The organism is Heliobacterium chlorum (assembly GCF_014502795.1).
Classification (GTDB): Bacteria; Bacillota; Desulfitobacteriia; order Heliobacteriales; family Heliobacteriaceae; genus Heliobacterium; species Heliobacterium chlorum.
Window position 1 is genome coordinate 57,672 of sequence record NZ_JACVHF010000003.1, and the last position, 214,368, is coordinate 272,039.

Below are 214,368 nucleotides of genomic sequence, written 5' to 3' on the forward strand. Positions count from 1 at the left end.
CAGGAGTCGGCGATTCGCCTTTGGCATACCGAGCGGCGTTACGTCCGATAGCGCGGTATGTTTCCAGTTCCAGCAGTGGCGATTGAGGGAACAGTTCCAGGTTGCTTAAAGGTGGCAAATCTTTTTGGTGGATGACTGTGGTGCCCCGGGACTGGATACCGATGGCGATGCCGGAACCGCTCAGCTTGGTAGCGTCATGAGCGACGAAGGCTACGTCGGAACTACGGGTTACACGAATCACCCGTGCCCGGATTCCTTCTTCTTCAATGCCAGCGATCAATTCCCGAAGTACATCACTGTGGGGGATATTGACGATGGTCTTATTTTGATATTTGGCAAAAGCCGGTGCCAGGGAGATGATGACCTCATCACTCTTGGTACCCGGACGGGCTTCACCTTTTTCGACAATTGTCATGGGACGGCCGCTGACGGCTTTTTTAGCCGGAGCCGCTTCAGGCATTTCCATACCTTGAAGAACTTGCATGACGATTTCTTTCAAAATTTGCTCGTTCAATTGCATTTGCGTTCCACCTCTTTTCTAAATCAAACGTCAAAGTCGGACGGTTTGATGGCCCTGCTGATGTTCGATATTTCATTCCAGCGCTCTTTGCTCAGACGATAGCCCGTTCCAGGTCCGGCATAGTCGTTGCAGTTGTTGACGGCGCTGACTACGTTGAAGTCTTTGTCCAGGATGGCGGAGGTGTGCAGGTAGTCACCGGAGATACGCTGTTTCAGCATGTTCAGGACGTTTTCAGCGATATCGACAAAGCCGTTTTTCGCCAACGCCTTCACGATATCAATACCAGTGATGCCCCGCTGCATCATCTCTTCGGCAGCTTTCAAGTCCTCTACGACGTTACGAGGAGGCATGTCTTTGCTGCCGTGAGCATAAGTGGCTGCTTCCACTTCTTCGTCGGTGATGGCCGGGAAGCCCAGTTCACGGAAGACCGCTTGCAGAGCCCGGGCAGCTTTGTTACGAACAGCGACGACTTCTTCTTCAGAGACAGGACGGAGACCGCCGTCGATCATCAGGTCGCGCTGGATGATGTTAAAGTCATCGAAATCTTCGGCATCGACGTTCGAGCCGGCAAACATGTTGTCATAGTTGGGGGTGGCGCTGTAACCGGAGGTGATGAAGTCGGTACCCGGCAGCATTTGCATCAGCAAGCGGGCAGTCCGGCGCATGTCGGAGTGGGAGAAGGTCTGGTCGTTACCGGAGGCAACTTCCAGGTCGAGCATGGTGGTGCAAAGGTTTTCAGCGAGAACAGCACGAATGCCGCCAGGTACAGCGCCGGGGACGCCAATACAGCTGATGGAACCGTTTTGCAGACCTTGCACGCCGGCACCTTTGGTGACCATGATGCAGCGGATTTCTAAGTAAAGCATGGATTTGCCTTCAGCATAACCCATCTGTACTTCCGAACCGGTACCGGAGGTAAAGCGCATTTTCAGGCCACGGGAAGCGTAGGCAGAAGCCAGGAAGCCCTTAGACCAGGGGGTGTCATCGCCGTCGACGAAGACGTTTTCCGTGCCGTAAACAGAGATCGTTTCGGCGTAGGCCGTGATGCCGCGCATACCGAGGAGAAGTTCTGTCGCTTCTTCCAGAGCGCACTGGATTAAGACACCGCCGCGGCCGACTTGACCGCCCACTTGCAACGACAAGGCGTTAAAAGGAGCGTAACGGACAACACCAACGGTTGTTTCCATTTCGTCGAAACCGCGGAGAGCCGCTTCCGCAGCATCGGCAGCGATTTGGACAGGGTTGTCTTGCAGGTTTGTGACGTGACACTGGTTCGAAGGGGTTTTACGGGCACGCATTTTCTGGACGGCCATCATCATTTCGACGACGTTCATCGTGTTGAAAACGGCAACCAGTTTAGCAGGCGTAAGACCACGGGCAACTTTGACGACTTCGTCACGAGAGACATTGACGTCGACGAGCATTTTGGCGATAGCATAATCATCCATGGCCATGGCTTTTTCGGCGACATTCACATCGATAGCGTAATCGGCGATAAATTGATCGATAAAATCGAAATCTTCACGTTGTTTGCCGTCTAATTCGACGACTTTTCCGTTGACAACTTTAATGCTGGGCACCGGGTCGTTGGGGCTGTTCATGGCGATGAGGCCCACTTCCGGCCAATCGACCACAAAGCCGTCCTGGTTGACCGGACGAGCGGCCAGCACTTCGAAGCGCTTAGAGCGTTTCACTCGCTATCCCTCCCTGTTGCTTTACTGATGACTTAGATGTAAGACTTGGTTACGGATGGGGCCGGACCAGCCATAGCTTCGAGGAGCTTTTTGCCGAGTTCACGAGCGGCGATGACAGACTGGCGAACGGCTCCGGAATCACCGGTAACCATGAGGATGACTTCGTTAGAGTAACTGGTGCCGCCGGCAGGGCTGGCATATCCAACGATATCGACATTGGCTGTTTTGATAGCTGTATCGGCCATGAGGACACCGATGGCGGCAGGAGCACCGACGATCAGGCCGAAAGCTTTGCCCACAGGCGCATTAAAGGCTTTTTGGATCGCCAGGCTGGCGCGAGCGGTATATTGCAGTTCGAGATGGCCGGCATCGTTGGCATAGACATCGCCAAAGGTGCGATCCAGCTCTTTTAAGGCGACTTCGACGGCGCGGCGAGCGTCAGAAACTTCTTCGGCACCGAAGATGATCAAGCAGCCGTGTCCGGCTCCGCCTTTTGTATCACGAGCCAATTCAATGGCAACGATTTCAGTGTTAGTGGCTTTGACGGCTTCGTCAGCAGCCATGATGTGCGGGCCCGCTCCGGTACGCGCTCCAAGGATACCGATGGAACGGTACTTCGGATCAAGCTTCATGTAGGAATGCAGAATCGGGTCAACATTCGCGATAACCAGACCGATCGTGTCACCGATGGCGGTGCCGACAAATTCGGTAATGCCAGGGTTTTTGCATTCCACTTTCGGGGCTTCCGCTTTGGGCGCTTCTACAGCAGCGGAATCCATGCGCTTTTTGATTTCTTCCATAACTTTGTCCATTAACTGCTCATGCACGACCAAGACACCTCCGTACTTTTTTTATCTTTTTATTTAATCTTAGGGAGCATTTTTTCTACATCCACATGGGGACGTGGGATAACGTGGATAGAGACGACTTCGCCCACTTTACGGGCAGCTGCTGCGCCGGCGTCGGTAGCCGCTTTAATCGCGCCTACATCGCCCCGGACGAGCACGGTGACGAGACCGGAACCGATTTTTTCGTATCCAACCAACTCAACGTTTGCTGCTTTGACCATCGCATCGGCTGCTTCTATGGCGCCGACGAGGCCTTTGGTTTCGACCATTCCTAAAGCTTCACTCATGGTTGCACCCCCTTTCAGCGAGGTATGTATGTAATTCCCCCAGTCCCTCCCCAGTCTTCGCAGAGACAAAGAACAGAGTTTCTTTGATGCCTGCAGCCTGTAGGCGGGCTGTTGCCGTCTGCTGATCAGCCGCCGGGTGGTCTACTTTTGTGACGACACCGATGACGGGACAAGAGAACAAACCGGCGAAACCCGGGGGAACAGACACGCTTAATTTTGTTGCATCTTGAATGAGAAGAATGACGGCTGCATCCATCGCGGTAACTTGTAGGGCTGAGTAGAATCGAGGTGATTGGGCGTATTCACCGGGGGTATCGATCATCCCGCTGTCATAGCGGATCATTTGGGTTTTTGCGGCTTTTTCCGTTTCCTTCCCTTTTAACGCTTGCAAGAGAGTGGTCTTTCCTGCTCCAACGGCGCCGACCATCATGACCTTTTTCATGGTTCACCTTAGGAACGGCTTAAGCCGGCGGTGGTAAATTGCAGTTGGTTACAGAGCATATTGGTCACCTGTTGCAGCGCCGCCTCTACCGCCGATACGTTTCCGCTGATCACTAGGGATCCGGTGAAACGGTCTAGAAAGCCAATTTGAACGGCTGCCGTCTTTGTAGCCACATCGGCGGCGATGATGGCTGCTTCACAAGGGGTGATCGTCAAAATGCCGACGGCAGAGCATTGATCGAGTCCTAATCGTTCGCAGAGCTCTTTTTTGGGATTGGCAATCAAATGGGCCAAGGTGACTTGTTTACCGGGTACGTATTCTTGAATGACCCGTTGTTTCTCTTGACTCAAGGATCACCACAACCTTTCCTGGTTTTGTCGAATACCTCAAAACCCATTTGCGCTTGTACTCTCATTATCTTGCATGCCTAATATAATTGGCTTTCCTTCGTTCTTTTCCTATGAGTAACTTTGCGCTCATCATGGACTATCTTGTTCCTGAAGGAACAAAGATTTTGACAATTAATTACGAACGATGTGACTTTTCTGCAAATATAGGATTGTTTTGCGCAAGGATAGCAAGAAATAAAAAAAAGACTGAAGGTTTCAGTCTTTTGAAGCATTGTCCCCGTTTTTCTGTTTTGCTCATCCCTGATTCAGAGCGGAGCGCTTGATTTGTTGGCGATACTGATTCGGAGTCATACCGGTTGATTTGCGAAATACTCGGCAAAAATAGCTGGAATCCTGGTAGCCCACTTGACCGGCAATTTGTACGAGGTTCATATCGGAGTCACTTAAACATTTTTTAGCCTTTTCTAGGCGAACCTCTGTCAAAAAGTCGACGAAGTTACATCCCTTCTCTTGCTTAAATATGCGACTGAAGTAATAAGGCGAAAGATGGACAAACCGGGCCACCTCTTCTAAGGTTACATTACGCTGGCAATTGACGGTAATGAACTCACAAGCTTTATTGATGAGTCGTTGATTCGTACCGGAACGGTTTATCGTCATGTTTTCAAAGAGACGCTCCACCGTGTGGCGCATACATTGAGATATTTCCAGTTTTGTGCGGCACTTCATCAACCGATGGATATGGGCCTGATTGGCTAAAGACAACTGTTCCAAGTTCGCTCCGCCTTCGACAGCCGCTCGGGAAAGGAGAATCAGCAATTCCAAAAGATAGGTTTTTACAGATCCTTCGTTCGGCACCTTGTCAAATACATTCTCCAGAAGCGCTGCTAAGGCTGTGTACGCATCATCTCGCTCTCCGCAGCGCACTTTTTCCAACAATGCTCTTTCTCCTTGAAAGGGAAAGACAACCGTATTGGGTTTTAGATGAGGCACATCATCGATATGAATGACCTGATTCTGACCAAGAAAATAGCTTTGGCGTGAGGCCGATAAGGCTTCTTGATACGATTTCCCTACTTCCGCCATATTGACGTATCCATGGCCGATGCCAATCGTCACGGTGACATCCATCGATTGACTGATCCGTTTGCGAATTTTCTCGGCCACACGACGGCTATAGTTGTCGGCACTACTGACGGCAGAAGCATCCCATCCTAAAAGAACGACAAAACTATCCTGTTCAAAAGGGACAATAATAGCTTCTTCATTGATAAGCGAGGTAATATTCTCCAAGAGCTGTTGTTTGAAAAACTGTTTTTCTAGTTCTGTCTTACTGGACATCATTTCCGAAAAACGATCCACGTCGATAACCATCGCCACGGCTGCATTGAAATTGAAATTTAAAAAAGCGGCTCGTTCATGAATCTCTTCCAGTGTCTCTATTTTTCCACTTAACAGATCAGTGACAAAGGACATTTGAACGAACGGTTTGGCTTTGGTCAACTGTTGCTGCATCATTTCTTCTTGACGTACCTTCTCTTTGTCTACACGCACCTGCCCAATAACCAATGAGAGAACTTTCACTAAATCTACCGGACGAATCGGTTTGAGCAGGTATTCAACAGCGCCCCATTTGATCGCTTCATGGGCATAACGAAACTCGTCAAAGGCGGTGAGAATGACTATCTTTACAGAAGGTAATTGCTGGCGTATACGTTTCATGGCCTCTAAACCGTCTACACCGGGCATTTGAATATCCATCAAGATGATGTCGGGGCGAACCGCAAAGGCCATTGTACAAGCATCTTCACCGTTATCAGCCTCAGCAATCACATCGATCGACGGGCACTGCACCGATAAAATCTGCCGGATTGCTTGCCGTTCCAACGATTCATCATCGACAACCAGTAACTTACACATTTCCTGTCTCCTTTACGATGGATACTCTGTTTTCCGGGACACGGGCAGATAAACACGAGCGGTCGTGCCTTTTCCAGGCTCCCCGGAGAGTTCAATGCCGTATTCCTTGCCGAAATAATGTTGAATCCGGTTGTGTACATTCATGATCCCTAGACCTGTCGTATGGCTCTGTCCATGCTTGTGATGGTTTAGTTTCTTTCCGTCATCAAAGATGAGGGCAACCTGATCTGCTGCTATGCCTATTCCCGTATCGGCAATGGTAATTAATAATCGATTTTGAGCTTCGGCAGCAGAGATAGAGATTTGTCCCGCCCCTTTCTTGGGTTCCAAGCCATGAATGATGGCATTTTCCACTAAAGGCTGCAAAGTCATCGTGGGAATCTGCAAATCCATCAGTTCTTCCGGTATATCGACAGCAGCACCGATACGATCACCAAAACGAGCTGACTGGATCGATAGATAACTTTGAATATAATTGACTTCATTACAGAGGATACTCATGGGGCGATTATTGCGCAGATTATGGCGCAATAAGTCCGATAAGGCGTAAACGATTTCCTCCGTCTGTGTGGCTCCTTCAAGGAGAGCGAGTCGAGCGATCGTGTTTAAAGTATTGAACAAGAAGTGCGGGTTTATCTGAGACTGCAGAGCTTTGATTTCGGCTTCCCTCAACATCTTCTCCAAGTCAGCCTTATCTTTCATCTGGAACATAAGCTGCCGTTGTATGATATTGACCATACCGATTTCTACGATGTAATTGGTCATGATATATAACAAATCTGCAGCAGCTTTGACTTTGTTTTCTGGTACCACCTCTAATTGAGCGAATGTTTCTTTTACCTTTTCCCTGTCTAGACCTAAATCGCGAGTTTTTTCAACCGCTTCCGCATAAACGTCATAATCCTGATCAGCACAGACAACTTGTCCAGCTAAAAATGCACCCATATATTGCCCGTTGACGATGATCGGAGCGGCCACATCGGTCAATCCACTGTGACAGCGAAACACATGAGCCCCCTGAAAGGTAACAGCCTTTCTGCCGCCGAGATCGTCGGAACACATACATCGGGATAGTCCTTCCGAAGTAGAACGTACATAGAGGCAAAAGGGGGTAAAATTGCTCGGTTCGGTTACGGGCCGTCCATCACGATCGACGATGACCGCGGCCAATCCCGTGGCCTCAGCAAATTTATTTTGTATTTCTTGTAACTTTCCCACATCTACAATGTCATTTAACAGATGATCCTGGTATTTTTCCATGGGTACCTCCGTTTAGAAAAACTATTAAATCGAACATATCACAAAGAGATCTTATTTTAGTCCAAAAAAATTCGCCAATTTGAATTAATATTCTACATTTATCTCCGGTCCCCTGCTTGTTATTGTTTTCCTCTCCACAATCTTGACAAAAAATAACCGGCACCAACGTGCCGATGGTCAGGCGATTAGGGCTCATCGATTGCAGAGACTTCCTCTCCAAAAAGAAATTCCGGCGATTGACCGATCCTTTCCATATCTTTCAGATAATCAATATCCATACAGATTTTCTTGATGCCATCGCGAAGACGCTTCACAATTTCCATGTTCGTGCCTTTCGGCACAGCTAGTCCTTTCCGGATACCTGCGGTGAAATCGACTCCTTGTTCCTTAAAAGTGGGTACATCCTTAACCAGCGGAACAGGCTGCTCAGCAGCGATGGCAACTAGGTGAGCTTTATCGGCATCACGCAAAGCCACTAAAAGATTGGTTAGAGCCGCTTCGACAGTTCCTTCCGCTAAAGCCGCATTCAGTTCTTCCGGGCTTGCAAACAACAGAGGCGTAACTTTAATTCCTAGAAATTGTTGTAATGAAGACAGTGCCAAAGGGCAACCATCGGAGGTATTCAGTAGGCCCACGGTCAACTTCCCGTTCTTTTTTTTTGCCTCTGTGCAAAAGAGATCGACCGTTTTGTTCGAACTTGACTGACTGACATAAAGCACTAAGGGGTAATAGGCCACCTGACCTAGCTGGACCCAGTCATCATATCCTTTCTCTTTCAGTCCTTGAAGGACAATCTCGGCGGTACTGACTAGGCCGATTGAATATCCGTCAGCCTTGGCTTGAGTAATATCGTGAAATCCCTTCTCGCCGTTAGCGATGGTTCTGTAGTCTATAGATAGGGGCTGCTCATTAAAATACCTTTTCCAATATTTCTGTATTACCCGGACCTGAAGATCGCTAAGACTGCCGACCTCTTCCATCATGATCAGGCTAACCGGTTTTTCCGGAAAACGGGTGTAGAGGGGATCGGAAACCGGTTCCGCTTTGCGACTACACCCCGCCAGGAGAAAGATGACGATTACCCCCAACAAGACTATTATAGTAATTGGTGTTTTCCGACCCACAAAGAACCCTCCCAGCCATCGACGTCATTGGATCAGATCGCTTTAAACAGCGAGCGGTATTACATCGTACGCATGATTATCTCAATCATGCCGACCATAAAAAAAACGCCTGGATTTATTGTTCCAAGCGTTTTTGCTAACTACCCTTCTTGCTGGTTGCCTTCTGTTGTTGACTTCTCATAAGCTTCCATGATCGAATCAGTAATCATCTGCCAAGCTTGTGGTGTCAGCGGATGGGCAATGTACTTGTTTACATCGTTCATGGGTCTCCGTCTAGGCATCTCTACTATCTTGCCTTTTGGTCCTTCTATGATGCGAATGTCGTTAACGGTAAGTGCGTCATCAAAAGTGATTGACACAATCGCTTTTATTTTATCGAGGTTGACTTGCGATATTTGTACATTGGTAATCATCATTGCCCGATCCCCCTTAACACAACCTCTCCCTAAAGCAATTGTAATATTTTTCTCTTACGATGTCAATTATATACATCGTTGGCCAAAGCCGCCTCATTGTATTAATGGTTAATATATTTTTATCAGTTTTAAACAAAAAACCAAGCCCAATTGGGCCTGGTTTCAATATCCCCCTATATCCCCGCTGAACTCAATAAGGATGATTTTGCGCGCTCGTACGTTTCCAAGACAATGCTGGTCACCAGTGCACGCGCTTCCGGGGAGACGGGGTGAGCAATATCACGGTATTTCCCGTCGGCGGTTCTCCGGCTTGGCATAGCCACAAAAATGCCATTCGGACCTTCCACCACTTTTACTTCATGAATGACAAACTCATTGTCGATGGTGACCGATGCGATCGCCTTGACGGGTCCTGTTGTGTTCAACTTTCTAATTTTCACATCCGTGACATTCATCCCTCATACCTCCCTTAAGTAAAAAACGTTCATCTCTGCTAGTTTTATTTTATAACGAATCATCAGATAGTCAATTGATGTACAAGGATTTTATAACCCTAATAATTATTTTTTTGTGTTAAAGTTGAGGGATACAGGATTAGGTTGAATTAAAGCCATTTTCTCGGGAGGAGAATTGCCTTTTGTCTCTATCTGTTTTTTTTGGCAGGGATGAAAATCGTCTATCTTACCCCGGCGTTTATGCACTACTCGATGAATTTGCAGTTAAGGCGGGTCTCTGGCAGAGAATTCGCTTGCGAATAATGCCAGGTTCTGGTTTAGACGGAACCGTTTCCTCCCCATTTGCTATTTATCTCACAGAACCGGTGCTCAATCTCGAAGACCCTCAGGTTATCGGTTATTTCGTCGCTCATGAGATGATCCACATCAAATATTGGGACTTTTTGAAAAATATTTATCTACATATTGATTATGATAAGTTCTGCGCACTACGAATATTGTGCGAATTCCGAGCCGATATGGAAGGATTAGAGTTGGCTGGTATCACCGGAAATGACATAAAAACAGTCCATGATGTAGCCGAAAACCCCTTGGAACGAGCTGATAAGATCACCTGTTATGAATCGGGATATCCCGAGCGAAGTCAACGCATCTTCTATTCTCAAAAATACAAGGATTTCGACGTGAATTTATTTGACGAGGTATTATTCGATTTTTGTTTTGAGATGAGGATCGAAAAACCTTCCGCCTTTTTACGTTCAGTCAAGCGATCATTCCGATAACTTTTTAACCATAACACAGTCCCTAAAAAAAAGGCAGCCCCGTTCTCCTGCCGGGGCTGCCTTTTTTCAATCAAAAAAATCATCAATAGTGATGTCTATCCGAAAAAAGAGCAAAAACGAGGCGATCAAGGTAACAAAGCCCACAAAAATGGTAAATAACTCGTAATGAATCCCATCGAACCCGTCAATACTCTTTTTCCGTTGAGCCGCATAGATACCACTAAGAACAAAGAAAACACAGAGGAGAGCCATATTTACGTCCATGAGACGGATTCCACCGAAGACTGTACAATTCGGCTCAAAAAGGGAATAGAGCGATACGGTAATGATGACTACACCCAAAATATAACGTGAGATGACTACCGACCAGTGAGACTCTTGAAACGTTTTCGTCGTGCTCATAGGCACCATTCCTATTCTTGTGATTCTCAAGGTATTATAACAAAAATCCAAGGATACTAAAAGCATTTCACAAGGGCTAACTGCCAAGCCGTTCTAATATCATTGCGAGTGACTGTACTATCGTCTGTTCATGGGTGAACAAGTACTCCAGTTTTTCCTTAAGCGCTTCATTTGCTCCTTGCTGTATTTTGTTCAACAAGGGCAACAAAGTGGTGATCTCACGTTCCAGCGCTTCAACCCCATGGATGACGCTGTCCAACTGCTGAGAGACAAAAGGCTCAGCGCCAGATTCGTCGACAAGTAACAACTTCTCTTTGATTTCGTCAAGACTGTATTTTTGTTCTTGCATGTCCTTAATCCATTGAATCCGTTCTACTGTCGACTCATCGTAAAGTCGATAGTTCCCATCGGTTCTCTCCGTAGGAACGACCAGCCCCATTGAAGTATAAAAATCAATCGTTCGGCGGTTGACATTACAACGCTTAGCCAACTCACCGATTTTCAAGTGTTTTTTCTTTTCCAAGCATGCCACCCCTTTCGAAATAAACAGAGTACAGTTATTGTGTACGGTTGATTGTTAAAAAATAAGACGCCATAGCTTAATCATGCTCTCTAATACGCCCGTTTTCTCCATTTGCCATATCGATACCCGTCCATTATACTTAAGCCAAGTTTGGTTCCACCATCGTAAAAAGGTGTTTCAAAGGGGAGTAGCTTATTACTGATCGGTCAACAACCGGCTGAAAAGCCTGGCCGTCAGGGTGTTTAACGCCAGCAAGACCTTTGATTCAAGGTTGATTAACTTTGGATCAGAGGTCTTTTTATATATATTATAAGGAAAGGGTGAGTATCGATTGGAATTCTTAAGCAAAATCAGCGGAATTCATCTAAGCGATTTTGGAGACCCCGCATTTTGGATGGCCGTCGGGAGCATCATACTAATTGACTTAATACTGAGCGGAGACAACGCCATCCTCATCGCGATGGCTTGCCGGAATTTGCCCCCCGAACTGCGCAACAAGGGTGTGATCTGGGGAACGGCTGGTGCAATTGGTTTACGGATGATTTTAGGAGCAGCCATCATCTATCTGCTTAAAATTCCTTTGTTACAGGCCGCTGGTGCCTGCTTGCTGGCATGGATCGCGATTAAACTATTGGTTCAAGAGGAAGAACATGAAACGGTCGATGCACCTGATCGTTTGTGGCAAGCCGTAAAAACCATTATCGTGGCCGACGCCGTTATGTCTTTAGATAACGTCATGGCAGTAGCCGGCGTGTCCCACGGCAAACCAGGGTTGCTATGGTTTGGACTGCTGGTCAGCATCCCCCTCGTAGTCTACGGAAGCCGCCTCTTCCTTACCTTGATCGATCGGTACTCGATCATCTTATACGGAGGTTCAGCGATCCTCGGTTGGGCAGCCGGGAACATGTTAGCTCACGACCCCCTTCTGATGTCTTTCTTAAAAGACATCGGTATCTCCTCTTATCTACTCGGAGAAAAAATCCTGGGAATCTTTTTTGCCGTCTTGGTCTTATTGATCGGCTGGTTCATAAACGCTCGCCAAAAACAAAAAACTTCGACCATGGAAGTATAGCCATGAATATACAATCGACACAAGAGTTCTGGGGATTGGTTATGCTGTAAAGAAAACCCGGTTTAAACAATCAAAGTTCAAACCGGGTTTTCTATTGAATTCTAATATAACTAAGTTGTTCTGTCAATGCCTTTGTTTTAACCGACAAAAGCAAACAACTCTTCCGCCAAAGCCAGGCTTTGAATGATAAATAACAGTTTTTCCAGCTTAACGATACTAAAGTCCTCTTCATCTGAGGCGACGATAAGGAAGCTGTGCAGTGTCTCCGATTGGGGGCATCGATGCTTTAATAAACGCATACATTTTTTGACCCAAGCTTCGAAGGGCAAAATCCGACAGGCCACATTAGCTGATAATGGTGTCGTGATGCTTAACTTGATCATTTCGCCCTCATCGGCTAGTTCCGTAAATGTCATTCCTAATCCCCCTACGGTGATGTTTTATCATATGTTTATCATACTGATTTAGGACAGACCGTAAAGATGATATTAATTTATAAATACATTCTAAATAAACTATACAAGAGTAATATAAGAAATCTAGCCGTTTTAACTTAAAATATCTCACTCAAAGGCCATCTTTTCCATTAAAAATATAATCGTTTTGATAAGCAACAAAAATCACTTATGTTGCAAAATCCACTGATTGTACAATGTGTTTAGTCAATAATCCATAGTCTTAATAATGATAGATTTTTCAGACTAGCAATCAACAGTACGTAAGCCTCGAAAATAGAAAATTTTCCGTCGAGAAAGAAAGAAGTCCGGCACAGGTCCGGACAATTCCTTTGTCTACAATCTAGACGTCCCCTTCATCCCAGGACAATTTCGTGACTTTGGTAAGATCGCCCTTCTGTTCTTCATGTCGACTAGCACGGGCATTTAGCGCTGCATCTTCATCTCCCGGTGCAATAGTGGGTTTATTACTTTCTGCCATTCAGAACACCTCCTGATGGTCATTATCTTAAGCATTAAGAAATTTATTCTACAAAATTTTAGATAAACATGGGACATAATAAAAAATAGTCTCTCTTACCGAGTTCACAGCTAATAATGTAAGAAGGCTGATCCAAACGTTTTTGGATCAGCCTTCTTATTAATCACTTCACTACAATATTGATGAGCTTATTCGGAACTGTAATGACCTTTACCACATTCTTTCCGGCGATCAGTTCCTGAACCCGGTTGTTCTCGAGAGCTTTCGCTTTCAGTGTCTCCCCATCAAGACCGTTTGGCAGTTGTAGTTTCTCACGTACTTTCCCGTTGATCTGGACGACCACTTCCACTTCATCGCGAACTAGCGACTTTTCATCAAAGCCAGGCCATGCCTGCTTATATACAGAATCGCCGCCGCCCAACTCTTGCCATAGTTCTTCACAGATGTGCGGGGCGAAGGGCGCTAAGATGAGGACTAGTCGGGCCAGGGCATCCTTGACCAACGGCAGGTTCTGCTGGTCAAGGGAAACTTTATCTTTGTATTGATAGAGGGCATTGACCATCTCCATGATGGTCGATACAGCCGTGTTAAAGTTAAAGCGCTGGCCGATATCCTCGCCAACCTTTTTCACGGAGTAGTGGGAAATACGGACCAACTCACGGTCATCTCCGCTTAGATCCTGCAGCTCGGGGCTGTCGATGATGAGATTTGGCACGTTGGCAAATTGATCTCCGTAGGTTTGAAGGAGACGCCAAACACGGTGCAGGAAGCGGTGAGCCCCTTCGACGCCGCGGTCACTCCATTCCAGATCTCGTTCCGGAGGTGCCGCGAAGAGGATGAACAGGCGGGCCGTGTCGGCGCCATACTTTGCGATGATCTCTTCGGGACTAACGGTGTTCCCTTTTGATTTAGACATCTTCGAACCGCCCATGAGAACCATACCCTGGGTGAGCAGGTTTTCAAAGGGTTCTTCCACGCTAACGATCTTCAAGTCATAAAGGACTTTGGTGAAGAAACGAGCATACATCAGGTGTAAGATGGCATGTTCGACGCCGCCAATATACTGATCGACGTTCATCCAGTAGTCGGTATCTTCTTTCCGGACGGCGAATTCATTGTCTTTAGGCGAACAGTAACGCAAGAAATACCAGCTTGAGCAGACAAAGGTGTCCATCGTATCGGTCTCACGACGGCCTTGGCCTCCGCATTGGGGACAAGTGCACTCGTGGAAGTCAGGTCGAGTGGTCAAGGGAGATTCTCCAGAAGGTGAAAACTTCACATCTGTCGGCAACATAACCGGCAGTTGCTCATCCGGTACGGGAACCTCGCCGCATTTTTCACAGTAGACAATGGGAATGGGAGCTCCCCAATAGCGTTGCCGCGAGATGAGCCAGTCGCGCAAGCGGTAGTTGACCTTACGCTTGCCCTTCCCTTCTGTTTCAATCTTATCGGCAATGACGTTCAGTGCCTTCGTATTGACGAGGCCGTCAAACTCACCAGAGTTGACCAATTGTCCCTCTTCCTCGAAAGCGCGATCCATCTCTTCGACGACTAAATTGTCCACGCCTTCCGGCTGGATGACCACTTTCATAGGGATGTTGTATTTGGTGGCAAATTCAAAATCTCGTTGGTCGTGAGCGGGCACACCCATGACGGCGCCAGTTCCATAATCGAAGAGTACATAGTTGGCCAGCCAGATAGCGACCTTCTCGCCTGTCAATGGGTTGATACAGTAATGACCGGTAAAGATGCCTTCTTTTTCAGCATCTGTCGCAGTGCGATCGATTTCACTCTGGCTGAGGACTTTTTTAATAAAATTCCGCAGGTTCCCTTCATTGGGATTGCCGGAGACAAGGGTTTCTACCAAGGGATGTTCCGGCGCCAGCACGAGATAGGTTACGCCGAAGATGGTATCTTGGCGGGTGGTGTAAACAGTAATCTTATCGAAATCGCCCTTCTGTTCTACCAATGGAAAGTCCGCCTCGACCCCTTCAGAACGGCCGATCCAATTCTCTTGCATGGTCTTTACCTTATCGGGCCAACCAGGCAGCTTATTCAGATCATCCAAAAGGCGCTGCGCATAGTCAGTGATGCGGAAAAACCACTGGGCTAAGGCTTTTTTCTCTACCTGGCTGTCGCAGCGCTCACAGAGGCCGTCAACGACCTGCTCGTTGGCCAGAACGGTAGCGCAGGAAGGGCACCAATTCACATGGGCCTTTTTCTTATAAGCCAGTCCGGATTTATAGAGCTGTAAGAAGAGCCATTGAGTCCACTTATAATAATCGGGATGACAGGTGGCCACTTCCCGATCCCAGTCGTAGGAAATACCCATAGTCTGCAATTGCCGACGCATGTTAGCGATGTTGCTCCAGGTCCAGTCGGCTGGAGGCACGTTGTGCTTGATGGCAGCGTTTTCTGCAGGCAGTCCGAAGGCATCCCAGCCCATGGGATGCAGCACGTTAAAGCCTTCCATGGTCTTAAAGCGGGCGATGACATCACCAATGGAATAGACTCTCACATGGCCCATATGCAAGTTTCCTGATGGATAAGGGAACATTTCCAAGCAGTAGTACTTAGGCTTGTCCCCCTCTTGTTTTAGTTTGAACATATCCCTTTCGGCCCATTGTTTTTGCCATTTCGTCTCAATCTGCTGGTAATCGTATCTCTCTTGCATCCTGACTGTAATCCTCCTAAAAACCAAGTAAACCTTTCCGCCCGCTATGGGACGAAAAGGTTTTTTCCGCGATACCACCCAAGTTGACGCCCCAAACAGATCAGGGTAACGTCCTCTCATCAGGGATAACGGACCTTCCGGCAAAGCTTGGCAGGTAAAGACCTTTTCGCTTTGCAACTCCCGGGCGAGATTCAATCGCCTCTTCCCTGCCTCGCACCATCCGGCAGGTCTCTGAAGGAAGAGTCTCGATCTACTGCTCCCGTTCTTCGCTGTTACCATAATAAACAGATGTATATGTTACATATTATATACATTTTCCGCGAAAATGCAATTTGTTCATTACTTTTGAGTTCGTTCTGCCTTGCCGTCTTTAAATTTGTGCCAGAGCCACCAGACGCCTAATGCTGCGATGATGGCAATGATGACGATATCCAGATCATGGCCGTACTTACGGATAGACTGCCAGTTTTCTCCCAGCACAAAGCCGATATAGGCTAAAGCATAACACCAGGGAAAAGAACCGACGATGGTGTAGACAGTGAATTTCTTGATGTCCACCTTAGCGATACCGGCTGGCAGTGAGATAAAAGTACGGATAACCGGCAAGATACGGCTAAAAAAGATGGCCACTTCACCATGACGCTGAAACCACCGTTGAGCCATGTCAAATTCCTTGCGGGAGATGAACCAGCCGAAATATTTGAATAAAAACTCTTCTCCTAAAGCCCGGCCGGCATAGTAAGCAGCCCAGGAACCGATGACGTTGCCCACAGTGCCAGCGACAGCCGCCCCAAAGAGGGTGATAGATCCTTGATAAGCCATGAAGCCAGCCATGGGCATAATGATTTCCGACGGCAAGGGGATGCAGGCACTCTCTATAGCCATACCGATGACGATACCAGGGTAACCAAAACCATTTAAGTAAGTGACGATCTGAGTTAAAAAAACCTCGATGACTTTGATTAGTTCACTCAACAGCGACTCTCCTTGTTTGCTTGTGATAATTTTTCGCTATTATTCAAAGGGCTTTCGAACGATCAGATAGTAACGCTCACTGTTCACCAGGGGCGGATTACCGTTTATATCGCCGTAGAGTCCGACTAGTTCTAATCGGGCATCTTTGACAGCTGACTCGATCTCTTCTTTTGAATACCACACCTGCCTGTGGGATTCTTCAAAACGCTCGTACAGACCGTCGGGGCGAGCGACGAAAAAGACTAGATCCATCTCTACAGCCCGCTCGTTCAAAACATAATTATTTGACCAAAAATAGGCCAGATCCTGCTGAATGTCTGTAAAACTTTCATTGCCTAAAACCTGGGCCACTTTATGCTCGCTATGCAGATCCGCCACAAAGAGACCGCCAGGGTTCAGCACCTGAGCAATGCGGGTCATGACCCAGTTGAGATCATTCGCTGATTCAAGATAGTTCAGACTGTCAAGGAAACAGACGACGGCGTCCACTTTCCGAGGATACTCCAGTTGACGCATGTCCTGGCAGAGAAGCAATAGTTGGGATGTTTCCAAATAATCTTCCAGTCGGTCGGCACAAAGGGCGAGCATGTCTGGAGACATGTCGATGCCTACCGTTTTGTAGCCCCGCTTGAGCAATCGCTCTGTAATGGCTCCGGTACCACAAGCCAGATCGATAACCGTCTTCGGTTGTAAGCCAAATCGCCGAAAGGCTTTTTCTGTGAATTCGATCCAATCTTCATAATTTACATCGGCCATGAGCCGATCGTAGACGCCAGCCATCAGTTCATACATATAGCTTCAACTCCGTTGAAAACTTAAGCTCATCCCTAATTCGTAAGGTTAGTCGACACGCCTTTATACTAAACCATTTCGACCGTTTTCGCATCCCTCTAGTTAAAAAAGCTTCAGCTTCCTGTAACTTGTCCCTTTCTTCCAAAAAGAAAAACCTCGAGACAGTAAATCCCGAGGTCTTTCCCCATATTCTACTCGCTCTTCTTCGCATTGGACTAAAAGTTCTATGCGAATGTTCTTCTACCGTTCTTCCCGGTTATAGGGTATGCTCAAGGCTTCCGGCGACGCCACCCGCCGGGTCTTCGTCTCCCGGGTTACTACGATGAGAACGGCGATGGTAAATATGTAAGGCAACATCTTTAAGAAGAACGATGGAATTTGTATCCCTATCGTCTGCATAGTAAAGCCCATTACATCGATGGTTCCGAAAAAGAAGCTACCTAGAAAGGCGCGTAAGGGGTTCCATGTGCCGAAGATGACCAGAGCAACGGCGATCCAGCCGCGGCCGGCGGTCATGTTTTCCAACCAAGAGGGAGCATAGGCTAATGAGAGGTATGCTCCAGCTGCCCCGGCCAGCATGCCTCCGGCGATAACACAGGCATAACGGATAGCGAATACGTTGATTCCCGCTGCGTCAGCGGCTGCCGGGTTTTCTCCGACAGCCCGGAGTTCTAAACCGGTCTTGGTACGGTACAAAAAGAACCAGAGGATAAAGATGAGCCCGTAACTGATATAGACAAGTGCGTCATGTTTGAATAGGATATCGCCAATCCAAGGGATCTCGCTCAGTCCGGCGATCGGGATGGGTTTAAAGGTGTCTGTCAATGGTACGCCGATCAGGTCTTTACCGAGAAAGCCGCTGAGGCCAGTGCCAAAGATGGTCAAAGCCAGGCCGCTCACAACCTGATTGGCCCGCAAGGTGATGCTCAAAAAAGCGTGGATCAAAGCCATCAAGCCACCTGCCACAATGGCCATCAGCAGCCCCATCCACTGGTTATGCGTACTCATAGTAACCATAAAGCCTGTCACCGCACCGACGAGCATCATCCCTTCCACACCCAGGTTCAAAATGCCCGCCCGTTCCGTCAGAATCTCTCCTAATGCGGCAAAGAGAATGGGCGTGCCGGCGACGACGCCGGTGCTTAACAGCGCGAGCCATATGGATTGTTCCATCTATTTGCCTCCCTTTTCTCCCCGTACTAGGCGGTAGTTGACAAAAATTTCGCCTCCGACGACGAAAAACAGGATAGCACCTTGAAGCATGGAGACCGTCGTCGATGAAAAGCCGCTCGTTTGAATGCTGTAGCCGCCGACGAGCATACCGCCAAAGATCACCGAAACGAGCACGATAGCCGCCGGGTGCAAGCGAGCCAACCAAGCGATGATGATGGCCGAATAGCCGTAGCCGGGAGAGATGCCATGCTGCAGGCGTTGGGTAATAGCCGAAACCTCGGTCATGCCGGCGAGGCCCGCTAAACCGCCGCTGATAAACATGACCAGCAAAATATTTTTGACGTAATTCATACCGGCGTAACGGGCAGCTGCCGGACTTTCCCCGCTGACCCGGATTTCAAAGCCCCATCGGGTGTAGTTTAAGACGATGTAAAGGAGCAGTGCCACTACCACACCGAAGACCAGACCCATGTGAATGCGGCTTGTTCCTAAGGTGGGCAAGATAGCTCCTTCGGTGAACTGAGGGGAGATGGGGAAGTTGAAGGATTTAGGATCTTTCCAGGGTCCTACCACGAGGTAATCGACCCATAAGATAGCGATGTAGTTCATCAACAATGTGGTGATCGTCTCATTGACTTTGAAATAAGCCCGGGGAATAGCGGGCAGCAGCCCCCAAAGACCACCGGCCAAAAAGCCCGCTACCATCATCGCTGGCAGGAGCTGATAAGCCGGCCAGTCTGGGAATGTCAAGGCCGCCCAAGTAGCTCCAAAGGCGCCCATATACAATTGTCCCTCAGCACCGATGTTCCAAAGCTGCATGCGAAAGGCGATCGACAAGCCCAGTGCACAGATCAGCAAGGGGATCGATTTGACGATCGTCTCGGAAATTCCGTAAGCAGAACCAAAAGCCCCATCGAACATTAACAGATAGACCTCCAGTGGGTCTTTCCCGGTCAATGCGATAAACAGGCCTGTGAAGATCAATCCGATGACGACGGAGAGGACAGGGACCATTACCAAGACTAGATTCGACGTGGTCTCTCGCTTTTCAAAATGCCAACGGCTAAACGAACCATTACCCATGGGCAGCCATCCTTTTCCCGGCCATCATCAAGCCGACATCTTCGAAGGTTGTCTTATGGGGATCGACCACACCCATGACCTCGCCGCCGTGGAGCACAGCAAGCCGATCTGACAAAGCAAAGAGTTCTTCTAATTCTTCAGAAATGAGCAAGACAGCAGCTCCCCGATCGCGCTCCTGCAGCAGCAGGCTTCGAATCGTCTCCATGGCGCCCACATCCAATCCTCTCATGGGATACATAGTGACGATCAGCCGTGGTTTACCCGATATTTCCCGCCCCAAAAGGAGCTTCTGCAAGTTGCCTCCAGAAAGCATTTTGACCGGGTTTTTCGGATTCGGTACTTTAATATCGTATTTTTTAATGACCTCTGCCGTTTCTTGGGCCACTTGTTTCCAATTGATAAACCCGCTAGGCATCTTTTGGACACCTTTCAGCAGATAATTTTCCATGGCATTTAAATTGGGTACCAGGCCTGTTCCCAAGCGATCTTCTGGAACATAACTGACACCGGCCTGGATCATTTGTTTGGGCGAAGCCAGGGTCAAGTCATTTCCGTCAACTTTCTTTTGGCCTCTTTCAATAGCCCGGAGGCCCGCCACTACTTCGGCCAATTCCCGCTGACCGTTTCCCGCTACGCCGGCAATCCCTACGATTTCGCCGCCGTAGATATCCAAGTTGATCTCTTTTAAAGCGAATTGGCCTCGGTTTCCCAGAGCCGATAGGTTATGTAATTCCAACACTTTCGAGCTGCGGTTGACTGGATTTTTCACCGTCTCAAGCATCACCGGCCGGCCGACCATCATGCGGGTCAGTTCCATTTCGCTCGTTTCTTTGGTGCGAACCGTTCCGACGGAGCGTCCACCCCGCAAGACTGTGATCGCATCAGTGTGAGCCAAGACCTCACTCAGTTTGTGAGAGATAACGATGATGGCTTTTCCTAGGTCAGCCATTTTTCGCAGTGTCTTATAGAGGTCTTTGGCCTCTTGCGGCGTTAGTACCGCCGTGGGCTCATCGAGAATGAGAATCTCGGCGCCCCGAAAAAGGATTTTGACGATTTCCGCCCGCTGCTGCTCGCCCACCGATAGTTGCCAGATCGGGGAATCGGGTTGAATGTGCAGGCCATATTCCCGGCTGAGTTGGGCTACGCTCTCATCGATCGATTTAAGATTGTAAACTTCTTTGATTCCCTTCAGCCCAAGAATGATGTTCTCGGCCACCGTAAAAGGTTTGACTAATTTAAAGTGCTGGTGAACCATACCGATGCCATGGGCCACCGCATCCCGAGGAGATTGTAAATCTACAGGGTTGCCTTGGATCCGTATCTCCCCTTCATCAGGCCGGTAAAGCCCGGTGAGAATGCTCATCAAGGTGCTTTTGCCAGCTCCGTTTTCACCGAGTAAGGCGTGGATTTCTCCGGCTTTGACGGAAAAACTGACCCGATCATTGGCGAGAATCCCCGGAAACCGTTTTGTGATGTTGATCATTTCTACCATGTAGTCCATTCCTTGCCACCCTACCCTTACGGTTCAGTTTACGGGACAGAGGCCTTTTTTGAAAAAGCCTCCAGATGGGAAGACCGCCTTGCCAAAAGGAAGGCGGCCTGCGGTCACTCTAGTACTTATTGTTTGGCGCTGGGAATGGCTCCGTCTACACCTTGTACAAACCAATCAAATCCGAGCATTTCTTTGTCGGTCATCTTCTGACCTTCCTGAACTTTCACTTGTCCTTGTTGGTCTTTGATGGGACCGGTAAAGACGTCCCACTGACCTTTCATGATAGTATCTTTTTTCTTCGCTACGAGTGCTTTGGTATCTTCGCTGACCATGGGACCAAAAGGCGCCAAGTCGATGATATTATCGCTCATCGGACCCCAGTATTGTTCAGTTTTCCAGGTCTTGTCCATGACGGCTTTCACCGTTTTTACATAGTAGGGACCCCAGTTCCAAACGGGGCTAGTCAAAACAGCTTTCGGCGCAAACTTGCTCATGTCTGTGTTGTAGCCGATGCCAAACTTGCCTCTTTCCTCGGCAGCCTGCATCGGAGCCGGTGTATCCTGATGTTGGGCGATGACGTCGCAGTTTGCATCGAGGAGGCTCTTGGCAGCATCTTTTTCTTTGGCCGGATCATACCATGTATTCGTCCAGACGACTTTCACCGTGGCTTTGGGATTGACTTCTTTAACACCCAAGGTGAAGGCGTTAATACCACGGATGACTTCGGGGATAGGCATAGCGGCTACATAACCGATCAGGTTGGTCTGGGTTTGTTTGCCGGCTACGAGACCAGAAAGATAACGGGCTTGATATTCTCTGCCGAAGTATGTACCTACGTTATTGGCAGTCTTAAAGCCGGTTGCATGGAGGAAAACGACCTCGGGAAACTTCTTGGCCACTTTTTCTACATAGTCCATATAGCCAAAGCTGGTGGCAAAGATGACCTTGTTGCCTTTAGATGCCAGTTCGGTTAATACCCGTTCAGCGTCGGCGCCTTCAGGAACTGATTCGACGACTGTCGTCTCTACGTTAGGCATTTCTTTGACCAGATACTGGCGACCTTGGTCGTGAGAGTAAGACCAACCAGCGTCACCAACAGGTCCCACATAGACAAAAGCCACTTTGATTTTATCTCCGCTGCCAGCTGCCGGTGCATTGCTAGCTTGTTTCCCGCCGCCGCAGCCGACAACAGCGACAGACAGGATCAGCAGAATGCTGAGGAACATGAATAAATACTTGCGCTTCAGTTTCATTTCTCTGAATTCCTCCTTAATTTTTTCCTGTTTTTTAATCACCTAAGTCGCTCAAACTTTCCTGCCTCCACGTCCACCCCCTCGATTTGTTCTTTGTGTAACATTCAAAACGCCCTTCACCACGGAGCTAATATCCCTTCGCGGTGAAGGGCGTCCTTTGCCCTCCGGAGATCAACTTAGAAAAAGGATCTTCCAATTACACTTGTAATTTTATTCTCAGTATTGGGGAAAAGCAATATTTTTTCGATAAATAAACCCTGAATTCGACAAAAAACGCCACGATGAAGTGTTGCCTTCATCGTGGCGTCTGGAGCTTGTCAGCTTATTCTTCTATGTGTCCAAAGAGTTTTTTCGCCCATGCCCTTCCCGTGGGTGTAGCGGCCAACCCGCCTAAAGCAGTCTCCCGAAGGTTCTTTGGCAAGGAGCCGCCAACCGTTCCCATCGCATCGATAACCTCGTCAACAGGTATGGCGCTTTTGATACCGGCTAAAGCCATCTCAGCCGCGACGATTGCCTGAGCAGCAGCGCCCGCATTTCGTTTTACGCAGGGGACTTCCACGAGCCCGGCCACTGGATCACAGACAAGGCCGAGCATGTTTTTTAAGACCATAGCTACCGCTTCCCCGACTTGAGAAGGCGTACCGGAACAAAGATCTACTGCGGCACCAGCGGCCATCGCGGCTGCAGAACCGCATTCCGCTTGACAACCTCCAGCTGCCCCTGACAAGGAGGCCCGTGAGGCAATCACCATGCCGATGGCACCAGCGACGACAAGCCCCTTCGCTAGTTCTCGTTCAGTGAGATGATGAGATTCGGCTATGGTAAACAGCACCGATGGCAAGACGCCGCTTGCCCCTGCCGTCGGTGCTGCAACGATCCGACCCATAGAAGCATTCGCTTCACCAACAGCCAAAGCCATCGTGATCGCTTTGGAAAGCGACGTCCCGCCGATAACTTTTTCAGGCTTTGACTTCAGGTATTCGTCGAGTTTACGAGCGTCTCCCCCAACGAGTCCACCGACGGATCGAACACCTTGTAATCCTATCTGAACAGCTTCGCGCATAACTGCAAGCATCGATTCCATACGTTCGAGAATCTCTTGTGCTGGCAGTTCCAACGCTTCAACTTGATTTTGGATACAATAGTTTGCAAATGTGGTGTTTTTCTCTTCTGCTTGTGCGATCCAATATTGCAACGATAATTTTTCGGTCAACGCCGTTCCCGCCTCTTCCAGTCTACACCCATTCCCGCTGTGTAACAGGTAAAAGAAAACCTACATGGCTTGTATCCTGCGTACCGCTTCCACTTGAGGAAGAGAACTGATGGCCCGAATCGTTCCGTCTCCAACGGGTTGATCCGTCTCAAGGACCATAAGGGCTAAGGCCCCTTTTTGTTTACGTGACACCCGCATTTGAGCGATATTGATCCCCTGGGAAGATAATATACCCGTTACCAAGGTGATCGCACCGGGACGGTCATGATGCATTACCAACAACGTGGCAAAGTCACCGGTAAATTCCAAAGGAAAGTCGTCCACTTCTGTAACCAGTACCCGTCCGCCTCCGATGGAAGAACCGGTTATGACAGAAGCCACACCTTGTCTTCCCTTCAGCCGAAATCGAACCGTATTGGGATGGGCCAGTTCTCCCAGGTTTTCCTTATGAAAGGTTACCGTCAGCCCGGCCTCTCGCGCATGGTCGAAGGAGGAAGGAATACGGGCATCATCGGTGGACCAGCCCAAAAGGCCGGCCACCAGGGCCAGGTCAGAACCATGACCCTGGTAGGTTTGGGCAAAAGAGCCGTGCAGGCCGATGCTCGCTTCTTGAACAGGCTCGCCAAGGATGGACAGTGCCACATTTCCCAAGCGAACCGCCCCGGCTGTATGTGAGCTAGACGGGCCGATCATCACCGGTCCGATGACATCAAAGATGTTCATGACCGCTGCTATTGCACGAAATCGGAAAAGTTCGGTTCCATAGCCCTTGGGGCGTCCCCCCAGAGACGTTCTAGGTTATAGAAGTCTCTCGTCTCAGGCTGGAATATGTGAACCACTACAGCGCCGTAATCCATCAGGATCCAACGACCTTCTCGGTACCCTTCCGTCCTCAACACTTGGATGCCCATATCTTTCATTTTGTCTTCGATGTTTTGGCAGATCGCTTGTAGTTGCGGCGTCGAGTTACCGTTACAGATAACAAAGTAATCAGTTACGCTGGAGCGTCCTTGCAGATCCAAAATCATGATGTCAAAGGCTTTTTTATCCGAAGCAGCTTCGGCGATCTCTATAGCGAGATGTTTACTATTGTGTCCCAATTCGTCGATTCCCTCCTGAGTCTCTATTGATTTTTTCGTTCCATAGGAGTTGATTGCGAGCACCGATCGTCAAGGGATGAAGCATGCGCCCTTTGCGAAGGACATGGTAGATGCTCTGTTCGAGGGCGACGATCATAGCCTTGTCCAAGGATTTCACAGCCGTATCCCGGATTTTTTCGACTCCCGGGTAAGAACGGTTTGGCTCCATTTTGTCAGCTAAGTAGACGATTTTCTCTAAGCTTCCCATCTGGGGATGACCGACAGTGTGGCAGCATATGGCGTTTAATACGTCTAGATCTTGAACTCCGTACTTTTCTTGAGCCACATGGACACCTACATAGGCATGAAGAAGTTCCGGCTGCTCCCACTCCCACGGCTCCAGAGTAATTTGTGCCTGTTCGCAACGTCTGCGTTGCTTCTCTGCCGGCCACTCCCGAGCGACGTCGTGAAGCAATGCGGCAGCCATCGCCTTCACCGGATCAAGGCCGTGACACTTCGCCAGTTGGGAAGCCGTCTGTCCTGCGCCAACGATGTGCCCATAGCGACGGCTGCTCATCTCCCGGGTCATATCCTCCTTCACGCGTCCGATGATGGCTTCCCAATCTTCCAATAAGATCATCCTTTCCTTTCATAACAATAATAAACCCCCTATACCAAAAAGGTCTAGGAGGTGAGCATAAAAAACTCTTATTCACCCTGTCTGGGTTTGGCCTCATTGACGGTCAACTGTCTACCTTCAAACTCTGCGCCGTTCATTGATTCAATCATGCGTTCGGCGTCTTCGTCGTTGACCTCTACAAATCCGAAACCTCTGGAGCGACCGGTCTCCCTGTCTGTGATGATTCGAGAACTGATGACCTCACCATAGGGAGAAAATAGTTCGGTTAGGTTTTCGGGCTTTGTTGCCCACGGAAGGTTACCTACATAAAGAGTCCGTGTCAAATTTGTTCACCTCACCATAAAGCCAGATCTCTAGTGCAATTTTTGTCGCGGCTTTTGACCGCTCCTTGCGCTCGCGACTTAGTATGACCAGATGCATCGGCCTTATTCGTGAGTCCCACTATCGACATAAAGACCCCGTTCGGCAATACGATGGATAACAGGCTCTGGGAGAAGGTATTTGATGGTGCGCCCTTCTTGTAAACGCCTTCGGATATCAGTGGAAGAAATAGCCAAAGCCGGGACTTCGATTAAATGGATCCGTTGAGAAAAATCCCTGGACATCTGCTCCACCGCATCCCTCAGGTGTTCCCGGTCATATCCCGGTCGGTAGGCGGCGATGAAGTGACATTCTTTCATCAGTTCGTCGATGCGGTGCCAGGTCATGATTTCCAAGATGGCATCGGCACCAGTGATAAAATACAATTCCGCTTCACCACCATAAGCCGATCGAAAGGCACGGACCGTGTCGATGGTGTAGGAGTACCCCGGGCGGCAGATCTCGATATCCGACATACGGAAGCGCAGATTAGAGCAGGTGGCCAATTCAGTCATACCGTATCGTTCCGAGGGGTCGGTGACAGAGAAAGCTCGCTTATGAGGCGGTCGTCCTGACGGAACAAAAATGACCGTCGACAAGCTAAAAAGGTCCGCCGCCGCTTCCGCCGTCACCAGGTGACCGTAGTGGACCGGATCGAATGTCCCACCCATAATGCCAATTTTTAATGGCTTTTGGGCTGAGCAATATATCCTCGTTTTGGGTACTTTAATCCCAAAGGAGCTGTCCACCCATTCATAGTCCGCCGCATCTGGAGGAATGGGAATAACAACGCCGTGGGGACCAATGATAAACCCTTTTTGTTCTTCGCTGTTACTGCCGGATTTGGCCATCGCCGTAGCAGACGTATTTGATTGTCGTCATTTCGTTCAGACCCATCGGTCCGCGAGCATGCAGCTTCTGGGTTGAGATACCGATCTCAGCGCCCATGCCGAACTGGAATCCATCGGTGAAGCGTGTTGAGGCGTTCACATAGACAGCAGCAGCGTCGACACAGCGGGTAAACTCCCGGGCTCGAAGGTAGTCATTGGTGACGATGGCTTCCGAGTGGCCAGTGCTGTAGCGGCGGATATGGGCGAGAGCTTCTTCAAAGCTGTCGACGACACGGACAGCTAATATAAGGTCTAAGTATTCTGTTTGATAGTCTTCTTCGGTCGCTTCCTTGGCGCCTTCAATCAGCGCTAAGGTACGGGGGCACCCGCGCAGTTCCACATTCATTTCTTGCAGCCTTTTACCGACATGGGGTACGAATTTGCGTGCCACATCTTGATGGACAAGCAACGTTTCCATGGCGTTACAGACACCAGGGCGGTGGGTTTTCGCATTGATGACGATGTTTTCGGCCATATCCAGATCGGCATGGGAATCCACATAGACGTGGCAGTTGCCTACTCCTGTTTCAATGACTGGCACAGTGGCATTTTTGACGACTGTTTGAATCAGGCCGGAACCACCTCGTGGAATGAGGACGTCTAGGTATTTGTTCATGGTCATCATCTGCTGGGCTACTTCACGGCTTGTGTCTTCTACGAGTTGAATCGAACCTGATGGCAAACCTGCTTCTTCGGCGGCCGCAGCGATGACTTTGACGATGGCCGTGTTGGAACGGATCGCTTCCGAACCGCCTCGCAACAGCACAGCGTTTCCCGTTTTCAGACAAAGCCCAGCCGCATCAACCGTCACGTTGGGCCGTGCTTCATAGATAATTCCCACAACGCCCAAGGGAACCCGGACCTGGCCGATTTCGAGTCCATTCGGCCGGCGCCATTGGCGAACTACTTCACCGATGGGATCGGGCAAACTGACCAAGGCGTATAGCCCTTCGGCCATCTCTTCGAGCCGTTTCTTGTTGAGCATCAGTCGATCTAGAAGCGCATTGGACATGCCTTTGTTACGGCCTGCCTCCACATCGAGGGCGTTGGCCGCTAAAATCTCTTCTTCCTGAGCCACAAGGGCGTAGGCCATCGCTTCCAGGGCTTTATCTTTGATCTGCGATGATATGGACGCCAGTTTGTAGGCGGCGTCTTTTGCTTGTTTACCTTTGAGGGCTAATTCGGTAACGAGATTCATATTTTTTCCCCCTCTTTGCCACAGCATTGATTTCTTTTTGCTCCAGTCTACCGGGACGCCATGACAGTGAGATTATCCCTGTGGATGACCTCATCATACCCCTTAATTCCTAAAAGAGTCTCAATATCCTGGCATTGTTTTCCCATGATACGCTGCACCTGATCGGCAGAATAGTGAGTGACCCCGCGAGCTACCTCGTATCCTTCAGGAGCGATGATACTGACCATGTCGCCGCTCTGGTAGTCGCCTTCTGTCATGACAATACCACAAGGCAGCAGGCTCTTTCCGCCCGTGATCAGCGCAGCGACCGCTCCTTGATCGATGGTGATGCGTCCGCTGCAGGCGGAGCCAAAGGCAAGCCAACGCTTGTAACCGGGCAGCGGTTTTTCAGCTGGAATAAACAACGTTCCTATATCGTCACCAGCCATGATTTCCCGGAGCACATTTGGGCGGTTACCTGGTGCGATTACCATGGCCACACCAGAGTCTACACTGATCCGTGCCGCCTGGAGTTTCGTCGTCATACCTCCGGTTCCCAGATTCGATCCAGCACCAGCCGCCATGGATTCGATCTCCGGTGTGATCTCTGCCACCTCATGGATAAGGACTGCCGAAGGATCGACACGAGGGTTGGCCGTGTAAAGCCCGTCGATGTCCGTCAACAATACTAAGACGTCGCTATGTACGAGACTCGCCACCATAGCAGACAAGGTGTCGTTGTCTCCAAAACGAAGGCGGATCTCGTCGACAGCGACGGTGTCATTTTCATTGATGATTGGAATGACGCCCATCCGCAGAAGAGATTCCAGCGTATTGCCAGCGTTGATATACCGTTTTCGGAAGGCGAGGTCATCACGGGTGAGCAAAACTTGGGCAACCACTTGACCGTATTCGGCAAACAGTTTTTCGTACATATGCATGAGGATTCCCTGACCGACGGCAGCACAAGCCTGCTTTTCGGGGACTGTTTTCGGCCGCTTCTGTAGTCCCAGTCGTCCCATCCCTGCACCGACAGCCCCCGAGGAAACAAGCAGAAGCTCATAGCCTTGATTTGCCAGATCAGCTAACTGACGGACCAGCTTTTCTATCTGCTCCAGGTTTAGTTTGCCGGTTCCATGGGTCAAGGTGCTGGTACCCACCTTGACGACGATCCGGCGCGCCTTGGGCAGATCTCGTCGAGATAACAAAAGGCGCACCTCCCAATGTTGGCGAATGAACAGAACAAGTCGTCAACATCGATTTTCCTTATAAGTTCTCGGTTCCAAAAAGCTTTCCTGCCGAAGATCACACTGACAGAATAGCCTTATCTTTATAACTATTCGAGTTTTTTTCTAGTTGCCTCTTTACCGTCATTAAGGTCTATTCTTCGTTATCCGCCTCATCAGGGTCAGGGGCATAATCTCCGCCAAACTCGACGAAATCAAACTCTAATTCTCTAATTCGAACTTGATCACCATGTTTCGCCCCTACATCGCGCAAGGCCTGATCGACACCCATCCTGTCGAGGATCCGTTGTAAACGAGTCACCGATTCTTCATTTTCGAAGTTAGTCATGGCCACATGCCGCTCCACTTCTGCACCGGAGACGACAAAGGTACCCTCTTCGTCACGGTCAATGCGGAAACGTTCCTCTTTCTTACCGGTGACGCGAACGTCCATATGTTTTTCGGCAGTCACCGTTTCGAAGACAACCGGTCCCATTGCTTCTAAACCATGATAGACATGCCAGAGGAGCGGTTCCAGCCCTTGCGTGGTTGCCGCTGAAACAGGGAATATCAGATGTTCATCTCCGAGTTTTTCTCGAAGACGTTCCAAATTCCCTTCTGCCCCAGGCAGATCCATTTTGTTCGCTGCCACCACCATAGGCTTTTCAGCCAAATCTGGTTTATACAAGGCTAGTTCCTTGTTAATCGCGTCGAAGTCTTCTAAGGGATCGCGCCCTTCACTACCGGAGATATCGAGCACATGAATCAAAAAGCGGGTCCGCTCTGTGTGACGCAGAAAATCATGCCCTAGTCCGGCACCGGCGTGAGCACCTTCGATCAGTCCCGGGATGTCGGCCATAACAAAGCTCTGACCTTCACCCAACCGGACTACACCGAGGTTCGGCTCAAGGGTCGTAAAGTGGTAGTTGGCGATCTTCGGCTTAGCCGCCGAAACAGCGGAGATAATCGTCGATTTCCCAACATTAGGAAAGCCAACCAACCCTACGTCAGCTAGGACTTTCAACTCAAGTTCTAACCAACGCTCCGCACCGGGCTCACCGTTTTCAGAGATGGTTGGAGCACGGTTGACTGAACTGACAAACTTCGCGTTTCCCCGTCCACCCCGTCCACCTTTGGCCACGATCACTTTTTGGTTGTGACTCGTGATATCGGCAATCAGGGCGTTCGTTTCGGCATCTTTGACAACGGTACCGATAGGGACTTTAACGGTCATGTCCTCGCCATTACGGCCATGCATATTTTTACCCATGCCATGCTCGCCGCGTTCCGCTTTGTAGTGCCGTTGATAGCGAAAGTCGACCAGGGTTCGAAGTCCCTCGTCACCAATAAAGATGACGTTACCTCCGCTGCCGCCGTCACCACCGTTAGGACCGCCTTCAGGGACATATTTTTCCCGGCGAAAGGATGCTACTCCGTTACCGCCGTCGCCGCCTTTAACGTAGATTTTTGCCTGATCGTAAAACAAAAAAGCAACCTCCTAGATGATGTGCTGCGATTATTTGGGGCTGTTCTGCCAGTAGGCATCCATAAGTTGAGGTTGTCCACGGAAATAAAGGACGAGGATGTCCCCACCGTCTTGACCGGGCCTCCCTGTGAGCATGCTATCGATCGCTTCCAATGCTTCCTCGGCCAGTTGGCGAGCTTGCCTGTCACCTTGCCATAAAGAAGGGTTCCATTGGGGAGATACCCGGACTTGCAGTTCCACCGATATCTGCCGAAGCTCTTGTGCTTTCAGAATCAGGCAGGCAATGACCGGCATTACCCCTAACGCCAAAATGCCTCCTGCCGCTTGAAGTCCGGCAGCCACTTCTTTCATGTATTCGACAGCTCGATCTTGACGGTTGATCTGTACATAGCCCATGATGGTTTGAATGTGGTTGACGAAATCATGGCGCAGGTGACGCCACAATTCGATCCAAGCCTCTGTTCCCGGCGAGAAGGACCGCTCCAGTATCGCTTCTTTTGCTTCCATCGTTCTCTCCCATTGAACTAAATCAAGAACAGCCCCTGCTAATAATATTGACAAAAAACCCCCGGATTTCTCCGGGGGTGCTGTGATTTAGACTGCGTATACGCTAACCTGTTTTTTGTCCCGGCCTTTTCGTTCGAACTTGACTACACCGTTCACCATGGCGAACAAGGTGTCGTCACTGCCGATACCCACGTTATTTCCGGGATGGATTTTGGTGCCACGTTGGCGAACAAGAATATTGCCAGCAATAACTTGTTGCCCGTCGCTGCGTTTTACGCCCAGCCGTTTGGCTTCAGAGTCGCGTCCGTTTCGGGAGCTGCCGACCCCTTTTTTATGGGCGAAATATTGCAGATTCATGACTAACACGGGAGACACCTCCTTTTTTCCATTTTCAAGTAACGCGGATAATTCTCCGCGGTTTTTTCTAAACCGAGTACCATTGTTTCCAGGATAATCTGGGCTGTCCGCGCATCGTCAGTCATCAGAGGGTCCATTAGCATGCAACGCAAATTCCCTGGTCCCGGTGCATCTACTTCCAGGGCTTGATCGCCGAGAAAGTGTTCCAGCCCGTTGACAGCCGTTAGCGTCAACGCTGACACGCCCGCACAGACCACATCTTGGCCGTGGGGTGCTGCTCCTGCGTGACCTGTCGCTTCAAAACCCAAGATTCGCCCGTTGTCGTCGACATAAACTTTTACTTTTACCATGGTTCAGCCCAATTAGGCTTCGATAGCTTCCACACGGACTTGGGTAAAAGCTTGACGATGACCTTGTTTTTTGCGATAGTTCTTTTTCGACTTATACTTGAAGATGATGATCTTCTTGCCTTTGCCGTGCTCTTCGACTTTGAGCAGAACTTTTGCGCCAGCGACGGTGGGAGCACCCACTTTCAGGTCGCCTTCGGATCCGACGGCGAAAACGCGATCGATCGTGATCACATCACCGGGGTTGGCTTCCAGCTTTTCTACGTTCAGCACATCGCCCTGTTGGACTTTGTACTGCTTGCCGCCAGTTTCAATAATTGCGTACATGATGACACCTCCTACATCTAGACTCGCCAAGTGCAAGGCGCGGCTTACGCCAACTTCATCCAGCCCGACCTGAGCGGTTGTGACCAGGGGACAGATACCTACAAATCAATATAATATCGACATAATTCACTTTTGTCAACTGTTCACTACGAGAATATCGCGTTTTAGGGCAGCAGGTAAGTAAGCGGACTCGAAGCCCGCGGCGAACTCGGTCCATACAGCCCGCTCCGCTTTAGTACGAGTATCGCACTCATTTATTACACCCCGTACCCTCGGACGCAACAAGCGGTCTTGTGAAAAGGACCGGTCGCCTATGTGATCGGCGATTTCCGGTACACCCTCCCCCTCCCGTCGCAGCAACTACAAGGCTCCGTCAACATAGACGTGAGACTGTCTCGAACCTTCTTACGGGTCATCTCGACCAAGCCTAACGGCGTAATTCCCAGCACGTTCGTAGGGGCTTTATCTCTTTGCAAGCTTTCTCGCAGCACATCAAGCACCTCTTGCCGGTGGCTGTCTACTGTCATGTCGATAAAATCGATGACAATGATGCCGCCAATGCTGCGAAGTCGAAGTTGGCGGGCGATTTCTCGAGCCGCTTCTAAGTTCGTCTTGCGAACGGTATCTTCCAAGTCATGTGTACCTGTATACTTGCCTGTATTGACATCGATCACCGTGAGAGCTTCTGTCTCCTGAATGACGAGATACCCTCCCGATTTTAACCACGTTTTGGGACGGAGGGCCTTCTCGATTTCCACTTGCAAGTTGAACTCTGTCCAATAATCGCGGCCGTCTTGCAAATGGAGGCGGCTGCGCAAAAGAGGGTAGTTTTCCTCTGCCCACTCCCACATTTGATTATAGGTGGTGCAATCGTTCACCCGGATTTGTTGTACCTCATCATCGATCATGTCCCGCAAGATCCGCTCAACTAGAGTCCCGCCTTGGTAGACAAGACTTCGCGATGGGCGGCGTCTAATTTTCTCTTCGATTTTTTGCCACCGTTCTTGGAGACGTCTGATGTCTGCAGCCAATTCATTTTCATCGGCTCCGACAGCTGTTGTCCGGATGATGATCCCCATCCCAGGGATCTGGACTCGTTCAGCCACTTCTTTCAGCCGCCGTCGTTCCCGCTCATCTTCAATGCGTTTGGATACACCTACATGATCCATCATGGGCATCAGGACGACCCAGTGGCCTGGCAGTGTTACGTTGCGAGTAACACGGGGCCCTTTGGTCCCAATCCCCTCTTTGAGGACCTGTACGAGCACTTCCTGTCCCGGCTTGAGAATATCTCCGATGGAGGGGCTGATCCCTTCCTCCTTCAGTACGGTTGGAATCGCTTCTTTTACGTATAAAAAAGCGTTCCGTTCAAGTCCGATATCTATAAAGGCTGCCTGCATACCGGGCAGAACATTTTCTACGTTGCCTTTGTAAAGGTTGCCGACGATCGAGCCTTGTTCGTTTTTTTCCCAATGTAATTCAGCCAGGTGGTCATCTTCCAAGAGAGCGATTTTCGTATGGCTCTCTTCCACCTGAACGAGGACCACTTTGTTCATATCACTTCTAAGGGCGTCATGAGCCGATCCCCTTTGGCTACGAACAAGCCGAGCCGTAGGATGCGGATCCGCTCTATATGGACAGGCAAGCTGCCTGTGCGCGCCACGATTTCTAGAACTTCTTCGGGCCGAACGTTCCCCTCACTGCCGGTCTGCACAACCATCTCCAGAACGAGGTGACTTTCGACAATATGACCTGTTAACTGATAGATTCCGCCACGAATATCCTTGGTGGATCGGCCTTTTTTGCCTTCCCGTTCTACCAGCCAAGCTTCCTCTGCGAGGCTTTTAGCGAGAGCGGCTTTTACCATTCCATCTTCAATCTCTTTGGCCAAGGGGACCCGTACCCGGTACTGGGCCCGGTTGACAGCGGCCATCAGTGCCTGCGTTCCTTGGGGAACTTTTTTTACGGCTTGCACACCGAATCCTTCCGGCATTGCCTGTTGGAGCTTTTCTTTCACCGTTTCAGGCGCCATGTCCTCAGCCAGTTCAATATCTGCATATTCACCGAGGGAGACGACACCGACGGCTAAAGCCGAGGCAAAGGCGATTTTGGGGTGAGGATTAAAACCCTCTGAAAATGCCAAGGGAATTTCAGCTCGGCGCAAGGCCCGCTCAAAGGCTTTTTGGGTATCCAGATGGGAAAGCCAGCGGACTGGATCTTGTTTGCTAAATGCGATCCGAATTCGGTACATGCTTTTCACCCCGCAAATCCAGACTTACGCCAAGGGTAGGACAAACGCCGCAACCGGAACATGAATCGAGGCGGCAGTCATGGGTCAAAGACTCTTCTAAGGCTTTTTTATGTTCCCGGACTAAATATTGGCGTTGCACACCGAAATCGAGATGATCCCAGGGCAATGGTTCGTCGTAACGGATGGTGCGGTAGGCGTAATATTCGGGATCAATATTCGATTCGGCAAAAGCTTCCTGCCAGCGATCAAAGTGGAAGTATTCGGACCATCCGTCGAAAGTACAACCTTTTTGCCAAGCCCGGTAAAGAACATCTCCGATTCGGCGATCCCCTTTGGCCAAGACAGCCTCCATAAAACTTACCTTTGCATCGTGCCAATTGTAGTTGATGCGGCGATCTTTGAGGCGCTTTTTTAAGTAAGCCTGTTTTTCTTCAAGTTCTTCAATGCGAGCCTGTGGTTCCCATTGAAAGGGTGTTTGAGGCTTCGGTACAAAGGATGAGGTGCTGACGGTCACCTTAACACTCTTTTTGATGCCTTTTTCTCGCAGGATACCGGTTCCGCGGTAAACGACCCGTTCGGCCAGTTGAGCAATCCCTTCCAAGTCTTCCTCTTTTTCAGTTGGCAAGCCGATCATGAAATAGAGCTTTAGGCCGGTCCATCCGTTAGCGAAGGCGCTCTCTACGGTTTCCATGAGGTTTTCCTCAGTGACTCCCTTATTGATCACATCGCGTAGGCGCTGTGTCCCTGCTTCCGGTGCAAAGGTCAACCCGGTTTTACGCACTTTTTGTACTTCCTTGGCCAAATTCACTGAGAAGGCGTCGACCCGGAGGGATGGCAAGGATACTCCTACTTTTTGCTCCTGATGAGTAGCGATCAACGATTGGATCAGCGGTTCCACACAAGTATAATCGGCTGTACTCAACGAGGTTAGGGCGATCTCGTCATAGCCTGTCGTCTTGACCAGTTCGTCAGCCTGTTTTTTTAATGTTTCCATCGATCGTTCTCGAACAGGTCGATAGATGCTTCCAGCTTGACAAAACCGGCAGGAACGGGAACAGCCCCGAAGGACTTCTAGCATCACCCGGTCATGGACGACATCCATGAAGGGCACAAGCGATTTTGTCGGGAAATAGGCCTTGTCCAAGTCAGCTACAATCTGCTTGGAAATACGGGCAGGCACACCAGAACGGTTTGGTATCGTACCTTTGAAAAGACCTTTTTCGTCGTATTCAGATCGATAGAAAGCGGGCACGTAGACACCGGGGATTTGGGCTAGGGCGAAGAGCAACTCTTCACGGCCCCTCGTTTCGGCACAAGTCCGCCAACGGCCTGCTTGTTTAAATTGAGCGATCCTCTGGAGGATTCGTGGCAGTACTTCCTCCCCTTCCCCTAAAACGACCAAATCGACAAAATCTGCCAGCGGCTCCGGATTGACTGCACAGGGACCACCGGCCATGATCAGTGGTGCATCATCGCTTCTTTCGATCGATTTGAGCGGAATCCCAGCTAAATCAAGCATGTTGAGGATGTTCGTATAGGACATTTCATATTGAAGCGTAAAGCCTACGACATCAAAGTCTGTCAAGGGCCGGCGGCTTTCCAAGGAGAACAGCGGTAATTGACGGGCACGCATCTCCTTTTCCATGTCTACCCAAGGTGCGAAGACCCGTTCCATGACCATCCGGGGCTGTTCGTTAATTAGATGATACAAAATGCGCAGACCTAAGTGGGACATCCCCACTTCGTAGACATCGGGAAACCCAAACGCCATTGATACATCGATGTCAGCCCAGTCTTTCTTTACTTGATTATACTCCCCGCCGGTGTACCGGGTCGGTTTCGTCACCTTGGTGAGCAGTCCCTCTTCTAATGCCTTGTTTATCGATTCATGAGTGTGCTGCAATTTGATCCTCCGCTCAGTCTCTTTATGATCTATCGCCCCGTTGGTACGATGTTCCTTTAACTCATGAATAGATTATCCCCTTTATCTGTTAAAGACAACCCTTTTTACGCTTAAGCTTTTCGGATCAAATCTCCGACTGGCATATCTTCGTTCCCTTGCATCATATGACTCAGCAAATCGCTTTCACTCACCTGTCCAACGATATGCCCTCCCTTATCGATGACGGTGATCAGCATACAGCGATCAGGCACAATTTGCGGCAACAGGTTGGAAATATGTACATCCTCTCGGGCCACAACTACATCTCCGCTCCAAGTCTTTTTCGTACTTAAGTTTTGCCGTTTCGCTTTAAGCAGGCGCCAGAATACCATCGGTCCTATCGTCCTTTCTTTATGGGCTCCGAGAAACAAAAAACCAGCGATAAGCGGCAAGTCTAAACCGCTCTTTTGCCAGTAAAGTCCTATAATAGATAAAAACCCGAACAACAGCGCCATTCCTTCCCCCCAAAGAGCAGCCTGCTGGGATGCTTTCATGGCTCCCCAGAGGGTCGTTAGAAGCGAGCGGAATACTCGCCCTCCGTCGAGAGGTAAAATGGGCAGGAGATTAAAAGCACCTAAGGTAAAGTTGACATTGCGCAGATATTCAACAGAATCATTCCATCCCATGCCGAGCATAAGCCCAGCGTCAAGCATGATCACCAGGATAAATGAAAAAACCGGTCCAGCCAAAGCCACCATGATTTCGTCTCGAGGGCTTTGCTCCAATCCGGGAGAGATTCGGGCCACTCCTCCGAAAGGGAAAAACTCGATCTCCTGTACGGAAAAACCGGCACGACGGGCGGCAATGCTGTGACCCAGTTCATGCCAAGCGACACAGAGAAATGCCAATGCCACTTGAGGTCCGACACCAGCCCAAACGTACAGAGCGGACATCAGTACCAGCCATTGATTAATGCGGATATCCACTCCCGCTAGGCGGGCGATCTTCAACCGTTCCGCCTCCTTTCTCTTTGTTTCGTTCCAGCGGATCGACACTTTGACCGCCGCGCCGCACTTCCAGGTAGAGTTGGGCTTGTTGATCCTCTTTATTTCGGGCTAAACGGCCGACGATCGTATCCGATTCAACAGCCTGTCCAGCTTTTAGCTCTACTTTATCCAAAGGCCCCATTAAACGAATGCTTCCATCAGAGGCGGCAATCTGCACGTAGGTTCCACCGTTCTCATCCCAACTATTGATGATTTTACCGTCTATCCCTGCCATGACCGGTGAGCCTGCCGTTGCGGCGATGCGTATGCCCGGACTGAACTCATTCCCCTGTTGTCCAAAGGTTTGAACGATGACCCCTTTAACCGGTTCATTGACAGGCAGTCCAAACTGAACTCCCCCGTCGGTGGGCGCTAATACGGGTAAAGTAGCTGCTTCTTCCGTCCAAAGACCTAACCGCGTGACCGCTTGATGAAGAGGTTCTAAGTTCATACTCTCCGTGGCCAATTGTCGTATTTGTGCCTGCATTGTTTTTGCCCAGGGCTGTTCTAACTGAAAGACTTCCCAGACCAAAGCGAATATGGCTACGGCGAAGACCGTTTGCCATAACCAACGGCGCAGCATCGATCCTGGTTCCGGCTCGTGGGGAGGTTCTCGCCAGGAGGGATCACCCCATTTCGAGTCATCCTTAGAAAACCAACGGCGGCCCGACTCGAACTGAGAACTGGACCATGGATGACTGGCAGAGCTTGTCCCTTTTTCCTTTTCTTCCGAAGTGCCCGGCGTGGCGGTGGAAGGCTTTTTTCGGCGCCGGTTAGTAATCCATTCACCCGACTCAGGCGGTCCAAACTTTTTCAAAACCATTTCCTCCTTGGCCATTCTTTAGTCTACTTTATGCGAATGAATGGAAAAAATAGGACAAGGTTTTGATTTGTTGCAACAGGGCATACTACATTCGAAGGAAAACTGAAGATAAGCGGAGGATATTATGGCGGTTATCATACCGATTCCCCGCCCCCACCGTGACGGAAAATGTTCCGAATGCGTCATGGCGGCGTGGTGCTTTTCAAACCCCTCAGACCGAGATTACATAAATCCCGTACATACGCGAGCGATGAATAGAGCCTTTGCAGAATGTCACCGGCGAAGCATGCATAAGTAATCCACCCGCTAGTTCAGATCATTTTATTCTGGACTTTTTTTCTTTCTGTATTGTGCTTAAATTCACTTGCCTCTATAATATGTCATTGTGTGATTGTCCTTTTATTCTCAGAGCAAGATGTTTACATACACCGAAACGGGGAAAACTTGCACAGAATAGAGGTTCACCGACCACTGTAGATACTTGAGCAAAGAGAGAAAGGAGTCCTTATTAAGCATGAATCTTTGGCGCAAGAAGTCACTGGATCAACTCATCCAGTTCTCTCAAGGAAAAAGCGGATTGAAAAAAACCTTGGGAGCTTACGATCTCACCTTGCTCGGTATCGGCGCGATTATCGGAACGGGAATTTTTGTTCTCACCGGTATCGCTGCTGCCGAACATGCCGGACCAGCACTCATGTTGTCCTTTGTCGTCGCTGGTTTAGCTTGCGGCTTTGCCGCCTTGGCCTATGCTGAATTTGCTGCTCTCTGTCCTGTCTCCGGCAGCGCCTATACCTATTCTTATACGACATTAGGAGAGTTCGTGGCTTGGTTGATCGGTTGGGCCTTAGTTCTCGAATACGGGTTGGCTTCCTCAACCGTCGCCATCGGTTGGTCCGCCTATTTTGTCAAGCTTGTAGAGGGATTAGGATTCAACTTGCCTGTTGCACTGACGAATCCTCCCGCTGCTGGCGGCGTTATTAACTTGCCGGCTATCATTATTTGCTTATCGGTCACCACACTTTTATCGCTCGGAATCCGTGAAAGCGCTAAGGTAAACAACGTGATGGTGGCGATAAAGCTGACTGTAGTGGCTTTATTCATTGGTGTCGGCGTGTGGTACGTTAAGCCGGCAAACTGGGTCCCCTTCATGCCTTTTGGGATTTCCGGCATCTGGTCGGGAGCGGCGATCGTCTTCTTCGCTTATATCGGATTTGACGCCGTTTCCACAGCTGCCGAAGAAGTCAAGAACCCTCAACGAGATTTACCTATTGGAATTATCTCTTCCCTAGCCATATGTACAGTTCTCTATATTGTTGTTTCTGCGATTATGACGGGGATTGTACCTTATTCACAGTTTGCCGGCGTGTCAGCACCGGTTGCTTTAGCTATGCAGGTGGCGGGACAAAACTGGGTAGCCGGACTCGTCTCTATAGGTGCAATATCCGGTATCACTACAGTGCTGTTAGTGATGATGTTCGGGCAGACCCGAGTCTTTTACGCCATGAGTCGTGACGGTCTGTTACCTCCTCTTTTTTCCAAGATTCATCCTAAGCATGCGACACCCTTTATCTCCACATGGATTACAGGGATTACGGTGGCCGTCATTTCTGGATTTGTACCGATTCAAGTCGTCGCCGAGATGGTCAATTTGGGAACCCTGTCTGCCTTCATCATGGTTTCCTTAGGCGTTATCTTGCTCCGTTACCAAAGACCTGACTTACAACGCCCTTTTCGCTGTCCTGGCGTTCCCTATACTCCCCTTCTAGCCATCGTCTTTTGCGCATTTTTAATGTTCTCTTTACCCTATACGACATGGATGCTTTTCTTAAAATGGATGGGCCTCGGCATCGTCATTTATTTCGTCTATGGTTATCGTCACAGTTTATTGGCTCAGGCTTCGTCGAATCCACAAAGGGCAAATATTAAGGAATAGGTTAGATTAGAAAAAAAAGAACCCGCTATGCTAGCAAAAGCGAACATAGCGGGTTCTTTTTTACAATCGTGGTTATGATTCCACTGAGTGTCCGTGAACCGCATTTTGGCTGGGAGGAATGAAGCGATCTCTGCTGTTGTTTTGACGGATTAACCGACGAACTGCGACAGGGTCGAGGCCGCTCGGTTTTCGATAGGTCTTATTTTCCCGGAGTTCTGCCATGGTTACAACCCCAATGAAAAGCACCAATGCAATCGTCGCGTAAATCAACCGCATTGCCTCCTTTCGATGCCTTCAGCCCGACAGTTCTGATATGAATGTGTAGGATATTTTCGAGGTCTATTTTCCTTTTCCTGCCATGTTTAGGTAAGAATCGTTCGACAAAGTATGACTGATACAGTCATTTATTGCTTATTTAAATAGCTTGTCAAGGTATCACAAAGGGTCTGTGCGATGCGGTTTTGAAAATTCCGGTCAAAGAGTAGTTTCTCCTCATCCGGGTTCGAGATAAAAGCCATTTCCAAAAGGGCTGCCGGAACAGGTGACGAACGGAGTACATAAAAACCAGCTTGTTTAATCCCCCGGTCATTCCGCCCGGTTATCGGGAGAACATTCCGCTGGATGAGGGAGGCTAGATGCTTTCCTTGATCATCGTAATACCACGTTTCTGTTCCGCCCACATCGGAACGGGCAAAGGAATTGGCGTGAATGCTCAAGAAAAGGTTAGGACGGACCCGGTCATTGATGGTTCCCCGATCAGCCAGAGATACAAACATATCCTCCGTTCGTGTCATCAGAACGGCAATCCCTTTTTTCTGCAGCTGAGCACGTAGGATCAAAGCTACCTGAAGTGTTACATCTTTCTCGCGAGTCTGATTCGGTCCTAGCGCCCCTGGATCGCTGCCGCCATGACCCGGATCAATCAATACCAAAGGTGTCTCTTTGGTTGGGCGGATCGGTTGAAGAGCGAACCGTACCTCTACGCCTCCGGCAGCTTTCGCGATCTGGGGCTCCACCTTGGCCGTTAGATCGATTACGGCTCGGGCAATGTCCTCTTGATATTGGCCAAAACGTATCTGTTTTACCGGCGACAAGTTGACGACAGTGTTTCGGGGAAGATCATCACCTAGACGGAGATTGGGGAAGTCGATGATCAACCGTTCCGGAGAAGAAAGCCTGGTTATTTTATAATCTTCTACAGGCGCATCGAGGTGAATCACGACAGTAGACCCATTTTCTATTTGCCAGTCAATTCCCGCTACCTTTTCCACTGGGGCTTCGACCGCCGGTTGTGATGGTATCTGTGTAGGCGGAACCTGCGGTGGTTGCGATGGCGGAGTCGACGGTGGTGTTGAGGGTAAAGGAACTGTCGTAGCTGGAGTCGTTGTGGGAACAATCGCCGTAGGAGGATTTTGACTTGGTGACGAGTTGGGCGTCGTCAAAATGGTAACCGTACGGGACTCGGCGATCCATTTCACCTCTGCGCCCAAGACGGTACTGACAAATCGCAACGGCACCATCGTTCGATCGTCTTTTATCACCGGAGCTACATCAAGCTCGACCTTTTTGTCGTTCACCTGTGCCGTTTTCACATCCGGCTTGAGCAGGATCAATAATCCCGGTTTTCCAAGTCGGACTTCTCTGAGTTCTTCGATCCAAGTGGGATTCAATTTCAGATACTCCGAAACAACCCGTAAGGGAACGAGAACTCGGTCATCTTTGATAATCGGCGGAACGTCCGATTTTACCCGTTCCCCGTCGATGATTAATTCAAGAGAATTTACGGAAGGATTCACAGGTTCAATAGCATTGCCCGATGAGGGAAATCCCAATATACCGACCAGGCAAAAGTAACTGCTGAGCAGCAGGAGGAACGGGAAGCTCTTTATATGTTTCGTCAGTTGTTTCCACCGGTGCTTCCGCTTATGTTTCATATCACCATACATACCTGATTAATGCTCCTTGAAAAAACAACTGCCTCCGATAAATTCTCGAAGTATGGAGTTGTTAGGGATTTCATCGTCGTTGACAGGCAGGAAATAATCGATCAGGGTAAGCAAACGTTGGGCCTCACCGTAGACCTCTACGTCGGGATTCACTTGTTGCAACAAGGGGATTGCATAGCGAGATAAGACAGCTAATTCGTAGACCAAAGCGGAATTAAACATCACGTCGGCTTCTTCTTGGAAGGGAAAAATCCACCGGCTTTCCCCGCGTCGAACGGAGGGCCACATATCTAATGTTCTTCGTGGACTGTGGGAACGGAACTGGAAGTCTCGAACAATACGCCGGATACAGCGGGCATCGGTCGTCTTGATATGATTCATCGGATTTAGATTCAGCTCGACGAGTGCACTTACATAAATCTTGAACTTATTAGAACGAACCACTGCTTGAGTGAGCTTCTCATTCAAACCGTGAATTCCTTCAATGATGATAGGTTGATTTACATCAACAGATAGATATTTGCCTCTATACTCCCGTTCTCCCGTATGAAAATTATATTGGGGAATTTCCACATCTTCACCCTGTATCAGTCTGCTCAAGTCCCTATTGATCAGTTCACAGTCTACCGCATGAATGGATTCATAATCGGGTTTTCCGAACTCATCGTGAGGTGTCTCTGTCCTTGGAACGAAATAATCATCTGTCGACAACGTTACCGGATTCATCCCGTTTACACGCAACTGGATTTTTAACCGCTGGGCGAAGGTGGTTTTTCCCGATGAAGATGGTCCAGCGATCAGAATCAACCTGTGTTTTTCCGGTTCTGCAGCAATCTGGTCGGCAATCTGGGCGATTTTCTTCTCGTGGAGCGCCTCGGCGATGCGAATGAGTTCTCCCGTTTCCCCCGTCTCAATGTAATGATTGAGGTCACAGACGTCAGATACTTTGACAATCTTTGACCACTTGTCTGATTCACGAAAGATAAAACTTAATTTCTTTTGTTCCACGTTATCAGGGATACGAAAAGGATCGGATTGATCGGGAAACCGCAACAGAAAACCAGATACGTGATGGACCAGTTGATATGTCGTGATCAGACCCGTATGGGGGACCATGATCTCGTCACTAAAATCGATAAATTCTCCACAACTGTAGATGTTGACTAAATCCTGTTTGCGATAACGCAGGATCTTTGCCTGTTCCATCCGTTCGGCATCCGTAAGGAGCCGAATAGCTTCTTCCCGGTTGACAACTCTCCGTTCGATCGGTTCGGCGGCCCTCACAATATCCCACATGCGCTCTCGCAGTCTATCAACCATCTCTGGAGTCAACGGCTGTTCCCCGAGCATTTCACCGTAGAAGCCTTTGTTTAATGAAAACTGGATCTCCAACTGTCGTTCAGGAAACAACTCTTTGGCTGCACGCATTAAAATAAAAGTTAAACTCTTCGCATAGACGCGAAGTCCAATCTCGGAGGACATATCTACCATTTCCACTTGGCAATCCCTAGACGGTACGTACTCAAGATCTTCCAGCACATTGTTGACTCGTACAGCCACAATCGGAGCCGGATGCTCTGATTGTAATTCCCAAGCCAAAACTTGCAAGGGTAACCGTCGGTTCCACCAGCGGCAAAAGTCTCCCGTTTTCGGAGTCCGAATCGTCAAACCTAAATAGGTTGAACAAGCCATCGCCAATGAAATCCACTCCTTTAGTTCGACAAAGGAATACTATTTTCATTATATATGTTTAAGTTTAATTTCGACAGATACTTAGGTCCTAAAAAAGTCAGCCCCGCCGGCATGACCGGCAGGGCTTTAGCGCAATCCTTGGTTCCGTTGTTCCCGCTGTCGCGTAAAAATATATTGGATGATTTGTTCCTGCTGCCCCCGTGAGGGTTGAAGAAATTCCACTCCCAGCAAAAACTGCGCTTCCTTCCCTTCGCCATCTACGGTGACTCGCTTTACCTGGCCTCCTAGACGCAATGCTTCTCTCCCAATCGGCAGATCGACAAGCACCTTTTCACCTACTTTGATCTGCTCTTTGGAAGCGATACAGACCCCGCCGCCGGAGATATTGCGGATCCACATTTTATTCCAAGGCCAATCTTTCGGGTCTGTCTCAGGCAGTTGCAAAGCGAATTGGCTTTCTAAAAACACAGGGAAACGATAGAAGTTTCGCCGCTGTACTTTATCAGCCCGGATTGGCTTGGATACGATGATGACGGGTAAGGGCTGAGAACGTCGAGATTGAATTACCGATTGATAAACCCAAACACCGTTTTCCGTCGAGAGATAAAAGATGACCTGCTCACCCACGTGCAGGGGAATCAATTGACCATCTTTGATCGGAAGAGCGAGAGTCAATGTATCCTTATCCATATCTTCGACTCTGCTTTTATAATGGCCTGAATAGATGCTGCCGGACGGAATAAGAATCTGGATCAAATCGTTGACTTTTAGCTGACTCACGCCTCGTCCACCTCTAAAACGTTATCGACTGCCTGCGCAAACAGACGTTGAGAAGCAATCCTATACAAGTCATGTTTGTTATCATGGCAGAGCCGCCATAGCTGACAAATGGCAAGGGGATTCCGGTAACGGGCATAATCCCTGTTGTCATTCCTACGTTTACAAGCACTTGGAAGAGCCACATGGAAACAACGCCAGTAACCAAGAGGGTACCGTAGGTATCGCGGGCATCCAGGGCGATTTTGATTCCGCGGAGGATCATCACCAGAAAGAGTGTCAACAGACTAACAGAGCCGATAAAACCCAATTCTTCGCCAATGACAGAGAAGATAAAGTCGGTGTGGTGTTCCGGCAAAAAGTTCAGCTGGGCTTGACTCCCTTGGAACAACCCCTTCCCAAATAGACCACCAGACCCAATCGCGATGAGCGATTGCCGTATATGGTATCCGCTTTTTAAGGGATCGATATCAGGGTCTAAAAAGATGATTAACCGTTTTATTTGGTAATCTTGTAAGGGTAACCACCAACCCCAGGTCATATGGCCGTATATGGCGAATATAGCCACAGCGAGACTGCCGAAGGTTAACAAGCCCATGATCTTTTTATTGGCGCCTGCCACAACCATCATCCCCAGCATGATGGCCAGAAACACCAGCGACGTACCTAAATCAGGTTGTTTTAAGATTAGCAACATCGGAACAGCGATGTAGATAAAACAAGGCAGTAAATCTTTCAGCGTGTCCAGTCTTCCTTGCCGTGTCGTCAAAAAATCAGCAAATCCGATAATGATAAACAGCTTAGCAAACTCAGAAGGCTGAAACTGAAAACCGGCGATGTTAATCCAACGGTGGGCTCCGTTTACGTTTACACCGACTAGAATAACGCTTAACAAGATGACTAAATTAAACCCGTAGATGTACCAGGAATAGCGTGCAAAAGTTTGATAGCGAAAAAACAAGGAGACGCCGATAACCACTAAACCTGTAAAAATCCAGAGAGTCTGTTTAATTACGAAATCTAACGGTTCGGCTCCTACATTCGCAGATGCACTTCTCATGACGACTAGACTGAATGCCAACAGGAGAACCACGACTGCTGCCAGGGTATAGTCCAAATTTCGGATGAGTTTTCGCTGCAACGGTGTTCCTCCTAACCTCCTTTTGATTGGCATACCTTAATCAATTATAGGGGATCGCAGAAAAGATGAAAAGCCCCTCATTCATAGAGGGGCCAGAACGATCAAATCGGCTTTATCGAGGAACATTTCTCCGTTTCAATCCTAGCACAGGAATGTTGGCAACTAAAGCGACAGAACTATCCTCGTTGTTCAAATTAACTTCCAGCGATCTTTCATCGATTTCCATATAATTCGAGATGACCCGGATGAGGTCTTCTTTGAGGGCTTCAATGATCTCGGGAGAAACACTGCTGCGGTCGTGTACCAAAACTAATCGCAGGCGTTCTTTAGCTATGTTCTTGCTATTGTTGGAGTTTTCCCGGCTAAACATGCGGTTGAGAAAGTCCAGCACCGCCATGGGCCCCCAGCCCCCTTTCCTTTCAAAACCCTATTATCGGCCCATGCCAAAAATCTTGCGCACTTTGTCAAAGAGCCCTTCAGAGACTTCCAAGTTCATCAATGGCACATCAGCACCGGTTAGACGGCGGGTGATGTTGCGATAGGCTTGACCTGCCCGTGAGTTATCATCGAGAACAGCTGGTTCCCCCTTGTTCGTCGAAATGACGATGGTGTCATCTTCCGGTACTACACCAAGCACGTCGATGGCGAGGATGTCGACCATATCCTCAATCGACATCATGTCTCCTTGTTTCACCATGGCCGGTCGGAGGCGGTTGATGATCAAACGGGGATTGCGCAGTCCTCCTGCTTCCAGTAAGCCGATGATCCGGTCGGCATCGCGAATCGCCGATACTTCGGGAGTCGTTACTACGATGGCCTTTTCCGCACCGGCGATAGCATTTTTAAACCCTTGTTCGATTCCAGCCGGACAATCAATCAAAACAAAGTCAAATTCTTTTTTCAAATCTTCACAGAGTTTTTGCATCTGAGCCTGGTTGACAGCAGTCTTATCTTTCGTCTGTGCAGCCGGTAATAGGTTCAGTCGTCCGTCGGGGAACCGCTTGTCCTTGATCAAAGCTTTTGAATATGAGACTTGGCCGCTGGTCACATCAACGATATCATAAACGATTCGGTTTTCAAGGCCCATGACCACATCGAGGTTGCGTAACCCGATATCCGTATCGACTAAAACGACCTTATATCCGAGGGAAGCCAATCCGGTTCCAATGTTCGCCGTTGTCGTAGTCTTACCGACGCCGCCTTTGCCCGAGGTGATGACCATTACTTCACCCATTTGAGTTCCTCCCTTATGCGTCTTTGCCAAAAGATTTGCTACCATAGTGATAACGCTCGATCGTCACCATACCGTCCCGGATGCGGCCGATTTCCGGATGGTCCGGTCCGTCGTCATCTTCATCAGGTGGACGGGTAATATGGTTAGCGATGCGCAGTTGAGTGGGCCGGAGCCGATAGGCGGTCACCACTGCGTCCAAGCTGCCCAACGCACCAGCATGAGCTACGCCTCGAAAAACGCCCATGACGATGATGTTTCCTCCGGCGATCACCTCGGCCCCCGGATTGACATCCCCTAAAATGACCACATTTCCAGGGTAACGCACCGTTTGGCCGGAACGCAGAGTCCGTTGGATCAGCAAGGTCTGTTCATCACCGCCCAGTGTGATGATGGGGGCTTCATTTTCAGCCCCGTCATCGGTTGCTGCCGTCGATAAGGAAGATGGAGGCGCCTCCATAGCTGCAGGCACGAAGGAAACGATCGATTCTTTCGATTCAAGGTTTCTGCTTTCACCAGCGGGTTCGGGACGTTCGCTTGATTCATAGAGGTGATTCGCGATTTGATAGATGCGTTCTCGATTTCCTTTCATAATTGCCCCCTCCCCCTCGTCATTGTTTCCTTCGGAATCAGACCAGGATGTAATGCCTCGCAATATAAGCCCGTATGACGGGAAGAGGATTCGAAGTCGTTCGATTTGTTCCTCTGTCAATTTGCGCAAACCTACATCTACATTCACATGAGCGCCGACAAGAAAACAATCGGCTGACGCAAGCTTTTGCTCGATGGCAATAACCAAGTCGGAAAAATCGCACTGCGAGTCCAGATAAAAGGTAAGCCCGTCTTTTGAACCTTTAATCACGATATCTGCTTTCTTCATTGCCGTCATCCTCAGCCCTTCAGCAGATTTCCATAACTTTACCATTTTAATTCAACAATAAATTCTACGCTTCGAGGGGAATTCCTTCAAAGAAAAACAAAAAAACGAGGAGAAGCTCCTCGTTTCTTATTCTTCGACACGTCCTGTAGGCACCAGAGCGCCAGAAGCAGACGGTTTTAAACCGAAGTACTGTTCAAAAGCAGCTCGGGCAACGACACCCGCCGAGGAGCCGCCATGATAACCATACTCGATGACACCGGCAAAGGCGATTTCCGGGTTGTCAAAAGGTGCGAAGGCGACGAAGACGCCGTGGTAATCTCTTTCTTTATCGTCCCCGGCTCGGCCGGTCTCGGCAGTTCCGGTTTTGGCAGCCACCTGGAAAGGGAAGTCTTGGAACAAATAGTTGGCTGTTCCTCCCTCGTCAGCTACGGCATGCATCGCCTTCCGAACCAAAGCGATATTTTCCGGACTGACAGAGACTTGATTGATGATAGTAGGATTAAACTGTTGAACGACCTGTTTGTCAGGTGATTCAATGTGATCGACCAAATAAGGCTGATAGCGTGTTCCTCCGTTAGCCAGTGTGGCGATGTAGTTGGCCAATTGCAGGATGGTGTATTGGTTTCGTCCCTGTCCAATAGACGTGTTGTACGTTTCGTAAGCCTGCCAATAGGGCCAGTAGTTCAAATCACTTTTATAATCCCGTTCAATGATTTTTCGCATCTGGCCGTCTTTTTTCTGGATTTTTTGCTTTTCTTCGTCTGACTGGGCGTTGTTCATTTGTTCCTGTGTTTGCTTCTCTAACTCTCGAATGCGAGCTTGATAGCGGTTATTCGCATAGGAACTCCCCCAAGCGCGTTTCCAATCTCTTCCTGGCAATAGACCTTCTTCTTCTCCCGGCAGGGCAATTCCGGTTTCCTGTCCAAGACCAAATTCTCGTGCAACCTGGTTAATATTGTCGATGCCGGCCCGTCGTCCCATCTCCTGAAAATAGACGTTACAGGACTTCGCTAAGGCATCGTTTAAATCGACCGATCCATGGACTTGCCAGCACTTGATATTCGGTTTTTCCCAATAAGCGCCTGTACAGGTGATGTGTTCATGAGGGTCGAGCTTCCCCGCTTCGAGTGCCGCCATAGCTGTGATCGGTTTGAAGGTGGAACCGGGCGGATAGGCCGCTTGAATCGTCCGATTGATGTGGGCTGGAGGATCAGAGCGGAAATAATAATCGGCCATCGACTGATCCATGACACCGATGAAATCATTTGGGTCGAGATTAGGGCGGGAAACCATGCCCAGGATGGCCCCGGTTTTTACGTTGATAGCTACGGCGGCGCCCGCCTTCGCTTTAGGGTTTTCCCGTTGCAACTGGGCAAGCGTCTTGTCCATGCTATCTTCCATGGCTTTTTGGACTTTCGCATCGATCGTCAAGACAAGTCGATTTCCGGGAATCGGGTCTTGCGTGAACAAGTTCCGGATAGGCCGGTTTGTACGGTTAACCTCCACCTGCTGATAGCCATCTTCGCCTCTCAAGTAAGACTCGTAGGCTTTCTCTAAGCCGAATTTACCGATCATATCATTCAGATCGTATTTCTGATCCGTTTTTTGTTCCGATAAGCGTTTTAATTCGTCTTCACTGATTTCCCGAACATAGCCTAACATGTGACCGGCGATTCGAGTGCCTTCATAAGGCGGATAAGAACGAACAGGTCCTTTTTCCACGACCAGACCGGGAAGGTCGGCTCGTCTCTCTTCCAACATGGCTACTTCGGTCTCGCTTAAGCCAGACTTAATCAAAATGGGTTCGTAGAGCCGAAACTTTTGGTTGTTGATCAGGTTCTTAATGTAATCAGGTGTAATCTTAGGATCATTCGCACTCAGAATCCGAGCGATCCTATCGATGACGCCATTCATATCGGTATTTTGCAAACCCAAATAAGTAACATAGGCATTGTACACCGGTATAGAAGTAGCTAAGGTGATACCGTTTCGGTCGACAATATCGCCCCGCATGGCTGGAATCGGAAGCAGCTTGATCCGGTTTTCTTCGGATGTGGTGGTGTACTGATCGGATGCGATAAATTGCAAATAGACTAAACGGGACGCAAGCACCACAAAGACGAGGACCGTCAATATAGAGAAACCCCGGAAGATCGATTCCAGATCTTTTCTTCGTTTTGCCGCGGGCGGATCGTTATTTAAGTCGCTCCCAAATTTTCCTGTTAAATCTCCTAATTCGACGCTCATGATCCCACCTCTTCCTTAGGCAACCATCCTTGATCAGCGGCCCGGTAAAAGAGGCCGTATAACAAAGGGACTGCCGCTGTGTTATATAGAGTCTGGATCAAAAGGGTCATGAAAAAACTGATTGCCGTCAAACGCAATCCTGCAAACGTCGCCAGCAGAAAGGCTAGACCGTTGAAAAGAAGGGTGCCCACGAGAACGCTTCCCAGGGGAACAATCAAATTATCCCTGTAGAGCCGACCTTCGATCAAACCGGCAGCTGCTCCGATAGCTGCCATGGAGAGCCCATTGAGTCCAATATATCTTCCTGCTACCAGATCCAGCAACAGCCCCGCTAGGACACCAAAAAGGCCGCCAAACCGGGATCCGTTCATAATCCCCACAAAGATCACCTGAATCAGCACCAGGTGAAGGACAACTCCGCCGATGGACAGATGATTTAACAATGTGGTCTGAAGAACAATATTGATCACCGTCAGGAGAGCTAAGATTACAAATCGCACCTAATCTCCCTCCTGGCGAATGACCTTTTGAATGATAAATACCTCTTCGAGACGTTGAAAGTCAACTGCCGTCCGTAAACTGGCCCGTTTCGTCAGTCCATTCGGCTCCGGTTCGATGCTGACTACATATCCAACAGACAATCCCTTTGGATATAGTGTACCCAATCCGGAGGTGAGAACTAGTTGTCCTTCTTGGACAGCAGCGTCACGGCGCAAGTGAACCATTTGCAGCAAACCAGAGCCGTCGGCCTTCGTTTCCACGATACCCGGTTCGCGACTTGTTTGCAGCATGCCAGGGACAGGACCTTCTCGGTCAATGATCAGCAATACCTGACAGGAATGAGATGTAACCGATGTGACATGACCAATTAGCCCGTCATTGTTGATGACAACCATATCTTTTGTGATTCCATCGGCAGAGCCCCGATCCAGCGTCAGCGAATGGAACCAAGTATTGGGATCCCGGGCAATCACTCGGGCGGACAGCAATTGATAATTCCCTTGTTTCTCTTCTTTAAACTGTAGCAACTCTTTTAGCCTTAGGTTCTCCAGTTGATTCTGACGGAGCAGTCCGTTTTCCCGTTGAAGATCACCATTTTCGCGGAGAAGTTTTTCGTTTTCCTCCTGAACTTGTTTATAGTTGACGACTGCCTGGCCGATGGAACCGGTTTCCCGGGTAACGAATGAAACACTCGCTTGTAATGGCGTCAAGATAGTTTGAATCAAACGCTCCGCCCATGTCGTATCTCCCCGGTCGCCACTCGTTATACGAAGAAGTCCCAGGCCGGCCGCAACGCCTAAACCGATCACAAGAAGGGTACTCCTAAATCTTGTTCGGGCCAACGGGCTTCCCCCTTAATCTGTCTCTCTACACTAACTTAATCTTTTTTGCGGTAATAACACCCGTTTTAAAGCAGGGATATTCTCTAAGACGCGACCCGTCCCTAGAGCTACTGCTGACAACGGTTCATCGGCCAAGTATACAGGCATTCCCGTCTGCAAGCTCACCAAACGGTCGAGTCCGCGCAGCAAGGAACCGCCTCCGGCCATAACGATACCATGTTCCATCAGATCTGCAGCCAATTCAGGCGGTGTTTTTTCTAGACAAACCTTAATGGCGTCAACGATGGCCGTCACCGGCTCAGAGAGGGCATGCTGAATCTCTTCGGCCGTAACATGAATCGTTTTCGGCAGTCCAGAAACCAGGTCGCGGCCTCGCACATCCATCGTTTGTTTTAGTTCTTCGGACCGGTCAAGATAGGCGGAGCCGAGGGTGATTTTGATCTCTTCAGCCGTTCGCTCGCCGATAGCCAAGTTATATTGGCGTTTAATATAAGCCGTTATGGCGTCATCCATCTCGTCCCCAGCGATACGGATGGACTTAGAAGTCACGATGCCTCCTAGAGAGATGACAGCGACTTCTGTCGTCCCTCCGCCGATATCGACGATCATGTTGCCAGTCGGTTCATGAACAGGAAGACCCGCTCCGATAGCTGCAGCCATCGGTTCCTCGATGAGATAAGCTTCTCTGGCGCCGGCCTGTAAAGCCGCTTCCTTAACGGCCCGTTCTTCTACGGCAGTGACACCGCAGGGGACGCAGACGACGACACGGACTCGGGTCAGGAAATTTGTCGATTGCAGTGCTTTGCGGATAAAGTATTTGAGCATAGCCATAGTGACGTCAAAATCGGCGATTACACCGTCCTTCATCGGTCGAATGGCAGTAATATTGCCTGGCGTCCGGCCAATCATCTGTTTAGCCTCTTCCCCGACAGCCATCACCGAACTCGTGTCTCGCTGAATCGCCACTACCGACGGTTCCCGCAAGATGATACCTCGGCCCTTCATATGAACGAGGGTGTTCGCGGTTCCCAAGTCGATACCCAAATCTTTTGTAAACAACATGTTTCGCTCCTTATTTTCAGTCGTCCCTCAAATATATCCGAGTTCTTTTAAGCTTGAGTAACGATTATCTCCGATGATGACATGATCAAGGACTTCGATACCCAATATTCTACCTGCTTCAACAATTCGCCGCGTTATTTCTCGATCCTCCCGAGACGGCGTCGGATCTCCGCTCGGGTGGTTATGTAATAGCACCACGGCGGCCGCACTTTTGCGAATCAAGGCTTTGAAAAGTTCTCTCGGATGAACAATCGACGAGGAAAGACTGCCTACAGAAATATCTTCGATGCTCAGCACCTGGTTTTTGGTGTTGAGGGCGATAGCACGAAAAAACTCTTTATCCATAAAGCGCATTTCTTCCATGACCAAGCGGCTTACATCTTCCGGCGAGCGGATTGAGGGCCTTGATTCAGGCGAAGTGGAAGCAATCCGACGGCCCAATTCCACTGCCGCCTTGACTTGAGCCGCTTTGGCCAAGCCTAACCCTTTGAGAGAGCTCAGTTCTTCCGCTGTGGCTTCAGCGAGAAAACGCAAGCCCCCTTGGCGTAAAATACGGTGGGCCAAATCGATAGCCGTCTCCCGAGTTGTACCTGTCCGCAGCAAAATGGCCAGTAATTCGGCATTTGTCAACGCCTGCGGTCCTGCTGATAAGAGCCGTTCCCGCGGCCGAAGGTCTTCAGGCATGTCTTTAATGGTCAAGCGATACGCTTCTTCCATGGTCAATCCCCCTTTTTTTAGGGGAACCGTCAAAACCATTGCCGGAAATAGAATACGTTATGAACCGCCTTTGTCCCCTTTCGTTCCTAGACGCAACAAGGAATATCCCCAATCACGTAGGAGCTTGTCCAGCCGTACCAAGGGTAAGCCGACCACATTGAAATAGTCTCCGTCCAATCCTTCAACGAGCAGAGAGGCCAGTCCTTGAATGCCGTAAGCTCCAGCTTTATCCATGCAGTCTCCCGTAGAAACATATAGATCGACATCTTCAACCGTCAATCTTCGAAAAAAAACTGTTGTTTCTTCGTATCCGGTCCTTTCCCCGACAACTTCTCCTTTTTCAACCCGAAAGAGGGCCAGGCCGGTGATCACCTTGTGGGCTCGACCAGAAAGCCGGAGCAGCATCTCCTTTGCCTGCTCCGGTGATTTCGGTTTTCCGAGTACTTCGCCTTCGATCAGAACGATAGTATCGGCACCGAGCACGACTCCCTCTTGTACTTGCACAGCTACAGAATGAGCTTTTCCTCGCGCCAATGCCACAGCCTGTTGTTCCGGAGGCAGTTCTTCTACCCCGCTCTCAGGAAAATTGCTTGGACAAACTTCAAAAGCGATTCCCAGTTCAGATAGTAACTGGCGTCGGCGAGGCGACGCCGAAGCCAAGATCAGATTCAATGCAAACCACTCCTGGTAAAATTGGTTAGAGCCGTCGATAGATGAAAATGCCGACAATCATTCCAAGGGCACCGGCTAAATTCAACTTTATGCCTAATCCCAAGGTGATACTAAAGGATACTAAGTTGAAATTCGCTGGTCCTAAATCTACGTTTTTACTGTATTTGAGTACAGGGACGACAGGGCTAAGTGCTTCGCCAATTAAACTGCCAACGATGGCCCCGGCAATGAGCAGGATAATGAGCATCCCGGCCTGACCGGCGCCTCCACGGAAACTTTTCAAAGGCCTGACCCCCTGTGCTTGGAAACAGGAAAGCCGGGAACACTCCCGGTCTTCCCGGATAACTTGAATTTATTTCGTCAGAATGCCTGAAATTCCTCCTCTTAAATTTGTTTTCTTACTTTAGAAGCCCATTGTTTTTCTCCAAAGCGATCGTGCGCCTTTTCGTTTGACATCCATCACCGGAATTCGAACTTTTCGGCCGATTCTCCCTTCGAGCAATCCAGACGGGAGAAAGCGGGCGTGATAGGTTTGGCTGCCCGGATCATATTCCGGATAAAAGGGGTTTACCGTTACCACTAAAAGGGGAAGGTTTTTTCGAACAAAGGGACGTAAGCCCATCGATTTCATCTGTTCCAGCATGAAATAGGTCTCTTCCGGCAAATCACTCAACAAAAGGCTGATGGGGTCTCGAAAATATAGGGACCACTGTTTCAGTCTTGTTCCTGCTGCAGTCAGCAGTGAGCGGATCGCTTTGGTGGTCACTAAAGGCGGTAGCTGGATCGTGCCTTCCACATGCTCTTGGGGAAGAAAATCAATCACCTCTTTGGCCAGACTTTCTCCATCTTCCGTTGTGAGCAATTGGGCACCTGAAAAAGGCAAAGAGACCCATCTCTCGCCTATCCGCCATGCCACACCGCCGTTGTCGCTAAAAAAGGTTGGGGAGCGGTACGGAAGTTCGAAAATGCGAGCGATGCTTTCTGTCTCCCGGGCCAATCGATGAGGATCGACGATACGAGCTGCCCCCGTAGCTAGGATCAGACCATCCACTTCGACCATGGGGGCGATCCGGTTGAGGGCACCGTCGACCATGAGAAGGTCTGGTCGATATCGTGCCAAAGCATTTTTTACACGGCCCACCTCGACCGATTTGTTTGGCCCGGCGATCACCACTAATCCTGGATCGACGACTTCGCCGATCACGATCGAGCCTAAGGCGCTCGTTATGGACGTATCTTCAAGGATACGGATATTGGCACTGGAAACGGCTAGACACTTGCGGGCTGTGGCGACAATGGTTCCCCTTTGTACGGGAAGACGTGGTTTTGGCAAACCGGTGATATTGTCCCACTCTTCCCCATCGTAACCGATGGAAGTGATAGCGATTCGGCGTTGGCGGCGATAAGCTTCTCGCAGCAGTGCCGAGGCGGTCGTCGTTTTCCCGGTGTTTTTGGCAGTCCCGGCGATACCGATCGTCTTCATTTTTCCGTAACGGTGCCTCTCCCTCCGCGACCCGGATAGGCTCCTTCTTCCTTACTGCCCAGCAGGCCTGCATATAGAGCTTCCACAAAAGAGGGTGCCTGTGCGACTTCTTTTAATACAGCTTCTATTTTATCTACCATTTCGTCTGCCCATCGTTGGGCATGGCTTGTGGGCGCTATACGGCCCTCACCGAAAAAGCGGAAACCTTCGGCTACAGCCTGGAGTGTGTCCACTCGAGAGGCAGCGATGATGGGGCCTCCCGAATAGGCTTCGTCAGAAGAAGCGATGGAAATTGCATCGACGCGCAAAGCGGCCGCCAAAGCTGCATGGAGAGAAGTAGTCATAGACGACTGGACACGGTCTTCCGTCTGTGTCAGAAAACCGATCGGCGCCCCAGGCCAGAGAGGCGCGTCGATGATGCTGCGCAAGGCTTCTATCTTGGCCGCGTTAAAATCGATATAGTTATCGATCATTTGACCGCCGATCATCACTTCGGGGCTGTAGGAGAAAAGAGGTTGCAAGATCGGTCTCGCTCCGAGGCGACGTCCCAAAGCTGTGACGATTAACATGCCCGCAAAAGCTTTATGGGCGGGAACACCAGCCAGTTCTTCGTTGGTAACTACGTCAAAGGGTAGTTTATATTTCACAGCCATACGTATGGCTTCGATTCCATCGACGGTGAGCCGAGCCGGATCAGTCCCGGCGGCTAAGGATCCATAGGCGATATTGATTTTTGTCAAATCAGCGCCCAATTTTCCCGCCAGCACAACCGTCTCAGCCGTGTTCAGTCCTCGATGGGCTCGTACCTGCCAGAGTGTGGATGGTTCCAAGGCAGCCTTAATCCAGGATAGGTTTTCCGGGGTGATGACAGAGCCGTCTTCTTGGTGGGTCAAGAAACCGCCGATAAAGCCTTCTGTCCGGGCGCCCCAGGATGGATCGAAGTGGACGACACCGTCAGCTCCCCATGCTTCACAGACTTTGATGTGGGCGATATCCATAAAAGGACAGCCTGTGCCGTATTGGATGAATACTTTTGGTTGTCCTTCCACATGCTGCACCTTGCTGACGGACATGCGGCTCTTCGTCTTAGTCAGATAATCTTCTAATCGAGCGATCTCCTGATCTGTCTGACGTCTCGTTTTCGGGTGCACTTCTCCTTTTCGATGAAATGCCTGGGGCACAGGATCACAGAGTTGGGCGTAAGCTTCCGAGAACTCACGACTCACCTTGCCTTGACGAAAGCTCTCCACATCCCAGCTTTCATCACGAAGGCGTGAGCGTAGTATTCCCGGTGAAATCTTACCTTCGTCCCAGGTGAGGATGTCAGTGACGATCTTTTCCAGCAGGTTTCCAATGGCTCCATGGCGAAAATCATAAGCATAACCGGCTGTGATATCCTTTTTTTGTTTTTTCGCACCAGCCAAGTCCGGTTGATAAGGCCGCCCCTCCACAAAGGCGACCACCTCTTCTACCGAAGTTCCAGGTCCAAAGCCGGCATCAAAGCCTAATTCTGCTGCCAATTCGGGACGTACCGCCATACCGCCCACAACTAAAGTCGTTTTATCCCTCAGTCCGGCTGCGTCAGCCAGATCGACAAAACGGCCGAGCACTTCGCCTACGCCATAACCCAAGGTTCGGCTGATCATGACGTGGTCCGGGTGTTCTTTTCCCATGATGGAGACGATCTCTTCCGGCGGTAGATCGGGCGGAAGTAGTAACGTTTGATGTCCAGCCTGCTCTAGCCCACGGCGGATCATTTTTAAGCCGATGTCATGGACCGGGTCGAGAGGAACTAAGAGTATTTTTCTGCGTTCAAAGGCCATCGTCCTTAACCTCGCTTTTCCCCGTCATCGATTTGGCGAACCCAGGCATAATCCTGTCCAGGTCGGTAAATGTAGGCCCGGACACGGATCCTCGCACCGGGACCACCAAAACGGATAAAAACCAAGTCAACATCTTGAAAGCCCAGCGACTTCATTAAACGGATCGCTAACTCTTTTCCTTCCTCTTCGCTGGAGCAGACCAGAAAAGTCTCTAGATCGAGCGCATCCATGATGCGGGAAAGAACTCCCTGTGCCACCATATTTCCTCCTTTAGATCTCATCCATGGCATGAGCAGATCTTTTCGGATAAGTTGGGATTATTTTCTCCCCGGGAAGCTGTTTTTATTTCCCGGAATAAAAAGAAAAGACTCGCCGCAATGATCGGCGAGTTATTCCGCTTATCCTTTGTTACCTTACATCAGGAAGATTGCCACCAATGTCGTCGCGGCTAGGCCTGCTATGACAGGGACAAAGTTGCGCCGTGCCAGTTCGATGGGGTTTACGCCAGCAATAGCCGCCACAGGGATCAGACCCCAGGGAATGATGGTCCCCCCACCGGTCCAAACCCCGGCAATTTGGCCGAGAGCCGCTAAAGTAGCTACATTTAATTCAACGGCCTTACCAAAAGTGGCTGCGATGGAGCCGACAAGCGGCAATGGAGAGAATCCAGAACCGTCGAGACCGACGATCATTCCTGCCGCCAGTTCGATGATGGCAATGAAGGCTTTGTTTAACGGTACTGCAGAAGACAGAGCGAGTCCTACGTCTTCCAAAAAACCAGGGGCACCTTTTCCGAGAATTTGAGCCGATAGCTCTCCTTTGCCTAAGAAGAAGAATCCACCGATGATGATGACGGGAGCGAAGATTTTGATCCCGAACATGAACCCGTCTCGGACGAAATCGGTAATTTTCTCCAGTGACTCAACGCCATATTTGAGAATTGAACCCAATGCCAACAGCAGTGCCGCAGTACCCCCGACTAGAGCCGTAGCATCACCGCCCTTAAGATCAAAGGTGAGCATGGCCCATACATCTGCGATGAAAGCTAAAGGTACGAGAACAGCAAATACATAGGAGAGGCTTGTGATTTCCACTTGTTTTTGCTCTTTCTCAAAAGCCAGCCTCTCTTGGTCATGTTTGGCACGATTCGCATTAATGTCGCGCTTTACCTGAATATAGGCGATGATCGTCGTCACTAAAGCCATAACGATAATCAGCGGAACCGACGCACGGATCAAAGCCGACGGATCCAGGCCAGCCGCTTTGGCGGTAATCGTTGGTGCCCCTTGAATCACATAGTCTGTAGAAAGCCCGATACCATGGCCAAAGAGGTTCATGGCCATCGCCGCTCCCATGGTCGGTAGCCCAGCCCGGACGGCAATAGGGAGCATGATTCCGCCGATCAGAGCCACCGCCGGTGAGGGCCAGACAAACCAGGAGACGATGAGCATAGCGATCCCCAGAATCCAAAAGGCGACATCGGCATTCACCATCAACTTGGCAGCGGGACGCATGATCAGATAGTCAGCACCTAACTCCGTGAGCACTTTCGACATGGCTACGATTAGGGAGATGACTACGATAATCCCCAGAAACTCGGTGCCTGCAACGACCAGAGCGTTAAAGACCGATTGGATCGCCCCGACCAGTTTCCCCGAATACATCCAACCGATGTGCAAAATACCGATGATACAGGGAATCAGCGGATCTCGTCTCAAGCCCATGACGACGATCACGACGAGTACGTAAAAGAGAAAGATCCAGTGTAATGTTGTTAAGGTAACCATGCTTCACCTCCTAAGAGACCGGCTTGGCAAAGACATCAGAGAGACCCGCCGCACCTACTCGTTGACGAATAGCGTTGACATCCGTCGTGTAGAGGCCTTTTTCCTGCATTCGTTGGAAATAAACAGAGCCAGAGAAGGTGTACTTTTTCGTGAGTCCCTCGTCGGTTTGCATTTGTTCGTTCACGTGAGCGATAGCATCTCCGACAGCCAATGAAGGAGAAATTTCCAACAGCGGTTTATTCAAGGTAAAGCGAACGGCGTTATGCCCAGCCAGTGTTCCTGTGACAATAGCCTCCGTGTGTCCCACCAGAAGACCCGCTTTCTCTCCGGCACAGAAGAGATTCTGTACGTCCCCTTTTACTTTGAGATGATTGTCGCGAGGGCACATTCCGATGTAACGCATAGAGTTACCGATACCGCCGGAATAGGGATCTTCAAAACGAGCGTTTTCGAAGCCAGGGATATGACGAAGCTTGTCCAACGGATAGTAAGGAGTCATCAGCTTTGCATGACCTGTATCCAAAAGGATCACGTTCTCGGCAAACTCTTTGAGCGCATATTGTTGGCACGCCTTTTTGGAGAGGGCGTCTTCCTTGCGAAGTTCTTCTGGAATCGGTACAACAGCCACGCCGGTTTTATTCAGGGTATCAATGATATCATCGCGAATGGAATCTTTGTGCAATTTACAGGAACCGGACATGGCGCCGAAACTGCCATCTCCTTTTTTCCCGATGATCTCTTTAATGCCAGCTTTACCGGCGATAGATACGCGGCCGCCAAAGGTGGGACAACGATAGATACACATGGCGCAACCGTTGCCGTACTTGCCGCAGTTGCCTTGCGGTCCAGCAGTTCCGCTAGCGTCGATAAATACATCACCAGCGATCGCGTCGGTCTCGTCGATGACTACAGCGGTGATTTTAGAACCTTCCATGTGTATGTCCCGTACTCTTGCCAAGGTCCGAAATTCGATATTTTTATACTGGGACAAACGGTTGCGAACAGCCGGTTCTACCTTTGCTACGTCATAGAGATTGGCATGTTTATGGCCTGGAAATTCGATGTTTTTATGGCGGGAGACCTGATCGCAAACTTCGAACAGGTCTCCACCACCCATGGCAAACATCTCTTCCGTAGCCGTAAAGCGGCCGTTGTTGCGCATGATACCGCCGACAAGACCAGTGCCCAACAGCATGTCAGTCCGTTCAAGCATAACAACATCGGCGCCAGCCTTTGCCGCTGCGATCGCTGCGGCACTTCCAGCCCATCCGCCGCCGACAACTACTACTTTTGCCACGGCTTAACCTCCTTAAATCATTCCGGCGTGGCGTCCCACGATTTCCATCAATTTTACCAATGCGCGGACCCCATAGCGCATGTTATCTTCAATCAACTGGCCATTATCATCGCTGGTGCCAAGACCCGGCGAGATGAAAATGTTAGCATCGTAGGCGATCGTTGGAATCACACCCATCTGGGCTAGACCAGTCTGCAGGATGTTGCTTCCGGCATACATGTCTTCGATGGCAAAGATGGGGAATCCAAGACCGCCATCTTTCCATGTTCCTTCGTAGTTGACTTCCACAGTCTGGGAGTTATAGGATTTGCTGATCAAGAGACCTTTTTTAATGTTGGGGTGGATCTGTTCGAATTCTTCCCGGACGATTCGCTCCAAGTCATCGACAGGCTTAGTCATCAGTTTCGGGTTATCCCGGAGGACTCGCAGGGCCTGGATCTGACTGAGTAAGGCTTCTTTCCCTGGATCGAAGGTAACATAAGCGGCTTTACCATAGGACGCCGTCGTGCCCCAGCGGTCACCATGTAAGCCCATGGCCCGGCGAATATGGGTCATCACATCTTCACGACCGATGACGAGTCCGGAAGTAGCCGCACCAGATGCCTTGTCCATAGCGTAGACAATCAAGTCTGCGTTAACTTTGCGCGGATCGGTTCCAACGAAGGGTATGCCCCAGGCGTTGTCGATCAGGTAAGGAACGTTGTATTCGTGAGCCAGTTCCCCGATACGCTTCATGAGCAAGGGCGCACCGTCGTCTTCTTTTATGCCGTACCCGTAACCAGGGGTGTCATAACCGAGCGATGCAAATCCCGTCAAGAAGGGAGCATGAACTTCGGCGGCCAAAGCCATTTGCTCGATGGAGGCCTCAGGGTCTACTTCGGTCAACAAAGGAACGGGATGGGCTTTGACACCGTGAACAGGGTACTTCGCTCCGACGAGCGGCACGATGACTGTATCAAAGTTGTTCTGCCGTTTGCCGTAAAAACCCATCTCGCCGGCAGTAGTCCCTCGGTCAGCGTAGAGGTCTTTGTATTTTGCCGGGAACGGGCGACCGTAAGCGCCCTGATGGTGCATGTGCTTTTCATAAGGGCAGATGTACCGGGCACGGTAGTTATCACCTCGGCCCAGATTGGGTGGAGTCATCAAAGTATCAAAGCAAAGCCACAGAGCCGCTTCACAAGTGCTGGTCGGAACAGGCTCCCACTCATCGCCATAGACATCCTTGACGATCTCCCGAAGCTCATCGATCAGTTTGGCCAAGGGAATGACTTCTTTCCCGCCTTTTTCTGTAGCTTCGGCAATATCTCGACGAAGCGGGGCCGGGCATCCAGAGATCGCTCCGGTAAGACCGAATTTACCTCTCAGTTGCGGGGGGATACCGATTTCATCGGCTGCCTTTTTCGCTTCCGCATAAATTTGCGGGATGCTAGCCTGCAGGTGTCTATATAGTTGATACTTATATTTTAAGTTCGACATTGAGAGCCTCCTCGTTACCCTTTATGATTCGTTCTCGACTCATCAGGAGCCCACTTGTACGATCATTTCCACTTCTACAGCCGCATCTAAGGGGAGCTCGTTCACACCCACAGCCGATCGAGCATGCTGTCCTTTATCCCCAAATACACGGCCAAGCAGTTCGGAGGCGCCATTGACTACCCCCGGTTGACCTTGAAATCCCGGTGCGCTGTTGACAAAGCCGACAACTTTAACGATTTGTTTAATCTGATCGAGATTTCCAATCTGCCCTTTGATCACACTTAAACAGTTGAGGCAGCAAATCTTCGCAGCTTCGTACGCTTGTTCCGGGGTAACATCTTTTCCGACCTTGCCCTTATGCTTCAATTCCCCGTTGACAAAGGGTATCTGACCGGACGTATAGACATAATCACCGACTTTGATGGCCGGCACATAAGCAGCGACCGGTTTCGGTGCATCCGGTATGGTCAGGCCCATTTCTTGCAGTTTCGCTTCAATGGACATGATTTTTCACCTCCTGATTTTTACTGGGCGGGACTCATCGATAGTTTCACCGCCTCCGGAAAAAACATGTGTATTTGGTTACCTTTAATCGGGGCTTTTGATCAATAGTTGTTGACCGATTTCAGCACCTAAGGACACCCCCGACAACCGATCTTCCGACTTAATGACGATATTGATATGATTGGGCATATGTGTTTCGTCAAAACCGGCAATGTGACCGAGCAGCTTGCCTTTTAAAAAGACGGGATCACCCGTCACGATGACACCACCACCTTTGACCTCAAAAAAAGCCAGGTAAGCGATACGGTCTACCTTCTTTCCAGGTCCGGCTTCCACTTCATCGGTCATAATAATTTCATGGATCTCGTCTTCTGCCAGTGCACGCGAAATGGGCTTGATCAACTGAAGGCCGCGGTTCTCCAACTTGCCTTCTAAAATCGCCACCAATTCTCCGACAACATCCTTTTTCTTCGCATAGGGATGAACCCGCAACATTCCCTGTGCATACGGATCAGACACCATAAAATCCCCCTTTGGGTAGGTATTTGCCCATGTTTTTAGTCTTCCTAAATGAAAGGATTTAATGAGTCAAACACCGACCGGGAGAAGTAGCTATGTAAAAGTCCGGGTAAAACTAAAAAAAGCCTCTAACCAGCCAGCAAGGCCGGTTAGAGGCTTTCTTCCCTTGAGTAGGAGATGTTAAAATTTTCTCCTCGAACCTAAATTAAAGGTAAGGACTTCTAAGTTCACCGATAAATCAACGTTTCGAAGTTCCACATGGGGAGGAAGGGTAAGTACACAAGGAGCAAAGTTTAGTATGGCACTGACACCAGCCGCTACAAGCTTGTCCGCTACTTGTTGGGCTTCCGTAGCCGGAACGGTGATGATGCCAATCCCTACTTGTTTTTCTCTAATTATACTTTCCAGTTCCTCTAGAGGACGAACGGTGAGTCCGCTCAGTTCCCGCCCCACTTTCGCTGCGTCAGCATCAAAGATACCAACGATGTCAAAACCGCGTTCTCTAAATCCGCGGTACATCGTCAGGGCCGAACCTAGATAGCCAATTCCGACGATGACCACACGCCATTCCCGGTTTAGTCGTAAAATGTTGAGAATATGACTCTGCAATTCACCAACATTATAACCGACTCCGCGGGTTCCAAATTCTCCGAAATAGGCCAGGTCCTTACGAACGTGAGCCGGGCTGACTCCAACACCTTCGGCAATCTCTCCCGAGGAGATCATCTCCACTCCCCGCTCCTCCACTTGGCTCAGATACCGAGAGTACATAGATAAGCGGATAATGGTGGCTTCGGGGATTTTCAGGGTTTTCACGCCTAATTCCCTTCTTTCTTTAACTAGACACCTAAGAGGAAATGAATCACTGTATAAGATAATGCAGCCACTGCGGCAGAGGCGGGAATCGTTAAAATCCAGGCAGATACGATCTGCTTAGCCACACCCCAGCGAACAGCAGAAACCCGTTTGGCTGATCCTACTCCCATAATACAAGATGAGACAACGTGAGTGGTACTCACAGGCATTCCAAACATGGAAGCACCATAAATTACGAAAGAGGAGCTTAAATCGGCTGCAAATCCATTGACAGGTTCCAACTTGACGATACGCCCGCCCATGGTGCGGATGATCTTCCATCCTCCGACGGCAGTTCCCAATGCCATGGCCATGGCACAAGCGATGATTGTCCACTTGGGCACTTCAAAAACAGGGATCATGCCGGCACTGAAGAGGGCCATCGTGATGATCCCCATCGATTTTTGGGCATCATTCGAACCATGGGAAAAAGCTGCCGCCGTAGCGGCGAGCACCTGTAATCGTAAAAATCGGCGATTGACTCACCCAGGTGTCGAGTTCCTTGATATCCACCAAAGGGCAGTCATAACAAAGTACCCGACAATCAAACCCACGATAGGCGACGCAATCAACACGGCAACGATCTTCTGAATGCCTGCCAGTTTTAAGCTTGAGAATCCCTGACCAGCTACAACAGCGCCGATGACTCCACCGATCAGTGCGTGAGAACTTGACGATGGAATCCCATAATACCACGTCAGAAGATTCCATAAGATAGCTGAAACCAGGGCAGCCAAGATTACTGATTGAGTAATTCCAGAGGGGTTCGCGATATCAGATCCGATCGTTTTTGCGACAGCCGTACCGGAAAAGGCACCGACAAAGTTCATGGTAGCCGCCAAAACGACTGCATGGTTAGGTGCGATAGCGCGTGTCGACACGGACGTTGCTACTGCATTCGCCGTATCGTGAAATCCGTTGATATAATCAAAAGCGAGTGCTGTAAAGACGATGACAAAGACAATGATTTCAAAACTAGGCATTCTTCATGGCTACCCCTTTGACGATTTTTGCCACGTGCTCACAGACATCGGTCGCATCTTCTACCCGTTCTAATATCTCTTTCCATTTAATAAGTTCAATGGGATCTTTCAGTTCGTTAAAAAGATGGGCCACACCGCGGCGATAGAGGCGGTCACCCTCGCTTTCACATTGTTTAATTTTGGCACATCCCTCAAGAATCGCATCTTGGTTCTTGCGAATATTGCGTAAGGCAGCGATAACCTCCGCTAATTTTTCCGTCGCTTGAGATAGTACACCGGCCAATTTAATAAAATCTTCCGAAGGTTGTGACGTTTGATAGAGGTACATCCGTTCTATCGTCCCATGGATGTTATCTAAGATATCGTCGAGACGGTTACCGAGAAGGTAAATATCTTCACGGTCAATCGGAGTGATGAAGGTTTGGTTGAGTTGCTCGGTGATGCTGGCGGTAATATCATCGCCTTGATGTTCCACCTCAGTGATCTCAGCCATTTTTACAGAGAGTTGCTGGTAATCGTTCAACAATGATAGTAGTACTTTGGCCCCTTTATCGACAGTCCGGGCGCTTTGTTCCAAGAGATCAAAGAACTTGTCTTCACGGGGTTTCAGTGAAAGCAACATAGTAGTTCTTTACCTTCTTCCTCGTAATTTAAGCATTTTTTAACAATTATAATGGATTCATCACAGATACCTCAACCATTATAACAGCAGAAAATGAGATGGTGAAGGTACCATCTCATTTTCTGTCACTTTTCGACGTTTTTAGTTTTTAGCGCTTTTGCCTGATGTATTCTCTGGCTTCGGCCACCATATAAAGGGAGCCTGTAACAACGATCAAAGTTTTATCGGAATATCCCTTTAACTGCTGCGCTTCCGCCCATGCTTGATCCACAGCGTCCCGCACATCGGGTATCACTTTTACCTGAGAACAATAGCGGGAAACGATTACAGTCAACTGATCCCAATCGCCGGAGCGGGGATTGTTCGGACGGGTAACGATGACGAATTGGGCTAAGGGCGCAAGTAGTTCCACCACTTTTTCACGCTCTTTATCGGCTAGCATCCCGATCAGCAGCACTTTGTTCCAGTCGCGATAGTCTTCCTTAAGGGTCTGGGCAAGCGTCTGCGCTCCGGCCACGTTGTGTGCACCATCGAGCAGGAATTGTCCGAATCGTTCCTGCCGACCAGGCCAAGTTACTTGCCTTAAGCCCTCCCGAAGATGCTTTTCCTCCCAAAGGAATCCCATTTGTCGAACCGTTTCTAAAAGTGCCACTGCCGTCGCCAGATTGGCTTGTTGATGTTTCCCTGCCAGCGGGGGCATCAACGGTCCATAGTGGCCGATTTGGCCATGGATAACCATTTCCTTGCCGCCTTCGACAGACTCCCAAGTCACTTTATCGCCTTGAGTCACCACAGTATGCGAAAGCTCTCTCTCTTGGACCACCGCTTGAACGAGGGGGGCCCCTACGGCTTCTGCTTTAGAAGACAGAACTTCCAAAACATCACTGTTTTCGGCAGCAGTGATCAGGGGAACCCCCGGTTTGATAATCCCGGCTTTCACTGCGGCGATATCTCGCAAAGTATGACCGAGATAATCCATGTGGTCCATAGAAACGTTGGTGATACAGGTTACTATGGGGTTGACCACGTTGGTTGAATCGATCGATCCGCCAAGACCCACTTCCAGAACGACGATATCTGCTGCTTGCTGAGCAAAATACAGAAAAGATAGGGCCGTCCACACCTCAAATTCGGTGGGGTGTTCATATCCTTCAGCTACCATGGCTTCCAAATGTGGCCGCAACTGATCGATCAGTTGGGCCACATCACCTCGGGCGATTGATTTTCCGTTGATTTGGGTTCGCTCTGTATAGCAGTGCATATGAGGTGAGGTAAAGAGGCCGACACGGAATCCAGCCGCCTCCAGTACCCGGGCGACCATCACAGAGGTAGACCCTTTGCCGTTCGTACCACCGATGTGGATATAAGCCGGCCGTTCTTTTACGTGAGGATCGTCAAGCCGGTGCAGCAATTCGGTAATTCGTTCCAGGCCCAAATTAAAACCGAACTTTGTCAAGTCCTTCAAATAGGCTAGCGCTTCCTCAAAGTTCGTCATGTCTATCCCAAAGCGGTTAGGCCGCGAAGGCGTTCTTCCAGGGCAGCTTTTTTCTTGAGAGCTTCCCTTTCCTTTTCCCGCTCTTTCGCCACAACGTCGGCAGGAGCTTTGGCCACAAAGCCGGGATTGTTCAATTTGCTGCCCAGACGGCGAATCTCCTCTTCGGTGACACGCAGTTCTTTCGTTAAGCGGTCGATCTCTTTGGTCAGATCGATCAGGTCTTTCAACGGCACGTAGACAGTCACATCTCCGACGATAGCTGTAACAGCGCCTTCCGGTTGCCCGTAAGTGACCCCTTCGATCTTCACTTCCGAAGCGTTGGCCAGATTCGCCACAAAAGCCGATCCTTGGGCGAGCAGGCGGCGGCTCTCTTCGTTAGAGGATACCAAGATGATCTCAGCCCGTTTTCCAGGAGCCACATTCATCTCCGCACGGATATTGCGAACAGCCCGGATCACTTCCATCAAAAGACCCATTTCGTTTTCCACCGAGTCGTCCATGAATTCGGCCTGGGCTCCAGGCCACGAGGATACCATGATGGACTGACCGTGATGGGGAAGCTGCTGCCAAATCTCTTCTGTCAAGAAGGGCATGAAGGGATGTAAGAGTTGCATGGTGCCTCGGAGGACATGAGATAGCACTTTCTGGGCAGTCTGTCGTGATTTGACTACATCACTCACAGAAGCGTCTTTTCCGTAGAGTCTAGGTTTGACCAGTTCGATGTACCAGTCGCAGTATTCGCTCCAGAGGAAGTCATAAATCGCCCGGGCCCCTTCGCCAATGTCGTAGGCTTCCAAGGCTTTGTTAACATCGCCGATGAGGCGGTTATAGCGGGAAAGAATCCACCGATCAGCCAGGGTTAATTCTCCCCAGCTCTCATGGGGATCAAATCCCTCCAGGTTCATCAGGACAAAGCGAGAAGCGTTCCATATCTTGTTGGCGAAATTGCGGGTCGCTTCCAAACGCTCAAAATGGAAGCGGATGTCATTGCCGGGCGTATTACCGGTGACCAACATAAAGCGCAGTGTATCTGCACCATACTGTTCGATCACTTCAATGGGATCGACACCGTTACCTAGGGATTTCGACATCTTGCGGCCTTGCGAATCTAGAATCAACCCATGGATGAAGACTTCCCGGAAGGGGACTTCATGCATAAATTCAAGGCCCATAAAGACCATCCGGGCGACCCAGAAGAAGATGATGTCCCGGCCAGTGACCAATACCGAAGTGGGGTAGTACTTCTTCACTTCAGCCGTCTCATTAGGCCAACCCATCGTCGAGAAGGGCCAGAGACCGGAAGAGAACCATGTATCGAGAACATCGGGATCTTGCTCAAAATGGACAGCACCGCATTTGGGACAAACTTCCGGCAAACCTTCTTCTTTGCCGCAATAGATATAGTCACAATCTTGACAGTACCAGACGGGAATGCGATGGCCCCACCAGAGCTGCCGGGAGATACACCAGTCGCGGATATTTTCCAGCCAGCCGAGGTAGATCTTTGTGAACCGTTCCGGTATAAAGGTCATCCGGCCGTCCTTGACGACCTCCATGGCTGGTTCAGCGAGCGGTTTCATGCGGACAAACCACTGAGGCGAAACCATAGGCTCAACGACAGTGTCACAACGATAGCAATGGCCGACAGCATGAACATGCTCATCCACTTTGACTAGATAGCCTTGGCTTTCCAAGTCTTTGACGATCTGTTTCCGGCATTCATACCGTTCCATACCGCTGTAGGGACCAGCCTCTTCGTTCATCATAGCTTCTTTGGTCATCACCGAGATTTGCGGTAAGTGGTGGCGCAAACCTACCTCAAAATCGTTCGGATCATGAGCCGGCGTGATCTTGACTACACCCGTTCCAAAAGAGGGATCCACATATTCGTCGGCGACAACGGGAATCTCACGGTTCAAAATCGGCAAGATGACTTTTTTGCCGATAAGACTCTTGTACCGTTCGTCATCTGGATGAATGGCTACGGCCGTATCACCGAGCATCGTCTCCGGACGGGTGGTGGCGACCACTATTTCCCCATCACCGTCTTTTACAGGATAGCGGATGTGCCAAAGATGGCCGCCTTTTTCTGAGTGCTCCACCTCAATGTCGGAGATGGTCGTTTGACACTTGGGGCACCAGTTAATGATCCGGTTTCCCCGATAAATAAGCCCCTTCTCAAAGAGACGGACAAAGACCTCCTGAACGGCTTGGGAACAGCCCTCGTCCATGGTGAAGCGTTCTCGGCTCCAATCACAAGAAGTTCCTAGATAGCGTAGCTGAGAAGTGATGCGGTTGCCGTATTGATGTTTCCAATCCCAAACTCGTTCGAGGAACTTTTCGCGCCCCAAGTCGTATTTCGACTGGCCTTCAGATGCTAAAGACTCTTCCACTTTTGCTTGTGTGGCGATACCGGCATGGTCGGTGCCGGGAACCCAGAGCGTGTTGTATCCTTGCATCCGTTTCCAGCGAACGAGAATATCTTGCAAGGTGTTGTCGAGAGCGTGGCCGAGATGTAAGCTTCCCGTCACATTTGGTGGCGGCATGACGACAGAAAAAGGCTCTCCGTCAGCATTTACATCAGCCCGGAATAAGTTATTTTCGGTCCAATACTGGTACCATTTTCCTTCAACCTGCTTCGGTTCGTAGATCTTTGGCAAACCCTCTTTGTTGGTTTCAGTCATGTTCTCTCTGTTACCCTCCTTAGATCATCAAAAAAGAGCATTCCATCCTCAAAGGACGGAATGCTCCGTGGTACCACCTTTGTTCTTTCATTCCACTCTCAGAGGGATGAAAAAGCACTCTACGGGCGATAACGGACCCATACCGGCCGAATAACGGCACTCCGGGGCGACTTTCCACCGGATCACCCAGCAACCTTTCAGCCGAGGGTTGCCTCTCTGCAGGGTTTTGAGCGGTGTACTCCTCCCCATCTTCGATTTGTCGGAGATGGTTTTATCATATCATAGTGAGCTATCAAGATTTTGTCAAGTTATTCCTGACGGACCAGGCCTTTATCAACGATATCTATCGCTGCCGAATGGGGGTCGATCGTCCGCTCTAAGACCTGTTCTAACAGCTTATCCCAAAGTCCGCTTTTTACTACCTTGTTCCGAATGAGGTCTTTGATGTGGTGCTCAATAATTTCGCTCAGTTCTAACTTCACTCGGTTTTTGCGTTCCTCGTTCAATTGACCCGATGCTTCCAGATGATTGCGGTGAGCCAGAATCGCATCGAGCAAGTCCTCGATACCAGCGGAACGCATGGCTACGGTACGAACGACTGGCGGTCTCCATGTTTGCGAACCACCGGAGCGAGAACGCTGACTCAGATCTAACATGACTTCCACTTCCGTTACGACCCGGTCTGCACCTTCCAAATCAGCCTTATTGACAGCGAACACATCGGCGATTTCCATGATACCCGCTTTGATCGCTTGGATAGAATCACCGGCACCAGGCGTTAAGACCACGACAGTCGTATCAGCCGCCGTCATAATCTCCAGTTCAGACTGGCCCACACCGACCGTCTCGACGAGAATGAAATCACAGCCAAAAGCGTCAAAAACCTTCAATACTTCTTTCGTCGACCGGGCAAGCCCGCCGAGACTGCCTCGAGTGCCCATGGAACGAATAAAGACACCTTTATCATTATAATGATCGTTCATGCGGATACGGTCGCCTAATATGGCACCGCCCGTAAAAGGGCTCGTCGGATCGACAGCTACGACACCGACTTTTTTCCCCCGTTTGCGCAGGGCCGAGATGATTTGGTCAGTTAAGCTCGATTTACCGGCTCCGGGAGATCCCGTAATCCCGATGATATAGGCATTTCCCGTATGTGGATGAAGGGCCTTGAGTACTTCTTGTTTTTCAGGACCGTCATTCTCAATCAATGTGATCATTTTAGCGGCAACACGCCGTTCACCAGCGAGCAAGGCAGGTACTTGATCCAGCATATATGCACCACCTGTATTAATTAAATTGGCCAATTTTGCTTTCAGGACGATTCCACTCGATCACAGAAACATAAAGCGAGATCTCCTACAATTGTGACGCTAAGGCAAGACGGTTATTTATTCATGAAAAATGTGTATACACCTACGGTAACCAGGGCAGCACCAATGAATACAAGCAGGCCGAGCCCAAGTGTGACAAGCATTCGTTTCCACGGTCGTTCTTCCCGGTAGGATGTCTGCCGGATTTGACGAGCCTGGATAGGTGGTTCCTTCATCGGATCCTTCTGAGGCCGTGGAGTTCCTTTTGAGGCATTATCTTCGGAAATATTCACCTTTTGGGGAGTGGACAAAGCCGGTTGCGGATTCGGCAGACGAACCGTCTCCTCGAGACTTTCATCTATAATCGTGACCACCGGTGGTTGCTTCTTGATCTGATTCGATGCCTCCCATTTTATTGAGGGAGATCCGCTAGCAGGGGCAGGATTTTGCAAAGGCTGCGAAGAACGAATGGAAGCGGTAACAGACTGGCTACGGGCTGTCCGTACAACCCGGAGGACTTCCCAGTCCTCGGTAGCCACCATGGTTCCCTGTTTCCATCGGAAAATGCCTTGTTTATCCGTATGCGTATCCATAACCCAAGCAATATGCCAAGGCTTAGGAAAGAATGACTCCTGGTTCGTCAAATCCTGTCCGGAAAAGAAGATTCCACATCCTTGGTGGCTGTGAACCCAACCGACCACTTGAAGTTTGGGGAATTGTTTTCGCATCTGTTCCCAAGTTTCCCAGGTAGCTTCAGTCAACTTCAAACTGGTATGTACCGGTTCGGCGTGGTGAGCTGGCAGAAAGGCTTCCACCCGCACTAACGCGCCTAGACGCCCGTTCTTTTCCTGAAAAAATACATTTCCCAGTAAGAGACCACCCGCCTCAGAGCCGCTGCGCTTAAGGGCATCGGTCGTCTCTCCAAAAGTTTTTTCCAGGATCTCTACTTTGACGCTATCGACGCGAATCTCTTCGCTCATCCTTGATCTTACCCCTTTCCCCATAGCGCTACCATTATATCCCCAGAATAATGTTAGATTCAATTGTTTTTGGCAGAAGCAAAAAAAGAAAGAAAAAATGAGGTGATTTTATGGAATCTGTGTCGCCATTTTTCGAGTTTTTAGCCATTATTCTTTTAGCTTTCGTTATTGCCCGATATTTATTTGGACGGGGAGTCGACGGCGTATCTTATCCGGATGCGGTGAAAATCTTGCAGGATGAGGACTCTGCTTTGCTGCTCGATGTACGAACAAAAAAAGAGTTTGAAACCGGTCACCCCACCGGAGCAGTAAATATTCCCTTGCAAGAGCTAAAAAACCGCCTCGAGTCCTTAATGCCCCATAAAAACAAAACGGTGGTCGTCATCTGCGCCAGCGGAATGCGAAGCCGTATGGCTTTGCGGTTACTTAAAAAAGCAGGTTTTCCTAATGTGAAAAATTTTCAAGGTGGACTGTCCTCCTGGAAAGGCAGCGTCGAAAGGCCGATGGCAAAGTAAAGATCCATCTTGTTCGATTTTTTTCGGGATTTTTCCGAATGGATATTTCCCAGGCCATCACAGATTGGTTACACTATCTGTAACCGACAGGAGGGATACACATTGAAGAAAAAGATCACCTTGCCTCAGTTTAAGGAACGAAAAGAACAAAGAAAAAGATTCCGCATGGTCACCGCCTATGATTATCCCTTTGCCCAGCTAGTCGATGAGAGCGAAGTGGAAGTCATCCTCGTAGGCGACTCTCTCGGAATGGTTGTTTTGGGCTATGACAGCACCGTACCTGTTACCTTGGAGGAGATGATCCATCACTGCCGACCTGTGGTGAAAGGAGCTCCCCATACTCTCGTCGTGGCGGACATGCCCTTTGGCACCTACAATATATCTAAGGAAGACGCTATTCGAAATGCTAATCGGATGCTGAAAGAGAGCGGTATCGAAGCGGTAAAACTGGAAGGCGGCAAAAAAGTTGCTCCTATCGTAGAAGCTGTCGTCGATGCCGGTATTCCTGTGATGGGACATATCGGATTAACACCTCAAACAGCAGCGCAACTGGGCGGATTTAAAGTACAAGGTAAAACCGAAGAGGCTGCACAACAGTTGTTGGAGGATGCCTTAGCCCTGGAAAAGGCTGGCGCTTTTAGTGTTGTTATCGAATGCGTCCCTGCCGATGTGGCCAGAAGAATCACAGAATCTTTGTCCATCCCGACGATCGGCATCGGCGCAGGACCCTACTGTGACGGTCAGGTGCTTGTCATTCAAGATATGCTGGGTATGTTTGACCGTTTTACACCAAAGTTCGTCAAAAAATACGCCAATATTGGACCGACCATCAAAGACGCGCTCAACACGTATGCCCAAGAAGTATCGGATGGAACCTTCCCCGGGCCAGAATATAGCTTTGGTATGGATTCGAATGAAATGAAACGTTTGTATTGATGAGGTGACCCATGAGATTCGCCGTATTAGGCGCCGGGGCCATGGGCTGCCTGTACGGCGGCTTTTTAGCCCAGGCAGGCGTTGATGTGTCTCTGGTTAACCGGTGGGAAGATCACGTGCAAGCACTCAATGAGCGAGGTCTGTTCATTGACTCCGATGACGGTTCCCAGGTCATTCCCGTTCAGGCAACGACTCGGCCCGAAGAAGTGGGACCGGTCGATGTGATTCTTTTTATGGTCAAGTCTACCGATACAGCCTCTGCAGCCTTACGGGCAGCGCCCCTCGTCAAAAGGGAGACTTGTTTTTTAACGTTGCAAAACGGCCTGGGTAATCATGAAGTACTGGCCGACCGATGGGGCTCAGAGCGGATTCTGGCAGGGACAACTTCTTTTGGCGTTTCCCTGGCAGGGCCCGGTCGTATACGTTTGGCTGGCCGCGGCCACACCCTCTTCGGCGAATTGGACGGTCCTGTGACTCCTCGTCTACTTTCCCTTGTCGAAATCTTTACCAAAGCGGGACTCGCTCCAGAGGTAAGTGAAAATGTTCTAGGCCTTATCTGGGACAAGCTGTTGATCAACGTGGGCATCAATGCCTTGACCGCGATTGCCGATGTACCTAATGGAACACTGCTGGAAGTGCCTGCATTGACATCCCTCTTAGAAGCTGCTGTCCAAGAGGCGGAGGCGGTAGCCCAAGCCGCCCAAATTGCCATCAGCCCTCAAGCAGTGGATCGAACAAAGGCCGTCGCTATGACCACAGGGAACAACATATCCAGCATGCGCCAGGATATTCGCAGAGGCCGTGTGACCGAGATCGACGTCATGAACGGTGCGATTGTCCGGTTAGGCCAAAGGTATAACATACCAACACCGGTCAATGAGACTCTAACTCGTCTTGTTGAAGCTTTGACGGTAATACAGAAGGCGAGGCAAACTTTCCGTTAAGCGGGCATACTAGGGGACGAGGTGAATGATTGGTGGATGTGCGGATTTCCATTATAGGAACCGGACTCGTAGGATCGTCGACCGCCTTTGCCCTCCTAAGCGCGGGAACCTCTTCCGAACTCGTCCTCGTCGATATTGATCGGCAAAAAGCTGAAGGAGACGCGATGGATTTAAATCATGGCGTCTCCTTTGTCAGCCCTGTTCAGGTACGAGCCGGTGATTTTTCTGATTGTAAAGGCTCACGCATCGTCGTCTATGCAGCCGGGGCTAACCAAAAACCCGGCGAAACCCGCCTGGATTTAGCCTCTCGAAATGTAGCCATCTTGAAAGAAACGATCCCAAAGCTTCAAAAGGCTTGTCCCGATGCCATCTTTTTAATCGTGGCTAACCCTGTCGATATCCTGACCTATGCTGCGTTAAAAGAGAGCGGTCTTCCGTCTCATCAGATCATCGGTTCAGGAACCGTTTTAGACAGTTCTCGCTTCCGTTTCCTTCTCAGTCAACATTTCGGTGTAGACGCCCGAAACGTTCATGCCTACATTGTCGGTGAACACGGCGATACAGAGGTGCCCCTTTGGAGTTTAGCCAATATCGGCGGTGCCGATCTGCACCACATCGATTTCTTTGGTAAAGCACCTCTTGATCGTCAAGCCATTTTCGATGATGTGAAAAATGCGGCCTATCAAATCATCGAACGCAAAGGGGCCACATTTTACGGCATCGCACTAGCTGTTCGCCGGATCTGCGAAACCATATTGCGGGACGAACATTCGGTCTTGACCGTATCGAGCCGAATCGACGGTTTGTACGGGATCAAAGACGTCTGTCTAAGCCTCCCCTGCTTAGTTACCGCTGCAGGGCGGGAAACAATCCTCGACCTGCCTCTATCTTTTGAGGAAGAACGAGCACTCCGCGATAGTGCATCAAGCTTGCGTACCGTTTTAAACGATTTAGGCTATTAAAAAAGAGAGGTTGCTTCTCGATGGAAGCGACCTCTCTTTTTTAATTATCGCTCTGCCAACGCCATATCTCGGGTTCGCTTCCCGATCAGAACGACAGCAGCAGTGATCACGGCAGGAATGATCAACTCTCCATAAGGGATGCGGTGTAAAAAGGGACCAACGGCATTGTCTTCGATGATCATCTTGCCTGCTGTCCAAGCCAAGATCCCGGAGCCGACATACACGAGCCAAGAATATCTGGCTAACAGGCTCGTCAGCACGGAACTGCCCACGAGTACGATGGGAATGCTAAAAGCGAGACCGAAAATCAGCAGGTAAACGTTTCCCTGGGAAGCTCCAGCGACCGCCAAGACGTTGTCAAGGCTCATCAGCAGATCAGCCCAGAGGATGGTCAGGATCACTTTACGGAAGTCGGTGCTCTCGTTCTTGGCAACATCCTGTTCCTTCTCTGGATAAAGCAGTTTCAACGCTATCCAGGCTAACAAAAGACCACCAATCAGCTGAATCAGTGGGATTTTGAGCAACTGAGCCGCCAAAAAGGTCAAGATGATCCGCAGGACAACGGCCAGAGTAGCTCCCCAAAAGATAGCCTTCTTTTGTAAATCCTTGGGAAGGCCCATACTAGCCATAGCGATGACGACCGCATTATCTCCACTGAGAACCAGGTTGATGATGATGATGTTGATAATCCCTGTGACGACAGTCAAATCCATAGAAAGCCTCCTGCTTCGATGGTCTTTCCATGGCTTAGAATGCGTCTATAGAGATTATCCTATACCCGGCCCCATTGACCTCGTCTAAGGACACGTCTTTTATCCTGGCGATAAACTCCTACGATACCTCCTAGCAATCCGAACCCTAAAAGGGATAGTAGATCACTGACCGCTTCTACAATTGGATATGTCCCGGCTAATGACCAAAAACTGACACTGAAAAACCCTAGCAACGTGCCCACAATCAGCCCTTGGAGCCAGCCATGCTGTCTAGACGCTTTCGCGGCTTTGTGACCGCCAGCGAAGGCAGCCACGATCAATAGTCCGTAGATCCAGGGACTTATATAGTAAACAGGTCCCGATAAACGATGGATCAAGAGAACGGTGACCAGAATCCCACCAGTGAGGACAGCGGCTGATCGCAGCATCCCCATCCACACTGGTTTCCAAAACCAGACCGATTCCATTTTTCAAACCTCCCAATTGCCGATTCCATGAATTTTTCTCATTATCTTTATGTCAGGAGCGGCAAAAAGAGGACGAGCACCGATTATTTTCTTACAACAGACAAGGCTTGCAACGCCATCAGGTTGTCAAAAGAGTAGCAGTCACCCGTACGGGGGTCACCAAATCCGCCAAAAAAGGGAGACTGTTCATTGCTGATACGGTTCAGGAGCAGGTGATCGACGGCGCTGTTCGCCCAGTCAGGTTCTCCGGCTTGCCACAAAAAAAGGGCAGCCAAGGCATAGACAGCCGGAGACTCTACCTGAGTCATCGGAATGGCTTTCTTTTGCTGGTTTCGGTGATAGCTGGCATAGATATGCCCTTTTTTTAATTCTCTCTTTAGAAACTCCACCGTCGGTTTTGATACATATCCGCCCCGGGCCCCATTCCACGCGGTAAGCAGTGAATCGATCATGTTCACCTCAAGTTTTTCCTGAAGTGGTCCTTTTGCCGGGTCAAGATCGGTGGCGAAAAGTCCGTTGTGCAGATCGGATGTCTTGATGAGTGCGGTAGCTTGTGGAGCAAGATCGGCAAAACGCTCGTCCACTGTTGCGGCAATCTTGATGTAATCAGGTGCCAGATATCGCACAGGAAGCACCGATGCGCCGTTAGCCTTGAGGTTTTCGTGCCAACTTTTCCAGCTCACTTCAACACCAGACCAGTCGTACCATGGCCTCCAGGAGCCGCTCGATTGCTCAAATCGGTAGACTCCTTCCAAGATTCCCCGGGCAAGCATCAAATCTTGCCGTTCCTGCCAGCGCTCATAGCCTTGAATCAAAGCCGCAGCGATGCGAAGGTCATCAATGAGGGCGCTCGACGGTTGAGATTTCCCATCAGCATCTCTCACTTTCCAGGAAAGAACACCGTAGGGACTGGATAGGTGTTTTCGAGCGTACGCGACCTGTTGCCGATACAATTCGTGATCATTCGTCTGCAGAGCGTATTCCATGAGTAACCCTGTCGACTCGGACAGGATGTCATGATTGCGGGCTTCATCTCGCTTTTCTGGTCGATCGTCGCGAAAATTGGTATAGACGCCGCCTTGGTCATTCATCAAGGTTCCCGTAACGAAACGGGCCAGCTGTCCCTCCTGTCGCTGGGCCTTCTCCTGGGCGCTTACAGGAAGTACCCGTTGCGGATCTTCGAAGGAACTGAGCATCTGCTGCTGTAGTTCTTTCGTGACCGAGTCTCCTGGAATGCGTAAATACCAACCGGGACCGACAGCGGGATCGGTCGCCCATATTTTACGATATACATACCCATCGTCCAGAGCCTGGTAAAAGACTTGCCGATTTTCGGAATGTAAGGTGACCACCCAAAGAGGTTCTCTAAGAGTTCCTACATGTTTGACCATCGGTGTAGTCCCAACCAAGAGAGAAAAGATATCTTTTACGAGTTCTCGATCCTCTTTTGCATTCAATGTGACTATAGCATATCCGCCTGATTGCCACTGAATCGTCGCCCGGTCCACTTTTGTCCAGGCACAAGGGATCACGAACCAAAGATACGCTCCTAGCAGCATAGGGAGAAGGCTCATCAAAAAGATTTTGCGAATCCCACTGCACCGTGTAAAATAAGTTGATATCAAATATTTCAATCCTCCCTCCCACAAGTTTACTCACTGGCGTAAAATTATCAAGATTACAAGTTTTATGGGACGAGCAGGAATCCGTAAGCTTTTGTCAAATAATCACTAGTCAACCACAATGGAAAAGCCGGCATTTTCATCATAGGAGGTCAACATGAAACGACTTTTACCGGGTATCCCCTTTCTTGCCGCCCTGCTCATCGTTTCCGTCGCTGCCTATCATCTAGCAACAGCACAACGGTTTCCCATAACTATGGCCGACAGTATTCCACCCGCTCAGGACACCCAATGGGGAGAAGTGAAGAACCTTCCCTCAGTCAATGTATCTACAACACCGATCAGCGGTGTCCAACTCATCGACTTGCGTGAGATCTGCGAGCAAGCGGTGGCCCAAAATGGGCGCACGGGTGCCGTAACAGATTTGAAAAATACCCCAGCCGCAACGAATAATTCTTCCGAAAATATTCAATGGTCCAGTATCACTTTCAGCAATAAAAAAGACCGTATCGCCTTTTACAGCCAACGGGGCCTCTATGTGGTCAATCTAAAGACGCAACAGTCGGTTCGTATCTACTCGATCCCTGAGGAAGATAAAACGAGCGAGTTTTATCGGGCCATCTCTTGGAATCCTGATGACACCGTCTTAACATTCGGCCAAGTTCAGACAGGAAGCCAACCCGATGCCGGGACCATGTACAGCCTCAGCCTTGTAAAACTGAACAATAGTGAAGTAAAAAACATCCATCAAACCAACCGTCCACCCAACCTCCCCCTTTGGTCACCGGACGGCCAATATATTGTGTTGGACAATCCTCTCTTTGTTTATGAGCTGAAAACGGATAATCGCGTCCCCATAGGAATGGGTAACGACAACCGATTCCCGCACTGGTCTCCTGACAGCCGGTACCTTATCTTCAGCCAGTTCACTTCACCAGAACGTTGTGAAGTATACCGTTATTCTTTAGATACTCGTGAAATTCTGCAGATCACTAGCCTTGGCAAAGCGGCAGCTCCCATGGCTTGGTTAAAATATCCTTCCACGATCGTGATCGAAACAGAGGCCAACGCCAACGGTGTCGACTCAGGACGTCACCATATCGGCGAAATTCGTCCCCATTCCGAAAGCAGCATCCATTGGCTCACTGATTTCGACCGTACAGAATCAAACCGTTTGATCTGTGCCTCCCCAAATGAGCGCTTCGCCTTATTGAAGCATTTCGACCCCTCTGGGCAAAATGGTGCCAACAGTTTTGATTTAATTGCTATCAACCGGGAACTAGGCTTCTTCTCTTGGCGCATGGCCAAATTGCAGACTCTTCCCCTTACTGTCCCCTTTACCTATCAATGGGGAAAAGACGGTAAATTTCTGTTTATGGTTGAGCAACCGGCGTCAGGCAGTGAAAAGCCTAAATACGAAATGTACATTTTTGACCTTGATCAATTAACTCGGCAAAAGATCTGGGAGTCTACCACTGCTACACGCCTAGCTGGTGTAGACGGCAACAAGGTTTACATCTCTCCCTCTAACGTTCAATAGGGTTATTCACACAGCGACGGCATACAAGCCGTCGCTCTTTTTTGTCTCTATAAACCATGAATACAATGTATAATTCAAAAAACTATTGTACCGCATACGTTCCTATGCTATATATATCGTTGAATCTTTTTTCGACCTTTTTATAGAGGCCGAACATGCCTGAACACAGGCGACGGAGCATCCCACAAAAAGAGGACGACTGGCGTTCTCGACACGAGTATCGTTGACACTCGTGGGGTACGTCTTTTTTTATGCTCCACCAAGGGGTTTATATCAAAAGAGGGAGGTCACCTACGTGCAGTTTCGAGAAGGCCAAGTACGGATTCCTTCCGGTTGTGCCATTAGCGGGATCATGAACCGTAAAGGCAATCTTTTTTCCGGAAATGACATCATTAAATCGATCGCCTTGATGCATGATCGATCGAACGGCCTAGGCGGTGGATTCGCCGCTTATGGTATCTATCCTGAATATGCTGATTTTTATGCGATTCACATGTTTTATGAAAGCGGTGCCTGCCGCGAGACCACTGAAACATTCCTCAATGAACATTTTGAGATTGAGATTGGCGGGAAAATCCCCACTCGCAAAGTAGCTTCTGTAACGAATGCTCCCATCATCTGGCGTTACTTCGTTCAGCCGAAACCAGACCGTCTGCTGCAATCGGGATTAGAAGTCGATGAATATGTGGCGCAATGTGTGATGCGTATTAATTCCGAGTACAGCGGTGCTTTTGTCGTTTCTTCCGGAAAAAACATGGGTGCTTTTAAGGGGGTCGGTTATCCGGAAGACATGGGCGAGTTCTACAAACTCGATACATACAAAGGATACCTCTGGACAGCTCATGGCCGTTTCCCGACCAATACACCCGGTTGGTGGGGCGGTGCCCATCCCTTTACCCTGCTCGACTGGTCGATCGTCCATAACGGTGAGATCTCCTCTTACGATGCCAACCGTCGGTATTTAGAGATGTTTGGTTATAAGTGCTCCCTGCAAACAGACACCGAAGCGATCACCTACATCTTTGACCTACTGCTTCGCAAGCACAATCTTCCCTTGGATGTGGTCGTCACGGCCATGGCAGCACCCTTCTGGAGTGCTATCGAACGGATGGAACCAGAAAAGCGTGAACTGGTCAAATCTATCCGCACCGTCTTCGGCCCTCTGCTCGTCAACGGCCCCTTCTCGATCATTCTCGGCAGCCGCAAAGGCTTTGTCGCCCTCAATGACCGCATCAAACTTCGCGCCCTCGTCGCTGCCGAAAAAGGCGACTACGTCTATGTGGCCAGCGAAGAATCGGCCATCCGCGAAGTGTGCCCACAACCCGATAAGGTCTGGGCCGTCGCTGGCGGCGAACCAGTCATCGCTATGTTGGAAGGGGTGGATCAACTGTGAATATCGACTTCCGTACACCAGAATATAGCATCCATCGCGACGGCGTTCGCTGTACGAACTGCCGGATCTGCGTACACCAGTGTGCCAACGAAGCCCACATTTGGGATGAAAAACAGAAAAAAGTCCTGGCCGACGACATCAAATGTGTAAACTGCCATCGCTGTGTATTGACCTGCCCTACCCGTGCTCTATCCATCGGCAGCTATCCCCTCGAATTTAAGCCGAATGCCCACTGGACACCTCATTACATCACATCTATTTTCAAGCAAGCGTCGAGCGGTGCTATGCTCTTAGCCGGTATGGGCACCGATAAACCTTATCCCGTTTACTGGGATCATCTGCTGATCAATGCTTCCCAAGTGACCAACCCATCCATCGACCCTTTGCGGGAACCGATGGAACTGAAGACGTTCCTCGGACGCAAACCGGACAGTCTGAAAATCGAGAATGGCAAATTGACTGAAAAAATGCCGCCCCAACTGGAACTGGAGACGCCGATCATGTTTGCAGCCATGTCTTTCGGCGCCATTTCCTTAAACGCGATGACATCTTTAGCGATCGCAGCTGAAAAGATGGGCACCTTCTACAATACCGGTGAAGGCGGTCTTCACAGCAGCCTCTACAAATACGGTAAAAACACAATCGTCCAGGTGGCTTCCGGCCGCTTTGGCGTGCATACCGATTATCTCTGGGCCGGTTCTGCCATCGAGATTAAAATCGGACAAGGAGCCAAGCCCGGTATCGGTGGTCACCTTCCCGGCGAAAAAGTGGGACTCGATGTATCCCTCACCCGGATGATCCCTGAGGGGAGTGACGCTATCTCTCCGGCTCCTCATCATGACATTTATTCGATCGAAGACCTACGCCAACTCATTTACTCCTTAAAAGAAGCTACCGATTACAGCAAGCCTGTAGCCGTGAAGATCGCAGCCGTTCACAATATTGCCGCTATCGCCTCTGGAGCCGCTCGAGCTGGTGCCGACATCATCGTCATCGACGGATTCCGCGGCGGTACCGGCGCTGCTCCGCTGCGGACCCGCGATAACGTCGGCATCCCCATCGAATTGGCTCTAGCTGCTGTCGATTCCCGTCTACGTTCAGAAAGTATCCGTCACCAAGTGTCTTTAGTAGTGGCGGGTTCTATTCGCTGTTCCTCAGACGTGATCAAAGCCATCGCAATCGGCGCTGATGCCTGTTACATCGGATCTGCCGCCCTTATGGCTCTCGGCTGTCATATGTGTCAAAAATGCTATACAGGCAAGTGCAACTGGGGTATAGCCACCCAAAACCCCAACCTGACTAAACGACTCGATCCGGTTGCGGGAGCTGAACGAGCTGCCAACTTGCTGAAAGCTTGGTCTCATGAAATCAAAGAGATGCTCGGCGGGATGGGTATTAACGCCTTAGAAAGCCTCCGCGGCAACCGTTTGATGTTGCGCGGGATTGGCCTGACCGAGAAAGAACTGTCGATTCTTGGCGTCAAACACGCCGGTGAGTAAAAACATACAAGGAAAGCAGGTGTTTACCGTGTCTCGCAGGATTGACGCCCAAGGCCTCTATTATAAAGAACTGAACCAGTTGGTCCGGCAAGCCTTTTCGGAAGGCGTTACCGAGGTCCTATTAGATAACGTCAATGGACAACGCTATATCGGCGACGGCATTTCCGGCGATGGATCGATCATCATTCATGGCACACCTGGCAATGACATGGCCGCCTATATGAATGGCCTGCAGATCGTTGTGCACGGCAATGCACAAGATGCTACTGGAAATACAATGAACGAAGGAACTATCATCGTCCACGGTGATGCCGGCGATACGGTCGGTTATGCCATGCGCGGCGGAGAGATATTTATCAAGGGCTCTGTCGGTTACCGGGTAGGGATTCACATGAAAGAGTACATGAAGAAAAACCCGGTCATCGTCGTCGGCGGAAAAGCAGGTGCCTTCTTCGGTGAGTACATGGCTGGCGGCATTTTGATTCTGCTCGGTCTTTCCGGTCGTGAAGGTTATCCTATCGTAGGCGACTATTGCGGCACCGGCATGCATGGCGGTGTCATGTATATCCGCGGTCAGGTAGAAGAGTACAAGCTCGGTAAAGAGGTCAAAATCGTCGAGATGACTGCTGAAGACCAATCAATCTTAGAACGCTACGTAAGCCGTTATGCCGACTATTTCGGATACGATAAAGAGGATATCCTTGCACAGCCATTCAGTAAACTGATTCCTTACAATAAACGACCCTACGGTAACTTATACACGGGGGTATAACAAAACCGCCAGGAGAATGACTCCTGGCGGTTTCTTCTTGGCAAGATTTTATGGGATATAGGGTATTCTATTTGGAGGAGGTGGTTCCATGTATGACAACCGTGGCTTACGAGAGACCCATGCCAACGTGGCCCATTTTGCCTTCATAGCTTATATCGGTCTTGTCGCCTGGTTTATTCGGGAACTGCGGACGATCACAGAGGCGGTCGTCGATATCCGCGACAGCCTCAAACATCGTTAGCCTCCGAGCCACTCCTAAGGGAGTGGCTTTTTTATGCGGCATTAACAACAGATTTAATCGCTTGGAACCCTGCTGCCAAGGCTTTTTTATTCATTTCCTCGGTACCTTTCGGCACGCGGGCAAGGATGGCCTTTTCCAAAGCTTCTTGAGAGACGACACCGGTTAGACCGACGATCACGCCTAAGGCGACAATGTTGGCGACCACTTCTCGGCCCACATCTTGCCGGGCAATCCGGCTGATGTCAACTTTATAGACTTTGCCTTTTTTCGGCTCACAGTCTTTTACATAGGTGCTATCAAGGATGATGATGCCCTCTTCTTTGACATCGTCGACATATTTCTTAGCCGCTTCCGGACTCATCACTAATAGCAAGTCAGCTGCACGGACTTTCATATAGTCGATGTTCTCTTTGGAAATGATGACCTCAGCTTTCGAGGAACCACCACGGGATTCTGGTCCATAGCTTTGGGATTGAACGGCCTGTTTCCCTTCCAGGATGGCCGCTTCGGCCAAGATGATGCCTCCGGTGATCAGACCTTGCCCGCCGGAACCACCTAGGCGAATTTCCCAACTATCCCTCACGATTCCTCGCCTCCTTGGAATTTATCGATAATTTTTTGGTATTCCGTCGTGTACTCAGGTGCCGGTTCATGATGAAGAATACCAGTTACAACTTTCCCCTGTTTCTTCTCAAGGGGTAAACGGTCAGCAGCTTCCTTCGTGATGCAATTGTCACGCTGCCATTTGAGCATATCGGCGGCATTGCCCAATTTGTTTTTGCGCCCATAGTATACAGGGCAGGAAGCGATCGCTTCTACGAAAGAGAATCCTTTGTTGGCAATACCGTTATAGATAATATCCGTCAACTGACGGGTGTTGAAGGAGTTTCCACGGGCTACATAGGTAGCACCGGCAGCGATCGCCAAGTTGCAAATATCAAAGGGCCGCTCGATGTTGCCGTAGGGAGCTGTAGTCGCCTTCGCACCACTGGGACTCATAGGCGAATATTGACCACCGGTCATACCGTAGATGTTGTTGTTGAAAAGTATGACGTTTAGATCCATATTCCGGCGTGCAGAATGGATGAAATGGTTGCCACCGATGGATGTGCAGTCACCATCACCGGTGATAACAAAGACGTTTAACTCAGGATTGGCCAGTTTCACACCGCTAGCAAAAGCTAATGCCCGGCCATGGGTAGTATGAAGCGTATTAAAATTCAAGTATCCGGTAGCGCGGGAAGAGCAACCGATACCCGATACGATCACTGTCTTATCCTGATCCAGACCTGCTTTTTGAATGGCTTCGACTATCGATTTGACGATGATGCCGTTGGTACAGCCCGGACACCAGATATGGGGCAGTCTTTCAGTGCGAAAATATTGCTCGATTTCGGCAAACACTTAGAGAACCTCCTCTATCTTTTCCAGTATCCGTTCCGGTGGGATGATTTCCCCGTCAGCCTGACAGATCCCGTAGACGGGAACCTTTCCCTCAACAGCACTTTTGACGACATCGACCACTTGGCCCAGGTTCATCTCGGGAACGATAATGGCTTTTACTTTTTCCGCTAATTGACGGAGAGCTTCTTCAGGAAAAGGCCAGATAGTGATCAAGCGAAGCATACCCACCTTTTGCCCTTTCGCACGGGCTTCCTTGACGGCCCGGGCAGCCGAACGGGCCATGCAGCCAAAGGCCACCAGCAGGACATCAGCGTCTTCCGTCTGCACTTCTTCGACCATGATGATCTCATGCAAACCGCGACGGATCTTTTCATGGAGACGATCCTGATGCTCGCCCATCACAGCAGGACTGTTGGAAGGAAAACCAGTATCATCGTGAAGAAGACCGGTCACATGGTAACGGTAGCCCTCACCGAAATTGGCCATAGGCGGGACGAGTGAATCATCTTGCGGTTCATAAGGAACATATTGAGAAGGGGCAACCTTTGGTTTCTTTCGATCAACGATCTCTAGTTCTCCGGGAGCAGGAATGATGATGCGCTCCCGCATATGCCCGATGACTTCGTCGAGCATCATGAGAACGGGAATTCGGAATCGTTCTGAAAGATTAAAAGCTTTTACAGTCAGTTCAAAGCACTCTTGTACAGAACTGGGGCTAATCGCGATGATCGGGTGATCGCCGTGAGTTCCCCAGCGAGCTTGCATGATATCCCCTTGAGAGGGAGCTGTAGGCCCCCCAGTCGATGGGCCAAGACGTTGTACATCTACGACCACACAGGGCACTTCAGACAGAACGGCATAACCGAGGTTTTCCTGTTTTAGAGAAAAACCAGGGCCAGAAGTAGCGGTCATTGACTTGGCTCCCGTCAGGGACGCTCCGACGATGGCGGCCATACTGGCGATTTCGTCTTCCATCTGGATGAACTTGCCGCCTACCTGAGGCAAGCGTTCTGCCAAGACTTCGGCGATCTCCGTCGATGGGGTGATCGGATATCCGGCATAGAAACGGGCTCCTGCGTAGATGGCGCCTTCGGCGCAAGCTTGGTTTCCCTGCATCAGACGAGCGTTGATGGATGTGACGTTCAACTCTTTTTCCCCCCAACAACGGAAATGGCATAATCGGGACAATGATTTTCACAAATCTTGCAATGAGTGCACTTATTCGCCTGAATCACCGTGACCTTACCCAACTCGTCAGGACCAAGCACTTTGACCGGACAGAGGGCGTAACATATCCCACAGGCTTTGCACCAGCTTAGATTGATTGCTATCGGCATTTGTTGTGTCGTTTCGGCGACAGAAGACATTTTTTTATCACCTCAATATAACAGTTCGGCAGGGTGTGAATTTTTTAATTTGGTCTGATTATTCAGACTATTTGCCTACCCAACAAATCCTATATTAGACTACGTCTACAGTTACTGTCAATATTTTAATCAGTTCTTTATCAGCTTGTTAAAAATATCTTTTTATATAGGTGGAAGAAAAGATGGTATGGCAATGGAAAAAGCTATGGTAAACTTAAATTCACAGGATTTTTTTTGAACTCTTAATAGTCTTCTGGGAGTTGATTCGATGCCTCGTCTGGAGTTAAGCAAACTACGGCCCGGTTTCATCGTCGCCAAAGATGTATATATTGAAGATGGACGTGTTTTATTGGCCCGGGGAGTAACTCTGACCCCCATGTTCATTGAACGTTTGAAGCAATTCGGCATTGATTCGGTCTTTGTAATGGACCAATACTCCAGAGTCGACGTATATGAAACGATTATCGACTCGACAATGCTTTTAGTCAACCGAACGCTGCGTAAGTACGTTCGACCCAATGGACTCAACAAAGGTTTTGAGGACGCCATGTTCACTGTCGAGTCCATTTTTACGGAAATCCTTCAGAATCGAACTGTACTGAACTTGTTAACGGATTTGCGCAGCATTGAAGATCATACCTATACCCATTGTGTTCACGTATCTGTCTTATCCCTCATCGTAGGTATAAGTATGAGCTTGTCAAAAACTCAGCTCCTCGTTCTAGGGACCGGCGGCCTGCTTCACGACATTGGGAAAACATCGATTCCACCTGAAGTATTGTTAAAAAAAGATCCTTTAACGCCTGAGGAGTTTAAACTGATTCGCAATCACGTCAATTTTGGCGCTAACATCCTTCGTTCCATACCAAACATACATCCTGACGTGATCGAAATCGCTTATCAACATCACGAGCGCTATAACGGGAGCGGCTACCCTCAAGGACTAACCTTCCACAACGTCAACGAATCGGCCAAAATTGTCGCTGTAGCCGACGTTTTTGATGCCCTTACGGAAAACCGAGCCTACCGAAAGCAACATTCACCCCATGAGGCATTGGAATTTTTGCTCGGTTCGGGAAACTATTTTTTCGATGCTAAAACAGTCCGTCATTTCGTTGAAAATATCTCAATCTACCGACTAGGCAGCCTCGTAAAACTGTCTGATGGGCAGATCGGGATGGTTACAAACATTTCGAAATACATATCAGCAAGACCTATCATTCTTATACTCTATGACAAAAATCGCAATCGAGTCACTCAAGAACTGGAAATCGATTTGGGTGACCCCGTTAACGCTACAGTTCATATCATCAAAGTATTAGACTGATCTGGCCCTTCAGCCAGCCAGCGTTCTACCATGAGGCTCAATTTATCGGGGCTGATCGGCTTGCTTATATAATCGTCCATACCGGCAAGCAAGCACGATTCCCGATCACCAGGCATGGCGTTAGCGGTCATAGCGATGATTGGCACATGCCCTCCTATCTCTGCTTCAATGTTGCGAATTGCCTTGGTTGCTTCTAATCCGTCCATCACAGGCATCTGGCAATCCATGAGGATGAGATCATATTTGTTTTGTTCCATCATTTCTAACGCCTCTTGGCCATTGTTGGCGATATGGCTTTGGTAAGCTGATCGTTGTAACAGTATGCTGATCAGCTTTTGATTCGCCTTGTTGTCTTCAACGACTAAAAGGAGCCAGTCTTTCATAGGTTCCAGTGGTTTCTTTTTAGATACTGGCGGTTCTTCCGAGCTGCCGACGGTAAATACTTTGCTTTTTCCCGCGCTGATCGAATCCGTCCAGTTCCCTTTTGCCCTGTTCTGAAAGCATTTGAGGATTTGACTTCGTTTGAGTGGTTTTGTCAAAATGTCAGAGAAACCGTCTTTACTGCTTTCTTCTATTTTACTGTGTAAACCAAAGCCAGCCAATAGGACAAAAGGAGTTGTACCGTCCATGAGAAGCTCCCTGTGATTCGCTTTGGATACATCCATAAAGACGAGTGCATAAGGGGCTTTTTCGTGTTCTGCCTCTCGCAGTAAGCGAAAGGCTTCTTTTTCGTCTTCCGTAAACGTACAGTTGAAACCCCAAGCTTCTCCGTAGCGACGTAACACGTCCCTTGTAAAGGTACAGCTATCGACAATCAAGACGCGTAACCCCTGAATCTCCTTAGGGGCTATGCCGGTCCTTGGGGGCTCAGATACTTTGCTAGAGAAGGTAAACCAGAAGGAAGATCCCTCTCCCGTTTCACTTTCCACACCGATTTGTCCGCCCATCATTTCCACGATTCGCTTCGATATGGTCAGTCCGAGACCCGTACCTCCGTATTTGCGTGTCGTTGTTCCATCGGCTTGCGTAAAAGGTTGAAAAAGACGTTTCCGTGCCGCATCGGTTACACCGATACCGGTATCGTTGACTTCCACTTTCAAAAAAACGATGCCTTGCTTAGGCGGTTCTGCTGTCACGACGATCCCGACTCCCCCACGGTCGGTAAACTTAATCGCATTGCTCACTAAGTTAAGCAGGACTTGCCGTAACCGTAAGGGATCCCCGAACAGTTTTTCGGGAATGAACGGGTCGATAAACGTGTCTAAAGATAATCCTTTTTCCGAGGCCTTTGGCGCTAACAGGTCTGCGACGCTTTCGATCACTGTAAGCGGTTCATACTCGATCTCTTCTAACTCCATTTTTCCGGCTTCGATTTTGGAAAAGTCTAAGATGTCGTCAATGATTCGCATCAATCCCTCAGCCGATTCTCTAACGATGAGTGCATATTCCTGCTGTTGCTCGTTGAGGGAAGTATCCAGCAACAGCTGGTTCATACCTATAATACCGTTCATAGGAGTGCGTATCTCATGGCTCATGTTAGCCACAAATTCGGATTTTAAGCGAGACGCTTCTAAAGCTTCGTCCCTCGCCATGGCCAATTGCTCTTCGGCCTTTTTTCGCTCTATCGCACCACCAATACTAGCGGCGACAGCCTGCAGAATTGTCTTTTCATTATCGGTCCATTGTCTATCTGCCTGAGACTCTCCAAAGCCGACAAAACCCCAGAATCGTTCCCTCGTTTGGATAGGTACGAGAAGAATCGAACTAATCTTTAGATAATGAAAAAACTTCTGTTCCAAGATCGGAAATTCATCGATAACACCACCGATGGGGTCTCCCTGTGAGAGGGTTTCATACCAACGAGTCAAGCCCCAGTCTTGATAGGAAACATTTTCTAAGTCAACCTTTTCACCTATCTCCTCATAGGTTCCATTTATCCATTCGGAGCGCCGACTAAAGGACATTTTTCCTGATTCGGGATAGCGAAGGTTTTCGAATATGTACACCCGATCGACTTTTGCCGCTTCTCCGAGCATAGCGATAGCCTCTTGTGTCGCCCGCTCATAATCAGTAACTGTCAGTAATCGGTAGGCCGTGTCGGCCGAACCTTGAAGCAGACTTCCCTGCTGGCGAAGCTGTTCAGCCGATTCCCGCAACGACTGTAGAGCAACATAAAAAATGATGACAATAATACAGACGACAAGTGTAGAGGCAAGGCCGATAAAACGGTACGTAGCAACCATTAAATTCCACTGTTTGGCGTCGATATCCATACCATATAGGGCTAGAACATGATGACTCTCAGGATCCCGAATAGCGGCCAAGCCGGAGACCCATGTTCCCCAACTGTCAGTTACAGGCCCTTCCACGAACGACTGACCGGTAGAAAAGGAGGAAATCAACGCCTCCGTAGCATCGGTAAATTCATCACCTGGCGGGCTGTAGCCCTCAGAAGTATCTGGTTCACTATCTAAGAAAAAAAACACTTGCCCGTCTCTTATTCCCAATAGGTAAACAAAACGACAGTCCGGGTTTGCCTCATGTAAAGCCATCAATTGGCTTCGAAGATAGCGGTAGCTCTCCGTTCCCAAATCTTCCGTGGAACCGGTTAAATGGGATACATGACTTCCGTCTATAGCGGCGGCGGCTGTAGATGCTCGAGAAAGAAGATGATTTCTCGCGACGGCTTCTCCACGCTCTTCGAGCATTTCTGTAGAGATCCAACCTAGAAACAAAAGAGCCGTAAGAAAGAACAGTGGCATCGATTCGGTGAGAGAATAGGGCCTCTTGTTGAAGCGACTGCAGTGCCAGAGGTAAACAGTACCGGCAAAAACAAAAGGGATTTGAAAGGCTGTCGTCAAAGCTCCTGAATATCCGATCGCTGAGCTTCCGGCCATGCTTAGAAGCAAAAAATAGCCGATCCGTTCATAAATTTTTCCGTTGTAGGAGGACCAACTTCGACGTCCAAACTCAGCCAAGAACAAAAATGCGAGACCATGAAATCCCCTGCAGACCGTGACATAAAAAGTCCCCGACCCAAATTCCCAGGCGATTACATCGAACCAAGCTGCCAATGCATGAAAAAATCCAAAACACCCCAGCCAAAACCAGGGCAGATCCTTATATGATCTATGCCGCATAAGGTGGCATACATAAGTAAACAGCGTAAATCCCAATGCATAAATGAACAGAATATAATCGGTTTGTTCGGAGAGGTAACTCACTAAGGCACCACGCCTTTCTAGCGTTTAATGACTCATAGAGATCCCCGATTCAATTCATCTTTCGTCATCGGTTCGACGGCGAATCGCCCAAGCGATCACTATTCCTATTAACAAGACCGTCATCGTAGATTCCACCGTGTCTTTGACGGCTGGGGCAAGCTCTGTTTCTGATTCCGCTCGAAGAGATCCCCCTAATAAAGGATCCCAAAAAAGGTCTTGTCCAGTTAACTTGCTTTGATCCGCGTTGATTTCTTGAACCGGTAAAGAGCGCACGTCTAAAAAGGTATAGCCTTGATCTTTTAATCCATCGACAAGCTTGGCGAGGGAGGTTGGTTCCAAAAAGGAATGAAAAAAAGCTCCGGCGGCACATTCTCGAACGAGAGCGATTTCTTGGGCCTCTTCTAACATCGGCGTAACCGGGTCGGTAAGGTTCATGTCTACCAAACCGAGGTTCTCTGGCACAACAAGATAGCCATATTGGTCTTTTTTCAAAATGTAAGGAATTTTTTGTGTCTGACGAGACTGATCAGAAATCTGAGGACTGCCAGCCAACAATCTTACCTGCTGTCTCATGGCCTTGTAGGTTTCACTTCCCATGGCATAGTGCGGGACAGTCATGCCATAGGGGTGCAAACCAAGGGATCGCAAATCAACAATTCCCTGGTTTAGACGTTCTTCCGCCCAATGGGGACGTTCCGGAGGAATAATGGCACGTTCATGGACAGCGTCCCAGAATTCAAAACCCAAGGCAGTTTCGTCATTACCCACCTGATGGGTAAAACCGTGAATAAGAATCGTCCCTCCACAAGTCTCCATGTATCGAAGGGCTTCGATCAGTTCAGGTCTCTGCGCTAGGAAAACACGGCTGTTCGTCTGTGGGTTTACATAGACAGGGATCACGGTAACCATAAAGGGGATTTGTCGGGCTTTCAACACATCAGCAATTTTCCGCAACGTTTCAGGAGAGCGCAGAGGGTGGACGTCTTCGATTCGTACGGTGGCCCATTTTTCTGGTTGGGCTTGTTTCCCCATGAAATCGAAAAGCTGGTCAGCAACGAGGAGATAGCTTTTACTATGTAGGTCCGTATTGGCTACATACCAGAAATTTTGTCTCTGCAGCCCGAAAGGACGCCGTCCCTGAGGCGAATCCACCCAAGCCCATATTTGGCTGTCTTGGGGATATTTTTCGATCAAATTCAAGGTAACTTCCTTGGGGTTGGTTAGACTTTTTCCTTTATATTCGTAGTTTGCCCTTTGTCTTGCGACTGGCTTCGTTACAAAGCGAGGGCCGCCGGCGTCTCCCAGTTCATCGATATTCTTTCCTAACCACATGACCGGTTTTGTTGTCTTAGCGATATCTCGGAGCAATTGGGAAGGTACTTTTTCTTCAAAAGTCCCCAGATAAATCAGGCTGTCAAAGGACTCCAACTGAGCCTCATGATAATCAGCACTGGTGCAGAGGGAGATATCTACCTCAAAGTGACCCAGCAGGTTTTGCATCATTTGTGCCCAATCCTGCTCTTGGCGGGCTGTCGTTCCCCGAAATGCCCGTCCGTCAGGGTACACGATCAGGACACTTTTGACTAGCTTTTTTTCGGGAATCGGGGCTGTTCCAGCTGTTACCATGAGAGGCGACAGGGTTGTTCCCAGTAAAATCGAGATAAGAATGGCGAAAATCATACAGCTTTGTTGTCTGCAGCCTATTTTGTTGTTCAACCTTTTCACCCGACATCTTCCAAATCGATCGTTCTCCCAAAAGCAAAGAACTCCTACCCTATTATACCTTTTCTCTTTTCATAAAAAAAACCTTCTCCTCGGAATTTGAAAAAGAATAGTCATTTTGCATGGTCATACCCATTTCAGACCATACTAGCCATGTACATGAAGAAGTCTGAACAAAAGGGGGTATTTCATGCGGAAACGAGGAAAAAGGGGCCTCATCTTACTGCTCATTACCTTGCTCATCTTCCCTTGGCCCATCGCAGAACCCACATTGCCGATGACCTTTGACCAGTTCAAGGCAAAATTTGCGACGGAAATCGCTGAAGCACAGGCAATTGGAGTGGGCTGGCCCCGTGAATACGACCTTTGGATGCTTGCTCGAACCATAACCGGAGAAGCTCGAGGCGAACCTTACGTGGGTCAAGTCGCTGTGGGGGCTGTCGTGCTCAACCGCGTCCGCCATCCCTCTTTCCCCAATACGGTATCTGGTGTCATCTTCCAACCGGGTGCTTTTACCGCTGTCGACGACGGGCAAATCTGGATGGATATCAACCCGACCTGTTTGAATGCGGCTCGTGACGCATTGGCCGGATGGGATCCCAGCGGCGGTGCACTCTATTACTTTAATCCGGCTACTGCGACGAGCGCTTGGATCTGGAGTCGACCACAGATCCTCACCATTGGAAAGCACATCTTTACACACTAAATCGTCACGTGAGTTTTAAGCGCCTCAAGCTGAAGAGGCGCTTTTCCCCTCTAACTATTTGACGCTTTTAAATCCCTTTCCCCGCTCCCAATTCTTTAATCAGTTTTTGAACAGCTCGTTTTTCAATCCGGCTTACATAACTTCGTGAGATGCCCATCTTATCGGCTACCTCCTGCTGCGTCCAAGGTTTACCGCCGTGGAGACCATAGCGGAGGACCATGATATACTTTTCTTTGTCATTGAGAACCGTCTGAACTTTCTTCCGCAACTCGCTTCTCTCGAATGCTTTTTCCACCATTTCGGTGATCTCTTCCGAGTCTGTACCTAAGACCTCTAGATAGGTCATTACATTTCCGTCCTTATCAACTCCGACAGGCTCATCAAAGGACACTACCCTCGATTCTTTTTTCTTATCGCGGTAATGCATAAGAATTTCATTTTCAACGCATCGAGAAACATAGGTACTCAGTTTAACCTGCTTTTCCACCTTAAAGGTATTGATCGCCTTAATCAGACCAATTGTTCCAATGCTGATCAGTTCTTCATTCTCTTCTTGATTATGATTGTTATATTTTTTGCATATATGAGCGACCAACCTGAGATTGTGTAAAACTAGTTTATCGCGAGCATTCTCATCTCCCTCAGCCATCCGGGCCAAGCACTCCGATTCTTCGCGGGAAGGCAGAGGCTTCGGAAATGAGTTGTTGTTCAAAGCACCCGTGAGAAAAGTAAGTCCTTTTAGGTAGGGAACCAATAAAGCAGTACCTAAAGAGAACAAGTCGCACACCTCCTCTAGCTGATTTCCATTTTATGGAATACAGGCTAGAGGTGTGCCAGAATGAACAAAGCTGCTCCAGCTAAGCTGGAGCAGCAAAAATTCTATAGATTCTTTTTAATACACTATTCCAAATAAACAAATATTCTTAAGGCTTTTCGATGGCTTGGCGAATCTCGCCGGAGAGACCTGGGAACTGTTCGAGCCACTGGCGACGTTCAGCCCGCAACTTCTCCACCTTCTCTTGGTATTCCTCTTCTGAATAGAACCCTTTTGGCATGATCTCTTGAATATCCAAACCGGGAACCGATTTCGGAACCTCATAACCCCAATCGGGATCAACAGTCCATTCAATGCTGTCGCGGGCGATTTCTTTCATCAAGGTCGTTGAGACCTTGATGGAGAGCTTTACGCCAGCCTCGCCCTCTTTGGCACCGACAGATCCTGTGTTCAACAGATAACATTGCATGTCTGGATTATTCCGAAGGATGTCCAGCAGGCGTTGCCCCTCATCTTCCTCGGGACCGACGATAAATGGGTTGGTGCCCACTTCCCGCTTCGACTGACCTGCTTTGGTCGGATCGCCGGCAGAGGTTTCGATCGATTCGCCAAGCATGAAGTAAGCGGCACCTTGCACGGGGCTCAACCGGGCAAGAGGTGGAACGATATCGTTTCGACGGGTGATGAAAATAAGCTTGTTCGCTTTCGGTAGGTCGATAGAATCATCGGAACCAGCTACTTCAGAACGCAACACGATGCCACGCCCGTTTGAGGTGAGTTCCTGATTGAAAAAGTCGATCTTTCCGCCTTCGAATACTTTGATATTTTCAAAGATGGCGTTCGGGGAAACAGCAGCATCATAGAGTACTTTTTGCGATTTATCGAGGCCGTCTGTTTTGATATAGAAGCCGTCTTCTGTCCCCGCACAAAAACCATCGGCATCCATCAGCACGACATCGTCTTGGCGAATAATGACTCGTTCATCGCCAGTGAGGCCATGATCATGAATCGTCAAGGTGGTCTTTCCGGTTCCGCTTAATCCGAAAAGGATAAAGCCCACATCTTTCAGTTTATCTTCTTTGTCCCGAATACGAAGCACTTTGGATCCTGCATGCAATCCGAGGCCGCCTTTTTGCTTCGTCCGGTACATAGCCTTACGAAGGAAGGATTTTTTACACTCACCGAAATAGTCCGTACCCAAGATATAGGTTACTCCAGCCAAAGGATGGTTGAAGATAACTCGTTCCGGCCACTCCGGAACATAGACGCTGATAAAATCAGGTTCCTGATCCTTATCCTTTGGAGCAAACAAAGAATGAATCCACATGGCTGGAATACGAGCATAGGGTTCGGTGATGTATACACGGCAATGATATGTATGGTTCTCATTCATGCCCATCTGGCGATCTAAACGGATGACTGTTTTGTCAGCGAGGTAACGGTGAACTTCTTTGACCAGTTCAGTAGCTCTTTCCAAAGAAATTCCCTGCTGGTGTACCCCTAACTTGACTCCGTCTTCTACAACGTATGTTTTTTTGGCGCTTCGGTTGCGAGCCCCCGAAATGTAGCAAGCGCTGCTAAACTCGGTCGTGTGTTCTTCACCTTTGGCCATTTGACGCAACTTTTCCGCAGAAGGGTTATCAATAACCTGGCCAGGTGTTAGGGGCTGACGAAATGGATGCATAATGACACCTCCGTATATGGTTGCAGCAAAGCCGGTTTATTTAATGGTACGTTCCAGCAGAAAACTGAGCACGTAAACCTGAACCGGTCTTGGAGATTCCCAAGGCAAGACCGTACGCATTTGTTGTACCTTTTTATATGTTTTGCCTACTCTCCTAGTTCGACATTATACAACGAGCCTTACTTTTTCGGAAGATTTAATTAATATTACCTTAATGGCTCTTTTGGCTGGTATAAACCAAACCAATCGTCCATTCGTTCCTACTTTATGACACTACAATGACGAATTATGCCATACAATTTAAAAAATGCAATAAAAAAAACCCGAGTAAAATTTTACTCAGGTTTTAAAAAATTTTCTGTGCAATCATTTCTCCCATTTTCAGCCGAGTTCCTGTCGTCAGATCTTCCCGCCAGCGTACCGCTCCCGGCTCAAAGAGCAAAATCACGGTGGATCCGAATTGGAAAAAGCCTAGTTCTTCTCCTTTCTCCAAGTCGGGGCCTTCTTGCAGGGAAACAAGTTGTGCCGGCTTACGGCGATTCGAGACAACGTTGGAATAGGTCACCCGGACACTTCCGACCATCATGGCGCCAACTTTGACGAGGGCAACTTGTCCCACATCGGTTTGCAAATAAGTAATCAATCGTTCATTCCGGGCAAAAAGGCCGGGAACACCCTGTACTCCCAAGTCATTCACCGGGTAGAGACGTCCCGGCCAATAGGCGTAGCCGGTTACACGTCCTTCCAATGGAGCATGTATGCGGTGATAGTCTCGAGGACTGAGATATAAGGTGACAAATTCGCCGCCGGCGAAGGACTCCGCCTTCGTCCGATCTCCAAGAAGCTGCTCCAGTGAGTAGTTGATCCCCTTCGCTTGGATCAGACGACCAGCAGAGGCAGTCCCCATTTGGGAGACTTGAGCATCGACGGGACTGACAATTCCATTAGGTTCTGGGCATATCGGGCGCAAACCCGGTTTAAGACGGCGACAAAAAAAGTCGGCTAATGATCCGTATTCCTGCCAAGTTTTTTCGGCTTCCTCTACGGCGATGTTGTAACGCCGGATGAACCAGGGGATAGCTCTTCGACTCCACTTAGAGGCCGCCCAACGCCCGCTCTGACGAGACAGCCATCTCTGAGGAAGCATATGTAGAATGGCCAGCTTTACACGACGCAACCTATTCCCTCCTGGTTATCTCTTGTGATAAAAGAATACCCGTGTCAAGTCGATCTGTCAAATAGCATACAATTGAAATTACTCTTATCTTGTGTAAAAAAAGGACCCCACAAACGTTGTCTGCGAGGTCGGCCTAACGTCTTTTTCTACTCCGTCGTTACTGCATCCGATGTCGCAGCCGGTTGCAGTTCGATCTCGATATTTATCGATCGTTCGGTTCCCACGTTTGTCGCGGTCAGCAGATACCGCCCGGGATACCGAAGGGTTTGTCCCGTATTGCTTGATTGGTCCCAGCTCTCTTGAAAGGCCTGGATCTGAGCTGGTTGCAAAGTTATCTGGGCTGTGGCCGGATTAAAGGATCGATCTCGAGACCAACGCCACACTTCAATACCGCTTTGGCCGAGTTCAACGAAAAAGTCAAAGCGCTGTGTCGTCGGATAATTGATCGTGATCGGTTCGTCGGAGACATTTCGTTTGATAAAGGTCATGAGGACCGGTTCCCCTTGCCGGTAGACGGCTTTATCGGTATAAAAAGTGTACCGTAACCCTTCAAAGACGCGGGTGATACGATGCCGAGGCGGTCGAGGCAAATCGCCGCAAGGTTCGCCTAATGCCAGCCATGTCTCCAGATCAGCTCTCCCTGTTGGGTTGATGCCCACTTCTGATTGAAAAGTCCTTAATGCGTTCAAAGTGGCCTGATCAAAGACACCTGTCACCGTCACGGGATAACCGGCCGCATCGAGCAACCGTTGTAAACGCTGGACATCTTCACCGGTAGCCCCTTCAGCCAGTTCCGGGCATTGAGGAGGTGCTGGCGGAGGCGGCGGTGGCGGAGTGGGTTTTGGAACAGGTTTTTGTTGATTTTGAGATTGAGTCTGAGGCAGAGGTTGCAATGGAGGCATGGGTTGGGGTTGTGGCTGGGTACTTGGCGGAATCTGAATTGGCTGGCGGGGACGGGCGGGCGACGGCTGGCGAGGTTCCGCCGGTCTAGGAAAAGGAGGCAAGGGCGGGCGACAATTCACTCCTAGAGCCTGCCACTCTGCAGTCCCAACATTGCCTGTTTGAGGTAGATTAGAACGGCGCTGCAGAAGAACCACAGCATTTTGCGTTTGGGAGCCAAAAATACCGTCAATCGGACCTGGATTAAGACCTGAGCGAGTCAACAATTGTTGCAGGCGGCTGACAGAAGGACCTCGGGTGCCTTCTGTCAAAGGCGGACAAGGTCCCATGGACTCCCTGCTGGGGACAGGAAGCCATAAGTTCTGACCCACTTGCAGGCTGTTGGGATCGGGCAAAGGATTGAGTTCCAAGATCTGTTCCATCGTTAACCCGTACCGTTGAGCGATGGTATAGAGTGTATCGCCTGGGCGGACATAATAGATAACCAAAAAGTATCACTCCTTTCTGCTCCCAACATATTCCACTGACACTCCTTTTGTCCGCAAAAAAAGAAACAGGTCCTTGTGACCTGTTCTAAAGCTCTATCAGAATGTTCCCTGGCGAAAGTGCTCTTTAATAAAATCTGCTGTGCGCCAAGCTAAGGCCATTGCCGTCAACGTGGGGTTCGAAGCCCCAGAAGTGACAAAAAGGGATGTATCGGCGATAAACAGATTGGGGTGATCATGGCTTCTTCCCCATTTATTCACTACAGAATGGCGAGGATCATTCCCCATCCGGCAACCACCGAGCATGTGGGATGTATCTTCGCTGACAAATTCCACGCGTCCACCGGCCGCTTCAAGGATCCGTTTACTCATCTCCACACCAGCGGCGATGACCTTGTGATCGTTGTCTTCAAAGGTAAAGGTCACCAGTGGTGCCGGCAAACCCATTTCATCTTTCTGATCCGATAGCGATACGCTGTTGTTCACACTCGGCAAAGTTTCTCCAACGATGGTCAACCGGGCGAAATAGTTGTAGTCTCTTCCGATTTCCCGTAAATTCTTTCCCCAATTGCCCGTCGCTTTTCGAACGATGTTCATAAATGCCAGCGGACGGGCACCGTTCGCATGGATAGAAAAGCCTCGAGCCCGGGAGCCGTCAGAGGGAGTTTCATAGAATTCCTGGGTGGTCGAAAGAATAGGCGTTCCTTTATAAGGCAGCACTTCTTCCGAAAAACGGGCGACCGTCTCGTGACCGGAATGAAGCATAAAACATTTGCCTACCATACCGCTGCTATTCGATAAACCTTGTGGATGGCGACCATTGGAAGACATCAGCAACAGACGTGGTGTTTCGATGGCTGAGGCACAAAGAATCACCACACGTGCTTTCTGCCGATATTCTTGTCCGTCAAATAGGAAGGTGATCCCTTCAACCTGATCGTCGGCACCGCATAAAATCCGGTTGACTATACATCCGTGGCGGAGTTCTACACCGGCGTCCAAAGCCTGAGGGATATGGTGAATCAACGTAGAGAACTTGGAGTTCGGCAGGCAACCTTGCCCGCAAAAACCTCGATTGATACAAGGCGGACGGCCCCGATAAGGGGCGGACAAGATGGCCAAGGGAGCGACAGAACTGCGAATACCTAGTTTCTCACAGCCAATACGCAATATCTGGTGATTCGCCGCGATCGGTTCCCGTTCCGGATAAGGATAAGGACCGTTAAAAGCCCCCCATGGATAATGTTTTGGCCCTGAGACAGGTATTTCTTCTTCCAACTTACGATAATAAGGATCAATGTCATGATACTCTATGGGCCAGTCTTCACCCACTCCGTCTATAGAACGAGTGCGGAAATCAGACGGAAAAAATCGCGGCACCACTGCCGTAAAGTGTAACGTCGTCCCACCCACACCGGACGCAGAAACATTATGGCCCAGTTCCGGAGGATTCGTACCTGCCGTCAAGCGCTTGAAGCGCCAAGCTGTTCGGCGCATGTGCAATTCATCGCTGACAAAGTCGCGGCTGACTTCCCAATAGGGACCCGCCTCCATGAGAACAATCCGCAGCCCAGCCTGACCTAATTCCCGAGCCACTACAGCACCGGTTGCACCGGCACCGACGATAACCGCGTCAACCGCCTCATTTACCCATTTCCAAGGTAGTCCGGTAGAATGATTCATCGGTCAACCCTCCGCACAGGTCCGGGACCTAAACCAGCTTCAGCCCGTTTTTCCACCAATTCCTTGTCCAACCGCGGCTCCCAAGGATCTTTCAGCCCATACTCAATTCGATAATATCCGCGGGGAAAGGCTGGACCGCCGTAACCGATTTCCGACCAGATTTCCGGTTGTGAATAGAAAAAATCGACGGCTGTTTTTAAGATTTCAGTAAAAAAGTCTTTCGACGATGAACCTGTCCATGCCACTTCTCCGCGCTGCGCTTTTCCAAGAATATCGTCCATCTCCCAGGGAGACAGTTGAGTAAATGCACGCTGATGGAACTGCAGCGCTGTAGCATCAAGCCAAGCTAATCCCAGACGAAGCAATTGTTCTCCCGGCAGTACACCGGTTTTATGATATCCTTGGCCCTGCCGTTGAAGTAAATGCTCATCGATTTGTCCGGCCACGCGAGACAACAGTTCCTCATTATCTTCGTCAACGAGACGACCGACCACTACTTTAAGGATGGAGAACTCCAAGGCCGTAAAAAAACGCGGCGGCGACGGAGGCTTTAGCCGGCTTTCCACGAGCCTGCGCGTGTTCTCATCCCAGTGCTCTGATAATTCCATCACGTTGTAATCAGGGTAAATCGTTCGAACGGTCATATTTCCCCCTCCTTGGTTATAGGTAGAGGGCAAGCAAGCCCAAGAGGGATAAGGCGGAAACCATGACGGGTAAGATCGGCGGCGGCCCGACCATGATATTGTGTACCTCCCAGCCGCCTACACGTTGGCTGATTCCCCGGCTATGATAGTAAAAGCCCATCAGCCCCGATGCTAACTCTGCAAGCAAGGCAAAAAGAAACACCCATCGTAAAAGCACCGAATCTCTCACGGTCAAAGCGATTCCGATGGCCGCTGCCAAAGGGAGCCCTAAGACAGGCCCCCACATAGCCCAGTGTCTAAAATTTTGGCGGTAATGAAATAAGGTCACCTGAACAGCGACTAAAACAAAGGCAACAGAGGTAAACAAGATGAGCACACGATCGATGGGCCATCCCAGCCAACGATCCATACTTGGGCCTCCTTACGCTTCTGTGTAGCCGCCTTGAGCGGACAGCAGTTGTTTCGCTTCGTCATATTTACTTTCGTCACAGACAACAGTGACCAGATAGTTTCTTCCGGAAATAAAAGAAGCATTGTCGGCCATTCCCGATGCGGTAGGCATCGCCGCCATCATGACTCGACTGTCGTCGCCGGTCTCAACTCCCTCGATCAGGGAGGTAAGGCTTCGCCGCTCATCACCGGTCAAAGGATTAAAGTACCGTTCTGCCGACTCGGGGCCGGGAAAATGACTGAAATTATCCACTTGAACTGTTTCATACCCTTGATTGACCAACTGTTCCTTCGCTTTTTGTGCTTCGTCAGGTCCGTGAAAATAGGCAAGAATCGTCTTTTCACCCATAAAAAAACCTCCTCTTGCGGTTATTCTTCCGAAAAGGAGGTTTTTTTATTAGACTTACTGGTGATTTTCTTTACTCGTCGTCTCCGCCGAATCCGTCAAAGAACCCGTCCCCCCCTGCTCCGGTACCTTCGTCATTATCTATTCCCTCTTCGTTCATTATCCCTTCCAATGCTTCGTCGACAGCCTCTTCAAGGAGCATGCCACCGACAAAGCCAGCTGTAGCGCCTGCCATGGCACCGCCCATACCATGACCGCGGTTTTGGTGACCGTATCCGTATCCATGACTATGGAATCCATGATTATCGATTACGCCACGGGAAGATCCAAATCCACCCTGAATGCCGACGACAGATAATTCCTGCTGTAAGTAGTTCTGTAATAGCGTAGCAGTCGCGCTGATCTGTTCCCCTGTGCATTGGGCAATGTTTTCATAAGGCATAAACAAGCTGCTTTTCTTTTCATTTAGATCTAACCGAGACGCTAAAAACCCGGAAATACCGCGCAAACGTTTGTCGATCTCCATATAAAGACGCAGTCCGGCAGGCTCATGGCGGTAGTGAACTTCCACCTCTTCGACCTGACCCGCTAAAAAACCGGTAGGAATATATTCAAATTCCTGTCCATGCTGATCTAGCTCTCCGGAGGCGTATTTTTCTCTAAAACCGATCATCTCAAAGGAACGCATGACTGTTTCCATAGCTCCGTCAGGATAGATGCGAACATAGTCCTTATCAGAAGGGTCGAGCGCCATGTCAATATCCAGTTCAGTGGTGAAATAATAGTGAATTCCATGACGGGTGATGGGAATATGCCAAGGGATTCGGTATTGCAGGGGAATTTCAATCAGCCCCTCGCCAGCCCGGATATTTAAGCCGGGCAATTTCAGCAAATCCACCTTGTGAACGTAGGTTTGATCCTCTTTTCGAAATTCCATCATAAAATGGATGGTGATATTTTTAATCGTTTGATCGATACTGCCCGGTTGAATTCGTACTACGCCGTTGACGTTATCGCCGATTCGAAAATCGGCTCCGTTTAAAACCAGGTTTACTTTAGCTGCGCCAAATCCGATGGTGGCCATGAGCTTTTTAAGCATTATGGATCTCCTTTCATCCAACCATAATAAACATAACCATACAGTATGACTGTATGGTTATGTTTATTATGGACGCTTTTTAATTTATTTGTCAATGTATTTATCGTATCAGCGAATCGACAAACTGGCGAGCTGTCCGTCCCGATCGGCCGTTGTGCCGTTGCTCCCATAGTAGGGCTTGTCGACGGAGGGTCTCCCTTTCCATCTCGATACCTCGCTGCTCAGCCAAGGTTTCTACGATCTCTAAATAAGCCTCTTGACCGGGCGCTAAAAAAGTAACGGTGATACCAAAACGGTCTGCCAGGGACATTTTCTCCTGATATGTATCTCCGGGATGTAGTTCGTCGGCTTCGTTAAGGGTGACTTGCCGGTCTGCAAAAGTTTCTTTGATCAGATGACGGCGATTGGAGGTCGCATAGATAACCACGTTGTCGGGACGGACGGCCACGCCCCCTTCCAAAAGGGCCTTCATTTCTTTATAGGACTCTTCGCCATCTTCGAAGGACAGATCGTCGATAAAGAGGATAAACTTTTGAGGCCGGTCTTTGAGCAGATCGATCATAGCCGGAAAATCAGCTAAACGGTTCTTGGGAACCTCGATCAACCGCAGTCCCTCAAGGCCGAAACGATGAATGAGTGCCTTGACCGTCGAGGACTTACCAGTGCCTCGATCGCCGTAGAGCAGCACATTGTTGGCTCGCAATCCCGACAAAAGTCGTACCGTGTTGTCGACTACTTCGTTTCTTTGACGCCCGTAACCGACTAGATCTTCCAAGCGGATCGGATCAGGCTGTTCAACGCCGCGCAGGCATCCTTCCCAACGAAAAGCCAAGTATCGAGCAAATAGACCGGAGCCGAATTGCCGGTGAAACCGGATGAGCGATTCAGCCTTATCGCGCCAGTCGAGGCAAGCGGATATCAATCGTTTTAACTCTAGCTGCGATTGAGCTAAGGGATTCCTCGTCTCTTCCGTCATCGATTGAATATCGTTCCAGGCGGGGAAAGTCCTTCCCGTAATCCTCTGAGCCTGTCCTTGCCACCAGGCAGCCGGTAGATCGTAAAGAACCTGCAGATTCGCCAATTCTATCGTCAGCCCGGCCCCTATCGAGGATCCCATAGGAGCATCGCTAAACTGGGCTTTTAACGATACCGCTGTTTCCATCTCGATTATTCGATCAAGAAGGTAGTTTTGCCAACCGTCTCCGATCACTGGAGCACGGCTTAATTCGCCATATCGGACCAATCGCTCGAAGAGTGCCCAATAATCGCTGGTGACTTTTCCTTTATCGGCCTGATCAGAGTGAAAAGCTTGGCAAAGCTCTCTAGCCAACTGAACCGTTTCGTCTTGAAGCAAGGCACTGTAAAATCCAAAGGAACTCCACGCGCGAATAACGTCTTCTAAAACAGGTTGACAGATCTTCTTTTGATTCATTGCAGTCACCTTTCCTTAATCGTCATCTATATTGTACAGCAAAAGAAACAACAATGTTCAACCTTTCCCTGTCATGATCCTCTCGCTCCTTCCATAGTCATTTTTGAAGGAACGAGGTGATCTCATTGAACGAGTTGCTCACCGGCGTCTGTTTAGGCATCGCTATCTCCGTCGCTCCCGACCTGCCCAATTTATGTATCTTAGAATCGGGATTAAGCTATTCTCGCAAAGAAGCAGTCAAACTGGCCCTGGCGACATTGCTGACAGACAACTTAATTTTTTTGGTTCTCAGCATCATCTCTTGGTATATCGATCTGGAATGGAACCCGGGAGCCCTATTGAAGCAGTTCTCTGGTCTTTTTTTGATTCTCTTTGGTATCTCATCGATGTTAAATCTTAAAATCGTCGCTTTTGATTCAGGTGGTTTTTGGCTTGGTGTGATCGGATCCATTTTAAATCCGCTCGGTTACTTCCCAATTCTATTGTATATGTCATCGTTGACAGCTATCCAAGACAAAGCGATGGCCTATCTCGGGAATTTGCTCGGAACCTTTCTCTGGTTTTCCTTTTTAATCACCTTTCTCTTCTTTTTCTCCAGAAAAATCGCTTTAACGACGCGGAAGAACCTTTCTAGGGTTCTTTCCGGAGTTATCGTTCTCGTAGGGGTTTTGTTCACCGTTCCGTAAAAAGAGTTTCCACGAATAGTTATTTTTTGCGTCCCCTACTCCTGTTATACTTAACCTGTAAAAGAACGAGAGGGGGTTCGCTATGTCTTTTCTATACGCTTGCTTACGATTGTTATTTTTAAAACTTTTTCAACTTCGTTTACTCCACTTTGACCGGATAAAAACAGACCCCCCCGCTATCATTATGCCAAACCATGTTTCTTTTCTCGACGCCGTCATCTTGGCGCTTTTTCTTCCCGAAGACATCGTCTTCGTCATCAACAGCGAGATGGCCGAGAAAATCCGGCCTGTTCTAAAACTGCGTCAATCCATCGCTATCGATCCACTAAACCCCTATTCAATTCGTGAAATTATTGCCGCTATTAAAGAAGGAATGAGTGTCGTCATCTTTCCGGAGGGACGGCTGACAAAGACAAACGGCATCATGAAGATCTATGACGGCATCGGCTTTATCGCTTTGAAGACGGGAGCCACCGTTTACCCTGTCGGGATTGACGGGGTCGAGTACTCAAAGTTCACCCGACTCCAAGATAAAATGCCGTCCCGGTGGTTTCCTCCGATCACCCTGTATGTAGATGAACCTTTTCAAATACTTCCGGCACGAAAACAAAGCGCCAAAGACCAAAAAGCTGCTGCGACCCGCAAAATATTGCAAGCGTTGCAACGGGCCGTCTTCCGTAGCCGCCATCGTAAAGGGATCAACTTGTTTAATGAGCTGCTCCGTACCGGCAAGATCGTCGGATGGAACCGTGAAATCGTCGAAGATCTAAATCAGAAATCCACCTATAAACAGTTGATCCTGGGGACCTATGGGCTGAGCGGCCAGCTTAAACCCCTTCTCGGAAATGAAAGCAGGGTGGGCGTTCTTCTGCCTAATTCCATCGCTCATGTGGTGACCTTATTTGCGCTTTTTCGTATCAATGTAGCCCCAGCGATTCTTAACTTCACCACAGGCCCACAAGGATTGCTCGACTGCTGTGAAACGGCAGAACTGAAGACCGTGCTCACATCTCGTCTCTTTATCGAAAAGGCTGGATTAGAAGCCTCGATAAAAAGTCTAACGACAAAGGTGCGCATCATCTACTTGGAAGATGTAAAAGCGTCCATCGGCTTCTCCGATAAAATCCAGGCCTTTAGCGCTTATTTGCGCAAAGAGCGGGCCGTCGAAAAGAAGGATACGCTCATTCTCTTTACATCAGGTAGTGAGAGCAAACCGAAAGGGGTCCTATTGCGTCATGAGAACATCCGGGCCAACATTCTACAGGCTGTTGGTGCCGTTGATTTGACCTACAAAGACAAACTCCTCAATGCCTTACCCATGTTTCATAGTTTCGGTCTCCAAGGGGCCTTGATTCCACTGCTGTACGGGTTTCAGTCCTATTTGTATCCTTCGCCATTGCATTACAAGATCGTTCCGGAAATCGCTTATGACCGCAGTGCTACTTTGTTATTTGCCACGGCCACGTTCCTCCACGGCTACGGACAAAACGCCCATCCTTTCGATTTTTATTCGATTCGCTACCTTATCGTGGGCGGTGAAAAACTGAAAGAGGAAACTCGCCGCCTTTGCTTGGATAAATTCGGCTTACGTCCTTTGGAAGGGTATGGATGTACCGAGGCATCTCCCTTTATCAGCATCGTCACACCGCTGAATTACAAAGCCGGTACGGTGGGGCTGTTCTTGCCTGATATCGAATACCGTCTCGAGCCGGTTGAAGGTATCGACAAGGGCGGCAAGTTGCTGATCAAGGGTCCAAACATCATGGAAGGCTACCTGATCCATAACCAAGGTTTTATTCCGGCGGAAGAATGGTATGATTGCGGTGACCTCGTCGATGTAGATGAGCAGGGCTTCATCACGGTCCTCTCCCGGCTTAAGCGCTTTGCCAAGCTCGGCGGCGAAATGGTCTCATTAAACTTAGTCGAAGAACTGGCCGCCAAGTGTTTTCAAAGCACCGATATGGCCGTTGTTTCCCTGGGAGGCGGTCGGAAAGGCGAACAGATCATCTTGTTCACCACTTTGGAGCATGCCTCCAAATCGGTCCTCCGTGATTATATCGTCAAGGCAGGTCATTCGCCCTTGATGTTTCCTTCCCGGATCTGTCACTTAGCCAAACTTCCCCTGTTGGGCAATGGTAAGACCGATTATGTATCCTTGAGAACCGATTATGGGGAAGTCATAGGAGTCTCCGAACCGGATGAAGATGACCTCTACGAGGAGAAGGAGGCCGAATTCAGTGCCTAACCCTCCCCGATTCCTTCGTCCTTTGTCGGCGCTGCTGACTGCCCAGTTTTTCTCGGCTTTTGCTGACAATATGATTCTTTTTATCACCGTCGCCATCATTAATACGCGGGGACTCCCTGACTATTACCTGCCTTTGGTACAGGGGGCTTTCCTTTTTGCTTATGTCGTCCTCGCTCCGTGGGTGGGCTCTTTTGCCGACAGAAATGCGAAGTCCCAGGTACTGCTCATCGGCAATGTGATCAAGATGGCTGGTATCGGGCTGCTGCTGGCTGGTATGAATCCAGCCTTCAGTTACGCTGTCGTCGGAGTTGGTGCTGTGATTTACTCACCAGCCAAGTACGGCATCCTGCCTGAAATGAGCGACGGTGAAGAAGAGTTGCTGCGGGCCAACTCGAAGATAGAAAGCTTTACCATCCTAGCGATTTTAACGGGATCTGTCGCCGGTGGAATACTGTCAGATCGTTCCATTCCCTTGTCCCTCATCGCCTGCGCCGTCCTCTACGGTTTATCGATGGCACTGGTCCTGTTTATTCCTCGAAAACATGGAAATCGCCAGATCACTTATGGCAGGGCGGTAAGTGAGTTTTTCTCTGACATCTCCACCTTATGGGGTATCCCATCGTGCCGATTTTCGCTGCTGGGCACGGGGGCCTTCTGGTTCTCGTCGGCAGTGCTGCGCTTAGTGATCATCGCCTGGATCCCCGTCACCTTAGGAATCACTTCCAATAGAGATGTATCCCTGATCGTTTCCGTCACGGCCGTAGGCATCGTGGCAGGATCCTTGATCACCCCTAGACTCATCCGTTTTCAAGACTACCCGAAATGCCGTTGGTACGGCTTGTCTATGGTAGCGATGATTTTGACCTTTACCTTTATCCATAGCTTATATGCAACAGCAGCCGCCTTGCTGCTGATCGGTTTTTTGGGAGGTATTTTCATCGTCCCGATGAATACGGTCCTTCAACATCGAGGTCATGAAACGATCGGCACGGGCAAGACCGTGTCCATTCAAAATTTTGTAGAAAACCTGCTCATGTTCTCGGGAGTCACTGTTCTGACCATAGCCACGAAAAAGCAGATTCCCGCTACCATCATGATTACAACGACCGCTTTCGTGATGGCCGGTTTTATCAGCTATCTTTTTATGGTGAAAGAAACTAATTCAACAGAGTCAGTTCTTCCGGACTAAGATTCGGCCCCTGAGGCTTCGACATAAAAAAGAGACATTCCTGAGCAAACTCAGGAATGTCTCTTTTTTTTCGTCTTCGATTACTTCACGATAATGGCTTTTTGCGGGCATACCTTTACGCATTTGTTGCAGCCAATGCATTTTTGCTCGTCAAATTCCCAGCGCTCCACTTTCCAAGGTAAAAAACCTTTGCCTACCGGTAGCATCGCTTGTACGGGACAAGCTTTGGCAGCCGAGCAACCTCTGAGGCGGTCACATTTATTGTAATCAATCTCCAGCACTTCTCCATACCCCCTAGAGGTAGTATACGACCAAAAGATGTTACGGTCAATATACCCTCCTTAGGTAGGTACAGTACAGGACGGTCTATCAGTGACTACCGACATTATGACAGTCAAGATTTTAACTTTTACCACAAAACCCCATTGTAAGTTTGCACAAGTAAGGGAATAATACTTCGACAGTCTCCCCTTCAAGGCATCTCGAACCCATAAAAGGAATGCTGACAAGAAATGAAGCGCCTACAATGGCTCTGGTTATTGATTATACTCTTCACCGCTTTTCTGCTCGTTGTTCCCGATTATCCGCCTACCCTTCGTATGCTGGTCCTAAATTTAAGATACGAGCTGGCGCAACCTATAACTCCGTCACCTCAGAAACTGAAACTTCCCCTAGGCCAAAAAGATGAGATTTCTTTCGGCTGGGTCGGTCATTCCACTTGGATTATCGAATTTCAAGGCTTTCGCTTTATCACCGATCCGATTTTTTCAAACCGGGCCTTTATCCCCCGACGCCGTGTCGCTCCATCCATCCTTCCCCAGGAAATCACAACCCTTGATGGGATCTTGCTTACCCATGCTCATTATGATCATCTTGATTTAGATAGTTTACGAGTGTTGCCCTTTGGGACACCCTTATTACTTCCGTCCGGTGACCTGCCTGCGGTAAAAGGGCTGCCTCAACCAAAAGTCCCTTTACAGGGGTCTCAACGTTATCGAATCGGCGATGTCGAAATCAACGTGTTCCCAACGAAACACCAGGGAAAAAACAACCCGAAAAAGACGACTAATGAATCTCTCGTATATCTCCTGAAAAATAACAATCGCACTATCGTCTTTTTTAGTGATAGTGCATACGCTCCCGCCGTAGCTGATGAGATACGTCAGGCCTGCCCGTACGGTGTGGATGCCGCTTTTATTCCCATCGCCGCATACAGCCCGGAGTTGTTCCACCAAGACCATGGGACGCCAGAAGAAATGCTGCAGATGGCCCTCGCCATGGATGCGAAAAAAATCTTCCCTATGCATTACGATACCTTTATTCTCTCGCTCGAACCGGTCGAGGAACCGCTGAAACGGCTGATGAGAGCAGCCGAAGACAAAGGTGTTTCCGATCGTATCGTTCCAGTACCGATCGGTGGCGTTTATCACTTGTCGACTCGCTAAGGCTGCTTCTCTTTCTCCAAAAGGGAAGCCAAAATTCCATTCTCTAGATCTACCTCCGAGTACACCTGAATTCCGTGCTCTTTCAGCAAAGCAGTCGTGACTCCCTGCCCAGATATCTTTCGGCTGGTGAAAGAACCGTCATATATGTAATGAACGCCGCAAGAAGGGCTGCGTTCTTTCAGAATCGCCATTTTCGCACCGTAAAGTTGGGCGATGCGCAGGACCTGAGCAGCCCCTTCGGTAAAGATCGCTGAGACATCATCACCGGCGTCGGTTAAAGCCCGGGCTTTTTCTGCTAAGACAGCTTGCCCGCCTCCATCACCGATCAGTTCGACAGGCGGTCTCGGTGTCGGTGAGCCACCTAACTGTTCCGGGCATACTGGAATGGCCTTACCTTCCCTACATAAATTGAGCAACTCTTCTACCGTATTGACTGAGCCATCGTATTTTGAACGAATTCCCAATAGGCAAGAACTGACGAGTATCACGAGCTACACCTTCCTTGTTATATCGTCGCATCCAAATTATATCCAATTGCGGCGACGAAAAAATAGCAGCAACCCGACGGCAATCGCCGCCATTATGATGAGAACGAAGAAGTATCCAGCAGACCATTCCAACTCGGGCATCACTTTGAAGTTCATACCATAAATGCCGGCGATCAACGTCAAGGGCATGAAGATCGACGTAACTACAGTCAACTTTTGCATGATTTGATTTGTTTTCTGACCCTGCAGGGACAGGCGAATCTCCAACAGTCCGTGAAGGGCTTCCCGGAGGCCTTGAATTTCCAAGGTGAGTTCGCTAATATCTTCTAAGAGATCCCGTAAACCGATAATCATCTCGGCAGGCTCTTGTCCATGCAGGTGGAGGTATTCAATCAGTTTATTGATCAGCCTGCGCTTAGCAAAAGTGTCCCGGTGTAAACTGAGCAACCGTTTACGAAGTTCAAACAACAGGGTGACGGAAATAGACGTTTCCTGAAGGACAATCCTTTCCTCCAGTTTCTCAATTTCTCGTTCCAACCGGGCGAAGGCATGAAAGTTCAGATCAAACAACTCGGTGAGAAAAAAGAAGACGATCCGGTGAGTGTGTTGAAAATCACCTTGATCAGCTACAGCTAAGTGCCGTTCAATGACCTGTACCGGCTTTTGAGAATAAAGAATAACTTTTTCCCTGTCCCAGCCGATATATACAGGCAGCATCGTCCCGTCGTGACTGGGGCAAAGAACTGTGATGAGCAACTCCCCTTCAGTGAGAACCCGTAACCGGTTTGAGGAGCGACTTTTTTGCACCGCCTGAACAAATCGTGACGGCAACTCCTCTACGAACGTCGTATAGGAGATAGGTATTCCACCGGAATCCACCTGCAGCAGCTTTTATCCCCCCCTTTTTGTCTTCCAATCTTGTCCCCAATCTGGTCTCTGGAGGCCTACTTCTATGCCACTTCTCGCTAACCGTCCCTGCCGTTTGGGCCCGGTCGGTCGATACGCACCGAGTCCCACGGGAAAACTGCATTTAGGCAATGCCCGTACAGCCTTGTTGGCTTGGTTACAAATTCGCCAATCGCAGGGCACCTTTATTCTCCGCATGGAAGATCTCGATCCTGCCCGCTCGGTATCTGAATATGCCCTGCAAATCCTCGAGGATCTACGTTGGCTCGGGATCGATTGGGATGAAGGCCCAGACGTGGGAGGTCCCTGTTCCCCTTACATCCAAAGTCTCCGTAATCACTTATATGAGCAAGTCTTATCTGATTGGGTAGAGCGAGGACTTATCTATCCCTGTGCCTGCAGCCGCAAGGATTTGGCCAACCTGGCCCGAGCCCCCCATGGACCGGCAGAGGAAGGACCGCCCTATCCTGGTCTCTGTCGTCATCTCTCACCAGAATCCTGGCAAGAGAAATATCGAAAAAAAGGACAAGCCTCCTATCGCTTTTTGGCGCCTGAAGGTTTCCTTACCTATACAGACGGTATCTACGGACCGTTTTACCAAGACGTGAAAGCAGTTGTAGGCGATTTCGTCGTCCGGAGGGCGGACAAGGTAACAGCGTATCAACTCGCCGTCGTTGTCGACGATGCTCTCATGGGTGTTACCCATGTGCTGCGCGGTGATGATCTGCTTTCGTCGACGCCGAGACAAATCTTGCTCTATGAGGCCCTTAATGCGCCAGTCCCTCGCTTTTACCATGTACCCCTCGTCTTAGGTCCTGACGGAGTCAGGCTTTCCAAGCGGCATAAAGGTACATCTCTCGAAAGCCTTCGTGCCCAAGGTATCTCACCGGAAGAGGTGACCGGTTTTCTGGCGGCTACAGCCGGACTGCTGCCCTCGCCTGAGCCGATCTCACCGAAAGACCTCGTTTCATTATTTTCTATCGATAAACTGCCTCGCAATCCCTTTCGAGTCACCGAAAAAGACTTGAAACTGTTGGGCCTGTGAAAAAAGACTGCCGTGGCTTTCGGGCAGTCTTTTTTATCTGACAAGTGTCTTCTCTGAATCAATACCCTTTTTCCGGATCAACAACACTGAGGGGCATCGGACGCTCTTCCAAAAAGGCCTGTAGATTGGCCTCAAAAATTTCTAAAGCTCGCTCCATATAGCGCGGGGACCGACCGGCCACGTGCGGGGTGATGATCACGTTATGCATCTTCCATAGAGGACTGTTCGAGGGTAGAGGTTCATCAACAAAAACATCCAAAGCGGCACCAGCGATCTGACCGTGCTTCAACGCTTGAATGAGCGCCTTTTCATCAAGTACTTTTCCGCGAGCAATGTTGATCAGGACTGCCGATTTTTTCATGGCCGACAATTCAGTTGCCCCAAAGCCCTGTTCCGTAACCTTTGTCAATGGCATGGATAACACGACAAAATCGGCCTCACTGACGGCACGGTGTACTTGATCTCTCGGATAGACCTTATGTACACCAGGTACATCACGGCCGTCAGAGTTTACACCGATCACCCGCATCCCAAAAACATTGGCCCGAGTCGCGATCTCCATACCCATGGCCCCTAAGCCGATGATACAGACCGTTTTCTCATAGAGCTCGTCAAGTTTGACATGATCTTCCCACTGTCTTTTTTCCTGCATGCGGAGAAAGAAGGGCAATTGGCGGACAAAAGCGAGCATAACGCCGAGGGTGTGCTCAGCCGCCTGAATGCCATGGATCCCCTTCACATTGGTTAGAATAATCTCCCGTTCTTTTAAAACCTCGATCGGTATCTGCTCCAATCCACCGGTCATACATTGAATCCAGCGCAGTTTGCCAGCTCGCCGGAGCAGTTCCGGCGTCAGTCCGTCGCCAAAGGTGACGAGGCAATCGGCACCAGGCAGGTATTCCAGGGCTTCTCCTGTCGAACGGCAGATACGCCACTGGACCGCAGGATAGAGTCGTTCTAATCGCTCCCGATGCCATTCCGGAATTAGCATGGTCGTGAGAACTTTCATTTCGCTTCCCCCTCCTCATCATAATCATTTCCAGTATGGTACCGACAATACGCTGTCAAGGCACAGTCGCCGCAAGCCGGTTTACGGGCATGACAAACTTGTCTTCCATGGATGATCAGCCAATGATGAGCGATGCGCCACTGATCCATAGGTATGTTTTTCATCAGGTCTTGTTCTGTCTTGACAACATCTTTTCCCTGCGCAAGACCTAAGCGATTGGATACGCGAAAGACATGAGTATCCACAGCAATTGCGGGAACCTGAAAAGCTTCAGCGAGAACTACAGAAGCTGTTTTTCTTCCAACTCCTGGAAGAGATTCTAAATCTTCTCTATCCCTAGGAACCTGTCCGCCATACTTCTCCACCAAAATTCGACAGGTAGCTAGTATGTTCCGTGCTTTATTTTTATAGAGTCCGATCGTTTTGATCTCCTGCTCCAACTCTTCCTGTGTCAAGGAGAGCATGCTTTCCGGCGTGGGAAAACGAGAAAAGAGGCTCGGTGTGATTTTATTGACCGACTTATCCGTCGCCTGGGCGGCTAAGATGGTAGCGATTAACAACTCAAAGGGATTGCGAAAAATAAGAGCGCATTTGGCATCGGGATACATTTCTGCTAAGGTCGTCAAAATCGATTCGTTGCTGTTCAGCCATCCCACCTCCGGAAGTTATCGTGAAAAATTTAATATTCAGATTCTTAGTTTACCACATCCTTAAAATTTGAGAAAGAAGATCCTGATAGGGCTTTTGATTTCCTCTTCTCCCAAGACTTTTACCATGTATTTCGCCGTTTTTGTTTGTATTCGCCGGGGCTGTAACCCATACTAAGACCGTCCCACGTAAAGAGGAGGTTGATAGCGATGAAGCAATATGCTTTTGGGAACCAAACGCAATCCTTCACCCCTTCATCGACCAGTTCCAAGAGCCATGGCATCAAGATCCGACCCCTCTTGGATGACGGTCGGGATGTGTCGATTGTCTACAACGGTCTCTTGGCTCATGCAGGTGCCCAGACGATATATTTACATGCCGGTTATGGCGGTAATTGGCAGAACGTCTATGACCACCGGATGGAAAAGACAAGTGAAGGTTGGCAATGTACGATAAACATGGAACAAGAAGACCTTTACTTCTGCTTTAAAGATTCGGCCAATAACTGGGACAACAACAACGGGAAGAACTGGAACTATCGTTCGAAGGGGACAAATAATCGGACTCATTAAACTTTAGTCTCGATAAAAAACGGCCCGGTCACTGTATTCAGTGCCGGTGCCGTTTTGTTTATATATATGCTGTATAAACGATGTCGCTGGTTCCCATTAGATAAGCCTTATCATCCGGTTTTTCCGAGAATCCGTGAATGGCTTCTACAACATAACGGTTCTTGCCAATATTTTTGACTCGATGAAAGACTACTCTTTCCGTATCACCTTGGGTAAGTTCGGCGTTCATTTTTTTTAGCCCGTCGTCTATGGTGTCATCGCCTTCTAGAATCAGGTAAAAAATCTCTTTGCGATACACCTCTTCAACTCCTATTTTTTAATCTAAGATACCATGGACAAAGGCCCATCGGTTAGACTTCGATTTGCTCGACTCTTTTCTTTTTTTGCTCATTCTATCGTTTACCCCTATAAAAGAGCCATCTCTGCCAAGCTTTTAGGGCACAAAAAAATCCTATTTTCGCAAAAGGATACCTATCCTTACGACGGAAAAGCTTAAATTCATGCAAAAAAAGACCTGCCTGGTTAGGGCAGGTTTATGATAGAGGAGGAACTTATTAATATGTATTTATTTTCCAATATTTTATGATAGAATTATTTCTATTCCGAGCAGATTTTTTGGGTACTTTTCAGGGACTGCAGGAAAAAGATGCGAACATTTGCAGAGTTCTGGGTAAAGAATCACCCCGTATGTTGGATGACGCAGTCATGGCAAATGTTCTTTCCGCGATAGCTTTCGACATGACTCGAATTTCCACACAAGATGCAGGACATATTATATTTCTTAAAGATGATTTTTTCTTCGTCAACGTATATTTCCAAGGGGTCTCTCTCATCGATACCTAAGACCCGACGCAGTTCAATGGGGATCACGACACGCCCCAGCTCGTCCACTTTACGGATAATTCCTGTAGATTTCATTTTCGCCCCTCCTAATCTCGATCATCCACTGATACTGTTACGTTCAGAGAAAGAAAATCTTACACACTTTTGTAAAGGTCGGCTTTACTTCACAATATCCCAGGTCCCATTAAAATAGGGCTCAAAACTCGCTCGACGTTTCTCCGCTTTCCGCTTCTCTGTTTCCTCTAGCATTTTCAATTGTCGAACCGTTTTGAACCGTATCCAGACTTCACGGATCGCCTTTACCATCGGTCCACCTCCATACCTGATAAATATGGCAAGGTTGTCCTTTATATTAGCTTAGATTGAAAAAAAACAGGGACATGCTATGATAAAGAGCACAGTAAAAACTGGGAGGCGTATTACTTTGTCCATCGACAAGTCGCTTATCGATCGCATCAACTATCTTTCCCGTAAAAGCCGTTCAGAAGGACTTACGGAAGCCGAGAAAGAGGAACAGGCCCGTGTTCGCCAGCAATACATCGACGCTATTAAGGCACGAGTCAAAGACACACTGGATCGCGTCGAATTCGTGGATGATCCGAAGCAAGCATACGGAGAAACTCTGCCAAACGGTTCCTGTTCCTGTACAGGGCACTCCGGAAAGCATCACACCCATTAGTTTCTATTGATTTAAAAACCATAAAAGAAAGCCGTCTCTTCCCGTTAATCCGGTTGGAGACGGCTTTCGTTTCCCTTCAGAATAGCGTCGGCAGGCAAAAATCCAGCGGGGATTAATGCAGGGCTTGCTTCCCGTAACGCAGGAGAATGCTGGCTAAGGTCTTTTTTTCTTCTTCCGTACTGATTTCCCATAACTCCTTCATCAACTTTTCTTCCGGCCGGTCGGCTTTGAAGAAATGCATGGCAATATCGCCGAGGTTTACAATTCCTTCCCTCATCACCTCGTCTGAAATTCCATGCTCCTTACCTTCTTCAATCCGGGCGGCTAGGCGTTCTCTAAATCCTTGAATGTCAACCATCGTAGAATACCCCCTAACGCAAAAATCGTTATCCCTGGCTAGGATAAAAGCAAATTTAGTCCTTTTTGTCCTGCAAGTTCAAGCGAGCCTTACGGTCTCCCTCTTCCTGTAGGGCTGCTTCGGCAAACTCCACCATCTGCTCGCGCAGATTGGTCTCACAACCGTCCCGGCGAAGGCCCACTTCCACACTGTTGTCTAAGGGACTGTTAACGCCCATCTCTTTGGCAGTTTCCCATTTCAGCCGGCTGATCTGGCGATGAGTCCGTAGATGGTCGTTCCCTTTTTTATGGCTCACAAGTCTCACCTCATGCAATAGCTTGCCTCGCTGACAGGAGAATATGTAAAAAAAACACCCCTCGGCGCTCATTCACCAAGGGGTGCGATTTAACTATGTTTGGGATCAGCCCCATTTTCCTTTGCCCATATGGCCTTGCAATTCAGCCTTAATGGACTGGCGGTACTCGACAGCCAAGGTGCGCAAGCCGTCAAAGAGCTTGTTGCAGCCAGGGTCCAAATCCTCTTCCCGGCCTTCTTCAGCCAAGAACTGGACGTTTTCCAGGAGGCTAAGCAATTGAACGTGAATGTCATTGGTGATCCGCGACCGTTCGATCAGATTCATGGCCTCTTCTGACAGTTGAGTGAACTTTTCTTGAGGCGCTCCGCATTTAGGGCATTTTTCCGGAGCACTTTCTCCTTCGTGGATATAACCACAAACTCCGCATTTGAACATGAAATAGCAACCACCTTTCTGAAATGTCATTTCTAGATCAATCTATTCGATGCTTGATCTTATTTATCCTGCAAGAGACCGGGATCTTCCATATGCTCATGGGCTTTCTTCAACATTTCTCTTATCGGCAGATCATAGGGGCAACGCGATTCACAGACACCGCATTCGATGCAAGCATCAGCTCGTACGGGCATAGCCATGTACCGATCGACGGCCCAGTCCTGCAGGTTATACCGAGTCCAATAGCCGTCGAGTAAAAAAGCTAAAGGAATATTAATTTTATTCGGACAGGGCATGCAGTATTCGCAGCGTCGGCAGAACTGTTCTCCCAGTTCCTGCAGGGATGTTTGCAGTTCTTCTTTTTCGGTTGCTGTCAACAAGCGTCCTTCCCGGCCGACGCGGCAATTCTCCTCCACCTGAACCAGCGAATCCATACCGGGGATGACGACGGACACAGGATACTCCAGGAAAAAACGCAACGCTTTTTCAGCCCGCTCCGGTCCAAAAGCACCACCAGCTAAGGGTTTCATTACAATGATACCCAAATCTTGCTCTACACAAGCAGGGAGCAAACGATCGAGCACCCTCGTCTCCAAGGCATTAAAGGGAAATTGACAGGTGGAAAAGCGGCCCGTCGCAATCGCCTTTTCTAAAACAGCGGTGACATGACCGGTAATCCCCACCGACCGAATCCAACCCCGCTTGATCGCTTCTTCTGCCCCTTCCATGGCTCCTCCCGGTCCGAGGACCTGAGCCAGGCTCTGTTCATCTTTTACGTTATGCAGCTGATAGAGATCGATCGTTTCCACACCAAAATTGGCCCGACTTTTGGCGATATCCGCCAGAAATCCTTCTGCCGTCCGGTCCATCGTCTTGGAAGCGAGATAGAACTTGTCCCGGGGAAAACCTTTTAGTCCTTTGCCGATTTTCACTTCACTATCCGTGTAGCCCCTGGCTGAATCGATAAAGTTTACCCCAGAATCCAGCGCTGCTCCTACAACAACAGCGGCTTCTTCTTCCGTAAGACGTTGTACGGCGATACCGCCAAAGCCGATGAAAGAGACGGGCCAGCCGAGCCGGCCCAATTTGCGTGTAATCATGATCGTTACCTCTCCTTTGCTGCTACATCTTTACTGTCAAGGGGTACGGGTAGGGTCTTTTCTAGTATTTTGCCGCCATGGGCATCCTACGACCGATGCCGAACGCTTTTGAGGTAACCTTTAATCCTGGCGCTGCTTGGCGCCGTTTATATTCATTCCGGTTCACCGTTCCTATTACCCATTGGACGGTCTCTGGTTCAAACCCCTGCTGGACGATTTGTGCCGCCGATAAGCCCTCCTCGATGTAATAGTAAAGAATTTTATCGAGCACCGGATAAGGCGGCAGGGTGTCTTGGTCCTTCTGATTCGGCCGCAGTTCGGCTGAGGGCGCTTTGTCGATGATGGCTTGAGGAATGATTTCTCGGTCCCGGTTGATATAATCGGCCAGCTGGTAGACTAATGTTTTGGGCACGTCAGCGAGCACGCTCAACCCTCCGCTCATATCGCCATAGAGGGTGCAATAGCCTGTGGCCAGTTCACTTTTGTTACCCGTTGACAACAGAAGATAACCGTATTTGTTAGAGAAAGCCATCAAGACATTGCCCCGAATTCGGGCCTGCAGGTTTTCCTCGGTCAGATCCGGTTTCGTCTGACCAAATTGTTTAGCCAGCGTGAAAAGATAAGAGTGATAAATGTCGGATATTGGGATCACCCGAAAAGGCGCTTGCAGGTTTTCCGCCAAAATCCGTGAATCTTCCACACTGCCAAGGGAGGAGTACGGTGACGGCATGGAGATTCCCAGGATGTTCTCCGTGCCCAATGCAGTTGCCGCAAGGCAATAAGTGACAGCAGAGTCAATCCCGCCGGAGAGACCCAGGACAGCCTTTTTAAATCCGCACTTAGATAGGTAGTCCCGAATCCCCAACACAAGCGCCTCATAAACGGTAGAAACCGGTTCCTCTGCAGTAAAGAAGCCCTCAGTCCCTAAGGAAGTCGTATCAATAGTTTCATGATGTTCCCGGAAAGAGGGACAAACTGTCAGCGGCCGGCCCTGGTGATCGATGGCCATGCTGCGGCCATCAAATACCAATTCATCATTGCCGCCGACTTGGTTGACATAGATCATCGGCACTCCATGTTTACCAGCGTGATTCCGGATGATCTGGTAGCGGATCTCTTCTTTACCCATGGTAAAAGGCGATGCCGATATGTTCAGGAGAATCGTAGCGCCCTGCGTAACCAGCTCTTCGATTGGGTCTCGATCGTAAAACCGTTTCTGGGGCCAGAAAGAAGCGTCGTTCCAGGCGTCTTCACAAACGGAGATGCCTAATTTTTCGCCCTTGAAGGGGACGACCTTTACTTCTTCTGCCCCATCGAAGTAGCGGTCTTCATCAAAGACGTCATAGGTGGGCAAGAGCGATTTGGCTTGCCGTTGCAGAATCTCTCCGCGATAGATCAGCAAGGCCGCATTGTGTAAACCTTTACCGGCAGACAGACCGGAAGAAAGGGGTGCACCCAGCAGAATCGCCGTAGTAGGATATTTAACAGATTGACGGATCAGCTTCGTCACTGCTTCTTCGACACGCTCGATAAACCAGGGGAACTCAAGCAAGTCTTTCGGTGGATATCCTGTGAGAAACAGTTCTGGAAGAACAATCAGGTCTGATCCTTCCTGGCTCGCTTGCTCCCAGGCAGCTAGCGCTTTCGCATAGTTTCCGTCGATATCTCCAACGATAGGATTCAACTGGGCGATGGTGATCTTCACGTATTTCCACTCCTAGAGACAACGTTGTGTCTTATGATTTTTACTATTCGCTGCAATCATTCTCTTATTTAAACGGATTGAATAGTTTTGTTCGCAAGTTCCGTTATTAATTTACCATTCATCGCCTCAGCAGTGCAAACATTTATAACCACTCTTCGATTAAAACTGACATTCCGCTGCCCACGGCAGCCAGCAGAAGGGCCCACGGAACGATGGCGACGGCTGAACACCAAAAAAATCGAAAGAAGGGAACTCGGTAGACTGGAGCCATATATTTGACGATGTCTCCTCCGACAAAGGGGATCAGGCGAACACCGATTAGAAACAGCGGAGAACCCACAGGGATGTTCTGAATCCAGCGGGGCAGCTTTTCGAAATACTCCGGCAGGCTCACTTCCTCGGTCCCCCAGTAGATCAGCCAGTAACCAACGATGGAGCCGCATAATGAGCCGATCCAATTGGCGACGAAACCCAGGGGCAATCCGTATATAAAACCGTTGGTCATCGCCACGGGATCGGAACTCATGGGAGATACGCTCAACAGTACATGGGCTGGAATCGTAAACAAGAAGGCCCGAGGTCCCTGTGCGCGCATCCAGTCGACAGCCCCTTTGAAGTCGAAGCCGAAGGCGGTCGCTATGACCGGCGAAAGCATGAGCAAAAATAAAAGGAGCAGCGCCTTATATTTTTTCAAAAGTCCCCACAAAGTTGGCCCCCTCCCCTTTCCCTTCAACGACTATAATCGGTGTAAAAAATCCCGCCATCGGGCTTGTAAAGTACTCCCGGTGGTTTCCCACGGGATGGTGCGAATCACTTCTTCAGCTGGTTTTCCTACAGGGTAATAGGCTGATTCAGGCATATGAATCTGAAACACCGAAGCCCCTAAAAACCACGGCTGGTGCCAAAAAACTTTATAAAAAGCGGAAAAGCAATCCCGCTGTTCTCGCGGACTTGGTTTATCAGAGGGATTCACACTCCAGGGCATACAATTGGTTCCTGCAAAGTTTACATAACCAACTTCACCGAAAAAAATCGGCTTGTTCCACCGTTGATGGAACTGGACAATCTGTTCGACGATCGGTTGCCGGCGCATGTAACGGGTTGAACGGTACCAAGCGCCAATCAGCTCTTTTTCTGTCGGTTCCCAGGAGTTGGTCAATTCAAAATAGGCCGATATGGAGATAAAATCTACCTGACCGAAAAGTGGATTTTCCAGCTTCTTTTGAAATTTACGATCCAGGGGATTGACCCAAGATGTATACCACCACTGGGTCCGATAGGTGATTTTACCGTCGTAAATTTGGCGAATCTCCTTGATCAACTGGATCCACTGATCGGGGTAGGGTTCGAGATGGATGATGCCATCGGAAATCACGAGAGTGCCGATGCGCTCCTCCTGGGCAAACTTGGCCGCTTGCAAGCAGATGTCGCCCCACCTGTGGAACCATTCCTTCACGTCTGTTGGATTCCAGGCGGTTTCTGCCAGCCCACCTTGGTTCACCCATGGAAAAGGCTCTAAAAAAGCGTCCAGACCGGCCTTTCGGATCGGTTCCATGGCTTTCGCCGCCCATGAAAGAGACTGTGGGTGCATCGTCATTTCTGCCGACTGGGGATTAGGCACATCGACTCGCAAAGGGACATTGAGGGTATTTAACTTCAGCCGTCCTGCGTTTTCCAGGGGAAGACTCACGTCGTCCATCCGATCAGGCAAAAGATTTCCTGATTTGATTTTCCTTACTTTCCCCACTGGATCACATCCCTTGACCTTTTTTGATCAACATCATCTATTTTTGATCTTACTCATCCCTACCCGGTTCGAGCACAATTATGGTATTCTCTTGTTAGATACAGGGGGCTTCTCTGGAAAAATACCACTTCATATAGGGAGGGGACGGCTAATGGCCAAGCAAAAGAAATCAATGGTGCCCTCAGAACCGGAAAAGGAATCTTTTCTTCGCAAGATACCAGGGTTCCGTACGGAAACACCCTGGAAAATGGGGGCTGCTTTAGCATTTTATATGTGTATCGTCTTCGCACTGCTTATCGGTTCCGGAATTTTCCACAATCCACAGCCCTAAGCTGAACATAGCCAACCATGGAAAAAGGGAAGCCCGTTATAGACAGGCTTCCCTTTTTCCATGGTCAAGGGGACTATAAATCGGCCATGAGCCACCAAAGCATCAGATTCATTCCCCCGTAGAGCAATAAAAGATAGACGAGCACACCGGCCATATAGAAGACGCTTTGGCGCATAAGGCTCACTCCCTGAACCGTTCTCAGGTATAGTGTACCCCGCCACTCGTCTTTAGCCTCGTATATCCGGCGGAAGATCTCTTTTGGCGGCCGCTTCTGTAGCCAGAAAGTCACAGCGCTCGTTTTCCGGGTGACCTGCATGGCCTTTTACCCACTGAAAATCAACTTCATGTTTATCGAGCAGTTCCAGCATTCTTTTCCACAGATCTACATTTAAAGCCGGATCCTTTTTGTTGCGCATCCAGTTATTCGCTTTCCACCGCCGTGCCCACCCTTGTTTGACAGCGTCAACGAGATATCGCGAGTCACTGTACAAGGTCACCCGGCAAGGTTCTTTGAGCGTTTCCAGTCCGCGGATAGCAGCTAACATTTCCATCCGGTTGTTCGTAGTGTCCCGATAACCGCCGGACATCTCCTTCCGATGTTCACCATAGATTAAGACAACACCATATCCACCGGGACCTGGATTGCCGCTACAGGCTCCATCGGTATATAGGGTCACTTCCTTTTTTGCCATTATGGAATCACGACCTCATTTCTAGTTTCCTGCCACTTTTTATGGCACGTAAGGAAATTTCATTCGCTTAGCATTACCCAGAAGCGAAATGATTGCCCCTGTTCCATTTGCCTAAGATTAGGCAGGTTTTTTCTTTTTAGGTTCGACAGCCTGATGGTATGCATCCCTTTCCCTGCTTGAAAATACGCTTATAATGTTCCAGAATTATTTCCAACACCTGAATGCGGGCCCATTTTTTTTGTTCGCCCGAAATCAAGTACCAATGCGCATAGTCTTTATGGGTCTTTGCCAGCATCTCTTCGATAGCCTCTCTATAATCGTCCCATTTCTCCCGGTTACGCCAGTCTTCCTTCGTGATTTTCCAGCGTTTGTAGGGATTGGATTCTCGATCTTTGAACCGCCGCAACTGTTCCTCTTTGGTAATGTGTAAGAAAAATTTTATGAGAAGTGTACCGTCATTGACAAGCATTTTTTCGAAATCATTGATTTCACCGTAAGCTCGTTTCCAGGCTTCCTTCGGACAGAGCTTCTCTACCCGCTCTACCAGAACACGCCCGTACCAACTCCGGTCGAATATGCCCATCTCGCCGGCTCGAGGCAAGCGCAGCCAGAAACGGCGCAAATAATGATGGCGCATCTCCTCGGGGCTGGGGGCGCCGATGGGGTGAACATGGTATGTACGCGGGTCAAACTGTTCGGTTATACGACGAATGACTCCACCCTTGCCGGCAGCGTCCCATCCTTCAAAGAGGAGGATAATGGGAACCTTCTCCTCAATCATCTGGAACTGGTATTCGAGTAATTCCAACTGGAGTTTGAGCAGTTTTTGTTGATATTCCCGCTCCGGAATCCGGGCCGTCAAGTCCACATCGGCTAGACCCATGGTAAAGACCTCCTCGGCCAGTTTTTTCTAGTATACCACGAAAGAGTAAAGTAAAAGACCCTTCCTTCATATCCGGCATGGGATGAAGGATGGGTCTTTCCTGTTAATAACATTTTTTCAAGAAAACACTCATTTTTTCTTAATTTTGGAGTATATATTCAGAGACAAATATTCAAAGGAGGGTTTCAGTGTGCGCGGGACAATGAAACGAGCCTTAATGGCAATCCTCATGATCGTCCTCTGTGCCTCAGTCCTGGTCGGATGTGCTCAAACCGACATCCAAGTCAAAGTGAATCCCGATGGCAGTGGTGACCTCAAGTATGCGGTCCTCGTCGACCAATCTTTGATCACCCAGAACGAGTCCGATCCCCTCAGTGACTTAAAACAAGGGGCCGAAAGCTCCGGTTTTACAGTCACCAGCCTGGAGCAAGAAGGTTTCATCGGTTTTGAAGCTTCCAAAAAAGTTAAGAACATCGCCAAAGAAACATCCAATGACGTATTCCTGGGCAAAATCGGTGAAGGGTTTACGCTGCAAAAGTCTTTCTTAAAGACTACATACAAGCTGAACACCGATATCGATCTTTCGGACCTCAACTTTGTGGCTAATGAAAAACTTAATCCCTTCGTCCAAGCGGCGATGAAACAAGTGAAACTGAAGCTCACCGTCGATCTCCCCGTAGCTGCCATGAGCAGCAATGCTACCAGTGCCTCGAACAACGGCAAATCTCTGACATGGGATCTCAAAGCCGGTGAAACGAACCATATTTCCATCAATGCGGAACAATATAGCCCCATGACCATCTCCCTGCTGGGCATTATCTTACTCTTAATCATTGCGGGCGCTGGAATGGTTGTTACGCAAAGACCGGAACTGCTTGAGCTCGAAAACATCAAAGCAGCCTTAGGGATTGACAAAAAAGAAGATCAACCAGCTGCCGAAGGTGAACAAAGCCAAGTAGCGGAAGGCACCGAGCAAGCCGGTGAAACAGCTGTAGCGGAAGCCGTCTCCGAAAGCACTGAAACTCCTTCTGTGGTTGCCGTCGAAGAACCTGCCTCTGAAGCAACTGTAGAAACGGTCGCCGAAGTTCCGGCAGAATCTTCGGTAAGCGCTGACCAAGAAGAAAACAAAGAAGGTTAATTAAACCGTTCATAAAAAACCCTTCACTTCAGCCTTTATCAGGCTGGGTGAAGGGTTTTTCTTATACGTTTATTGCGCTGCCGACGAGTAGTTTACTCCAATACGTTTCGTTTCCGACTCATAGAGTGCGTTGACGACGGGACGCAATTTGTTCAGCCCTTCGGCAATCTTTCGTTCCGTTACTTCCTGGTACTTTTTTTCAGCGTACGTGTACGCTGCGGCACCGGAAAGCAATGTGAGCATCAAACGACCCACCATATATATACACCTCACATAACAGCCATTTCCTCATAGTTCTATTTTATGGCTTTGTGAATGATATTACAATCTCTACGCACCTTAAATAAAGCTTATACAATGGTCCCTTAAGGGGTTTCTTAGCAAATGGAGGCCAACTCTCTTTCGAAAGTTGGTCATTGTAACAAAACTGTCACCTAGCTGTCACTTGCTTGTCATCTGTTGCGGCTAGAATAAGGGAAACTGCCTACCCTTTTCTTTATGCCCTTGCAGTCCAACGGTGGCAAAAAGTAAAATGCCCGGCCAAGAGGCCGGGCATTTTGAAAATTCATGATTAATTTGTGTAAGGCGATTGCTCTAAGGTCGCCTGTAAACTGACCGTCTCCCCATTTCGGTAGACTATCAAGCTCATGGTGTCACCGACGGCGTGATTATTAATGACATTTGTAAACTGCTGCATAGTGGTGATGTCGTTATCGTCCACTTTTGTGATGATATCGCCTCGTTGCAAACCACATTTGGCAGCAGGACTGTTGGCTACAACCTGCTTTATGTAAAACCCGCGAGGAAGATCGTAATAATTGGCGGCTGCTTCAGTCACGATTAGACCGGAGACGCCCAGCCATGGACGAGCTACGTGTCCTTGTTCAATCAATTGCTGTACAATCGGTTTCGCCACGTTGATAGGAATGGCAAAACCCATGCCTTCGACGCCGGATGAGGCAATTTTCGCGCTGTTGATGCCGATGAGTTCACCGCGCATATTGAAGAGGCCTCCGCCTGAATTACCGGGGTTGATGGCTGCATCCGTCTGGAGCACCTTTAAGCGAGTCTCTCCTACATCCAATGTCCGATCGGTAGCGCTGATGATCCCGTGGGTTACGGTGCGGGCGAACTCTTTGCCCAGAGGATTGCCGATGGCCACCACCAGTTCTCCCACCTCGACGGTGTCCGAATTTCCCAAGGGAGCCGAAGTGAGACCTTCCGAGTCTATTTTTACGACAGCCAGATCTGTGCGGGGATCTCGCCCGATGATTCGGCCTTGCGTCGTCCGGCCGTCGGCCAAACCGACTTGCAGCGCCTTCGCCCCTTCTACCACATGGTTGTTCGTAACGATATAGCCGTTTTGTGCGTCGATGATCACGCCGGAGCCGGAAGAGCTTTCAACCAATTGTTCTGACCAAAAATCGGTCTCCAGATTGGCTATAGAAACAACAGCCGGACCGGCTGATTTTGCAATTTGCGGTATTGGCCAGTAGTTGATTCCTGGATAAGGTGAACCGATATCGGCCCATGCAGCCGGTAAAGGTAACAACGTGAAAAAAGTCATGAAGAGAACAAATCTTTTGATCCATTGGGGCAGCCTTTTCATGTGATGTATCTCCTTTCAGTTGTTTTACAAAGAAAATTATAATACTTTCTCCGAGAATGTATCAAGAATATGAAATAGTTCTATAATTCCTTTATGTTATGTAAACAGGGGTAACATTTAACAACTCTATATTTTCCGTTACAATGGGATACAGGGAGGTGTTCTTGAAGATGAGCTTCTCAGCTATGAACTCTGAAGCGACGATTCTCATCGTAGAAGATGAAAGCAAAATCCGTCGGATGCTCCGTCTATTTTTGGAACAAGAAGGGCTTGTTGTTATTGAAGCGGAAGATGGTCAACCCGCTCTGGAACTCTTGAAGGAGCAACCAGTCGATCTGGTCATTCTCGATTTGATGATGCCGGGACTGGACGGCTGGACAACATGCCGCAAGATCCGGGAAAGATCAGACCTTCCTATCTTGATGTTGACCGCTCGAGGCGAAGAATCGGATCGGGTTCTTGGCTTTGAACTGGGCGCTGACGATTATGTCGTTAAACCTTTCAGTCCCCGGGAAATTGTTCTACGGGTAAAGGCCCTGCTTCGCCGACGGGGAACAGGCGCATCTGGAACCGGGACAACCGCCTCTTCGCACCCCTCAGAGGCGGCTCTTCAATTTCCTGGACTCCTTCTCTACCCGGAGGGTCGAAAAGTCGTTGTAGAAGGCCACAACCTCTCCCTCACCCCCTTAGAATACGATCTGTTGCATTTTCTCGTTCAAAATGCCGGTCGAGTTCTCACCAGAGACCTTCTGCTCGATCGAGTCTGGGGGTATGACTACGGCGGCGACAGCCGGACCGTCGATACCCATGTGCGCCGGCTCCGAGATAAGTTATCGCGCCTTTCGCCTCAAGTGGCCGCTTATGTGAGTACCGTCCGTGGTTTAGGTTATAAATTCGAGGTAGAGCCATGATCGGCCGGAGCATCGTACTTAAAATCTGGCTGACCCTCGTCGGCTTTTCTCTGGCCCTTTTGCTTCCGGTAGGCTGGTTTTTCTCTAACATGTTTAGCGACTTCTACGTGCAGCGCGAGACAGACGATCTGGTGAACAAAGCGAGTCTGATTGCAGTAGAACAGGATATAGACACAGCAAGACGGTTGGCCTTAGCCCTCACTGGCGCATCGGCGGCCATGGCTGCCTTCGGTGACAGCGACGGAAATATTACAGAGGTGCTGAGTCGATCCGGTAACCCGCAATGTGCAGACGATACCAATCCGAACTCCACCATTCGCAAGGGCCGCGGTCCCTCAGGAAACGGAATGGGTCCCCGTGGGGGAAACGGTCTCGGTCCTCGAATGGGACCGATAACAGGACAAGGCCCCTGGTGGGCAGAAAGTGGGAATGCTTCATCGACGGCAAAGGTTGATCTTTCGGCTTCTGAATTGATGCAACTGAAACAAGGTGAAATCATCACCCGGCAAGTGAATATATCCATCCTAAACATACCCTCATTCATGGTAGCCGTACCGGCCCGCCAAGATGGACAGGTGTTGAGGGTCCTCTATGTCTTTGCTGCCCTGGAACCGATGGACGAAACAGTCAGCCATATCCGCTCCTGGGTGTTTGGGGCTAGTGCCCTGGCCCTGCTTTTATCCACCTTGGCAGCTTATTTGCTTTCCAAAAAAGTGGCCCGCCCATTGACAATCCTCTACGGCGCGGCTGAAAAAATGCGGCAAGGTGATTTCGAACAAAAAATCCCTGTCGAGTCGGACGACGAAATCGGCCGTCTCGGTCAGACCTTGAATACCTTATCGGCAGAGCTCTCGAAAAGCTTGGCCGAGTTGGAAACGAAAAACATCCAGTTGGCTCGCGGGATGCAAAGTATGCAAGATCTGGCGGCGAACGTCTCTCATGACCTGCGAACTCCCCTCTTTTTGGTCCAAGGATATGCCGAAGCGCTCCGAGACGATATGCCGAAGACCCCAGAGGATCGGCGGGAAATGGCGGGGATCATTTTGGAAGAGTCGGAACGGATGCAGCGTCTCGTTCAGGACCTGCTCCAATTAGCCCAGTTGGAGTCCGGATATATGCCCGTCGCTATAGAACCTCTAGATCCCGAGGAGTTAACCCGACGAGTTCTGCGCAAAATGAATACCCTGGCTGAAGAAAAATCTGTTCAACTGATCGTTCAGATACCCGAGCATTTACCGGTAATCATGGGGAACGGCGATCGCTTGACCCAAGCCCTGATCAATCTCGTCGACAATGCGCTGCGTCATACGCCCAAAGACGGTCAAGTCACCTTAGAGGTGGAACAAACAACTTCTTTTCTCCGGTTTACCGTCAGCGATACAGGTTCCGGTTTGGCGGAAGAAGATATTCCCCGTGTCTGGGAACGTTTTTATCGCGGCGAGAAATCGCGTACCCGAAAAATCCCCGGCACCGGTTTAGGGCTGGCTATCGTCAAAGCTATCATAGAAAGTCATGGCGGACAGGTCGGGGCTGCAAACAATGGCGGTCCTGGCGCAAGATTTTATTTCACCCTGCCTCATCACAGGACAGGAGACTAGGTTTTAACGATCCAAGAAGGTAAAAAAAGAACCCTGGAGCACGACTCCAGGGTAGGCAGATGGATATTTGAAAAGAAGGCAATTTAAGTATAAAATATGATTTTACTTTTCGCCTCAGACGTTAGACCTGTTTAAATTGGGACTTAAGTCATATTTACAAAAATCAATACTATTGGATACCTGCGGCAAGCCTATCTATTTGCTTTTGCGAAAAAATACTCAAAAGGGATCGCCTTTTCTTTGAATGGTCAGCCCTCCCCCGTTCATATAAAAAACCAAAGGAGGTTCGAGCTTTGGATTTTTTGTATGAATTTAGCGGCATTCAGACGTCGGACCTGCTGACTCCTTCTTTTTGGTTAGCTGTGGCGACGATCATTTTTATCGATCTAATTTTGAGCGGAGACAACGCTATTCTCATTGCCCTTGCCTGCCGGAACCTTCCGGTAAACCAGCAGCGTAAAGGGATCATCTGGGGAACGGCCGGGGCTGTCTCCTTACGACTCATCTTGGGCAGTATGACGATTTACCTATTAAAAGTACCGCTCTTACAAGCCCTCGGTGCACTTTTTCTCGGCTGGATAGCTGTCAAGCTGATCATCCCGGGGGACCATCAGGAAAAAGTGGAAGCACCAAACCGTCTCTGGCATGCTGTTCGTACCATTATCGTCGCGGACGCCGTCATGTCTCTGGATAACGTCATCGCGTTAGCCGGTACAGCTCATGGAAGACCGGGCTTGCTCTGGTTCGGTTTGGTCGTCAGCATTCCTCTCGTCGTCTATGGCAGTCGACTGCTCTTATCGCTCATGCCCCTTTGGCCATGGCTTCCCTACGCTGGCTCGACCATCCTCGGGTGGACAGCTGGCGAGATGTTATGCAAAGACCCCCTGCTGAATGAACTGAGCGGCAATTTACTCGTCTCCCCGTTCCTGCTCGGCGGTAAAGTGGTCGGAATACTCTTCGCGGGTACCGTCCTGGCTATCGGATGGTTCATTCAACGTAAAAAAACAAGCTATTTTTACTTTTAACGATCAGCCTATGTCGGGAGGTTTACTCAAGCCATTTGCGGTCTTTCGCGTAAGGATATTTGGCAGGCATTTGTTGCATACTTATACCAAAAACAAGACGGAGGAAAATTGCATGCCTGTCAGCCGACGCAACTTGTACCGCGCTGTAGGGTTTCTCTGCCTCTTTCTGGCCCTTTTGGCGTCCTTCAGCATACTGCAGCCATTGATGACACCTGAGCATATGGCACAATCGGCTATATCTCCTGTGGATGGCCCTTCCTGGTACGACGGGTGGAGTGATATGGTCTCTGTCTTCTCTGAACAAGCTCTCTTTTTAATCGCCGTTATCGTCTTCAGTGTTGCGGCCCGATTCTGCTTTCACCAAAGCCACCTCGAAAGTTTTGAAGATCAAAAATAACGAGATCTTTATCCAACCGCTGCAGGATTTAGAACAATTCCAAATCAGTGAGCAAATGCCTGACGGCAGCGTAACGCCGATTGGGATCTTTTTCGAGGCACCGTAATATGGCTGCCTCCATTTTTTCGGAGATGTCCCGGTTGAGCGCTCTCGGTGGAAGAGCCACCCGTCCAGATGCGTGAAGATCGCGAAGACGGGAAAGATCTCCAGGACGGTCCGGATCGAGTTCTAACTCGGCAGGGTCGATAAAAGTAGCTTCCATGACTCGATCCATGAGCGCTTGAATGTTCTCTTCGCTGTCATGACCGGTCGTAAAGGGTAGATACCCGGTGGCGATTTCAAAAAGGGTGACGCCGAGGGAAAAAACATCGGCCCGTTGATCGAGCCTACTGTTGGCCCAGCCTTTTGGGCTCTTAAGCACCTCAGGCGCCGTATAGGTCGGCGTTCCTAGATTACCGAAGGTCTCAATCAAAGTGTAATCAGTGGCCCATCTAGCCTCTTTGGGGCTCGTCTCCCCGCGTTCAAAGGTGGCCTTATTGTGTAGCAGCTGTTTCGGCACACGCAACGTACCTAGATCAGCGAGGCGTATCCGTTCCAAATCCCGATCGACCAGGATATTATCGGGTTTGATGTCGCGATGGATAAATTCACGGCCAAATCCGTGCAAGTAAACTAGCGCCTCACCGACGGCGCTCAAAACCCGGCGGACTTCTGCTTCAGGCAGAGGAGAGCGCCGAACGATATTTCCTTGATGATCATATTGATAGATGCGGTCTTTTAAGGAACCGTCAAGCAGTTCCATCACAAAGGTGAACCGGCTAAAATCGACACTTTCAGGGTACCCCTGAATGAGGTTGTGAGCGCCGCCGAAGGCCATCGTCAAGGCAGCTTCGTTTTTAAACCGTTTCCGTCCCTTTTCGGAGTTAAGGCAGTTGGGTTTGAGGACTTTCATAGCACCCATCTGACCAGTGTTTCGATGGCGAACCTGCCAGACTTCGGCGAATCCCCCTTGGCCGAGTTTCAGCAACTGCTCCCATTCCCCTCGCAAATGTCCTCCGACGGCCGGGTCCCAGGTCAAGGCCTGCCGCTGTAGTTGATCGGCTTGAAAGAGGTCTTCCTGGCGACGGGAAAGTTCACCTAAATAAAACAAAGCCCTTGCAAGATGGATCCGGTTTTCATCATTATCCGGTACGAGTTTAGCGGCCGCCTTCGTCAGCAATTGGCCCGCTTGATCCATTTCTCCGCCGCGGAAACATAACAATCCCCATCGAACCATAGCCCGCCCCTGCAAGCTTCGGGCCCTATCATCCTTTTCGTTCATACTGTCTACGGCAGCTAAGACTTGACGATAAAATTCCCTGGCTTCTTTGAACCGACCGTCTTCCTCAGCCATCTCGCCTAACTCCAACAACGCTTCTCCTTGGAACGGATCCAGTTGGAGCACTTTGTTCCATGCAGCCCGGGCGTCATGACGGACCTTACGGTACTCTAAGTTGGAGGACTGTTCATGTTGCCATGCCGACAAAGCTCGTGCATAAAAAAGCTGTGATTCCAAGTGACCCTTTTGACGCAATGTTACACGCTGCAGCCAATATACAGCTTTATGCCAGATCTGCCGGTTAAAATAGGTTTTCCCGAGATGCTCTTCCGCACGAATCTTATCGCGAAGAACCAGATACCGGGTAGACTCTTCAAGAAAAGCTAGAGCACCGGAATCGGTTCGCTGATATTTCAACAGCCAATTAGAGAGGTAGCGGTAAATACGGACGACTTCGTCAGTGACAGCTCCGTGCCTCGCTAATGTATCTTCCAAATAGTCTTTCAGCCATCGTACATCTTCGAGATCGGGTTCGTCCTTGCGCAGGCGCCCAGTAACAAGCCGCTCCCCCCAGGTACGGTACAATTCTTGCTGAGGAGGGAAACGGTCAGCCTCCCAGAGGTCTCTCCCTAAAACCTGCCTCAATAAGCTGCAGATTTTCGGAAATGACGCGAGGACAGGGTCTTGTTCCAAGAGGGGCAACGGATCGTATTGGGCCAGGCTCATTTCATCGATCCGTAAGGCTCTTTCATAAAAGTCCATGGCTTCCTTGTCCAACCGGTTCCGGTCTGAACAGGCCACAGCAGCGGCCCAGAGGGCGAAAGGATCTTCCGGTATGGCCGCGGCCGCAGCTAGGAAGATTGGCATCGACCGGGGGTGAAGACCCTTATAACCGATGTCGCCATGACAGCGAAGCAAAAACCATAGCGGATCATGGTTTTCTTCGAAAAACTTGTCCCACCGTTCTGCTACATCATAAAAGGTTTGATAGTCGCCGGACAGTGAACATAGGGCTAAGACCAGTTTCCCCTCTTCCGGATCTTCTTCCGGCAGTAAGGTGTTGATGGCAGCCTGGTATCGGCCGGCTGTAATCAACAGTTTCAAGTAGGTGAGTTTTTTACCGGAAAACACTCCCCCGGTTCACCCCTAACACGCAAAAAATAGAGAAAACCGGGCCTACCCGGTTTTCTATGTATTCCTGCTTATAAGTGTACTGATTAGCCTACGCTTTGGCAAGTCGACAGTCGCACCATGATTTCCCGTTGTTGTGCCGCAAAAAGGTCTGCTTGTTCTTGCGTCATGATTCCATCGTTAACCATTTGAAGGGTCAACTCTTCTGCAGAGAATTGGCGATAGTTTTGAACCTTAAACCGGTCGATATAACCAGCCTTCAATAAATTCATCAGCATCAATGCAGTTAAAGGATCTTCGCCAAATTCTCCGTTGACGAGTTCCTCGGGAATCCGAGTACCACCCGGTCCTGGAGAATCGAGAATTTTCTCGGAAATTCTTCCCTTGAAGATAAAATAACCGATCCCTGCAGCTATGAAGGCCATCACCAGATAAGCTTCCATTGGTCGTCTCCTTTCGGACAATGTAATTATCTTGGCTCTCTTTAACAATTCTTATTATATCATTGGAAAAATTCTTGTCGATGAAGATTTTAAATGTGAGCTTGTTACATCTTTCTCCCACCGATGGCGTTTTTATGCTTGAACCCGTATCCTCTTACTGGTACAATCTTTATGTAATTACTCCTAATTCCAGGAGGTTTATGATGATCACTGAACAAATCGACCTACTCTTCTCTATTGATCCCGATGCGAAAGAGTATATCGTGGAGCGTGGCGCCATTGTTCACATCGGCGTAGCCGGTCCTAATCTGACCAAAACGGTGGCCAAAGTGGTTCCGATCGTCGACATCGGTATTCCTCGCGGTGCCACCACTAAATATCTTGAACATCGACAGGACGGGATCACCATTTACCTGTCGAAAAACCTGGCTGTAAAGGGCCCTATTCGGATTTTTTTAGATACGCTTTGGCGTCTGAAAAAGTTATCTGTCGAGATGAAGCTTAACTGACAAATGTATTGTTATCGTTACATTAGGGGCGAATACAGGGGTAAGAAGCCAGCACGAAAGTGCTGGCTTCTTAGTTCTACCCCTCTACATCTTTAGCCAACCTACTTTTCCGCCTTTTTCAAATCTTCCGATTTATTTCCCGATAAGTTCGCTTGTTTCCTTCTGAAAATAACGAAGAGGCCGATCCTTTTTTATCGGATCAACCTCTTATTATCCTTTTAGTTGACGAGGGTTATTTGGATGTCTTCGGCCATCTTCCGTCCGATGGCCAACTCCTGGTGTTTTTTCCGTACGATGACAGGGCCTGCCGGGATGATCTCCTGGATCATGACGGTCTCGCCTTCCGAGATGCCAAAGCGGATCGCCTGAGCACGGACCATGGGATGTTTAATGCCTGCGATGCAGACGGTTTGCCCTTTTACCGAGTTTGCTAATGTCATGGTTACCCCTCCCCAAAGACGCAATTGGTGTAATCTATTTTGAACAATTGCCGCAGTTGCCACATCCGCCGCAGCCCATGGGGGGCCGCAGCAAGGCATTGCATCGAGGACAGCGATCAGGGATCGCCTCTCCCCCTTTACCACTGAACCAGGCTTTTACATCTAAACCGCAGCCAGGACACTCATCGAAATGAATTCCGGGAACACCGCAATGTTCCGGAGATTTTTCTTTTTTATTGAACCAACCCAAAGCAAGGACCCCCTTACCGTGTAACCATGATTATTGTTCGGAGTGACAGCAGGAGGCCGATTGGGCAGACACATCGGTTTTACGACGGGAAAAGAGCATCGATGCACCTACCAATAAAGCCATGAGACCCGCAAAAGCAGCCACAGTCAGATAGATTTGCTCGAAGTGAGCGTAAAGCTGAGCTACCACACCGCCCACCAAGAAGGCAATCACCCAGGTAGACAACCACATGACCAAAGCTTCTTTTTTGGATCGTTCTTTAAAGATGACTAAGACCGATGCGACACAAGGCACAAAGAGGGTGATGGTGGCTAGCGCGACGACAGCTTGATAAGGAGCCAAGGTCATGTCGGCCAAACCAGCGGCGCCGAAGTCGCGCCGAACCAGGCCCATAATGAAGACGTTAGCTGACTCCTTCGGAAGGCCCAACCAGCCTACCGTCAGAGGTGCAAGGGCGTCTTGCAGCGCATTTAGAGCTCCTGAGACCTGAAGAACGCTGATAAGAAGTGAACCTAGTGCAAACAGGGGGAACGCTTCTTTAACAAAGGCAAAGGATTTAATGCCGGTTTTTTTCAACACGTTCGCAAGACGGGGTAAGCGAATCGGCGGCAGCTCAATCAACAGATCGGAAGACCGCCCGGGAATCACTCGATCCATGATCATGCCTACAGCGATGAGAATGGACAAGATGATAAGCACATACATGAGCACAAAACCAGGTTCAATCGAAGCTAATATACCAGTAATGACACCCAACTGAGCCGAACAGGGGATGGTCAAACCGAGGAGGAAGATGGCGATGCGTTTTTCCCGTTCTGAGGCGAGCAGCCGTGTCGTGATCGTCGCTAAAGTGACGCAGCCAAAACCGAGGATCAGCGGGATGATGGCTCTTCCGTTTAATCCGATGTAGTTGAGCACCCGATCGGTCAGTGCGGCCACCCGAGGCAGATACCCCGAGTCTTCCAGTGTAGATAGGAAGAAATAAAAAGCGACTACCAGAGGCAGCAACAGGCCCAACACGTAGGTCACTGTCATCGTGACCAGTCCAAATTCTCCGTAGAGGATTTGCCCGAAGATGGAGTCAGGTGAGATGAAACCGGTCAGAATCCCTCGGACGAAGGGTTCATAGTATCCCTGGAAGATGGTCTCTTCTGTAAATCCGACGACGTCGCCAGCGACCCACACCCCGATCAATTGGTACATGAAGTACAGCACTGCCGCCAAGATGGGAATGCCGGTGATGGGGCGAACCATCCAATAGCCCAGCTTCGTCGAGAAGTTGGCTCCTTGGGTCGTTTCCGTGACGACAGATTGAAAGATTTCGTTGACACATTCCCGTCGATTTAAGTATATCTCTTCCCGTTTGTCTTTCTGGGAGATCCCATAAGCAGTCCGGATCCCTTCGTCTCCTTCCAACGCCAGCAGCGCCTCACCCCGGTTGGCTGTGGTCTGAGAAACTGTGTCGATCTCCGCTGCCAGTTCCTGATTGACTCGGCCTGTGCAAGCTTGAGGCAACGCAGCTTCCACTTCTTTTAAGCCTTTTCCCTTGACCGCCACCGAAGGAATGACCGGTACGCCCAGTTCCTCTTGAAGACGGTCAAAGTTGATTTGAATCCCCCGGCGTTTCGCTTCGTCAACCATGTTTACAGCCACTACCACTGGTACGCCAGTGTCGATAATCTGCCGTGTCAAGAATAAGTCCCGCTCCAAGTGGAGCGCGTTGACGATATTCAACACTTTGTCGGCTTGTAGGATTACGTCTCGGGCAATACGTTCTTCGTCGTTAAAGGAAGAAAGTCCGTAAATCCCAGGTGTGTCCATGACCACCCAATCTTTATAGCGGCCATGAGATATGTCTAACGTCGTGCCGGGGTAATTCGAAACGTCTACATACATCCCCGTTAGGTGGTTAAAGAAGACCGACTTCCCTACGTTAGGATTACCGGCGAGTACCAGCTTCTGTTCCCCTTTGCCGATGTCCAATTTGATTGGAGCGCCGTGACATGTTGTCATGCTGCTCCCTCCCTCTGTCTACGCAATTTTATTAGAAATGTTGTGAGTTGGTTCGGCAAAAGACTCCGTTGAAAATGAATCTCTTTTGCGTTGTGGCTTTATTCTAATTGATTTTAATTCTCAGTGTCAATAGGATTATTTCTTTTTTCTGTCCCTTTACGGAGAATGATTCTATGATAAAATCAGTAACAATAGTGGAATTCTCTTCTTACTTTCTTATTTGAGGAGTTTCGAAGCATGATCGTCCTTGAATCACTGACCAAGCGCTTTGATAACCGTACCGTCGTCGATAACCTTTCCTTCCATATTCACCCGGGAGAGTTTTTTGGTCTCCTCGGCCCCAATGGCGCCGGCAAGACGACCACGATCCGCATGCTCATGACCTTGGCCCGGGCCACTTCCGGACGCATTATTATCGGAGAGCAGGATATGACCCGTAACGCGATGGCATTAAAATCAAAGATCGGCCTCGTTCCCCAGCACATCAACTTAGATGGAGAATTGACGGCGCGAGAGAACCTGGATATGCATGGCCGGCTTTTCGGCCTTCGCCCGGAGGAACGACAATCTCGCATCACAGAACTGCTGGAATTTGTGGAAATGGACGACCGGGCCAATGAACCGGTGCGCAAGTTTTCCGGCGGCATGAAGCGGCGCATCCTCATCGCCCGGGCGCTCCTGCATCGACCGCAAATTCTCCTGCTCGATGAGCCGACGATCGGCCTCGACCCGATGACCCGGCGGCGTATGTGGGACTTGGTTCGCAAATTGAACACGGGCGGGCAGACGATTTTGCTGACTACCCACTACCTCGAAGAAGCTGAAGCCTTATGTAACCGAGTCGCACTGATGAATAAAGGAAAACTGGTAGAGTTAGGCACACCGGATGAGTTAAAAACCAAGGTCGGCCCTTTCGTCGTGGAAACGGACGATGGCGGATTGCGTCGAAGTCACTTCTTTCCCACTCGAGAAGCGGGTACCCAGTTCATCCAGGAACTTCAGCAGTCCGGCAAAGGTAGTTCCGTCTCCCTGCGGGCTTCCAATTTGGAAGACGTCTTTATCCATCTGACCTCCGGTGATTCCCTTTCCATGGAAGAGGGACCGTTGAAATCGGATTCCAAGACGATTAACCACCGAGCGAAAGACTTTTAACCTGATGTTTCTAGAAACGTTTTAACACGCTCCGCTCCTGAGATTCCTTTCAAGCGCTCTTTGCTCGCTGAGTACTAAATATGACCCGCTACGAGTAGACGCCCTTTATCGAGTGATTACTGCCCCTGATTCCCCTGTTTAAAAAACAAAAACCGCCCTAACGGCGGCGAAAATCTTCGCAGGTGATTTCATTGATAGATCAAAAAACAACGGCGCACCCATCTGCCTCACCACTCTGGGCAGGTATCAGCACAATTCTCTGGCAGGAATATCTCGTCTTTTCCCGACGCTTTTGGAAGAACACCGCTTCTACGATGGTGACGCCAATTCTCTATCTTTTTGCCTTTGGCTTCGGTTTAGGCAGGGGGATTCGGTTTGAAGGCGTCTCTTACCTGGAATTCGTCATTCCCGGTATCGTCGCCTTGTCTACGATGACAGCCTCCTTTAACGCCGTGGCGACTCCGTTAAACATATCGAGACTTTATGACAAGACTTTCGAGGAATATTTAACGGCCCCGATTCCGATGATCTCTCTGACCATCGGGCGAATTCTCGCGGGAGCCTTCCGCGGTATGTTTTCCGGTCTAGTCATGCTTGCCTTGACGATGGTCTTCGGCGTTCATCTCCATGTAGGCGGGCTCTTTTTACTCCTGCTCTTTCTAAACTGCCTCGTCTTTTCAGGGTTCGGTTTTTGGGCAGCTCTAACGATTCAGTCTCACTCAGAGATCAACAAGTTCAACGCCTTTGTCATCAGCCCCATGTCCTTCCTCTGCGGTACCTTTTTTTCCTTACAGAACATTCCCCAGTTTCTGTCCCTGTTCCTATATATCCTGCCTCTCACCCACACAACGAATGGCCTGAGGACCCTCTCCTTAACCCAGACATTCCCCTTGGACAGTTTTATCGCACTGACTATTTACGCTCTGCTCTTTTTTGGGTTAGGGTTGAGAGCTTGTTATCACGTTGAAGAATGAGCACTTACCGCAGGTACGAAGAGAGATAAGGCGGAAGGACGAACTTGGACTTTCCAGGGAAGCGGCGGTCCCACTTCCCCATCCATGTCGGTCTCTAGCGACTCAGGACCACGAATGATATAGGCCGGCGCCTGATGATAGGTCACCAGAGGGGAGTTCAAGTGCTCCCCTTGGAGCACGCGAACAAAAAGACTGATGAAATCATGAATCCGGCAAGAGCGAAAAACGAGCAGATCGAGGAGCCCGTCATCGAGCTTAGCATGAGGTGAAAGAACGGGAAAACTACCGGCGCCCGCCCCGTTTAGAATCAGGTACAGTAAGGTTTCTCCCGAGTAGACAGTCTCGCCGGAAGTGGTCTCTATCGTCATCGAAAAAGGCCGGAACTCCGGAAGCTGTTCCAATGCTTTTAGGTAATAGGCCAATTTCCCGATGTTGTTTTTCAGGGACTGGTTCACCTTGTGGGACACATCTGTCATTAGACCGCCGCTGGCCACATTGAGGAAATGGCGATCACCTATTTGACCGACATCGATCCATCGGGTATTTCCGTCAACGATAATCTGACAACAGGCCTCCAAGTTTCTAGGGATGCGCAGGGTTGTCGCCAAATCATTGGCCGTCCCCGCTGGGATGATCCCTAATGCAGGCGGTGTCTCGCCGCGATCGGCCAAGCGCATGAGTCCGTTCATCACCTGATGCAAAGTTCCATCGCCACCGACAGCCACTACGGCTGAGCAACCATCTTGCAAGGCCTTTTCGGCTTCCTTCGATGTCTCGCCAGGGATACCTTCCGTCCGATATGTGAGGACTTGCCATTGACCAGACTGTAAAATGGCAATAGCCTCGTCAAGCGATCGCTTAAAGGCACCGGCCCCAGCTTCAGGGTTATAGATTAACTTCAAGCGCTTGGACAATCGCCATCCCTCTTTTCGACACCTTACGGAGTGCTCCCCTAGAGCACTCCGTACTTTTTTAATATTTTCAGGGTCAAATTGTTCATGGGCAACCGGGACAACGCTTCTTTGTCACACCATGACCTTTGCCCGCTGTCACTGCCGTATTGGCAAGATTCTTCAGCCACACGACCGCTGCCTTCTAATGGGTTTATTTTCTCCCCATCGATCCGGGCGGGCATAACGTCGACGACCCATGTCAAATGGCTGAAAACATGACGAAACTGTTCGCTCCGTTCCGGTTCATATTTTACGTGCTCTAAGTCGTAAAAGCCCTGTTCAAAGGACGGCAGCTCCCACATATTCGCGAGCAATCCCTTATCAGGACGCTGCGTCAAAAGAACCCGGCCACTTTCATCAGTCAAGAGCAACGCTTTTCGATAGATCTCTTGATTCTCCTTGCGGGGTTTGCGTACCGGAAGTATTTCTACTTTTCCCTGGGCGCGGGCAGTACAACCATCTGCTAAAGGGCATTCTCCACAGCGTGCGCTTCGAGGTATGCAGACCAGAGCGCCTAGTTCCATCAACCCTTGGGTCCAATCGGGGACCCGTTCATCAGGCAGCCAAGCCAACTGTTCCATCGAAGCCTGCCATGCCTTTTTTAAGAGCATCGTACTGCCAACGGGGTCATCCCAGCCGAAAAAACGGGCGAAGACGCGACAGACATTCCCGTCGACAGCCGGTTCCCGGATCTGAAAGACGATAGACAAGACGGCCCCACATATGTATGCCCCTACTCCTTTTAAACTCCGAAAGGCTTTTGGATCAGGAGGCACTTGCCCGTCGAAGCGCTCCATCACCTGCCGGGCCGCCTCTTGCAGGTTTCGAACCCGTGAGTAATAGCCCAATCCCTCCCACGCTTTCAATACCGGCTCTTCCGGTGCAGTGGCGAGCGTCTGCAGGTCGGGAAATAGGCTCATAAATCTTTCGAAATAGGGGATGACCGTTTCGACTCGGGTCTGTTGGAGCATAACCTCGGAGACCCAAATGGCGTAGGGGTTTTTCGACCTCCGCCAAGGTAAATCACGTTTGTTTACGTCATACCAGGAAAGCAGCTTCAGCACCCAGTCTTTTTCAGGTACCGCATAAATCTTATCGTCATGGTGTAGTTTTGAGTGACTTGTAGAGTTCAAAATGGAGTCATGAATTTTGCTGCTTATCGTGAGCACCGTCCTTTAGCGATTTGAATAGAACAAACCCAATGATCAGCGCGATGACAATTCCCAAACTGTCGATACCGACATCCATAAGCCGACCGTCTCGAAAACCGGTTAGCTCCTGGTGAATTTCATCAGTTACGGCGAAAGCCAAGGAAAAGAAAAAAGCCGTCCAGAGATGCCTACGCCGAGACCATAACCAAGTCGACTTGGCTGCTTGCAGCCACAGCCCGGTGAGTATGGCGTATTCAGTCACGTGGGCTGTCTTGCGAAGAATAAACTCGAGAGCAAAACCGCTGGTTTTTAACACCGGCCAAGGGATGTCAAGCCAAGCGACAATAAGATAAAGCACCGGAAGGACCCGGAGGTTTGGAATCGACGACAGCCAGAACATGATCCCCATCCAGAGGAGCAACAGGCTCCAGTACATGAGCTTTCTCAAGATGCACATCACTCCTGAAACATCGAAACTCCCAATATGCCAATAGAATAGCATGCCCCGGAGGTCTTCCAAAAGCGTAAAAAACTTTTTGCCTTTTTTTACTTGAGTACGTATAATAAAACCAACCATGGGTTCGTTGCGTCTGCCTTCCACAAAAAGTTCAAGCCGTTCTTCTTTCGGATCTTGTCCGGGGAAATGGTTGGTTTTGGGGAATGAGGTTATGACCCGGACCGGGGAATTCATTTTGTCCGAGGAAAGGACGGGATACTTGGTGTTCGAAGATCGTACCCTTGTCTGCAAAGAATGTGGCGTAGAGTTTGTGTTCTCCGCTCGGGAACAGGCCTTTTATGCTGAAAAGGGCTTTCAAAACGACCCGAGCCGCTGCCCTGACTGCCGGGCTGCCCGGAAACGCCGTATGGGCGAACAAAGCGGGGAAAGCCGCCCTCAACGGGAAATGTATGAAGTCGTCTGCTCTGACTGCGGCGTTACCACGACGGTGCCTTTCAAGCCTTCCGGCGCACGTCCGGTTTATTGCCGTGACTGCTTCCAAAACCACCGCTCTTATTAATTGAATTATCTTCGGGTACCGGTTTCACCGGTACCTTTTATGTTTTTAAAGGAAACCGTTATAATCTCACTGTCAGGTGGTGGTAAACATCGATAAGACCGTTGCATCCGTACTTGAGTGGCAGAATATCTCTTTGACCATCATGGTACAGACTAGAGAGTCGCAGGTGGAACGACACCTGCTGCATCGCGTAAGCGGTAAGGTCTCCCCCGGAGAGATCCTCTGCCTCCTAGGACCTTCCGGCTCGGGAAAAAGCACCTTGTTAACAGCACTAAACCGTCTTCACAGCCTCTCGGAAGGGGAGATTCGTTTTCGTGGACAACCAGTAGAAAAATACCCAGTCACGGAACTGCGTCGACGGGTCGCCTATGTGGCGCAGCGGCCCGCCTTTTTCCCGGGAACGGTGGAAGAGAATTTGAGCTACGGGGCACGACTCTGGGGGATCTCCATCGACCCGCCTCTTTGGCTGGAGAGGGTTCGCCTCGACCGTTCCCTTTTATCCCAGCCGGCCGATACCTTATCTGGCGGGCAACAGCAGCGTTTATCCTTCGCCCGCTCCTTAGCCGTAAAACCGGATGTGCTTCTTTTGGACGAACCTACATCGGCCTTGGACATCCATGGGGCAAGAGAGCTCAAAGAAATCGTTCTCACCGTAGTAGAGCGAGAGAATCTAGCAGTCCTCTGGGTCACCCACGATCCTGAACAAGCCCGGCGCATCAGTCACCGAGTCCTTCTCTTAACGGAAGGCCGAGTCTCGGCTTGCCTGCCGACAGAAGTCTTCTTTTCCAAAGAAGCCCCTGAGGTGGTGCGAACCTTTTTGGAGATTAAGGGGGATGGACCATGAGCTTGTCGACCCTATCTTTCAGTCTCAGCTTTATCGGCATCGCCCTGTTCCTCTCCTACCGGGAACAACTCGCTTTGGAAAAGGACATGCTGGTTGGTACGGTGCGGGCCATCATTCAGCTATTTATCATCGGTTATGTCCTGCAGTATGTCTTTGACCTTCGATCGCTGCCAGGTCTTCTGTCTATCTTAACGGTTATGGTCGTTGTGGCCGTACAAAACGCTTCCAAACGCGCCACAGCACTCCCTCGATCCCAGTCGATTCTCTATATCGCCGGAGCTTTAATCCTATCGGAAGTGCTCACCTTAGGAATGCTGCTCGGCTTAGGTATCGTGCCTGCGGAACCGCGCTTCATCATCCCCTTCAGCGGCATGATCATCGGCAATTCCATGATCGCAGCCGGACTCACCGTGAGCCGACTGCAAGCGGAATTGCTGAATCAAAAGCCACTGGTTCTCACAGCCCTTACTTTGGGTGCCACATCCCGCCAGGCCGCAGCCAGAGCCATCAAAGCAGCAGTCAAAGCCGGGATGAGCCCGACTATCGATGGGATGAAGACGGTAGGGCTCGTACAGCTCCCCGGCATGATGACCGGTCAAATCATCGCTGGGGCCAACCCGGTTGAAGCAGTGAAGTATCAGCTTCTTATCCAACTCGTCTTGACAGCAGCTACAGCCATTGCCAGTATGGCTGTCGGCCTGTGGTCCTACCGTCCTTTTTTCACTGCCGATCATCAACTTTCTCCCTGTTACCCAAACAAAACGTAACCCGTCTTCGTATTTTTTGAAATGGTCTTTTCGAAATAGCCAATACTATCGATATGAACGAGCATGACCATTCGCGCAATTCTACGGTAGATGAAGAACTCTCTATTTGGGTGCAGCGTTTTCAACAAAAACTGCTGCCAGCCCCCTCGCTTTCCACTTACATCGATTTGAATGAAGGCCCTCCCTCATTGGACCAACTCTCCGCTTTGGAGCAAGATCGTCCGCCTATTTCCGGGGAGTTGACCGCCTTTGAGCATCTGCTGCAAGCGATGGCTGAACATCGTTGGCTCCGGGTGCGCTTCGGGATCAACGAACTGCTGAAGCATTATTTGAGGAGCGTTACAGATACCTCCAATGCGAACAATCGAATCGATCGCGGTGACGTTACCCGGCGCTATATGGAAATGATCCAGTGGGTCTTTGAGTACGGCCATTCCCCTAGTTTCCCCTTCTCCGAAAGCCTTTGGACCTACCTGAGCGCCTGTCTGGAATCAGTTGGCATCACCTTGGCCGGACAGAACCAATGGGAATCGCTGCAGGTGTTAATTGTGGAAACGGCAACCATGGGGCGTCAGGCGGCGCGTAGCGGCTTGCAAACGGCGCCGCTGCAGCACTTTCTGCGGCGTTTGGAAAATACCTGCCGAGATAAAGGAGAAGGCGGACGTGAAATCGCCCGCCTTGCTCGAAATTTGCGTTTTAACCTTGAAGTATAACCGTCAGTCTTTTTCGTCTTTAATGATCATCACAGGACACTTGGCTAGGTGGAAGACGCGGTCACTGACACTGCCCGCTAGAAAACTGCGGAATTCTCCCATACCCCGAGAACCCATAATAATTAAGTCCACACCCCGTTCTTCCGCCGTGTCCACAACGACAAAGGCAGGGTGACCAAAGGTCGCTTCCAGTTGACAGACAAGGCCCTGTTCGGAGAAGATTTCCATGGTTTTATCCAAGACTGCTTTACCGACTTCGTCCATCTTTTCCCGGGCCGCATCGATGTCAAAGAATACAGCGCCGTCGGCACCGAGCAGGTATTGATGAGATAAATCATAGACATACAAGACCGTCGTTTCGATTTCCGGATCTAACTTCATAAGATGACAAGCATAGCGGGCAGCTTTTAGGGCATGGTCAGATCCATCGGTAGCCAAGAGGACTTTTTTGATCATTCAGGTTCCCTCCCTATAGAACTAATCCCTGCTTGGCTATATTTTACCATAGTTTTGTAACTAAAGGTACATAAATAGATAGAAACTTCTGTTTTCAATGGTTAAGTAAATATTTTCGATGTAGAGATTTTTTCTGTTGTATGTAGACTAGATTTTTTCCGATTTATTCTTCGCACTTTCTTATTCTATTTCCGCATTTGCCATCTGGATGTATTTCTCTTTGTACTGTTCATTAACAAAAGAGAAACGACAAATGCCGTTTCTCTTTTGTTAATGTTTTCGGTACTACATTCCGGTTTTGTTATTTGGGTTGGCCGCTTGTGTCGCAGTATTTACGGCACTTTGTGCTTTGTTCGCCATATCGGAGGTCGTTTTCGCATATTTTGCGGCAGACTGTACGTTATTGGCGCCCTGGTTCGTGTCGGTCATGCCTATCACTCCTTTCATGGGTAGTATTGAGGGATGATGTTGTAGTTATTCAGGTACGCTACGTTAGCAGTACCTTCAGAGACGAAAGCCTATCTTGATCGGAAGGAACGCCAACGGCGGAGCTCTGGCCCTCACAAAACTAAAAATAAGCCAGCAAAAAGCCGTCAAGAAAATAAATCTTGCGGCTTTTTGTCCTTTCGGCGATGCTTCTTCAAATGCTCGCGGATCCGTCAGTTGAAAATAATTTCTTTAGAAGAGGTTTTTTTCATACAATATCTAAATACATTTAATTATTGGATATGGAGGTAATTAAATGAAACAGGCTGTGTTGATTATGGCACACAAAAACCTTAATCAAGTAATTAGGTTGATTCGCTCGCTATCCAAGTCTGATTTTCATTTCCTTGTTCACTTGGATAGTAAAATGGATGTTACTGATTCGGAGTTTTGCAATCTCTTAAATTGTTCTGATAATGTATTCATTGTAAAGAAGCGGATTAGCGGGGTATTAGATACTTGGTCTTTAGTTGAAATTTCATTATCACTTATCGAACTTGCCAAGCAGATTGAATTAAATAAAAATATCCATTACAGTTATTACTTGTTGTTAAGCGGACAAGACTACCCAATAAAGAGTGTGGAGTATATCACGGAGTTTTTAGGCAAAACTTACCCAAAACCTCTAATTGATTGCACCCCTTATGACAAGCATAACTGGCTGTATTATAAATTTAATGTTATTGGTATCCGTGAAATCTCAAAATACGTTGATTCCAAACTTAATCGTGGTATTTTGCGGAAAATCATTAAGTTGCCGCTGATTATTTATGGTTCGCTATTAGGGTGGGTATATAGAAATTTTTTGTACGATTATAAATTGTATGGCGGTTCAGCTTGGTGGATTTTGCCCGACAAAGTGATTGAGTTTATTCTTCATGAAATAAAGACCAATGGACATAAAATTAATAAACTCAAGATAACTAATACTCCTGAAGAAACTTTTTTTCAAATCATGACTATGGCATCACCACTTTCTAATTTAGTGGATTTAAATCCAAAAGATATGGTTGAGCAGAATTGCATGACTTACGCTCATTTCAGTGACGAAGGAAAACCATTTATGGGTCATCCTTATATTCTGACAAAAGAAGACTTCTCTAAAATAGTGAAATTGCCGCAACTATTTGCTAGAAAATTCGATACGGTTACCGATAGTAATATTTTAGATATGATCGATCGCCACATAGTTAATAATACGTAAAATGCTGCCGAGAAATTGCCCACGTGAAAAAAAATCGTTGAAAAATCATAGGCAAAACAGGTATTTCTAGCGTTAAAGTGCCTTAAAATCCTTGATTTACTTGGAAAAAAGGCAGACCGTTTCCACATGGCCCGTCTGCGGGAACATGTCAACAGGGATAGCCTGTTCAATTTGCCACCCTCGCTCTACAAGGCGTGATGCGTCACGAGCCAATGAAGCGGGATCACAGCTCACATATACGATTCGGCTAGGTTGAGCGTCAGCAATCACTTCCAAAACCCGCTCATGGCAGCCTTTCCGCGGAGGATCCAGTACAACCACATCGACAGGGTTACCCTCTTTCAAATAGGCCGGCAAAACATCTTCGACCTTACCGGCAACAAATTCAGCATTCTCGATCCCGTTTAAGGCAGCATTTTGATTTGCATCTTCTACCGCCATTTCTACTTCCTCAATCCCGACCACTTTTTTGCACTGTTTGGCCAAGTACAAACTGATCGAACCGACACCGCAATAAGCGTCGATAACAGTCTCCTGCCCCGTTAGAGAACAAGCTTCAGCCGTCAACCGGTACAATTCCTCCGTTTGGCGCGGATTAACTTGCAAGAAACTCGCTGGACCTATTTGGAGTCTTAAGCCTCCTGCCATCTTCTCTTCGAGTCGATTTTTCCCGAAATACAAAGGGTATTCCCTGCCCAGGACTTCCCCTTCTTCTTTCGGATTGATATTGACATACACTGAGACAAGCTTTTTCTCGCTATCCATCAACTGGCTAGCGAGAGACTTCATCTTAGAACGGTACGGGGACCGCCATTCCGACAATACGAAGATGATCATCATTTCCCCCGAGGGATCTGCACTCTTCAGGACGAGATGGCGCAAGGGCAGTTCTCCTTCTCGGTTAATATCCTGAATCGAGGAACGCACAGCCTTTAAAACCGGTGGAAAAGATTCCGGCAAAAGCGGGCAATCGTCATGCTCGATCAGTTCTCGGGAATTATAGCGGAAATAACCCATTCCCAGCGATCCATCGTTTCGACGTTGCAAGTGCATTTGGACCCGGTTCCGGTACCGCCAGGGGTGGTCTGTCCCTACTACAGGACCTACTGGAGCATCTTTAATGCGTCCAAGCCGGTGCAGTCCGTCTTTTACCCCTTCTTCTTTGACAGACAACTGAAGCGGGTAATCCATCATCTGCAATTGGCATCCACCACAGGCGCCAAAAACCGGGCAGGGTGCCTGTACTCGCCCTTTTGCTGGTGTAACCACCGTCTTCAATTCCCCTCGGGAATAATTCTTTTTTACCTGTGTGGCTTTGGCCTGCACATCTTCTCCTGGAAGGCACGCAGGAATAAACATGACTTTTCCTTCTGGACGAGCCACACCCTCCCCTTGAAGGGTTACCCGTTCAATATGGTAATTACCGATATCTCCAACTTTCACGTATACTCGTCCTCTCTAACGCACTTGGTTTGTCCGTTAAACGCAAGCAACTTTCTTAGTATTTTACCACGCCCCTCCGGGCTTAATAAGAAAAAGCCCGGAGGTCAACGCATGTTCTCCCCCGAACTCTTTTTAGCCTTGCTCTGGTCTGTCACCGGCGGCTTGCTTACCTTGCTTGGATCGACGGGAATCTTCGTCTCTCTCGTCGTCCAGCGGCGCATGGAAAGGCTGCAGGATATCTTGGAAGAGTTTTTGGAGCTCCCTTACCAGGAAAACCGCAACTTAGCCGGCCCCATGGTCAACCTGGTGCGTAAATACCAAACCCATTACCTCTTTCCCGATCGTCCGGGCCGGACCATCTTGTTTTACCTGGATTTTACCCTTTTGTTGATCGGCCTGATTTGGGTCTTCGTTCTTTACATGGCCCTGCAGCAACCGATCAGTGCCGCTTTTTGGGTTCAACTCGCCTTGGTGGTAATCATCGCCGGAAACTTCTTCATTTTTCGTCAGTTGCTTCAGCAGACTATCAATCCTACAGGAAACCCTCTCTTTAACCCGATCATCCCGCCGCCGCACCGGCTGCGTAGCGTCTCCTATCTCTCTCGATATGTGAACGTATCGGTTAAATCGATCCTTCAACAGGCCCGTTTTGCCCTGGTAATCACCGCGGAGGGTGAGATTCGGCTCAAGCAGGAGTTATCCTTTGACGACTTTTTTTACCTTTTTCACTGCCCTGACGTGGGATGTATGGCATGGGGAGAGTTACGGCTCACCTTCCCTCCCGACGCGATTACCAAAAAGCCTGTCCCTTTGTTGCGCAACATAGAAGTACCCCTGGGCTGTCTCTGTGAAAAAAGCCCGATTTCTAAAAACTTGCGTCAAAAATGCACGGACCTGTTGCCCCCCCTTGTCCATGCCATCATGTACGTGTTTCCTCAAGGGGAAAAGCATCCTATTCAGTATGATTTTGAACTCGAAAGAGAAGACGACGGTTATCACTCCCGTCCTTATCCGGAGATGACCGTACAATCATCCATCCTTTTTCAGGTTATCGAGGGGCAGCTCCATATCCTGCAAGGGAATCCACTCTTATCGCCATTTAAACAATACCGGGATTATTTCTCTTGGGACGGAGGACGCTATTACTGTCCCAACGCTTCGGGTCTGCCACAACAATGTACGGCAGACCCGGAGGTTCGGTAACCGATATAACTTTAGTTCGCTTATTCCTCTTCCTCATCGTCTGTGCTAGGCACTGGAGTGGTTTGCGGCTCTTGAATTGGTTCCGGCATGAGAGGCTTGCTCTTAAAGCGAAGCAGTTGGCCTTTACCTTGCCCTTCCGAGGGCATCTTTCCTTGGGAATAGACCATTGCACCGTTGACAAAGACATGGCGAATACCGCTTTTTTTGACTTGGCTTGTCGGCGATAGAAGCGCCGGATCGATCACGACCAGATCGGCCCAGTTACCTGTTTTAATCGAACCCCGGTCTTCGATGCCCAGAATCGCACAGGGTCTCGCCGCGAGTTTCATCGCGGTCTCTTCCCACGAAAAGAGGTTTTGACCTTTCACAAAGCGGCCTAAAAAGTCTTTTACGGCATCAGTACTGTACTCCGATCCGTTGCCTTGACCAGAATCGACGGTGAGGGCGACGAAGGGATCTGATGCCAGCCGCTGGATCCGTTCTTGATTGGAAGAACGGATGGTCACTTGGACCAAACCGGCTGATGTCAATTCCTTGGCCGCTCCATCCGGGGTAAGTGATCGTTCCTGGGCGATTTCGGCTAACGTCTTTCCGACGAGCGTTTTGGGATTTTCTCCGCCCACTTCAAGAATTTCAATCTGTTCAGCCGGATAATGGGCCATAGCTCGCTGTAAGGTTTGTTTGACACCAGCCGATTGCCGAGTGCTGGGGTATAGGCAAGTGTAGATTTCTTTGGTCGACATGTAAGCGCCCCGCAAATCTTGCTCCATCGCAGTGAGCCTTTCGTCGGAGGCGTTGCCGAAATAGCCCCAAGGCGACAGCAGTGTACGCACTTTCGTCTCTTTATGCAGGGATATGACCCGTTGGAGCAACACATCTGGATTGGCCGACGCCGGCGGCAAGGTTAATGCCAGCACAGCTCCTTTTTCTTGCAGCGCTTTCGCCAGCTTTGTCATTTCTTCGAAGGTGAGCTGTCGTCCCAGTTGGTCATCGAAATCGATGGTTAACCCGAAAGCTCCTTGTTCCAGCGAAGTGGATAATTCTTGCAGCAGATCATCTACGTTCGGTTTCGGCTGCTCCGCTGTCTTCGGAGGCGGTGGGACTTGTCCATACTCAAGGGCTGGCTCTTCCACCATTTTTTCCGACTTCTCTTGCTGATCTTTCAGCAAGTTAAAGAGGCCCTGATGGCCGGCGAGGACGGCGTAGTTGATCGGCAGTCCCGATCGAGCTGCCTGTTCCAGGTGTTTCGTCACATCTTCCTGCGCAAGGGCGCCGTAACCGGATAGCGTTGTTGTATAACCCTGTTTGACGAGACCGTCAAAGGCGGTCGATCCGTCGGCTGTTCCATCGAGACGGGAGTAGAGGTTCACAAAGCCAGGAAGGATCAGCAATCCCGATGCATCGATGACTTTAACGTCTGCTGGAGGTTGAATGATACCGATAAAGGCGACCTTGCCTTTTTTAAGGCCGATGTCGGCCTTGTACCGTCCTTTGCCGGTTCCATCCACAATTGTCCCATTCTTCAAGACAAAATCATAATGAAGCGGACGATCGACCAATTCGATTCCTTTTTTCTCCAAATAATGATTTCCGAAATACAACCCGACAAAAGTGGCGATAAATAAGAAAAGCAAAGCACCGACGATTTCTATGAGGCGTTTCACCGTATCCCTCCCCATGAGCTAATCCATATAAGAATCAACCCTGTCAAGTTCCAAAAAGCATGGGCGAACACAGCAGGAACTATACTGCGTGCTCGCAAGGCGCCCCGATTGAGCATGTAACCGGCCGCATAGAGCGGAAGAAATCGGTACGGATCGAGATGCATAGCCGCAAACAAAAGGGCTGTCAGGTGAGACGCCATTCTGTCTCCCCAACGGTGACCCATGGCAGGCAGAAGAAATCCTCGAAAAAAGCACTCTTCCGTAACGGGCGCCACAAAGGCCACAGCAAGAAACAGCAAGACCATTTGAGTCAAGTTGACGGCCCCCGCTTGGAAGAGCCGTTGGATCGGATGTTCTGGACCAGGAAAGATCCAGAACATCAAGGCACCTAAAAAAGTAACCGTTCCGTAAATTCCCACCCCGAGGACGATACCCTGTTTGACCATGTCGGTACTCCAGCGCCAAGAGGTAAGGAGTCCCCGGGTGGAACCTTCTACCGGCCAAAATCGACGAAACAAAGTGCTGCCCCCATAGGCCAATCCCATGAACAGCAGACTCGCCGCCATGCTTTTCAGTAAATTCAGTTCTGTGCTTCCCCATGTTATGTCCATACTAAAGTCATTCGGGGTACCGGGGAAAAATCCCTGCTGGCTTTACTAAATATGAAACGGGTAGACGGGAATACTAGGGAAGCAATTAGACCTAGGAGGTGCTTTCGATTGGCGCCGTGGTTTAACTTCGGCCTCTTTTTGCTGATCATCTTTGTCATCGCCATGACCATACTCCTGATCATATCTTGGATTAAGCGGGAGAGCCGCCGTCAACCGGTTCCGCTGAAAAAAGTCCTGCCGGAGTTTTCGGAAGAGTTGGCTCCCCTCAACCTTCGCCCACGTTTTGATAGCGGCCTTTCTTTTCTCCCTCACCAGTACGGTCAAGACATCATGGGGTTATTGCCCCGTAGTCCCTTTTCATTATATGCCTACTGGGAAGTTTCAGCAGAAACAGAGTTGGCGGCTGCCTCTGCTTTTGATCCGCTAGAGTGGCAAAACTCGCCTTGGAAACTGCGTCTCTTTGATGTGACCGATAAGGCCGATTTTGCAGAAGCGCCCTATGTGGACATATCGATTCCAGACGGTGCCGACTACTGGTACATTCACGGCGTTAACCCCTCCCACCGGTACCGGTTAGCTGTCGGTCGTTTGACGCGGGAAGGTTTTGTCACTTTGCTTTTGTCGGAAGCGGTCTTAACCCCTGCAGCGGCTCCTTCTCCCATCATCGATCCCGAATGGCCTCCTATCGCGGCACTTCAAGGTAAACCCTATCAAAAACAAAACCCCTTAACCTCGCCGGCCGGTGCTTGGAGCACCCTTTCCTGGAATAAGGCATCTTCTGGAGGCGCGACCAAATGAGTAAAGGCTTGATCGCCTTTGTTTTGCACGCCCATCTTCCCTATATCCGACATAAGGATCGAGAGGACTATTTAGAGGAGCGTTGGTTCTTCGAGGCCATCACCGAATGCTATCTCCCTTTGCTGCAGGTCTTTGAAGGCTGGGACCGGGATCGGTTGCAGGGCTCGGTGACGTTGACCATGAGCCCGACCTTGCTCTCTATGCTCGCCGATCCTCTCATGCAAGAACGCTATGTGAACCACATGTCCAATTTGACTTTGTTAGCCGAGTTAGAGATCGAACGAACTCAGGAAGATCCTGCTTTCTCCACATTGGCCCACATGTATCGGCACCGTTTTTCCGAAGCGCTTCATACTTTTAATGAACGATACCATCGGGATCTCATCGGAGCTTTCCGTCGTTTAATGGACCGGGGCATAGTGGAAATCATCCCCTGCCCAGCCACCCATGGTTACCTTCCTTTTATGCGTTTTTACCGGGAAGCACAGCGAGTGCAAATTGCCACCGCCGTAAATACGTACGAAGGATTTTTTCACCGGTCACCGCAAGGGATCTGGCTCTCTGAATGTGCCTATCACCCCGGTCTAGAAAATATCTTGGCAGAATTTCACCTTAAGTATTTTATCACCGACGCTCACGGTGTCCAATTCGCCACCCCTCAACCGCGTTACGGAACCTATGCCCCGATTATGACTCCAGCCGGCGTTGCTGCTTTTGGCAGAGATCTAGAGTCTTCCAAACAAGTCTGGAGCAAAGACGAAGGATATCCCGGTGATAGCGATTACCGGGAATATTATCGCGACATCGGCTTTGATCTCGATTTTGAATATGTGCGCCCCTTTATCCATCCCGAAGGAATTCGTTTGCATACGGGGTTTAAGTACCACCGGATCACCGATCGGGAAGGGTCTCATAAAGAACCTTACGTACCTGCCTGGGCTGAGTCCAAAGCCGCCCAGCATGCGGGAAATTTTCTCTTTAACCGTTCCAAACAGATCGAATACTTAAACGAGGTTATGCCAGAGAGAGAACCGCTGATCCTCTGCCCCTATGATGCCGAATTGTTCGGTCACTGGTGGTATGAGGGGCCCCGATTTTTAGATCAAGTTATTCGCCGTCGTTCGGAAGTCGACGCAGGGATTGAATTTATCACCCCCTCAGGGTATCTGCAGCGATATCCTCGCATTCAACCGGCCACGCCTTCTGAGTCGAGTTGGGGTGCTGAGGGCTATCATGAAGTCTGGCTCGAAGGAAGCAACCACTGGCTTTATCGCCACCTGCACCGAGCAGCCGAACAGATGATCGATCTATCCCGGGAACAGTACTACGCTGACGGCTTATCCCAGCGTGCCCTCAACCAGATGGCCCGGGAACTGTTGCTGGCCCAAAGCAGTGACTGGGCCTTTATTATGAAAACGGATACGGCCGTCAACTATGCCGTAAATCGTTCGGTGTACCATTTGAATAATTGTCTCGCTTTGTCGGAGATGCTCACGGGGAAAAAACCACTGGATGAGAGCCTTGTGGACGATCTGGAAGATCGAAACCCTGTATTTCCCCGTGTTGATTTCCGGAAATACAGTCATCCAGTGCCCTGAAGACAACTTGAAAAGCTTGATGAAAAAAGCCCGCCGTTTACAATATAACCGGAGGGCTTTTTTATCGTTAGTAACAATTATTTTTCGGAACTTGAGTTAAATAGGTTAGAATCTGTTGTAATAAATGGTCACCAAGAAGGTACAAGGCGGTATAAGCCTGGAGTGAAGTGGAAAGAGTCGATTCATCGGTAGGATCTATTTATTAGGAGGCTTTTTACATGTCACGATATAAGGGGAAACGGCAGTTAAGCGATATTTATAAAAAAATCCCATCGGACAGCCCGGTGGGATTGGTACGTTTGCAGGAACCACAAGAAGCGTCCCTGTTTTTGCGCATTATGGAAGGATACAGCCACCTGGCAATGATTGTACCTTTGTACCCCGATACAGGTTGGTACAGCATCTATACGACACCAGACAATCGACAGGAGGTTGAATCCATCCTGTCGACACTACCGGTTCGGTTGACAACGATGCAGTTCGTCAATGCCGGACAGCTACCTGTAATAGTTCTGCAAGGCGATTGACGGGACGACGCCGTTCTGGAACGGCTCGCACCGTTTCGACCGAATTGTACACATTGACTGTTCTCGCGGCGATAGCGTCCCAAGAATAGATTTCCCGCACTTCCCGAGCGCCTATTTTGGTCATGGACTTGCCGAGTAGCTCATCGCCTAAGGCCGTTTTGATTTGTTCAGCGATAGACCCTGGATTGTTTGGGTAGGCCTTCAACCCGTTATGGCGATGCTTGACGATTTCGGCGAGCCCGCCCGTTTCAGAGACGACACAAGGTGTTTCGGCCGCCATCGCTTCCAAAGCGACGATACCAAAAGGCTCGTAGAGACTAGGGAAAACGGCTACGTCAGCCCCACGTAAAAGACCCACTTTGGTAGGTCCTTGAATATACCCGGCAAAGTGAACTTTATGGGCTATTCCCCGGCGTTCTGCCAGGTGTTTCAAGTAATTCATCTGGGTGCCTGTTCCGCCGATGACCAATTTGGCATCAACGTGGCGCAGCACTTCCGGCATCGCGTCGATCAGGACTTGCACACCTTTTTCCCAGACGAGCCGGCCCACATAAAGGATAATCCGTTCGTGGTCGGCCGCGTATTGGCTGCGTTCAAAGCCTTGGGCCTTTTCAGCGGAAAAATCGTCAGGATGAACCCCATTGGGGATGACGGCCATTTTGTCTCCGGGAATTTGGAAGATCCGGCTCAGTTCCCGCTCCATATGTTGGCTGCAAACGATGACCCGCCACGCTTCATATCCGAGCCACCACTCAACCTGGCTGATATAGCGCTGCAGGTCATTGTGCAAACCGTTATGGCGCCCCCACTCGGTGGCGTGGATGGTGGCGATCAACGGTTTTTTCCATCCATGTTTTAAAGCTCGTCCTGCATAGGCGACGAGCCAGTCATGGGCATGAATGATATCGAAGTCGCCTACTTCGGAGGCAACTTTTTGCGCTTTTTCCATGAAGGCGAAGTTTAGATGATGAATGTGACCAGCGAAATCGAGCGACCATAAGGAATAGGGTTGAATACGGTGGACATGAACGCCGCGGTCCCTTTCGTCGCTGGGCAGACCATCTCCACCTTGGGTGATCACATGGACTTGATGGCCTTGTTTGACGAGGGCACCGGCCAAACCATGGACGTGCGGAGCTAAGCCGCCCACCACGTTGGGCGGGTATTCCCAAGAGAGCATGAGGATTCTCAAATCAACACCTCCATAGGTTCACCGAAAAGGTTTAGGAGGGGCCCTAAAGGCCCCTTACCCGTTGTGCACCTGAATCGTCCAGTTAACGCCGCTGTTGTTGTCCCAGTTTTGGGCCGAATCATGGAAGCAGAAGTTCATGGTGCCCAAGTCGTGAGCGGGAAGAACCTTGACCCATCCGTAGCCAGTCTTATCCATCTCCACATCCTGTACCTTTTGCCACCGGTTTGCATCGCCATAACCGACATGGAGATAGACCTGATCGGCTCCGCTGTTGGCGAGCAAGCCCGAGTAAAGGATACAGACTTCCTGGCCAGCCGTGGCGGGCAGGGGGTCAATCCGAACGCCACCGGGGTAGATGTTTTTTGACATCTCTTCTAGACGGTTGTCCACGCTGAAGTTACTATACTTTTTGTCTCCCAAATAAATCACCTCCGTTGGTTTTCGGGGCCATCGTTATTCGGGACCACTTCAGGGGACAGTGAATCTCGATGCCGCTCTTAGTATGCGACTCTTTTCTGAGGCCTATGAACGGGACAGAGGGTAAATAAAAGCATTCGGGGAACCATTTGTGTCTAGATGAAAAGGTTTCGAGAAAAAGCAAAAAGGCCCGGAAGGGAGCAATTCCTTCCAGGCCTTTCAATAGATTACATTAACTCACGGGAAAATATGTTTTTAGTGTTCAGGATACCCGTAGAGCTCTTCATAGATGTACATGATTTCCTTTTCAAAGAGGGGACGCTTCAATTGGACAGCCGTTTCACGGACGCGGGCCAGAACTTCGGCAGCCTGTACTTCCGTCATATCGATTTCAAACTCACGGAATTTGGCTTTGATGGAAGCCGTGCCGGAGTGCTTACCGATAACGATCTGACGAGCAAGACCCACTTCTTCAGGAGAAATGACTTCGTAGGTTTTCGGGTTTTTCAGAACGCCGTCGCCATGGATCCCTGATTCATGGGCAAACATGTTGGAGCCGACGATCGATTTCCAAGAAGGCAAGAATCGACCGGAAGCGCGGGAAACATATTCACAAACTTCATGGAATTTATCGGTCTTGAAGTTAAGATCGATATCTTCAAGATATTTAAGAGCCATAACCACTTCTTCCAGAGCCGAGTTCCCAGCCCGTTCGCCGAGACCGTTGACGGTCACGCCGACATGGGACGCGCCGGCTTTCACGCCGGCTAGGGCGTTGGCAGTAGCCATACCGAAGTCGTCATGGGTGTGCATTTCAATATCTATATCGACTGCTTCGCGAAGTGTATTGATTCTATCATAAATGATAAAGGGTTCCATGATTCCGACGGTATCACAATAACGAATCCGGTCGGCGCCCACTTTTTTCGCTTCACGGGCAAACTGAATCAGTAAGTCCATATCTGAGCGAGACGCATCTTCTGCGTTGACGGAGACATAGACGCCTTGCGATTTCGCAAATTCGCAGGCTTTCATCATCGATTCGAGAACCCACTCCCGAGAGGTCCGCAGCTTTTCTTGTATATGAATGTCCGATGTAGAGATAGAGATAGCTACCGCGTCACAGCCGCAATCAATGGAGTGTTGGATGTCAGAGATAACAGCACGGTTCCAACCCATGATGCTGGCTTTAAGACCCATCTTGCAGATTTGCTTGATGGCTTCTTTTTCATCGCCGCCCATGACGGGAATCCCTGCCTCGATCTGGTGAACCCCTAACTCATCCAGCATACGTGCAATCCGTAATTTTTCTTTGTTGGCAAATACAACGCCTGCTGTTTGCTCACCATCACGCAACGTTGTGTCTACGATAAATACCTGCTTATTGGTCAACACCCTCACACTCCTCATGCATATTTATGTTATTTTACGTAAAGACTATTATATTTTATCATAAATACATGCTAACGCAAGAATAGCGGAGCTCATATACTGTATACAGGAAAAACCGCCTATTTTACGGGTTTTTTGCTAATTTGTCGACATTATTTGACACTCAACTAGGCCCATTCGACAGCAACAATCTTTTCAATCAGTAGCGGACGCTGCTGCGGCTCGGCCAAATCAACGGGAAGTACATAGGCCAATGGCGGATCTATGTCTACAACTTGATATCGCTTGACCGTACCGTCAGAAAAATAGACATAGACCTGTCGTTCCGAGGTCTTCGCTTGTTCTAACATGTTATAAACGTGGCTCCGGTGCAAGCCCATGTTACACACCCCCTGACCTGCATTCGGATTCCTTTTTAGCCGATGGAATCGAGCACTTTGGCAGCGTGTCCTGCCGCTTTTACCTTACGAAAAATATGGGTAATGATCCCGTCGGGATCGATGATAAAAGTGGACCGCTCAATCCCGATGGACTTTTTCCCGTACATGTTCTTTTCTTTCAGCACCTGATAGAGGTTGCAAAGGGTGCTGTCACCGTCGCTGAGCAGGAGAAAAGGCAGTTCCTGTTTCGCGATAAATTTACCATGGGATGTGACACTGTCCCGGCTCACACCAAAGACCACCGTGTTTTTGGCCTGAAATTGACCATGTAGATCTCGAAATTCCTGAGCTTCGGTGGTACAGCCAGCCGTGTTGTCTTTGGGATAAAAATATAGGACCACATAGCTGCCTCGAAACTGGCTCAGGGTAACTTCTTCTCCATTCGATGCCGGAAGGGTAAAGTCGGGAGCGATTTGACCTGTAATCAATTCTGCCATGGAATTGAACCTCCTTGGAATGTCTGTATCACTATCCTACCTGCTTATAGAGAATTTATTAGATGCGAAGTAATGTCGTTCCGTTCCTACCGGCTAACTCCAAAGCTAGGATTTCTTTTTTCGGAAAACCATCCGGCAGCAGGCGTCGCCAGCGCCAATGCGTTTTTCCGGGATGAATTCGAAATCAGGGAAGCAGGACATGATCCCACGGTCCCCTTGTACAGCCCAGTCACAGAGAACATCGGTCTGTTCAACGGTGCAGCCGTGTCGTTCCTGCCAAGCGGCTACCAAGGGGCAATGATGAAATTCAATGACCGCCTCTTCCGGGGTGACTTTGGCGATATTCATTTCGAAAACCGCTTGTGATACGGGCTTGGCAAACTGTTTAACCAGTTCCTCCATGTCCGACGTCGGTTCCATGGCTTGCCCCTTCATCTGACCGTAACGAAAAATTGATTTTTTCGCTATAGCCTCCGCGTCAAAACCTTGGTCTTTGGCTTCTTCCAACATCAGATAGAACCAAGTAGCTCGGTCTTGAAAGGCTTGGCGCACTGTTTCGAGGGAAAAGGATTTTTCTTGGGTCACAAGGTTACACCTCCGCAGTTTTTTACAGAGCCAATTCCTGACCGGTGGAGATCAAGTACAGGTATCGATCTTTCACCGTCGTACCCATGATTTTCTCGATGGCTCGATGATAGAGGTTGATCTGCCCTCGGTATCTTTGGAGTAGGTCTTCGAGCCAATCATCCTTACTTTGACTGGCCGGGCGGTGGTCTGTCTTGTAGTCTAGCAGTACCCAGCCGTCAGGTTCTTCAAAGAGGCAGTCAATGACCCCTTGCACGACAAGGAATTCTGCGGGAGGGCTCTTCGGATCTACTTCTTGCGCAGAAAGGGCCAAACTAAAAGGGACTTCCCGTAGAATCTGTCTGGACTGACCTAATCGTTGACCAAGGGGACTCTCCACGAAACGCAAAACCTCTCCTAGTTCAATTACATCCCGTTGCTCCCCTGTTAATATTTCGCGCTCTACCAGGCTGTCTACCTGCTTTTGAATCGCTTCTTTTGTTAAGTTTTCTGCGTAGTTTAAGTGCTGCATGACCAAGTGAACGGCTGAACCTCGTTCAACCGGCGATAGACGGGTTTGCTGCTGGAGAAAACGGGGACGGATGTCGATGAGGCGGTCAGACGTTTTTTGGGGAATGTGCCGACATTCTACCTGTGATGATTCGGGCCATCGATCGGTCCCAGGGAGTTCATCGCTGTCTAGATTCATCTGGGCAAAGCGGTCTTTCACTTTGCTCACAGCTACCTTTGCCGGAATACCGGCGGCGTCCCGATAGGGATACTGCCAGGACAAGTAAGAGTCAACGTGGTCAGTGCCGGTAACCGGTTCGATTCGGTGCAGTTTTTCTATCCATTCCGGATTTAGGGGCCTTTGAACCTTCTCCAACTCTTCTTGCCGGAGAAGGCTTGCTTTGGGCCAATATTGAATCTTCCATCGCGACAGACCGCTCTTGGCCAGAACCCTCACCGTTTCAGTTGCTGCCTGTGCTTGAAGGGCAGCCGAATCGTCTGCATTCTCAGCGTTCAATAAACCGGCAGCCCAGTTGTGGATATCTTTACCGTCATGGTGGCATGCCAGTGATGGGCCGATCCAATCGATATAACTTTTCGCCCGTAAAAGCACTTCGTCAGGAAGCGGTCCTATTTCCGTAGATTTCCCTTTGCTTCCTTCGAGGGACGCCAAAGCGTCCTGCACCCACTGGCGGGCTGAATCTTCCAGGTTGCGGATAGTACCAACCAGGATGAGTTTTTCTTTGGCCCGCGTCAAGGCTACATAGAGAATCCGCATCTCTTCCGCCAAAGTTTCCCGGTACATTCGGCGCTGAATGGCAAGTTTCGCCACTGTGGGGTAGCGAAAGCGCAGCGCTGTGTCGACGACGATGGGACCGAGGCCTAGATTTTTATGAATGAGTAGATCTTTATTGAGGTCCTGTGTATTGAACTGAGTCCCCAAGGCTGTCATAAAGACGACAGGAAATTCAAGGCCTTTGCTTTTATGGATGCTCATGATGCGGACTACGTTTTCCTTCTCCCCTAAAGCACGAGCCGTTCCTAAGTCGCCGCCCTGATCCTGAAGACGTTCGATGAAGCGGAGGAAACGGAAGAGCCCGCGAAAACTGGTCGCTTCATATTGACGAGCCCGGAAGTGAAGAGCCCGCAAGTTGGCTTGACGCTGGCCCCCGCCAGGCATGGCACCGGCATAGTCATAGTAGCCGGTCTCTTGGTAAATTTTCCAGATCAGTTGGGAAAGAGGACTTCGCCGGGCCAAGGTCCGCCAGTCTTCGACCTGCTTGAAAAAGCGGCCAAGCCGTTCCGCAAGTTTGCTGTTACGGGGATCCGAATCTGTCGGTCCAGTCCCTTCGACTCTCTCGATAAATGCCCGGGCCGCCTCATAATAGCTTCCCCGGCTGTCGGCCAGGCGGATTTGGGCCAGTTCTTCCGCTGTAAATCGGAACAAGGGCGATCGTAAGGTAGCGACTAGAGGGATGTCCTGACGAGGGTTGTCGATGACCCGCAATAAAGAAAGCATCACAGAGATCTCCGTCGCTTCAAAATAGCCGGCGCCTACTTCAGCATAAGCGGGTACACCTACGGCTCGAAATTCTTCGAGAAAGGTATCAGCACGCCCTCTTGTCCCCCGCATCAAGATGACGATATCACGGTAGGCGACGGGTCGATAACCGCCTTGGTCCTTGTCAAAGACAAGCATTGCGCTGTCCACAAGTTCCTGTATGCGTTTCGCCACCATCCGCGCCTCATATTGAGCGGCTTCGAGCACTTGCAATTCCGATTCCTCGGTGCCTTCAACGTTATCGATAGCACTGCCGTTTGAATCATTCCTATCGCTGCCTTGGGCCCCGCTATCGTCGGTTCCGCCTTCCTTAGACAGGGACGCCTCGTCATTCCCGTCAGGCTTTCGTTGGATCAGGTGCAGTTCGATCGTCCGATCTAGGTCCCGGTTCTCGTCATCGGGCAAAGCGGGGAAATTAGCACCGTGAACCAGTTCGGCTTTTGTATCATAATCCATCTCTCCCGCTTGCTCCGTCATGATTTGGCGGAAGATGAAGTTAACACCGTGGATCACGTTGCTACGGCTGCGGAAGTTTTTCGCCAAATCGATTTTTTGCCCGATCAAGCCGCCCTCTTGCTCACCGGTATGCTCCTCATAGGTTCCGTAGCTTCGATATTTTTCTAAAAACAGCCCCGGTTCAGCCAAGCGGAAGCGATAAATGCTCTGCTTCACATCACCGACCATAAAGCGGTTTTGACTTGAAAGGAGCCGTAAGATGGTTTCTTGCACCATATTTGTGTCTTGGTATTCGTCGGTCAAGACTTCATGAAAATGGTCTTTGAGATCGAGTGCCAAAGAAGAGGGCGACGGATCGGACCGCTCCGATGCTGGGTCTAGCAGGAGGCGCAGGCAAAAATGTTCCAAGTCGTTAAAGTCCACCAGGCGCTTTTCCAGCTTCGCTTTTTTAAACTCCCGTTCAAAGGCGAGCACTACCTCAACGAGTGCCTCCATTGCCGGCAAAGCCAATTGCAAGTCAACCAGCAGATCTTGAGGACTGCGGTTGAAGTATTTCGCTTTGATCGAAGACAGTTTTTTCTTGGCTTGATTGCGGCGGCGAGTCACCTCTTCCTTCAGCCCTTCGTCGACTTGGCCCCGTACAGCTTTAGCCCGGGCGAAGGCCATGTCCTCAAAGAGCTTATGTAGCCGGCTCCAGGAATGTTTAGCCGCCATCATCATGTCTTGCACCATCTGAATGTCGGTAATCATTCCGTCGGCATAAGGAACTGGACCTCCGGGAAGCCGGCACAAGGCTAAGGCCCGGGTCAGCGTTCCTTCCACCTCGGCCAAATCGATGGACAATTCCCGGCGCAAAGCGGTAAACCAGGGAAGTTCTTCCCAAGACTCGCTTTGAACCGCTGCCCGGAGCACTTGCAAGATGTCTTGAAGCCACTGTTCCGGCCAGGGTTGGCTCATCGCTTTGTCGTAAAGTTGGATCACCATCTCCTGCAGGGCTATGTCGTCTCGATCGCCGCCATAAGCGTCTACCAGGACCTCAAACGTTTTTGGGGTGCTTTCGCTGTTGCCCGATGCCTCTATCGTTAGGACCTTTTCACCGGAGGTCTCACCGACCTGCTCGTAGAGGCGTTCGAAGACATCGTCGAGAACATCTTGCCGTAGCAAGGCGATTTCCGTTTCGTCAGCTACTCGGAAAGCCGGATCGATGTCAAGACGGTAATAATGACGACGCACCAGATCGAGGCAGAAGGAATGCAGTGTCGTGATGGGCGCTCGATTCAAGAGAACCAGTTGATGACGCAAGTTCTTCTGCTCGGGATGGGCAGCCAGCTCTTTCGTGAGGGCAGCTCCGATGCGCTCGCGCATCTCCGCAGCTGCCGCATTGGTAAAGGTGACCACGAGCAGCCGGTCCACATCGATACCTTCTTGGATGATGCCAATGATCCGTTCTACCAGTACAGCCGTCTTGCCGGAGCCTGCCGCTGCCGCCACTAGGAGGTCACTACCCCGGGCCGTCACGGCCTGCCACTGTTCATCGGTCCATTTTGGATCTCGTATCACCGGATCACCCCCTGTAGAATCGGAATGGAGCCGTCGCCGACTTTTTGCCAGAGGATCTCCGGCGCCTCATCGACGAGTGTGCGATAGCCGTTATCTTGCAAAAGCCGGTCAAACTGGCAAACCGGTTTATAGGGGCAAAAACCGCAAGCCAGACGGTCATCCCGCCGGTAAGGCTCGATAGCGACAAAACCCTCCAAGATGGCGTCGCCGACCCGCGAAAAGACTTTTCGCAAATATCCTCTGAGCATGCTGAACTGTACCAAAGTGAGCACCGAAGAGGCGCTGTAGAAAGAACCGTCTTTTTTCAATCCTACCGGAATGAGCGGTGAGTATCCGTTGGACGTTTCCTTATCCATGAGGGCGACCAATTCGGGTTCGGCCAAGACATGGCCGCGCATTTTCAGTTCTTTTAAGAGAGACTGAGCCGCTTCATCCGGTCCGAGGGGGCCTCCTGACGATAGCAGGGGATTGCGCACGCCGAAATAGAGCATTCCGCCCGGCTGGCAAGGGGTACCCAGGGAAGGCCCTCCACCCAGTAAGGGTTGAATGAGTTTATTTCCGTGCTGCAAAGCCACATCAAGGTAAGTGAGCAGTTGCAGCTTTAAACCATGGACCATGTCAGCAAGCTTCACATCGGCTCGGCTGGATTTGTAGTCGATCACTCGCAGCCAGGGCTTCTCTTGGGCGATCACCCCGTCAATGCGGTCAATGCGGCCGACCAGATCCATGTAATGGCCTCCAGTCAAGGGAACTCGCACCGGCGGCAACAGTTCGCCAGGACCGAAACCGATCTCCAGCCCCAGCGGTTGAAACTCTCCTCGCCGGGCATGTTCGCCGAGCACATGGACGGCCTGAGAAAGGGTTTGCTGGAGCCGTCCCGTCAAATAGCGGTAGCGGGCCGTGCTGAGAAGGATCTCGTTTTGCAGCTGCGGTGCCAGCGCGGAGACGACCTCTTTGGTCATCTTCACCATCTGATCCTGTTCCAGGGCGCCCCAATGAAGATTTTCATGGCGAAGGCGGTCACCAAACTGTTTTAAGGCCGCATGGAAAAACTGGCCTAAATCGGGCGCTTGAAGGCGAAAAACAGGGCGCTCTTTTAAGCGCAATCCATAGGAGACGAAGTGAGCAAAGGGACAGGCCAAAAAGTTCTCCACCCGGGAGACGCTGGCTTTTAATGGAGCACCATATAGACGGCGGCTGACAGGTTTCGGCAAAAAGTGCTCCTGGTTTTTATGCCAAAGGCCGGCAAGGACTCGACTCATATGATCGCGCCATTCCGATCGCGCTGCCATCCAAGAATAGGTCTCCCACCAGACTAAGGGAATCGCTCGACCAGTCAAAGCCTCCCTGAACTGGGGGATTAGATAGGAAAGGCTTCGTCCACCATGGCAGATGTATTCCCAGGCCAGTTCCTCTTCAAAGCTGTGCAATTCCTGAGTCCCGGCTCTAGAAACCAATCCCGGTTCAAGGCTCCAAGCTTTTTCCTTACGGTTAGGGAAAATCTCCCACACCCGAGCGATCACCGGCGACGGTAGTTGGGCACGGCCCTCCTCGTCGGCTAATGGAAAAGAGAGATAACACCGTTCCTGCGCCCGTGTGATAGCTACATAGACGTGATATTCCTCATCGAAAAGTCGGCGGCGGCTCCCCGGAGCGAGTTCTAGTCCCGTCTGTTCCTGGATGCGTTCCCGTTCCCGATCATCAAAGATGCCGTCATCTTTAGGCCGAGCCGGAAGCACTCCCTCCGAGACGCCCAAGACAAAGGCAGCTTTTACTTCCGGGCTGCGAGAACGATCGAGCGTACCGATGAGCACCTGATCGAGTTCCGGCGGGATGAGGCCGAGACGCAAACTGTCGAGTCCCGCCTCCATGACGACCGCATAGGTAGCTAGATCGATCGGCTTATCTCCGAGCGATTCGACGATTTGATCAAAAAGGTCCATAATCGCCGACCAGACCTGACGATGGGCTCGAGCCTCTTCCAGTCGTCCCTCTTCTTCACAAGTTGTTATCCATTGGCCCAGTCGTTCCGGCACGTTCAACTCGACCAGTAATTGGTAAAGCGCCGCCGTAACTGGCCGAACCTCCGTCGAACCTTGGACAGCTTTTTGGAAGTTCAGCAATGCTGCCCGAGCCCGATCGCGGGCATCGTTGATAGCGGCTAATTGGGCCAATTCGGCATCGTTGTATTCCCTATCGTCGTCCCCTAAGGTGAGCCGGCGGCGAAACATCCACGGTTGACTGTCCCGCCAGCGCCAACTGCGGATGCCATGGGAAAGAACGTAGTTCTCTAACCGGTCCACTTCGTCCCGGTCGATGGGAACCAGATCCGTTTTTAAATAACGAAAGACAGGCTCATAAGCCCAGTCTTTAATGACCGCTTCGAAAGCCGAGCGAATGAGTTCTACTAAAGGGTGATGAGCAACAGGTCGTTTTCGGTCCATGAAAAAGGGAATGCCGAAGTCTTGAAAGACGGCGGCAAGCAGTTCCTGATAAGACTCCAAGTCACGGAGGAAGAGGGCTATGTCCCGCCAGCGATAGCCTTGCTCCCGGCAAAGACGGACCATCTCCCTCGCCACCCCTTCCACCTCGCTGCGGCGATTGACGGCGGCACAGATTTGCAGGGCCGGTGCATCATCGGCCCAGACGAGACTAGGCCTACGGAAGTAAAACGATTCTAGATGCTGCAGTTCCGGCGCCTGCTGAAAACGGGGCGCCAATTCCGGTGTAAGATGTAAGGCTTTTTCTATCGAAACTTGCTGGTCCTTCGCTAATTGCAGGAGTTTTTCCTGAGTCTCACGAGTGCGGTAAAACGGATCGGTCAGATCACAAGGAAGATCCAACTGAGTTGGATCCAGGCAGAGAGCCACGCTGACCCGGTGGCAGGTCTTCATGAGAGCCCCGATGACAGACAATTCCTGCGGGGTAAAACCAGCAAAACCATCGATCCAGATCTCCGCTTCTGAAAGCATGGCTGACTGAGGAATCCGTTCTGCCAGCAAGTGCAAATAGTCATCGGGATCGGTGTACTTGCCTTCTAAAAACGCATTTAAGGCTTTATAGAGCAGTGCCAAGTCATGGAGTTTGTCCGTCAACAAGCTCCCGCCCTGCCCTGCCGTCAACTCGGACTGACAGCGTTCCAGATGGTCGATGTCAATATTATAGATTTTTAACTCCGATAAAGCTCCCGCCAAAGCGTCGGCAAAACCGGGCTGGCCGGCGGATCGATGAAAAAGGCGTAGTTCATCTTTGTGGGACTCTAACAGTTGGCGCAGGATCATGCGCTTGCCTAATTCGCCGATAGGGATGCGAGCACTTCCCCCTACCTCTTGAAGCACCCGGTAGGCGAGGCGACGAAAACTAAATACCTGAGCGCGGATCATCCCACCCAGCTCCGGCACCGCCGAAAGAGATCGCTCCGTTTGAAAGGTGGCCTGTTCCGGTACTAAAAAGATGAGGGGCGATCCTTGAGGAGTTCCCTTGACTTCTCGAGTGATTTCCTGCAAGCAGGTCTCCGTTTTGCCGACACCAGCCCTGCCCAGGATGAAGCGAAGGCTCACCGCTCATCGCCTCCCTCTCCGACATAAAATCGGCGCTCCATACTCTTGAGATAAGGGGTCCAGCCGTCTTTAGCCTCGGCGAGGGCTTGTCGTATCTTAAACATGTCCGCATCAAAGCGATCGGCATAGTGCAGAATGAGAGCTTCCACCATCTGTGGACGCTTCGGCGACTGCCACTCATACTCGCCATGGTGGCTGGCGATAAGATGCTCAATCTTTATGCGCAATTCCTTGGGGAATCCTTCGACCTTTTCCATCCAGCGGTCTAATAAATTGATGCCGATAACGATATGACCGAGGAGGTTTCCCTCGGTCGTATAACCGATGACCCTGTCATATTGAAGTTCGGCGATCTTGCCGATGTCATGGAGGATGGCCCCTACGGTGAGCAAGTCCTGGTTGGCTTCAGGGACGTTGTCAGCTAAACGAAGGGCGGTTTGTAAGACGCCTAGCGAATGTTCCAACAATCCGCCGATATATGCTTGGTGGTGACTCATCGCTGCCGGTGCAGTCGAATAAGCGTGACGAATCTGGCTATCGGCAAACAGATCAGTTAAGAGCGTACGCATAAAGGAATTCTCGATCCGGGAAATGGCTTGGTCCAGTTCCAGTTCTAAAGCATTCCGGTCCCTCGGCGTCACGGGTAGAAAGGCTTCCCAATCGACATCCTGCGGATGGACCGGCTCCACGGCATGGATATGTAACTGGACGACTCCCTGATATTCGGTAGCCTGCCCTCGGATGCGAAAGACCGTCTCTTCCTTTAATACTTGAGCAAACTGCTCTCCTCGATCCCAGGCACGCGCTTCCATCTTACCGGTACGGTCTTCCAGCACAGCCGTCAAGTAATGACCTTTCGAGGGATCCCGGTAAGGCATTAGCGAAAAACGTCGAACGACGAGAAAATCGTCCAATCCCTGGCCCGCTTTCAGGTCTTTTAACCAGGTACGAGGTTTTTGGGGCTTCATAGGTTGCACGGAGTCAACTCCTTCACTTTTTCCCAAGAGGGTCAAGGACTCCCGGTGATATAAGAATTAATTCTGCAACCGTACGATAAATTCCTTTGGCATCAAATAGCCTTTCAACTTATTTCCAGAATAAGAAAACAGCCGACAGATATCATCTGGGCTGTTTTCAGCAGCTACCGTTTTTCATTGGCTCAGCTTAGCATGGTTTTTAATTCGCTCACCGATGGAATTCGGCCCGATACTTTCACTGTCCCATCTACGACCAGTGCGGGCGTTGTCATGACACCGTAGGACATAATTGTCGGAAAATCGGTGACCTTGTCCACCTTCACCTCTTTTCCGAGTTCTTGGAGCGTTTGTTTGACAAGCGTTTCTAGTTGGTTGCATTTGGCACATCCGGCGCCGAGAACCTTGACTTCCATTCCGTCACCTCCCTTCTCTACACAGACCGAATTCAGCAGATTCAGTTATAGAATCGCGTTGAATAAATAACCGACAAAGGTGATCGTTACTGCATTAATTCCCACGAAAAGGCCGATGAGTTTCGGTTTCAGCACTTGTTTTAAGATGATAATCTCCGGGAATGACAAGGCCGTTACGGCCATCATAAAAGCTAACACGGTTCCTATGGCCATCCCTTTTTCCATCAGGGCATGGACGATAGGTATCGTTCCGGCGGCATTAGAGTATAAGGGGATACCGATCAAAACGGCCAAGGGGACCGCAAAAAGATTGTCCCTGCCGGCATAGCGCACCAGAAAATCCTCCGGAGCGTATCCATGGATCAGACCGCCGATTCCGATAGCCACGATCACATAGATCCAGACTTTCTTGACGATGTCCTGGGTATATTGCCAGGCATAATCATGACGCTGACGCCACGATAGAGCGGCGATCTCCACCTCGGGCATCTTGATCTGATAGACATAGTCGGCTACCTGATCTTCCATCTTCGCCCGGCCGATCATCATCCCCCCGGCGACGGCGACAGCCAAACCTGTGCCCATATAGATGGCGGCGATCTTCCAACCGAAAAGACCGAAGAGCAGCACTAACGCCACTTCGTTGACCATGGGTGAAGCGATCAAAAAGGAAAAGGTTACGCCCAGGGGTACTCCTGATTCGACAAAACCGATGAACATGGGGACGGCAGAACAGGAGCAAAAGGGAGTTACCACACCTAACAAAGCAGCGACGATGTTCCCGATGAATTCTCGTTTATGGGAAAGTATCTTCTTCGTCCGCTCCGGTGGAAAAAAGCTGCGGATAAAAGAAACCCCGTAGATGATGACCGCAAGTAGGAAAAGAATCTTTTGTACGTCATAAATGAAAAAATGCAGCGCTTCCGTCAGGTGTTCTCCAGGAGAAAGACTCATCCAACGATAGACGATCATATCAGCGATCCAGGCAAACACTACGATCATCCCCCCTTTTCTTATGTAACGACGAGTAACGGGAATCTAATCAACTTTTTTTGATATAAAAGACAAAAAAATATTATAGCTGGAACGCTTGTTGCACCGAGTGCAGATAGCACCGTAAGGTATCTCGGTTCACAGAGTAATAGTTCCATTTTCCCTCAGCCACTTCAGAGATCAGGCCGGCTTCTTTCAATTCTTTGATATGATAGGAGACTTTCGATTGCAGCAAGCCCATCCCTTCCACCAGATCACAGACACAGACCCCCGGTTTATGAGTTTCCAAAAAATACTTTTCTCGATTGGCGATGCGCAAAAGAATCTGCCAGCGCAAAGGGTCCGAGAGAGCCTTCGCCACTTTGACCGTGTCCATAGGTGATCAACTCCTGGATCTAATATATCAAATTAATTTGATTCATTCAAGTCGTCAAGAAATCATAACCATAATAGCGTAAAAAAACCCCCTTGGCAGACGGTACGGTCTCTCCTGCCAAGGAGGGGCGAGAAGGACGATATTTAATGAAACCAAAAGGTGTTTGCTTATCAAGTAAGGAATCGGTTCTCTGTCACTTATTTTACTAAATATTCTGCTCTTTTGGCAAAGACGAATTTGTTATAGGAGTCATTCGATCTTTCTATAGAAAAACATGAAAGCGTATACCGACTACAGGTATACGCTCTCGTTCTTACTATGAAATTACTATGCCTTAACATCATCGTATCGTAAATACCTCGTTCAGACGGGTAATTTCAAATACTTGACGTACAAATCGATTGGGGTTTTTCAAATACAATTGCCCTCCATATTCATGGGTACGCTTTAAGAGAGCAATCAAGGCGCTAATGGCCATGCTATCAATCAGGTCAACACTGCTCAAATCAATATGGACATTAAATTTCCCCTGGTCTATAAACTCCAGTATCACTTCTTTGAACTTTTTTGCTTTGAGCAAGGTGATACTGCCGACAAGTTTTACATACACGTCATTGCCATCAAATGAGATTTTATAGGACAACTGCATCACCTGGTCCATATAAACTGTAGTTCTTACCACAGGAGTAGTTAAAAACATATTACCATGGCGCCCGTGTCGAAAATAGTCGCATTCTGTCTTGTGAAATAATCTTTTATTTAGTAGGGATTTAGTAGGGTCCGTCGAGCAGTCTGTCCCAATGACCGTAAATCAAAAGATTATGTAACTGATGGATAAATCTCTCCCACTTATTTTTTTCCGGTTCTCGAAACATGGACCAATAGGCTTCCTCGGTGTAGTTCTCCTTAATTTCTTGAATCAGACTGTTTAGCCGGTCTCGACAAATCATCACCTGAGCCGATGCGATTTCCCGGTACCGGTCACCGGCATGTTCAAGACGTTCAACGGCGAGATTATACTCTTTTTTAGCTTCTTCCATCTGATCAAAAAGCAGTTGGAAATCCTTTTCACCCTTGAAGTGGGACTGAAAACTTGCGAACGCCACAATCTTCTCCCCCTTTTACCTGGTGATCTGCCTGTCCGTTGTTACCTCATGTATATGAGTAGGTTTTTCGTTTACTACCCCCTTTTCAAAAAAATAACGATCTCGCCAAACACGAGATCGCTTACGATGTTTTTCTTTAAAAAATGCAAGGCGAGGGTAGCATATCCTCGCCTTGCTGTCGGAGGTCACTGAAAGCTGACTTGAACCATGGCTTCAGAATCACCCATATCGGCGGCTACAATCTGATGGACTTCAATGGGGACATCGAACCCGGAGATGATGACGCGATCCAATAAATCACAAAACTCTTTGGGCGAATTCCCTATTAACTTGGTTTCGCGTTGTTCCCGAGGTTTCCGCCATCGTTCAAAAAAAGCTACCACCCCCTAAGGGGTAGCATATCCAGTTTTTCAGACTTGAAAAATACAGTTGGCCGGACAAGCGTCTACACAAGAACCGCAGTCGGTACAGGCAGGTTCGTCAATGATTCGAATACCGCCGTTTACCTCAGAAACACATGAAGCAGGGCAGACAAATTGACAAGCGCCACAAGCGACACAACCATCGGCGTTAACTTGGTATGCCATTAGATCGGTACTCCTTTCGGATAGCAATGAAAATTATGAATAAGACATATTCGCCGATTATGTTTATTTTCCTTCCCTTTCTCCGCTTTTCCATGGTTGTCGAGGGTCTTCCTGTATGTTCGGAACGAGGCCCTTTGTCTTCGTTCGATAATATTCGTTTAACAAGCGATCAACTTCGCGAGATATGGCTACAGCCTTCTGGGGTCGTCGAGCCAACATGTGGCGAAGTGCTTCCTTGCGTTTTACCTGGATTTGTCGAAGTATATCGTTGTCGTCAACATTCACGATGAACTACCCCCGTTTTTCCAGTTACTGGTTATTATTTATTCGATAAACAAAGAGATTATCCCATTTTTTCCCTTTTTATTTTTCTGGATAATACTAAGAGAAATCTGAACAGAACGAAAAAACGCCCGGATATACCGGGCGCCGTAATGGGCAGTCTCTATTTTCGCCGTTCTGAGATAATTCTCGCCACATGGACACCGCTTGCACTCGCTTGAGAGAGACCGCGGGTGACACCGGCGCCGTCTCCGATGGCGAACATGTTCGGAATTTCCGTCTCTAGTTGTTTCGTCAATTTTAGCCGAGAACTATAAAACTTCACTTCTACCCCGTACAATAGCGTATCATTGTTGGCCATGCCTGGAGCGATTTTATCGAGGGCATAGATCATCTCTACGATGTTGTCCAAGTGCCGTTTCGGCAGTACCAAGCTCAAGTCCCCTGGAGTGGCCTTTAAGGTGGGTTTCGTAAAGCTTTGAGACAGGCGGTGTTCATTTGTTCTTCGTCCTTTGACCAGATCGCCGAAACGTTGAACTAAGACGCCGCCGCTGAGCAGGTTCGAGAAAGAAGCGATGCGCTTTCCATACTGATGCGGCTCATTGAAGGGTTCTGTAAAGCGGTTGCTCACGAGCAAGGCAAAGTTTGTGTTCTTGCTGTGCAACTTTTCGTCTCGGTAACTGTGGCCGTTTACGGTAACAATGCCGTCAGTGTTCTCAGCGACAACATATCCCTTGGGGTTCATGCAGAAGGTGCGGACCAGGTCCCCATACTGTTTCGTACGATAGACTAGTTTCGCCTCATAAACCTCATCGGTGATATGCTGGAACACTTCCGCCGGAATCTCTACGCGAACACCCACATCGACCTGATTATTGTAGAGACCGAGGCCCAATTCTTTACATTGGTTCGCAAACAATTCGGAACCGGCCCGTCCCGGGGCGGCGATGAGGTAATCACAGTCGATCCATTCGGGTTGCCCGATATCGAGTCGGAATCCCTCTCCCTCTTTGCAGATCTTCTGAACACGGGTATTGAAGATGATTTTGACTTTCTCTTTCAGAAATTCATAGATGCTTTTTAAAATCTCAAGATTATTTTCTGTTCCCAGGTGCCGCACTTGCGCGTCCAGTAAATGCAAGTCGTAAGCGAGGGCTTGTTTGCGGAGGCCGCTGTTTTTTGTGCTAAAGAGTTCCGACGGTGCCCCGTAGCTCATATTAATCTGGTCCACATAAGCGATCAGATCGAGCACTTCCTGGTCAGGAATATAGTCACTGAGCCAACCGCCAAATTCAGTCGTGAAATTATATTTTCCATCGGAAAATGCACCGGCTCCACCAAAACCGCGCATGATTCCGCAAGGATTGCATTTGATGCAGTGGGTTACTTTTTTTTCAGCGATGGGGCATTTACGAGTGTAAATGTCTCTACCTTCTTCGATCATCACGACATTGACGTTCTCGTTTTTAGAAATCAACTCGTAGGCTGCAAAAATACCGGAAGGTCCACTTCCTATAATGGCTACATCAAACTTAGTTGTCATATGAATCCCCTCGCTCCCTACTATCTTGGTAACAAACCTTACGTATTTTACTCGATAGTTCAGCAAAAGTAAATAAAAATCTTTATCTCTATTTCCCTTGTTTACAGGGGAAATAAAAAATCCCACCGCATCCTTCAAAGGAACCGGCGGGATTAGAGGTATCTTTCGGTTTCAAGTCAGCCTTCCCTATTGAACTTAGGAAAACACTCACTTTGGCTAGTTTAGCTGACCCTTTCCTCTTTTTTGGAAGAGCCACCATGCGTAAATGATCGGCACCAACAGCAGGGACAGAATTACCGTCAAGAATAAAGCCATACCCAGCGTTTCAGAAATAAATGGGGTCAGCATACCGATGGCGATCATCCCAAAACCACCGGCTACGAAAATACGGCCGCCTAGACGATGGGTTTTTGCCCAGATGTCACGGTCTGCCAATGTCCAAGGCAAACGAATTCCCATGAAATAGTTCTGTCTCATCCGAGGCATCACATTGCCTAAGATCATAAACAGAAGACCAACGCCGACAGGAACAAGGTAATTCACTCTGAGGGGAACGCCTAAGCCAATCGCGATTGAAGTAAGCTGAATCACGAAGAAAAAAGCCACAATACTGGACATGACCGTCTGGTAAGTAGAGGTAAATTTCTCATAATTGAAGGCCATCGGATCAATGCGCCGCATGAGAGGACCCAAAAGGGTAATTAGAAAAATGATGGCTGGTCCAACCGTGAGCATTTCCAATTTGGTCCCCAAGCGATCCGCTTCCCCGGCGAAGTTCCAGTGGACCGGGACTTGTTCAGGCAAATGAGGATAGGCCATCACAGAGACCAGGAGTGCTGCCGCAAATAGGATCGTCTGAAACCAAAAATGGGCACTACGATTCATTGATTATCCTCCTCTCGGGAGACCTGCCGCGACTCACCGCGGTCAGTCATCTCCAGCATCCAACTCAATACATCTTGAAAAACAGTGGTATTAAGACTGTAAAAAATCTGTTGTCCCCTTCGATCGTCGAGAACAAGACCAGCCGCCTTCAATGTTTGCAAGTGGTGAGAGATGCTCGGTTTAGAAATGTGAAAGGGTTCGGCCAACTCGCCGGCACTCTTTTCCCCTTGCCGAAGCAAAGTTAGAATTGCCCGGCGCGTCGGATCGGAAAGTGCGGAAAAGATCTGGTTCATGAGGCCCTCCCTCCTGGGCTAATAATTAGATGATTGTCTAACTATCTAAATTCTATTCTGGCTGATTCCTGATGTCAACTTTTTTACGAGATTCAACCGTGGAAAATTTTGTTAACCTTTGCCGAGGTTCACTCATAGTCTATGGCAAACCATTTAATCTAAGGTAGATGAAGGAGTGTGTGTCCCCTCATGTATGAAGACGACTTTTATGTGACACAAGTCCCCCCTCCAGGACCGGACTTATTTGGTCAAGGGGGAACTGTTCCTTTGTACCGCTACTATAATCCAACCATCACCGATCATTTCTATACGACCAACTTCGGCGAACTTGGTCGCGGCCGGAACGGGTATAACTTCGAAGGAATCGCCTGCTATGTCCTAGCTAGGCAACGGGGCGGAACGGTACCGCTCTACCGTTACTGGAACCCTACAATCGGCGACCATTTTTATACGACCAACTACGGAGAGCTCGGTGCCGGCGGATCTGGCTATATCTTCGAGGGAATCCAATGTTATGTATACCCGACGCAGAGACCTCGAACAGTCCCCCTTTACCGCTATTGGAATGCCGCTTTAGGCGATCACTTTTATACGACGAACTACAATGAACTCGGACCCGGGCGTTCCGGCTATGTCTTTGAAGGAATTCAGTGTTATGTCTTTCCTGCGTTCCCTTTCGGCGGTAGACGATAGTCTCCATGAAGAAAAAAGGCTGCTCAAAAAACAATTTTGAGCAGCCTTTCTAGAGTTCAGTCAACATGAGCTATAGCGAAAAAATCGATGCTTCATTCGCTTCTTCACCCTTTTTCTCTTTTTGTTTTTGAAAGGCCAGGGTGTTTCTCTCCCAGAAGACCCCGTCAGTATAACCTTGAATACTTTTGTCTGTTTCGGCCATCTCTAGTCGTTTCAGAGCCAGGCATCCGTATCCTTCGTTACAGTCGACGGCGATGAAGTTCCGGTTGAGTTTTTTGGCTACCACAGCGGTTGTGCCGGAACCGACGAAGGGATCGAAAACCACATCCCCTTCATTTGTGCTGGCTAACATGATTTTGGCCACCAGTTTCTCCGGTTTCTGTGTGGGATGGTCCGTATTTTCGGGCATCGACCAAAAAGGAACGCTGATATCGGTCCACAAATTTGACGGATAGGTCTCCTTAAAGTTGCCCCCCTTCGTCTCTTCCCAATCCTTCGGTTTTCCATTTTCACGGTAGGGAGCAATGACACGCCGTTTTAGCTTTACAGCATCCGGATTAAAGGTATACTGTTTGCTCTTAGTGGCAAACCAGATGTCTTCACAAGAATTCTTCCAGTTCGATTTGGCACCTCGTCCTTTTTCCCGCTCCCAGGTAATTCGATTTTGGATGATCAGATACTTCGCCAAAACCGTATGAATCGATACAGATGTCTTCCAGTCTCCGCATACATAGACCGAAGCATTTGGCTTTAATGTTGGCAATAGCCGGATAAACCATGAATCAAACCAAAGGGTATAGGCATCCACATCGGTGCCGTTAAAGGACAAGCCGTGAAATTCTTTGCTCAGGTTATAAGGTGGATCGAGGAAAAGTAAATCGACTGAATTCCGGGGAACCGCGTCGACGACATCCATGATGTCTCCGTGGGTGATTTTATTCAAAAATTCCTTTTCGCTGTGAAAGGGCGCCCTTGCCAACTGGCTGGCATACTGTATGTATTCCTCTTCTGATAGTGTAACCGTCCGATTACGTCCGGCTCGTTGTTTTTCTGTAGATACAACCACGCTTTCTCCTCCTCCATACTATTATTATAACAGAACCAGACCCGAGGATAGACTGCTTTGTCTGAGTATAAAAAGTCAGGCTCCATCGGGTTCGCGCTTTGTTTTTACTGATTTATCGAAAAAAAAGCCGGGCTTGCGCCCGGACTGATCAAGCCTGAATCAGGCCTAACCACTGCCAATAGGGAATACTTAATACAATCCCAATGAGGACGACTGCTGCATTGCATCACATACATTGCATCCCCTTGGTCGCCATGTTCAAACAGCAATGCGCCGGCAGGATAAGTCAAGCGCTCCAACTGCCCATAGAGGCGAGCCTGATCCACCGTCGACATGCCTTCGAATATTTTAACGGATCGTAAATCCAATGGTTTAGATCTCTTTCGAAACCGTTTGTATCGTCTCAGCGGCTGTAGCCAGTTGTTCCATCGCTTCCGAGATCTGTTGAGTGGCTTGGGCTTGGGCAGAACTAAGCCCCTCTGCTTGGTTGATCTTGTCAACCATATGGAGAATTTCACCAGCAATCGTCTGTAGAATATCTTTTATTTCTTTGACTGATTTCTCGCTGTCGAGAGACATCTTCCGTATTTCACCGGCCACGACGGAAAACCCTCGACCATGTTCACCGGCTCGAGCTGATTCAATGGAAGCGTTTAATCCCAACAAGTTGGTTCTGGAGGCGATGCCGGTAATAAATTTTAAGATGTCATCGGTTTTCTTGAGATGTTGCAATACAGTTTGGCTGGAACCTTTCAGATCTGATAACTGCTTAGCCAGATTCCCGGCATTGGCAGCCACCTCCTGTGTTGTCGCGGTAATTTCCTCTGTCGACGAAGCCACTGTTTGGGATACATCCTGCATTTCTAAATTATTGGCTAAGTTTTGAGCGTAGGCGATCGTGCCAATCACTTGACCCTGTTCGTCTGTTACGGGCCGAGTGACCAGTTTTACTGGAAATCCATACTCTTCTTTGGTCAAAACTTTCGTCATCGGTTGTCCAGAAGACATCGTTTCCTCAAGGGGATCGCCCGGTTTGACGGGATCGCCGGGATGGATGCGCGTATTGATCGATCGGCTCGCTTCATAAGTAAGATACTTATGTCTATCGGTCACCATGATGACACAATCATAAGGCAAGATCGATCTCATAATGGATGCATAACGAGCTAATTGTTCCATCTCTTTCTGACCGCCCATCATTTCCACTCCTTTGATTCTTCAAAAAATGTTTAATTCTGTTTAGAATTTATTTCGCCATAGTCAAATATTTTCCTCTTTTATGTAACCGAATAAAAAAACCTGCCGGAAGCATAGCTCCCAGGCAGGTTTTAGGACGAATCCGTTTTCATAAAAACTTGTGAATTGATTGGTCACGAGTGTTTGATTTGTTTTACATTGACAATGGCTTTAGGTACTCATAGACCTTTTCATGGGCAGGTGTCGGAACCCCTAACGCTCGACCTGTTCGGACAATGTAGCCGGAGAAGGCTTCCAGTTCAGTTCTCGATCCTTTTTCGAAATCCCGTTGCATCGACGTGGTACTCTCAGGAGCGAATGTATCTACCGACGCCATCGTCTTTTTCACAATAGCCTCATCGAGGTGGACTCCTTTAGCCTTCGCGACGGCGTAAACTTCCTCCATCATGGTCAAGAGCATGGCCCGTTGTTCTGGATTCGCCGCGATGGCTCCCACCGATTTTTGAAAGAAGGACGTGATCCCTCCTAGAGAGCAGATCAAGAGATACTTTGACCACACTGCCCCTTCCGCATCGGCAACAAATTTCGCTGTAATATCAGCTTGACGGAAAAGCGTAGCGAGCGAGTCCCGTTGATCTTGGGAGATTTCCGGAAGGCTGGCACCTTTATCAGCCCCGAAGACGATGCGAGGAACTCCGCCCCCCTGGCTGATCACGCCAGGTGATTCGATCTTCGAGAAAATATAACAACAACCGTTGAGAACTTTTCCTTGCGGCAACAACGCTCGTAGTCGTTCTGCATGGTCAACACCGTTCAGAAGCGGCAGTACCAGTGTTTCCGGCTTCAATAGCGGGACGATTTGTTGGGCTGCCGTTTCTAAATCATAGGTTTTCACGCAAAAAAGAACGAAGTCGACCGTTCCAATTTCACCGGGATCTTGAACCGCCCCCGTTGGATAAGCGACAAACTTTTCTTCATTGCTCTTCACGGTCAACCCTTGCTCTTGCATAGCTTTTAAATGTTCGCCCCGGGCAATAAAGTACACTTCATGATCTTGCGAATTACCAAAGGCGTAGGCCAATTTCCCGCCAAAAAAGCCCCCTACGCCACCCATTCCAATGACTGCAATACGCATAAACAGCCTCCTTTTTTGATTAAAATCGATTTCTCGTTATGGCAGTTAAGAAATCACCGATAGCTTTCGCAAATTTCACGGGCTCTTCGAAGTGGGCCATATGGCCACTACTTTGAAATAGCACTAGTTTTGAACGAGGGATTCGCTGTTGCATCTCCTCTGCGTACTTAACAGGACAGACGAAGTCCTTGACACCAGCAAGGATCAACGTGGGAACTCCGATCAAAGAAAGGCGATCACGGGTATCAAAAATGCCCATGTTTTGATAAAAGCCTTTATTCGGCCCCAGGGAGAAATGGATCTGTTTCAAGACCGGATCGATTTCGCCCTTATGATGATCATAATCGGCAAAATAGAACCCTACACATTTTTGAAAAGCTTGAGCCGCTTGCTCATCCGTGGTCGCCAATGTCGATTCCCGCAACCCCATCAAAGCCTGCCAGAACCAGGGGCGATCGATGAACCAGAAGAGATTTGCTGACACATCGCGCTTGTAGACGTCATCTGTAGTCGGTGTCGTCCCATACAAGATGAGACCGTTGAGATGATTTGGATATTGAATCGCGTACAACTGCGCCACCATTCCTCCATGGGAGTGACCAAGGAGGTAAAACTTGTCCAACTGAAGGTACTGTCGAAGTTTTTCCATGTCGTCCACATACCGGGAGAAACTGTAATCGGATAAGTTCTTCAGTCGTTCCGAGTTTCCAGTTCCTACCGGATCAAAGTAGACCATGGTGAATTCTTTTTCTACTTCCGGCATCTTGAGATAAGCTCCCCCGAAACCAGGTCCGCCTGGATGGGCGAGACAGACCGGCCCTTTCCCAGACACATAGTAGGTAAGGGTCGCACCGTTGATAGTCACCTGGTGCTCTCCCGGAAGCAGTTTTTCTGTAGGTTTCTCTACAGAAGTTGTCTTATTGTTCGAGGCCAAATATGTACTGGAGTTTGCCAGAACCGCTAAGGATAAGTTGCACCACAAGCACAAAGCAACGATCGGAATGATTACACCTCTAATATATCTCATGAGATCAGTGTCTGCGCCTCCCCTTGCTTCTGATCGTATTCAATTTCATTTTATCAGCTTTTATGATATTTGGCATAAAAAAAGCGTCGGCCAAGTGGGCGACGCTTTTCTATCTGGGGATTACTATCGGGATTTTCTAGTACGTGGGAAGAACTTTTATACTCGATATCCCGCTAGGGTCTGCTGCAATTCCTCTGATGTCTTTGCCAGCATCGCTGCAGAATTCGCGATATCCTCCATCGAAGCGACTTGTTGTTCCGTTGCTGCAGCGATGGTCTCCGAGTTATCTACACTACGCATCGAACCCTGACGGACGGCGTGAATCCCACTTTTCAAGTTTTTCCACTCTTGTGCCAACAATTGATTCTGATCTGTGATCGTTTTGATGCTGTCCACTACTTGTCTGCTGGATGTCGTAATTTCATTAAAGACCTTATCGACGAGATTAAATGCGTTCATACCCGCTTGCAGACCTTGATTATGCTGCTCCCGGTTGGAGACGACATTTTGTATTTCTGCTTTGATGCTATCGACGATCGCGGAAATATCCCAGGCCGCTTGTACCGAGTTTTCAGCAAGTTTGCGAATCTCTCCAGCCACAACGGCAAAACCTCTCCCGGCTTCGCCGGCTCTAGCAGCTTCAATAGCCGCGTTAAGAGATAATAGATTCGTCTGGTTTGCAATCTGATTTATCATCTGCAAGATCTGCTCGATCTGTTGAGACTTCATCGCTAGTTGATCGATGATCTGATTGTTCGAGTCGGTCGTGATCTGAATCTCAAGCATCTTTTCTCTCGCACCGTCGACGACCTTCCGTCCATCATCAACGGTTCGAGAAGCAACCTCGGTCGAACGGGCCGTTTCTTGGGCTGAACTAGTCATCTCCTCGATGGACGCCGCAATTTCTGCCACTAATTGCTCCATTCGCTCTAACTGTTGATCCGATTCTCGTGCTTCTTGAGAGACTTTTTGAGTCTCTTCTGAGACTTGATGATTGGCTATGGTCAGTTGCGCCGTTATTTCCTTCAATCCAAAAGACGCCTTCTGGAATCGTTCAACGGCTTCATCCACCTTCGTAATGGTCTGTTGTAACGACTCCAACATGCCATTCGCCGCTTTGGATAGGCTTCCGATCTCATCGTCCGACGAAATAGGAATGCGTTGAGTCAAGTCGCCTTCACCGCGGCTAATGGTCATCAAGGCATGTTCAAGATCGTTGAGCCGTCTCATCTGCCGGTTGACCACATAAGGGAGCACGAAAGCGGTCACGACAAAGCCAAGCAATGCAGCGGCAACAGTGATGTTACGGATGTTCGTCAAGATGTGATTTGATAAAGTCAGTACTAAATATTTTCCGTTTGACAAGGGTGCAATGTAGTGAGTCGCTTTGATACTTCCAAAGCTACCGCTTTGAAATGTGATCTCGTCTAATTTTATCGCATTAGCCAGACAAACTTTCATTTCAGGGTTGAGCGTATCGATGTTACCATCGCTGCCTACGATAATTTGTCCATTCGAATCAACCAGAGCCGTAAAGAGAACCTCCTCACGCAATTGACCGCTCATCTGTCGAATAAAGGATTGAGCTCCCAGCTGTTCGTCTAGTTCAACCAGTTTTTTACCGTTCCGTCCGATCTGGACGATCCGTGGACTGTCCCATCCTGACACACCGACATATTTATACACTTCAGGATCAATTGTCCGCTTTTGCGCCGGTTGGGCGACAACCTGACGTTTTCCGCTGATCAAGTCCATAAATTCATAAGCCTGTCCCTTAGGATCGCTGCCAAAGTTAAAATTTACATTTGTCCCTGTACTCGTCAACTGCACTTGTCCTTGACTGTCGGTCACCCAAAACTCATCGATTCCAGAGCGTTTGGATAACTCGACCAGTTGTTCGTAGTTGGTGCCTTTGCTTAGCAACAAGGATAATATACTGGCTTGCCCGACCATCTCCTTCTCCAACACTTCTTCGGTTATCTTACGGGCTGCTGTGGCGTTTTCGATGCCTAGACGGACCGTCTCCGTCATGGCCAATCCTTGCATATGCAAGTTACGAGCCGTCTGGTTGTAGATAAAAGTGGCCATAGCTACGATGACTACACCGAATACGATCATGATCGGCCATATAATCTTGTGTTTTAACGAGTTTAAGCGCATGAGGTTACCCCCTATGTATTCGTACGCATCAATCTAATTAATATTTTCCAACCATCGGTTTCCTTTAATTTATAATAATTCCAAAGCACATCAATATCAACGCTTTTATCATATATTGCCCGAATACATTAATAGCGTATAAAAGAAAAAGGCGCCTTACTTTTCAGTACGGTCGCCTTCGCTTGATTTAGATTACATTTTTTCCAGTTCCTCTTTCAGCAGTTTGTTGACGAGTCCGGGATTGGCTTTCCCTTTCGTCGCCTTCATGGCCTGACCGACGAGGAAGCCCATGGCTTTTTCCTTGCCAGCTTTGAAATCAGCGACAACGCTGGGGTTCGCTGTCAAGATGTCTCTGACGATGGATGCGATGGCCCCTTCATCAGAAATCTGAACGAGCCCTTTTTCTTCCACAATCGCTTTTGCTGGTTTGCCCGAAGCAAACATGTCCTCGAAAACCGTTTTAGCGATTTTTGTGGAGATCGTTCCCGCTTCGAGCAATTGCAGGAGCCCGACGAGGTTTTCCGGGGTGACAGGACTGTTCGAGTAGCCAAATTCGGAAGCGTTGAGCAGACGGGTGAGTTCGCCCATCATATAGTTGGAAATCTGCTTAGCCCGCTCTTTTGCCTTATCATCGGCGACTTCCACACCAGCAGGAGTATCTACCCCAAAGGCCTTGCAAGCGCTGTCAAAGTAGTCAGCCATCGCCTTAGAACCGGTAATGATTCCGGCATCGTAGGCAGGTAATCCGTAGGAGTGAACGAGGCGCTCCTTGCGGATATGAGGCATTTCAGGTAAGGTGGCTTTCACCCGGTCAACCCATTCGCGGGAGATGACCAATGGTACCAGATCCGGTTCGGGGAAGTACCGATAGTCATGCGCTTCTTCCTTGCTGCGCAGGGAGATCGTCATGCCTTTCGCTTCGTCCCACATCCGTGTCTCTTGAAGGATCTTACCGCCTTCGCGGAGGATTTCGGCTTGTCGTTCTACCTCATATTCCAAGGCCCGTTGCAACGCTTTGAAGGAGTTCATATTTTTCAGTTCGGCCTTCGTGCCGAACTCTTTTTGACCCCAAGGACGCAAGGACACGTTGGCGTCGCAGCGCAAGCTCCCTTGTTCCATCTTGCAGTCGGACACTTCCGTATATTCTAAAATGGATTTCAACCGTTCTAAATAGGCCACCGCCTCTTCAATCGAACGGATGTCCGGCTCTGAGACGATCTCAATCAACGGTACACCGGTCCGGTTGTAGTCGGCTAAAGAGTATTCAGCACCAGCCAGGTTCGCCGCACCGCCGTGGACCAGTTTGCCGGCGTCTTCCTCCATGTGTACACGAGTGATGCCAATACGTTTTGGGTTTCCGCCCACTTCGATGTCGAGATAGCCGTCCTTAGCGATGGGAAGATCGTATTGGGAAACCTGATATGCCTTAGGCAAGTCGGGATAGAAATAGTTCTTCCGATCGAACTTGGAGAATTCGGCGATTTCACAGTTCAATGCCAAACCGGCCTTCATGGCGTAATCGACGACTTGTTTGTTCAAGACCGGTAGCACACCGGGCAAACCTAAGCAGACAGGACAGACATGAGTGTTCTGATCGCCGCCGAACTCGGTCGTACAACCGCAAAAAATCTTGCTCTTCGTATGGAGTTCCACATGGACTTCCAAGCCCATGACGATTTCAAAGTCAAAATCACGTTCCATTTGCATCGTCTCATTGCTCATTTGTTACACCCCCAGATCCGGCGTCTGACTGTGACATCCGGTCGCCTGTTCATAGGCATAGGCCAACTGCAGCAGCTTCGCCTCGTCGAAGGCTTTGCCCATCAACTGTAGGCCTACAGGCAAGCCATTGGCAAAACCGGCGTTGATATTCAGAGCCGGGATACCTGCCAGGTTCACCGACAAGGTACAGATGTCTGATAAGTACATTTGCAGGGGGTTGTCCGTGCGGTCACCAAATTTAAAGGCCACTGTCGGCGATGTCGGCGAAAGGAGCACATCAAACTTTTCAAAGGCTTGATCAAAGTCGCCTTTGATTAATGTTCGCACCTTTTGGGCTTTTAGGTAGTAAGCGTCATAATAGCCGGAACTAAGGGCATAAGTTCCGAGCATGATGCGCCGTTTCACTTCTTCTCCAAAACCTTCGGCACGAGTCTTTTTAAACATGGTGTTCAAATCAGGCGCCTCTTCGGAACGATAGCCGTAACGAACTCCGTCGTAGCGGGCTAAGTTGGAGGAAGCTTCCGCTGGAGCAATCAGGTAATAGACCGGAAGGGCATATTCAGTATGAGGCAAGGAACACTCGCCAATCTCCGCGCCGAGACCCTCTAACACTTTCACGGCTTTTTCGATGACTGCTTTCACTTCTGGACCGATGCCTTCGCCGAAGTACTCCTTCGGCAAGCCGACCCGCCAGCCTTTGACCGATTGTCCGAGGAGAGCCTCGTAGTCTGGATAATCGACTGGTGCAGAAGTGGAGTCTTTTAAGTCATAGCCGGCGATAGCGTTCATGACCCTGGCATTGTCACGGACGTCACGGGTAAAGGGCCCGATCTGATCCAACGACGACGCAAAGGCGACGAGGCCAAAACGCGATACGGCACCATAGGTCGGCTTCATGCCGACGACACCACAGAAGGCAGCCGGCTGCCGGATTGACCCGCCCGTATCAGAGCCTAAAGTGAAGACAGCTTGTCCAGCGGCCACAGCGGCGGCCGAACCGCCGGAGGACCCGCCGGGTACCCGTTCGATATCCCAGGGATTGCGCGTCGCGAAAAAGCGGGAGTTTTCCGTCGACGAGCCCATGGCAAATTCATCCATATTGCATTTTCCCATGAGAATGGCGCCGGCTTCTTTCAGCTTCGTCACTACTGTAGCATCATAGGGCGGTACGAAATTGTGCAGAATCTTCGATGCACAGGTGGTGCGCACACCATCGGTGCACATGTTGTCTTTTAAGGCCATGGGGATCCCTTCGAGGGGACCGATCGCTTCTCCGGCAGCGATTTTGGCATCAACCTTCGCCGCCTGAGCCATGGCATCGTCAAAGGTCCGGGTGATGAAGGCTTGAACTTTCGGCTCGGCAGCTTCAATTCGCTCTGCCTGGGCCCGGACCAGTTCGGCGGCGCTGATCTCTTTGTTCACCAACAGGTCATGCAGTTCATGAGCCTTTTTTGTATACAGCTTCACAGGGATCCTCCATTCGGGTCGAAATACTAGACAATCTTAGGAACGCGGAAGAAACCATCTTCTTCGTCGGGGGCATTGGCCACGATCTTCTCCCGAGCCATGGACGGATCGACACGATCGTCGCGCATGACGTTCTGAAGGGGAAAAACATGAGCTGTCGGAGGTACATTCGCTGTGTCCAGCGCTTGCAGCCGTTGGGCGTAACCGAGGATGTCGTTCAGCTGGGTCGTATATTTTTCGACCTCTTTGTCGGACAGTTCGAGGCGAGCCAGCATGGCTACGTGTTGGACTTCGTCTTTTGTAAGGGACATCGTTTGTTCACCTGCCTTGTTGGAATCAAGATTTCTTTGCCGTATTCGGAATTAAATTCTCTGGTTCTTCAAAAATGTCCTCTTCGTGAGTGATGAAGAAACCACAGTACTTGACGAAAACTCGTTTTAAGACGTCAAGGCGCTCTTTGGAGATGGTGTCGATGACGGTGTATTGCCGGGTGATGGTCAAGTTGCCGATCTGGCGCAGGTTTTCGCCTCGCTGGGTCTCATGAAAGATGTCTGTCAGAGGGATGCCCTCCGCAACGACTTCCAATTCGCCAGACCGCAAGGTGGCCATAAGTTGGCCTGTCAGTGCATCTTCCATCCAAAGATACCGGATGATCACTCCTTGGCCTTTACGCTTTTCCCGATCGGTGACCTCCAATTCGGGGAGCTTTTCGACGGCACTTGTCAGTCCAGAAAAATCATTGACCTTGTAGACGGCTCGGCAGACACCGGCCCGGTGGCCTTCGGCAGTGACTAGCTTCGGATGGATCAGTTTTTTTCGAAGTTCCATGATGAAATTGACGATCAAGCGGGACTTCCGTTTCCACAGATCGAGCCAATCGAAGGGGATTTCGCTGCCCGAGTTCAGCCCAAGTTCTCGAACATACGTAACGACATCGGACCGGTACCAAGGCGGGAAAAAAAATGCAATGCCGCCGTAACGGTAAGCCCCTTCCCAGGGCATAAGCCGGCAAAAGAGGATATATCCCACCTCATAAGGAGGCTTTTCCGGGTTATATTCGGGATCACGTATAAAAAAAATGTTATCCCCGAAGAGATCCCGCACCGAGTACCCTTTTTCTTCGAGGGAGTGAATCACATAAAAACCAGGACGGTTTTCCATCCATCGCTTTATGCCCTCGCGCAGGGACGGCGGCAAGTGACTCGATACTTCCTGCTCGAAAGCTTCTAGTGTCGTCGTTCCCCCACGGAGGCGGCGGTCGAAAACGAACCACTCCCAAAAAAGTGAGCTCATCGGGTGATCCGCAAAAGGAGTATCCGGCTCATCGGTGTGACGGGCGAAGTGGCTCCATTCCCGCTTCCATTGCTCCGCAAAACGCCAGTGGATGAATTGAGTGAGCAGCGAACCGATTTGAGATGTCTCGGCAACGGTCCGGGCGACAGGGTCATCTTCGCTGTCTTGACCCCATCCTTCCGGTCCGAGCAGCGGATTTTCAAGTTTTACTTCCCATGCATCTAAAAGTTCTTCAAAATTCGCGTAGGTTCCTTCCCGGAAGGCGTAATTGGCGATCTCAGGTAGCCGGTAAGGGCCGCGACCCGGATTATGGCCGATGAGTTTGTTGCGGCGCAGTTCTCGAACGAGCTGGACGAGCCGTTCTTCACTGACTGTCCCCACGACGATTTCCCGGCGGCCGACCCAGACTTGCCCACGGGCATCCCGAGCGATGTCAAGACCCATCTCAATGGAGTCGTTGACATGGCTCAAATAGACGATGGCCGTCCCGCGCTCACCGTCTTCGACATGGCATCCCTCTTCTTGGCGCAACGTCTCCAGGATCAAATCGGTATTGCGGGTCGGAAAGACACGCCAGTACCAAAAGCCCTGAAAAAAAGGATCTTGGCCGAAGGGAACTTTTGAAGAGGGCTCCTGCCGGATGCTGGTGATCACCCACCGGCTATCTTCTTCCACCAGATAAAAATGGGAACGGTAGGTCAGCAGATACTGTTCCTCGCCGAGCAACACCTCTGCGATTAAGTGAACCCCTTTTTTATTCGGGATTTCTTCAACGACAACGCCACGGAGCAAGCTTTCTCCCTGGTGTTTTTTCTTCATTCGCTGCCCATAGTCATCGCCGTCAACATACCGCTCCTGGGCCTTTTGCGGAAGGAGCAGGTAGACCAGGGACCAGTCTTCGACAGCCCTGGCTTGAAAATAGGCATGGACCACTTCCCGCGGTTTAAGGGGGCGATCGAAGAGTCGAATCATCATCGAGTTCCACTCACGGGAATTCAATGGGTCCGGTTTTTGAAACAACTGAGTCTGACTGACAATCTCGGGGGCCACTTCCACTTCGGCCCGTTCCAATTCTTTGAGTATAAAATCAAATAAGTAAAAAGCTTCTCGGTAAGAGAGTTCTATGTCATGATCGGGCAGTCCATTCAGAAGGCGATCCCCTTGGCCGAAAGGGGCACCATCGAGCCAGTCGATTTGAGATTCCACTGGATTGGCCACAACGAAGTGGACGTAAAGGCCTTGTGCGCCGATACGCCGTGTCTCCCAAATCAGGACGAGGGAGATGACTCCTTGCAGGCGAAATGGTGCCGCTTTCGCGTGAAACCGAAACATTGGAACAACCTTCACGTTGAAGGCCTACCTTTCTTTATTAAACATCATCTATTTCCATGATATGGTTTTTGCAAAAAAGGTGTATCGTTATTCTTTTCGCCGCCGGTAGACTCGTCCCTGCTAGTGACGGTCGATGAGTTTTAAAAAATCTTCCTCTGTGAGAACAGGAACCTTTAATTCAATCGCTTTTTCTAATTTTGAGCCTGCTTCCTCACCGGCAATGACTATGCTCGTTTTCTTGCTGACGGAGGAGGATATTTTGGCGCCTCGCGCTTCTAAAAGCCGCTGGGCTTCCCGGCGATCCATGGACTGCAACGTTCCTGTGAGGACGATCGTTTTACCGGCTAAAGTTTGAGGCGAATCGGCTGTACTTTGCCGGGCTTCCATCTGTACCCCTTTTTCAGCCAACCGGCGGATCATCTCCACATTGGCAGGGACTGAGAAATAGTTTATCAGAGAGTCGGCCATCTTCGGACCAATTTCCGGGATCGCCTGCAGTTCCTCCTGGGTCGCTGCCATCAATTTTTCCATAGATCCAAAATGGCTGGCCAAGGTCTTCGCCGCCGTCTGACCGACCAAGCGAATGCCCAAGGCAAAGGTGAAGGCGCCCAACCCTCTGGATTTGCTTTGTTCGATAGCGGCGATCAGGTTTGCCGCCGATTTTTTCCCCATTCGCTCCAGTGGCGCCACCTGGTCGGCCGTTAAATCGTAAAGGTCTGCCGGATTGTGGACGAGGCCACTGTCCCAGAGCAAGTTTACGATGGCCGGGCCCAGTCCCTCAATGTTCATCGCATCCCGAGAGGCGTAATGAATCAGCCCTTCTTTCGCCTGGGCAGGACAGGTCGATGAGGTGCATCGCAAGGCAACTTCTCCCTCAAGCCGGCTTGCCGGACTGCCGCATTCGGGACAGGCTTGGGGCATGATAAAGGGCTGCTCTTCGCCGGTACGCCGCTCCTTCAACACGGAAACGACTTCTGGAATGATATCGCCAGCTTTTTGAATGATCACATAATCGCCGACATGGATGTCCTTTTCACGGATGATGTCTTCATTGTGCAAGGTAGCCCGGCTGACAGTCGTACCGGCTACACGGACCGGTTCCAATTCAGCCGTGGGCGTGATGACACCGGTGCGCCCCACTTTTACGGTGATGCTCCGTACCTGAGTGACGGCCTGCTCTGCCGGGAATTTGAAGGCGATGGCATAACGGGGGCTTTTCGAAGTAACCCCCAGCCGCTCATACTCGTCCAGTTCGTTGACTTTGACGACCATGCCGTCGATCTCAAAAGGAAGATCGTGACGGTTTTCCGTCCAATAGCGGCAATAGGCGATCACTTCTTCAATGGAAGGACAGAACTTCCGCTCTTTGTTGACAGGCAGCCCCCACTGCTCGAGCAGTTCCAAGGCTTGCCGCTGCTCCTGAGCTTCTGCACCTTCCAGAAGGAGAATGTTATAGAAAAAGGCCCGTAACGGACGAGAAGCTGTCACTTTGGGATCCAATTGACGAAGGGAACCGGCGGCAGCGTTACGGGGATTAGCGAAGACAGGCTCTCCCCGCTCTTCTCGTTCTTCATTGAGAGTCGCAAAGGCTCCTTTGGGCAGATAGGCCTCGCCTCGCACATCGAGGACCGGGAGGTCTGTCTTCAAACGAAGGGGGATGGTCCGGATCGTCTTCAAGTTCTCCGTGATGTCTTCTCCGGTTTCACCGTCACCTCGTGTTGCGCCACGGACGAATCGCCCTTGTTCATAGGTCAAGACGACTGTCAGCCCGTCGATCTTCGGTTCCACCACATATGTAAGGTCACGGCCGGCCCGTTCCCGGGCCCGCCGGTCAAATTCACGCAGATCATGCTCGTCAAAAGCGTTGGCGAGAGACAGTAAGGGAACCCGGTGCCGCACCGAATTGAAGGCAGCCAAAGGTTGTCCACCGACTCGCCGAGTCGGCGAATCCGCTTCGACCAGTTCAGGATAGGTATCTTCAATCGCTTGCAGTTCCCTCATCAAGGCATCATAGTTTGCATCGGTGATTTCGGGCGCATCCAGGACATAATAACGGTACTCGTGATGGCGGATGATCTCACGCAGTTCCTTGACACGCACTTCCGCCTCGACTCGGTTTTTCGGCACATCCGGCGATACCATGAGGGTAGACACCTCCTAGATTCTTTTCAACGGTGCAAACTTACGGAGCAGTTTTTTAATCCCCTGCTGGGGAAAGGCTACGTGAACTTCTTGGTTCTCCCCTTCCCCACTGACCTTTACAACGACACCGGTGCCAAACTTGCCGTGCTGAACTTTGTCACCGACGGTAAAGTTTCCGCCGGTCGCCTCTGTGTCTGAAGGTGCCGATTTCCTTTGAGAAGGTGTAAAGAAGCTTTTGTTTAGGTCGAAACTATCGGTATTCGCCGCTTCTCCCTGCGATGAAGAGGTAGAAAAAGCGCTTTGAAGGGACGATCGATTTGAGCCTCGATCATACCTGTTTCTGGTTGTAAAACCGGTTGAAGGACGCCCTTCATCCTCTTCAAGAAGAAGTTCTGTTGGAATCTCCTCTAAGAATCGAGAAGGTTGATTATATACAGTATTGCCGAAAATTGTTCGCTGCCATGCGCGCGTCAGGAAGAGCCGTTCCCGTGCCCGGGTAATGGCAACATAACAGAGGCGGCGTTCTTCTTCTACTTCCGATTGTTCAAACTGAACGCGGCTGTGGGGAAATACGCCTTCTTCCATCCCGGCCACAAAGACAACAGGGAATTCGAGGCCTTTGGCGGCGTGCATAGTCATAAGCACGACAGCATCTTCTGCTTCGTTGTAGTTGTCCATATCTGAGATAAGTGAAACACCAGCTAAGAACTCTTCCAAGGTCTTTTCATCGGCGTTGCGATCAAACTCCTGGGTGACCGAAAGGAATTCTTTGATGTTCTCGATGCGGCTTTTCGCTTCTTCGCTGTGCTCCGCCTCTAATTCTCGTACATAGCCTGTCAAGTCGATGACCTGCTCCACGATGGAGGTGACTAAGGATTTGTCCACCTCCCGGCGCAGTTCCTCGATTAAAGCGGCAAAGCTTTTTAGGGCTTTGCCGCCCCGCGATATGCCTGGCACCTCGGAGACTCGATCGAGGCATTCTTGAACCGACCAGCCATTCGATGTTCCGTAATCGAGCAGCTTTTGTACCGTCGCGTCACCGATGCCCCGCTTCGGCGTGTTGACGATACGGCGAAAACTGATCTCATCAGCCGGGTTGGAGATGAAGCGCAGGTAAGCGACGATGTCTTTGATCTCTTTACGCTCATAGAAGCGCAGTCCGCGAAAAATACGGTAGGGAATTCCGGCGTACATAAAATGTTCTTCTAACACCCGCGATTGGGCGTTCGTACGGTAGAGGACGGCAAAATCCCGATAGGGACGACCATCAGTCTCAGAAAGGTTACGGACATTATGGATGATATAGCGAGCTTCGTCGTGTTCCGTATCTCCTTGATAGGAAACGAGCGGCTGCCCATCTTGGTTTTCCGTCCAGAGGCGTTTGGCTTTTCTCCCCCGGTTATTGCCGACGACGCTGTTTGCCGCTTCTAAGATCTTGGCGGTGGAACGATAGTTTTGCTCCAGTTTGAGGACTGTCGCTTCCGGATAATCACGTTCGAAGTCGAGGATGTTCTGAATATCGGCTCCGCGCCAGCCGTAGATGCTTTGGTCATCGTCGCCGACGACACAGAGGTTGCGATATTTTTCGGCCAACAATTTCACCCAGCTGTACTGGGCATGGTTCGTATCTTGATACTCATCAACGTGAATGTATTGAAAGCGATCCTGATAATAATCAAGAACCTGGGGATACTCTCGAAACAGGCGAACCGTCAGCATGAGCAAATCGTCAAAATCGACAGCCATGTTGGATTTTAATTTTCTTTGGTAAACATGGTACACTTTGGCAGTAATTTGCGCAAAATAATCATAAGCCTGTCGTTCATATCCGATGGGATCCATAAGGATGTTCTTGGCCGAACTAATCCCGGCACTGATAGCTTGTGGTTTAAATCGCTTGTCGTCTAGATTCAGTTCTTTCATGCATTCCTTGATCAGTCGTTGCTGATCATCGCTGTCATAGATGACGAAGTTGCGATCATAGCCGATTTTTTCCCCTTCCCGCCGCAAAATACGCATGCAGGCAGAATGAAAAGTGGACATCCACACATCTTTGGCCCGCGGCCCAATCAGATGACCAAGACGCTCCTTCATCTCTCCGGCCGCCTTATTGGTAAAGGTGATCGCCAGTATATGAAAAGGGCTAATGCGCGATTGTTCAATCATATGGGCGATACGGTGGGTCAGCACCCGGGTCTTTCCAGAACCAGCGCCGGCGAGGATCAAAAGAGGCCCCTCCTGATGCAGGACGGCCTCACGCTGTACGGGATTCAAGGATCCCAAAAAATCTCTAGGCAAACGGTAGTCCCCCTTTATCGACGCCATCCAACATAATCTTTATTGTACCAAAGGGGCGGGTGTGAGAAAAGGCGTCATGCGGTGACGGTTTAAAAAGATGGTCCCGTAGGGAAAACTAGGCTCACAGAGCCAACGCACCAGAAGGAGAGAATGGGAATGCGATACAACCCGGTATATTCGGCGTTTGAGAAAATCCAAGCCATGAACAGTATGAAGAACTATCAACGGATGCTCGATGAAGAGGTTCGAAAACCGGATCCCAATCTTGAGGTCATCAAGTATTATCGCCACCGGCTGACTCGCTGCCGTCAAATCCTCGGTGGACGTGCCTGAGCTACACAAAAAAACGCCCTGACCGGTGTACGGGCAAGGGCGATCTTTTTTGTGTTTTTATTTATACCGGTCTTTATTTCCCATTCCATCGACAGTGATGCGGTTGTGAAAGCCTTCTTCGGTCTCATGGCTCTTGACGGTGGCGTTAAAGGTCTCCAGGTCGCTTTTTTGAGCTGGTATCTTTTCCAGGTTTGCTCGTGCTTTACCGAGGGAATCACGGCGCAGATCTTCCTCTGCCCGAGCTTCTAGGTTGGATAACGCTTGGTCTGTCGTCGGTCCTTCCCCATCCTGCCCGGGTATGGCTCCATTGATGCCCGGGATGCCGACACCGAAGTTCCCCTCCCCGCTAAAACCGATCGTTCCCGGCGAGATGAACCCCGGCGTCTGACCGTCCCGTACACCAGGCAGCTTATTTAGCTCCGTACTTGGCGCTTCATAACGATCGACATCTTTGATCAAGTTAGGCCACCTCCCGGAGTTAGTATCCAGGGAGGTTCTCCGCCTTATGCATCCCTTTAGGGTTTTGACTTTTTTCCAGACTATTGAAGCGTGAGCGTCCCCTGGTCTTTTAAATCCACGATGGCGTTGGCTTTGATCTTGTTGTTCGACAGGGTATAAAGTGTATCGCCCACGTAGAGGATCCGTTGAATATCGTTATCGCTGTTATACCAGTACATACCGGCTTTATCGTAATCCGCTTGGGTTAAATGAGTGATCTTCCCTTTTAACTCAAAGCCCTTTGCCAAGTCGACGCGGTACACATAAGCGCCTTGGAAAGCAAAGGTGCCGTATTCCGGGATTCCACTCTGTTCTTGATGATTGCCGTCCACGACCATCACCCGAACTGGAAAAGCCAGTAGATTTTTCTGCTTATCAAAGAGCAGGGCTTTATGGTTGTGCAGCAAATCCGAGTCTGTGCCGCGATCACCGATGTTGGCGGTGAATTGCTCCACAGGGTGATTGACATCGGTCACGTCAAAAATGGCCATTTTCATGCCGAGATAAAAAGCGCTGACCCCCGTCTCGTTCCCCTGGCTGTCTTTTTGTACCTGCTCGACCGTGTCTTTGCCAAATCCTATGATGTGATTTTCATCATAGGGGTGAAGATAGTTGCTATAGCCGGGGATTTTCAAAGCTCCGAGAATTTTCGGCGTCTGGGGAACTTTCAGATCGATAACGAAGAGAGGATCCACGGTGCGGAAAGTGACCAGGTAGGCCCGTTCTCCCATGAAACGAACGGAATAAATCTGTTCGCCTGGGGCTATTCCTTCCAATTTTCCGACTTGCTTCAGATGGCTGTCGAGAACATACAAGTTGTTTTTCGATGTCCCTTCACCTTGCTCCCAGGGGTTACCGACGGTTGTAGCCACCCGGAAGTATTCGCCTGATTCGTCCATGGAAAACTGATTAAGAATTCGGCCGGGGATTTCTCCTTGCTCCTGGTATCTGATGCTGGCTTCGTTGAGCCGGAACTTGTAGAGGCGGGTTTTTTCCGCAGCTTGACCCCAAAAAGGTACGGTAATGCCGCTCTGTGCCTGCCTTTGGTAGTGTGTCACGGCGACATACAAGTTCTGAGGCGATGCATAGACTTCTTGCCCTGAACCTAAATAAGTGGCGACGTTAACCTTTTTGCTCGTATCCGTCACATTGAATCCGGCCACTAAGAGGTAATTCGGTTGAACAAAATCGGGAAAACAGCGGATTTTATCATAGCTCATGAGATTCTTTTCGGTTCCACTCACTGAATCCTTATACCACGGCAAAATAGTCGGATCTTCCGTCTCCGGTAAGTAGTACCCCAGTTGACGGTCGGTCACCAGATATAAGGAGGCATCGATTTTACGGGACGACACATAATTTCCTTCCAGTTCGACTTCCCGCGTCTTATGAATATTTCCCTTGTCTCGAATATCGTAGACGAGCGCCTTCACCGAGCCATAATGCGGATAGGGATAATAAGGCGGCCGTTTCCGTCCGGGGAGCATTTTCGATTCTGCCCCCTTCTCTGGGACAAAGACCGGTATATCATCACGGCTGTCCCCGAGGACAACGAGATAATCCTTATCCACATAAATTTCTCGCGGTGAGAGGGGTTGATCTTCCAGATCGATCGTAGCAGCCAGCTTCATCTCTTCCGGCGGGTAAGCTTCGGCAATAATCACGCGCTGCTTATTGACCTGGTAAATATAACGTCCGTCTGTCTTGACAATATCCGCTTCGTCGACACCGTCCACCTGAACGTTGGTCTTGGAATAATCGCCTGAAGCCGCGGCAGCTCCGTCGGCCGCAGCTGATTTCGCTGCTTCCGCTATAGGGGCTTGTGTCGGGGCGACCGTCGTGAACAAACGATCCCTTCGAATCCCCCCGTTCACGGTGAAATCGTTTTCCGTCCGCGCCTTTTCTACCAGCTTTTTCAGGTTTGCATAAGACCCGACGACAGCGAGGTCCTGCTGTGTAGAGTCAGCCGCTGTGGCCGCTGCCCCGACCGAAGAGATACAGCCCGCACTAAATAAGGTTAATGCGAGGATACCTGCCAACCATCCTCTTGGGGTCAAAAGTTTTTTCATGATGATATCCACCTTTCTTGAACGACTCCCTTCTAACACTATGACGAATAGGTACAACGAACAGTTCCCTCTCTTTACAATAAACGATTGAGGCATAAGCTGAAGTGAAAATAATATATTTTACTAAAGTACCTAAACAAGGTCCTGAATTGTCGAAAAATTTTACCCTTGGCGACCCCGATTTGGACCGCCAAGTGATTGTAAGTTCGATTTCTTTGTGGTATGGTAAAGAAAAGCATTTTTGTTAACGGTAAGGGAGGTGCTGAAGAATGGCAACAGAAACAACCCTAACCGCAAAAGCAAATTGCCGGATGATCTGCCCCTGCCTCGAATCACTTTGTAACTCCATGGAAGCTTGTGGCCACTGTAACCCTGAACAATGTGTCGTCGGATTGATTCGCAAAGTAACAGAACAGGCGGTACGGACAGGGCGGTTAAAAAAAGCCAAAATCGAATTTTCTTCACAAAACGTAAGCAACGGGCTGCGAGACAAGAAACAAACGATAGAACTATTAGGGATTACCCTCAGCCAATGCAAGAATTGCGGCCAAGATCATCAGGAAAATTGCCCCATCAATTTGACCCGAATCGGTCTGGTCTACGCCCTGACGAATCATGGCGATGTTTTTGTCTATCCAGGTAATTCCGTGCAATTTATTCTTAACCTGCATAAAACAGATCCGGCTACAGCGAACGAGCTTATGCATGCATACGATAAACTCCGTCCTGCCATCGAACATTTATAATCACGGTCTGTGAGTTAACCCCTTTATAAAAAAATCCTCGGATTTCTCGAGCTGAGAAACCGAGGATTTTTTAGTCTAGAGAGATTATTTATCAAATCATTTTCCTTTTCAATCGCAGCGTCAACAGTAACCCCATCAATGCAATCAAGGCACCGACGATAAACATGTCGAAAAAACCATCCCGCGGTCGTTCCAAAGCCGTCGCCGCAGCCAAAAGTCCTCCCAGAATCACGGGCCCCAGGGTATTTCCGAAGGATCGGATTACTGTCATGACGGCTAAACCACTGGAAACCTCTTCCCGCTCTACTTCTCCGATCACCATCACATTGAGGGGAGAACCTACGATCAGCCCGAGACCGCTGCCGAAGAAGATAAAACCGACGGTCACAACGATGACGTGAATGAAGCTCACATCGACGGGAGATCCAATCAACTTGACTAAAGCAGCCAGAATAAGGGAGCCGATCATACTGCAGCCAAAACCGAGCACCATTGTCCTTGGTGCCCCGAAACGGTCCACGATCGCCCCACCTAAGGGCGACGTCACCACGCTGGCCAGTGCCAAAGGAACCACCATATAGGAGGCTTTCCCAGGCGGATAGTGAAGGACATACTCTACATAAGCCGGAAGAAAAATAATAGAGAGCATGATCATCCCCGATATGGCGGCGATGATGTAGATGAGCAGGAGACGAGGATTTCGAAAAAACTTTGGATTTACAACGGGATCGTCGGCTCTCTTTTCGAATTGAATGAGCAGACGGGTGAGGACCAGCCCAGCTAGTAAAAAAAGGTACACATTGGGCATGAAGACCCCTTCCCACCCCCTCTGCCCTTGAATATGGGTGAGACCGAGCATGAAACAGAAAATCGTCGCCCCAACGATAAAGGCTCCCGTCCAATCCATCGGCTTGACCTGCGGCTCCATATCCTCTATGAGACCTGTAGCGAGTCCGATGACTAACAACCCTGCCGGTATATTGATCCAAAAGAGCCAAGGCCAGGAGAGGTATTGAATCACCACTCCGCCTAGAATGGGCGCTACGATGGAAGCGATACCCCAGGTGGCACCATAAAAGCCGAGAGCTCTTCCCCGCTTTTCTTTGGGAAAGGCAAGTCCGATCTCGGCCACGGCCACCGGTAAAATTCCTCCACCGCCTAATGCTTGTATGGCTCGACCTAGGAGAAGCGGATAGAGGCTGGTCGCCATACCGCTGAAGAGTGACCCCAGGGCAAACAAGCCGATTCCTGCCATAAAGACCTTTCGCCGGCCATAACGGTCGGCGATTTTCGCAGTGATCGGCATCGATGCGGCATAGACAAGGGTGTAGACGGTAACAGTCCAGACGCCCCACTTCGGCGAAATATTAAAATCCCGTTCAATCGTCGTCAAGGCGGGTCCCAAGATGCTCTGATCTAATGCTCCGAGAAAAACGCCTAATAAATAAGTAACTAAAATGCGAATCTGATAGCCGGTCAAGGCGAATCCTTCTTTCGATAGTTTTTCCCCTGCCATGAATTTCGTTCTTCGAGCAGTTTGTCAATCCCTTGCAGCGTCCCCCACTTACGGGTAATCCATTGCGGCGCTACGAGCAATTCCTGGGGCGCATCACCGGTTAGGCGCTGGATGACCACCTGGGGGGGGAGGATCTCGAGGATATTAACAACCTGCCTGACGTAAGTCTCCCGGTCGATGACATCCAGTTCCCCGGCAGCATAACTATCGGCCAGGGCGGTGCCTTTCATCACATGGAGGGAATGAAACTTCAGTCCTTGTATATCCATGGAGGCTACCGCCTGTCCGGTCACGAACATATCTTCTTCCGATTCGCCTGGTAGACCTAAGATGATATGGACACAGGTTCGTATGTTCCGGGCACGCAGTTGAGCCAAGGCTCGGTAAAAGGTCGCCGCATCGTGTCCCCGGTTTATCTTTTGCAGAGTGCGATCGTGTACGGACTGCAACCCCAGTTCGACCCAAAGATAGGTACGCTGGTTTAATTCATCGAGTACTTCCAGGACAGGCTCGGGAAGGCAGTCAGGACGCGTCGAAATGGAAAGACCAACTACCCCGTCCTGAGCTAACGCTTCCTCATAGATGCGGCGCAATTGATCCGGATCGGCGTATGTATTGGAAAAGGCCTGAAAATAGGCGATGTGCTTACCATTCGGCCATTTCCGGTGCAGCTTCTCCCGGACCTTCCGGAACTGGGTGCGAATTTCTTCGGTAGGGTCACCGGCGCAAGCGCCGGAACCTTGGGGACAACAAAAAATACATCCGCCCGTGCCGACAGTACCGTCACGGTTGGGGCAGGACATACCGGCGTTCAGGGACACTTTCATGATCTTCTCCCCAAAGATCTGGCGCAAGTGATAGTTCCAGGAGTGATATCGCTTATCACCCCAAAGGAGAAGCTCCCCTTCGCTCTTCCCACGGATGGAGGACCTATTTTGGCCTAATGCAAGTTCGCTATCCAAAGAAGTCTCCTGCCTTCCCCTGGTTACAAAATTGTTTCCAAACTGTTACGAAATTGTCACCAGATTGTCGTCGAGTCGCCACATTGGGCGGATATACTACAACCAGAACGATAGCTTATTCGTCGATTATGAAAAGGAGATGAAAACTATGTTTGGTAAAGATCTCAAGAAGAAACTGCTCGTGACTGGTTTGGCTGGCATCCTTACCCTGTCTACGGTGGGTACGGCCTTAGCGCTCACGCAAGAACAAACGAATGAAATCACCCAGTTGCACGCGCAGATGTTTGCCCTGCGGAAACAAATGGTGCAAAAATACGTGGAATTCGGCCAACTTACTCCCGAACAGGGGCAAGCCATCGAGCAACGGATGGATACCAACTTCAAGGCCCGCTCAGAAAGCGGATTTGAAAACTGCCTGCCGGGACAGAACTGCCTTCGCAACCAGTCTGGTAATAATGGCAACGGTACCTGTCAAGGCAATGGTCCTTTCGGTTCCGGCAATGGCCAAGGTCGGGGACAGGGACGCGGTCAAAACGCAACCTCTCAAGCGTGGCAAGGGATGGGTCGAGGTGGCTGGTAAATAGATTTTACGTCGAACCCGAAAAAATTACAAATCCCTGACGTTTTTTAGCGTCAGGGATTTTCCGTGTAGTTTCACCTTTCTTTTATTGAAGCGTCTTGAAAGGGTCACTTATCGAGTTAATGAGGCAAAATATCGTGCCACTCGCGATCTTCTGGATCTTCTTCAACCGCTTCCTCTTCTTCGATGATATCCCAGGATAGACGAATGTCGATGCCTTGATGATCGCCTTTGCGAAATTTGTTTTGGTAGAGGATCTGTTTGGGAATCTCCACCTTCGTATCACCGACTCGGAAAGCACCTTCCTTTAATTGCTCGACGATCTGTGTCAACTCATCGATCGCCTGTTCTCGATTGACCACATGAGCTCTACTCACCGGTATCCCTCCACACTTGTCCCGAAGGATTTTTATCGGTCAAGATTTAGTATGAGCAGATCGAGCAGAAAAAAAGAGTCGATCCATGAGCGGATCCACTCTTTTACCCTACGAGGAGAATATCCTCTTCTCGTTCTAAAACTACGATTCTCATCCCGTAAACAAAGGGGTTTTCTTCAGACATATTGAGACTCGAAGGCGAAAAACCGAGCTCTTTTCTCAACTGAATAAAATTATCCCTCGATAAAACACAGGTAGTCGCATCCCTGGCCGTGAAGACAAAGTATCTCTCTTTTTCCCTCAAGATTCGGTCCGATAATTTCATGATTCCTATCCCTCTCCGGTTACAGGTCTATAGAATTCTTCCTGCAAACATAATAACTTATCGCCCAGACAAGTTCCATATGTTTTTGGTTAGAGGCAATCTCCATACTCGTGAGCATTGTAAAAAGTTGCCCGATTTTTCCCACCCCTTTTTGAACTATAAAGGGCTTCGTCCGCTTTTTTCAAAATCTCATGAATATCCTGTTCGCCTGTCCAAATATCCCCACCGATACTACAGCCTACGTTGACTGTATGACCTTCAATAACGAACGGCTGATTTAATTCCTTTATAATCCGATTAAACATCTCAACATTTTGTCGATTTTGCAGAGGTTCTAGGATTGATTTCTCAATTTCGTTTGCCCATTCCCAACTTAGATGGGCTGCAAGTAATCTTTTATATTTCCGTTTGTCTCAGTAATGGGAATACTGACATCAACAAATTTCATTGCTTCTCCGGTGGGATTTGGGAGTAAGTTCGCTAATAAGACCGCCTCATGAATATCCCCAATAAATTTCCCTTTTATTCCTTCTTTGAAAACAGGACGCTGAGATATATTAACTCCGGATAAGATATTTTGTGTAGAAGCAATGACTGCTCCGTCGGTATTTGTGAGACCTATCCATGCAAATGAAGGAAACCTTTCTTTTAGCTTTTCAAGAAGTTTTTGAATCGCTTTAGTGTCTTGAAAGTTATGTAAAGCTTCAAGTTGAGACAAAGTATAGACCTCACCAGAACGTGACCACATAAAAGCATCCATTTTATCTGCCATTTGATACGCCGTTTCTGCTAATGAATTTCCAATCTCAGATTTAACTTGTTCAATTGACCTATTTCCTATTGCAATACTTAGAATTCCAGACATGATCACAATCAGAATTCCGAAGGATATTGAAAAGTATGTTCGCAGACTTAAAGAACGACGCATTTTAACATCTCCCTAGACTATCGATTCAAAAACAATAGGTTCATGTTTCTTGTAACAAGAAGATCATTTATATATGTTCTTTTTTCTATGGATTATTACATATTCCTTCTATTATTATTAAAAGTTCAATTTGTATTTTCCGGGCAAAACAACGATGTCGGGACAATAATACGCGGTTGACTAAATGAAAAACAGCCGGCTGTTGGCCGGACTGCTCATCAATATCTTATCGTAATGTTGTACTTAATGCCGCACCATAGTTTCCTATCCCCCGCAGCAATAAGTGTAGTAGTTTATGATTGCTGTTGACAGCTTCCACCCAGAATAATACCTTCTAGGATAGTTTCACCCGAAGCACCAGTAATAGAATTAAAAGGACGTATAACGACGCTTGAATTTGGCATAACCGATGCAACGGTGGGAAGTTCAACTCGGGTAGACCAAGTCGGCGGATCATCAGGACTGGCAAATAACTGGTTTCCAAAACGGCCGATACCGGGTATGAATATTTCACCACTATACTTGTCAAAATTGCCGAATACTGTAGGCTGCGGTAATGTTGCCACAAAACTCACAGCCTGACCTCCTTTAGGACCAAAATTTACGAAAGCGACCCCACCCGTTCCGAAGGGTACACGCCCTCGGGGCTCTAAAAGAGAACAGCATGGGTAAGATATAAAACCGGGAACACAAAGAACGTCACCTATAAATAATATATTGGGATTTGGTATATGCGGGTTGTTTACAGCGAGTGCTTCTATTCTTACTCTGAACATTTGAGCAATAGTAAAGAAGGTGTCGCCTGGAAGAACGGTATATCGACCCTGAAACGCTGGTGGACAGTTCTGTGGGACTCTTCGACTAAAGTTGTACGGCACTATATAGTCCCCCTACACAAATCATTTGCAAGCAATATATGCCAGTAATTTGATTTGTGCTTCAAGGGAAAAGAGGTCAGAGATGGCGTTAGGGGCGTTTCAACTACTTATAACCACGGGTGTTCCTATTGAAACTATTCGGGACAACTCAAGAACATCCCTATTGTACATACGAAAACAACCATGGGAAACCGCTTGTCCGATTGAACTTGGATCGTTTTTATTTTTAGGTGATGAGTAAGTTGCTTGATGATTATGGTAACATATGTTTCGGTAACTACATATATTGTATTGAATTTTTTAGGAGCAACGCTTCATAAATTCCAGTACACGTAGAAAAATCTTAGTGTTTGATAAATCGAACTGCCGGAGTTTTACCTCCGGCAGTTTTGAACATTAATGATACTCAACCTCCGTTGCGACGACGGCAACGTACACGAATGACTGCTCTATCGCCTTCATTAAGCGTAATCCTAACAATGCGAACGGCCATTTAGGTCCCTCCTTTCGTGTGAATTCCTTATTACTGTACTCTTTTTTGCCGTAAATCGTGAAATTCATTTGCGGTTTTCTTTTCTTTTTACGTTAGCTGTCTACAACGAAATTAAAAAGATTTAGTTCTCTCTCGCCTTTACGCAGTCGCTTTCGATCAGCTTTACGGACAGCTGCTTCAAATGACTGATCCAAAGAATTATTTTTCATAAGTCCGTTATACCGACGTATATGAAAGTCTCGAGTCGTAATGCTACATTTGGAGCATTTAGCTACTGCTAAACTTTCGTCCCAAATGAACTCAACTTCATGTCCACAATATGGGCACCATGCATCGCCGGAACGAAATTTCGGTTTGTAGCTGTCTGGTGGAGCCGTTAGTCTCGGAGCTATCGCCGCTCTCTCCCTCATTCGAATCTAGCGCGATCTTCTAGATGGGGTCACGCCATTCTTATTCCCTATAAATTGGTGAATGTATGGTCAGCTCTCTTCCAACATTTGGTGAGCAATAATTCGATGTGGCATAGATAATCTCCTTCTTTTTACAGAAAACAAAAGAAAAAGCGTTCGGCAGTGGGCCGGACACTTTGAAATAACTATATTATATTTTACCTATTTCTCTATGAAGCGGATTTTACCTGTTTAAGTTCGTTCTCAGACAATACTAATATTAGATCCAGAATCACAATCATATTATCGCCACTTTTTCCTATTCCTTTTATGTACTTGTCGCAATTACCACTAATGCTGTTAGATAGATGTTCAATTTGTTCATCCCGAAGTTTGAAAATGTCTGTAACGTCATCAACTATAAAGCCTACTATAGATCCGGAGAAATTAATAATAATAATTTTACTATCTTCATTTATAGTATCATACGTATATTGAAGCTTCTTTTTTAGGTTAAATACAGGAATTGCCTTACCCCGAAGGTTAATAAACCCCTCTAACCCTTTCGTTGCGTTCGGGATTTTAACAACTCTATAATTTTTGTATTTTACAATTCCATTTACTGCGGTAATGTCTATCGAGTATTCATCGCCAGCTAACTCAAAAGACATTAATTGGATAACCGACATTGAATTCACCTTCTTTAACTCATAATGTTTGTTAACTAATTGATGATAAATTCTCTAATGTATCTGAAAGACCCGCTATGTCTTGTAAAGTAGCCGTCACTTCCTGAATTGCTGCGGCTTGCTGTTGTGTAGACGACGACGTGGCATCTCCCATTCTCACGGTATACGCTACCGAGTTTTTAATTTCCAAAGTAAACTCTTTAATCTTATTTACCGTTTGTTTTGAATCACCAGAAAGTTTGCGTATTTCTTGAGCTACTACCCCGAAGCCTAGTCCCGCTTCCCCTGCTTTTGCGGCTTCAATGGCGGCGTTAAGTCCCAACAATCTCGTTTCGTCAGCCACCTCTTTTATAAAGTCAATAACTTCATTAATTTTCCCGGTCAGTACGCTTACATTTTGTATCTCTTTGTTAAGTTGAATTTGATTATTACTTACGTCTGTAGCAGAAGCAGCCATTTCCTCCATCGTGGCCGACATTTCTGTGATACTTGCGTTTAGAGTCCGGGCGATACTACCTAGCTTATGTTGATCATACCACGTTTTCGTCATCGTATTGACTACGTCCCAAAGAACAAATGCAGCCGCTTCGATTCGTTCGCGACTCACCACTTTAACTTCCTTAACCGCTTCGATATACGCTTGGGGATCAACGCCGATTTCCTTCGCGACTTGTTCGTACTTTTCCGTTTCCGGCGGTTGTGTTAATACTTGTCCGCCAAGTACCGTCCCAATTTGTTTACCTCCCAACATAATAGGGACCGCAAAATCAACGAGGCCTGCGTGACATTCATAGATGGAGGGTTTTCCTGTACTCGTTGCCTTTTCACCGCCCTTGCGGTCGCATTCGGCACATCGTCTAAGACCTTTTTCTGTGTTTCGGGTAAGCTCCATACAGAACCGAGTGAACGCACTTGGTTTGGTTACGGGCTGACCGTCCAAATCAACAGTGAGACTGGCGAAGCCCATTGCCGTTGCAAAGTTATCCTGGAATCTTTGTAAGAATTCAAAGTCAATAACATCACCAAGCTTTACTTCGCTTATGTCGAGAACAGCCTCGGTTGCATTTTTTGCAGCGTTCATTTCCATTCTCCTTTTGAGTTAAAATTATTTTATTTAGTCGTAACGTGGGATTAATTTCAAATCCTACGTAATATAGTTTAATATTCGATATATTTTGCTATGTTCCTTTCGGATCTATCTAATTATTTTTTCTGGTGTGCTTGTATGTAAAAATACGGTTATCAAGGCGAGATCCCGCGGTTGCCTCGTTGGCGTACGGTACCTATGGGCAATTTCTGCTCATTCCCCCACCAATAACGGCGAGATCGCTGTGGAGGATCAATAGATACGTTTCTTCATCTGTTCACGCTAATCACAAAACAGCTCGGCCCGATTAAGGGTTCACAGAGTGCCATGTGTGCCTCTGAAAACGAGTAACTATACCATTGGGGACCGAATTGGATGTGGGGCGTTACAGCGGGTTTGACGAGAAATGGAGTTCTTAAACGGCAAAGGGAATGTGAAAATCCTAAATGTAAATTGATATTTTTCAAATTCTGCCATACAATGTTCTTGAAGGAGCATTCTCCAATAATCGTTTGCACCTCGAAGGGAGTGAAGGCTATGCCGTTTATTGATTGGGATGAAAGATATGAAGTTGGTATCCCACAAATTGACGATGAACATAAGACCTTATTAGCTATGGTGAATCAATTATATGACGCAGTCAAAGCTGGAAAATCAGATGAACTTATTGAAGAACTAATAGACAAATCAATCATATACGCCGGTGTACATTTTTCACATGAAGAAAAATTCTTAAAAGACGCTGACTACAAATTTTTCCATGAGCATAAACAATATCACGATGAATTCACTCAACGAGTCCATTTATTTAAGATAGGTCCCGATAACAGCAAAAATAAAGCAATGGATTTATTAAATCTGCTTAAATATTGGTTTATTAATCATATTCTTATAGAGGATAAGGGTTTTTCCAAAATGATATCAAAGTAGACCGAAAATCTCCGGAAAGGAAAGAAGTTTGCCTAAGTAACTATTGGTTTTTAAGGTGTGTTTTATAAGAGCCTTCCGTCCTATTAGCTGGGGTTTTTAATATTAGCTGTTGGCTAAAGTTACGATTTGACGACTAACGTGACGCCTACCGGGATTTAGGAATAGTTAAAATTTGAGGAAATAGCAAGGCCAGGATGATATGTCCTGGCTTATTTGTTGTGGTTTTATAGCTTATTCCATGAAGAAGTTTCCTTTAATCAGTTGCTTTCAGTTTGAAAACATATCCAACATCATTATCTCCTTTTCCCCAACAACATCGATGAAGAAAAAATATAGTCCTGGTGTTTTCGGTGCTACAGGGGGGCAGTTATAGCAGATATTTCCCTTGGAGGGAACGTAGGTCGATACTGACAACGTGTGGGGAATGTCTTCCTTACCCTGCTGATTATCGGTGTCGATACAACAGTAAAGAAGCCGCAGGTTCGAATTCTGTCGCCCTGACTATGAGTTAGCTGGGGTTTTATGCAGTCTGACTGGTTCCAAGGTATGAAATTGACGCCTCACGTGACGCCTACGGGTGGTTGGAAGAGTTAAAAGTTGCGGAAATAGTTAAAAGTCCTGGCTCTTTTGCGTTTCATAAGCTCCAGTTAGATAATAAGCGATATCCTAAAAGAATTAAATAATGTATATTGGTGGTAACTATATTTATGGGGTGATGAGTGTGTTTCAATTTATCGCTGATATCATCTCTGAACTAGTAATAGGTTTTGGGCCGCTCTTTAACAGAAAGACTATAATGGTTTTGTTCGGTATCTTTGTAATAAGTGCGATGCTATCGTTTTTACCTGGGTACTATTCGGAGGAAGGCAATAACCAATTTGAAGTGCCGAATCAAGCAGATGTTCAACGGATGCTCCAAGAAAAATAAGGCAGCTTTCCTTTAACAAAATAGCTAACTTCCAAGCCAAGAAAAAACGCCCTCGGCGGCAACTCCAATTAAAATCCATGCGATAACTAAACCCCATTTTTTTTGAATCGAAAAGCGACTGTTGTTTAACCTCTCAAGCATCGTAATAAAGCCCCATCCTATAAGACCGTCGAAGACGAGGAATAGAAGAATAAACCCACCGAGTTTCGCATTTTCCAAGAAAATCACCCATATTAATTATTTTACTCTTTTCAGATATTGTCTTTCCGGTTCTTTACTAGATTCGTCATGATTTAAGGATTCACGATAACCTCCAATCATCCTTTTAACTAGCTGATGAACCTGATCCATGCCAGATTGCATCGGACAATTTGAGATGTATATCAAGTAATTTAGTTGACACGTAATCCGAATCACTTTAAGACATATCTTAGAAGAACAACCAGCAATATTTTGAGTAAGAACAAAAGCAATTAAAACAACAGTAAAAGACTTTATCAGTCAAGCACATTTACCACCCCAAAGCGTTTATTTGACCGACATATTAATGCTTCCGCTTCTTTTAATGCGCGGTGACAAAGAATAAAGAGCAACTATATCGTCGTCGAACTAATTTCCCAACTGTTCGTCTTTGGTTATGTACTTAGAAGAGAAAACAACGTCTTGTCGGCCGTCTATTTGGTTGTAATCTATAATCTCATAACCGAATCCCTTATAAATCGACGTTCCTCCGTCTTTATATCGCTTAGCAAGTATGGCGAATATAGGTGGCTTGTTATGGCATGCCAAGAAATAGTCAATGCCGAACGTAATAAAGGGCATAGAAAGCAAAGCTATAACGAGAAATATTATAATTATATGTTTTGGTTTCAACGTCACCAGTCCTTCGTTATTTTTCCCAAGGCAACCTATAGATGGATGGTTTAGTGTAAATTTTCTTAGGTAATCATAGCAAATATTGAATCTGAACGAAACGTAGGGTCCGGTACATCAATCAATTGGGCCTTTTCCTCAAACCGTCGGAGAGTCTGGGAATCATGGCCGAAGGTTCGAATCCTGTCGCCCCGACCATGAGTTAGCTGGGGGTTTAAGATGTTAGGAAGTTGGTACGGATATTATTTGACGCCCAACGTGACGCCTACGGGGGTTTAAAGTGGATATAGTTAAGGCTTAGGGTGTAAAGTCCTGGGCCTTTTTGCGTATTCTGTGCTATTATTTGTAATAAAGGTTAAAAAGGGGTTATTATGATGCCTGAGTTTCTGATGGTATTCAGACCTAAACGAGATAACTTTATTGAGACTATGAACACAGAGGAAATGTCGGTTATGGGACAACATGCTGAACATTGCCAACGGTTATTTTCCGAAGGTAAACTTGTTCTATCCGGCGTTTGTCTAGACGGGACGTATGGAATCGTGGTATTTCGTGCTAAATCTGAAGAATCTGCTCGGCAGTTTTTCAATAACGATCCCGCAGTACAGGCGGGCATAGTAAACGTAGAACTACATCCTTTTCGAATAGGGATGTTACAGTGCTCATAGTAAGAAGGCACTCCTATTAGATTTTAAATTATATAATAATATTAAGTTGATAGGACGGTATTATGTCACAGATTATTTCGTTAGAGATAAACTTTCTATTTGGAAATTCAACCCATACGATTTACCCAGTTGTATTAAGACCAGGATGATTGTCCTGGTTTTTTTGCTCCAAAAACGGTTCACCTTTTTGTCATGAGACTCACCGCAAGTCGTACCATTTACATTAGGGCGTATATTCACAAACGACAAGAAGCCTTCTTTGTGAGTTATCCTCATAGCCTTCTTGTTGTGATTCCCATTTAACGATGGTGATGGCATACAAGAGATAACTTTTCAAATTGACAAGTTGTCATCTTGCTTGTTCGTCTTGCATAGCTGATGAGTTTACGACCATTTGACCCTCCCAAGCCAACAAATAACCTTCCTTATCCCAACAAAAACTCATCTTCTTTGTAGAAAGGAAAAACGACCCCGCCGTGGGTGGCGAAGTCGCGTTGTGGAGGTTAGTGGAGTTCTTTTTTATCCTTTTCAATGTTTTCATTAAAGACGTCGGTCCACTCACTATTATTGTTCTTGTGACTTCTTGTAGACCTCACCTTCTTTAAACAGATAGCCAACGGCTTGCCCTAAATTCCAATAGCCATTGCCCATCATAATCATCGGATTAATTTTTTGAGGGTCAACTCTTCCATCTGTAAGGGATTCTTGATTCGTATATACAGAAACTATCTCACCGAAAAACATTTCGAAATCAAATATCGGCATACTTTTAATGACCTTGCAAAGCATGTTCACTGGGCATTCGCTGATCATCGGTGCTCTTCCTAATTCATCATAAAACGAGTTGAAAATATCCGCCTTGCTCGTTTCTTTTCCCGACACGATACCGCAATAATCGGTTACTTGAACCATATCTGCCGAAGGGATGTTTATGCTAAAATACCCATTCTCTTTGACACCCGTGGTTGTATAGTGAGTACTTCGAAGTGAGATGTAGAGTACGGGTTCTAGGCTAACCACCCCGCACGCTCCAACAGTGACGTAGTTCGGTTTTCCATCAACGTCCGCTCCAACTAATATGGTAGGAAATGGGCCAAGCGGTCTGTTTGGAATTTTTACTTTCTCCATGAATATACCTCCTGCTTATTATCTTGGCCGTAAAAAAAAAGAAGTGCATGGCAGTAATATATATCCTAGAAACCTAAAGATTCACCGACGAGTATTACTTTAATTCGGCCTTGACTCATGGACGAACTGGTAATTACTAGCTGACTACATGAGTCCTCAGCGACTTTTGAAAGTTCATCATAAGAAGGATAGTCCTTATTAAATATAAGCAACGTCATTGGGGCGGCATATTTTTTTGCACGAAGTATTGCCGCGTCTAAATTAGGAACTACTTTGTTGATTCCGGCAATTACTATTACGTTTTTCGGCCCAAATATAAGTGAAGCTACCCTATTGCCATACCCATCTATATTTACCAACTCGCCTGATTCAGTGATAGCGTTAGAACTCATTAAAAAATAATCTGCACTTAATGCCTGCCGTGCAACCTTATCCTTGGCTAGAGCACCTTGTGCGTCATCCGGGTCTAAGAAATTTTTGTATCCCTCATTTTTTAGTGCGACCTTTAGACCAATTTCATGTAGAGTTGCAGAACCTCCGCAAGAAACTACACTATCTTTTGGGATCATTTTAAGAACTTTTTTTACGGCTTCTTCTTTTGTCACGCAGTAATATGCTTCCATATTGCGTTTTTTTAATTCCTCGACTAGCTTCTGAGATAATAGAACGTTATAGCACTCTCGAGTTTTCACGTACTACTCCCATTAAATTAATTTTAGAGCCTTTATCCACCTTCATGATTCCCCCACCCTACCCAAATTAACACTAATTTTCAGTTTGTCCATACCTGACTACCAGCTAAATCCCCCAGTTATTTCCTATACCCTTCAAACCCGACCCCACAGAATGCCCTGTGTGCCTTTGAAAACGATAGGCTATACGGGTTATACCATAACGGGGGGGCGAGTTGGATGTGGGCCATTACAGCGGTCTTATGTGGGATATGGGGATTTAAGGTGATTTATTTAAGGTTTTTTACGAAAATAGCAGTGCTACTGACGGTTTTGTTTGATAAATGAATAACAGCCCGGCGTTAGCCGGACTGCTTACACAGCGAAAAATTCTACGCTAATATTTTCGATTAAACGTAGCCTCAACGCTCTCTTTATCGTTCACACGTTCGTAACGAATTAATCCTTCCGCGATTTCCCTTAGAGCGATACTTACCGGCTTATCTTCCTTCTTCGCATGAACCAATGGTTCCGCCGGTTTGCTGGGATCATTTAGTGAACGTGCTCGCCGGGCGGCGAGTATAACCATAGCGTACTTACTTTCGACTCGCCCCAATAACTCATCTAATGATGGTTTATTGATGTATATCGACCTCCTTAAACTAGGACCGGGAACCATTCTAGTTTTCGATGTAACCCAAGTATTTAATCAATAAACACCTCAAAAGCTAGTAATTTCACTAGCCTTTCACCTAATTATTTCCTACACCTATCAACCCCGACCCCACAGAATGCCCTGTTTGCCTTTGAAATTGATCAGCTAGGGAAAGAAATAAAACGCATCTAAACGGTTATCTTCTCCTGGCAATCATTTCGATTTCAACTTGTGCACCTAGAGGTAATGCCGCTACTCCAATTGTTGTACGAGCAGGATACGGTGAAGAAAAGTGTTTTGAATATACTGCGTTCATTGCTGCAAAATTACCCATATCGGTTAAAAACACATTTACTTTTTCAACATCGTCATGTGTTAAGCCTGCTGCCTCTAATACATTGAATAGATTTTTAAAGCATTGTTCCGTTTGATTAGTGATATCACCTTCCACAAGTTTCCCTGTTTCCGAATCTATAGGCGTTTGCCCTGATAAAAAAATCAAATCTCCAGACTCAACTGCATGTGAGTATGGTCCAACTGCAACAGCTCCGGCAGCACTAAAAGTCTTCCTAGCCATAATGAAGATCCTCCATTTTGCTAAAATTTATCACCATTCTGAATCCATGATATCAATTAATCACCATATGTTCAAATACTCATTCCAATAAATCTGCCTGTTGAGAAACAATCTTATGTAGATACATCAGTCCCAAGTTTGACCGCTCATCCAAGAGCGGATTTTTGATCTCCAGTTCGGTTCGGTCCCTTCCGGTTAACAGAAACATTGTTAGACAAGCAGTTAGTTAACATCTGAGAAAAACCGCCCACCCTCATGGCCTTTCCCGGAGACGGGAGACGAAATGGCCGTGAGAGATGAGCGATTGTACTGTTATCCTATTCGATAAGATAGGGTACCGTTATTCAACCTAATTATTTCCTTGACTCGTGAAAACCGATTCTGAGTAAGCAACTCTTTATCTTTTTTGTTTGTCACTATCTGATTTAGAAAACTGATGTCTCCTCGCGGGTTGTGCCAAAATGGTAGATGGGAGTTCTGATCGTTCGAGGGTACCATCCTGCTCTTCAAACCATAACACAGTCAACATTATCGCTCTCATTACAATCGCTATGCCCAGGATGATCAAGAAGGTATAGTAGTACCTCCATGTATAAAGTTGAAGAATTTCAAGAGAAGAGAGTAGAGGTAGAAAAGCAAAACATAACACCGCGTCAGCGATAACCGACCATACAAGGAAGGATTTCCATGTTGAACAGTATTGGTACACCAACATAAACGCTAGTGGAAACACTGTCAAATCATTGAGAAATAATGCATGACCAAGAGGGATAAGTCGAATAGTATACACAAAACCGCCAACTGATGCTCCAAAATCATCCATGATAATTCGTGAGACTGCGATGAAGGAACCAAAAAGTAGAATGTTGGATAATCTATGCTTATCCACGTATTTCCACCAAATCGCATAGCAGATGGCAATGATGCTGGCTATAAACCACCAACGTACCGAAAAAAGATCAGCTCGCCATTGGGGGTAAATAATTCCCCATAACTGTAGTCGGAGATCACGTATCAGATCTGTGTAATGCACTTTTTTCCTCCACCAATAACGCGAGTTGAGAAGCATAACGAATGTTTATATGATGACACAAAATGGCTTTTTTATGACAACACTGGACTAAATATTTCCGTGGAGGTCCTTAACTCCCCCGACCCACCTAATCAACACTGTCCACTCTCACCAAAAAAACAACCGCCCCTCCCCACTGGCCTCCCAATAACGTGGCTTATCAGGTAGACCGTGAAGAAGGGCGGTTATTCTTCTATTCTGACCGGTAATTCAACTAATTAACACCTGGACACCGCCTATTTTGCCTAATTATTTCCTCCACACTTCAAATCCGACCCCACAGAATGCCCTGTGTGCCTTTGAAAACGAGTGGCTATACCGTTCCATATCATGATGGGGGTTTAATTTGGCGTGGGGCGTTACAGCGGGTGTGGTGGGAGATGGGGGATTTTAGACTATATTGAATAATATGCTGTTATTTTTATCCTTGTAAAAGGATATTTTTTAGGGGTAAAGAATACTAGTCTGAACAATTACGTGAACGACTAGTGAGAGAAGGCAAATAAATGAGCGATCTGGAGAACACCTTTAGAAGATTTCTGATTGTTTGGTGTGGACAGCTAATCTCGTCTATCGGGAGCGGACTTACAGCTTTCGCTTTGGGTGTTTTTATCTTTCAGAAGACCCAATCTGCTACAGACTTCTCTTTGATTATTCTTTTTTCTTTTCTACCCTCATTTATTTTGCTGCCGTTTGGTGGTGTACTTGCAGATAGGTTCGATCGTAAGAAAATGATGATTCTTGGGGATACAGGAGCTATTACTGGTCTACTATTCATTCTATTTGCCATGCTCCGAGGAAATATTGAACTATGGCATATTTATGCTGGTGTAGCAATGAGTTCGATATTTTCGGCGATACAAAGTCCTGCCTATAAGGCTGCTGTGACTGATTTAGTTTCTGAAGAGCTATATTCTCAAGCGAGTGGGCTCATTCAGTTGGCGGGATCTGCTCAGTATCTTATATCTCCGATAATTGCGGGATTCCTTATGAGCGTATTGGATATTAAGATAGTTTTAAGCATTGATATTATTAGTTTCATCGTTGCCGTTGCAGCCGTATTTATAATTAGAAACCAAGAACCTGCTTCACGAAATATCGAGAATCGAGAATTTTTCTTAGATATTAAGGAAGCTTACCATTACCTCCTATCCCAAAAAGGCATTTTGTGGTTGGTTATTTTAACGTCAATGATTTGCTTTTATATAGGATTAATTCAGTCGCTGTTTGGGCCTATGATGTTATCACTAACGGATTCTAAGACCCTAGGTATTGCTCTATCCTTATCAGCAACGGGAATGTTAGTAAGCAGCCTCTTTATCGGGACACTTGGGATTAAGCAACGAAAGGTATTCATATTATCGTTGTCTTTGACTCTAACTGGTTTCTTCTATGCCCTCATAGGCTTCTCTACAAAAATAACATTAATTGTTACTTTTTGTTTTCTATTCTTCTGTACACTCCCGTTTGTTAACACGAGCCTAGAGGTTCTTATTCGAAGCAATGTCGATAATGAGCGGCAAGGTAGAATTTGGTCCATGGTTTCTGCCATCTCACAAGTAGGCTACATATTGGCGTTCGGTTCGGCAGGTATTTTGGCTGATCGACTGTTTAATCCCCTGCTTTATACTGATGGGGTCTTGGCAAGCACCGTTGGTCAAATCATCGGAACTGGGCCGGGTAGGGGTATTGGATTTTTGTTTATCGTATCCGGCTTACTTGTTTCAGTTCTAGGACTTATTATTGGAAGAGTTAAAAATATTAGTTTATTAGAATTAAAGTCAGACACCCCACAAGCTAAAAGTATCTCTTAGTTAAAACTGAACCGTCCCTCCCCATTGGCCTCGCTCGAAAAGCGTACAAGGTAGGCCGTGAGGAAGGCGGTTACTTCTATTTTGCCGATAGTTAAGGAGATTTTATCCTCAGCATATCTCCTATCGTCTATTATCGACAAAATTTCAAAAAGAGCTCGCCATAATCGGTGGGCTTTATGCTAACTTCCTATTAGTTCTAACTTTTTCAGCAACCGTAGCGATATGACTTCCTATAGATTTATGTTTTTATGTATTATCCAAGCTTCCCTGCATAACGGTGCACAGAATGTCGGATAGAAACGTTCTATTTCTGCTATTCTATCGATGAAAGGAGGTCGTAGAAATGGGATTGCTTGAAAAAACGAATGACGCCTTACGCTATATTGAAGAAAATTTGGCGGATGAAATTGACCCTAAAGAGGTCGCTAGGATTGCTTTCTGCTCAGAATATCACTTCAAGAGAATGTTTTCTTTCCTGGCCGGTGTAACCTTGTCTGAATATATTCGTCGAAGACGTCTTACCCTCGCTGCGTTCGAGCTTTCTAACAGTGACTTAAGGATCATCGATATTGCCGTTAAATACGGATACAACTCACCAGATTCATTTACAAGAGCTTTTCAAAGTATGCATGGTATAACCCCGTCTGAAGCTAAGAGTAACGGTCAAGTATTAAAAGCATATCCTCGATTGTCCTTTCATCTATCAGTTAAAGGAGCACATGAATTGAACTATCGCATTATAGAAAAAAACGCATTTCGCCTTATTGGTATTAAGAAAAGAGTTCCTATTATATTTAACGGAGTTAATCCTGAGATTGCCGCAATGTGGAAATCGTTAGATGAAGAAATGATAAAAAATCTGAAAAACCTATCTAATGTTGAACCAGTTGGGTTAATAAGTGCATCTGCTAATTTTTCCGATGGCCGTATGGAAGAAAAAGGAGAACTTGATCATTATATAGGAGTAGCGTCGACAAGAGATTGCCCAAGCAACTTTGTCGCTTTAGAAGTTCCCGCTTTAACATGGGGCGTTTTTGAAGCCATCGGTCCATTTCCTAATACGCTTCAAAACGTGTGGGGGCGAATCTATTCAGAGTGGTTTCCTTCGTCAAATTATGAACTAGTAGAAGGTCCAGAAATCTTATGGAATGAGCATAAAGACGTAACCTCACCAAACTTTAGGAGTCAAATATGGATTCCTATTATAAAAAAATAACTCACGCTCTCACCAACCCAATTACCATTGACTAACTTGCCCCCCTCTCCCCTAAAATCCTCTGTAGCTCCACGTAGTTCCCTTAACGCCAAAAACAATGACACAAAAAGCTCGCCTCCATCGGCGGGCTTCTTTATTTTGCTTGACTCCCCTCCCTTTTCAATCAACACTGTCCACTGACCCAACTAAACATCGGGAAGGTGGACCTATCATGACCAAACGCACCAACGGTGAAGGCAACGTATACCAACGAAAGGACGGTCGATGGGAAGCCCGTTTCTTCCACACTGACCCCGCCACCGGCAATAAAAAACGCTACAACTATCTCGGTAAGTCCCACGAAGAAGCCTACAACAAGATGATGGCAGCGAAGGCACAGATCATTACCGGTGATTTCGTAGAGCCTACGAGGATGACCGTGAAGGACTGGATGACGTACTGGCTTGCCGAATGCATCGAGCCTAACGTGAAGCCCACCACATATGCACAGTATGAAACGATGGCCCGAGTTCATATCATCCCTACACTGGGATCGCTGGCTCTTCAGAAAATCCAGACCTCCGATATCCAACTGATGTACAACGCAAAAATGAAACCCAGAGCTGACAACGGCAGATCCCTAGCCCCCAGAACTATCCGCCACATCCATAACGTCATTTCCGGTGCCTTCGAACAAGCCATCAAGGAAGGCAAACTGTTGAAGAACCCTGCCGATGCTGTGAAGCTGCCCAAAAAAGTAAAGCCGGAAATCCGTCCATTAAAGTTGGAGGAAGTCCGGCAGTTCTTGAAATCCATCGAAGACCACAGATTGTATACTGCTTTCCTATTGGAATTACGGTTGGGTTTACGGCGAGGGGAACTGTTGGGTCTTCGTTGGCAGGACATCGATTTCGAACGGCGGATATTGTACATCCGGCAGACCTTGCAGCGTATCCAGAAGCCCGATGATAAAGGAAAGAAGACGCATCTGATCTTCCAGACGCCAAAGACCCAGCGAAGCAAACGGCCCCTACCGGTACCGGCTGATTTAATGATAGACCTTCATAAGCACAAACTTAGCGTTGAACAGGACAAAGAAATTGCTGGCGAGAAGTACCTTAATTATGACCTCGTGTTCTGTTCGAACGATGGCCGGCCACTTGATCCCACATCGTTCACCCGGATGTTTGAGAAGCTGTTGGACAAGGCCGGTCTCCCGAAGACGTCCTTCCACAGCTTACGGCATACGGCTGGCCTGTTTATTCTGGATGCCACGAAGTCCATGAAGGTCGTACAGGAAGTCTTGGGACATACAACCTTTCAGACTACGGTCGACATTTACCTAGATCACATCGGCGTAGACGAAATGGCTAAAGCCCTCGCTCAAATGAACGGAGTCCTCTTGACTAAAAAAAGTTCTTGTGAAACTCCAGAAAAGCCGGTTTCATCATGAAAAAACCCAGAAAAACAGGTGACGCCTCAAACTGACGCCTACGGGGGACGCCACGGAGAACTTCACGCTATTATAACGCCAGTGGGTTTTAGCGGAGAAACCATTGACGGTGCGGTCTGACCGGGTTAGAATAGGTGTACAGCCCTTAAGTAAACTCGCACTCTGGTAGCGTGCTTGGTTCGGGACCAAGAGGCCGCAGGTTCGAATCCTGTCGCCCCGACCATGAGTTAGCTGGGGGTT

The 214,368-nt window shown here is 48.9% G+C and carries 214 protein-coding genes, 2 pseudogenes and 3 other annotated features (1 of these 219 cut by a window edge); of the genes and pseudogenes, 48 read left to right on the forward strand and 168 right to left on the reverse strand.

Going from position 1 to position 214,368, the window contains the following annotated elements; translation table 11 throughout:
- From H1S01_RS04935 to spoVG, 11 genes are all read right to left on the reverse strand, one after another.
- A protein-coding gene (locus tag H1S01_RS04935) for a propanediol/glycerol family dehydratase medium subunit (protein ID WP_188038995.1) crosses the window boundary here: on the reverse strand, positions 1 to 520 show its 5' portion. Its footprint begins 125 nt before the window's first position; only the first 520 of its 645 coding nucleotides appear in the window; the start codon lies at positions 518 to 520; the stop codon falls past the left edge of the window.
- A 23-nt stretch (positions 521 to 543) separates the two neighbouring features.
- Positions 544 to 2,214 (reverse strand): propanediol/glycerol family dehydratase large subunit, encoded by a 1,671-nt coding sequence (locus H1S01_RS04940; protein WP_188038996.1) that lies wholly within the window; start codon positions 2,212 to 2,214, stop codon positions 544 to 546.
- Positions 2,215 to 2,246: 32 nt separating this feature from the next.
- The gene (gene pduB / locus H1S01_RS04945) at positions 2,247 to 3,041 is read right to left on the reverse strand and encodes a propanediol utilization microcompartment protein PduB (protein ID WP_170291612.1); all 795 of its coding nucleotides are present in this window, start codon (positions 3,039 to 3,041) and stop codon (positions 2,247 to 2,249) included.
- 32 nt (positions 3,042 to 3,073) lie between these two features.
- Positions 3,074 to 3,349: a propanediol utilization microcompartment protein PduA gene (pduA, locus tag H1S01_RS04950; RefSeq protein ID WP_155475095.1), complete on the reverse strand. Its 276-nt coding sequence runs from the start codon at positions 3,347 to 3,349 to the stop codon at positions 3,074 to 3,076.
- Positions 3,342 to 3,791 carry a EutP/PduV family microcompartment system protein gene (locus tag H1S01_RS04955; protein ID WP_188038997.1) on the reverse strand — a complete coding sequence of 150 codons (450 nt, stop codon included), beginning with the start codon at positions 3,789 to 3,791 and terminating at the stop codon, positions 3,342 to 3,344. Before H1S01_RS04955 ends, pduA begins: the two co-directional genes overlap by 8 nt.
- An 8-nt stretch (positions 3,792 to 3,799) precedes the next feature.
- A complete protein-coding gene (gene eutS / locus H1S01_RS04960) occupies positions 3,800 to 4,141 on the reverse strand; it encodes an ethanolamine utilization microcompartment protein EutS (RefSeq protein ID WP_155475097.1) in 342 nt (113 codons plus the stop codon).
- 294 nt (positions 4,142 to 4,435) lie between these two features.
- Positions 4,436 to 6,061, reverse strand: coding sequence for a response regulator transcription factor (locus tag H1S01_RS04965; RefSeq protein ID WP_188038998.1), 1,626 nt, complete (start codon positions 6,059 to 6,061; stop codon positions 4,436 to 4,438).
- 12 nt (positions 6,062 to 6,073) lie between these two features.
- Positions 6,074 to 7,321 carry a sensor histidine kinase gene (locus H1S01_RS04970; RefSeq protein ID WP_188038999.1) on the reverse strand — a complete coding sequence of 416 codons (1,248 nt, stop codon included), beginning with the start codon at positions 7,319 to 7,321 and terminating at the stop codon, positions 6,074 to 6,076.
- 185 nt (positions 7,322 to 7,506) lie between these two features.
- Positions 7,507 to 8,445, reverse strand: a complete 939-nt coding sequence (locus tag H1S01_RS04975; protein WP_188039000.1) for a tripartite tricarboxylate transporter substrate-binding protein — start codon at positions 8,443 to 8,445, stop codon at positions 7,507 to 7,509.
- 140 nt (positions 8,446 to 8,585) lie between these two features.
- Positions 8,586 to 8,858 carry a SpoVG family protein gene (locus H1S01_RS04980; RefSeq protein ID WP_188039001.1) on the reverse strand — a complete coding sequence of 91 codons (273 nt, stop codon included), beginning with the start codon at positions 8,856 to 8,858 and terminating at the stop codon, positions 8,586 to 8,588.
- A gap of 176 nt (positions 8,859 to 9,034) precedes the next feature.
- The gene (gene spoVG / locus H1S01_RS04985; RefSeq protein ID WP_188039002.1) at positions 9,035 to 9,316 is read right to left on the reverse strand and encodes a septation regulator SpoVG; all 282 of its coding nucleotides are present in this window, start codon (positions 9,314 to 9,316) and stop codon (positions 9,035 to 9,037) included.
- A gap of 182 nt (positions 9,317 to 9,498) precedes the next feature.
- On the opposite strand from spoVG, the gene H1S01_RS04990 reads away from it, so the two are divergent.
- Positions 9,499 to 10,098, forward strand: coding sequence for a M48 family metalloprotease (locus H1S01_RS04990; RefSeq protein WP_188039003.1), 600 nt, complete (start codon positions 9,499 to 9,501; stop codon positions 10,096 to 10,098).
- A 66-nt stretch (positions 10,099 to 10,164) separates the two neighbouring features.
- Here H1S01_RS04990 and H1S01_RS04995 read toward each other — a convergent pair whose 3' ends face one another.
- Both H1S01_RS04995 and H1S01_RS05000 read right to left on the reverse strand, forming a co-directional pair.
- Positions 10,165 to 10,500, reverse strand: coding sequence for a hypothetical protein (locus H1S01_RS04995; RefSeq protein WP_188039004.1), 336 nt, complete (start codon positions 10,498 to 10,500; stop codon positions 10,165 to 10,167).
- 76 nt (positions 10,501 to 10,576) lie between these two features.
- The gene (locus H1S01_RS05000; RefSeq protein WP_188039005.1) at positions 10,577 to 11,023 is read right to left on the reverse strand and encodes a helix-turn-helix domain-containing protein; all 447 of its coding nucleotides are present in this window, start codon (positions 11,021 to 11,023) and stop codon (positions 10,577 to 10,579) included.
- A 331-nt stretch (positions 11,024 to 11,354) separates the two neighbouring features.
- Between H1S01_RS05000 and H1S01_RS05005 the strand changes: the two genes are divergently transcribed.
- On the forward strand, positions 11,355 to 12,095 hold the full coding sequence (locus H1S01_RS05005) for a TerC family protein (protein WP_243236999.1): 741 nt from the start codon (positions 11,355 to 11,357) through the stop codon (positions 12,093 to 12,095).
- Between the two features lie 137 nt (positions 12,096 to 12,232).
- Here the strand turns inward: H1S01_RS05005 and H1S01_RS05010 are convergent, their stop codons facing one another.
- The 27 genes from H1S01_RS05010 to H1S01_RS05140 all read right to left on the reverse strand — a co-directional run bounded on the left by H1S01_RS05010 (position 12,233) and on the right by H1S01_RS05140 (position 38,078).
- Positions 12,233 to 12,511, reverse strand: a complete 279-nt coding sequence (locus tag H1S01_RS05010) for a hypothetical protein (RefSeq protein WP_188039006.1) — start codon at positions 12,509 to 12,511, stop codon at positions 12,233 to 12,235.
- Positions 12,512 to 12,893: 382 nt separating this feature from the next.
- Entirely contained in the window at positions 12,894 to 13,031 is a 138-nt protein-coding gene (locus H1S01_RS05015) for a hypothetical protein (protein ID WP_170291614.1), read from the reverse strand.
- A gap of 163 nt (positions 13,032 to 13,194) precedes the next feature.
- Complete coding sequence (gene leuS / locus H1S01_RS05020; RefSeq protein WP_188039007.1) at positions 13,195 to 15,705, reverse strand: leucine--tRNA ligase; 2,511 nt, start codon at positions 15,703 to 15,705, stop codon at positions 13,195 to 13,197.
- Between the two features lie 44 nt (positions 15,706 to 15,749).
- Positions 15,750 to 15,981 (reverse strand) — a binding site (T-box leader).
- Positions 15,982 to 16,044: 63 nt separating this feature from the next.
- A complete protein-coding gene (locus H1S01_RS05025) occupies positions 16,045 to 16,680 on the reverse strand; it encodes a DedA family protein (protein WP_188039008.1) in 636 nt (211 codons plus the stop codon).
- A 39-nt stretch (positions 16,681 to 16,719) separates the two neighbouring features.
- Complete coding sequence (locus H1S01_RS05030) at positions 16,720 to 17,472, reverse strand: class I SAM-dependent DNA methyltransferase (RefSeq protein WP_188039009.1); 753 nt, start codon at positions 17,470 to 17,472, stop codon at positions 16,720 to 16,722.
- 240 nt (positions 17,473 to 17,712) lie between these two features.
- The gene (locus tag H1S01_RS05035; protein ID WP_155475111.1) at positions 17,713 to 18,645 is read right to left on the reverse strand and encodes an ABC transporter permease; all 933 of its coding nucleotides are present in this window, start codon (positions 18,643 to 18,645) and stop codon (positions 17,713 to 17,715) included.
- Complete coding sequence (locus H1S01_RS05040) at positions 18,646 to 19,728, reverse strand: ABC transporter permease (protein WP_188039010.1); 1,083 nt, start codon at positions 19,726 to 19,728, stop codon at positions 18,646 to 18,648. It lies immediately after the preceding gene.
- The gene (locus tag H1S01_RS05045) at positions 19,721 to 21,229 is read right to left on the reverse strand and encodes an ABC transporter ATP-binding protein (protein WP_188039011.1); all 1,509 of its coding nucleotides are present in this window, start codon (positions 21,227 to 21,229) and stop codon (positions 19,721 to 19,723) included. The genes H1S01_RS05040 and H1S01_RS05045 overlap by 8 nt, the downstream gene beginning before the upstream one ends.
- Before the next feature lie 116 nt (positions 21,230 to 21,345).
- Entirely contained in the window at positions 21,346 to 22,473 is a 1,128-nt protein-coding gene (locus tag H1S01_RS05050) for a BMP family ABC transporter substrate-binding protein (RefSeq protein WP_188039012.1), read from the reverse strand.
- 322 nt (positions 22,474 to 22,795) lie between these two features.
- Complete coding sequence (gene sdaAA, locus H1S01_RS05055) at positions 22,796 to 23,686, reverse strand: L-serine ammonia-lyase, iron-sulfur-dependent, subunit alpha (RefSeq protein WP_188039013.1); 891 nt, start codon at positions 23,684 to 23,686, stop codon at positions 22,796 to 22,798.
- A 60-nt stretch (positions 23,687 to 23,746) separates the two neighbouring features.
- On the reverse strand, positions 23,747 to 24,409 hold the full coding sequence (sdaAB, locus tag H1S01_RS05060) for an L-serine ammonia-lyase, iron-sulfur-dependent subunit beta (RefSeq protein WP_188039014.1): 663 nt from the start codon (positions 24,407 to 24,409) through the stop codon (positions 23,747 to 23,749).
- An 8-nt stretch (positions 24,410 to 24,417) separates the two neighbouring features.
- The gene (gene rsfS / locus H1S01_RS05065) at positions 24,418 to 24,786 is read right to left on the reverse strand and encodes a ribosome silencing factor (protein ID WP_188039015.1); all 369 of its coding nucleotides are present in this window, start codon (positions 24,784 to 24,786) and stop codon (positions 24,418 to 24,420) included.
- Positions 24,773 to 25,396 (reverse strand): bis(5'-nucleosyl)-tetraphosphatase (symmetrical) YqeK, encoded by a 624-nt coding sequence (gene yqeK / locus H1S01_RS05070; RefSeq protein ID WP_188039016.1) that lies wholly within the window; start codon positions 25,394 to 25,396, stop codon positions 24,773 to 24,775. Before yqeK ends, rsfS begins: the two co-directional genes overlap by 14 nt.
- A gap of 77 nt (positions 25,397 to 25,473) precedes the next feature.
- On the reverse strand, positions 25,474 to 25,728 hold the full coding sequence (locus tag H1S01_RS05075; RefSeq protein WP_155475119.1) for an RNA recognition motif domain-containing protein: 255 nt from the start codon (positions 25,726 to 25,728) through the stop codon (positions 25,474 to 25,476).
- A gap of 102 nt (positions 25,729 to 25,830) precedes the next feature.
- A complete protein-coding gene (nadD, locus tag H1S01_RS05080; protein WP_188039017.1) occupies positions 25,831 to 26,616 on the reverse strand; it encodes a nicotinate-nucleotide adenylyltransferase in 786 nt (261 codons plus the stop codon).
- Positions 26,597 to 27,853 carry a glutamate-5-semialdehyde dehydrogenase gene (locus H1S01_RS05085; protein ID WP_188039018.1) on the reverse strand — a complete coding sequence of 419 codons (1,257 nt, stop codon included), beginning with the start codon at positions 27,851 to 27,853 and terminating at the stop codon, positions 26,597 to 26,599. Before H1S01_RS05085 ends, nadD begins: the two co-directional genes overlap by 20 nt.
- Before the next feature lie 47 nt (positions 27,854 to 27,900).
- Positions 27,901 to 29,040 carry a glutamate 5-kinase gene (gene proB, locus H1S01_RS05090; RefSeq protein WP_188039019.1) on the reverse strand — a complete coding sequence of 380 codons (1,140 nt, stop codon included), beginning with the start codon at positions 29,038 to 29,040 and terminating at the stop codon, positions 27,901 to 27,903.
- 172 nt (positions 29,041 to 29,212) lie between these two features.
- Entirely contained in the window at positions 29,213 to 30,544 is a 1,332-nt protein-coding gene (gene obgE, locus H1S01_RS05095) for a GTPase ObgE (RefSeq protein ID WP_188039020.1), read from the reverse strand.
- 30 nt (positions 30,545 to 30,574) lie between these two features.
- Positions 30,575 to 31,051, reverse strand: coding sequence for a Spo0B domain-containing protein (locus H1S01_RS05100; RefSeq protein ID WP_188039021.1), 477 nt, complete (start codon positions 31,049 to 31,051; stop codon positions 30,575 to 30,577).
- 87 nt (positions 31,052 to 31,138) lie between these two features.
- Positions 31,139 to 31,417, reverse strand: a complete 279-nt coding sequence (rpmA, locus tag H1S01_RS05105) for a 50S ribosomal protein L27 (RefSeq protein ID WP_170291615.1) — start codon at positions 31,415 to 31,417, stop codon at positions 31,139 to 31,141.
- A complete protein-coding gene (locus tag H1S01_RS05110) occupies positions 31,411 to 31,758 on the reverse strand; it encodes a ribosomal-processing cysteine protease Prp (protein WP_188039022.1) in 348 nt (115 codons plus the stop codon). Before H1S01_RS05110 ends, rpmA begins: the two co-directional genes overlap by 7 nt.
- Positions 31,759 to 31,770: 12 nt before the next feature.
- Entirely contained in the window at positions 31,771 to 32,082 is a 312-nt protein-coding gene (rplU, locus tag H1S01_RS05115) for a 50S ribosomal protein L21 (RefSeq protein WP_155475125.1), read from the reverse strand.
- Positions 32,083 to 32,091: 9 nt separating this feature from the next.
- Positions 32,092 to 32,171, reverse strand: a sequence feature (ribosomal protein L21 leader region).
- A gap of 222 nt (positions 32,172 to 32,393) precedes the next feature.
- On the reverse strand, positions 32,394 to 33,638 hold the full coding sequence (locus tag H1S01_RS05120; protein WP_188039023.1) for an Rne/Rng family ribonuclease: 1,245 nt from the start codon (positions 33,636 to 33,638) through the stop codon (positions 32,394 to 32,396).
- A complete protein-coding gene (locus H1S01_RS05125) occupies positions 33,635 to 34,333 on the reverse strand; it encodes a TIGR03936 family radical SAM-associated protein (RefSeq protein WP_188039024.1) in 699 nt (232 codons plus the stop codon). The genes H1S01_RS05120 and H1S01_RS05125 overlap by 4 nt, the downstream gene beginning before the upstream one ends.
- Positions 34,308 to 36,236 (reverse strand): TIGR03960 family B12-binding radical SAM protein, encoded by a 1,929-nt coding sequence (locus H1S01_RS05130; protein WP_207732192.1) that lies wholly within the window; start codon positions 36,234 to 36,236, stop codon positions 34,308 to 34,310. Before H1S01_RS05130 ends, H1S01_RS05125 begins: the two co-directional genes overlap by 26 nt.
- Positions 36,237 to 36,346: 110 nt before the next feature.
- Positions 36,347 to 37,225 carry a site-2 protease family protein gene (locus H1S01_RS05135; protein WP_188039025.1) on the reverse strand — a complete coding sequence of 293 codons (879 nt, stop codon included), beginning with the start codon at positions 37,223 to 37,225 and terminating at the stop codon, positions 36,347 to 36,349.
- Positions 37,185 to 38,078, reverse strand: a complete 894-nt coding sequence (locus H1S01_RS05140) for a murein hydrolase activator EnvC family protein (RefSeq protein ID WP_188039026.1) — start codon at positions 38,076 to 38,078, stop codon at positions 37,185 to 37,187. The genes H1S01_RS05135 and H1S01_RS05140 overlap by 41 nt, the downstream gene beginning before the upstream one ends.
- Before the next feature lie 520 nt (positions 38,079 to 38,598).
- Between H1S01_RS05140 and bcaP the strand changes: the two genes are divergently transcribed.
- A complete protein-coding gene (gene bcaP, locus H1S01_RS05145) occupies positions 38,599 to 40,017 on the forward strand; it encodes a branched-chain amino acid transporter BcaP (protein WP_188039027.1) in 1,419 nt (472 codons plus the stop codon).
- A gap of 72 nt (positions 40,018 to 40,089) precedes the next feature.
- On the opposite strand, the gene H1S01_RS05150 is transcribed toward bcaP, so the two are convergent.
- From H1S01_RS05150 to H1S01_RS05295, 30 genes and pseudogenes are all read right to left on the reverse strand, one after another.
- Positions 40,090 to 40,287 (reverse strand): hypothetical protein, encoded by a 198-nt coding sequence (locus tag H1S01_RS05150; protein ID WP_188039028.1) that lies wholly within the window; start codon positions 40,285 to 40,287, stop codon positions 40,090 to 40,092.
- A 134-nt stretch (positions 40,288 to 40,421) separates the two neighbouring features.
- The gene (locus H1S01_RS05155; RefSeq protein WP_188039029.1) at positions 40,422 to 41,963 is read right to left on the reverse strand and encodes an N-acetylmuramoyl-L-alanine amidase family protein; all 1,542 of its coding nucleotides are present in this window, start codon (positions 41,961 to 41,963) and stop codon (positions 40,422 to 40,424) included.
- A gap of 6 nt (positions 41,964 to 41,969) precedes the next feature.
- Entirely contained in the window at positions 41,970 to 43,655 is a 1,686-nt protein-coding gene (locus H1S01_RS05160) for a nucleoside kinase (protein WP_188039187.1), read from the reverse strand.
- A 126-nt stretch (positions 43,656 to 43,781) separates the two neighbouring features.
- Positions 43,782 to 44,435 (reverse strand): flagellar brake domain-containing protein, encoded by a 654-nt coding sequence (locus H1S01_RS05165; protein WP_188039030.1) that lies wholly within the window; start codon positions 44,433 to 44,435, stop codon positions 43,782 to 43,784.
- Positions 44,436 to 44,448: 13 nt separating this feature from the next.
- A complete protein-coding gene (rodA, locus tag H1S01_RS05170) occupies positions 44,449 to 45,606 on the reverse strand; it encodes a rod shape-determining protein RodA (protein ID WP_188039031.1) in 1,158 nt (385 codons plus the stop codon).
- A gap of 79 nt (positions 45,607 to 45,685) precedes the next feature.
- On the reverse strand, positions 45,686 to 45,964 hold the full coding sequence (gene minE, locus H1S01_RS05175) for a cell division topological specificity factor MinE (protein ID WP_170291650.1): 279 nt from the start codon (positions 45,962 to 45,964) through the stop codon (positions 45,686 to 45,688).
- A 39-nt stretch (positions 45,965 to 46,003) separates the two neighbouring features.
- A complete protein-coding gene (gene minD / locus H1S01_RS05180) occupies positions 46,004 to 46,807 on the reverse strand; it encodes a septum site-determining protein MinD (protein WP_188039032.1) in 804 nt (267 codons plus the stop codon).
- Between the two features lie 13 nt (positions 46,808 to 46,820).
- Positions 46,821 to 47,684, reverse strand: a complete 864-nt coding sequence (minC, locus tag H1S01_RS05185; protein WP_188039033.1) for a septum site-determining protein MinC — start codon at positions 47,682 to 47,684, stop codon at positions 46,821 to 46,823.
- Positions 47,685 to 47,810: 126 nt separating this feature from the next.
- On the reverse strand, positions 47,811 to 49,931 hold the full coding sequence (gene mrdA / locus H1S01_RS05190) for a penicillin-binding protein 2 (protein ID WP_188039034.1): 2,121 nt from the start codon (positions 49,929 to 49,931) through the stop codon (positions 47,811 to 47,813).
- Positions 49,928 to 50,431 carry a rod shape-determining protein MreD gene (mreD, locus tag H1S01_RS05195; protein WP_188039035.1) on the reverse strand — a complete coding sequence of 168 codons (504 nt, stop codon included), beginning with the start codon at positions 50,429 to 50,431 and terminating at the stop codon, positions 49,928 to 49,930. The genes mrdA and mreD overlap by 4 nt, the downstream gene beginning before the upstream one ends.
- A complete protein-coding gene (gene mreC, locus H1S01_RS05200) occupies positions 50,432 to 51,241 on the reverse strand; it encodes a rod shape-determining protein MreC (protein WP_188039036.1) in 810 nt (269 codons plus the stop codon).
- A gap of 63 nt (positions 51,242 to 51,304) precedes the next feature.
- Positions 51,305 to 52,336 (reverse strand): rod shape-determining protein, encoded by a 1,032-nt coding sequence (locus tag H1S01_RS05205; RefSeq protein WP_188039037.1) that lies wholly within the window; start codon positions 52,334 to 52,336, stop codon positions 51,305 to 51,307.
- Positions 52,337 to 52,363: 27 nt separating this feature from the next.
- Positions 52,364 to 53,053, reverse strand: coding sequence for a RadC family protein (gene radC / locus H1S01_RS05210; protein WP_188039038.1), 690 nt, complete (start codon positions 53,051 to 53,053; stop codon positions 52,364 to 52,366).
- Positions 53,054 to 53,110: 57 nt separating this feature from the next.
- Positions 53,111 to 53,725 carry a Maf family protein gene (locus tag H1S01_RS05215; protein ID WP_188039039.1) on the reverse strand — a complete coding sequence of 205 codons (615 nt, stop codon included), beginning with the start codon at positions 53,723 to 53,725 and terminating at the stop codon, positions 53,111 to 53,113.
- Between the two features lie 25 nt (positions 53,726 to 53,750).
- On the reverse strand, positions 53,751 to 54,008 hold the full coding sequence (locus H1S01_RS05220) for a DUF4321 domain-containing protein (protein ID WP_188039040.1): 258 nt from the start codon (positions 54,006 to 54,008) through the stop codon (positions 53,751 to 53,753).
- A 120-nt stretch (positions 54,009 to 54,128) separates the two neighbouring features.
- Complete coding sequence (locus H1S01_RS05225) at positions 54,129 to 55,208, reverse strand: hypothetical protein (RefSeq protein WP_188039041.1); 1,080 nt, start codon at positions 55,206 to 55,208, stop codon at positions 54,129 to 54,131.
- Positions 55,205 to 57,031 (reverse strand): cobalamin B12-binding domain-containing protein, encoded by a 1,827-nt coding sequence (locus tag H1S01_RS05230; protein ID WP_188039042.1) that lies wholly within the window; start codon positions 57,029 to 57,031, stop codon positions 55,205 to 55,207. Before H1S01_RS05230 ends, H1S01_RS05225 begins: the two co-directional genes overlap by 4 nt.
- 5 nt (positions 57,032 to 57,036) lie before the next feature.
- Positions 57,037 to 57,288 (reverse strand): hypothetical protein, encoded by a 252-nt coding sequence (locus tag H1S01_RS05235; RefSeq protein WP_341479037.1) that lies wholly within the window; start codon positions 57,286 to 57,288, stop codon positions 57,037 to 57,039.
- A 156-nt stretch (positions 57,289 to 57,444) separates the two neighbouring features.
- Positions 57,445 to 58,818, reverse strand: a complete 1,374-nt coding sequence (locus H1S01_RS05240) for a hypothetical protein (protein WP_188039044.1) — start codon at positions 58,816 to 58,818, stop codon at positions 57,445 to 57,447.
- Positions 58,819 to 58,828: 10 nt separating this feature from the next.
- Entirely contained in the window at positions 58,829 to 60,115 is a 1,287-nt protein-coding gene (locus tag H1S01_RS05245) for an FAD-dependent oxidoreductase (RefSeq protein ID WP_188039045.1), read from the reverse strand.
- Positions 60,116 to 60,127: 12 nt separating this feature from the next.
- Positions 60,128 to 61,591 (reverse strand): PLP-dependent aminotransferase family protein, encoded by a 1,464-nt coding sequence (locus tag H1S01_RS05250; protein ID WP_188039046.1) that lies wholly within the window; start codon positions 61,589 to 61,591, stop codon positions 60,128 to 60,130.
- A gap of 42 nt (positions 61,592 to 61,633) precedes the next feature.
- Positions 61,634 to 62,095, reverse strand: coding sequence for a RidA family protein (locus tag H1S01_RS05255; RefSeq protein WP_155475150.1), 462 nt, complete (start codon positions 62,093 to 62,095; stop codon positions 61,634 to 61,636).
- An 84-nt stretch (positions 62,096 to 62,179) separates the two neighbouring features.
- Positions 62,180 to 62,614: a DUF6917 domain-containing protein gene (locus H1S01_RS05260; RefSeq protein ID WP_170291619.1), complete on the reverse strand. Its 435-nt coding sequence runs from the start codon at positions 62,612 to 62,614 to the stop codon at positions 62,180 to 62,182.
- Positions 62,615 to 62,794: 180 nt separating this feature from the next.
- The gene (locus tag H1S01_RS05265) at positions 62,795 to 63,430 is read right to left on the reverse strand and encodes a redox-sensing transcriptional repressor Rex (RefSeq protein WP_170291620.1); all 636 of its coding nucleotides are present in this window, start codon (positions 63,428 to 63,430) and stop codon (positions 62,795 to 62,797) included.
- Between the two features lie 23 nt (positions 63,431 to 63,453).
- Positions 63,454 to 64,452 (reverse strand): annotated as a pseudogene (locus H1S01_RS05270) (inorganic phosphate transporter).
- The gene (locus H1S01_RS05275) at positions 64,445 to 65,074 is read right to left on the reverse strand and encodes a DUF47 domain-containing protein (RefSeq protein WP_207732193.1); all 630 of its coding nucleotides are present in this window, start codon (positions 65,072 to 65,074) and stop codon (positions 64,445 to 64,447) included. The pseudogene H1S01_RS05270 and the gene H1S01_RS05275 overlap by 8 nt, the downstream one beginning before the upstream one ends.
- A 148-nt stretch (positions 65,075 to 65,222) precedes the next feature.
- On the reverse strand, positions 65,223 to 66,569 hold the full coding sequence (locus tag H1S01_RS05280) for a bifunctional folylpolyglutamate synthase/dihydrofolate synthase (protein WP_188039047.1): 1,347 nt from the start codon (positions 66,567 to 66,569) through the stop codon (positions 65,223 to 65,225).
- Positions 66,570 to 66,571: 2 nt separating this feature from the next.
- Positions 66,572 to 69,253: a valine--tRNA ligase gene (locus tag H1S01_RS05285; protein WP_188039048.1), complete on the reverse strand. Its 2,682-nt coding sequence runs from the start codon at positions 69,251 to 69,253 to the stop codon at positions 66,572 to 66,574.
- Between the two features lie 48 nt (positions 69,254 to 69,301).
- Positions 69,302 to 69,514 (reverse strand) — a binding site (T-box leader).
- A gap of 47 nt (positions 69,515 to 69,561) precedes the next feature.
- Positions 69,562 to 70,527, reverse strand: a complete 966-nt coding sequence (gene meaB / locus H1S01_RS05290) for a methylmalonyl Co-A mutase-associated GTPase MeaB (RefSeq protein ID WP_188039049.1) — start codon at positions 70,525 to 70,527, stop codon at positions 69,562 to 69,564.
- Positions 70,528 to 70,640: 113 nt separating this feature from the next.
- Positions 70,641 to 71,546 (reverse strand): Mov34/MPN/PAD-1 family protein, encoded by a 906-nt coding sequence (locus H1S01_RS05295; protein ID WP_188039050.1) that lies wholly within the window; start codon positions 71,544 to 71,546, stop codon positions 70,641 to 70,643.
- A gap of 110 nt (positions 71,547 to 71,656) precedes the next feature.
- Here H1S01_RS05295 and H1S01_RS05300 point away from each other — a divergent pair, with 110 nt between their 5' ends.
- From H1S01_RS05300 to H1S01_RS05315, 4 genes are all read left to right on the forward strand, one after another.
- Positions 71,657 to 72,061, forward strand: a complete 405-nt coding sequence (locus H1S01_RS05300) for a rhodanese-like domain-containing protein (protein WP_188039051.1) — start codon at positions 71,657 to 71,659, stop codon at positions 72,059 to 72,061.
- Between the two features lie 102 nt (positions 72,062 to 72,163).
- Positions 72,164 to 72,997: a 3-methyl-2-oxobutanoate hydroxymethyltransferase gene (gene panB, locus H1S01_RS05305; RefSeq protein ID WP_188039052.1), complete on the forward strand. Its 834-nt coding sequence runs from the start codon at positions 72,164 to 72,166 to the stop codon at positions 72,995 to 72,997.
- An 11-nt stretch (positions 72,998 to 73,008) separates the two neighbouring features.
- A complete protein-coding gene (locus H1S01_RS05310) occupies positions 73,009 to 73,941 on the forward strand; it encodes a ketopantoate reductase family protein (RefSeq protein WP_188039053.1) in 933 nt (310 codons plus the stop codon).
- A gap of 32 nt (positions 73,942 to 73,973) precedes the next feature.
- On the forward strand, positions 73,974 to 74,903 hold the full coding sequence (locus H1S01_RS05315) for an L-lactate dehydrogenase (protein WP_188039054.1): 930 nt from the start codon (positions 73,974 to 73,976) through the stop codon (positions 74,901 to 74,903).
- Positions 74,904 to 74,947: 44 nt separating this feature from the next.
- Here the strand turns inward: H1S01_RS05315 and H1S01_RS05320 are convergent, their stop codons facing one another.
- From H1S01_RS05320 to H1S01_RS05330, 3 genes are all read right to left on the reverse strand, one after another.
- On the reverse strand, positions 74,948 to 75,616 hold the full coding sequence (locus tag H1S01_RS05320; RefSeq protein WP_188039055.1) for a TerC family protein: 669 nt from the start codon (positions 75,614 to 75,616) through the stop codon (positions 74,948 to 74,950).
- A 59-nt stretch (positions 75,617 to 75,675) separates the two neighbouring features.
- Positions 75,676 to 76,083 (reverse strand): TIGR04086 family membrane protein, encoded by a 408-nt coding sequence (locus H1S01_RS05325; protein WP_188039056.1) that lies wholly within the window; start codon positions 76,081 to 76,083, stop codon positions 75,676 to 75,678.
- A gap of 83 nt (positions 76,084 to 76,166) precedes the next feature.
- Positions 76,167 to 77,708 (reverse strand): hypothetical protein, encoded by a 1,542-nt coding sequence (locus H1S01_RS05330; RefSeq protein ID WP_188039057.1) that lies wholly within the window; start codon positions 77,706 to 77,708, stop codon positions 76,167 to 76,169.
- A 154-nt stretch (positions 77,709 to 77,862) separates the two neighbouring features.
- Here H1S01_RS05330 and H1S01_RS05335 point away from each other — a divergent pair, with 154 nt between their 5' ends.
- The 5 genes from H1S01_RS05335 to H1S01_RS05355 all read left to right on the forward strand — a co-directional run bounded on the left by H1S01_RS05335 (position 77,863) and on the right by H1S01_RS05355 (position 83,150).
- Positions 77,863 to 79,245 (forward strand): TolB family protein, encoded by a 1,383-nt coding sequence (locus tag H1S01_RS05335; RefSeq protein ID WP_188039058.1) that lies wholly within the window; start codon positions 77,863 to 77,865, stop codon positions 79,243 to 79,245.
- Between the two features lie 352 nt (positions 79,246 to 79,597).
- Entirely contained in the window at positions 79,598 to 80,638 is a 1,041-nt protein-coding gene (locus H1S01_RS05340) for a class II glutamine amidotransferase (protein ID WP_155475285.1), read from the forward strand.
- A complete protein-coding gene (locus tag H1S01_RS05345; protein ID WP_188039059.1) occupies positions 80,635 to 82,137 on the forward strand; it encodes a glutamate synthase-related protein in 1,503 nt (500 codons plus the stop codon). The genes H1S01_RS05340 and H1S01_RS05345 overlap by 4 nt, the downstream gene beginning before the upstream one ends.
- Before the next feature lie 28 nt (positions 82,138 to 82,165).
- Positions 82,166 to 82,909, forward strand: a complete 744-nt coding sequence (locus tag H1S01_RS05350; protein WP_341479038.1) for a GltB/FmdC/FwdC-like GXGXG domain-containing protein — start codon at positions 82,166 to 82,168, stop codon at positions 82,907 to 82,909.
- 88 nt (positions 82,910 to 82,997) lie between these two features.
- Complete coding sequence (locus H1S01_RS05355; RefSeq protein WP_188039060.1) at positions 82,998 to 83,150, forward strand: hypothetical protein; 153 nt, start codon at positions 82,998 to 83,000, stop codon at positions 83,148 to 83,150.
- 31 nt (positions 83,151 to 83,181) lie between these two features.
- On the opposite strand, the gene H1S01_RS05360 is transcribed toward H1S01_RS05355, so the two are convergent.
- The 4 genes from H1S01_RS05360 to H1S01_RS05375 are packed head-to-tail and all read right to left on the reverse strand — an operon-like array spanning position 83,182 to position 85,921.
- On the reverse strand, positions 83,182 to 83,733 hold the full coding sequence (locus tag H1S01_RS05360; RefSeq protein ID WP_188039061.1) for a 2-oxoacid:acceptor oxidoreductase family protein: 552 nt from the start codon (positions 83,731 to 83,733) through the stop codon (positions 83,182 to 83,184).
- Positions 83,730 to 84,554, reverse strand: a complete 825-nt coding sequence (locus H1S01_RS05365) for a thiamine pyrophosphate-dependent enzyme (RefSeq protein WP_188039062.1) — start codon at positions 84,552 to 84,554, stop codon at positions 83,730 to 83,732. Before H1S01_RS05365 ends, H1S01_RS05360 begins: the two co-directional genes overlap by 4 nt.
- A complete protein-coding gene (locus tag H1S01_RS05370) occupies positions 84,555 to 85,670 on the reverse strand; it encodes a 2-oxoacid:acceptor oxidoreductase subunit alpha (RefSeq protein ID WP_188039190.1) in 1,116 nt (371 codons plus the stop codon).
- Positions 85,671 to 85,696: 26 nt separating this feature from the next.
- Entirely contained in the window at positions 85,697 to 85,921 is a 225-nt protein-coding gene (locus H1S01_RS05375) for a 4Fe-4S dicluster domain-containing protein (RefSeq protein WP_188039063.1), read from the reverse strand.
- Positions 85,922 to 86,189: 268 nt separating this feature from the next.
- Between H1S01_RS05375 and H1S01_RS05380 the strand changes: the two genes are divergently transcribed.
- Positions 86,190 to 87,248, forward strand: coding sequence for an HD-GYP domain-containing protein (locus H1S01_RS05380; protein WP_188039064.1), 1,059 nt, complete (start codon positions 86,190 to 86,192; stop codon positions 87,246 to 87,248).
- Here the strand turns inward: H1S01_RS05380 and H1S01_RS05385 are convergent.
- Positions 87,224 to 90,322, reverse strand: coding sequence for a hybrid sensor histidine kinase/response regulator (locus tag H1S01_RS05385; RefSeq protein ID WP_188039065.1), 3,099 nt, complete (start codon positions 90,320 to 90,322; stop codon positions 87,224 to 87,226). The two genes, H1S01_RS05380 and H1S01_RS05385, sit on opposite strands and share 25 nt — an antisense overlap.
- 204 nt (positions 90,323 to 90,526) lie before the next feature.
- Positions 90,527 to 92,188 carry a polysaccharide deacetylase family protein gene (locus H1S01_RS05390; protein ID WP_188039066.1) on the reverse strand — a complete coding sequence of 554 codons (1,662 nt, stop codon included), beginning with the start codon at positions 92,186 to 92,188 and terminating at the stop codon, positions 90,527 to 90,529.
- Between the two features lie 367 nt (positions 92,189 to 92,555).
- Between H1S01_RS05390 and H1S01_RS05395 the strand changes: the two are divergent.
- Positions 92,556 to 92,900: pseudogene (locus tag H1S01_RS05395) on the forward strand (cell wall hydrolase); the annotation flags it as partial.
- Positions 92,901 to 92,967: 67 nt separating this feature from the next.
- Here H1S01_RS05395 and sigK read toward each other — a convergent pair.
- The 10 genes from sigK to H1S01_RS05445 all read right to left on the reverse strand — a co-directional run bounded on the left by sigK (position 92,968) and on the right by H1S01_RS05445 (position 103,575).
- Positions 92,968 to 93,687, reverse strand: coding sequence for an RNA polymerase sporulation sigma factor SigK (sigK, locus tag H1S01_RS05400; protein ID WP_341479039.1), 720 nt, complete (start codon positions 93,685 to 93,687; stop codon positions 92,968 to 92,970).
- Between the two features lie 136 nt (positions 93,688 to 93,823).
- Positions 93,824 to 95,359, reverse strand: coding sequence for a phosphoenolpyruvate carboxykinase (ATP) (locus tag H1S01_RS05405; RefSeq protein ID WP_188039069.1), 1,536 nt, complete (start codon positions 95,357 to 95,359; stop codon positions 93,824 to 93,826).
- Positions 95,360 to 95,705: 346 nt separating this feature from the next.
- Entirely contained in the window at positions 95,706 to 96,536 is an 831-nt protein-coding gene (gene asd, locus H1S01_RS05410) for an archaetidylserine decarboxylase (protein WP_207732196.1), read from the reverse strand.
- A gap of 146 nt (positions 96,537 to 96,682) precedes the next feature.
- Positions 96,683 to 97,924, reverse strand: a complete 1,242-nt coding sequence (locus H1S01_RS21880; protein ID WP_188039070.1) for a peptidoglycan-binding protein — start codon at positions 97,922 to 97,924, stop codon at positions 96,683 to 96,685.
- Between the two features lie 96 nt (positions 97,925 to 98,020).
- A complete protein-coding gene (locus H1S01_RS05420; RefSeq protein ID WP_188039071.1) occupies positions 98,021 to 99,604 on the reverse strand; it encodes a GMC family oxidoreductase in 1,584 nt (527 codons plus the stop codon).
- Positions 99,601 to 100,248, reverse strand: a complete 648-nt coding sequence (locus H1S01_RS05425) for a gluconate 2-dehydrogenase subunit 3 family protein (RefSeq protein ID WP_188039072.1) — start codon at positions 100,246 to 100,248, stop codon at positions 99,601 to 99,603. The genes H1S01_RS05420 and H1S01_RS05425 overlap by 4 nt, the downstream gene beginning before the upstream one ends.
- 16 nt (positions 100,249 to 100,264) lie before the next feature.
- Complete coding sequence (locus H1S01_RS05430) at positions 100,265 to 100,657, reverse strand: hypothetical protein (protein WP_188039073.1); 393 nt, start codon at positions 100,655 to 100,657, stop codon at positions 100,265 to 100,267.
- Between the two features lie 12 nt (positions 100,658 to 100,669).
- Complete coding sequence (locus H1S01_RS05435; protein WP_188039074.1) at positions 100,670 to 101,047, reverse strand: hypothetical protein; 378 nt, start codon at positions 101,045 to 101,047, stop codon at positions 100,670 to 100,672.
- A gap of 70 nt (positions 101,048 to 101,117) precedes the next feature.
- Positions 101,118 to 102,143, reverse strand: a complete 1,026-nt coding sequence (locus tag H1S01_RS05440) for a sporulation protein (protein ID WP_188039075.1) — start codon at positions 102,141 to 102,143, stop codon at positions 101,118 to 101,120.
- A gap of 100 nt (positions 102,144 to 102,243) precedes the next feature.
- Positions 102,244 to 103,575 (reverse strand): ATP-binding protein, encoded by a 1,332-nt coding sequence (locus tag H1S01_RS05445; RefSeq protein ID WP_243237004.1) that lies wholly within the window; start codon positions 103,573 to 103,575, stop codon positions 102,244 to 102,246.
- Between the two features lie 125 nt (positions 103,576 to 103,700).
- Here H1S01_RS05445 and H1S01_RS05450 point away from each other — a divergent pair, with 125 nt between their 5' ends.
- The 3 genes from H1S01_RS05450 to lplT all read left to right on the forward strand — a co-directional run bounded on the left by H1S01_RS05450 (position 103,701) and on the right by lplT (position 107,695).
- A complete protein-coding gene (locus H1S01_RS05450) occupies positions 103,701 to 104,261 on the forward strand; it encodes a LysE family translocator (RefSeq protein WP_188039076.1) in 561 nt (186 codons plus the stop codon).
- Between the two features lie 82 nt (positions 104,262 to 104,343).
- Positions 104,344 to 106,506 carry an AMP-binding protein gene (locus tag H1S01_RS05455; protein WP_188039077.1) on the forward strand — a complete coding sequence of 721 codons (2,163 nt, stop codon included), beginning with the start codon at positions 104,344 to 104,346 and terminating at the stop codon, positions 106,504 to 106,506.
- Positions 106,499 to 107,695: a lysophospholipid transporter LplT gene (gene lplT / locus H1S01_RS05460; RefSeq protein WP_341479040.1), complete on the forward strand. Its 1,197-nt coding sequence runs from the start codon at positions 106,499 to 106,501 to the stop codon at positions 107,693 to 107,695. The genes H1S01_RS05455 and lplT overlap by 8 nt, the downstream gene beginning before the upstream one ends.
- Positions 107,696 to 107,775: 80 nt before the next feature.
- Here the strand turns inward: lplT and H1S01_RS05465 are convergent, their stop codons facing one another.
- Complete coding sequence (locus tag H1S01_RS05465; protein WP_188039079.1) at positions 107,776 to 107,976, reverse strand: 4Fe-4S binding protein; 201 nt, start codon at positions 107,974 to 107,976, stop codon at positions 107,776 to 107,778.
- A 231-nt stretch (positions 107,977 to 108,207) separates the two neighbouring features.
- Here H1S01_RS05465 and H1S01_RS05470 point away from each other — a divergent pair, with 231 nt between their 5' ends.
- A complete protein-coding gene (locus tag H1S01_RS05470) occupies positions 108,208 to 109,140 on the forward strand; it encodes an MBL fold metallo-hydrolase (RefSeq protein ID WP_188039080.1) in 933 nt (310 codons plus the stop codon).
- On the opposite strand, the gene H1S01_RS05475 is transcribed toward H1S01_RS05470, so the two are convergent.
- Positions 109,137 to 109,628 (reverse strand): 2-thiouracil desulfurase family protein, encoded by a 492-nt coding sequence (locus tag H1S01_RS05475; RefSeq protein WP_188039081.1) that lies wholly within the window; start codon positions 109,626 to 109,628, stop codon positions 109,137 to 109,139. The genes H1S01_RS05470 and H1S01_RS05475 overlap by 4 nt on opposite strands.
- 36 nt (positions 109,629 to 109,664) lie before the next feature.
- Complete coding sequence (locus tag H1S01_RS05480) at positions 109,665 to 110,507, reverse strand: CorA family divalent cation transporter (RefSeq protein ID WP_188039082.1); 843 nt, start codon at positions 110,505 to 110,507, stop codon at positions 109,665 to 109,667.
- Positions 110,508 to 110,580: 73 nt separating this feature from the next.
- On the opposite strand from H1S01_RS05480, the gene gluQRS reads away from it, so the two are divergent.
- Positions 110,581 to 111,579, forward strand: coding sequence for a tRNA glutamyl-Q(34) synthetase GluQRS (gluQRS, locus tag H1S01_RS05485; protein WP_188039083.1), 999 nt, complete (start codon positions 110,581 to 110,583; stop codon positions 111,577 to 111,579).
- Between the two features lie 58 nt (positions 111,580 to 111,637).
- Here the strand turns inward: gluQRS and H1S01_RS05490 are convergent, their stop codons facing one another.
- On the reverse strand, positions 111,638 to 112,588 hold the full coding sequence (locus H1S01_RS05490) for a D-2-hydroxyacid dehydrogenase (RefSeq protein WP_188039084.1): 951 nt from the start codon (positions 112,586 to 112,588) through the stop codon (positions 111,638 to 111,640).
- A complete protein-coding gene (nth, locus tag H1S01_RS05495; RefSeq protein WP_207732211.1) occupies positions 112,585 to 113,235 on the reverse strand; it encodes an endonuclease III in 651 nt (216 codons plus the stop codon). The genes H1S01_RS05490 and nth overlap by 4 nt, the downstream gene beginning before the upstream one ends.
- Positions 113,236 to 113,445: 210 nt before the next feature.
- Between nth and H1S01_RS05500 the strand changes: the two genes are divergently transcribed.
- Positions 113,446 to 113,808 carry a carbohydrate-binding protein gene (locus tag H1S01_RS05500; RefSeq protein WP_188039085.1) on the forward strand — a complete coding sequence of 121 codons (363 nt, stop codon included), beginning with the start codon at positions 113,446 to 113,448 and terminating at the stop codon, positions 113,806 to 113,808.
- A 58-nt stretch (positions 113,809 to 113,866) separates the two neighbouring features.
- On the opposite strand, the gene H1S01_RS05505 is transcribed toward H1S01_RS05500, so the two are convergent.
- From H1S01_RS05505 to H1S01_RS05515, 3 genes are all read right to left on the reverse strand, one after another.
- Positions 113,867 to 114,106, reverse strand: a complete 240-nt coding sequence (locus H1S01_RS05505; protein WP_188039086.1) for a hypothetical protein — start codon at positions 114,104 to 114,106, stop codon at positions 113,867 to 113,869.
- Positions 114,107 to 114,486: 380 nt separating this feature from the next.
- A complete protein-coding gene (locus H1S01_RS05510; protein ID WP_188039087.1) occupies positions 114,487 to 114,726 on the reverse strand; it encodes an AbrB/MazE/SpoVT family DNA-binding domain-containing protein in 240 nt (79 codons plus the stop codon).
- Positions 114,727 to 114,810: 84 nt separating this feature from the next.
- The gene (locus H1S01_RS05515) at positions 114,811 to 114,957 is read right to left on the reverse strand and encodes a hypothetical protein (protein WP_188039088.1); all 147 of its coding nucleotides are present in this window, start codon (positions 114,955 to 114,957) and stop codon (positions 114,811 to 114,813) included.
- A gap of 118 nt (positions 114,958 to 115,075) precedes the next feature.
- Here H1S01_RS05515 and H1S01_RS05520 point away from each other — a divergent pair, with 118 nt between their 5' ends.
- Positions 115,076 to 115,330, forward strand: a complete 255-nt coding sequence (locus H1S01_RS05520; protein WP_243237006.1) for a DUF896 domain-containing protein — start codon at positions 115,076 to 115,078, stop codon at positions 115,328 to 115,330.
- Positions 115,331 to 115,442: 112 nt separating this feature from the next.
- Here H1S01_RS05520 and H1S01_RS05525 read toward each other — a convergent pair whose 3' ends face one another.
- The 7 genes from H1S01_RS05525 to H1S01_RS05555 form a co-directional block, all read right to left on the reverse strand.
- On the reverse strand, positions 115,443 to 115,688 hold the full coding sequence (locus H1S01_RS05525; RefSeq protein ID WP_188039090.1) for a DUF3243 family protein: 246 nt from the start codon (positions 115,686 to 115,688) through the stop codon (positions 115,443 to 115,445).
- A 55-nt stretch (positions 115,689 to 115,743) separates the two neighbouring features.
- Positions 115,744 to 115,983: a small acid-soluble spore protein gene (locus H1S01_RS05530; protein WP_188039091.1), complete on the reverse strand. Its 240-nt coding sequence runs from the start codon at positions 115,981 to 115,983 to the stop codon at positions 115,744 to 115,746.
- 105 nt (positions 115,984 to 116,088) lie between these two features.
- On the reverse strand, positions 116,089 to 116,418 hold the full coding sequence (locus tag H1S01_RS05535; protein WP_188039092.1) for a rubredoxin-like domain-containing protein: 330 nt from the start codon (positions 116,416 to 116,418) through the stop codon (positions 116,089 to 116,091).
- A 59-nt stretch (positions 116,419 to 116,477) separates the two neighbouring features.
- Complete coding sequence (locus H1S01_RS05540) at positions 116,478 to 117,518, reverse strand: aldo/keto reductase (protein WP_188039093.1); 1,041 nt, start codon at positions 117,516 to 117,518, stop codon at positions 116,478 to 116,480.
- 61 nt (positions 117,519 to 117,579) lie between these two features.
- Positions 117,580 to 119,223 carry an NAD+ synthase gene (locus H1S01_RS05545; RefSeq protein ID WP_188039094.1) on the reverse strand — a complete coding sequence of 548 codons (1,644 nt, stop codon included), beginning with the start codon at positions 119,221 to 119,223 and terminating at the stop codon, positions 117,580 to 117,582.
- A 142-nt stretch (positions 119,224 to 119,365) separates the two neighbouring features.
- Complete coding sequence (locus H1S01_RS05550; protein ID WP_188039095.1) at positions 119,366 to 119,929, reverse strand: TVP38/TMEM64 family protein; 564 nt, start codon at positions 119,927 to 119,929, stop codon at positions 119,366 to 119,368.
- 30 nt (positions 119,930 to 119,959) lie between these two features.
- Entirely contained in the window at positions 119,960 to 120,970 is a 1,011-nt protein-coding gene (locus H1S01_RS05555) for a glycoside hydrolase family 113 (protein WP_188039096.1), read from the reverse strand.
- 151 nt (positions 120,971 to 121,121) lie between these two features.
- Between H1S01_RS05555 and H1S01_RS05560 the strand changes: the two genes are divergently transcribed.
- On the forward strand, positions 121,122 to 121,301 hold the full coding sequence (locus tag H1S01_RS05560; RefSeq protein ID WP_188039097.1) for a hypothetical protein: 180 nt from the start codon (positions 121,122 to 121,124) through the stop codon (positions 121,299 to 121,301).
- A gap of 227 nt (positions 121,302 to 121,528) precedes the next feature.
- On the opposite strand, the gene rnhA is transcribed toward H1S01_RS05560, so the two are convergent.
- Positions 121,529 to 121,993: a ribonuclease HI gene (rnhA, locus tag H1S01_RS05565; protein ID WP_188039098.1), complete on the reverse strand. Its 465-nt coding sequence runs from the start codon at positions 121,991 to 121,993 to the stop codon at positions 121,529 to 121,531.
- A gap of 136 nt (positions 121,994 to 122,129) precedes the next feature.
- Positions 122,130 to 122,876, reverse strand: coding sequence for a polyphosphate kinase 2 family protein (locus H1S01_RS05570; protein ID WP_188039099.1), 747 nt, complete (start codon positions 122,874 to 122,876; stop codon positions 122,130 to 122,132).
- A 190-nt stretch (positions 122,877 to 123,066) separates the two neighbouring features.
- Between H1S01_RS05570 and H1S01_RS05575 the strand changes: the two genes are divergently transcribed.
- Positions 123,067 to 124,014 carry a DUF3153 domain-containing protein gene (locus H1S01_RS05575; RefSeq protein ID WP_188039100.1) on the forward strand — a complete coding sequence of 316 codons (948 nt, stop codon included), beginning with the start codon at positions 123,067 to 123,069 and terminating at the stop codon, positions 124,012 to 124,014.
- A 69-nt stretch (positions 124,015 to 124,083) separates the two neighbouring features.
- Here the strand turns inward: H1S01_RS05575 and H1S01_RS05580 are convergent, their stop codons facing one another.
- Both H1S01_RS05580 and H1S01_RS05585 read right to left on the reverse strand, forming a co-directional pair.
- Entirely contained in the window at positions 124,084 to 124,272 is a 189-nt protein-coding gene (locus H1S01_RS05580) for a hypothetical protein (RefSeq protein WP_188039101.1), read from the reverse strand.
- Positions 124,273 to 124,585: 313 nt separating this feature from the next.
- Positions 124,586 to 125,623, reverse strand: coding sequence for a S1C family serine protease (locus H1S01_RS05585; RefSeq protein ID WP_188039102.1), 1,038 nt, complete (start codon positions 125,621 to 125,623; stop codon positions 124,586 to 124,588).
- Positions 125,624 to 125,793: 170 nt separating this feature from the next.
- Here H1S01_RS05585 and H1S01_RS05590 point away from each other — a divergent pair, with 170 nt between their 5' ends.
- The 4 genes from H1S01_RS05590 (at position 125,794) to H1S01_RS05605 (ending at position 129,554) form a co-directional block, all read left to right on the forward strand.
- The gene (locus tag H1S01_RS05590; protein WP_279286953.1) at positions 125,794 to 126,534 is read left to right on the forward strand and encodes a response regulator transcription factor; all 741 of its coding nucleotides are present in this window, start codon (positions 125,794 to 125,796) and stop codon (positions 126,532 to 126,534) included.
- Positions 126,531 to 128,132 (forward strand): sensor histidine kinase, encoded by a 1,602-nt coding sequence (locus tag H1S01_RS05595; RefSeq protein WP_188039103.1) that lies wholly within the window; start codon positions 126,531 to 126,533, stop codon positions 128,130 to 128,132. The genes H1S01_RS05590 and H1S01_RS05595 overlap by 4 nt, the downstream gene beginning before the upstream one ends.
- A 293-nt stretch (positions 128,133 to 128,425) precedes the next feature.
- Positions 128,426 to 129,157: a TerC family protein gene (locus tag H1S01_RS05600; protein ID WP_243237010.1), complete on the forward strand. Its 732-nt coding sequence runs from the start codon at positions 128,426 to 128,428 to the stop codon at positions 129,155 to 129,157.
- A 112-nt stretch (positions 129,158 to 129,269) separates the two neighbouring features.
- Positions 129,270 to 129,554, forward strand: a complete 285-nt coding sequence (locus H1S01_RS05605; protein WP_188039104.1) for a hypothetical protein — start codon at positions 129,270 to 129,272, stop codon at positions 129,552 to 129,554.
- A gap of 28 nt (positions 129,555 to 129,582) precedes the next feature.
- Here the strand turns inward: H1S01_RS05605 and H1S01_RS05610 are convergent, their stop codons facing one another.
- Positions 129,583 to 132,003 (reverse strand): protein kinase domain-containing protein, encoded by a 2,421-nt coding sequence (locus H1S01_RS05610; protein ID WP_188039105.1) that lies wholly within the window; start codon positions 132,001 to 132,003, stop codon positions 129,583 to 129,585.
- An 86-nt stretch (positions 132,004 to 132,089) separates the two neighbouring features.
- Positions 132,090 to 132,446, reverse strand: a complete 357-nt coding sequence (locus H1S01_RS05615) for a hypothetical protein (protein ID WP_188039106.1) — start codon at positions 132,444 to 132,446, stop codon at positions 132,090 to 132,092.
- Between the two features lie 203 nt (positions 132,447 to 132,649).
- Between H1S01_RS05615 and H1S01_RS05620 the strand changes: the two genes are divergently transcribed.
- Complete coding sequence (locus H1S01_RS05620; protein WP_188039107.1) at positions 132,650 to 132,955, forward strand: CC/Se motif family (seleno)protein; 306 nt, start codon at positions 132,650 to 132,652, stop codon at positions 132,953 to 132,955.
- A 218-nt stretch (positions 132,956 to 133,173) separates the two neighbouring features.
- On the opposite strand, the gene H1S01_RS05625 is transcribed toward H1S01_RS05620, so the two are convergent.
- From H1S01_RS05625 to feoB, 3 genes are read right to left on the reverse strand one after another with little or no spacing between them, the layout of a single operon-like run.
- Entirely contained in the window at positions 133,174 to 133,395 is a 222-nt protein-coding gene (locus H1S01_RS05625; RefSeq protein ID WP_188039108.1) for a FeoA family protein, read from the reverse strand.
- A 34-nt stretch (positions 133,396 to 133,429) separates the two neighbouring features.
- The gene (locus tag H1S01_RS05630) at positions 133,430 to 133,645 is read right to left on the reverse strand and encodes a hypothetical protein (RefSeq protein ID WP_188039109.1); all 216 of its coding nucleotides are present in this window, start codon (positions 133,643 to 133,645) and stop codon (positions 133,430 to 133,432) included.
- Between the two features lie 30 nt (positions 133,646 to 133,675).
- Entirely contained in the window at positions 133,676 to 135,658 is a 1,983-nt protein-coding gene (gene feoB, locus H1S01_RS05635) for a ferrous iron transport protein B (RefSeq protein WP_188039110.1), read from the reverse strand.
- A 237-nt stretch (positions 135,659 to 135,895) separates the two neighbouring features.
- Here feoB and H1S01_RS05640 point away from each other — a divergent pair, with 237 nt between their 5' ends.
- Entirely contained in the window at positions 135,896 to 136,810 is a 915-nt protein-coding gene (locus H1S01_RS05640) for an ABC transporter ATP-binding protein (RefSeq protein WP_188039111.1), read from the forward strand.
- Between the two features lie 191 nt (positions 136,811 to 137,001).
- Positions 137,002 to 137,784: an ABC transporter permease gene (locus H1S01_RS05645; protein WP_207732198.1), complete on the forward strand. Its 783-nt coding sequence runs from the start codon at positions 137,002 to 137,004 to the stop codon at positions 137,782 to 137,784.
- Here the strand turns inward: H1S01_RS05645 and H1S01_RS05650 are convergent.
- From H1S01_RS05650 to H1S01_RS05660, 3 genes are read right to left on the reverse strand one after another with little or no spacing between them, the layout of a single operon-like run.
- Complete coding sequence (locus H1S01_RS05650; protein WP_188039112.1) at positions 137,769 to 138,698, reverse strand: diacylglycerol/lipid kinase family protein; 930 nt, start codon at positions 138,696 to 138,698, stop codon at positions 137,769 to 137,771. The genes H1S01_RS05645 and H1S01_RS05650 overlap by 16 nt on opposite strands.
- A gap of 38 nt (positions 138,699 to 138,736) precedes the next feature.
- A complete protein-coding gene (gene mutY, locus H1S01_RS05655; RefSeq protein ID WP_188039113.1) occupies positions 138,737 to 139,906 on the reverse strand; it encodes an A/G-specific adenine glycosylase in 1,170 nt (389 codons plus the stop codon).
- Positions 139,878 to 140,336, reverse strand: a complete 459-nt coding sequence (locus H1S01_RS05660; RefSeq protein ID WP_188039114.1) for a VanZ family protein — start codon at positions 140,334 to 140,336, stop codon at positions 139,878 to 139,880. The genes mutY and H1S01_RS05660 overlap by 29 nt, the downstream gene beginning before the upstream one ends.
- A gap of 271 nt (positions 140,337 to 140,607) precedes the next feature.
- Here H1S01_RS05660 and H1S01_RS05665 point away from each other — a divergent pair, with 271 nt between their 5' ends.
- The 4 genes from H1S01_RS05665 (at position 140,608) to H1S01_RS05680 (ending at position 143,228) form a co-directional block, all read left to right on the forward strand.
- Entirely contained in the window at positions 140,608 to 140,904 is a 297-nt protein-coding gene (locus tag H1S01_RS05665) for a zinc-ribbon domain containing protein (RefSeq protein ID WP_188039115.1), read from the forward strand.
- 142 nt (positions 140,905 to 141,046) lie between these two features.
- Positions 141,047 to 141,748 carry an ABC transporter ATP-binding protein gene (locus tag H1S01_RS05670; protein WP_243237061.1) on the forward strand — a complete coding sequence of 234 codons (702 nt, stop codon included), beginning with the start codon at positions 141,047 to 141,049 and terminating at the stop codon, positions 141,746 to 141,748.
- Complete coding sequence (locus H1S01_RS05675; RefSeq protein WP_188039117.1) at positions 141,745 to 142,515, forward strand: ABC transporter permease; 771 nt, start codon at positions 141,745 to 141,747, stop codon at positions 142,513 to 142,515. The genes H1S01_RS05670 and H1S01_RS05675 overlap by 4 nt, the downstream gene beginning before the upstream one ends.
- A gap of 188 nt (positions 142,516 to 142,703) precedes the next feature.
- A complete protein-coding gene (locus H1S01_RS05680; RefSeq protein WP_188039118.1) occupies positions 142,704 to 143,228 on the forward strand; it encodes a hypothetical protein in 525 nt (174 codons plus the stop codon).
- A gap of 3 nt (positions 143,229 to 143,231) precedes the next feature.
- On the opposite strand, the gene H1S01_RS05685 is transcribed toward H1S01_RS05680, so the two are convergent.
- Complete coding sequence (locus H1S01_RS05685) at positions 143,232 to 143,684, reverse strand: universal stress protein (protein WP_188039119.1); 453 nt, start codon at positions 143,682 to 143,684, stop codon at positions 143,232 to 143,234.
- Between the two features lie 285 nt (positions 143,685 to 143,969).
- Entirely contained in the window at positions 143,970 to 144,113 is a 144-nt protein-coding gene (locus tag H1S01_RS05690) for a hypothetical protein (RefSeq protein WP_188039120.1), read from the reverse strand.
- Between the two features lie 313 nt (positions 144,114 to 144,426).
- Between H1S01_RS05690 and H1S01_RS05695 the strand changes: the two genes are divergently transcribed.
- Complete coding sequence (locus H1S01_RS05695; protein ID WP_188039121.1) at positions 144,427 to 145,374, forward strand: beta-1,6-N-acetylglucosaminyltransferase; 948 nt, start codon at positions 144,427 to 144,429, stop codon at positions 145,372 to 145,374.
- 96 nt (positions 145,375 to 145,470) lie between these two features.
- On the opposite strand, the gene rlmD is transcribed toward H1S01_RS05695, so the two are convergent.
- Complete coding sequence (rlmD, locus tag H1S01_RS05700; protein WP_188039122.1) at positions 145,471 to 146,817, reverse strand: 23S rRNA (uracil(1939)-C(5))-methyltransferase RlmD; 1,347 nt, start codon at positions 146,815 to 146,817, stop codon at positions 145,471 to 145,473.
- A 111-nt stretch (positions 146,818 to 146,928) separates the two neighbouring features.
- Between rlmD and H1S01_RS05705 the strand changes: the two genes are divergently transcribed.
- Entirely contained in the window at positions 146,929 to 148,020 is a 1,092-nt protein-coding gene (locus tag H1S01_RS05705) for a hypothetical protein (protein WP_188039123.1), read from the forward strand.
- A gap of 20 nt (positions 148,021 to 148,040) precedes the next feature.
- Here H1S01_RS05705 and H1S01_RS05710 read toward each other — a convergent pair whose 3' ends face one another.
- A complete protein-coding gene (locus H1S01_RS05710) occupies positions 148,041 to 149,684 on the reverse strand; it encodes an amidohydrolase family protein (protein WP_188039124.1) in 1,644 nt (547 codons plus the stop codon).
- Positions 149,681 to 150,295, reverse strand: a complete 615-nt coding sequence (locus H1S01_RS05715) for a CPBP family intramembrane glutamic endopeptidase (protein ID WP_188039125.1) — start codon at positions 150,293 to 150,295, stop codon at positions 149,681 to 149,683. Before H1S01_RS05715 ends, H1S01_RS05710 begins: the two co-directional genes overlap by 4 nt.
- 108 nt (positions 150,296 to 150,403) lie before the next feature.
- Between H1S01_RS05715 and H1S01_RS05720 the strand changes: the two genes are divergently transcribed.
- The 3 genes from H1S01_RS05720 (at position 150,404) to H1S01_RS05730 (ending at position 153,218) form a co-directional block, all read left to right on the forward strand.
- Positions 150,404 to 151,093, forward strand: coding sequence for a DUF4912 domain-containing protein (locus H1S01_RS05720; RefSeq protein ID WP_188039126.1), 690 nt, complete (start codon positions 150,404 to 150,406; stop codon positions 151,091 to 151,093).
- Positions 151,090 to 152,691: a glycoside hydrolase family 57 protein gene (locus H1S01_RS05725; protein ID WP_188039127.1), complete on the forward strand. Its 1,602-nt coding sequence runs from the start codon at positions 151,090 to 151,092 to the stop codon at positions 152,689 to 152,691. Before H1S01_RS05720 ends, H1S01_RS05725 begins: the two co-directional genes overlap by 4 nt.
- A 218-nt stretch (positions 152,692 to 152,909) precedes the next feature.
- On the forward strand, positions 152,910 to 153,218 hold the full coding sequence (locus H1S01_RS05730; protein WP_188039128.1) for a DUF4911 domain-containing protein: 309 nt from the start codon (positions 152,910 to 152,912) through the stop codon (positions 153,216 to 153,218).
- Here H1S01_RS05730 and H1S01_RS05735 read toward each other — a convergent pair.
- From H1S01_RS05735 to H1S01_RS05825, 19 genes are all read right to left on the reverse strand, one after another.
- The gene (locus tag H1S01_RS05735; protein ID WP_188039129.1) at positions 153,175 to 154,410 is read right to left on the reverse strand and encodes a glycosyltransferase family 4 protein; all 1,236 of its coding nucleotides are present in this window, start codon (positions 154,408 to 154,410) and stop codon (positions 153,175 to 153,177) included. The genes H1S01_RS05730 and H1S01_RS05735 overlap by 44 nt on opposite strands.
- Positions 154,411 to 154,464: 54 nt before the next feature.
- Positions 154,465 to 154,830, reverse strand: coding sequence for a carbohydrate-binding protein (locus H1S01_RS05740; protein ID WP_235910743.1), 366 nt, complete (start codon positions 154,828 to 154,830; stop codon positions 154,465 to 154,467).
- Between the two features lie 252 nt (positions 154,831 to 155,082).
- Positions 155,083 to 156,219 carry a homocitrate synthase gene (gene nifV, locus H1S01_RS05745; protein ID WP_188039130.1) on the reverse strand — a complete coding sequence of 379 codons (1,137 nt, stop codon included), beginning with the start codon at positions 156,217 to 156,219 and terminating at the stop codon, positions 155,083 to 155,085.
- Between the two features lie 167 nt (positions 156,220 to 156,386).
- Entirely contained in the window at positions 156,387 to 156,599 is a 213-nt protein-coding gene (locus H1S01_RS05750; protein ID WP_188039131.1) for a hypothetical protein, read from the reverse strand.
- Positions 156,600 to 156,634: 35 nt separating this feature from the next.
- The gene (gene bcp / locus H1S01_RS05755) at positions 156,635 to 157,096 is read right to left on the reverse strand and encodes a thioredoxin-dependent thiol peroxidase (protein ID WP_188039132.1); all 462 of its coding nucleotides are present in this window, start codon (positions 157,094 to 157,096) and stop codon (positions 156,635 to 156,637) included.
- Positions 157,097 to 157,201: 105 nt separating this feature from the next.
- Positions 157,202 to 157,681 carry an L-2-amino-thiazoline-4-carboxylic acid hydrolase gene (locus H1S01_RS05760; RefSeq protein WP_188039133.1) on the reverse strand — a complete coding sequence of 160 codons (480 nt, stop codon included), beginning with the start codon at positions 157,679 to 157,681 and terminating at the stop codon, positions 157,202 to 157,204.
- A 22-nt stretch (positions 157,682 to 157,703) separates the two neighbouring features.
- Complete coding sequence (gene addA / locus H1S01_RS05765; protein ID WP_341479041.1) at positions 157,704 to 161,747, reverse strand: helicase-exonuclease AddAB subunit AddA; 4,044 nt, start codon at positions 161,745 to 161,747, stop codon at positions 157,704 to 157,706.
- On the reverse strand, positions 161,744 to 165,307 hold the full coding sequence (gene addB, locus H1S01_RS05770) for a helicase-exonuclease AddAB subunit AddB (protein ID WP_188039134.1): 3,564 nt from the start codon (positions 165,305 to 165,307) through the stop codon (positions 161,744 to 161,746). The genes addA and addB overlap by 4 nt, the downstream gene beginning before the upstream one ends.
- On the reverse strand, positions 165,304 to 166,275 hold the full coding sequence (locus H1S01_RS05775; protein WP_243237068.1) for a 3'-5' exoribonuclease YhaM family protein: 972 nt from the start codon (positions 166,273 to 166,275) through the stop codon (positions 165,304 to 165,306). Before H1S01_RS05775 ends, addB begins: the two co-directional genes overlap by 4 nt.
- 191 nt (positions 166,276 to 166,466) lie before the next feature.
- On the reverse strand, positions 166,467 to 166,697 hold the full coding sequence (locus tag H1S01_RS05780; protein WP_188039136.1) for a thioredoxin family protein: 231 nt from the start codon (positions 166,695 to 166,697) through the stop codon (positions 166,467 to 166,469).
- A gap of 45 nt (positions 166,698 to 166,742) precedes the next feature.
- Positions 166,743 to 167,699, reverse strand: coding sequence for a permease (locus H1S01_RS05785; RefSeq protein ID WP_188039137.1), 957 nt, complete (start codon positions 167,697 to 167,699; stop codon positions 166,743 to 166,745).
- Positions 167,700 to 167,772: 73 nt separating this feature from the next.
- Positions 167,773 to 168,066 carry an ArsR/SmtB family transcription factor gene (locus H1S01_RS05790; RefSeq protein WP_188039138.1) on the reverse strand — a complete coding sequence of 98 codons (294 nt, stop codon included), beginning with the start codon at positions 168,064 to 168,066 and terminating at the stop codon, positions 167,773 to 167,775.
- Between the two features lie 340 nt (positions 168,067 to 168,406).
- Positions 168,407 to 168,709, reverse strand: a complete 303-nt coding sequence (locus H1S01_RS05795; protein WP_188039139.1) for an STAS domain-containing protein — start codon at positions 168,707 to 168,709, stop codon at positions 168,407 to 168,409.
- A 127-nt stretch (positions 168,710 to 168,836) separates the two neighbouring features.
- The gene (locus H1S01_RS05800; RefSeq protein ID WP_188039140.1) at positions 168,837 to 169,172 is read right to left on the reverse strand and encodes a hypothetical protein; all 336 of its coding nucleotides are present in this window, start codon (positions 169,170 to 169,172) and stop codon (positions 168,837 to 168,839) included.
- Between the two features lie 410 nt (positions 169,173 to 169,582).
- The gene (locus H1S01_RS05805; protein WP_188039141.1) at positions 169,583 to 169,759 is read right to left on the reverse strand and encodes an indolepyruvate ferredoxin oxidoreductase subunit alpha; all 177 of its coding nucleotides are present in this window, start codon (positions 169,757 to 169,759) and stop codon (positions 169,583 to 169,585) included.
- A gap of 63 nt (positions 169,760 to 169,822) precedes the next feature.
- Positions 169,823 to 170,044: an aspartyl-phosphate phosphatase Spo0E family protein gene (locus H1S01_RS05810; RefSeq protein WP_188039142.1), complete on the reverse strand. Its 222-nt coding sequence runs from the start codon at positions 170,042 to 170,044 to the stop codon at positions 169,823 to 169,825.
- Between the two features lie 160 nt (positions 170,045 to 170,204).
- Positions 170,205 to 171,584, reverse strand: coding sequence for an NAD(P)/FAD-dependent oxidoreductase (locus H1S01_RS05815; protein ID WP_188039143.1), 1,380 nt, complete (start codon positions 171,582 to 171,584; stop codon positions 170,205 to 170,207).
- A 216-nt stretch (positions 171,585 to 171,800) separates the two neighbouring features.
- The gene (locus H1S01_RS05820) at positions 171,801 to 172,469 is read right to left on the reverse strand and encodes an SdpI family protein (RefSeq protein ID WP_188039144.1); all 669 of its coding nucleotides are present in this window, start codon (positions 172,467 to 172,469) and stop codon (positions 171,801 to 171,803) included.
- Positions 172,466 to 172,762, reverse strand: a complete 297-nt coding sequence (locus tag H1S01_RS05825; RefSeq protein WP_188039145.1) for an autorepressor SdpR family transcription factor — start codon at positions 172,760 to 172,762, stop codon at positions 172,466 to 172,468. Before H1S01_RS05825 ends, H1S01_RS05820 begins: the two co-directional genes overlap by 4 nt.
- A 189-nt stretch (positions 172,763 to 172,951) precedes the next feature.
- Between H1S01_RS05825 and H1S01_RS05830 the strand changes: the two genes are divergently transcribed.
- Complete coding sequence (locus H1S01_RS05830; RefSeq protein ID WP_188039146.1) at positions 172,952 to 173,455, forward strand: hypothetical protein; 504 nt, start codon at positions 172,952 to 172,954, stop codon at positions 173,453 to 173,455.
- Positions 173,456 to 173,525: 70 nt separating this feature from the next.
- Here H1S01_RS05830 and H1S01_RS05835 read toward each other — a convergent pair whose 3' ends face one another.
- From H1S01_RS05835 to pcrA, 12 genes are all read right to left on the reverse strand, one after another.
- Positions 173,526 to 174,521 carry a DNA methyltransferase gene (locus H1S01_RS05835; protein WP_188039147.1) on the reverse strand — a complete coding sequence of 332 codons (996 nt, stop codon included), beginning with the start codon at positions 174,519 to 174,521 and terminating at the stop codon, positions 173,526 to 173,528.
- Positions 174,522 to 174,625: 104 nt separating this feature from the next.
- On the reverse strand, positions 174,626 to 174,889 hold the full coding sequence (locus H1S01_RS05840) for a cyclic nucleotide-binding domain-containing protein (protein ID WP_188039148.1): 264 nt from the start codon (positions 174,887 to 174,889) through the stop codon (positions 174,626 to 174,628).
- Between the two features lie 4 nt (positions 174,890 to 174,893).
- Positions 174,894 to 175,718, reverse strand: a complete 825-nt coding sequence (locus H1S01_RS21885; RefSeq protein WP_279286954.1) for a methyl-accepting chemotaxis protein — start codon at positions 175,716 to 175,718, stop codon at positions 174,894 to 174,896.
- A 193-nt stretch (positions 175,719 to 175,911) separates the two neighbouring features.
- Positions 175,912 to 176,853 (reverse strand): ketopantoate reductase family protein, encoded by a 942-nt coding sequence (locus tag H1S01_RS05850; RefSeq protein ID WP_188039150.1) that lies wholly within the window; start codon positions 176,851 to 176,853, stop codon positions 175,912 to 175,914.
- 19 nt (positions 176,854 to 176,872) lie between these two features.
- Entirely contained in the window at positions 176,873 to 177,718 is an 846-nt protein-coding gene (locus H1S01_RS05855) for an alpha/beta fold hydrolase (RefSeq protein ID WP_188039151.1), read from the reverse strand.
- Positions 177,719 to 178,036: 318 nt separating this feature from the next.
- Positions 178,037 to 180,040 (reverse strand): methyl-accepting chemotaxis protein, encoded by a 2,004-nt coding sequence (locus tag H1S01_RS05860; protein ID WP_188039152.1) that lies wholly within the window; start codon positions 180,038 to 180,040, stop codon positions 178,037 to 178,039.
- 192 nt (positions 180,041 to 180,232) lie between these two features.
- Positions 180,233 to 181,762, reverse strand: coding sequence for an Asp-tRNA(Asn)/Glu-tRNA(Gln) amidotransferase subunit GatB (gene gatB / locus H1S01_RS05865; RefSeq protein ID WP_279286956.1), 1,530 nt, complete (start codon positions 181,760 to 181,762; stop codon positions 180,233 to 180,235).
- 3 nt (positions 181,763 to 181,765) lie between these two features.
- Entirely contained in the window at positions 181,766 to 183,229 is a 1,464-nt protein-coding gene (gene gatA, locus H1S01_RS05870; protein WP_188039153.1) for an Asp-tRNA(Asn)/Glu-tRNA(Gln) amidotransferase subunit GatA, read from the reverse strand.
- 26 nt (positions 183,230 to 183,255) lie between these two features.
- Positions 183,256 to 183,540 carry an Asp-tRNA(Asn)/Glu-tRNA(Gln) amidotransferase subunit GatC gene (gene gatC, locus H1S01_RS05875; protein ID WP_188039154.1) on the reverse strand — a complete coding sequence of 95 codons (285 nt, stop codon included), beginning with the start codon at positions 183,538 to 183,540 and terminating at the stop codon, positions 183,256 to 183,258.
- Between the two features lie 25 nt (positions 183,541 to 183,565).
- Positions 183,566 to 185,854, reverse strand: a complete 2,289-nt coding sequence (locus H1S01_RS05880; protein WP_188039155.1) for a hypothetical protein — start codon at positions 185,852 to 185,854, stop codon at positions 183,566 to 183,568.
- A gap of 120 nt (positions 185,855 to 185,974) precedes the next feature.
- On the reverse strand, positions 185,975 to 187,996 hold the full coding sequence (ligA, locus tag H1S01_RS05885; protein ID WP_188039156.1) for an NAD-dependent DNA ligase LigA: 2,022 nt from the start codon (positions 187,994 to 187,996) through the stop codon (positions 185,975 to 185,977).
- A 15-nt stretch (positions 187,997 to 188,011) separates the two neighbouring features.
- A complete protein-coding gene (pcrA, locus tag H1S01_RS05890) occupies positions 188,012 to 190,294 on the reverse strand; it encodes a DNA helicase PcrA (protein ID WP_243237023.1) in 2,283 nt (760 codons plus the stop codon).
- A gap of 156 nt (positions 190,295 to 190,450) precedes the next feature.
- On the opposite strand from pcrA, the gene H1S01_RS05895 reads away from it, so the two are divergent.
- Complete coding sequence (locus tag H1S01_RS05895) at positions 190,451 to 190,627, forward strand: hypothetical protein (RefSeq protein WP_188039158.1); 177 nt, start codon at positions 190,451 to 190,453, stop codon at positions 190,625 to 190,627.
- A 57-nt stretch (positions 190,628 to 190,684) separates the two neighbouring features.
- On the opposite strand, the gene H1S01_RS05900 is transcribed toward H1S01_RS05895, so the two are convergent.
- Together H1S01_RS05900 and H1S01_RS05905 are read right to left on the reverse strand one after the other, a co-directional pair.
- The gene (locus H1S01_RS05900; protein WP_188039159.1) at positions 190,685 to 191,086 is read right to left on the reverse strand and encodes a hypothetical protein; all 402 of its coding nucleotides are present in this window, start codon (positions 191,084 to 191,086) and stop codon (positions 190,685 to 190,687) included.
- An 80-nt stretch (positions 191,087 to 191,166) separates the two neighbouring features.
- On the reverse strand, positions 191,167 to 193,194 hold the full coding sequence (locus tag H1S01_RS05905) for a beta-propeller domain-containing protein (RefSeq protein WP_188039160.1): 2,028 nt from the start codon (positions 193,192 to 193,194) through the stop codon (positions 191,167 to 191,169).
- Positions 193,195 to 193,463: 269 nt separating this feature from the next.
- Here H1S01_RS05905 and H1S01_RS05910 point away from each other — a divergent pair, with 269 nt between their 5' ends.
- On the forward strand, positions 193,464 to 193,940 hold the full coding sequence (locus tag H1S01_RS05910) for a hypothetical protein (protein ID WP_188039161.1): 477 nt from the start codon (positions 193,464 to 193,466) through the stop codon (positions 193,938 to 193,940).
- 91 nt (positions 193,941 to 194,031) lie between these two features.
- Here the strand turns inward: H1S01_RS05910 and H1S01_RS05915 are convergent, their stop codons facing one another.
- Together H1S01_RS05915 and mnmL are read right to left on the reverse strand one after the other, a co-directional pair.
- Positions 194,032 to 195,456, reverse strand: coding sequence for an MFS transporter (locus tag H1S01_RS05915; protein WP_188039162.1), 1,425 nt, complete (start codon positions 195,454 to 195,456; stop codon positions 194,032 to 194,034).
- A complete protein-coding gene (gene mnmL / locus H1S01_RS05920; RefSeq protein WP_188039199.1) occupies positions 195,417 to 196,379 on the reverse strand; it encodes a tRNA modification radical SAM protein MnmL/YtqA in 963 nt (320 codons plus the stop codon). The genes H1S01_RS05915 and mnmL overlap by 40 nt, the downstream gene beginning before the upstream one ends.
- Before the next feature lie 187 nt (positions 196,380 to 196,566).
- Between mnmL and H1S01_RS05925 the strand changes: the two genes are divergently transcribed.
- Positions 196,567 to 196,998, forward strand: a complete 432-nt coding sequence (locus H1S01_RS05925) for a YckD family protein (RefSeq protein ID WP_188039163.1) — start codon at positions 196,567 to 196,569, stop codon at positions 196,996 to 196,998.
- A gap of 119 nt (positions 196,999 to 197,117) precedes the next feature.
- Here H1S01_RS05925 and H1S01_RS05930 read toward each other — a convergent pair whose 3' ends face one another.
- The 7 genes from H1S01_RS05930 to H1S01_RS05960 form a co-directional block, all read right to left on the reverse strand.
- Positions 197,118 to 197,375 carry a hypothetical protein gene (locus H1S01_RS05930; protein ID WP_188039164.1) on the reverse strand — a complete coding sequence of 86 codons (258 nt, stop codon included), beginning with the start codon at positions 197,373 to 197,375 and terminating at the stop codon, positions 197,118 to 197,120.
- Between the two features lie 414 nt (positions 197,376 to 197,789).
- Positions 197,790 to 198,053, reverse strand: a complete 264-nt coding sequence (locus H1S01_RS22485) for a diguanylate cyclase domain-containing protein (RefSeq protein ID WP_423751914.1) — start codon at positions 198,051 to 198,053, stop codon at positions 197,790 to 197,792.
- A 20-nt stretch (positions 198,054 to 198,073) separates the two neighbouring features.
- The gene (locus H1S01_RS05940; RefSeq protein WP_188039166.1) at positions 198,074 to 198,628 is read right to left on the reverse strand and encodes a PDC sensor domain-containing protein; all 555 of its coding nucleotides are present in this window, start codon (positions 198,626 to 198,628) and stop codon (positions 198,074 to 198,076) included.
- Between the two features lie 293 nt (positions 198,629 to 198,921).
- A complete protein-coding gene (locus H1S01_RS22750; protein ID WP_243237075.1) occupies positions 198,922 to 199,404 on the reverse strand; it encodes a YoqH family protein in 483 nt (160 codons plus the stop codon).
- Between the two features lie 201 nt (positions 199,405 to 199,605).
- Positions 199,606 to 199,803 carry a L,D-transpeptidase family protein gene (locus H1S01_RS21145; protein ID WP_188039201.1) on the reverse strand — a complete coding sequence of 66 codons (198 nt, stop codon included), beginning with the start codon at positions 199,801 to 199,803 and terminating at the stop codon, positions 199,606 to 199,608.
- 815 nt (positions 199,804 to 200,618) lie between these two features.
- On the reverse strand, positions 200,619 to 201,077 hold the full coding sequence (locus H1S01_RS05955) for a chemotaxis protein CheW (protein WP_188039167.1): 459 nt from the start codon (positions 201,075 to 201,077) through the stop codon (positions 200,619 to 200,621).
- Positions 201,078 to 201,108: 31 nt separating this feature from the next.
- A complete protein-coding gene (locus H1S01_RS05960) occupies positions 201,109 to 202,158 on the reverse strand; it encodes a PocR ligand-binding domain-containing protein (protein WP_188039168.1) in 1,050 nt (349 codons plus the stop codon).
- 543 nt (positions 202,159 to 202,701) lie between these two features.
- On the opposite strand from H1S01_RS05960, the gene H1S01_RS05965 reads away from it, so the two are divergent.
- Together H1S01_RS05965 and H1S01_RS22490 are read left to right on the forward strand one after the other, a co-directional pair.
- Complete coding sequence (locus H1S01_RS05965; RefSeq protein ID WP_188039169.1) at positions 202,702 to 203,094, forward strand: bacteriohemerythrin; 393 nt, start codon at positions 202,702 to 202,704, stop codon at positions 203,092 to 203,094.
- 2,190 nt (positions 203,095 to 205,284) lie between these two features.
- Positions 205,285 to 205,563, forward strand: coding sequence for a YciI family protein (locus H1S01_RS22490; protein WP_423751915.1), 279 nt, complete (start codon positions 205,285 to 205,287; stop codon positions 205,561 to 205,563).
- A 564-nt stretch (positions 205,564 to 206,127) separates the two neighbouring features.
- Here H1S01_RS22490 and H1S01_RS05975 read toward each other — a convergent pair.
- The 5 genes from H1S01_RS05975 to H1S01_RS05995 all read right to left on the reverse strand — a co-directional run bounded on the left by H1S01_RS05975 (position 206,128) and on the right by H1S01_RS05995 (position 209,627).
- Positions 206,128 to 206,691, reverse strand: coding sequence for a flavin reductase family protein (locus H1S01_RS05975; RefSeq protein WP_188039171.1), 564 nt, complete (start codon positions 206,689 to 206,691; stop codon positions 206,128 to 206,130).
- Positions 206,692 to 206,756: 65 nt separating this feature from the next.
- On the reverse strand, positions 206,757 to 207,383 hold the full coding sequence (locus tag H1S01_RS05980; RefSeq protein WP_188039172.1) for an LUD domain-containing protein: 627 nt from the start codon (positions 207,381 to 207,383) through the stop codon (positions 206,757 to 206,759).
- Positions 207,384 to 207,759: 376 nt separating this feature from the next.
- Positions 207,760 to 208,041, reverse strand: a complete 282-nt coding sequence (gene rpoZ, locus H1S01_RS05985; protein ID WP_207732201.1) for a DNA-directed RNA polymerase subunit omega — start codon at positions 208,039 to 208,041, stop codon at positions 207,760 to 207,762.
- Between the two features lie 172 nt (positions 208,042 to 208,213).
- Entirely contained in the window at positions 208,214 to 208,594 is a 381-nt protein-coding gene (locus tag H1S01_RS05990) for a RidA family protein (protein WP_188039173.1), read from the reverse strand.
- Between the two features lie 397 nt (positions 208,595 to 208,991).
- Positions 208,992 to 209,627, reverse strand: coding sequence for a CBO0543 family protein (locus H1S01_RS05995; protein WP_188039174.1), 636 nt, complete (start codon positions 209,625 to 209,627; stop codon positions 208,992 to 208,994).
- 545 nt (positions 209,628 to 210,172) lie between these two features.
- Here H1S01_RS05995 and H1S01_RS06000 point away from each other — a divergent pair.
- The 3 genes from H1S01_RS06000 (at position 210,173) to H1S01_RS06010 (ending at position 214,128) form a co-directional block, all read left to right on the forward strand.
- Entirely contained in the window at positions 210,173 to 211,480 is a 1,308-nt protein-coding gene (locus tag H1S01_RS06000; protein ID WP_188039175.1) for an MFS transporter, read from the forward strand.
- A 343-nt stretch (positions 211,481 to 211,823) separates the two neighbouring features.
- Positions 211,824 to 212,696 carry an AraC family transcriptional regulator gene (locus H1S01_RS06005; RefSeq protein ID WP_188039176.1) on the forward strand — a complete coding sequence of 291 codons (873 nt, stop codon included), beginning with the start codon at positions 211,824 to 211,826 and terminating at the stop codon, positions 212,694 to 212,696.
- A 211-nt stretch (positions 212,697 to 212,907) separates the two neighbouring features.
- A complete protein-coding gene (locus H1S01_RS06010) occupies positions 212,908 to 214,128 on the forward strand; it encodes a tyrosine-type recombinase/integrase (protein WP_188039177.1) in 1,221 nt (406 codons plus the stop codon).
- Positions 214,129 to 214,368 lie beyond the last annotated feature (240 nt).

Coding starts and splice junctions, on each gene's coding strand:
- H1S01_RS06005 (WP_188039176.1), top strand. CDS start 211,824: ATGGGATTGCTTGAAAAAACGAATGACGCCTTACGCTATATTGAAGAA.
- H1S01_RS05925 (WP_188039163.1), top strand. CDS start 196,567: ATGTTTGGTAAAGATCTCAAGAAGAAACTGCTCGTGACTGGTTTGGCT.
- H1S01_RS05670 (WP_243237061.1), top strand. CDS start 141,047: ATGGTACAGACTAGAGAGTCGCAGGTGGAACGACACCTGCTGCATCGC.
- H1S01_RS05205 (WP_188039037.1), bottom strand. CDS start 52,336: ATGTTGTTTACAAAAGATTTGGGTATCGACTTGGGAACCGCGAACACC.
- rplU (WP_155475125.1), bottom strand. CDS start 32,082: ATGTACGCAATTATTGAAACTGGCGGCAAGCAGTACAAAGTCCAACAG.
- H1S01_RS05780 (WP_188039136.1), bottom strand. CDS start 166,697: ATGGAAGTCAAGGTTCTCGGCGCCGGATGTGCCAAATGCAACCAACTA.
- H1S01_RS05030 (WP_188039009.1), bottom strand. CDS start 17,472: ATGTATGAACTGATGGCTGGCGTCTACGATCGGCTCATGGCCGATGTA.
- H1S01_RS05625 (WP_188039108.1), bottom strand. CDS start 133,395: ATGACATTAGCAAACTCGGTAAAAGGGCAAACCGTCTGCATCGCAGGC.
- meaB (WP_188039049.1), bottom strand. CDS start 70,527: ATGCTGGATCAAGTACCTGCCTTGCTCGCTGGTGAACGGCGTGTTGCC.
- H1S01_RS05050 (WP_188039012.1), bottom strand. CDS start 22,473: ATGAAACTGAAGCGCAAGTATTTATTCATGTTCCTCAGCATTCTGCTG.
- H1S01_RS05640 (WP_188039111.1), top strand. CDS start 135,896: ATGATCGTCCTTGAATCACTGACCAAGCGCTTTGATAACCGTACCGTC.
- H1S01_RS05905 (WP_188039160.1), bottom strand. CDS start 193,194: ATGAAAAAACTTTTGACCCCAAGAGGATGGTTGGCAGGTATCCTCGCA.
- H1S01_RS05515 (WP_188039088.1), bottom strand. CDS start 114,957: ATGGTAAAGGCGATCCGTGAAGTCTGGATACGGTTCAAAACGGTTCGA.
- bcaP (WP_188039027.1), top strand. CDS start 38,599: ATGAATCTTTGGCGCAAGAAGTCACTGGATCAACTCATCCAGTTCTCT.
- H1S01_RS05340 (WP_155475285.1), top strand. CDS start 79,598: ATGAACCGTAAAGGCAATCTTTTTTCCGGAAATGACATCATTAAATCG.
- H1S01_RS05825 (WP_188039145.1), bottom strand. CDS start 172,762: ATGAACCAGATCTTTTCCGCACTTTCCGATCCGACGCGCCGGGCAATT.
- H1S01_RS05590 (WP_279286953.1), top strand. CDS start 125,794: ATGAGCTTCTCAGCTATGAACTCTGAAGCGACGATTCTCATCGTAGAA.
- H1S01_RS05775 (WP_243237068.1), bottom strand. CDS start 166,275: ATGAAGCCCCAAAAACCTCGTACCTGGTTAAAAGACCTGAAAGCGGGC.
- mrdA (WP_188039034.1), bottom strand. CDS start 49,931: ATGAGCGTCGAATTAGGAGATTTAACAGGAAAATTTGGGAGCGACTTA.
- nadD (WP_188039017.1), bottom strand. CDS start 26,616: ATGGCCAAATCCGGCAGTAACAGCGAAGAACAAAAAGGGTTTATCATT.
- H1S01_RS05240 (WP_188039044.1), bottom strand. CDS start 58,818: ATGGTTACCTTAACAACATTACACTGGATCTTTCTCTTTTACGTACTC.
- H1S01_RS05010 (WP_188039006.1), bottom strand. CDS start 12,511: ATGACATTTACGGAACTAGCCGATGAGGGCGAAATGATCAAGTTAAGC.
- H1S01_RS05100 (WP_188039021.1), bottom strand. CDS start 31,051: ATGGAAGCAAAAGAAGCGATACTGGAGCGGTCCTTCTCGCCGGGAACA.
- pduA (WP_155475095.1), bottom strand. CDS start 3,349: ATGAGTGAAGCTTTAGGAATGGTCGAAACCAAAGGCCTCGTCGGCGCC.
- H1S01_RS05785 (WP_188039137.1), bottom strand. CDS start 167,699: ATGATCGTAGTGTTTGCCTGGATCGCTGATATGATCGTCTATCGTTGG.
- H1S01_RS05620 (WP_188039107.1), top strand. CDS start 132,650: ATGATCACTGAACAAATCGACCTACTCTTCTCTATTGATCCCGATGCG.
- rnhA (WP_188039098.1), bottom strand. CDS start 121,993: ATGGCAAAAAAGGAAGTGACCCTATATACCGATGGAGCCTGTAGCGGC.
- H1S01_RS05375 (WP_188039063.1), bottom strand. CDS start 85,921: ATGTCTTCTGTCGCCGAAACGACACAACAAATGCCGATAGCAATCAAT.
- H1S01_RS05405 (WP_188039069.1), bottom strand. CDS start 95,359: ATGCATCCATTTCGTCAGCCCCTAACACCTGGCCAGGTTATTGATAAC.
- H1S01_RS05535 (WP_188039092.1), bottom strand. CDS start 116,418: ATGTTCAAATGCGGAGTTTGTGGTTATATCCACGAAGGAGAAAGTGCT.
- H1S01_RS05850 (WP_188039150.1), bottom strand. CDS start 176,853: ATGCGTATTGCAGTCATTGGAATGGGTGGCGTAGGGGGCTTTTTTGGC.
- H1S01_RS05370 (WP_188039190.1), bottom strand. CDS start 85,670: ATGCAGGGAAACCAAGCTTGCGCCGAAGGCGCCATCTACGCAGGAGCC.
- H1S01_RS05895 (WP_188039158.1), top strand. CDS start 190,451: ATGCGATACAACCCGGTATATTCGGCGTTTGAGAAAATCCAAGCCATG.
- H1S01_RS05915 (WP_188039162.1), bottom strand. CDS start 195,456: ATGGCAGGGGAAAAACTATCGAAAGAAGGATTCGCCTTGACCGGCTAT.
- H1S01_RS05045 (WP_188039011.1), bottom strand. CDS start 21,229: ATGGACTACATGGTAGAAATGATCAACATCACAAAACGGTTTCCGGGG.
- H1S01_RS05295 (WP_188039050.1), bottom strand. CDS start 71,546: ATGAGCGAAGAGATTCGCGTCGATAGCGTCAAAGTAGAGATCCTGGAA.
- H1S01_RS05325 (WP_188039056.1), bottom strand. CDS start 76,083: ATGGAATCGGTCTGGTTTTGGAAACCAGTGTGGATGGGGATGCTGCGA.
- radC (WP_188039038.1), bottom strand. CDS start 53,053: ATGGAAGAAGCGTATCGCTTGACCATTAAAGACATGCCTGAAGACCTT.
- rodA (WP_188039031.1), bottom strand. CDS start 45,606: ATGCCAATCAAAAGGAGGTTAGGAGGAACACCGTTGCAGCGAAAACTC.
- H1S01_RS05250 (WP_188039046.1), bottom strand. CDS start 61,591: ATGTCGAACTTAAAATATAAGTATCAACTATATAGACACCTGCAGGCT.
- H1S01_RS05570 (WP_188039099.1), bottom strand. CDS start 122,876: ATGGGTCTAGCCGATGTGGACTTGACGGCCCGGATTCCGGAGCGGGAA.
- H1S01_RS05455 (WP_188039077.1), top strand. CDS start 104,344: ATGTCTTTTCTATACGCTTGCTTACGATTGTTATTTTTAAAACTTTTT.
- H1S01_RS05695 (WP_188039121.1), top strand. CDS start 144,427: ATGAAACAGGCTGTGTTGATTATGGCACACAAAAACCTTAATCAAGTA.
- H1S01_RS05595 (WP_188039103.1), top strand. CDS start 126,531: ATGATCGGCCGGAGCATCGTACTTAAAATCTGGCTGACCCTCGTCGGC.
- H1S01_RS05675 (WP_188039117.1), top strand. CDS start 141,745: ATGAGCTTGTCGACCCTATCTTTCAGTCTCAGCTTTATCGGCATCGCC.
- H1S01_RS05440 (WP_188039075.1), bottom strand. CDS start 102,143: ATGCTTAAAAAGCTCATGGCCACCATCGGATTTGGCGCAGCTAAAGTA.
- H1S01_RS05965 (WP_188039169.1), top strand. CDS start 202,702: ATGCCGTTTATTGATTGGGATGAAAGATATGAAGTTGGTATCCCACAA.
- H1S01_RS05310 (WP_188039053.1), top strand. CDS start 73,009: ATGAGATTCGCCGTATTAGGCGCCGGGGCCATGGGCTGCCTGTACGGC.
- H1S01_RS05155 (WP_188039029.1), bottom strand. CDS start 41,963: ATGTATGGTGATATGAAACATAAGCGGAAGCACCGGTGGAAACAACTG.
- gluQRS (WP_188039083.1), top strand. CDS start 110,581: ATGCCACTTCTCGCTAACCGTCCCTGCCGTTTGGGCCCGGTCGGTCGA.
- H1S01_RS05685 (WP_188039119.1), bottom strand. CDS start 143,684: ATGATCAAAAAAGTCCTCTTGGCTACCGATGGATCTGACCATGCCCTA.
- H1S01_RS05040 (WP_188039010.1), bottom strand. CDS start 19,728: ATGGGTAATGGTTCGTTTAGCCGTTGGCATTTTGAAAAGCGAGAGACC.
- H1S01_RS05860 (WP_188039152.1), bottom strand. CDS start 180,040: ATGCGCTTAAACTCGTTAAAACACAAGATTATATGGCCGATCATGATC.
- H1S01_RS05715 (WP_188039125.1), bottom strand. CDS start 150,295: ATGGACATAACATGGGGAAGCACAGAACTGAATTTACTGAAAAGCATG.
- H1S01_RS05470 (WP_188039080.1), top strand. CDS start 108,208: ATGAAGCGCCTACAATGGCTCTGGTTATTGATTATACTCTTCACCGCT.
- H1S01_RS04980 (WP_188039001.1), bottom strand. CDS start 8,858: ATGATTACCAATGTACAAATATCGCAAGTCAACCTCGATAAAATAAAA.
- H1S01_RS05615 (WP_188039106.1), bottom strand. CDS start 132,446: ATGGAAGCTTATCTGGTGATGGCCTTCATAGCTGCAGGGATCGGTTAT.
- H1S01_RS05705 (WP_188039123.1), top strand. CDS start 146,929: ATGTTCTCCCCCGAACTCTTTTTAGCCTTGCTCTGGTCTGTCACCGGC.
- H1S01_RS05120 (WP_188039023.1), bottom strand. CDS start 33,638: ATGAACAAAGTGGTCCTCGTTCAGGTGGAAGAGAGCCATACGAAAATC.
- gatB (WP_279286956.1), bottom strand. CDS start 181,762: ATGAGCAATGAGACGATGCAAATGGAACGTGATTTTGACTTTGAAATC.
- H1S01_RS05525 (WP_188039090.1), bottom strand. CDS start 115,688: ATGGTTGACATTCAAGGATTTAGAGAACGCCTAGCCGCCCGGATTGAA.
- H1S01_RS05580 (WP_188039101.1), bottom strand. CDS start 124,272: ATGGTGGGTCGTTTGATGCTCACATTGCTTTCCGGTGCCGCAGCGTAC.
- H1S01_RS05605 (WP_188039104.1), top strand. CDS start 129,270: ATGCCTGTCAGCCGACGCAACTTGTACCGCGCTGTAGGGTTTCTCTGC.
- H1S01_RS22490 (WP_423751915.1), top strand. CDS start 205,285: ATGGTATTCAGACCTAAACGAGATAACTTTATTGAGACTATGAACACA.
- H1S01_RS05490 (WP_188039084.1), bottom strand. CDS start 112,588: ATGAAAGTTCTCACGACCATGCTAATTCCGGAATGGCATCGGGAGCGA.
- H1S01_RS05805 (WP_188039141.1), bottom strand. CDS start 169,759: ATGGCATACCAAGTTAACGCCGATGGTTGTGTCGCTTGTGGCGCTTGT.
- H1S01_RS05015 (WP_170291614.1), bottom strand. CDS start 13,031: ATGGCAGAAAGTAATAAACCCACTATTGCACCGGGAGATGAAGATGCA.
- H1S01_RS05750 (WP_188039131.1), bottom strand. CDS start 156,599: ATGGGCTTGCACCGGAGCCACGTTTATAACATGTTAGAACAAGCGAAG.
- H1S01_RS05955 (WP_188039167.1), bottom strand. CDS start 201,077: ATGTCGGTTATCCAATTAATGTCTTTTGAGTTAGCTGGCGATGAATAC.
- H1S01_RS05880 (WP_188039155.1), bottom strand. CDS start 185,854: ATGTTTCGGTTTCACGCGAAAGCGGCACCATTTCGCCTGCAAGGAGTC.
- minD (WP_188039032.1), bottom strand. CDS start 46,807: ATGGGTGAAGTAATGGTCATCACCTCGGGCAAAGGCGGCGTCGGTAAG.
- H1S01_RS05035 (WP_155475111.1), bottom strand. CDS start 18,645: ATGGAACAATCCATATGGCTCGCGCTGTTAAGCACCGGCGTCGTCGCC.
- H1S01_RS05975 (WP_188039171.1), bottom strand. CDS start 206,691: ATGGAGAAAGTAAAAATTCCAAACAGACCGCTTGGCCCATTTCCTACC.
- H1S01_RS05940 (WP_188039166.1), bottom strand. CDS start 198,628: ATGCGTCGTTCTTTAAGTCTGCGAACATACTTTTCAATATCCTTCGGA.
- H1S01_RS05990 (WP_188039173.1), bottom strand. CDS start 208,594: ATGGCTAGGAAGACTTTTAGTGCTGCCGGAGCTGTTGCAGTTGGACCA.
- H1S01_RS05560 (WP_188039097.1), top strand. CDS start 121,122: ATGGCCAAGCAAAAGAAATCAATGGTGCCCTCAGAACCGGAAAAGGAA.
- H1S01_RS05435 (WP_188039074.1), bottom strand. CDS start 101,047: ATGGGTGAAAAGACGATTCTTGCCTATTTTCACGGACCTGACGAAGCA.
- H1S01_RS04995 (WP_188039004.1), bottom strand. CDS start 10,500: ATGAGCACGACGAAAACGTTTCAAGAGTCTCACTGGTCGGTAGTCATC.
- H1S01_RS05510 (WP_188039087.1), bottom strand. CDS start 114,726: ATGAAATCTACAGGAATTATCCGTAAAGTGGACGAGCTGGGGCGTGTC.
- H1S01_RS05230 (WP_188039042.1), bottom strand. CDS start 57,031: ATGGCCTTTGAACGCAGAAAAATACTCTTAGTTCCTCTCGACCCGGTC.
- feoB (WP_188039110.1), bottom strand. CDS start 135,658: ATGACAACATGTCACGGCGCTCCAATCAAATTGGACATCGGCAAAGGG.
- H1S01_RS05275 (WP_207732193.1), bottom strand. CDS start 65,074: ATGTTGCTTTCACTGAAACCCCGTGAAGACAAGTTCTTTGATCTCTTG.
- H1S01_RS05815 (WP_188039143.1), bottom strand. CDS start 171,584: ATGACAACTAAGTTTGATGTAGCCATTATAGGAAGTGGACCTTCCGGT.
- sdaAB (WP_188039014.1), bottom strand. CDS start 24,409: ATGAACATCTTTGATGTCATCGGACCGGTGATGATCGGCCCGTCTAGC.
- H1S01_RS05160 (WP_188039187.1), bottom strand. CDS start 43,655: ATGGCTTGTTCAACCTATTTAGGTTTGACGATTCGGACTCCGAAAACG.
- H1S01_RS21885 (WP_279286954.1), bottom strand. CDS start 175,718: ATGGGCGGTCAGAAAGAGATGGAACAATTAGCTCGTTATGCATCCATT.
- H1S01_RS05280 (WP_188039047.1), bottom strand. CDS start 66,569: ATGACGAACTTTGAGGAAGCGCTAGCCTATTTGAAGGACTTGACAAAG.
- H1S01_RS05335 (WP_188039058.1), top strand. CDS start 77,863: ATGAAACGACTTTTACCGGGTATCCCCTTTCTTGCCGCCCTGCTCATC.
- spoVG (WP_188039002.1), bottom strand. CDS start 9,316: ATGAATGTCACGGATGTGAAAATTAGAAAGTTGAACACAACAGGACCC.
- H1S01_RS06010 (WP_188039177.1), top strand. CDS start 212,908: ATGACCAAACGCACCAACGGTGAAGGCAACGTATACCAACGAAAGGAC.
- H1S01_RS05420 (WP_188039071.1), bottom strand. CDS start 99,604: ATGAATCATTCTACCGGACTACCTTGGAAATGGGTAAATGAGGCGGTT.
- gatC (WP_188039154.1), bottom strand. CDS start 183,540: ATGTCCCTTACAAAAGACGAAGTCCAACACGTAGCCATGCTGGCTCGC.
- H1S01_RS05110 (WP_188039022.1), bottom strand. CDS start 31,758: ATGGTAAAAGTAAAAGTTTATGTCGACGACAACGGGCGAATCTTGGGT.
- H1S01_RS05445 (WP_243237004.1), bottom strand. CDS start 103,575: ATGAATCAAAAGAAGATCTGTCAACCTGTTTTAGAAGACGTTATTCGC.
- H1S01_RS05790 (WP_188039138.1), bottom strand. CDS start 168,066: ATGGACACGGTCAAAGTGGCGAAGGCTCTCTCGGACCCTTTGCGCTGG.
- H1S01_RS05820 (WP_188039144.1), bottom strand. CDS start 172,469: ATGAATCGTAGTGCCCATTTTTGGTTTCAGACGATCCTATTTGCGGCA.
- H1S01_RS05585 (WP_188039102.1), bottom strand. CDS start 125,623: ATGAAAAGGCTGCCCCAATGGATCAAAAGATTTGTTCTCTTCATGACT.
- H1S01_RS04970 (WP_188038999.1), bottom strand. CDS start 7,321: ATGGAAAAATACCAGGATCATCTGTTAAATGACATTGTAGATGTGGGA.
- H1S01_RS05830 (WP_188039146.1), top strand. CDS start 172,952: ATGTATGAAGACGACTTTTATGTGACACAAGTCCCCCCTCCAGGACCG.
- leuS (WP_188039007.1), bottom strand. CDS start 15,705: ATGCAAGAGAGATACGATTACCAGCAGATTGAGACGAAATGGCAAAAA.
- H1S01_RS05085 (WP_188039018.1), bottom strand. CDS start 27,853: ATGAATCTCGTTACCGAATTAGCCCTCAAAGGTAAACAAGCAAAAGAC.
- H1S01_RS05430 (WP_188039073.1), bottom strand. CDS start 100,657: ATGGATCGTTGGCTGGGATGGCCCATCGATCGTGTGCTCATCTTGTTT.
- rpoZ (WP_207732201.1), bottom strand. CDS start 208,041: ATGGTTCCCGGTCCTAGTTTAAGGAGGTCGATATACATCAATAAACCA.
- ligA (WP_188039156.1), bottom strand. CDS start 187,996: ATGGTATCGCCGGATGTGCCGAAAAACCGAGTCGAGGCGGAAGTGCGT.
- H1S01_RS05425 (WP_188039072.1), bottom strand. CDS start 100,248: ATGACCGTTCGAACGATTTACCCTGATTACAACGTGATGGAATTATCA.
- H1S01_RS05730 (WP_188039128.1), top strand. CDS start 152,910: ATGTCACGATATAAGGGGAAACGGCAGTTAAGCGATATTTATAAAAAA.
- minC (WP_188039033.1), bottom strand. CDS start 47,684: ATGAAGAAAGCAGATATCGTGATTAAAGGTTCAAAAGACGGGCTTACC.
- H1S01_RS22750 (WP_243237075.1), bottom strand. CDS start 199,404: ATGTTCAGAGTAAGAATAGAAGCACTCGCTGTAAACAACCCGCATATA.
- H1S01_RS04955 (WP_188038997.1), bottom strand. CDS start 3,791: ATGAAAAAGGTCATGATGGTCGGCGCCGTTGGAGCAGGAAAGACCACT.
- H1S01_RS05320 (WP_188039055.1), bottom strand. CDS start 75,616: ATGGATTTGACTGTCGTCACAGGGATTATCAACATCATCATCATCAAC.
- H1S01_RS05125 (WP_188039024.1), bottom strand. CDS start 34,333: ATGTACCGAATTCGGATCGCATTTAGCAAACAAGATCCAGTCCGCTGG.
- H1S01_RS05500 (WP_188039085.1), top strand. CDS start 113,446: ATGAAGCAATATGCTTTTGGGAACCAAACGCAATCCTTCACCCCTTCA.
- H1S01_RS05225 (WP_188039041.1), bottom strand. CDS start 55,208: ATGAAGACGATCGGTATCGCCGGGACTGCCAAAAACACCGGGAAAACG.
- H1S01_RS05255 (WP_155475150.1), bottom strand. CDS start 62,095: ATGTCCATTGAAGCGAAACTGCAAGAAATGGGCCTGACCATACCGGAT.
- H1S01_RS04965 (WP_188038998.1), bottom strand. CDS start 6,061: ATGTGTAAGTTACTGGTTGTCGATGATGAATCGTTGGAACGGCAAGCA.
- H1S01_RS05540 (WP_188039093.1), bottom strand. CDS start 117,518: ATGATTACACGCAAATTGGGCCGGCTCGGCTGGCCCGTCTCTTTCATC.
- H1S01_RS05285 (WP_188039048.1), bottom strand. CDS start 69,253: ATGACTGAAACCAACAAAGAGGGTTTGCCAAAGATCTACGAACCGAAG.
- H1S01_RS05910 (WP_188039161.1), top strand. CDS start 193,464: ATGGCAACAGAAACAACCCTAACCGCAAAAGCAAATTGCCGGATGATC.
- H1S01_RS05725 (WP_188039127.1), top strand. CDS start 151,090: ATGAGTAAAGGCTTGATCGCCTTTGTTTTGCACGCCCATCTTCCCTAT.
- H1S01_RS05690 (WP_188039120.1), bottom strand. CDS start 144,113: ATGACCGACACGAACCAGGGCGCCAATAACGTACAGTCTGCCGCAAAA.
- bcp (WP_188039132.1), bottom strand. CDS start 157,096: ATGGCAGAATTGATTACAGGTCAAATCGCTCCCGACTTTACCCTTCCG.
- H1S01_RS05300 (WP_188039051.1), top strand. CDS start 71,657: ATGGAATCTGTGTCGCCATTTTTCGAGTTTTTAGCCATTATTCTTTTA.
- H1S01_RS05960 (WP_188039168.1), bottom strand. CDS start 202,158: ATGAACGCTGCAAAAAATGCAACCGAGGCTGTTCTCGACATAAGCGAA.
- H1S01_RS05355 (WP_188039060.1), top strand. CDS start 82,998: ATGTATGACAACCGTGGCTTACGAGAGACCCATGCCAACGTGGCCCAT.
- H1S01_RS06000 (WP_188039175.1), top strand. CDS start 210,173: ATGAGCGATCTGGAGAACACCTTTAGAAGATTTCTGATTGTTTGGTGT.
- H1S01_RS05380 (WP_188039064.1), top strand. CDS start 86,190: ATGCCTCGTCTGGAGTTAAGCAAACTACGGCCCGGTTTCATCGTCGCC.